This is a genomic window from Mesorhizobium sp. ES1-1, assembly GCF_020164785.1.
Lineage (GTDB): Bacteria > Pseudomonadota > Alphaproteobacteria > Rhizobiales > Rhizobiaceae > Mesorhizobium.
This window is the reverse complement of the sequence record NZ_JAIUGX010000002.1, coordinates 1-230,686: the sequence shown is the minus strand read 5'-3', so window position 1 is coordinate 230,686 and position 230,686 is coordinate 1. Positions and strand designations below refer to the sequence as shown.

General features: G+C 61.4%; 202 protein-coding genes and 3 tRNA genes (1 of these 205 cut by a window edge). 76 read left to right on the top strand and 129 right to left on the bottom strand.

Annotation, left to right across the window (positions count from 1 at the left end):
- The 4 genes from LB513_RS03815 to rpoZ form a co-directional block, all read right to left on the bottom strand.
- Positions 1 to 202: the 5' portion of a VOC family protein gene (locus LB513_RS03815; RefSeq protein ID WP_224662136.1), read on the bottom strand. It extends 179 nt beyond the left edge of the window; 202 of the gene's 381 nt are visible here — the first part of the coding sequence; its start codon is at positions 200 to 202; its stop codon lies off the left edge, out of view.
- Positions 203 to 257: 55 nt separating this feature from the next.
- Positions 258 to 836: an orotate phosphoribosyltransferase gene (gene pyrE, locus LB513_RS03810; RefSeq protein WP_224662135.1), complete on the bottom strand. Its 579-nt coding sequence runs from the start codon at positions 834 to 836 to the stop codon at positions 258 to 260.
- Positions 837 to 864: 28 nt separating this feature from the next.
- Positions 865 to 3,093, bottom strand: a complete 2,229-nt coding sequence (locus LB513_RS03805; protein ID WP_224662134.1) for a RelA/SpoT family protein — start codon at positions 3,091 to 3,093, stop codon at positions 865 to 867.
- A gap of 132 nt (positions 3,094 to 3,225) precedes the next feature.
- Positions 3,226 to 3,627, bottom strand: coding sequence for a DNA-directed RNA polymerase subunit omega (rpoZ, locus tag LB513_RS03800; protein WP_224662133.1), 402 nt, complete (start codon positions 3,625 to 3,627; stop codon positions 3,226 to 3,228).
- A 310-nt stretch (positions 3,628 to 3,937) separates the two neighbouring features.
- Here rpoZ and LB513_RS03795 point away from each other — a divergent pair, with 310 nt between their 5' ends.
- A complete protein-coding gene (locus LB513_RS03795; RefSeq protein WP_224662132.1) occupies positions 3,938 to 4,519 on the top strand; it encodes an NYN domain-containing protein in 582 nt (193 codons plus the stop codon).
- Positions 4,520 to 4,530: 11 nt separating this feature from the next.
- On the top strand, positions 4,531 to 5,187 hold the full coding sequence (locus LB513_RS03790) for a uracil-DNA glycosylase (RefSeq protein ID WP_224662131.1): 657 nt from the start codon (positions 4,531 to 4,533) through the stop codon (positions 5,185 to 5,187).
- 17 nt (positions 5,188 to 5,204) lie between these two features.
- On the opposite strand, the gene LB513_RS03785 is transcribed toward LB513_RS03790, so the two are convergent.
- From LB513_RS03785 to dapA, 3 genes are all read right to left on the bottom strand, one after another.
- The gene (locus tag LB513_RS03785; RefSeq protein ID WP_224662130.1) at positions 5,205 to 5,912 is read right to left on the bottom strand and encodes a GH25 family lysozyme; all 708 of its coding nucleotides are present in this window, start codon (positions 5,910 to 5,912) and stop codon (positions 5,205 to 5,207) included.
- A gap of 68 nt (positions 5,913 to 5,980) precedes the next feature.
- Positions 5,981 to 6,460, bottom strand: a complete 480-nt coding sequence (gene smpB, locus LB513_RS03780; RefSeq protein WP_224662129.1) for an SsrA-binding protein SmpB — start codon at positions 6,458 to 6,460, stop codon at positions 5,981 to 5,983.
- 25 nt (positions 6,461 to 6,485) lie between these two features.
- A complete protein-coding gene (gene dapA, locus LB513_RS03775; protein ID WP_224662128.1) occupies positions 6,486 to 7,367 on the bottom strand; it encodes a 4-hydroxy-tetrahydrodipicolinate synthase in 882 nt (293 codons plus the stop codon).
- A 238-nt stretch (positions 7,368 to 7,605) separates the two neighbouring features.
- Here dapA and LB513_RS03770 point away from each other — a divergent pair, with 238 nt between their 5' ends.
- Both LB513_RS03770 and LB513_RS03765 read left to right on the top strand, forming a co-directional pair.
- On the top strand, positions 7,606 to 9,636 hold the full coding sequence (locus LB513_RS03770) for a lytic transglycosylase domain-containing protein (protein WP_224662127.1): 2,031 nt from the start codon (positions 7,606 to 7,608) through the stop codon (positions 9,634 to 9,636).
- A 110-nt stretch (positions 9,637 to 9,746) separates the two neighbouring features.
- Positions 9,747 to 10,640, top strand: a complete 894-nt coding sequence (locus LB513_RS03765) for an alpha/beta fold hydrolase (protein WP_411962680.1) — start codon at positions 9,747 to 9,749, stop codon at positions 10,638 to 10,640.
- 60 nt (positions 10,641 to 10,700) lie between these two features.
- Here the strand turns inward: LB513_RS03765 and LB513_RS03760 are convergent, their stop codons facing one another.
- Together LB513_RS03760 and LB513_RS03755 are read right to left on the bottom strand one after the other, a co-directional pair.
- Complete coding sequence (locus LB513_RS03760) at positions 10,701 to 11,783, bottom strand: tyrosine-type recombinase/integrase (RefSeq protein ID WP_224662125.1); 1,083 nt, start codon at positions 11,781 to 11,783, stop codon at positions 10,701 to 10,703.
- Positions 11,784 to 12,022: 239 nt separating this feature from the next.
- The gene (locus tag LB513_RS03755; protein WP_224662124.1) at positions 12,023 to 13,186 is read right to left on the bottom strand and encodes a porin; all 1,164 of its coding nucleotides are present in this window, start codon (positions 13,184 to 13,186) and stop codon (positions 12,023 to 12,025) included.
- A 448-nt stretch (positions 13,187 to 13,634) separates the two neighbouring features.
- Here LB513_RS03755 and LB513_RS03750 point away from each other — a divergent pair.
- A tRNA-Ser gene (locus tag LB513_RS03750) sits at positions 13,635 to 13,725 on the top strand.
- A gap of 138 nt (positions 13,726 to 13,863) precedes the next feature.
- Positions 13,864 to 15,060 (top strand): porin, encoded by a 1,197-nt coding sequence (locus tag LB513_RS03745; protein ID WP_224662123.1) that lies wholly within the window; start codon positions 13,864 to 13,866, stop codon positions 15,058 to 15,060.
- A 229-nt stretch (positions 15,061 to 15,289) separates the two neighbouring features.
- Here the strand turns inward: LB513_RS03745 and LB513_RS03740 are convergent, their stop codons facing one another.
- The gene (locus LB513_RS03740) at positions 15,290 to 16,969 is read right to left on the bottom strand and encodes a tetratricopeptide repeat-containing sulfotransferase family protein (RefSeq protein WP_224662122.1); all 1,680 of its coding nucleotides are present in this window, start codon (positions 16,967 to 16,969) and stop codon (positions 15,290 to 15,292) included.
- A 114-nt stretch (positions 16,970 to 17,083) separates the two neighbouring features.
- On the opposite strand from LB513_RS03740, the gene LB513_RS03735 reads away from it, so the two are divergent.
- The 3 genes from LB513_RS03735 to LB513_RS03725 all read left to right on the top strand — a co-directional run bounded on the left by LB513_RS03735 (position 17,084) and on the right by LB513_RS03725 (position 20,338).
- Entirely contained in the window at positions 17,084 to 18,196 is a 1,113-nt protein-coding gene (locus tag LB513_RS03735; protein WP_224662121.1) for a pyridoxal phosphate-dependent aminotransferase, read from the top strand.
- Positions 18,197 to 18,561: 365 nt separating this feature from the next.
- Positions 18,562 to 19,206, top strand: coding sequence for a TetR/AcrR family transcriptional regulator (locus tag LB513_RS03730; protein ID WP_224662120.1), 645 nt, complete (start codon positions 18,562 to 18,564; stop codon positions 19,204 to 19,206).
- The gene (locus tag LB513_RS03725) at positions 19,175 to 20,338 is read left to right on the top strand and encodes an isovaleryl-CoA dehydrogenase (protein WP_224662119.1); all 1,164 of its coding nucleotides are present in this window, start codon (positions 19,175 to 19,177) and stop codon (positions 20,336 to 20,338) included. Before LB513_RS03730 ends, LB513_RS03725 begins: the two co-directional genes overlap by 32 nt.
- Before the next feature lie 17 nt (positions 20,339 to 20,355).
- Here the strand turns inward: LB513_RS03725 and LB513_RS03720 are convergent, their stop codons facing one another.
- Entirely contained in the window at positions 20,356 to 20,637 is a 282-nt protein-coding gene (locus LB513_RS03720; protein ID WP_224662118.1) for a hypothetical protein, read from the bottom strand.
- Positions 20,638 to 20,991: 354 nt separating this feature from the next.
- Here LB513_RS03720 and LB513_RS03715 point away from each other — a divergent pair, with 354 nt between their 5' ends.
- From LB513_RS03715 to LB513_RS03705, 3 genes are all read left to right on the top strand, one after another.
- On the top strand, positions 20,992 to 22,599 hold the full coding sequence (locus LB513_RS03715) for a carboxyl transferase domain-containing protein (RefSeq protein ID WP_224662117.1): 1,608 nt from the start codon (positions 20,992 to 20,994) through the stop codon (positions 22,597 to 22,599).
- A gap of 223 nt (positions 22,600 to 22,822) precedes the next feature.
- A complete protein-coding gene (locus LB513_RS03710) occupies positions 22,823 to 23,191 on the top strand; it encodes a hypothetical protein (protein WP_318011150.1) in 369 nt (122 codons plus the stop codon).
- 46 nt (positions 23,192 to 23,237) lie between these two features.
- A complete protein-coding gene (locus LB513_RS03705; RefSeq protein ID WP_224662115.1) occupies positions 23,238 to 25,217 on the top strand; it encodes an acetyl/propionyl/methylcrotonyl-CoA carboxylase subunit alpha in 1,980 nt (659 codons plus the stop codon).
- Positions 25,218 to 25,748: 531 nt separating this feature from the next.
- Here LB513_RS03705 and LB513_RS03700 read toward each other — a convergent pair.
- The gene (locus LB513_RS03700) at positions 25,749 to 26,870 is read right to left on the bottom strand and encodes a branched-chain amino acid ABC transporter substrate-binding protein (RefSeq protein ID WP_224662114.1); all 1,122 of its coding nucleotides are present in this window, start codon (positions 26,868 to 26,870) and stop codon (positions 25,749 to 25,751) included.
- 387 nt (positions 26,871 to 27,257) lie between these two features.
- The gene (locus tag LB513_RS03695) at positions 27,258 to 27,524 is read right to left on the bottom strand and encodes an SEL1-like repeat protein (protein WP_224662113.1); all 267 of its coding nucleotides are present in this window, start codon (positions 27,522 to 27,524) and stop codon (positions 27,258 to 27,260) included.
- 437 nt (positions 27,525 to 27,961) lie between these two features.
- Between LB513_RS03695 and LB513_RS03690 the strand changes: the two genes are divergently transcribed.
- From LB513_RS03690 to LB513_RS03670, 5 genes are all read left to right on the top strand, one after another.
- Positions 27,962 to 28,303, top strand: a complete 342-nt coding sequence (locus LB513_RS03690) for a DUF2147 domain-containing protein (protein ID WP_224662112.1) — start codon at positions 27,962 to 27,964, stop codon at positions 28,301 to 28,303.
- A 212-nt stretch (positions 28,304 to 28,515) separates the two neighbouring features.
- Positions 28,516 to 28,674 carry a hypothetical protein gene (locus tag LB513_RS03685; protein WP_224662111.1) on the top strand — a complete coding sequence of 53 codons (159 nt, stop codon included), beginning with the start codon at positions 28,516 to 28,518 and terminating at the stop codon, positions 28,672 to 28,674.
- 40 nt (positions 28,675 to 28,714) lie between these two features.
- Positions 28,715 to 28,909, top strand: coding sequence for a hypothetical protein (locus LB513_RS03680; RefSeq protein ID WP_224662110.1), 195 nt, complete (start codon positions 28,715 to 28,717; stop codon positions 28,907 to 28,909).
- Between the two features lie 116 nt (positions 28,910 to 29,025).
- Positions 29,026 to 30,489: an AMP nucleosidase gene (locus LB513_RS03675; protein WP_224662109.1), complete on the top strand. Its 1,464-nt coding sequence runs from the start codon at positions 29,026 to 29,028 to the stop codon at positions 30,487 to 30,489.
- Between the two features lie 133 nt (positions 30,490 to 30,622).
- Positions 30,623 to 31,633 (top strand): endonuclease/exonuclease/phosphatase family protein, encoded by a 1,011-nt coding sequence (locus LB513_RS03670; RefSeq protein ID WP_224662108.1) that lies wholly within the window; start codon positions 30,623 to 30,625, stop codon positions 31,631 to 31,633.
- A 55-nt stretch (positions 31,634 to 31,688) separates the two neighbouring features.
- Here the strand turns inward: LB513_RS03670 and LB513_RS03665 are convergent, their stop codons facing one another.
- The gene (locus LB513_RS03665) at positions 31,689 to 32,267 is read right to left on the bottom strand and encodes a DUF922 domain-containing protein (RefSeq protein ID WP_224662107.1); all 579 of its coding nucleotides are present in this window, start codon (positions 32,265 to 32,267) and stop codon (positions 31,689 to 31,691) included.
- Between the two features lie 80 nt (positions 32,268 to 32,347).
- Entirely contained in the window at positions 32,348 to 34,027 is a 1,680-nt protein-coding gene (locus tag LB513_RS03660) for an electron transfer flavoprotein-ubiquinone oxidoreductase (RefSeq protein WP_224662106.1), read from the bottom strand.
- Positions 34,028 to 34,251: 224 nt separating this feature from the next.
- Between LB513_RS03660 and LB513_RS03655 the strand changes: the two genes are divergently transcribed.
- From LB513_RS03655 to LB513_RS03645, 3 genes are all read left to right on the top strand, one after another.
- A complete protein-coding gene (locus LB513_RS03655; protein ID WP_224662105.1) occupies positions 34,252 to 34,896 on the top strand; it encodes a hypothetical protein in 645 nt (214 codons plus the stop codon).
- A gap of 63 nt (positions 34,897 to 34,959) precedes the next feature.
- Entirely contained in the window at positions 34,960 to 35,832 is an 873-nt protein-coding gene (locus LB513_RS03650; protein ID WP_224662104.1) for a uracil-DNA glycosylase, read from the top strand.
- 63 nt (positions 35,833 to 35,895) lie between these two features.
- On the top strand, positions 35,896 to 36,708 hold the full coding sequence (locus tag LB513_RS03645; RefSeq protein ID WP_224662103.1) for a helix-turn-helix domain-containing protein: 813 nt from the start codon (positions 35,896 to 35,898) through the stop codon (positions 36,706 to 36,708).
- On the opposite strand, the gene LB513_RS03640 is transcribed toward LB513_RS03645, so the two are convergent.
- Positions 36,709 to 37,686 carry a DMT family transporter gene (locus tag LB513_RS03640; RefSeq protein WP_224662102.1) on the bottom strand — a complete coding sequence of 326 codons (978 nt, stop codon included), beginning with the start codon at positions 37,684 to 37,686 and terminating at the stop codon, positions 36,709 to 36,711.
- Entirely contained in the window at positions 37,683 to 39,989 is a 2,307-nt protein-coding gene (locus tag LB513_RS03635) for a xanthine dehydrogenase family protein molybdopterin-binding subunit (protein WP_224662101.1), read from the bottom strand. Before LB513_RS03635 ends, LB513_RS03640 begins: the two co-directional genes overlap by 4 nt.
- A 154-nt stretch (positions 39,990 to 40,143) precedes the next feature.
- On the opposite strand from LB513_RS03635, the gene pepN reads away from it, so the two are divergent.
- Positions 40,144 to 42,789, top strand: a complete 2,646-nt coding sequence (gene pepN / locus LB513_RS03630; protein ID WP_224662100.1) for an aminopeptidase N — start codon at positions 40,144 to 40,146, stop codon at positions 42,787 to 42,789.
- Positions 42,790 to 42,949: 160 nt separating this feature from the next.
- Positions 42,950 to 45,271: a PAS domain-containing sensor histidine kinase gene (locus LB513_RS03625; protein WP_224662099.1), complete on the top strand. Its 2,322-nt coding sequence runs from the start codon at positions 42,950 to 42,952 to the stop codon at positions 45,269 to 45,271.
- A gap of 48 nt (positions 45,272 to 45,319) precedes the next feature.
- Here LB513_RS03625 and LB513_RS03620 read toward each other — a convergent pair whose 3' ends face one another.
- From LB513_RS03620 to LB513_RS03560, 13 genes are all read right to left on the bottom strand, one after another.
- Entirely contained in the window at positions 45,320 to 48,283 is a 2,964-nt protein-coding gene (locus LB513_RS03620; RefSeq protein ID WP_224662098.1) for a bifunctional [glutamine synthetase] adenylyltransferase/[glutamine synthetase]-adenylyl-L-tyrosine phosphorylase, read from the bottom strand.
- Positions 48,283 to 49,761, bottom strand: a complete 1,479-nt coding sequence (locus LB513_RS03615; protein WP_224662097.1) for a sensor histidine kinase — start codon at positions 49,759 to 49,761, stop codon at positions 48,283 to 48,285. Before LB513_RS03615 ends, LB513_RS03620 begins: the two co-directional genes overlap by 1 nt.
- 8 nt (positions 49,762 to 49,769) lie before the next feature.
- Complete coding sequence (locus LB513_RS03610; RefSeq protein ID WP_224662096.1) at positions 49,770 to 50,444, bottom strand: response regulator transcription factor; 675 nt, start codon at positions 50,442 to 50,444, stop codon at positions 49,770 to 49,772.
- 325 nt (positions 50,445 to 50,769) lie between these two features.
- A complete protein-coding gene (locus LB513_RS03605) occupies positions 50,770 to 52,326 on the bottom strand; it encodes a Do family serine endopeptidase (protein ID WP_224662095.1) in 1,557 nt (518 codons plus the stop codon).
- A gap of 123 nt (positions 52,327 to 52,449) precedes the next feature.
- Positions 52,450 to 52,917: a cytochrome c-type biogenesis protein gene (locus tag LB513_RS03600; protein WP_224662094.1), complete on the bottom strand. Its 468-nt coding sequence runs from the start codon at positions 52,915 to 52,917 to the stop codon at positions 52,450 to 52,452.
- Positions 52,914 to 54,899, bottom strand: coding sequence for a heme lyase CcmF/NrfE family subunit (locus LB513_RS03595; RefSeq protein ID WP_224662093.1), 1,986 nt, complete (start codon positions 54,897 to 54,899; stop codon positions 52,914 to 52,916). Before LB513_RS03595 ends, LB513_RS03600 begins: the two co-directional genes overlap by 4 nt.
- 32 nt (positions 54,900 to 54,931) lie before the next feature.
- Positions 54,932 to 55,375 carry a cytochrome c maturation protein CcmE gene (ccmE, locus tag LB513_RS03590; RefSeq protein WP_224662092.1) on the bottom strand — a complete coding sequence of 148 codons (444 nt, stop codon included), beginning with the start codon at positions 55,373 to 55,375 and terminating at the stop codon, positions 54,932 to 54,934.
- An 8-nt stretch (positions 55,376 to 55,383) separates the two neighbouring features.
- Complete coding sequence (ccmI, locus tag LB513_RS03585) at positions 55,384 to 56,520, bottom strand: c-type cytochrome biogenesis protein CcmI (protein WP_224662091.1); 1,137 nt, start codon at positions 56,518 to 56,520, stop codon at positions 55,384 to 55,386.
- A 124-nt stretch (positions 56,521 to 56,644) separates the two neighbouring features.
- The gene (locus LB513_RS03580) at positions 56,645 to 57,082 is read right to left on the bottom strand and encodes a hypothetical protein (protein ID WP_224662090.1); all 438 of its coding nucleotides are present in this window, start codon (positions 57,080 to 57,082) and stop codon (positions 56,645 to 56,647) included.
- 188 nt (positions 57,083 to 57,270) lie between these two features.
- Complete coding sequence (locus LB513_RS03575) at positions 57,271 to 58,695, bottom strand: ATP-binding protein (protein WP_318011148.1); 1,425 nt, start codon at positions 58,693 to 58,695, stop codon at positions 57,271 to 57,273.
- Positions 58,679 to 59,344 (bottom strand): response regulator transcription factor, encoded by a 666-nt coding sequence (locus LB513_RS03570; RefSeq protein WP_224662089.1) that lies wholly within the window; start codon positions 59,342 to 59,344, stop codon positions 58,679 to 58,681. The genes LB513_RS03575 and LB513_RS03570 overlap by 17 nt, the downstream gene beginning before the upstream one ends.
- Positions 59,345 to 59,418: 74 nt before the next feature.
- Positions 59,419 to 59,721 (bottom strand): hypothetical protein, encoded by a 303-nt coding sequence (locus LB513_RS03565; RefSeq protein ID WP_224662088.1) that lies wholly within the window; start codon positions 59,719 to 59,721, stop codon positions 59,419 to 59,421.
- Between the two features lie 170 nt (positions 59,722 to 59,891).
- Entirely contained in the window at positions 59,892 to 60,299 is a 408-nt protein-coding gene (locus LB513_RS03560; RefSeq protein WP_224662087.1) for a DUF3168 domain-containing protein, read from the bottom strand.
- Between the two features lie 298 nt (positions 60,300 to 60,597).
- On the opposite strand from LB513_RS03560, the gene LB513_RS03555 reads away from it, so the two are divergent.
- Both LB513_RS03555 and LB513_RS03550 read left to right on the top strand, forming a co-directional pair.
- Positions 60,598 to 61,386: a 2-keto-4-pentenoate hydratase gene (locus LB513_RS03555; protein WP_224662086.1), complete on the top strand. Its 789-nt coding sequence runs from the start codon at positions 60,598 to 60,600 to the stop codon at positions 61,384 to 61,386.
- 89 nt (positions 61,387 to 61,475) lie between these two features.
- A complete protein-coding gene (locus LB513_RS03550; RefSeq protein WP_224662085.1) occupies positions 61,476 to 62,129 on the top strand; it encodes a suppressor of fused domain protein in 654 nt (217 codons plus the stop codon).
- A gap of 30 nt (positions 62,130 to 62,159) precedes the next feature.
- On the opposite strand, the gene LB513_RS03545 is transcribed toward LB513_RS03550, so the two are convergent.
- The 5 genes from LB513_RS03545 to LB513_RS03525 form a co-directional block, all read right to left on the bottom strand.
- A complete protein-coding gene (locus tag LB513_RS03545) occupies positions 62,160 to 62,960 on the bottom strand; it encodes an ABC transporter permease (protein WP_224662084.1) in 801 nt (266 codons plus the stop codon).
- The gene (locus LB513_RS03540) at positions 62,960 to 63,793 is read right to left on the bottom strand and encodes an ABC transporter permease (RefSeq protein ID WP_224662083.1); all 834 of its coding nucleotides are present in this window, start codon (positions 63,791 to 63,793) and stop codon (positions 62,960 to 62,962) included. The genes LB513_RS03545 and LB513_RS03540 overlap by 1 nt, the downstream gene beginning before the upstream one ends.
- 23 nt (positions 63,794 to 63,816) lie before the next feature.
- Positions 63,817 to 64,932 carry an ABC transporter substrate-binding protein gene (locus tag LB513_RS03535; RefSeq protein ID WP_224662082.1) on the bottom strand — a complete coding sequence of 372 codons (1,116 nt, stop codon included), beginning with the start codon at positions 64,930 to 64,932 and terminating at the stop codon, positions 63,817 to 63,819.
- A 66-nt stretch (positions 64,933 to 64,998) separates the two neighbouring features.
- Entirely contained in the window at positions 64,999 to 66,093 is a 1,095-nt protein-coding gene (locus LB513_RS03530) for an ABC transporter ATP-binding protein (RefSeq protein ID WP_224662081.1), read from the bottom strand.
- Between the two features lie 183 nt (positions 66,094 to 66,276).
- Positions 66,277 to 67,203 carry a LysR substrate-binding domain-containing protein gene (locus LB513_RS03525; protein ID WP_224662080.1) on the bottom strand — a complete coding sequence of 309 codons (927 nt, stop codon included), beginning with the start codon at positions 67,201 to 67,203 and terminating at the stop codon, positions 66,277 to 66,279.
- An 84-nt stretch (positions 67,204 to 67,287) separates the two neighbouring features.
- Between LB513_RS03525 and LB513_RS03520 the strand changes: the two genes are divergently transcribed.
- From LB513_RS03520 to LB513_RS03495, 6 genes are all read left to right on the top strand, one after another.
- Complete coding sequence (locus LB513_RS03520; RefSeq protein WP_224662079.1) at positions 67,288 to 68,880, top strand: amidohydrolase; 1,593 nt, start codon at positions 67,288 to 67,290, stop codon at positions 68,878 to 68,880.
- A 30-nt stretch (positions 68,881 to 68,910) separates the two neighbouring features.
- Positions 68,911 to 69,843 (top strand): dimethylarginine dimethylaminohydrolase family protein, encoded by a 933-nt coding sequence (locus tag LB513_RS03515; protein ID WP_224662078.1) that lies wholly within the window; start codon positions 68,911 to 68,913, stop codon positions 69,841 to 69,843.
- A 152-nt stretch (positions 69,844 to 69,995) separates the two neighbouring features.
- A complete protein-coding gene (locus LB513_RS03510) occupies positions 69,996 to 72,149 on the top strand; it encodes a transglycosylase domain-containing protein (protein WP_224662077.1) in 2,154 nt (717 codons plus the stop codon).
- A gap of 95 nt (positions 72,150 to 72,244) precedes the next feature.
- Entirely contained in the window at positions 72,245 to 72,829 is a 585-nt protein-coding gene (locus LB513_RS03505) for a DUF1214 domain-containing protein (protein WP_224662076.1), read from the top strand.
- Positions 72,822 to 73,391 (top strand): DUF1254 domain-containing protein, encoded by a 570-nt coding sequence (locus LB513_RS03500; RefSeq protein ID WP_224662075.1) that lies wholly within the window; start codon positions 72,822 to 72,824, stop codon positions 73,389 to 73,391. The genes LB513_RS03505 and LB513_RS03500 overlap by 8 nt, the downstream gene beginning before the upstream one ends.
- Positions 73,392 to 73,824: 433 nt before the next feature.
- Positions 73,825 to 74,856 carry a hypothetical protein gene (locus LB513_RS03495; RefSeq protein ID WP_224662074.1) on the top strand — a complete coding sequence of 344 codons (1,032 nt, stop codon included), beginning with the start codon at positions 73,825 to 73,827 and terminating at the stop codon, positions 74,854 to 74,856.
- On the opposite strand, the gene LB513_RS03490 is transcribed toward LB513_RS03495, so the two are convergent.
- The 3 genes from LB513_RS03490 to LB513_RS03480 all read right to left on the bottom strand — a co-directional run bounded on the left by LB513_RS03490 (position 74,834) and on the right by LB513_RS03480 (position 77,824).
- Positions 74,834 to 75,181, bottom strand: coding sequence for a DUF1491 family protein (locus LB513_RS03490; protein ID WP_224662073.1), 348 nt, complete (start codon positions 75,179 to 75,181; stop codon positions 74,834 to 74,836). The two genes, LB513_RS03495 and LB513_RS03490, sit on opposite strands and share 23 nt — an antisense overlap.
- Positions 75,182 to 75,318: 137 nt before the next feature.
- Positions 75,319 to 76,116, bottom strand: a complete 798-nt coding sequence (locus LB513_RS03485) for a peptidoglycan-binding protein (RefSeq protein WP_224662072.1) — start codon at positions 76,114 to 76,116, stop codon at positions 75,319 to 75,321.
- Positions 76,091 to 77,824, bottom strand: a complete 1,734-nt coding sequence (locus LB513_RS03480; protein WP_224662071.1) for a PAS domain-containing sensor histidine kinase — start codon at positions 77,822 to 77,824, stop codon at positions 76,091 to 76,093. The genes LB513_RS03485 and LB513_RS03480 overlap by 26 nt, the downstream gene beginning before the upstream one ends.
- Before the next feature lie 528 nt (positions 77,825 to 78,352).
- On the opposite strand from LB513_RS03480, the gene LB513_RS03475 reads away from it, so the two are divergent.
- Positions 78,353 to 78,706, top strand: a complete 354-nt coding sequence (locus tag LB513_RS03475) for a DUF5330 domain-containing protein (RefSeq protein ID WP_224662070.1) — start codon at positions 78,353 to 78,355, stop codon at positions 78,704 to 78,706.
- Between the two features lie 122 nt (positions 78,707 to 78,828).
- Positions 78,829 to 79,257 (top strand): SufE family protein, encoded by a 429-nt coding sequence (locus LB513_RS03470; RefSeq protein ID WP_224662069.1) that lies wholly within the window; start codon positions 78,829 to 78,831, stop codon positions 79,255 to 79,257.
- 70 nt (positions 79,258 to 79,327) lie between these two features.
- Here LB513_RS03470 and LB513_RS03465 read toward each other — a convergent pair whose 3' ends face one another.
- Positions 79,328 to 79,753 (bottom strand): MucR family transcriptional regulator, encoded by a 426-nt coding sequence (locus LB513_RS03465; protein WP_224662068.1) that lies wholly within the window; start codon positions 79,751 to 79,753, stop codon positions 79,328 to 79,330.
- Between the two features lie 498 nt (positions 79,754 to 80,251).
- On the opposite strand from LB513_RS03465, the gene LB513_RS03460 reads away from it, so the two are divergent.
- Both LB513_RS03460 and LB513_RS03455 read left to right on the top strand, forming a co-directional pair.
- Complete coding sequence (locus tag LB513_RS03460; protein WP_224662067.1) at positions 80,252 to 82,360, top strand: S9 family peptidase; 2,109 nt, start codon at positions 80,252 to 80,254, stop codon at positions 82,358 to 82,360.
- Positions 82,361 to 82,546: 186 nt separating this feature from the next.
- The gene (locus LB513_RS03455) at positions 82,547 to 82,948 is read left to right on the top strand and encodes an SET domain-containing protein (RefSeq protein ID WP_224662066.1); all 402 of its coding nucleotides are present in this window, start codon (positions 82,547 to 82,549) and stop codon (positions 82,946 to 82,948) included.
- 106 nt (positions 82,949 to 83,054) lie between these two features.
- Here LB513_RS03455 and LB513_RS03450 read toward each other — a convergent pair whose 3' ends face one another.
- The 4 genes from LB513_RS03450 to LB513_RS03435 all read right to left on the bottom strand — a co-directional run bounded on the left by LB513_RS03450 (position 83,055) and on the right by LB513_RS03435 (position 86,183).
- Positions 83,055 to 84,005, bottom strand: coding sequence for a cytochrome c (locus LB513_RS03450; RefSeq protein WP_224662065.1), 951 nt, complete (start codon positions 84,003 to 84,005; stop codon positions 83,055 to 83,057).
- A gap of 9 nt (positions 84,006 to 84,014) precedes the next feature.
- Positions 84,015 to 84,452 (bottom strand): c-type cytochrome, encoded by a 438-nt coding sequence (locus LB513_RS03445; protein ID WP_224662064.1) that lies wholly within the window; start codon positions 84,450 to 84,452, stop codon positions 84,015 to 84,017.
- Between the two features lie 147 nt (positions 84,453 to 84,599).
- Positions 84,600 to 85,202 (bottom strand): superoxide dismutase, encoded by a 603-nt coding sequence (locus tag LB513_RS03440; RefSeq protein WP_224662063.1) that lies wholly within the window; start codon positions 85,200 to 85,202, stop codon positions 84,600 to 84,602.
- A gap of 102 nt (positions 85,203 to 85,304) precedes the next feature.
- Positions 85,305 to 86,183, bottom strand: coding sequence for a branched-chain amino acid aminotransferase (locus LB513_RS03435; RefSeq protein ID WP_224662062.1), 879 nt, complete (start codon positions 86,181 to 86,183; stop codon positions 85,305 to 85,307).
- Between the two features lie 155 nt (positions 86,184 to 86,338).
- Here LB513_RS03435 and LB513_RS03430 point away from each other — a divergent pair, with 155 nt between their 5' ends.
- Together LB513_RS03430 and LB513_RS03425 are read left to right on the top strand one after the other, a co-directional pair.
- Complete coding sequence (locus tag LB513_RS03430) at positions 86,339 to 87,001, top strand: haloacid dehalogenase type II (protein ID WP_224662061.1); 663 nt, start codon at positions 86,339 to 86,341, stop codon at positions 86,999 to 87,001.
- Between the two features lie 170 nt (positions 87,002 to 87,171).
- Positions 87,172 to 87,960 carry a L,D-transpeptidase gene (locus LB513_RS03425; RefSeq protein WP_224662060.1) on the top strand — a complete coding sequence of 263 codons (789 nt, stop codon included), beginning with the start codon at positions 87,172 to 87,174 and terminating at the stop codon, positions 87,958 to 87,960.
- A gap of 43 nt (positions 87,961 to 88,003) precedes the next feature.
- On the opposite strand, the gene LB513_RS03420 is transcribed toward LB513_RS03425, so the two are convergent.
- Positions 88,004 to 89,551: a helicase HerA-like C-terminal domain-containing protein gene (locus LB513_RS03420; protein WP_224662059.1), complete on the bottom strand. Its 1,548-nt coding sequence runs from the start codon at positions 89,549 to 89,551 to the stop codon at positions 88,004 to 88,006.
- Between the two features lie 274 nt (positions 89,552 to 89,825).
- Here LB513_RS03420 and LB513_RS03415 point away from each other — a divergent pair, with 274 nt between their 5' ends.
- The 3 genes from LB513_RS03415 (at position 89,826) to LB513_RS03405 (ending at position 93,669) form a co-directional block, all read left to right on the top strand.
- Positions 89,826 to 91,259 carry a methylmalonyl-CoA mutase subunit beta gene (locus LB513_RS03415; protein ID WP_224662058.1) on the top strand — a complete coding sequence of 478 codons (1,434 nt, stop codon included), beginning with the start codon at positions 89,826 to 89,828 and terminating at the stop codon, positions 91,257 to 91,259.
- Entirely contained in the window at positions 91,256 to 93,376 is a 2,121-nt protein-coding gene (gene scpA / locus LB513_RS03410; protein ID WP_224662057.1) for a methylmalonyl-CoA mutase, read from the top strand. The genes LB513_RS03415 and scpA overlap by 4 nt, the downstream gene beginning before the upstream one ends.
- Positions 93,377 to 93,441: 65 nt before the next feature.
- Positions 93,442 to 93,669 (top strand): AbrB/MazE/SpoVT family DNA-binding domain-containing protein, encoded by a 228-nt coding sequence (locus LB513_RS03405; protein WP_224662056.1) that lies wholly within the window; start codon positions 93,442 to 93,444, stop codon positions 93,667 to 93,669.
- Between the two features lie 16 nt (positions 93,670 to 93,685).
- On the opposite strand, the gene greA is transcribed toward LB513_RS03405, so the two are convergent.
- From greA to LB513_RS03390, 3 genes are all read right to left on the bottom strand, one after another.
- Positions 93,686 to 94,159 carry a transcription elongation factor GreA gene (gene greA / locus LB513_RS03400; protein WP_224662055.1) on the bottom strand — a complete coding sequence of 158 codons (474 nt, stop codon included), beginning with the start codon at positions 94,157 to 94,159 and terminating at the stop codon, positions 93,686 to 93,688.
- A 144-nt stretch (positions 94,160 to 94,303) separates the two neighbouring features.
- Complete coding sequence (locus LB513_RS03395) at positions 94,304 to 95,308, bottom strand: asparaginase (protein WP_224662054.1); 1,005 nt, start codon at positions 95,306 to 95,308, stop codon at positions 94,304 to 94,306.
- Positions 95,309 to 95,334: 26 nt separating this feature from the next.
- The gene (locus tag LB513_RS03390) at positions 95,335 to 96,501 is read right to left on the bottom strand and encodes an acetyl-CoA acetyltransferase (protein WP_224662053.1); all 1,167 of its coding nucleotides are present in this window, start codon (positions 96,499 to 96,501) and stop codon (positions 95,335 to 95,337) included.
- Between the two features lie 198 nt (positions 96,502 to 96,699).
- Here LB513_RS03390 and betI point away from each other — a divergent pair, with 198 nt between their 5' ends.
- From betI to LB513_RS03355, 7 genes are all read left to right on the top strand, one after another.
- A complete protein-coding gene (gene betI / locus LB513_RS03385) occupies positions 96,700 to 97,284 on the top strand; it encodes a choline-responsive transcriptional repressor BetI (RefSeq protein WP_224662052.1) in 585 nt (194 codons plus the stop codon).
- Positions 97,281 to 98,810 (top strand): choline-sulfatase, encoded by a 1,530-nt coding sequence (betC, locus tag LB513_RS03380; RefSeq protein WP_224662051.1) that lies wholly within the window; start codon positions 97,281 to 97,283, stop codon positions 98,808 to 98,810. The genes betI and betC overlap by 4 nt, the downstream gene beginning before the upstream one ends.
- Positions 98,810 to 99,817, top strand: coding sequence for a threonine/serine dehydratase (locus tag LB513_RS03375; RefSeq protein WP_224662050.1), 1,008 nt, complete (start codon positions 98,810 to 98,812; stop codon positions 99,815 to 99,817). The genes betC and LB513_RS03375 overlap by 1 nt, the downstream gene beginning before the upstream one ends.
- Before the next feature lie 3 nt (positions 99,818 to 99,820).
- The gene (gene betA / locus LB513_RS03370; RefSeq protein WP_224662049.1) at positions 99,821 to 101,473 is read left to right on the top strand and encodes a choline dehydrogenase; all 1,653 of its coding nucleotides are present in this window, start codon (positions 99,821 to 99,823) and stop codon (positions 101,471 to 101,473) included.
- 52 nt (positions 101,474 to 101,525) lie between these two features.
- Positions 101,526 to 102,989 (top strand): betaine-aldehyde dehydrogenase, encoded by a 1,464-nt coding sequence (gene betB, locus LB513_RS03365; RefSeq protein WP_224662048.1) that lies wholly within the window; start codon positions 101,526 to 101,528, stop codon positions 102,987 to 102,989.
- A 118-nt stretch (positions 102,990 to 103,107) separates the two neighbouring features.
- Positions 103,108 to 103,184 (top strand) — tRNA-Pro (locus tag LB513_RS03360).
- Between the two features lie 202 nt (positions 103,185 to 103,386).
- Entirely contained in the window at positions 103,387 to 103,563 is a 177-nt protein-coding gene (locus LB513_RS03355) for a hypothetical protein (protein WP_224662047.1), read from the top strand.
- Between the two features lie 8 nt (positions 103,564 to 103,571).
- On the opposite strand, the gene LB513_RS03350 is transcribed toward LB513_RS03355, so the two are convergent.
- The gene (locus LB513_RS03350; protein ID WP_224662046.1) at positions 103,572 to 104,108 is read right to left on the bottom strand and encodes a DUF922 domain-containing protein; all 537 of its coding nucleotides are present in this window, start codon (positions 104,106 to 104,108) and stop codon (positions 103,572 to 103,574) included.
- 215 nt (positions 104,109 to 104,323) lie between these two features.
- Between LB513_RS03350 and LB513_RS03345 the strand changes: the two genes are divergently transcribed.
- A complete protein-coding gene (locus LB513_RS03345; protein WP_224662045.1) occupies positions 104,324 to 104,668 on the top strand; it encodes a hypothetical protein in 345 nt (114 codons plus the stop codon).
- Between the two features lie 37 nt (positions 104,669 to 104,705).
- Here LB513_RS03345 and LB513_RS03340 read toward each other — a convergent pair whose 3' ends face one another.
- The 14 genes from LB513_RS03340 to LB513_RS03275 form a co-directional block, all read right to left on the bottom strand.
- Entirely contained in the window at positions 104,706 to 106,340 is a 1,635-nt protein-coding gene (locus LB513_RS03340) for an ABC transporter ATP-binding protein (protein WP_263481942.1), read from the bottom strand.
- Positions 106,340 to 107,461 (bottom strand): ABC transporter permease, encoded by a 1,122-nt coding sequence (locus LB513_RS03335; RefSeq protein ID WP_224662044.1) that lies wholly within the window; start codon positions 107,459 to 107,461, stop codon positions 106,340 to 106,342. Before LB513_RS03335 ends, LB513_RS03340 begins: the two co-directional genes overlap by 1 nt.
- The gene (locus LB513_RS03330; protein ID WP_224662043.1) at positions 107,454 to 108,377 is read right to left on the bottom strand and encodes an ABC transporter permease subunit; all 924 of its coding nucleotides are present in this window, start codon (positions 108,375 to 108,377) and stop codon (positions 107,454 to 107,456) included. The genes LB513_RS03335 and LB513_RS03330 overlap by 8 nt, the downstream gene beginning before the upstream one ends.
- A gap of 161 nt (positions 108,378 to 108,538) precedes the next feature.
- A complete protein-coding gene (locus tag LB513_RS03325) occupies positions 108,539 to 110,131 on the bottom strand; it encodes a peptide ABC transporter substrate-binding protein (RefSeq protein ID WP_224662042.1) in 1,593 nt (530 codons plus the stop codon).
- A 274-nt stretch (positions 110,132 to 110,405) separates the two neighbouring features.
- Positions 110,406 to 112,031 (bottom strand): alpha-glucosidase family protein, encoded by a 1,626-nt coding sequence (locus LB513_RS03320; protein ID WP_224662041.1) that lies wholly within the window; start codon positions 112,029 to 112,031, stop codon positions 110,406 to 110,408.
- 14 nt (positions 112,032 to 112,045) lie between these two features.
- On the bottom strand, positions 112,046 to 114,031 hold the full coding sequence (gene glgX, locus LB513_RS03315; RefSeq protein WP_224662040.1) for a glycogen debranching protein GlgX: 1,986 nt from the start codon (positions 114,029 to 114,031) through the stop codon (positions 112,046 to 112,048).
- A 130-nt stretch (positions 114,032 to 114,161) separates the two neighbouring features.
- Positions 114,162 to 115,790, bottom strand: coding sequence for an alpha-D-glucose phosphate-specific phosphoglucomutase (locus LB513_RS03310; protein WP_224662039.1), 1,629 nt, complete (start codon positions 115,788 to 115,790; stop codon positions 114,162 to 114,164).
- A 3-nt stretch (positions 115,791 to 115,793) separates the two neighbouring features.
- The gene (gene glgA, locus LB513_RS03305; protein ID WP_224662038.1) at positions 115,794 to 117,239 is read right to left on the bottom strand and encodes a glycogen synthase GlgA; all 1,446 of its coding nucleotides are present in this window, start codon (positions 117,237 to 117,239) and stop codon (positions 115,794 to 115,796) included.
- A 3-nt stretch (positions 117,240 to 117,242) separates the two neighbouring features.
- A complete protein-coding gene (glgC, locus tag LB513_RS03300) occupies positions 117,243 to 118,508 on the bottom strand; it encodes a glucose-1-phosphate adenylyltransferase (RefSeq protein WP_224662037.1) in 1,266 nt (421 codons plus the stop codon).
- Between the two features lie 34 nt (positions 118,509 to 118,542).
- A complete protein-coding gene (glgB, locus tag LB513_RS03295; RefSeq protein ID WP_224662036.1) occupies positions 118,543 to 120,756 on the bottom strand; it encodes a 1,4-alpha-glucan branching protein GlgB in 2,214 nt (737 codons plus the stop codon).
- Between the two features lie 119 nt (positions 120,757 to 120,875).
- Positions 120,876 to 123,344, bottom strand: a complete 2,469-nt coding sequence (locus tag LB513_RS03290; protein WP_224662035.1) for a glycogen/starch/alpha-glucan phosphorylase — start codon at positions 123,342 to 123,344, stop codon at positions 120,876 to 120,878.
- Positions 123,345 to 123,501: 157 nt separating this feature from the next.
- The gene (locus LB513_RS03285; protein WP_224662034.1) at positions 123,502 to 124,284 is read right to left on the bottom strand and encodes an ATP-binding cassette domain-containing protein; all 783 of its coding nucleotides are present in this window, start codon (positions 124,282 to 124,284) and stop codon (positions 123,502 to 123,504) included.
- A complete protein-coding gene (locus LB513_RS03280; protein ID WP_224662033.1) occupies positions 124,281 to 125,357 on the bottom strand; it encodes an ABC transporter permease in 1,077 nt (358 codons plus the stop codon). Before LB513_RS03280 ends, LB513_RS03285 begins: the two co-directional genes overlap by 4 nt.
- Positions 125,358 to 125,456: 99 nt before the next feature.
- Positions 125,457 to 126,485, bottom strand: coding sequence for a sugar ABC transporter substrate-binding protein (locus LB513_RS03275; RefSeq protein WP_224662032.1), 1,029 nt, complete (start codon positions 126,483 to 126,485; stop codon positions 125,457 to 125,459).
- Between the two features lie 208 nt (positions 126,486 to 126,693).
- Between LB513_RS03275 and LB513_RS03270 the strand changes: the two genes are divergently transcribed.
- The 4 genes from LB513_RS03270 to LB513_RS03255 all read left to right on the top strand — a co-directional run bounded on the left by LB513_RS03270 (position 126,694) and on the right by LB513_RS03255 (position 130,693).
- A complete protein-coding gene (locus LB513_RS03270; protein ID WP_224662031.1) occupies positions 126,694 to 127,920 on the top strand; it encodes an ROK family protein in 1,227 nt (408 codons plus the stop codon).
- Entirely contained in the window at positions 127,921 to 128,367 is a 447-nt protein-coding gene (locus LB513_RS03265; RefSeq protein WP_224662030.1) for an RbsD/FucU family protein, read from the top strand.
- Positions 128,364 to 129,287 (top strand): carbohydrate kinase family protein, encoded by a 924-nt coding sequence (locus LB513_RS03260; RefSeq protein WP_224662029.1) that lies wholly within the window; start codon positions 128,364 to 128,366, stop codon positions 129,285 to 129,287. Before LB513_RS03265 ends, LB513_RS03260 begins: the two co-directional genes overlap by 4 nt.
- Positions 129,288 to 129,550: 263 nt before the next feature.
- On the top strand, positions 129,551 to 130,693 hold the full coding sequence (locus LB513_RS03255; protein WP_224662028.1) for a DegT/DnrJ/EryC1/StrS family aminotransferase: 1,143 nt from the start codon (positions 129,551 to 129,553) through the stop codon (positions 130,691 to 130,693).
- A 15-nt stretch (positions 130,694 to 130,708) separates the two neighbouring features.
- On the opposite strand, the gene cysQ is transcribed toward LB513_RS03255, so the two are convergent.
- The 32 genes from cysQ to LB513_RS03095 all read right to left on the bottom strand — a co-directional run bounded on the left by cysQ (position 130,709) and on the right by LB513_RS03095 (position 166,458).
- Complete coding sequence (gene cysQ / locus LB513_RS03250) at positions 130,709 to 131,524, bottom strand: 3'(2'),5'-bisphosphate nucleotidase CysQ (RefSeq protein WP_224662027.1); 816 nt, start codon at positions 131,522 to 131,524, stop codon at positions 130,709 to 130,711.
- Positions 131,508 to 133,445: a sulfate adenylyltransferase subunit CysN gene (cysN, locus tag LB513_RS03245; RefSeq protein WP_224662026.1), complete on the bottom strand. Its 1,938-nt coding sequence runs from the start codon at positions 133,443 to 133,445 to the stop codon at positions 131,508 to 131,510. The genes cysQ and cysN overlap by 17 nt, the downstream gene beginning before the upstream one ends.
- A gap of 2 nt (positions 133,446 to 133,447) precedes the next feature.
- Positions 133,448 to 134,353, bottom strand: a complete 906-nt coding sequence (cysD, locus tag LB513_RS03240) for a sulfate adenylyltransferase subunit CysD (protein ID WP_224662025.1) — start codon at positions 134,351 to 134,353, stop codon at positions 133,448 to 133,450.
- 1,318 nt (positions 134,354 to 135,671) lie between these two features.
- Complete coding sequence (locus tag LB513_RS03235) at positions 135,672 to 136,979, bottom strand: hypothetical protein (RefSeq protein ID WP_224662024.1); 1,308 nt, start codon at positions 136,977 to 136,979, stop codon at positions 135,672 to 135,674.
- Positions 136,980 to 137,269: 290 nt separating this feature from the next.
- On the bottom strand, positions 137,270 to 138,172 hold the full coding sequence (gene rfbD, locus LB513_RS03230) for a dTDP-4-dehydrorhamnose reductase (RefSeq protein ID WP_224662023.1): 903 nt from the start codon (positions 138,170 to 138,172) through the stop codon (positions 137,270 to 137,272).
- Positions 138,169 to 139,239 (bottom strand): dTDP-glucose 4,6-dehydratase, encoded by a 1,071-nt coding sequence (gene rfbB / locus LB513_RS03225; RefSeq protein ID WP_224662022.1) that lies wholly within the window; start codon positions 139,237 to 139,239, stop codon positions 138,169 to 138,171. The genes rfbD and rfbB overlap by 4 nt, the downstream gene beginning before the upstream one ends.
- A gap of 27 nt (positions 139,240 to 139,266) precedes the next feature.
- Entirely contained in the window at positions 139,267 to 139,821 is a 555-nt protein-coding gene (rfbC, locus tag LB513_RS03220) for a dTDP-4-dehydrorhamnose 3,5-epimerase (RefSeq protein ID WP_224662021.1), read from the bottom strand.
- Positions 139,822 to 140,703 (bottom strand): glucose-1-phosphate thymidylyltransferase RfbA, encoded by an 882-nt coding sequence (gene rfbA / locus LB513_RS03215; RefSeq protein ID WP_224662020.1) that lies wholly within the window; start codon positions 140,701 to 140,703, stop codon positions 139,822 to 139,824. It abuts the gene before it with no gap.
- 133 nt (positions 140,704 to 140,836) lie between these two features.
- Entirely contained in the window at positions 140,837 to 142,249 is a 1,413-nt protein-coding gene (locus LB513_RS03210) for an O-antigen ligase family protein (protein WP_224662019.1), read from the bottom strand.
- The gene (locus LB513_RS03205) at positions 142,183 to 143,364 is read right to left on the bottom strand and encodes a hypothetical protein (RefSeq protein WP_224662018.1); all 1,182 of its coding nucleotides are present in this window, start codon (positions 143,362 to 143,364) and stop codon (positions 142,183 to 142,185) included. Before LB513_RS03205 ends, LB513_RS03210 begins: the two co-directional genes overlap by 67 nt.
- On the bottom strand, positions 143,330 to 145,708 hold the full coding sequence (locus tag LB513_RS03200) for a GumC family protein (RefSeq protein ID WP_224662017.1): 2,379 nt from the start codon (positions 145,706 to 145,708) through the stop codon (positions 143,330 to 143,332). The genes LB513_RS03205 and LB513_RS03200 overlap by 35 nt, the downstream gene beginning before the upstream one ends.
- A 41-nt stretch (positions 145,709 to 145,749) precedes the next feature.
- Positions 145,750 to 146,529, bottom strand: a complete 780-nt coding sequence (locus LB513_RS03195) for a polysaccharide biosynthesis/export family protein (protein ID WP_224662016.1) — start codon at positions 146,527 to 146,529, stop codon at positions 145,750 to 145,752.
- The gene (locus tag LB513_RS03190) at positions 146,526 to 147,335 is read right to left on the bottom strand and encodes a tyrosine-protein phosphatase (protein WP_224662015.1); all 810 of its coding nucleotides are present in this window, start codon (positions 147,333 to 147,335) and stop codon (positions 146,526 to 146,528) included. Before LB513_RS03190 ends, LB513_RS03195 begins: the two co-directional genes overlap by 4 nt.
- Before the next feature lie 149 nt (positions 147,336 to 147,484).
- Positions 147,485 to 147,964 carry a hypothetical protein gene (locus LB513_RS03185; protein WP_224662014.1) on the bottom strand — a complete coding sequence of 160 codons (480 nt, stop codon included), beginning with the start codon at positions 147,962 to 147,964 and terminating at the stop codon, positions 147,485 to 147,487.
- 237 nt (positions 147,965 to 148,201) lie between these two features.
- On the bottom strand, positions 148,202 to 148,657 hold the full coding sequence (locus LB513_RS03180) for a hypothetical protein (RefSeq protein ID WP_224662013.1): 456 nt from the start codon (positions 148,655 to 148,657) through the stop codon (positions 148,202 to 148,204).
- Between the two features lie 30 nt (positions 148,658 to 148,687).
- Positions 148,688 to 150,604, bottom strand: a complete 1,917-nt coding sequence (locus tag LB513_RS03175; RefSeq protein ID WP_224662012.1) for a polysaccharide biosynthesis protein — start codon at positions 150,602 to 150,604, stop codon at positions 148,688 to 148,690.
- A 5-nt stretch (positions 150,605 to 150,609) separates the two neighbouring features.
- Positions 150,610 to 151,785 (bottom strand): DegT/DnrJ/EryC1/StrS family aminotransferase, encoded by a 1,176-nt coding sequence (locus tag LB513_RS03170; protein ID WP_224662011.1) that lies wholly within the window; start codon positions 151,783 to 151,785, stop codon positions 150,610 to 150,612.
- Positions 151,779 to 152,429 (bottom strand): acetyltransferase, encoded by a 651-nt coding sequence (locus LB513_RS03165; protein WP_224662010.1) that lies wholly within the window; start codon positions 152,427 to 152,429, stop codon positions 151,779 to 151,781. Before LB513_RS03165 ends, LB513_RS03170 begins: the two co-directional genes overlap by 7 nt.
- On the bottom strand, positions 152,426 to 153,019 hold the full coding sequence (locus LB513_RS03160) for a sugar transferase (RefSeq protein WP_224662009.1): 594 nt from the start codon (positions 153,017 to 153,019) through the stop codon (positions 152,426 to 152,428). The genes LB513_RS03165 and LB513_RS03160 overlap by 4 nt, the downstream gene beginning before the upstream one ends.
- An 11-nt stretch (positions 153,020 to 153,030) precedes the next feature.
- Positions 153,031 to 154,110, bottom strand: a complete 1,080-nt coding sequence (locus LB513_RS03155) for a glycosyltransferase family 4 protein (RefSeq protein ID WP_224662408.1) — start codon at positions 154,108 to 154,110, stop codon at positions 153,031 to 153,033.
- 41 nt (positions 154,111 to 154,151) lie between these two features.
- Positions 154,152 to 155,375, bottom strand: coding sequence for a hypothetical protein (locus LB513_RS03150; RefSeq protein ID WP_224662008.1), 1,224 nt, complete (start codon positions 155,373 to 155,375; stop codon positions 154,152 to 154,154).
- 212 nt (positions 155,376 to 155,587) lie between these two features.
- Positions 155,588 to 156,715 (bottom strand): glycosyltransferase, encoded by a 1,128-nt coding sequence (locus LB513_RS03145; RefSeq protein WP_224662007.1) that lies wholly within the window; start codon positions 156,713 to 156,715, stop codon positions 155,588 to 155,590.
- A gap of 30 nt (positions 156,716 to 156,745) precedes the next feature.
- Entirely contained in the window at positions 156,746 to 157,819 is a 1,074-nt protein-coding gene (gene wecB / locus LB513_RS03140) for a non-hydrolyzing UDP-N-acetylglucosamine 2-epimerase (protein ID WP_224662006.1), read from the bottom strand.
- 52 nt (positions 157,820 to 157,871) lie between these two features.
- The gene (locus LB513_RS03135) at positions 157,872 to 159,035 is read right to left on the bottom strand and encodes a DegT/DnrJ/EryC1/StrS family aminotransferase (RefSeq protein WP_224662005.1); all 1,164 of its coding nucleotides are present in this window, start codon (positions 159,033 to 159,035) and stop codon (positions 157,872 to 157,874) included.
- 2 nt (positions 159,036 to 159,037) lie between these two features.
- A complete protein-coding gene (locus LB513_RS03130; RefSeq protein WP_224662004.1) occupies positions 159,038 to 159,604 on the bottom strand; it encodes a DapH/DapD/GlmU-related protein in 567 nt (188 codons plus the stop codon).
- A complete protein-coding gene (locus tag LB513_RS03125; RefSeq protein WP_224662003.1) occupies positions 159,601 to 160,968 on the bottom strand; it encodes an oligosaccharide flippase family protein in 1,368 nt (455 codons plus the stop codon). Before LB513_RS03125 ends, LB513_RS03130 begins: the two co-directional genes overlap by 4 nt.
- A complete protein-coding gene (locus tag LB513_RS03120) occupies positions 160,947 to 161,531 on the bottom strand; it encodes an acyltransferase (RefSeq protein ID WP_224662002.1) in 585 nt (194 codons plus the stop codon). Before LB513_RS03120 ends, LB513_RS03125 begins: the two co-directional genes overlap by 22 nt.
- A 1-nt stretch (position 161,532) precedes the next feature.
- Entirely contained in the window at positions 161,533 to 162,594 is a 1,062-nt protein-coding gene (locus LB513_RS03115) for a Gfo/Idh/MocA family protein (protein WP_224662001.1), read from the bottom strand.
- Positions 162,591 to 163,613: an NAD-dependent epimerase gene (locus LB513_RS03110; protein ID WP_224662000.1), complete on the bottom strand. Its 1,023-nt coding sequence runs from the start codon at positions 163,611 to 163,613 to the stop codon at positions 162,591 to 162,593. Before LB513_RS03110 ends, LB513_RS03115 begins: the two co-directional genes overlap by 4 nt.
- Positions 163,613 to 164,887 (bottom strand): nucleotide sugar dehydrogenase, encoded by a 1,275-nt coding sequence (locus LB513_RS03105; protein WP_224661999.1) that lies wholly within the window; start codon positions 164,885 to 164,887, stop codon positions 163,613 to 163,615. The genes LB513_RS03110 and LB513_RS03105 overlap by 1 nt, the downstream gene beginning before the upstream one ends.
- A 126-nt stretch (positions 164,888 to 165,013) precedes the next feature.
- The gene (locus LB513_RS03100) at positions 165,014 to 165,577 is read right to left on the bottom strand and encodes a transcription termination/antitermination protein NusG (RefSeq protein ID WP_224661998.1); all 564 of its coding nucleotides are present in this window, start codon (positions 165,575 to 165,577) and stop codon (positions 165,014 to 165,016) included.
- A gap of 290 nt (positions 165,578 to 165,867) precedes the next feature.
- Positions 165,868 to 166,458: a biotin transporter BioY gene (locus LB513_RS03095; protein ID WP_224661997.1), complete on the bottom strand. Its 591-nt coding sequence runs from the start codon at positions 166,456 to 166,458 to the stop codon at positions 165,868 to 165,870.
- Between the two features lie 110 nt (positions 166,459 to 166,568).
- Here LB513_RS03095 and LB513_RS03090 point away from each other — a divergent pair, with 110 nt between their 5' ends.
- Positions 166,569 to 167,477 (top strand): MBL fold metallo-hydrolase, encoded by a 909-nt coding sequence (locus tag LB513_RS03090; RefSeq protein WP_224661996.1) that lies wholly within the window; start codon positions 166,569 to 166,571, stop codon positions 167,475 to 167,477.
- 178 nt (positions 167,478 to 167,655) lie between these two features.
- On the top strand, positions 167,656 to 169,404 hold the full coding sequence (locus LB513_RS03085) for a right-handed parallel beta-helix repeat-containing protein (protein ID WP_224661995.1): 1,749 nt from the start codon (positions 167,656 to 167,658) through the stop codon (positions 169,402 to 169,404).
- 24 nt (positions 169,405 to 169,428) lie between these two features.
- Here LB513_RS03085 and LB513_RS03080 read toward each other — a convergent pair whose 3' ends face one another.
- Positions 169,429 to 170,214 (bottom strand): DUF1499 domain-containing protein, encoded by a 786-nt coding sequence (locus LB513_RS03080; RefSeq protein ID WP_224661994.1) that lies wholly within the window; start codon positions 170,212 to 170,214, stop codon positions 169,429 to 169,431.
- A gap of 128 nt (positions 170,215 to 170,342) precedes the next feature.
- Entirely contained in the window at positions 170,343 to 171,971 is a 1,629-nt protein-coding gene (locus tag LB513_RS03075; RefSeq protein WP_224661993.1) for a fatty-acid--CoA ligase, read from the bottom strand.
- Positions 171,972 to 172,261: 290 nt separating this feature from the next.
- Here LB513_RS03075 and LB513_RS03070 point away from each other — a divergent pair, with 290 nt between their 5' ends.
- The gene (locus tag LB513_RS03070) at positions 172,262 to 172,555 is read left to right on the top strand and encodes a hypothetical protein (protein WP_224662407.1); all 294 of its coding nucleotides are present in this window, start codon (positions 172,262 to 172,264) and stop codon (positions 172,553 to 172,555) included.
- 134 nt (positions 172,556 to 172,689) lie between these two features.
- Positions 172,690 to 173,079: a DUF427 domain-containing protein gene (locus tag LB513_RS03065; RefSeq protein ID WP_224661992.1), complete on the top strand. Its 390-nt coding sequence runs from the start codon at positions 172,690 to 172,692 to the stop codon at positions 173,077 to 173,079.
- An 8-nt stretch (positions 173,080 to 173,087) separates the two neighbouring features.
- Here the strand turns inward: LB513_RS03065 and LB513_RS03060 are convergent, their stop codons facing one another.
- From LB513_RS03060 to ppdK, 3 genes are all read right to left on the bottom strand, one after another.
- Positions 173,088 to 173,825 (bottom strand): polysaccharide deacetylase family protein, encoded by a 738-nt coding sequence (locus LB513_RS03060; protein WP_224661991.1) that lies wholly within the window; start codon positions 173,823 to 173,825, stop codon positions 173,088 to 173,090.
- 166 nt (positions 173,826 to 173,991) lie between these two features.
- Entirely contained in the window at positions 173,992 to 175,092 is a 1,101-nt protein-coding gene (locus LB513_RS03055; protein WP_224661990.1) for a glycosyltransferase family 9 protein, read from the bottom strand.
- A 124-nt stretch (positions 175,093 to 175,216) separates the two neighbouring features.
- Entirely contained in the window at positions 175,217 to 177,877 is a 2,661-nt protein-coding gene (ppdK, locus tag LB513_RS03050; RefSeq protein ID WP_224661989.1) for a pyruvate, phosphate dikinase, read from the bottom strand.
- 213 nt (positions 177,878 to 178,090) lie between these two features.
- Here ppdK and LB513_RS03045 point away from each other — a divergent pair, with 213 nt between their 5' ends.
- The 4 genes from LB513_RS03045 (at position 178,091) to LB513_RS03035 (ending at position 179,138) form a co-directional block, all read left to right on the top strand.
- Positions 178,091 to 178,435 carry a VOC family protein gene (locus tag LB513_RS03045; RefSeq protein WP_224661988.1) on the top strand — a complete coding sequence of 115 codons (345 nt, stop codon included), beginning with the start codon at positions 178,091 to 178,093 and terminating at the stop codon, positions 178,433 to 178,435.
- Positions 178,436 to 178,563: 128 nt separating this feature from the next.
- Positions 178,564 to 178,638, top strand: a tRNA-Gln gene (locus LB513_RS03040).
- Positions 178,639 to 178,768: 130 nt separating this feature from the next.
- Positions 178,769 to 178,900, top strand: a complete 132-nt coding sequence (locus tag LB513_RS25300; RefSeq protein WP_411962677.1) for a DUF6538 domain-containing protein — start codon at positions 178,769 to 178,771, stop codon at positions 178,898 to 178,900.
- A gap of 25 nt (positions 178,901 to 178,925) precedes the next feature.
- Positions 178,926 to 179,138: a hypothetical protein gene (locus LB513_RS03035; protein WP_224661987.1), complete on the top strand. Its 213-nt coding sequence runs from the start codon at positions 178,926 to 178,928 to the stop codon at positions 179,136 to 179,138.
- 740 nt (positions 179,139 to 179,878) lie between these two features.
- On the opposite strand, the gene LB513_RS03030 is transcribed toward LB513_RS03035, so the two are convergent.
- Together LB513_RS03030 and LB513_RS03025 are read right to left on the bottom strand one after the other, a co-directional pair.
- Positions 179,879 to 180,196, bottom strand: a complete 318-nt coding sequence (locus tag LB513_RS03030) for a zinc-binding dehydrogenase (protein ID WP_224661986.1) — start codon at positions 180,194 to 180,196, stop codon at positions 179,879 to 179,881.
- A 61-nt stretch (positions 180,197 to 180,257) separates the two neighbouring features.
- The gene (locus tag LB513_RS03025) at positions 180,258 to 181,724 is read right to left on the bottom strand and encodes a sensor domain-containing diguanylate cyclase (RefSeq protein ID WP_224662406.1); all 1,467 of its coding nucleotides are present in this window, start codon (positions 181,722 to 181,724) and stop codon (positions 180,258 to 180,260) included.
- On the opposite strand from LB513_RS03025, the gene LB513_RS25220 reads away from it, so the two are divergent.
- Complete coding sequence (locus tag LB513_RS25220) at positions 181,723 to 182,244, top strand: Na+/H+ antiporter NhaA (RefSeq protein WP_318011171.1); 522 nt, start codon at positions 181,723 to 181,725, stop codon at positions 182,242 to 182,244. The genes LB513_RS03025 and LB513_RS25220 overlap by 2 nt on opposite strands.
- Before the next feature lie 443 nt (positions 182,245 to 182,687).
- On the opposite strand, the gene LB513_RS03015 is transcribed toward LB513_RS25220, so the two are convergent.
- Positions 182,688 to 183,416 carry a FadR/GntR family transcriptional regulator gene (locus LB513_RS03015; RefSeq protein WP_224661984.1) on the bottom strand — a complete coding sequence of 243 codons (729 nt, stop codon included), beginning with the start codon at positions 183,414 to 183,416 and terminating at the stop codon, positions 182,688 to 182,690.
- Between the two features lie 260 nt (positions 183,417 to 183,676).
- Here LB513_RS03015 and LB513_RS03010 point away from each other — a divergent pair, with 260 nt between their 5' ends.
- The 5 genes from LB513_RS03010 (at position 183,677) to LB513_RS02990 (ending at position 188,810) form a co-directional block, all read left to right on the top strand.
- Positions 183,677 to 184,780, top strand: coding sequence for a sugar ABC transporter substrate-binding protein (locus LB513_RS03010; protein WP_224661983.1), 1,104 nt, complete (start codon positions 183,677 to 183,679; stop codon positions 184,778 to 184,780).
- Between the two features lie 214 nt (positions 184,781 to 184,994).
- Positions 184,995 to 185,939, top strand: coding sequence for an ABC transporter permease (locus LB513_RS03005; RefSeq protein ID WP_224661982.1), 945 nt, complete (start codon positions 184,995 to 184,997; stop codon positions 185,937 to 185,939).
- Between the two features lie 10 nt (positions 185,940 to 185,949).
- On the top strand, positions 185,950 to 187,452 hold the full coding sequence (locus tag LB513_RS03000; RefSeq protein WP_224661981.1) for a sugar ABC transporter ATP-binding protein: 1,503 nt from the start codon (positions 185,950 to 185,952) through the stop codon (positions 187,450 to 187,452).
- Positions 187,453 to 187,478: 26 nt separating this feature from the next.
- Positions 187,479 to 188,267, top strand: a complete 789-nt coding sequence (attM, locus tag LB513_RS02995) for a quorum-quenching N-acyl homoserine lactonase AttM (protein WP_224661980.1) — start codon at positions 187,479 to 187,481, stop codon at positions 188,265 to 188,267.
- A 141-nt stretch (positions 188,268 to 188,408) separates the two neighbouring features.
- The gene (locus tag LB513_RS02990) at positions 188,409 to 188,810 is read left to right on the top strand and encodes a YybH family protein (protein ID WP_224661979.1); all 402 of its coding nucleotides are present in this window, start codon (positions 188,409 to 188,411) and stop codon (positions 188,808 to 188,810) included.
- A gap of 229 nt (positions 188,811 to 189,039) precedes the next feature.
- Here LB513_RS02990 and LB513_RS02985 read toward each other — a convergent pair whose 3' ends face one another.
- The 23 genes from LB513_RS02985 to LB513_RS02875 all read right to left on the bottom strand — a co-directional run bounded on the left by LB513_RS02985 (position 189,040) and on the right by LB513_RS02875 (position 215,747).
- On the bottom strand, positions 189,040 to 190,149 hold the full coding sequence (locus tag LB513_RS02985) for a four-carbon acid sugar kinase family protein (RefSeq protein ID WP_224661978.1): 1,110 nt from the start codon (positions 190,147 to 190,149) through the stop codon (positions 189,040 to 189,042).
- Complete coding sequence (gene pdxA, locus LB513_RS02980; protein WP_224661977.1) at positions 190,146 to 191,150, bottom strand: 4-hydroxythreonine-4-phosphate dehydrogenase PdxA; 1,005 nt, start codon at positions 191,148 to 191,150, stop codon at positions 190,146 to 190,148. Before pdxA ends, LB513_RS02985 begins: the two co-directional genes overlap by 4 nt.
- A 40-nt stretch (positions 191,151 to 191,190) precedes the next feature.
- Positions 191,191 to 191,940 carry an SDR family NAD(P)-dependent oxidoreductase gene (locus LB513_RS02975; RefSeq protein ID WP_224661976.1) on the bottom strand — a complete coding sequence of 250 codons (750 nt, stop codon included), beginning with the start codon at positions 191,938 to 191,940 and terminating at the stop codon, positions 191,191 to 191,193.
- A 1-nt stretch (position 191,941) separates the two neighbouring features.
- A complete protein-coding gene (locus LB513_RS02970; RefSeq protein WP_224661975.1) occupies positions 191,942 to 192,880 on the bottom strand; it encodes a 3-hydroxyacyl-CoA dehydrogenase in 939 nt (312 codons plus the stop codon).
- Complete coding sequence (locus LB513_RS02965) at positions 192,880 to 193,755, bottom strand: N-acyl homoserine lactonase family protein (RefSeq protein ID WP_224661974.1); 876 nt, start codon at positions 193,753 to 193,755, stop codon at positions 192,880 to 192,882. The genes LB513_RS02970 and LB513_RS02965 overlap by 1 nt, the downstream gene beginning before the upstream one ends.
- Positions 193,727 to 194,338 carry a hypothetical protein gene (locus LB513_RS02960; RefSeq protein WP_224661973.1) on the bottom strand — a complete coding sequence of 204 codons (612 nt, stop codon included), beginning with the start codon at positions 194,336 to 194,338 and terminating at the stop codon, positions 193,727 to 193,729. Before LB513_RS02960 ends, LB513_RS02965 begins: the two co-directional genes overlap by 29 nt.
- On the bottom strand, positions 194,331 to 195,374 hold the full coding sequence (locus tag LB513_RS02955; protein WP_224661972.1) for a LacI family DNA-binding transcriptional regulator: 1,044 nt from the start codon (positions 195,372 to 195,374) through the stop codon (positions 194,331 to 194,333). Before LB513_RS02955 ends, LB513_RS02960 begins: the two co-directional genes overlap by 8 nt.
- Positions 195,375 to 195,397: 23 nt before the next feature.
- Positions 195,398 to 196,687: a histidinol dehydrogenase gene (hisD, locus tag LB513_RS02950; protein WP_224661971.1), complete on the bottom strand. Its 1,290-nt coding sequence runs from the start codon at positions 196,685 to 196,687 to the stop codon at positions 195,398 to 195,400.
- Positions 196,688 to 196,751: 64 nt separating this feature from the next.
- Positions 196,752 to 197,972, bottom strand: a complete 1,221-nt coding sequence (locus tag LB513_RS02945; RefSeq protein ID WP_224661970.1) for a sugar ABC transporter substrate-binding protein — start codon at positions 197,970 to 197,972, stop codon at positions 196,752 to 196,754.
- Between the two features lie 106 nt (positions 197,973 to 198,078).
- Complete coding sequence (locus LB513_RS02940; RefSeq protein WP_224661969.1) at positions 198,079 to 199,107, bottom strand: ABC transporter permease; 1,029 nt, start codon at positions 199,105 to 199,107, stop codon at positions 198,079 to 198,081.
- Positions 199,104 to 200,096, bottom strand: coding sequence for an ABC transporter permease (locus LB513_RS02935; RefSeq protein ID WP_224661968.1), 993 nt, complete (start codon positions 200,094 to 200,096; stop codon positions 199,104 to 199,106). Before LB513_RS02935 ends, LB513_RS02940 begins: the two co-directional genes overlap by 4 nt.
- Complete coding sequence (locus tag LB513_RS02930; protein WP_224661967.1) at positions 200,093 to 201,628, bottom strand: sugar ABC transporter ATP-binding protein; 1,536 nt, start codon at positions 201,626 to 201,628, stop codon at positions 200,093 to 200,095. The genes LB513_RS02935 and LB513_RS02930 overlap by 4 nt, the downstream gene beginning before the upstream one ends.
- 680 nt (positions 201,629 to 202,308) lie before the next feature.
- Positions 202,309 to 203,190, bottom strand: a complete 882-nt coding sequence (locus LB513_RS02925) for an SMP-30/gluconolactonase/LRE family protein (protein ID WP_224661966.1) — start codon at positions 203,188 to 203,190, stop codon at positions 202,309 to 202,311.
- 2 nt (positions 203,191 to 203,192) lie between these two features.
- Positions 203,193 to 204,161, bottom strand: a complete 969-nt coding sequence (locus tag LB513_RS02920; protein WP_224661965.1) for an ABC transporter permease — start codon at positions 204,159 to 204,161, stop codon at positions 203,193 to 203,195.
- Positions 204,158 to 205,168: an ABC transporter permease gene (locus LB513_RS02915; protein WP_224661964.1), complete on the bottom strand. Its 1,011-nt coding sequence runs from the start codon at positions 205,166 to 205,168 to the stop codon at positions 204,158 to 204,160. The genes LB513_RS02920 and LB513_RS02915 overlap by 4 nt, the downstream gene beginning before the upstream one ends.
- A 2-nt stretch (positions 205,169 to 205,170) precedes the next feature.
- Positions 205,171 to 206,703, bottom strand: a complete 1,533-nt coding sequence (locus LB513_RS02910; protein ID WP_224661963.1) for a sugar ABC transporter ATP-binding protein — start codon at positions 206,701 to 206,703, stop codon at positions 205,171 to 205,173.
- A gap of 35 nt (positions 206,704 to 206,738) precedes the next feature.
- Entirely contained in the window at positions 206,739 to 207,806 is a 1,068-nt protein-coding gene (locus LB513_RS02905; RefSeq protein WP_224661962.1) for a substrate-binding domain-containing protein, read from the bottom strand.
- Between the two features lie 163 nt (positions 207,807 to 207,969).
- Positions 207,970 to 209,034 (bottom strand): sugar ABC transporter substrate-binding protein, encoded by a 1,065-nt coding sequence (locus tag LB513_RS02900; RefSeq protein WP_224661961.1) that lies wholly within the window; start codon positions 209,032 to 209,034, stop codon positions 207,970 to 207,972.
- Between the two features lie 292 nt (positions 209,035 to 209,326).
- The gene (locus LB513_RS02895) at positions 209,327 to 210,097 is read right to left on the bottom strand and encodes a GntR family transcriptional regulator (RefSeq protein WP_224661960.1); all 771 of its coding nucleotides are present in this window, start codon (positions 210,095 to 210,097) and stop codon (positions 209,327 to 209,329) included.
- A gap of 138 nt (positions 210,098 to 210,235) precedes the next feature.
- Positions 210,236 to 210,955, bottom strand: coding sequence for an E3 binding domain-containing protein (locus tag LB513_RS02890; protein ID WP_224661959.1), 720 nt, complete (start codon positions 210,953 to 210,955; stop codon positions 210,236 to 210,238).
- Entirely contained in the window at positions 210,952 to 211,977 is a 1,026-nt protein-coding gene (locus tag LB513_RS02885; RefSeq protein WP_224661958.1) for a C-terminal binding protein, read from the bottom strand. The genes LB513_RS02890 and LB513_RS02885 overlap by 4 nt, the downstream gene beginning before the upstream one ends.
- A gap of 17 nt (positions 211,978 to 211,994) precedes the next feature.
- Entirely contained in the window at positions 211,995 to 214,394 is a 2,400-nt protein-coding gene (locus tag LB513_RS02880; protein WP_224661957.1) for a thiamine pyrophosphate-dependent enzyme, read from the bottom strand.
- Positions 214,395 to 214,526: 132 nt separating this feature from the next.
- Positions 214,527 to 215,747 carry a mandelate racemase/muconate lactonizing enzyme family protein gene (locus tag LB513_RS02875; RefSeq protein WP_224661956.1) on the bottom strand — a complete coding sequence of 407 codons (1,221 nt, stop codon included), beginning with the start codon at positions 215,745 to 215,747 and terminating at the stop codon, positions 214,527 to 214,529.
- A gap of 35 nt (positions 215,748 to 215,782) precedes the next feature.
- On the opposite strand from LB513_RS02875, the gene LB513_RS02870 reads away from it, so the two are divergent.
- Genes LB513_RS02870 through LB513_RS02855 form a run of 4 tightly spaced genes read left to right on the top strand, consistent with a single transcriptional unit; the run spans position 215,783 to position 219,681 of the window.
- On the top strand, positions 215,783 to 216,661 hold the full coding sequence (locus LB513_RS02870) for an SDR family NAD(P)-dependent oxidoreductase (RefSeq protein ID WP_224661955.1): 879 nt from the start codon (positions 215,783 to 215,785) through the stop codon (positions 216,659 to 216,661).
- A gap of 4 nt (positions 216,662 to 216,665) precedes the next feature.
- On the top strand, positions 216,666 to 217,514 hold the full coding sequence (locus LB513_RS02865; RefSeq protein ID WP_224661954.1) for a transketolase: 849 nt from the start codon (positions 216,666 to 216,668) through the stop codon (positions 217,512 to 217,514).
- Positions 217,511 to 218,500: a transketolase family protein gene (locus tag LB513_RS02860; RefSeq protein WP_224661953.1), complete on the top strand. Its 990-nt coding sequence runs from the start codon at positions 217,511 to 217,513 to the stop codon at positions 218,498 to 218,500. Before LB513_RS02865 ends, LB513_RS02860 begins: the two co-directional genes overlap by 4 nt.
- 8 nt (positions 218,501 to 218,508) lie before the next feature.
- On the top strand, positions 218,509 to 219,681 hold the full coding sequence (locus tag LB513_RS02855; RefSeq protein ID WP_224661952.1) for a mandelate racemase/muconate lactonizing enzyme family protein: 1,173 nt from the start codon (positions 218,509 to 218,511) through the stop codon (positions 219,679 to 219,681).
- Positions 219,682 to 219,692: 11 nt separating this feature from the next.
- Here LB513_RS02855 and LB513_RS02850 read toward each other — a convergent pair whose 3' ends face one another.
- Positions 219,693 to 220,721 (bottom strand): LacI family DNA-binding transcriptional regulator, encoded by a 1,029-nt coding sequence (locus tag LB513_RS02850; protein WP_224661951.1) that lies wholly within the window; start codon positions 220,719 to 220,721, stop codon positions 219,693 to 219,695.
- A 240-nt stretch (positions 220,722 to 220,961) separates the two neighbouring features.
- On the opposite strand from LB513_RS02850, the gene LB513_RS02845 reads away from it, so the two are divergent.
- From LB513_RS02845 to LB513_RS02830, 4 genes are all read left to right on the top strand, one after another.
- The gene (locus LB513_RS02845) at positions 220,962 to 221,972 is read left to right on the top strand and encodes an ABC transporter permease (protein WP_224661950.1); all 1,011 of its coding nucleotides are present in this window, start codon (positions 220,962 to 220,964) and stop codon (positions 221,970 to 221,972) included.
- 76 nt (positions 221,973 to 222,048) lie between these two features.
- A complete protein-coding gene (locus tag LB513_RS02840) occupies positions 222,049 to 223,023 on the top strand; it encodes a sugar ABC transporter substrate-binding protein (RefSeq protein WP_224661949.1) in 975 nt (324 codons plus the stop codon).
- A gap of 53 nt (positions 223,024 to 223,076) precedes the next feature.
- Positions 223,077 to 224,639 (top strand): sugar ABC transporter ATP-binding protein, encoded by a 1,563-nt coding sequence (locus LB513_RS02835; protein ID WP_224661948.1) that lies wholly within the window; start codon positions 223,077 to 223,079, stop codon positions 224,637 to 224,639.
- Positions 224,636 to 225,397 (top strand): SDR family NAD(P)-dependent oxidoreductase, encoded by a 762-nt coding sequence (locus LB513_RS02830; RefSeq protein WP_224661947.1) that lies wholly within the window; start codon positions 224,636 to 224,638, stop codon positions 225,395 to 225,397. Before LB513_RS02835 ends, LB513_RS02830 begins: the two co-directional genes overlap by 4 nt.
- Here the strand turns inward: LB513_RS02830 and LB513_RS02825 are convergent.
- The 3 genes from LB513_RS02825 to LB513_RS02815 are packed head-to-tail and all read right to left on the bottom strand — an operon-like array spanning position 225,394 to position 227,658.
- Positions 225,394 to 226,302 carry an aldose 1-epimerase gene (locus tag LB513_RS02825; protein ID WP_224661946.1) on the bottom strand — a complete coding sequence of 303 codons (909 nt, stop codon included), beginning with the start codon at positions 226,300 to 226,302 and terminating at the stop codon, positions 225,394 to 225,396. The two genes, LB513_RS02830 and LB513_RS02825, sit on opposite strands and share 4 nt — an antisense overlap.
- Complete coding sequence (locus LB513_RS02820) at positions 226,286 to 226,870, bottom strand: SDR family oxidoreductase (RefSeq protein WP_224661945.1); 585 nt, start codon at positions 226,868 to 226,870, stop codon at positions 226,286 to 226,288. Before LB513_RS02820 ends, LB513_RS02825 begins: the two co-directional genes overlap by 17 nt.
- Before the next feature lie 8 nt (positions 226,871 to 226,878).
- Positions 226,879 to 227,658, bottom strand: a complete 780-nt coding sequence (locus tag LB513_RS02815; RefSeq protein ID WP_224661944.1) for an SDR family NAD(P)-dependent oxidoreductase — start codon at positions 227,656 to 227,658, stop codon at positions 226,879 to 226,881.
- A 487-nt stretch (positions 227,659 to 228,145) separates the two neighbouring features.
- On the opposite strand from LB513_RS02815, the gene LB513_RS02810 reads away from it, so the two are divergent.
- Genes LB513_RS02810 through LB513_RS02800 form a run of 3 tightly spaced genes read left to right on the top strand, consistent with a single transcriptional unit; the run spans position 228,146 to position 230,377 of the window.
- On the top strand, positions 228,146 to 228,955 hold the full coding sequence (locus LB513_RS02810; protein WP_224661943.1) for a transporter substrate-binding domain-containing protein: 810 nt from the start codon (positions 228,146 to 228,148) through the stop codon (positions 228,953 to 228,955).
- Between the two features lie 60 nt (positions 228,956 to 229,015).
- Positions 229,016 to 229,681 (top strand): amino acid ABC transporter permease, encoded by a 666-nt coding sequence (locus LB513_RS02805; protein WP_224661942.1) that lies wholly within the window; start codon positions 229,016 to 229,018, stop codon positions 229,679 to 229,681.
- 3 nt (positions 229,682 to 229,684) lie between these two features.
- Positions 229,685 to 230,377, top strand: a complete 693-nt coding sequence (locus tag LB513_RS02800; RefSeq protein ID WP_224661941.1) for an amino acid ABC transporter permease — start codon at positions 229,685 to 229,687, stop codon at positions 230,375 to 230,377.
- The last annotated feature ends 309 nt before the right edge of the window (positions 230,378 to 230,686 follow it).

The window sequence follows — 230,686 nt, the reverse complement described above, 5'->3', positions numbered from 1 at the left end:
CGGATCCAGGCATCGGCGTCTTCGCCTTCGGCTCGAAGGTGCGGCCGACTTCATGAAGGTTGATCTTCTGCGTCCCAAAAAGCAGCGCCGTGGGCCGATGCGGTTCGTCCAGCCGCCGCAGGCCAAGCACGCGTTCATAGAACGCGCAGGTGTCGTCAACGGATCGAACTGTCAGCACGAAATGATCGATGCCGGCGATCATGTTGCACTTCCCCTCTCGCCTGCCCGAGCCGGCCCAAACTGGGGCTCCTCGACGCCTAGATGTTGCGGCTTCCGGGCTTAACGGCGGGGATGGCGGCCAGTTCCGGCGGGAGGTTGTCCGGCGAGTAAGCCGGGACCTCGTACTCTGCGAGCGCAATCAGCGGCACGCCGACATCGGTCTTGCCCGCGGAACGGTCGATGATGCAGGCGGCGGCGACCACTTCGGCGCCAAGCTGGCGCAGGCAGTCGATGGTCTCGCGGATCGACAAGCCAGTGGTGACGATATCCTCGACGATGACCAGGCGCGAGCCCTTCGCGATCTCGAAACGGCGCAGACGGAACTCACCCCCTTCCCGCTCGACCCAGATGGCTGGCACACCAAGATGGCGCGAGGTCTCGTAAGCCGGGATGAGACCACCGACCGCCGGACCGACAACATAGTCGATCGGCCCCGGAACGGCCGCGCGGATCTTCTCGGCCAACGCCTTGCACAGAAGCTCGGTCTTGTCGGCATGCATGAACACGCGTGCCTTCTGCAGGAAGATCGGGCTTCTAAGCCCGGACGTCAGGATAAAATGGCCTTCGAGAACAGCGCCCGCGTCGCGGAAAACGCCAAGCACGTCATCGGTATTCATGCGCCTATCCTCAATCAAATCCGGCGTGTCAGCCATTGACACGCCTCGCGTCGCTGACGCTCGAATTGTCCTTGAGCTGCGACAGAAGCCGGTTGAGATGCTTCAGATCCCAGACTTCGAGATCGATCAGCATTTCGGTGAAGTCAGGCGCCGTGCGCACCATCGACAGCGTGTGGATGTTGGCGTCGTTCGAAGCCACGACCTGCGCGATATCGGCAAGCGAGCCCGGTGCGTTGATGGCGGTCACGGAGACGCGGGCCGGAAAGCGCTCCTTGGTGCGCTCGTCGATGTCCCAGCGGACATCGATCCAGCGTTCGGGCTGGTCGTCGAAGGCCTGCAAAGCCGGCGACTGGATCGGGTAGATGGTGATGCCGGTACCCGGCTGGACGATGCCGACTATGCGGTCGCCGGGAACAGCCCCTTCCGGAGCGAAACGCACCGGCAGGTCACCGCGGACACCACGGATCGGCACCGCATCATCGCGCGGCTGATCCTTGTCCTTGCGCGCCGCGCGGCCCGGTATCTGGAACAGCATGCCGGCGGCATTGCGGATCTTCGACCAGCCCTCCTCACGCTGCTTGGGGGCAGCGGTGGTGACGCGCTCGTCCTTGTAGTCCGGGAATACCGCTTTCATCACATCGGTCGAGGCCAGTTCGCCACGGCCGACCGAGGCTAGCACATCCTCGATGTCCTTGCGCGCCAGCCGATGCAGGACCTGCTTGAGGCTCTCCTTGGTGAAGGTCTTGCCGGCGCGTTCGAAGGCGCGCTCGAGGATGCGGATGCCGAGGCCCGAATACTGCTTGCGGATGGCGTTCTTCGTTGCGCGTCGGATGGCCGAGCGCGCCTTACCGGTGACGACGACCGATTCCCACGCGGCCGGCGGCACCTGAGCCTTGGAGCGGATGATCTCGACCTCGTCGCCGTTCTTCAGTTCGGTCATCAGGGGCATGATGCGGCCGTTGACCTTGGCGCCGACGCAGGTATCGCCGACATCAGTGTGCACAGCATAGGCGAAATCGATTGGCGTGGCGCCTCGCGGCAGCGCGATCAGCATGCCCTTCGGCGTGAAACAGAACACCTGGTCCTGGAACAGTTCGAGCTTGGTGTTTTCGAGGAAATCCTCGGGATTGTCGCCCTCGGCGAGCTGCTCGATGGTGCGCCGCAGCCATGCATAGGCGTTGGTCTCCTTCGAGATGGCATGAGCGGGGCCAGTCCCCTTGCCGCCTGTATCCTTGTAGATCGAATGGGCCGCCACACCATATTCGGCGATCTTGTTCATCTGCGACGTGCGTATCTGCAGTTCGACACGCTGACGGGAGGGCCCGACGATCGTGGTATGGATCGAGCGGTAGTCGTTCTGCTTCGGCGTCGAGATGTAGTCCTTGAAGCGGCCTGGTACCATTGACCAGGCGGTGTGGATGGCGCCAAGCGCGCGATAGCAGTCCTCGACGCTGTCGACCACGACGCGGAAGCCGAAAATGTCCGACAGCTGCTCGAAGGATAGCGCCTTGGCCTCCATCTTGCGAAACACCGACCACGGCTTCTTCTGTCGGCTCTTCACGCTTGCCTTGATCGCGTGTTTCTCGAACAACGCCGACAGCGCTTTCTCGATCTCCGACAGCACATCCTTGTTGCGCTCGAATATCTCGGCGAGCCGGGCGGTGACCGCGCGATAGGCTTCCGGGTTGATGTAGCGGAAGGCGATCTCCTCCAGTTCCTCGCGCATGCCTTGCATGCCCATGCGACCGGCCAGCGGCGCATAGATGTCCATCGTCTCCTCGGCAATGCGCAGGCGCTTGGCCTCCGGCATGTGGTCGAGGGTTCGCATGTTGTGCAGGCGATCGGCGAGCTTGACCAGGAGCACGCGAACGTCCTCGGAGATCGCCAGCAGGAGCTTGCGAAGATTCTCGGCCTGCTCGGCCTTCTTGGATACGAGATCGAGCTTTTTGAGCTTGGTCAGGCCTTCGACCAGCTTGCCCATTTCGGGGCCGAACAACTCATCGATCTCGGCCCGCGTCGCCGTGGTGTCCTCGATCGTGTCGTGCAGCAGGGCAACGGCGATCGTTGCCTCATCCATATGCATTTCGGTGAGGATGGCGGCGACTTCGAGCGGATGCGAGAAATAAGGATCCCCGGAAGCGCGCTTCTGGTGGCCATGCTTCTGCATGGCGTAGACATAGGCCTTGTTCAGCAACGCCTCATTGACGTCAGGCTTGTAGCGCTGGACGCGCTCGACAAGCTCATACTGACGCATCATGGGCGGGATCTCGCGGCGGTGAAATGAATCATGCGCCGCACTGCCGCACGGCGCATGTCATAGATAGCCACGAAACAGCTGGTACGGAAGTGCCGGTCGATTAATCCAGCACTCCTCGCGACAGAGGCTGGCTCAGTAGTCGTCGCTCTTTTCCGGAGGCACCAGGCCCTCGATGCCGGCGAGCAGGTCTTCCTCGGTCATCCGGTCGAACGTGACAGTCTCCTCGCCATCCTCGGGGTCGGCGGCGGCAACGGCGGTGCCGGTCTGGTCGGCAATGGCCTCGCCATCGGCCTCCGGCTCGTCGACCTCGACATGCTTCTGCAGCGAATGGATCAGATCTTCCTTGAGGTCGTCGGGCGACAGCGTCTCATCGGCGATCTCGCGCAGCGCCACGACGGGATTCTTGTCGTTGTCGCGTGGCACGGTGATCGGCGCGCCCTGGCTGATCTGCCGGGCGCGGTGACCAGCCAGAAGCACCAGTTCGAAGCGGTTGTCGACCTTGTCGATGCAATCTTCAACGGTTACGCGGGCCATGGATGCCCCTTTCCTGCGATGGATTTGATGGAAAACAGGCGCGGTCCATAACCCGAACGCCGCCAAAACACAAGCAGCATGCCAAGACGGGCCGAGGCGCTTCATAATTCTGCGTAGACAGAGAACCCTACAGAACGTGAGGCCAAGATTGCATCGATCACAATTGCTTGCAGTGCAGCGCCCCGCCCCTTGGATTGCCACCATACCAGCGCTATCTCGCATCATGACTGGGTCAGCCGGTTTATTGTGAAGCTGACCAATACGCTGCAGCATTTCGTTTAGACGGCATTATTTCGAAAGGATCTTTTCCATGTTCGACCCCCGTGAAAAAATCGCGCTTTTCATCGACGGCGCCAACCTCTACGCCACGTCGCGGGCCCTTGGCTTCGACATCGATTACCGCAAGCTGCTGGCGAGCTTCCACAAACGCGGTTATCTGCTGCGCGCGTACTATTATACGGCGCTTGTCGAGGACCAGGAATACTCCTCGATCCGCCCGCTGATCGACTGGCTCGACTACAACGGTTTCAAGGTCGTGACCAAACCGGCCAAGGAGTTCACCGACTCCACCGGCCGCCGCAAGATCAAGGGCAATATGGACATAGAACTGACGGTGGATGCGCTGGAACTCGCCGAAATCGTGGACCATTATGTGATCTTCTCAGGCGACGGCGATTTTCGCACGCTGGTCGAGGCCCTGCAGCGGCGTGGCCGCAAGGTATCGATCGTCTCGACCATGGCCTCGCAGCCGCCGATGATATCGGACGATCTGCGCCGACAGGCGGACCATTTCATCGATCTGATGACGCTGAAGAACGAGGTTGGCCGCGACCCTTCGGAGCGGCCGGTGCGCCGGCCCGAACCGGCCGAGGTTGAAGAGGACGACTACTGAGGCCGATCGCCTTGAGCGTGCTCGCCTTCGCCGAGCCAGATCGGGATTGCCCGCTCTGCCCCAGACTGCACGGCTTCATCGCCGAATGGCGGCAGCGTGAACCATCCTGGTTCAACGCGCCGGTGCCCACCTTCCTGCCGCCTGAGGGCGAGGATTCCGTTAAGCTTCTGATCGTTGGGCTGGCGCCGGGACTGCGCGGCGCCAACCGTACCGGGCGTCCGTTCACTGGCGACTACGCCGGCGAACTGCTCTATTCGACCTTGATCTCGCACGGGTTCGCGCGTGGTGAATTCAAGGCCCGGCCAGATGATGGGCTGGAACTGGTCGACACCGCGATCACCAACGCGGTGCGCTGCGTACCGCCGGAGAACAAACCGGTCGGCGCCGAAATTTCGACGTGCAGATCATTCCTGATCCCCACCATCGCCCGCTTTCCCCAGCTGCGCGCGGTGCTCGCATTGGGATCGATCGCGCATCAGACCACGGTGCGGGCCCTCGGCGGGCGCGTCGCTGCCTATCCGTTCAAGCATGGCGGGCAATTGCCTGCCGGCGGCGTCATGCTGTTTTCCAGCTATCACTGCTCACGCTACAACACCAATACGGGCGTGCTGACGGAAGCCATGTTCGTCAAGGTGTTCAGCGACATTTCGAAATTCCTGCGGGACTAGCGGGATACAAGAACCGCTCATAGCGCCTCGGCCAGCGCCGCCAGCGCGGCGGGTCCGCCATGCAGGACATTCAGGTCGACGTCGCCGCTGATGCCGTCGATGCGCCCTTGGTCGTGGTACTGCCAATAGACCCAGTCGCCACTGCCCGGCTCGGCCAGCAATGAGCGGATCCAAAGCGGGCGGGCAAGGATATGTCGGGAATATGCCAGAGCTGCCTCATCGGTCAGATAGATAATCGCGGGCTTGCCGAACGCCGCCTCGACAGGCGCGATGAATGCGGCGAGTTCAGCGGTCAATTGTTCCGGCGTCGGCCGCCTCGGACAGTTGCCGGTAAACTCGATGTCGACGACTGGGGGAAGCAGCGGGCGATCGTGCGGCACCACCGCGATAAAATTCCTCGCCTGGTCTGCGCCGGGCCTGCAGAAGGTGAAGAAGTGATAGGCGCCGACAGCGAGGCCGGCGGCGCGGGCCTCTTCCAAGTTCCGCGCGAAGGCGTCGTCGACATGGTCGCCGCCTTCTGTCGCCTTGATGACGGCGAAGGCCACATCGTCGGCGGCAACGCGCCGCCAGTCGATCTCGCCTTGATGATGAGAGACATCTATGCCCCGGACGGGATATTTGCTGCGGTCGGGGGAAAAGGGACGCAAATAGACAAGGGTGCCCGCCGCGATGGCGCATACCAAAAACAGGCTGGCCAAACCCCAGACAATGAGCCGGTAGTTCATGACGACCCCTGTGCCGAGGGTGCTGGAAAGCTGAAAGCCGGTTGGCCCAGGCTAATGCCGGCTGTTTCTCAGCCGCGCTCCTTCAGCAGGCGACCCTTCTCGCGTGACCAGTCGCGCTGCTTTTCACTTTCGCGCTTGTCGTGCAATTTCTTGCCGCGGCCCACCGCAAGCAGCAGCTTGGCGCGGCCCTGATCGTTGAAGTAGATCTTCAACGGCACCAGCGTCATGCCTTCGCGATCAACGCTTTGCGAAAGTTTCGCCATTTCGCGCTTGTTGAGCAACAGCTTGCGGCGCCGGCGCGGCTCATGGTTGAAGCGATTGGCCTGCAGATATTCCGGCAGATAGGAATTGATCAGCCAGATCTCGCCGCCCTCCACCGAGGCATAGCTGTCCTGGATGTTGGCCTGGCCCTGACGCAGCGACTTGACCTCGGTTCCTGTCAGGACAAGGCCTGTCTCGACAGTATCCAGCACCTCATAGGAAAATCGCGCTTTGCGGTTTTCCGACACGGTCTTGTTGTTGGGATCTGCTTTTCTGACCTGGTTCATAATGCGAAGAAGTGGCGCCTCGTGCCTAATTAATCAAGCCAGCGTGCTTCATCGCCGCATCGATCTTTTCGGCGGTCGACTGTTCGACCGTGACAAGCGGCGATCGCAGCGCATTCTCGACCTTGCCCAGCTTCGACAGCGCGTATTTGGCGCCCGAGACGCCGGGCTCGATGAAGATCGCCTTGTGCAGCGGCAGCAAACGGTCCTGCAGGTCCAGCGCTCTTGCGCTATCGCCGGAAAGCGTCGCTTCCTGAAATTCGGCGCAAAGGCGCGGCGCGACGTTCGAAGTCACCGAGATGCAGCCAATCCCACCATGGGCGTTGAAGCCGAGCGCAGAAGCATCCTCGCCGGAGAGCTGGACAAAGTCCCTGCCGCAGGTGGCGCGCTGCTCCGAGACCCGCTCAACCTTGCCGGTGGCATCCTTGACGCCGATGATGTTCTTGAAGTCGTGGCGCAGGCGGCCCATGGTTTCCGGCGTCATGTCGATGACCGAGCGCGGCGGAATGTTGTAGATGATGATCGGCAAGCTGGTCGCCCTAGCGACAGCGGCGAAATGCTCATAAAGACCGCGCTGGGTCGGCCTGTTGTAATAGGGCGTAACGACTAGCGCGGCGTCTGCGCCGGCCTGCTCGGCAAACTGTACGAGCCCAACGGCTTCCGCCGTGTTGTTGGATCCGGCGCCGGCAACAACCGGAACCTTGCCATTGGCCACCTCGACACACACCTTCACGACATGGCGGTGCTCGTCATGCGAGAGCGTTGGCGACTCGCCCGTGGTTCCGACTGGGACCAGGCCCGTCGTGCCCTCGGCGAGTTGCCAGGCGATAAAGTCGCGAAAGGCTTTCTCGTCAAAACGCCCGCTCTTTTCGAACGGTGTCACGAGCGCGGTCAGCGAGCCTCTCAGCATATCGTCCAACTCCTTGGGACTTATCGGTTTTGTCGGTGTGCAACGGAGCGCCTTCTAGCGGAAAGCGAAGCCGCGCACCATAGTCTCGACACTGTTGCCCGGCAAGCATTGCCATCGTGCCAGCAGGCGCAATTCGTGCGGCCTTGGCGAAACCGGTGTTTACAGGCCTTTCACGACCTAAGTCTAGCTTAGAGATAAGCTGGCCACTTGATGCAATAGCAAGACAAGGACAGATGTAATGCCGGCCATCAGGCCTCACCTCCTCGCGCTGCTTGGCGCCGCGCTCGCGCTGATACCGAGCATGGCGATGGACGGCAGCGTGGACGGTCAGGTAACATCGGCCATTCCGACGCCTGCACTGGGGGACAATGCGCCAGCGCTGCCCTCGCCCGGCATCGAACTGCTGAAGAGCGGCTTGGATGCGTTGGCGGCGGGCAACATTCCTGCGGCTCGCACCGTACGAGACACCTTACCAGCCAATTCGCTCGACCAGCACATTCTGGCCTGGGCGATCGCGCTTTACGGCGGCGACAAAGTGCCAAGCGCCGATATTGCCGACGCCGCCAGGGTGCTGCCTAACTGGCCGGGAACTGTCGTCCTGCGCAAGAACAGTGAGCGTGCGCTCTTCCGCGAGAACCCGGCTCCAGACATCGTCATCCGGACGTTCGACGGCGGCCAGCCGCAAACATTCGAGGGTGTGATGGTTCTCTCCCGCGCCTATGTTTCGTCGGGCAAGGTCGACGCGGCGCGCACCGTACTGTCGCCGTTCTGGCGCACCGCCATCCTGGACGCCAAGGACGAGACGGCGCTGATCAAGGAGTTCGGCGGCATCATTCCGGCCGCGGACCACCGTTTCCGCATGGAGCGCATGTTCTATGCCGACCGCGTGAATTCGGCGCTGCGCGTCGCGGGCCTGGCCGGCGCCCAGCAACTCGCAGATGCCTGGGCGGCGGTCGGCAGAGGCGACAAGACCGCGCCAAAACTGTTGAGCGCGGTGCCGGTGACCCAGCGTTCGGCCGGCTATTTCTTCGCGCAAGCGGAATATCTGCGCAAGCAGGAGGATTTCGCCGGCGCTGCTGCTGTCGTGATGCAGGCTCCGGGAAACCGCGAAGCGCTGGTCGATCCCGACGCCTGGTGGGTCGAACGCCGGGTGCTTTCGCGTGAACTGGTCGATCAGGGCGATATGAAGACGGCTTACAGGATCGTCGCCACCCATGCGGCCGAGAGCGCCACCAATGCGGCCGATGCGGAGTTTCATGCCGGCTGGTACGCCCTGCGCGGCCTGAACGATCCAAAAACCGCGGCGACGCATTTCGCCCGGATAGCCGATCTTGCCCAAGGGCCGATCACGCTGTCCCGCGCCTATTATTGGCTCGGCCGCGCCGCCGAAGTCGGCGGTCCTGGCAATGCGAAGGATTATTTTGCGCGCGCCGCCACCTATGGCACGACTTTCTATGGGCAGCTTGCCGCCGAGCGCGTGGGCAGGCAGGCCCTGAATATCGTCTACCCGCAACCGACCGCAGAGGACAGGCGCAATTTTGACGGACGCGAAGCCGTCAGCGCGATCAAACGGTTGCAGGAGGCCGGCTATCACCGCTACGCCGAAACGCTCTACCGCGACCTTGCAGGCCAGTTGACCAGCCCGGGAGAACTTGCGCTGCTCGCGGCGCTGGCCGAAAAGCAAGGCAATCATTTCATGTCGCTGAAGATCGGCAAGATCGCCGGCGCGCGCGGAATCGATGTCGGCGCACTGTCGCACCCGATCGGCGTCATCCCCGACTCCGCCGACATATCCGGCTCCGGCAAGGCGTTGGCATATGCGATTGCCAGGCAGGAAAGCGAATTCAACGTCGGCGCCGTGTCGAGGGCCGGCGCCCGCGGGCTGCTGCAACTGATGCCGGGAACGGCTCGGCAATTGGCGAAGAAGGCGGGCCTGGGGTTTTCGCAGATCCGGCTGACGACCGATGCCGGCTACAATGCGACGCTCGGTTCAGCCTTCCTCGGTGAACAGCTCGACCGTTTCAACGGCTCTTACGTACTCACCTTCGCCGGCTACAATGCGGGGCCTAATCGGGCCAACCAATGGGTGGCCCGATATGGCGATCCGCGCGGCAAGGACATTGACTCCGTCGTCGACTGGATAGAACGCATTCCTTACGCAGAAACAAGAAGTTACGTTCAGCGCGTGATGGAGAATTACGAGGTCTACAAGATGCGTATTTCCGGCAAGTACGACATCGTTGGCGACCTCGTGAACGGGCGTAGCTGACGGACCAAACTCCGATCCGGATAGCTTCGCAGAGTTACTGGTTTGACCGGCCTCACCGTCGCCTGTAGCACCCGGAGAGTACCCGGCGGCGGAATCGTGTTCAGATGACGATGAACGAGGCTTTTTTCGACTTTTTCTACAGCGCGCCGGATGGGCTGCAACTTCATGCGCGCGTCTATGGCGAATCGAATTCAGGCGGCTGGCCTGTCCTCTGCTTGCCGGGCCTGACACGCAACGCCCGGGACTTTCACGAGCTGGCTATCGATCTCTCGACAAAGGCGAAAACGCCACGCAAGGTGGTCGCCTTCGACTATCGAGGCCGTGGGCAATCGGCCTACGATCCCGACGTAAACAATTACAATGTCGGCGTTGAAGCCGCCGATATCCTTGAGGGCATGGCGGCTCTCGGCATCCAGGAAGGCGCTTTTATCGGCACCTCTCGCGGCGGGCTGATCATCCATGTCCTCGGTATGATGAGGCTGCCTGCCCTGAAAGCCATAGTGTTCAATGACATAGGTCCTGTAATCGAGGCGGATGGGCTAGCCCATATCCGGTCCTATCTCGAGGGCACCCCGACGCCGAAAACCTTTGCCGAGGCGTTGGTTGCCCAGCGCGGCGCTCACGGCCAGGATTTTCTGGCGCTGAGCGACGCGGACTGGAGCCGGATGGTTAGGGCGCTTTACCGCGGGGCGGATGAAGGCCTGATGCCGGATTTCGATCCGAAACTGGTCGACACGCTTGCCAAGCTGGATCTGTCAAAGCCGCTCCCGACCCTGTGGCCGCAATTCGAAGCGTTGCGGTCCATTCCCTTGCTCGCCATACGCGGGGCCAATTCGAGACTGTTGTCCGCCGACACGCTCCGGCAGATGCGGCAGCATCATCCCGCGATGGAAACAATCACGGTCGACGGCCAGGGTCACGCGCCATTTCTGGAGACTGGAGCCCTGCCGGCCGAGATCGCGGCATTCCTCGACCGGGAGGAGCTGCAGAACAATTTAAAGTAAAGGGCCACGACCACACTCAGTCCTCGGGCAATGAGGACAGTATAAATCGGTGTTGCTGGCCTACTTGGCTTTCGAACGTTTCCTGGGCGCTTTCGGAGCGGCCTTGGCCACGGGTGCTTCGTCCGACTGTTTTCGCCCCGCCGCCGCGGACGACGGAACGGTCATCACGGGCGATGAGAATACGGAGCCTTCGGTCGGCTGAGTCGTTCGGGGCGTCTCCAGGACGGTGACGCAACCATCGAGATCGTTGGTGGCCAGATGCGCGTAACGCATTGTCATCGACAATGTCTGATGACCGAGCCACATCTGCACGCGCCTGATATCGATGCCACCCTGGACAAGGCGGGAGGCACAGGTGTGGCGCAGGATGTGCGGCACCACCTGGTCGTCGGCCCCCAGTCCCACTTCGGCTTTCGCATCGTTCCAGATCGCGCGGAATTGTGCCTGGCTGAGCTTGGTGAAAGGCCCTTTGGGCCGGCGGCCTTCGGTCGGCGGTACCTTGATGACTTCCTTGACCCGTTCGGTCATCGGAATCGTACGGCTGCGGCCCGACTTGGTGATCCAGAAGGAGACGCGATGTTCCTGAATATCGTTCCAGATCAGTCCGAGCGCTTCACCGAGACGGCAGCCGGTATCCACCAGGAAAACCGATAGCCGGTACGCGTCCTCACTTCGGCTCTTGATGGCAGCGAACAGCCTTGCCTCTTCGTCCCTCTCGAGGAAACGAATCCGTCCCGCCCGCTCCTTCTGGCGGCGGAACTCGGGCAGGCTGTGGATATCTCCCATCTTCAAAGCCTTGCGCAGCAGTTTGCTGAGGGCAGCCATCTTTCGATTGATGGTTGCGTTGCTGTTGCCGCGCTGGCGCAAGGTGCCGATTAGGTTATCCAGGGTCCCTTGGTCAAAGGCGCTAAAACGCTCCCCGAGGAGGATCTCATCAATCTCGCCAATGAAAGAGCTGACATTGTATTTATGCCGCCCATCATCCCAAAGTATGTCGCGATAAGCTGAAAAAAGGTCTCCGACCCTAGACGACTTTACTTCTCTTATCTTGTTGTAGGTGTAATGGAAATTTGAAGTCTGAGAAGAAAACATCGAAAAATGATCAGAGGTGTCAACCTCTTGGATCGCTTCGTTGGTCATCATTCGCCACACCCCCGAAGTGGATAGATCAGCCCTATCCGCTCGAAAGCGTCCTTTCAAGAGATTAAATCACGCGGTTGTGATCTCATCCGCCCATCGACGGATCCCACGAAATCGTCCCGCAGACCTGTTTAGCTACCGATTCCCCCTGTTCCTTCTGCTCGCCTTGATCCAGTCACGAAACAAAAACGACCCGGGCGTGTGTGCGCCCGGGCCGGATTTTACCTGTAAGGAACCAGCCCTTAGAACGAGCGCTGGAAGCGGAGGATACCGCCGATGTTGCTTTCCTTGGTGGCATGCGCCCAAGCGTAACCGTACGGAGGAATATCACCAACGTTCTGGTAATCCACTTCGGCTGTGACCGTGAAGCCAGGAACAACGTCATAAGCAATGTTCGCTGCGATACCGAGGTTTTTCCAATCATCATACGAAACCTGGGCATTGAACGAGGTCTTTTCGTTGAACTTGTAGGTGCCACCGCCCCAAACCGCCCAATTGCCGCCCCAAATCTTGTACATGCCGCGGCCGCCCGAATACACGTCGTTGCTCGGATCCATAAGATTGTCGTCGGTGCCGTAGCCACCCATGATGAACAGCGACAATGCTTCGTTGACGGTTACGTCCAAACGGACTTTGCCCGCAACTTCTTCGTAGTTGCTGTCATAAGCAACGACGCCGGTAATCGCGCCCCAACCCTGGGTCCACTTCACGCCGCCGACAACATGCGGAACGTAGCTGTCGATGGTCCCAACGTTGCCGTAGCCTTCTTCGAGAGAGACGACCGCCGAGAAGCCGTTGCCTGCGTCGAAATAGTACTGGACGACGTTAGTGTCGAAGCCGCCGTATGGAACCAGCGTATCCTGGATGACGTTGCCGGCGTAGCCGATGAACGTATCGAAAGCTGATTCGTCCTTACCGACGCGGAGACCACCGAGCTGGATCCAGGCGAAGTTCAGGCTGATGCCCTTGTTGAAAGCGCCACCATTATAGCCGTTGTATTCGTTATAGCTGGCGATGCCGCTGTTACGCGTATTGCCGAAGTTGATGCGGGTTTCGGTGTACGTCTTCAAAGTACCGAGTTCCGTTTCCTGGCCGGTCCAGGTCTTCAGCGTGAATCGGGCATTCTTCTGCCAAGTATCCTGTTCGCTGCCGTCACGCACGTCGGTAGCACGTGCCCCGTCGAACGAGCCGACATCGCCAGCGCCGATGTCGTAACGGACATAGCCGCCGATGCGAAGGCAGGTTTCGGTGCCGGGGATATAGAAGTAGCCAGCGCCGTAGACGTCGCAGATCTTGACGTATTCAGCGGGTTCCGGCTCGGCAACGACGACGGCGTCGGCGGCGCGCGCACCGGAAACTGCGATCAGGGCCGCAGCGGAGCCGAGGAGAAGGCTCTTAATGTTCATTTTCTGACCTCCAGTCAAAAGTTAAAAAACGGGTCTGGGTATTCTTTGCTGAAGGACAGCGTTCCCTGCCCCATCCCCACTACCGAAAAAGATGCGCACCGCGCCGCTCCTTCGAGATGGACATTACCCATGAGCCCGCGACGTTCAACAACGAACGTACTGGCTCAGCCACTGTTGGGCTGCTATCGCCGGCCGTTGTTGCACAAATGACACGATTTGGCCTCACTCCGAAAGCTCTCGTTAACCATCCGCCCTCTCGCGGCCTTTGTTTCATGCCGAATCCGGCGTCCATCTGACGGAATCATGACGAGGTCGTATGTGCCCGGCCAGGGAATTGCCACGAAACGGCCGGTCGCAGCCGACCCCCAGTCCGCCCAGGCTTATTTTTCCAGATAATAGCGCGGGCTTGTTGATTGTGCCGGCGGTTTTCTTTATCCACCGGCGCAACGGAGAGGTGGCCGAGTGGTCGAAGGCGCTCCCCTGCTAAGGGAGTAGAGGTCAAAAGCTTCTCGTGGGTTCGAATCCCATCCTCTCCGCCATCCTGCTTCGCGCCGTCTCCGCGAATTCCAAAATCTCCTCGCAATAACAAGCTGATAGTCCAGCTCAAACCGTTCCTGCGGCCGCGTCTAACTGGTTCTAGGCATTGGTTTCGTTCGATTCTGACTGGAGGTCAGAAAATGAACATTAAGAGCCTTCTCCTCGGCTCCGCTGCGGCCCTGATCGCAGTTTCCGGTGCGCGCGCCGCCGACGCCGTCGTCGTTGCCGAGCCGGAACCCGCTGAATACGTCAAGATCTGCGACGTCTACGGCGCTGGCTACTTCTATATCCCCGGCACCGAAACCTGCCTGCGCATCGGCGGCTATGTCCGTTACGACATCGGCGCCGGCGATGTCGGCACGTTCACCGGCGCGCGCGCCGACGATGTCGTCGACGGCAAGAACCAGGGTACGTTCTATAAGGACGCCCGCTTCACGCTGAAGACCTGGACCGGCCAGGAAACGGAACTCGGCACGTTGAAGACCTACACCGAGACGCGCCTGAACTTCCAGAATAGCCCCCTGAATAACGGTTACAGCGCTGGCGGCCCCGGCAATGACGCTCACAACAACATTGACCAGCACTTCGCCTGGATCCAGCTTGGCGGCCTGCGTGTAGGCTTGGATGAATCCGCTTTTGATACGTTTGTGGGATACGCCGGCAACGTCATCAACGACACCATCGTTCCTTACGGCGGTTTCAAGACCGGTGTCGTTCAGTACTACTTCGACGCCGGCAACGGCTTCTCGGCGATGGCCTCTCTCGAAGAAGGTTCGGGCGGCGCCGATCAGAAATACGCAAGTTATGGTTATGGCCGCGCCACTGTCGACAGCTATGTTCCGCATATCGTCGGCGGCTTGAAATATACGCAGGGCTGGGGCGATATCGTTGGCGTCGTTGCCTATGACAGCAACTACGAATCCGTCTCGGGCAAGGTTCGCGTTGATGTAAACGTTTCAAATGAACTGACGCTGTTCGGCATGTTCGGCTACGGCAACGACGGGAAACTTAACGACTTCAACCCGAGCCCCAACACCTCCTTTGCTAACGGTCGCGGCTTCTACAAGCCGTGGGGTGGCAACTGGGGCTTCTGGGCCGGCGGCACCTACAAGTTCAACGAGAAGACCTCGTTCAACCTCCAGGTGTCGGGTGATCAGTGGAAGGACTATGGCGTCGCGGCCAACATAGCATACAGCGTCGTTCCCGGCTTCACGATCACGCCAGAAGTCGACTACCAGCATGTTGGTTCGGGCGCGTTTGACGCCGGCAATGTTTGGGCTGGTGCCGAGAAGAAGGACGCTGTCGGCGGTATCATCCGCTTCCAGCGCGATTTCTAAGACCAGATTTTTCTGGAGACAGGAAAACCCGGCGGGCAACCGCCGGGTTTTTGTTTGTTGTATGCAAGCGGTTGTACCAACGCCGTTGCGCGTCTTGGACAACAGCCTGACAGCGCCCTGACGTTGCATTGGCGATGCTGCAAAATGCCGAACCACAAGCGCGTCACGATCTCCGAGATTTGCCTTACCGCTTGGCGCTTTAACAGGATTTAGCTTCGGGATTTATCGGTCAAACGTCAGCGAGGTCGCCCAACGCTGCAATCAAGGGCTGGATTTCGCTTTCATAATTCTTCCAGCGCTTTACGGACGATTTGTAGATTGGCTGACGGACCTGCCAACGGCTGGGCGTGGTGACCGCCCCTTCCCTGTCGAAGAAGCGCAGGCATGCCTCATCCCAAGGCAGGCCGAGATAGTCGATCAGCCGGCGCGACTGCGTCTCCTGATCCTCCACAAGCGTCTCATAGTGATTTTCAAAGATACGGCCCGGGAAAACCCCGTTCCAGTGACGCATCAAGCGGTCATATTCCCGATAGTAGAGGCCGAGTGCACGCAAGTCTGAATTGTAACTGTGCGCCGAGCTGAAAGGCAGGACAAAGCACGACACGCAATTGTCGATGGCGTCGCGGCGACAGTGAATGATGCGGGCATTGGGAAAGAGCAGGGTGAGAAGACCGATCAATTCGAAATTGTGCGGCATTTTATCGATGATGCGCTGCGCAGTCGGAGCGCGCTCCCGAAGGTAGGAAAGATGCTCTTCGGCCAACGTTTTGGACAAGCCTTCGGTGACAGTCATGATCGGCTTGTTCAGATCAGAAGCTGAGGTTGTCAGACCGATCGCGTTCGCTACGCGCCTTAGCTTGCTAAGCTCTCCAGCGCCATGAACGTCGGGATGACTGGCGCAGATTTGTTCGGTCAGCGTCGTCCCCGAGCGCGGCATGCCGACAACGAAAACAGGCACTTCGGACGGGTCCCCATAGCTCGACCTTGCGGCAAACAGATCCGACGTGAACGTTGCAATGGTCAGATCCACGAAACGACGATACTGATCGATGTCGAACTTGTAGCCGGCCGCCTGTTTCGCCTTGTTGAAATGGTCGAAGGCCTCGGAGTAGCGCTTGAGGTCGTTCAGCACCTTGCCGGCCCCGTAGTGCAGATTCTGCACGGCCTCCGATTTAAGCTGTGGAGCCTTGAGTTCGCGCAGGATCGATTGAAGCTCCACAGGCTCTTCGTTAAACTTTCGGCTTTGCACGAGATCGTAGTAGGCCGCAGCCACGTCCACGCGATGTTCGATTGCCTTCTTGAGGTAGATTCCGGCCTCCTCCATGCGCCCCAGGCCGGTAAGCGCGGCCGCCATTCCGATCCGTGCCTTAGGGTGATCGCGGCTAATTTTCAGCGCCTTCTCATAAAGCGGCAAGGCCAGATCGGGTTTGTCGAACTCGGTATAAACACGACCCAGGGCACACAGGGCCTCCACAAGATCGGGCTGCAGTTCCAATGCATATTGGATATGCTTGATCGCAGCGGAAAATTCGCTCAGCTTGGCATAGGCTTCGCCGAGACTAAGATGATAATAGGGATTTTTAGGCTCCTCGCTGACGGCGCGTGCGAAATAGCGCAGGGCCGCCTCGTCGTCGTAGCCGAGACAGACAGTTCCCATGATGTAGAGTGCCAGCGGTTGGTTTGGCGTGCGCTCTAAAACCTGTAGGCACAAGTCCTGAGCTTCATCGAGCCGCTTGGCCTGCTGATGCTCATAAGCTTTCTTCAGCAGAAGCTCGTCAGACTGCGCGCGCGCAAACGCATTGTTTTTCGGCAGACTTGCCGTAGCCGGAGTTTGCCGTGGCACTCCGGATTTAGGCGGAACTGCGGATCTGAGATGTTTGGACCAGGCGGGCGGCAGACGATTGCTCATGGTCGCTGGTTAGCAAAGATGGCTAACCGAATCCAGACTAAATGGACTTTCGCGGCGCTTGCGTGCACCACCCCATCGCGCTAGCAAGAAGCCGTTCTTCAAGCGAGCTTCACGATGCATCAGCGCCCTGCCCTCACCCCGCTTATCGCAGCGCTTCCCTCGACGGTTCCGTTTGTCGGACCGGAAGCGCAGGAGCGAGAGAGCGGCCGCGCCTTCCGTGCCCGCATCGGTGCCAATGAGAGCAGTTTCGGTCCTTCGCCACGCGTCATCGAGCGCATGGCGGGGATTGCGCAGGACATGTGGATGTACTGCGACCCAGACAATCATGACCTGAAAGTCGCGGCGGCGGCGCATCACGCGGTGAAGGCCGAGAACATCGTTGTCGGCGAAGGCGTAGACGGCCTTCTCAGCCTGGTGGCGCGCATGTACGTCGCACCCGGCGACGCCGTGGTGACGTCCCTCGGAGCCTACCCGACCTTCAATTTCCATATTGCCGGCGTCGGCGGACGGCTCGTCACAGTACCCTACGAGAATGATCGTGAAAGCCTCGATGGCCTTCTCGCGGCAGTGCGCAAGGAAAAGGCGCCACTGGTCTATCTTTCCAATCCGGACAATCCGATGGGCAGCTGGTGGGAAGCGGACGAGGTCATTCGTTTCATCGAGGCATTACCTGAAACCACCATGCTGGTGCTCGACGAGGCCTATGGCGAATTGGGGCCGGATTCGGCTTTGCCCCCGATCGATACCTCGCGTCCGAACGTCATCCGTATGCGGACGTTCTCGAAGGCCTATGGGCTGGCCGGCATACGTTGCGGCTACGCGGTCGCGGAGGCGCAGGTGATCGCGGACTTCGAGAAGATCCGCAATCACTACGGCGTCAGCCGCATGGCGCAGGTCGCCGGCGTCGAGGCGCTCGCCGATCAGGACTATCTGCGAAACGTGGTGGCACGGGTCGCAGCCGGCCGCCGCCGCATCGCTGATATCGCCGAGCAGAACGGGCTGCAGCCGCTGGCATCGGCGACGAATTTCGTCACCATCGATTGCGGCCGCGATGGCGCCTTCGCGCTTAAGGTCCTGCAGCGTTTGCTGTCTCGCGACGTGTTCATCCGCAAGCCGATGGTGCCCGTACTCGACCGTTGCATTCGCGTCAGCGTCGGCCTCGACCACGAGCTCGACATTTTCGCCGAGGAACTGCCGGGCGGTCTGGCATCCGCGCGAGGAAACTAAGGATCCGCGTTGTCGCGACCAGGCGACGTTCCAGCGCTCCCGGCCGGCCAAATCCTTGCCGCAACTATCTTGATGTTCCTCCGACAATAGTCTCACCATCACGCCCCTAGAGTAGATCGGGCGCGACGAGAATGTCACTCGCGATGGCACCAGCCTGGCGTAGCGGCACGCGGCCTGCTCAGGCATTTCGGACGAAGTGCTTGCCGGTCCGTATGCCGCGGGTCAGGGCCTCGACAATCGGACTTCAGCTTTCATTTCGGTGTTCCGATGAACACGAAACTTCATTCCATGGGGGGACCATGACCCGACGGCCTTGAATTAAATAAACGTTTGTTTTATTCTGTTAAGTAGGTGGAAGGATGTAGATGGCGCGGACGACCGGATCTGACGGAGAAAAGACCGAAGCTGCCATTCGCGAGGCGGCGGTCAGCCTGATGGCCCGTTTTGGCTATGAAGCGATGTCTATGCGGCAGCTTGCCGCCGAAGTCGGCGTTCAGGCGGCCGCTCTCTACCGCTATTTTCCGACCAAGGAAGACCTTCTGTTCACGTTGATGCGAGAGCACATGGAAGGCCTGATCCAGGCCTGGGAATCAGCCAAGCCGGTCAATGCAAGCCCGGCGCAACGCCTCTCTGCCTATGTCGCAAATCACATCGCGTTCCACATCGAGCGCCGGAACGCCACGCATGTCTCGAACATGGAATTGCGCAGCCTGTCGCCGGAAAGGCTGACACGCATCCTGCGCATGCGCACGGCTTACGAAAAGGAACTGCGCGGCATCCTGCGAGACGGCGCCGAGGCTGACATCTTTAGCATCGACGACACCGGCCTGACGGCCATGGCGCTGATCCAGATGATGACCGGCGTCATCGTCTGGTTCCGGCCGGGCGAGCGTCTGTCGATCGCCGAAGTGACGACGACTTATCTTGCGATGACAATGCGCCTGGTCGGCGCGAGGATGGCAACCGGAGAGGCACGGCATGTACACGAACACGCTCAGCTTCGGGCATGACGAGGACATCGAGGCGCTGCGAGACCTGGTGCGTCGGTTCGCCCAGGACAGGATTGCGCCGATCGCAGCCGAGATCGACCGCTCGAACGAATTTCCGTCGACCCTCTGGAGGGAACTGGGCGCGCTGGGGCTCCTTGGCATTACAGCCGAGCCCGGGTTTGGCGGCAGCGGCATGGGTTATCTCGCCCATGTGATTGCCGTGGAGGAGATTTCGCGCGCCTCCGCCTCGGTTGGCCTCTCCTATGGCGCCCACTCCAATCTTTGCGTCAACCAGATCAACCGCTGGGCGACACAGGCGCAGAAGGAGAAATATCTGCCTGCCCTATGCTCGGGCGAAAAGGTCGGCGCACTTGCGATGTCGGAATCCGGCGCCGGCTCCGACGTGGTGTCGCTCAAGCTGCGGGCCGAAAAGCGCAATGACCGCTACGTGCTGAACGGCGCCAAGATGTGGATCACCAACGGTCCCGACGCCGGAACGCTGGTCGTTTACGCCAAGACCGATCCCGAGCGCCAGTCCCGCGGCATCACGGCCTTCATTGTCGAGAATACGATGGCCGGCTTTTCGGTGGCGCAAAAGCTCGACAAGCTCGGCATGCGCGGCTCAAACACCGGCGAACTGGTGTTCGAGGATGTCGAGGTGCCCTTCGAAAATGTGCTGCACCAGGAAGGGTGCGGCGTCGAGGTGCTGATGTCCGGTCTCGACTATGAGCGCACCGTGCTTGCCGGCGGCCCGATCGGCCTGATGGCGGCGTGTCTCGACGTGGCGGTCCCCTATGTGCACGAGCGCAAGCAGTTCGGCCAGCCGATCGGTGAGTTCCAACTGGTGCAAGGCAAGCTGGCCGACATGTACACGGTGATGAACGCGGCGCGCGCCTACGTCTATGCCGTGGCCGCCGCTTGCGACCGTGGCCAGACGACTCGCAAGGACGCCGCCGGTTGCGTGTTGTTCGCGGCCGAAAAGGCAACACAGATGGCGCTTGACGCCCTGCAACTGCTGGGCGGCAATGGCTATACCAACGAGTATCCGACCGGCCGCCTGTTGCGCGACGCCAAGCTTTACGAGATCGGCGCCGGCACCAGCGAGATTCGCCGCTGGCTGATCGGTCGCGAGATCATGGCTGAGGGAGTGTGATGTCCCCCTCCGCCATTTCAGCCGAACGCCTTGGGCAGGTCATCGGTAGGCTTGGCAACGATCTGGTGCGCGTCGCGCCACAGAATTTCGCGGTGGCGCGTCGACGTGATCGGCCGCACCGGCAAACCGCCTTCCTCGATCAGCCAAGCGCAATAACGCGCGCGACTGATCGCTTCCCTGGCGTCCGGATGGACCAGCAGATGCCCAGATCGAATTCCGGCGCTTGAAATGCCGACCAACCCGGCCTGGAATGGGCAGATGCCGGTTGAACCAGTCGAATTGATGGTCCAACTCGTCATGGATCCAGTCCGGGCATCCGTTGCGGTACAAGTACCAGGACGCGTGAAAGAAGCCGGTCTCCACCCGGCTGTTCGGATGGATCAGCGGCGTTACAAACCGCAAATACATGGTGACACCCACGGCGCCAGCGGGCGCCATGTTCCTCTTGCTCAGATTCGGGACGTGGAAGGCCGCCCTTCGGCGGCGTCAGGCCGTGGCCGAAGGGAGACATTTGGTGAAACGCATATCCATGCTTTCCATCGCCGCCTCCTGAGGGTGTCATACGTAAAAAAGCTGCCACTCGTGGCAAGCTGCATCCGGGCGCGGGCTGTTACACTGGTTCCGCTACGGTATCAAGAGGTGTGAGGAACATATTGGCCACGCTGCAAACCCAAGTCTCCCCCTCCTCCGACGTTTTCCGCGCCAATGCCGAGCGCATGCGGGAACTGGTCGCCGACGTCACCGAAAAGGCGGCAGGCATCGAGCGCGGGGGCTCGGACGAGGCGCGAGAACGCCACGTCTCGCGCGGCAAGCTTCTGCCGAGAGAACGGCTGGCGCAGCTGCTCGACACCGGCTCGCCTTTCCTCGAGATCGGTCAGTTCGCGGCATGGTCGATGTATGGCGAGGACATTCCGTCGGCCGGCATGATAGCCGGAGTCGGCCGCGTCGAAGGTACCGAGGTCATGGTCGTCGTCAACGACGCGACGGTCAAAGGCGGGACCTACTACCCGCTGACCGTGAAGAAGCATCTGCGGGCGCAGGAGATCGCCATGCAGAACAATTTGCCTTGCATCTATCTGGTCGACAGCGGCGGCGCCAACCTGCCCAACCAGGACGAGGTATTTCCCGACCGCGAGCATTTCGGCCGCATCTTCTACAACCAGGCCAACATGTCGGCCGCCGGCATCCCGCAGATCGCCTGCGTCATGGGGTCGTGCACGGCGGGCGGAGCCTATGTGCCGGCAATGTCGGACGAGACGATCATGGTGCGCAATCAGGCGACCATTTTTCTCGGCGGCCCGCCGCTGGTGAAGGCGGCCACCGGCGAAGACGTCAGCGCCGAGGATCTCGGCGGCGCGGAAGTGCATACAAGGCTTTCCGGCGTCGCCGACCACTATGCCCTGGACGATGACAACGCGCTCGCCATTTGCCGGCGTATCGTCAAGAACCTGAATCGGAACAAGGTGGTGAGCCTGAATTTACACAAAGTGATTCCGCAGCTTCATCCGGCGGATGAATTGTATGGCATCGTGCCGACCGACCCCCGCCAACCCTATGACGTACGGGAAGTAATCGCGCGCATCGTCGACGGGTCCGAGTTCGACGAGTTCAAGCAGAACTACGGGGCCACGTTGGTCACGGGATTTGCCCATCTCCATGGCATGCCGGTCGGCATCATCGCCAACAATGGCGTGCTGTTCTCCGAAAGCGCGCTCAAGGGCGCCCACTTCATCGAACTCTGCTGCCAACGCAAGATTCCGCTGGTCTTCCTGCAGAATATCACCGGCTTCATGGTGGGCAGGAAATACGAGGCCGGCGGCATCGCCAAGGACGGCGCCAAGCTGGTGATGGCCGTCGCCACGGCCAAAGTGCCGAAGGTAACCGTCATCATCGGCGGATCGTTCGGTGCCGGCAATTACGGCATGTGCGGCCGCGCCTACTCGCCGCGCTTCCTGTGGATGTGGCCGAACGCCCGCATCTCGGTGATGGGCGGCGAGCAGGCGGCGACGGTGCTCGCCATGGTCAAACGGGAAGGCATCGAGCGCAAGGGCGGCCAGTGGAGCGCGGAGGAGGAAGCGAAGTTCAAGAAGCCGATCCTGATGAAATACGAGCATGAGGGCCATCCGCTCTATTCATCCGCGCGCCTTTGGGACGATGGCATCATCGACCCGGCGAAGACTCGCGCCGTACTGGCGCTCAGCCTGTCGGCCGCGCTCAACGCCGAAATCGAGGACACGCGCTTCGGCGTGTTCAGGATGTGAAATGAGCGACCGCCCGCAAATCCAGGTTCATACCGGCCTAGACGAGCACACGGCCGAACTATACCCCCGCACCGTTGCTGCTCTTCGAAGGGGCTGAACTGTATGGACCAACAGATTCACCAGCAAAGCCCATTCCAAACCTTCAAAATCGAACTAGCGGCGAAACGCGATATTCGCTACTGCTCGTCCCGCTCAATGCAGTGGGGATGGGGTGGAAATGGAAATGAGACATTATCGCAAGACGGCTGCGTCGGTACTTGCAGGGTTTCTTATATTCGTGACGAATGGCACCGGTCAGGCGGAATCGCTGGCGGGCAGCAAGGGAGACATGCGCTTCTCGCCAGTTCTGGGGAGCGGGGTCAAGGACCCATGCAGCAAGGCCTACAAAGCTTATGTCGCCGCAAGCGGCCATTCGGCCTATGCGACGACAGGGTTTGTAAGGGTCAGGGATGGCTATATCCTGTGCGGAGCCAACTACAATGCGCCGTCGCAGAAGGCGGCGGAGGATCTGGCGATGAAATCCTGTCAGTCTGCGCGGTCGCACTACAAGGTGGCTGCGGGCGGCCAGTGCCAGATCGCGGCGTCGAAGTAGGGCCAAAGGTCCGATCGGCCCTCCCGATCCAGACACGGGAGGCTCCATGTTCGCCAAGATCCTGATCGCCAATCGGGGCGAGATCGCATGCCGTGTTATTCGCACGGCACGAAAGCTAGGCGTTCGCACCGTCGCCGTCTATTCAGATGCCGACGCGAAATCCCTGCATGTGGAGATGGCCGACGACGCGGTGCATATCGGCGCCTCGCCGGTCAGCGAAAGTTATCTGCGCGGCGACAAGATCATTGCCGCCGCACTCGCCACCGGGGCCGGCGCCATCCACCCCGGCTACGGCTTCCTGTCGGAGAACCCCGATTTCGTCGACCATGTGGTGGCGGCGGGACTGACCTTCATCGGCCCTTCTGCGGCTTCGGTCCGTGCCATGGGGCTCAAGGACGCGGCCAAGCTGCTGATGGAAAAGGCCGGTGTGCCGGTGGTGCCCGGCTATCATGGCGAGGCGCAGGAGATCGTACTGCTTGCCTCCAAGGCCCGTGAGATAGGCTATCCCGTGCTCATCAAGGCACGGGCCGGTGGCGGCGGCAGGGGTATGCGCCGGGTCGAACACCCCGACCATTTTTCCGAAGCTCTGTCGGCGGCAAGGCGAGAGGCCAAGGCCGCATTCGGCGACGACCGGGTGCTGGTCGAGAAATATGTCGACAAGCCACGGCACATCGAGGTTCAGGTGTTCGGCGATCTCTTCGGCAACGTGGTGCATCTCTACGAGCGCGACTGCTCGGCTCAGCGGCGCCACCAGAAGGTGATCGAGGAAGCCCCTGCCCCCGGAATGACCGAAGCGTTGCGCGAGGCGATGACCGACGCCGCGGTCAAGGCGGCCAAGGCGATCAGCTATTGCGGCGCCGGCACGATCGAGTTCATCGTCGATGCCTCGCAGGGTTTGGAAGCCGATCGCTTCTGGTTCATGGAGATGAACACCCGCCTGCAGGTCGAGCACCCGGTCACCGAAATGATCACCGGTATCGACCTGGTCGAATGGCAGTTGCGGGTCGCGAGCGGCGAAAAGCTGCCGAAGACGCAAAACGAGATCACGCTCGCCGGCCATGCTTTCGAGGCGCGCGTCTATGCCGAGGATGCGGCCAAGGGGTTTCTGCCGGCGACGGGCACGCTGCACCATCTGAAGTTTCCGGCGATCTCGCCCGACGGCGCAACCATGCGCGTCGAGACCGGTGTGCGGGAAGGCGATGCCGTCTCGCCCTATTATGACCCGATGATCGCAAAGCTCGTTGTCCACGGCAAAGATAGGCCGGCGGCACTGGAGGCGCTCGGCAAGGTGCTGGCTGGCACCGAGATTGCGGGCACGACCGTCAACACCGGCTTTCTCGCCGCTCTCGCCGCGGATCCGGACTTTGCCGCAGGCGATGTAGACACCGGTCTGATCGAAAGGCACCGGGAGTCGCTGACCGCGGTCCAGCCGCCCAGCGGCGAAACCATCGCGGCAGCCGCGCTTGCGGCCTCCGGCGCGCGGGCAGAGCCGTCATCCGACGATCCTTGGTCGGCCCTCGCCGGCTATGCCCATTTCCACAGTGTGGCGCGGCGCGTGCATTTGCTTCGTGGCGGGACCGACATCACGGTGCGGGTTTCGGTGCAGCCTGATGGACGTTTCGGGGTGAGGTTGGAAGCGCCGTATGAAAGCACCAACTCGCATGATTTTCGTGCCGTGCCTCGCAGCGCCAGCTGGCCGGGCCATGTCACGGTGTTCGAAGGCGCGATCGGCTACACCTTCGCTGTGCCGGACCCGCTGTCGCGGGCCGACGAAGCGCAGGCCGGCTCCGCCAGTCTTCGGGCGCCGATGCCGGGGCTGGTAAAGCTGGTTCGCGTGGCTGTCGGCGACGCCGTGACCAAGGGCCAGCCGCTGCTGATCCTCGAGGCCATGAAGATGGAGCACACCATCGTCGCCCCGCATGACGGGGTCATTGCCGACATAGCGATGGAAGGCGCCCAGGTTACCGACGGCGTTGTGCTGGCCCGCTTCGCCGACGAGACGCGGGCGGCAGCCAAGTTGGTCTAGATCGTCTTTTGCTTTTGGGGAGCAACGTCAAGACCGAGGTGTTCAATCCGACCTTGGAGGATGGAGCGTCAGTGAGGGCCAAAAGACCCGGCACGATCACGCCGAAGCTGAAAGGCTGACAGCTATGCCCGACATTCGAACGGTCAGCGCGTCCAACCCATTGTCATAGATCCGCGTCAGCACGGCCTCAGCGGCGTTCGCCCGTTGGGATGTGCAGTCAGGCAGATCGCGCCCTCCCAGACTAGCCGGGGCGTCAGCTATACGGTCCCAGACTGCCCAGGTGCCGCCTGCCTCGATGTGACAGTAAAATCTATGTTGGGGATTTTCCATGGTGGTCACCCGTCAGACGTTTTTGGCTCCCTGCTCTCGCTCCAGATGGTTAACCCCGCTGACCGCGCTACGTCGAGCGGCTGTTTCCGGTAGCCGGCCGCCGGGCTCGGCGACTTCCTACCATCCACACAGCGGCCAAAACAAATGGCCGGGAAAAACCCGGCCATTTGATGCGTGCGATCGTCGTTTCGACGTCGGCGATTACTGGGAGATCGGCGCGTACTTGCCGTCATGCCACTGGTTGATGTCGTAGCTGGCGTTCTTGAGATCGCCCTTCTCGTCGAAGGTGACGTTACCGACAACCGTGCTGACCGGCGTTCCGTTCTTCAACGCTTCCGCAACCTTGGCCGGATCGTCGCTGCCGGCGCGCTTGACGCCTTCCGCGACTGCCTGCACCACGGCATAGGAGAACAGCGTGAAGCCTTCCGGCACGAAGCCGCCTGCCTTGATCTTCTCCACGGCGGCCTTGGCTTCCGGCTTTGCCTGCGGGTCGGACGGGAAGACAAACATGGTGCCTTCGCCAGCCGGACCGGCAACTTGCCAGAATTCAGGCGAGGCGATGGAATCGGGCATGATGAGCTGGAACTTGACGTTCTGCTCCGCCGACTGGCGCAGGATCAGGCCGGCCTCAGGGTGGTAACCGCCGAAATAGACGACGTCGGCCTTCAGATCTTTCAACTTGGTGACGAGTGCCGAGTAATCCTTCTCGCCTGCATTGATGCCCTCATAGTCCACTTCCTTGAGGCCGCCGGCATTCATGGTCGCCTTGACGGCGTCAGCCACGCCCTGACCGTATGCGCTCTTGTCATGCAGGACGACGACGTTCTTGCCGGCATATTTCTTGGCGATCCAGGGGCCGATGAAGGCGCCCTGAGCATCGTCACGCGTGTAGAGACGCATGATCGTCGGCCAGCCGGACTTCGCCGCCGCGTCGGTCAGCACCGGGTTCGAGGAGGCCGGGCTCATCATCAAGGCGCCGGCTTCCGCATAGACGGCGGATGCCGGGATGCTGGAGCCCGAGCAAGCGTGGCCGTCGATGAACTTGACCCCATTGGCCACGATGCGGTTGGCGACAGACACCGCCTGCTTTGGATCGCACTGGTCGTCCTCGATGTCGAGCTTGATCTGGCGGCCATCAACGCCCCCGGCGGCGTTGATCGCGTCCGCGGCGGCCTGTGCGCCCTGTTTGAACTGGTCGCCGATGGTGGCGAGCTGTCCCGTCATTGGGCCGACCACCGAGATGGTGAGATCGTCGGCGAAAGCGACTGGCGCGCTCATCATCAGGCCGAAAATGGCCGCGTTCAAAATACTGATTTTTTTCATTGTGCTAGCTCCTCCACTCACGCGCGGCCGCCCCGGCCCCGCTTCTTCCACAGAGGCGGGACAATTTCATCCTTCACCGGCTCTGTCTAGGCGCATTGGCGTCACTCGATTGGGCCTGCAAGGCAGTGTCCGCGAAAAGCAAAAGCCGCGCCGGCCTTGTCCGGCCGGTCGCGACTTTTATGTCTGTCGAGCACTCTCCAGGCGCCCTTCGCCTGAAAATCCCGCTCACCTTCCCCGTGTTCCGCACGACTGGGTCGTGCTGCCCGTCGCATTCTCTTTCTTAATATCGTGACCGTCTTGCGCGGCCTTCCCTTAGCCGGGCCCGGCTGTCTATGCAGTCTTGATCCCGGAGCTTCCCTGTTTCGGTAGGTATCTGCGATTGGCGGATCAGTGCATCGTCATCCATTCGCGGGCTTCGCGAAGGGCCTTGGCAATCTCGGCCTTCGACATGGTGGCGGATAGTTCCGAGCGCACTTCCGCGGCGCGAGCGGAGCCTTTGATCGCGGCGATGTTGAACCATTTGTGAGCCGCAACGACGTCGGTCTCGCAATCGCGGCCGGTCGCGTACATCATCCCCAGTTCGAAAAGAATGTCGGCCTGGGCGGTTGCCCCCATGGCGCCGAAGCCTGCTTCAAGCATTTCAAAACGTGCCATTTTTCAAATCCCCTGTCTGGCTCCCGAGAGCTGCCTCCGTTGTCGTAGCGGGCCGCTCTTTCGATGCTTTCGAGAATGCCGTGCAGGCTTGAATCCGTCGTTAAATGGCGTGCTTAATTTGGGGAAAACAAAGCTAAAACAAGAGGTAAATGCCAAAATTTGTTAACGATACAAAGCTAGCGATTCCGCCTGTTTGCTAAAAATTTGACGACAATTCGGGTGAGGCCCTGCAACACTCCGCTAACCACAAGTGACAAAGGCGATGTGAAAGCGGTTTCGATTTCGGTTCGACGGGAGGCATGCCGGCCTATTGAAAATCCCGAATTCTTCCGCAGCGGCACCGCTTTTGTTTCGACTGGAGCTGGATTAGCTTACCTTCGCGTAAGCGGCAGCCCGGCGAGGCGGAGTGCATCGCCGGATTCCAAGGGAGGAAGTCCATGTTTCGAAAGATGTGCCTGGCCTTTGCAGCCACGGTGGTCATGGCGGGTGCGGCGTCGGCCGATCCGATCGAAGGCAGCTGGAAGACGCAATCCGGCGATACAGCGGCCATCGGCGGCAGCGGAACGTTTTCGATCACCCTCAAGTCCGGCAAATATGCCGGCAAGACCATCGGCTCGCTGAAAGCAGCCGGCGACAACAAATATGCCGGCAACATCACCGATCCGGCGAACGACAAAACCTATTCGGGCAAGGCGACATTGTCGGGCACTTCGCTCAAGATGAGCGGGTGTGTGCTGGGCGGTCTGATCTGCAAAAGCCAGACCTGGCACAAACTTTGAATTTCTCATATCTCGACATGCGAACGGGGCCCTGACGGGCCCCGTTTTCATTTCGGGGATCCGCTCGCCGCAGCCCAACTGCCCGCTGCCATCGCGCTCCAGCGGTTCCTGGAACAACCGTCAACAAATTTGAACCGTGGATGAACGCCGCCATCAGAGCGGGTTCAGTCGTGCTTGGGCATTCTCGCGCGTGTTGAAGGAGACACGTCGCAATGCTCGCTCGCCGCTTCACCATCGTCTGCCTGCTGATGAGCCTGTTTGGAATGTTCTTCGCCATCATCGTCGCCGAGGCCGGCCGTCCGGCCCGGTCCTGGGACGAAGCCAGTTCAAAAGTCTGCGGGATGAATTGCATGAACCATTTTCGCCCTTGAAGCGACAAACCAAAGAGACCTCGAAAGCAAAGCAAAAGCCATGAACCGCATCGCCGCCAACACCCTCGAGACCCTCCGGCTTCTGCCGCGGGCGGCGCTCATCCTGATGGTTCTGGCAGCTCCGGTTCTGGCCGTACCTTCGATGCGAACAGATGTCGGCGCGACGATCGACGCCCCCGCCATGAAGAAATCCGGCGTCGGCTTCGTACTCCTGGTCAGCCTGCGGCGCGGTTGAAGAAAAAAGTCGGCTTGGCCGCCATTGGAAGCGGTACCCCTCCCAACAGCGCGTCCGAACCTCTATATTGAGCCATGGAAAAGCGAATCTACCCTCAAGCGATCGAATCCGTGGTCATGCCGGAGCCGTTTGGCCGGCAGAGTTTCGACGATGCCGAAAAGGCCGTGGCCGCGCTGCGTGTGCTCTACGACCGTAACACCACATTCTTGCGCGACGCCTTCGCCAGCCTGGCGGCAGCGGGCGGAGACAATGCCAAGCGCTACCGCGCCTTCTATCCGGAGATCGGCGTCACCACCAATTCCTTCACGCAGATCGATTCGCGGCAGGCTTATGGGCATATGCCGACGCCGGGGCATTTTTCCACCACCATCACCCAGCCCGGCCTGTTCGAGAGCTACCTCGTCGAACAACTGCGCCTGATCATGCGCAACCATGGCGTCGCGGTCACCGTCTCGGAGTCGACCACGCCCATACCGCTTCATTTCGCCTTCCTTGAAGGCACCCATGTCGATGGCGCGGCAGCGGAACGCATCAGACGGCCGATCCGGGACCTGTTCGATGTGCCGGACCTCGATGGCACCGATGACCAGATCGCCAACGGCACGTTCGAAGTGGCTGTGGGTGAAACGAGGCCTCTCGCGCCGTTCACGGCGCAGCGGATCGATTATTCGCTGCACCGCCTGTCACACTACACGGCGACCACGCCGCAGCATTTCCAGAACTTCGTGCTGTTCACCAATTACCAGTTCTACATCGACGAGTTCGTGGCCAGGGCGCGCGCACAGATGGCGGAAGGCGGCCATGGCTATGATGAGTTCGTCGAGCCGGGCAATGTCATCACCCAGGCGGGGCAAAGCGCGCCAAGCCACGGGGTCGCGCCGCCGCGGCTGCCACAGATGCCGGCCTATCACCTGAAGAAGGCGAACCATGGCGGCATCACCATGGTCAATATCGGCGTCGGGCCTTCCAACGCCAAGACGATCACCGACCATATCGCGGTGCTGCGGCCGCATGCCTGGGTCATGCTTGGTCACTGCGCCGGGCTTCGCAACACTCAGGCTCTGGGGGACTATGTGCTGGCGCACGCCTATGTGCGCGAGGATCACGTGCTGGACGACGATCTTCCCGTCTGGGTGCCGATCCCGCCGCTGGCAGAGATCCAGGTGGCATTGCAGGAAGCGGTTGCCGAAGTGACCGGCCTGTCCGGCTACGATCTGAAACGCATCATGCGAACCGGAACCGTCGCCACCATCGACAACCGCAACTGGGAACTGCGCGACCAGCGCGGCCCGGTGCAGCGCCTGTCGCAGTCCCGCGCCATCGCCCTCGACATGGAGTCGGCCACCATCGCCGCCAACGGATTCCGCTTCCGCGTGCCCTACGGCACGCTGCTGTGCGTTTCAGACAAGCCGCTGCATGGCGAACTGAAACTGCCCGGCATGGCGACGGAGTTCTACAAGCGGCAGGTGGCGCAGCATCTGACCATCGGCATCAGGGCCATGGAGAAGCTGTCGGAAATGCCGATGGAACGGCTGCACTCGCGCAAATTGAGAAGCTTCTCGGAGACCGCTTTTCAGTAGACGGGTGCGGCCGGAATCCGGCTAGACATTGACCGTCTTACCCAAGCAATTTGACCGGTAAACATGCCGGGCAGGTGCCGGAAATATTCAGCGAACTACGACCTTGATGACAACAGGCGGCGCGCGCTCGAACATGGCTGCTGGAGTGATATTCCTGGCGATGACGGCTCTTTCGGCCGCCCTCCTGGCCGGGTTTCTTGGCTCGGTCCATCCGGCCCTCGATTCGTTTTCGCATTTTCGCATCCATCTTGCCTTGTTGATGGCGCTTTGCGCTTTGCCGCTCCTGGCGACGTCGTTTCGTCCGCAGGCGGCTGTGGCCATGATATTTGCTGTTGCAGCGCTCGCAACCACGTTGGACGCGCTGCCCCGCCCGTGGCCGACGCAGGCGGCGACGAAGCCTGCCGACCGCATCGTCTACCGACTGCTGCAGATGAACCTGCGCTATGACAATCCGACCCCGAAGAAGGTGCTGTCGCTGATCGGCCGGACGAACCCCGACGTCATCACCCTCAACGAGGTGTCGGCGATGTGGTCGACCGAGCTCGGCTATATCAGCAGCGCCTATCCCTATCGAATCCTTTGCGCGCATCCCAATGGTGTCTTCGGGGTTGCGTTGCTGTCGCGACGGCCCTTTGCCGCTGGCACCCAGCCTCGTTGCGAGCGGCGCGGCGCCATGGCGATGGCGACGGTCAATTTCGGGGGCATTGGCGTCGACGTCGCCGCGATCCATCTTGGTTGGCCATGGCCGCGCGAGCAGTACGAGCAGATCGGCGAGCTCTCGGGACCGCTCTCTTCTCTGGGCGAGACGGCAATAATGGCGGGCGACTGCAACGCCGTGCCATGGAGCGCGGCCGTTCAGCGCGTCGCTTCGCTCGGCGGCTTGATTGTCATGCCGTCCGCCGGGCCGAGCTGGATCTATACCGGATTGCCGGATTTTCTGCGGCGGTTCGCTGGGTTGCCGATCGACCAGGTGTTCAGCAGGGGCGCCCTGACCATCCATTCCGCGGTTCGGCTGGAAGACACCGGCTCGGACCATCTGCCGGTCATGGTCGAGTTCTCGCTCGGAGTGCCGGACACGAAGCCCGCCGACGAGCATGAAACCGCGACCGTTTCCCTACGCCAGCCGATGAGGTCGCGTGGTTGAGCCGCTACCCGCCGCTGTGTCGCGAGCCGCGGTGCCGCGCAATGGGGAACCGGTTTTATGACTTTACGAAGGCTTCAACCAGATATTCGACGCGGCCGCCCTCGCGATGCTCGCTGGCGTCGAATGCGTTCTGCCTGTCCTCATACTGATCATAAATGACGTCTATGCGGCGGCTGGCCTCCCGCCTTGTCTTGGAACAGCCCGGATCATTCGGGACTGCGAGGGCAACAAGCGATTTCTCGGTCGCGGCCATCATCTGGGCGGCGATGTCGCCGTGGGTGTCCTCATGCTTGCGCACGCCAGCCAAGAACCGCTCCCAATCTTTGTCGAGCCCAGGCGGCAGCGTGGAGACGACACGGGGCAAGGTAACTTTCAGCTTGAGTGTTCCGTTGGCCCGTTGGATATGGCAGGCCCGCTTGGCCTGAACGAAGTCAATGTCCCAACCCTTCGTATAGCTCGTCTGCGCGATGGCACGAGACAAGAAGCCATGCCTTGGTCCATTGCGATTCATCGACCTGATAAGGGCCTCGCCAGTGATCCCGGAGATGTCGTAGGTCTGTTTCGTGACCACAATCTTGACGTCCGCCGCTGCGGTAGCCGCAAAACCGGCCGAAGCAGCGATGGCCGTCAGCATTGAAAGTGTGGTCAAGCGCACCGACGCTTCCTCTCGACGACAACGCGACGACTGGCGGCGCAGCAGCGCCGCGCGTTACCTCACATGCCCTGGTAGACCGGGCCCTCTCCGCCCTGCGGCGGCACCCAGTCAATGTTCTGGTTGGGGTCCTTGATGTCGCACGTCTTGCAATGGACGCAGTTCTGCGCGTTGATGACGAAGCGCACATCCTGCGCCTCGGGATCGGCGGCGGCGTTGCCGTCCTTGTCGACCCACTCATAAACACCTGCCGGACAATAGCGCGTCGAAGGGCCGGCAAAGACATCGTGCTCGGAACGTTTCTGCAGTTCCATATCGCGCACGAGCAGGTGGACCGGCTCATTTTCCTCGTGATTGGTGTTGGACAGAAACACGGAGGACAGGCGGTCGAAGGTCAACACGCCATCCGGCTTAGGATAGGCAATCTTCTTGTGCCGGCCGGCCGGTTCCAGCGACGCGTAGTCGGCCTTGCCATGCTTCAGCGTGCCGAAGGGCGACATGCCAAACAGCGTATTCAGCCACATGTCGAGGCCGCCGAGGCCGATGCCGAAGATGGTGCCGAAGCGTGACCAAAGCGGCTTGACGTTGCGAACCTTTTTGAGATCCTTGCCGATGTCGGTCGTGCGCCACGCCGCCTCGTAGGTCGACAGCTCGTCATTGGCGCGCCCGGCACGGATCGCTTCGGCGACATGATCGGCCGCCAGCATGCCGGAAAGCACCGCATTATGCGATCCCTTGATGCGCGGCACGTTGACGAAGCCCGCCGCGCAGCCGATCAGCGCGCCGCCGGGGAAGGATAATTTCGGCACAGACTGCCAGCCGCCTTCGGTGATCGCGCGCGCGCCATAGCCCAGCCGCTTGGCGCCCTCGAACGTCCCGGCGATCGCCGGGTGGGTCTTGAAACGCTGGAATTCCTCGAAGGGCGCGAGATACGGGTTCTTGTAGTTAAGGTGGAGGACGAAGCCGACCGCCACCTGATTGTCCTCGAGATGGTACAGGAAAGAGCCGCCGCCGGTCTTCATGTCGAGCGGCCAGCCGAAGGAATGCTGCACCAGTCCCGGGCGATGGTTCTCCGGCTTGACCTGCCAGAGTTCCTTGAGACCGATACCGTATTTTCCGGGCTCACGGCCTTCGGAAAGCCTGTATCTGGCAATCAGCTGCTTTGCCAGGGAGCCGCGCGCGCCCTCCCCGATCAGCACGTACTTGCCCATCAGCGCCATGCCGGGAGCGAAGCCCGGACCGTGGGTGCCGTCTTTTTCGACGCCCATGTCGCCGGTAACGACACCGGTGACCGCGCCCTCCTCATTGTAGAGCAGGCCGGCAGCCGCGAAGCCCGGATAGATCTCGACGCCGAGCGCTTCCGCCTTGGTCGCCAGCCAGCGGGCGACATTGCCGAGCGAGACGATGTAGTTGCCGTGATTGTTCATCAGCGGCGGCATCAGCATGTTGGGCAGACGGAACGAGCCGGCAGGGCCCAGCAGGAGAAAATGATCTGCGGTGACCGGCGTCTTGAAGGGGTGGCCTTCCTCATCGCGCCAGCCCGGCAGCAGCCGGTCGATGCCAATCGGATCGACAACGGCGCCCGACAGGATATGAGCGCCGACCTCGCCACCTTTTTCCAGGACCACAACGGAAAGCTCGGGATTGATTTGCTTGAGGCGGATAGCGGCGGCAAGGCCGGCAGGTCCGGCGCCGACGATCACCACGTCGAATTCCATGCTTTCGCGTTCGATGTCGCTCATCAACCCCTCCGCACTGGCTTGTTCCGGTTCCCGTCCGGGCATCTTGCTGGCTACCGCGCTGCATAGCGCATCAATTGGCGACAGGAAACCGGCGCATACGTTACAATGCGGAATTGGCCAAAAAGTCGCGCATCGCGCGAAGAGCAGGCCGTTTTGGGCCGTCCTCCCGCCGCTCTGACGTTTTCAATTGTTCGGCGGCTTGCTTATTTGCCATACTGCATGTCATGCGCTTTCCCGGGCCTGCGGGCTTCCCATCGACGCGCTTCCCGTTGGCGACCGGCTGGATCCGTCGGGCGCTTCCCCTGATCGTTATGTCGCTGACGCCAGGGCACGCTGGCGCGGATCAGGTCAAGGTGTGGGAAACCGGCGCTTACTCCTTCTCCGACGAGCTCGGCGGCTTCCGCATCACGGGCGCGTCGGGCATTGGGACGAGCGATGATCCACTGGTTATCACGGAAGAGCTGAATTCGGCGACACCGGTGACCTTGACCATCCGCACGACGAAGCCGATTCAGGCCTTCGGGTCGGCGCGAGAATTCGCCAATGGCATCATGTACATGCGCATCGACGTGCTCAACAACAGCGGCCAGGCATGGATTGAGTTCCAGTTCGAACTGCAGGAGATCTTGAACCGGCCAAGCGTGTTCGGTGACGGCCTGTCGTTCGACCAGCGCAACAAGACGCCCGACAACATCCGGTCGAGCAATTTCGCCGATTTCGACCGCGATTTCGAACCCTACGACCGGCTGCTGTTCCGCAATGGCAAGGTCGATCCGCTGAAGACGGCAAGCTTCGAATTTCTGCTGACCGACTACACGCCGCGATGGACCTTCTACCTGGTGCAGGATCCACGCATACCGACCGGCTGAGTTCAAGCCGGAACCATACTGGCTAACCTTGCAAATATTCGTCATGCGGACGAATGTGAATCCATGACCGCCGCTTTTCCAGACAATAGACGCGACCTTGCCGACCTGCTCGCCTTTTATGCCAGCGTGGGCGTCGACGAGGCGCTTGACGAGCAGCCGGTCAACCGGTTTGCCGACGCCGCGCCCAGGCCGGCGGAGCGCGCGCCGTCGCCCTTGCCCGACAATACCCCGCCCGGTCGCTCAACGAGCGTGTCGCGCGCCGAGGCAGACGACAGGGCCAATGCAACACGCGTTGCCGCCCCCCCGGCGAGAGCCACGGTGCCCGACGAAGCGCAGGCGGCGCTGGCACGTCAGTTGGCGGCCACGGCAACGACCCTGGACGAGCTTCGCCAGCGGATGGCGGCCTTCGACGGCTGCAATCTCAAGGCAACTGCCAAGAACCTGGTCTTTGCCGACGGCAACCCGCAAGCAGCAATCATGCTGGTGGGCGAAGCGCCGGGCCGCGACGAGGACATTGAGGGCCTGCCCTTTGTCGGCCGCTCCGGCCGGCTGCTGGACCGCATGCTGGCGGCGATTGGCTTGGATCGCTCCTCCGTCTATATAGCCAACGCCATTCCGTGGCGGCCGCCCGGCAACCGCACGCCGACACCGCACGAAACCGAAATCTGCCGGCCGTTCATCGAGCGGCAGGTCGAACTGGTCAATCCGAAGGTGCTGGTCAACCTCGGCGGCCCGTCGGCAAAGACGCTGCTCAACACCAGCGAAGGCATTTTGCGGCTGCGCGGCAACTGGCGCGTCCATACGACGTCATCCGGCGTGGCCATCCCGGCCATGCCGACGCTGCATCCCGCCTACCTGCTGCGAGCGCCCGCGCACAAGAAACTGGCCTGGCGGGATTTCCTCGAGGTGAAGGCGAAGTTGCGCGCGCTTGGATGACGGGGTAGCGCGATTACCGCTGGGGTAATTGAAATCGTTCTCCCAGCGCTCTAGTCGTGGCATATGACCACAGCAGAAATCAGCGCCGGCGGCCTTATCCGCGAATGGCGGACGCGCCGTCGCATGTCGCAGCTCGACCTCGCCATGGAAGCCGAGATTTCACAGCGACATCTGAGCTTTGTCGAAAGCGGGCGTGCGGCGCCTTCTCGCGAGATGGTACTGCATCTTGCCGAACAATTGTCGATCCCCCTCAGGCACCGAAACCGGCTGCTGCTTGCGGCGGGCTTCGCGCCGAGTTTCAGCGAACGGTCGCTCGGCGACGCGACGATGGCGCCGGCGATGGCCGCCGTGGAGATGGTGCTCAAGGGACACGAGCCCTTCCCGGCGCTTGCTGTGGACCGGCACTGGAACCTGGTCATGGCAAATGCGGCCGTCGCGCCATTGCTTGCCGACGTGAAGGAAGCCTCTCTGCTAACGCCGCCGGTCAACGTGCTCCGCCTCAGCCTGCATCCGGGCGGCATAGCATCGCGCATCGTCAATCTTTGGGAATGGCGAGCGCACCTGCTCCAGCGCCTCAATCACCAGAACGATGCGAGCGGCGACGCTGAACTGATCGAACTGGAGCGCGAACTGCGGCGTTACCCATCCGGGGCCAAGGCCGGCCGGCCCGCGCCCCTCGCGGCGAACCCCATCTTTCACCCGCTCAGACTGGCGCATGGCGATCAAGTGCTGTCGTTCATTAGCACCATAACCGTCTTCGGCACGCCGCTGGACGTGACATTGTCGGAACTGGCCATCGAATCCTTCTTTCCGGCCGACGAGCAGACAAGGGCTGTGCTCGTGCGGCTGGCAAGCGAGCGCGCGGGGCAGTCCTGATCACCCCTGCGGCGGCGCTGCCTGCCGAGTGCGGGTGCGCTCCAGCCCGAGCTGGCGCTCACGCCAGATGATGAAGAGGCCGGCGGCAACGACGATCACGCCACCGACGAGTGTATTGAGCGTGGCGACATCGCCAAAGGCGAAATAACCGACCACGACGGCAAGGATCATTGAGGTGTATTCGAAAGGTGCTACAACCGACGCCTCGGCGTGGCGGTAGGCGGCCGTCATCAGAATCTGCGCCAGCCCGCCACAGAAACCCGCAGCGACCAGCAGGCCCGCCTGCGACGGTGTGAGTGCCTGCCAGCCAAAAGGCAGCGACAACAGCCCAGCCACACTCGCCGTTGCCGAGAACCAGAGCACGATGGTCGCGGTCCTTTCGGTCTGGACAAGGTTACGGACGAGTAGAATGGCGTTCGCGGCAATCGCTGCTGAAACAAGTGCCGCGACGACGCCAAGGACTTCCTGGTCACCAAGAGCGGCGCCCGAATTCAGAAGCGTCAGTTCCGGCCATGAAATCACCACGACGCCGATAAGGCCAACCGCAACCGCGCTCCAGCGATAGATACGGATCGCTTCGCCCAGGAAGATCGAGCTGAACACCACGACCAGCAGCGGCTGTGCGTAGTTAAGCGTGATGGCCTCCGGTAGCGGCAACCGCGTCAGCGCGAAGAAACTGAGCCCCATGGAGCAGACGCCGACAACGCCGCGCGCAACGTGATTGAGCGGACGACTGGTCGTGAATGCGGTGCCGAGTTGTCCTTTGAAGGCGAGAAAGACGATGATCGGAAAAATCGCGAAGAAAGAGCGGAAGAAGACGATCTGGCCCGCGGGCACGGTGCCGGCCGCCTTGATGCAGCTCGACATGCCAACGAACACCGCCACCGAGACGATCTTGAGCATGATACCTGTGAGAACGTTCTGTCCGACGGCATGGTGAGCCGCGGCTACCGCCGGAATGCCTGGCCTGGCCGTCACGCTCCCGTGGCTTCCCGGATCGTCGCCCAGATGCGTGCCGGCGTCGCCGGCATCTCAATGTGTTTCACCCCATATTCGCGCCAGAGCGCATCGGTCACGGCATTAAGTGCGGCCGGCGTCGAGCCGATCGTGCCGGCCTCGCCCGCGCCCTTGATGCCGAGCGCATTGGTGGTCGAAGGCACGTTGCGGGTCTCGAAATGGAAGAACGGGAAATTGTCGGCGCGTGGCATGGCGTAATCCATGAAGCTCGCCGTCAGCAGCTGTCCATCCTCGCCATAAACCGTGTCCTCGGTCAGCGCCTGGCCGATGCCCTGCACCACCCCACCATGCACCTGGCCGGCGAGCAGGACCGGATTTACGGTCACTCCGAAATCATCGACGATCGTATAGCGGACGATCTCGGTCGCGCCTGTGTCCGGATCGATCTCGACCTCGCAGATATGGGTGCCGTTCGGGTAGGTGCACTCGTCCTGGACGAATTCGCCAAAGCCCTTGAGATCATCTGGTGTCTTGGCGGCCTTGGCGATGCTCGAAAAGTCGATCGTGCGATCGGTGCCGACAATGCGCGCAACGCCGTCGGCCAGTTCGATGTCTCCGGCCGACGCTTCCAGTTCATCGGCGGCGATGCGTTTGATCTTGTTGGCCAGGTCCTCGCCGGCGCGCGACGCCGAAACGCCGCCGAGTGGAATGGATCGCGAGCCGCCGGTGCCGCCGCCGGCCTTCAATTCGTCCGTATCGCCCTGGCGGACATGGATCTTGTCAATGTCGAGGTTGAGCTTCTCCGACAGGAATTGCGCGTAGGCGGTCGCGTGTCCCTGACCATTGGTCTGGGTGCCGATTTTCAACGTGACGGAACCGTCTCCATTGAGCTCGACGAAGGCCGGTTCCGAACCTGGAAAAGCGCAGGCCTCGATATAGGTCGCCATGCCAATGCCGCGGATCTTGCCGTCAGCCTTCGACTTCGCGAGCCGCTGCGCAAAAGCCTTCCATTCCGACTGTTCAATGGCCCGGTCCATATGGCCGGCGAATTCACCATTGTCATAAAGGCGACCGGTCTGTGTGCGGTACGGAAACTGCTCGGGCCGGATGAAGTTGCGGCGGCGGATCTCATCCACCGGCAGGCCGAGATCGTGGGCGCACGCATCGACCAGCTTTTCCAGCAGGAAAGCCGCTTCCGGCCGGCCAGCGCCGCGATAGGCATCGACCGGGCAGGTGTTGGTGTAAAGCCCCGTCACGGAGACATCCAGAGCCGGGATGTCGTACACGCCCGTCGACATGGTGACGCCGATATAGGGAATGAACGGCCCATATTGGGAGACATAGGCGCCGATATTGGCAAGCAGCTCCACCTTCATGCCAAGGAAGCGGCCGTCCTTGTCCAGCGCCATCTCGGCCGTCACGACATTGTCGCGGCCTTGCGCGTCGGTCAGGAAGTGCTCGGTTCGGTCGCCAGCCCATTTGACGGGGCGGCCGAGCCGTTTGGCCGCCTCCATCACCAGCGGATATTCGCGGTAGACGAAGGCCTTGGGTCCAAAACCGCCGCCGACATCCGGCGTGATGACGCGCAACTGATCCTTCTTGACGTTGAACAGGCCGGCCAGAATTTTCTGCATCGAATGCACGCCCTGCGACCCAGTGGTCAGCACGAAGCGCTTCTCCTGCTCATTCCACTCGCCGATTGCCGAGCGCGGCTCCATATAGTTGCAGACCAGCCGGTTGTTGACGAAGTCGATGCGGGTGACGTGGGCAGCCTTGGCGAAAGCCGCCTCGGTCTTTGCCTGGTCGCCCATGTGATAGGAAAAAGCGCGGTTGGAGCCGAGTTCCGGCCAAACCAGTGGCGTTTGTTCTGCAAGCGCCGACGCGGTGCCTGAGGCGGCGTCCTCGGCATCATAATCGACATCGATCAGATCGGCGGCGTCTTGCGCCAGGGCGCGACTGTCGGCGACCACGAAGGCGACAGCATCGCCGACATACTGCACGCGGTCGCGGCATAGAACGGGAATGTCGCGCGTCGGCGCCTTGGTGCCATCAGGCTGCGCCTGCATGGCGCCGGATTTGAGATCACCCAGATGAGCGAGGTCCGCGCCGGTCAACACAAGGTGGACACCTTCGGCTGCCTTCGCAGCGTCGGTAGATCCGACGGTGAACCTTGCTTTTGCGACAGGCGACCGGACGACATAGCCATGCAAGACGCCAGCCGGTTGGATGTCATCCGTGTAGCGGCCCTGTCCCTTGATGAAGGCGGCGTCCTCGCGCCTCAGCACAGAGGCGCCCATTCCGAATTTCGGCGTGACGACGGTCATGGATGCCTCGCGATGATGGTGGGAGATGAATGCCTGAAATAGGCTTCGGCTGAGTTTTGTCGAGAGACCGTTTCGTGTAAAGAGCGCGGACTTCAAATTTTTGGACCGGCGGAAGCGATCGGCGCCCAATACAGTCGACAGGAAAACCCAGGGAATGCGCACGGACACCGGCCAGGTCTTCAGGCTCGAAGACTACCGCCCCACCGACTACCTCATTCCACAAACCAACCTGACCTTCCGTCTTTCGCCCGAAGCAACCCGTGTGACTGCCGTGCTGACGGTCGAACGCCGTGATGCAGCAGCGGTTTCGGCTCCCCTGGTGCTTGATGGTGACGGGCTGAAACTCAATCGCGTCGAGATCGACGGCAAGTCGGTCGAGCAGGCCGACCTCCTGGTGACGCCGGACCGCCTGACTATCCTCAAGCCGCCCGCCGCGAGCGTTTTCCAGCTCACCATGGAGACCGAGCTGGCGCCGGCCGGCAATGAGGCCCTGATGGGCCTTTATCGGTCCAGCAACGTCTATTGCACGCAATGCGAGGCCGAGGGCTTTCGGCGCATCACCTATTTCCTGGACCGGCCGGATATCCTTTCGGTCTACACGGTGCGGATCGAGGCCCTGCGCGACGAGGCGCCCCTGCTGCTTTCCAACGGCAACCCTATCGACAAGGGCGATATCGGCGACGGCTGGCACTACGCAGCGTGGCACGACCCCTTCCCCAAGCCATCCTACCTGTTTGCTCTGGTGGCCGGGAATCTGGGCAAGGTCGCCGACAGTTTCGTAACCCTGTCCGGACGCGATGTCGAGCTCGGCATCTATGTCGAGCCCGGAAAGGAACGGCTGGCGGGTTACGCAATGGACGCCCTGAAGCGGTCGATGAAATGGGATGAGGAGAAGTTCGGCCGGGAATATGACCTCGACGTCTTCAACATCGTCGCCGTGTCGGACTTCAACATGGGTGCGATGGAAAACAAGGGCCTCAACGTCTTCAACGACAAATATGTGCTGGCCGACCGGGAAACGGCGACGGATGCCGATTTCGCCAACATCGAAGCCATTATTGCGCATGAATATTTTCACAATTGGACAGGCAACAGAATCACTTGCCGCGACTGGTTCCAGCTTTGCCTGAAAGAAGGTCTCACTGTCTTTCGCGACCATGAGTTCTCCGCCGACCAGCGCTCGCGCGCGGTCAAGCGCATCGCCGAAGTCCGCACCTTGCGCGCGCACCAGTTTCCCGAGGACCAGGGGCCGCTGGCGCATCCGGTGAGACCGCGCCGCTACCGCGAGATCAACAATTTCTATACGGCGACGGTCTACGAAAAGGGCTCGGAAGTCGTGCGCATGATCCGCACTATTCTCGGGAGCGATGCGTTCCGCGCAGGCATGGATCTTTATTTCGAGCGCCATGACGGCCAGGCAGCGACAATCGAGGATTTCCTGCAAGTCTTCGAGGATGCATCTGGCCGCGATCTCTCCCAGTTCTCGCTTTGGTACCATCAGGCGGGCACGCCCAATCTGACCGTCAGTTCGAAGCACAATCCGGCTGCGCGGGAATTTATCCTGGAGATAGAACAGTCGGTGCCGCCGACACCGTACGAAAGCCGCAAGCGGCTGATGCACATCCCCCTCGCCTTCGGCCTGATCGGCGCCGGGGGCGAGCCCGTGGCTTATGGAGGCGTCGAGGGCGCAAGCGTAGAGGGCGGCGTCATCCACATCCGCAAACGCCGCCATGTTATTCGTTTCTCAGGCGTGTCCGAGCGCCCCGCGGTGTCGCTCAATCGCGGTTTCTCTGCGCCGGTGACGCTTTCGGTCGAGCAAAAGGCCGACGACCAGTTCTTCCTGGCTCGCCATGACAGCGACGCCTTTTCCCGCTGGCAGGCCTTCAACACGCTGCTGACTGACACGCTGATCGCCGCTGTCCGCCAGACCCTGGACGGCAAGCAACACGCCTTCGCGAGGCGCCTGACGGGACTGGCCGGCGACATCGCCGGCGACGAGACGCTGGAACCCGCCTACCGGGCCCTTGCACTGGGGCTGCCGAGCGAGGCCGACATCGCCCGTGATATCGGCAACAACATCAATCCTGACGCCATTCATACGGCCAGGGAAGCGCTGGCCTTGGCGATCGGCAGCGCCAACCGGGAAGCATTTTCCTCCCTCTACGAGGGGCTTGCCGACAAGGCCGCGTTCAGCCCCGACGCAACGAGCGCCGGGCGGCGCGCCCTGCGCAACACCCTGCTCGACTATCTGGCGCTCTCGCCCGGCGGCCCCGCCTTGGCGGCCGACCATTTCCATTCGGCGACCAACATGACCGACCGCGCGGCGGCACTCGCCGTGCTCGCCCATCGTCACCACGGTTCTCATGAAGCAACGGCGGCACTGGCCGCATTCGAGACAACATACGAGTCGGACGCCCTGGTGATGGACAAATGGTTCCAGATCCAGGCCAGCGTGCCCGGCTATCAGACCGTCGAGACGGTTCGGGCACTGACCGCTCATCCCGCCTTCTCGCTGTCTAACCCGAACCGGGTGCGATCGCTGATCGGCACATTCTTCAGCGCTAACCAGATCGGGTTCCACCGCGCGGACGGCGAAGGGTACAGATTCTTCTCGCGGATAGTGCTCGAGGTGGAAAAGCGCAACCCGCAAGTGGCCGCGCGCCTGGCGACGGCGCTCAGGTCGTGGCGTTCGCTCGAACCTGGCCGGCAGGACAAGGCCCGGGAGGCGCTGCTTTTCATCGCCAATACCGAAAATCTGTCGGCGGATCTGCGCGATATCGTGGAGCGCACGCTCGCCTGAGCGGCCGCAGGGCCAAAAGCCATTATTTTAGTCGATTTTTAATGTTTTTTGGCCGCGCCACTGGACAAGGCGAATCACGTTTGATTCTTTACTGACGATTCGGAAGTGCGGCGTTTGCCGGATCACCAAGCAGCATCGGCAAATTCGGGGAGTGCCATTTATGGCGAAGGCGGACGCGTGGGGCGCGCCCGGAGGGAAGGCCTTTGCGCATCGCGAAACGCGAAGCGACGGCCTTGCCGGAAATACGCGGCTCATCGCCGAGCCGGCCTACCGGCGGCTTCTGGCCGCCGAACCATTGCTGCGCCGGTCGATCCCAGCTCTCATCATCACGTTCCTTGTCGTGATAGCGGCGCTGCGCGTCCTGTCGTTGATGAACGAGCGGGACGATGTCGAGCGCGACGCAAAGGCCATCCTCACGCTGGCGGCGGGCCAACTGGCCAGTTCGCTCGCCACAACCTCCGACACGGTGCCGGGCGCCATACAGGACCTGCTGGAGACCACCAGCCGCCAGGGAGCGATGGGGCGCAGCCATGTGCTGGTCATCACCGACAGTGCGTTCAAGATCGTTGCGGTGACACCGCGCTCCGTCCCATGGCAAGGCCATTCGCTCGACGGTCTCGTCCAGGGCGGCCAGCCCCTTTTCATGTTCGGCGATCGCGCCGGCGTCATGGAGGTCAATATCGGCGGCCAGGACTGGTACGCAGCCGTCAGCCTGGCGAATGATCGCAAAGGGGCCGCGGCGGCGCTGGTTCCCCAGGATGCTGTTTACGACGCCTGGCGCAAGACGGTCTCGCTCAACGTGACGCTGTTCGTGCTGACGGCCGGCGTGCTGATCATCATTCTCTACGCCTACTTTGGACAGGCCTCGCGCGCGCAGGCGGCCGACCGCATCTACCTCGAAGCCCATCAGCGTATCGACATGGCCCTGGTTCGCGGCCGCTGCGGCCTGTGGGACTGGGACATGGTTCGCGGCAAGATGTACTGGTCGCGCTCGATGTACGACATGCTGGGCTACGAGCCTTGCACCACGATGCTGTCTTTCGGAGAGGTCGACGAGATCATCCATCCCGAGGACGGCGATTTGTTCGAGCTCGCCAACAGGATCGTTGCCCGCGAGATCGACCATATCGACCAGGTGTTCCGGATGCGGCATGCCGACGGCCAGTGGGTATGGATGCGCGCCAGGGCGCAGGTTATCGATCCCGAAGCGCCGGAGATCCAGCTGATCGGCATCGCCGTCGACGTCACCGAGCAACGGCATCTGGCGTTGCGTTCGGAGGCCGCCGACCTTCGCCTCAGGACAGCGATCGAGAACATCAATGAATCCTTCGTGCTGTGGGATTCGGCCCAGCACTTGATCATGTGCAATTCCAAGTACCAGCAGGACAATGGGCTTTCGGACCGCGATGTGATGCCAGGTACCCCGCGCGCCGTGCTGGAGGACCGCATGCTGGCCTTTGCTTCCGAGCGGCGGCTCGCCAACACCAGCGGTCTGCAAGGCGGCGCGACTTTCGAACGGCAATTGGCCGACGGCCGCTGGCTGCAGGTCAACGAACTGAGGACCCGCGACGGCGGCATCGTCTCGGTCGGCTCCGACATTACCCAGATCAAGCTGCATCAGGACAAGTTGGTCGACAGCGAGCGCCGGTTGATGGCGACGATCCATGATCTCAGCCTCGCGCGGCGCGCCGAAGAGGAGCGCTCGCGCGAATTGGTGGACCTCAACCGCAAATACATGAAGGAAACCGAACGGGCAGAAGCTGCTAACCGGGCCAAGTCCGAGTTCCTGGCCAACATGTCCCATGAATTGCGCACGCCTCTGAACGCCATCATCGGCTTCTCCGAGCTGATGGAACAAAGGCTGTTTGGGCCGCTGGGGTCGGAGCGCTATGAGGAATATGCCACCGACATCAACAGCAGCGGCAAATATCTGCTGGGTGTCATCAACGACATTCTCGACATGTCCAAGATCGAGGCCGGCCAGTTCTCGTTGGACCGGGAAGAGATCGACCTCGGCCCGCTGATCAGCGAAACGGTGCGCGTCGTGTCGCTGCAAGCAGCGCAGAAACAGATTACCGTGAACACGCGCATCGCCGACGCATTGACGCTGTTCGCCGATCGCCGGGCGATCAAGCAGATCATCATCAACCTTCTGTCCAATGCAGTGAAGTTCACCGGCCAGGGCGGCCAGATATCGGTCAGGGCGCGCAACACTTCAGGCGCTTTGGTCCTGACGATCGAGGACAATGGCTGCGGTATCCCCAAGGAAGCACTGGGCAAGCTTGGGCGACCCTTCGAACAGGTGCAGAACCAGTTTTCCAAGAACCACGCGGGGTCCGGCCTCGGCCTCGCAATCTCGCGGTCGCTGGCCGAGCTTCAGGGCGGCGCGCTGAAGATCCGTTCGACCGCAGGCGTCGGTACCATCGTTTCGGTGCGCATCCCGGCGAAGAAGTCCATGCCCGCGGTGAAGGCGGCGGCCTGATACGGCGATGCTTGCTCCGGCGTGACTACTTTGATGGCTGCCGGCCGGTCATCGCGGTCGCGCGGCCCGTAGCAGAAGGTCGAAATCCTTCCTGACCTTCCGGGACGTCTCCATGAGATGTGCTTCCAGCACACCGAAATCCGGCAGGTCGGTGACCGCCAGAAGCAAATCCGAAAGCCCCGGCGGAACGTCATCGCGTTCGAAGGCCCCAGTGAGGCACAGCCGGATCATCTGGGTCAGCGCCAGATAGAGCGCATAGGCATCGACAAGCTCCTGCCTGATCCCGGTATTGGCGAAGTGGGGCGCCAGACGAGACAGGATTTCGGCGGTGCTGGGGCCACGCGGTCCAGCTTCGTCCTGCCCGGTGATGACAGCCACCTGAGCGATGAATTCGAGATCGATCAGACCACCGGGAATGAGCTTGATGTCCCATAGGTCACGCGGCGGCTTTTCGGCCTCGATCATGGCGCGCATTTCCGCGGCCTCGGCCTTCACCTTCGCCGCGTCGCGCGGCTCGCCAAGCACCGCGGCGACTTCCGCCTCGACCTCGCCGCACAGGCTGGCGTCGCCTGCAATGGCGCGCGCCCGCGACAGCGCCATGTGCTCCCAGGTCCAGGCCTGCTCGCGCTGATACTTCCTGAACGCGTCGATGTGCGTGGCTACAGGACCCTTGTTGCCGGACGGCCGCAGGCGCAGGTCAAGCTCGTAGAGCACCCCCTCGGCGGTCGGCGCGGAAACAGCCGATATTAGCCGCTGTGTCATGCGGCTGTAATAGTGCGAAGGCGCGAGCGGCTTGCCGCCATCGGACTCTTCGGCTTCTGCGTCATGGTCGTAGAGGAGGATGAGATCGACATCCGAGCCTGCGGTCAGCTCGCGGCTGCCGAGCTTCCCCATCCCAAGCAGCGAGACCTTGCCGCCGGCGATCGTACCGTGGCGTGCGGCGAACTCGGTTGTCACCGCCCGCAACGCGGCCTCGATGGTGAGATCGGCGAGATCGGAAAAGGCGTGGCCGGCGCGGGTCGGATCGATCGAACCGGCGAGCAGCCTGACCCCGATCAGGAATTTCTGCTCCGAAGCAAAGATGCGAAGCCGGTCGAGCACATCCTCATAAGGTCTGTCGCCTTCGAGAAAGGAGGAAAGCCGCCCCGAAAGATAGGCGCGGTCCGGCAGCTCCGTCAGCAGCGCCGGGTCAAGCAGCCCGTCGAAGACATGCGGGCGGCGGGTGATGATCGCCGCCAGGCGGGGTGCCGCGCCCATGATCGTCGCCAGGAGCTTGAGCAGCGCCGGATTGGACTGCAGCAGTGAGAACAGCTGGATGCCGGCTGGCAGTCCTGCGAGAAATTCGTCGAAGCGGATCAGTGCCTCGTCCGCGCGTCGTGTCTGGCCGAAGGACCGCAGCAGCGCCGGCGTCAACTCCGTCAGCCTCTCGCGTGCTTCAGCCGACTGCGTGACGCGATAGCGGCCGAAGTGCCAGCCGCGGATGACCCGGCAGATGTCGCTTGGCCGCTGGAAGCCCAGGCCATGCAGCGTCCGCAACGTGTCGGGATCGTCGACATCGCCGGTGAAGACGAGATTGCCGATGCCGGTGGACAGTTCGGGCGCCGTTTCGAACAGCGCCGCATAGTGGCGCTCGACCTGTTGCAACGAAGCGCGGAGCACCTGCGAGAACGCATCGGCATCGGCGAAGCCAAGCATGCGGGCGATGCGCTCCAACCCGTCATCGTCGTCGGGGAGCGTGTGCGCCTGCTCATCGGCGACCATCTGCACCGCATGTTCCACGCGGCGCAGGAACCAGTACTGGCGGGCGAGCGCGTCGCGCGCTTCGGCGGTGATCCATCCGCGCGCCGCAAGCTGGCCGAGCATCGGCACGGTCTCGCGCCCGCGCAGTTCCGGAAAGCGTCCGCCGGCGATGAGTTGCTGGGTTTGGACGAAAAATTCGATCTCGCGGATGCCGCCGCGGCCGAGCTTGACGTTGTGGCCCTTTACAGCGATCTCGCCATGGCCCTTATGCGCGTGGATCTGTCGCTTGATGGAATGGACGTCGGCGATTGCCGCGTAGTCCATATATTTGCGCCAGATATAGGGCTGAAGCTCCTTGAGGAAGGCGGCGCCCGCTGCCAGATCGCCGGCCACCGGACGCGCCTTGATCATCGCCGCACGTTCCCAGTTCTGACCGCGCGCTTCGTAGTAGCGCAGCGCGGCCTCGACGGGAATGGCCAGCGGCGTCGAGCCGGGGTCCGGACGCAGTCTCAGGTCGGTGCGGAAGACATAGCCGTTCTCGGTGCGATCCTGCAGGATGCGCACAAGACGCCGCGTCAGCCGCGAGAACAGTTCCGTGGCGTCGAGTGGATCAAGGATGGTCGGGGCTTCCGGATCGAAGAAAACCACGAGGTCGATGTCGGAGGAGAAGTTCAGCTCGTGCGCGCCGAGCTTGCCCATGCCAAGCAGGATCCAGCCGGAGTGCAGCGAAGGGGCGTTAAGGTCTGGCAGGTTGAGCTTGCCCTGGCTATGCGCATCGCGCAGCAGGAAATCGACCGCGGCGCGGGTACAGGCGTCTGCCAGGTCGCTCAGCCGCCGCACCGTCAACGCCGTTCCGGCTTCGCCGGCAAGATCGGCCAGCGCGATGAGGAGATGCGCCTCGGCCTTCCATTGGCGCAGCTCCCTCATCAGGCCGGACTCCGAGGCCGCCCCGGTCAAATGCACCTGGTCGATTTCCGCCCCGATCGCCTTCAACCTGGCGTCGATCGTCATGTCCAAGAGTCCGTCAAGGACGCATGGCCGCCGCCGCGCGGTGTCTCGCAGGAAGGGAGACAGATCAAAGACCGCTGCCAGAAAATCCTGGCCCGCACCGTTGCCTGCCAGGAAGTCTGCCAGCCGGGTCAGACCTTCTTCCCGCGCCGCCGCTGCAATGTCGGCCAGCTCCAGCCGCGCACGGTTTTCGTCCAGCGGAGCGAGGCGCGCCGTTGGCTGCAGCAACCAGTGCGCCTCGCCACGCCCTGCCGCGGGGTTCATCAGTGATCCTCCCGCGCCGGGAAGCTCATGACCACGGACAGTCCGGGATTGCCAGGCAACAGATCAAGCCGGCCATTGTGGAATGTCATGACCGCCTTGGCGAGGCTGAGGCCGAGCCCGGAGCCAGGCTGGGAACGGCTTTTCTCCAGCCGCACGAAGCGTTCGGTGACCCGTGCGCGGTCCGTGTCGTCGGGGATCCCCTGGCCATTGTCGTGCACGGAAAGCCTGATCTCGCCGCCGGTGCGCTCAAGCGTTACCCGAACGGTGGGCGCGGAAGTGGAATCGGTGGAGTATTTGATCGCGTTGTCGACGATGTTGGACAGCGCCTGGCCGATAAGCTCCCGGTTGCCGACGACAATGAAGGCGCCATCGACCTCAGCTTCGAGCGAGACGCCCCCCTCTTCCGCAACCGGCTCATAGAGCTCGACGACATCGCGCACCGCCGCCGCCAGATCGACCCGGATGGTGTTTTCGGATGAATATCCCGCCTCCAGACGTGAGATCATCAGGATGGCATTGAAGGTCCTTATGAGCTGGTCGGACTCGACAATCGTCGCTTCCAGCGCCTGACGGTAATCGGCGGCCTTGTGCGTGCCCGAGAGCGTCGCTTCGGCGCGGTTGCGCAGGCGCGTCAAGGGCGTCTTCAAATCATGCGCGATGTTGTCGGAGACCTGCTTCAGACCTTCGTTCAGCGTGGCGATCCTGGCCAGCATGGTATTGAGATTCTCGGAAAGACGGTCGAACTCGTCGCCTGCGCCGGTAACCGGCAACCGTCCCGAAAGATCACCACCCATGATGCGGCGGCTTGCCTCGGACACGCTGTCGATCCGCTTCAATGCGGCGCGGCCGACAAAGAACCAAATCAGGAGGCCGCCAAGCCCCATCATGCCGAGTGCCAGCATCAGGGCGCGACGGATGACGGCGCGAAATCGTTCCGGCTCGCCGAGGTCACGGCCCACCAGCATGATCATCTGGTTGGGCAGCCGAAGCACCAGGGCGATGGCGTTGTGACCCTTTTCCCCCGGAACCGCCAGCGCTTCACTCTGGTCGGGTTGAGCAGTGCCCTGGTCATTGGGCAGGTTGCGCTGTCGCTCGAGTTCTCCCTCGCCAAATCGTTGATAGGAGAACGGGCTGCTGGTCCAGCCCTCGGTCTCCAGGACGCCGGGCTCCAGGCTCTGGACGTTGCCCGTCAGGATCTGGCCATTGGTGTCGGCGATCAGATAGAGGTTGGCGCCCGGTTGGCGGGAGCGTTGCTCGACCACGCGCACCAGGATCGGAAGCCCACCGCGCTGGTAGGCACGGGCGAGACCAAGCACCTCGTCGTTGATGGTTTCCTGCGTCTGCGCGGTCAGCATGCGCGCCGACAGCGAGGTCATGTAGAAGACCAGGAGAACTGCGCAGAGCGCGAAGAGCAAGAGGTAGAGCGCCGAAAGCCGCGCTGCCGTCGTCTTCATGATGGCCGGCACGGAAAGAGCCATGCCCCGGCCTAGCCGCTTTTCAACATATAGCCCGCGCCTCGCACTGTGTGCAGGATGGGCTTGTCGAAACCCTTTTCGATCTTGCCGCGCAGCCGCGAGACATGGACGTCGATGACGTTGGTCTGCGGATCGAAATGATAGTCCCAGACATTCTCAAGCAGCATGGTGCGCGTCACCACCTGGCCGGCATGGCGCATCAAATATTCCAGCAGGCGGAATTCGCGTGGCTGCAGCGTGATTTCGCGCCCAGCGCGCCGGACCGAATGCGAAAGCCTGTCGAGTTCCAGATCGCCAACGCGATAGACGGTTTCCGACTCCTTGGCGCCGGCACGTCGGTTCAACACCTCGACGCGGGCCAGAAGCTCGGAGAAAGCGTAGGGCTTGGTCAAATAGTCATCGCCGCCGGCGCGCAGGCCGGTTACCCGATCATCGACCTCGCCCAACGCCGAGAGGATCAGCACCGGCGTGGTGTTGCCGCGGGAGCGAAGACCGGCAATCACCGAAAGGCCGTCGCGGCGCGGCATCATCCGGTCGATGACCATCACGTCATAGTCGCCGGCATCGGCCAGTGCGAAACCGGTTTCGCCGTCACCGGCGACATGGGCGGTGTGGCCAGCCTCGGTGAAAGCTTTCTGCAAATAATCCGCAGCCTCGCGGTCGTCTTCCATGACCAGAATCTTCATGGGACCGTTATACGCGATTTCGCCGGAAGGTTGAGTGGCAGACATCCGCATCAATGGCCTTTGCCAATCGCATCGCGACCAGGATGATCCATGGCCGTGCGCGATAAAATCCTTGCTCCGATGTCGACGGCAAGACCGCTGAAAACGACCTGGTCAAGATGGGCGCGGCAGCGGGCGATGGGAGCCCGCTGCCGCGGGGGGGGGAAGCGCGATGACTAACTAACGCGCGTCCCTCCTTGCTTCCCATGCGGCGGTTCGGGGGTGTTGAAACCGCCGCACTCGAAAAGTCGGATCCCGAAACCGGAAACTGGTTTCGGGGCGGGCGTCAGCCCTTGGCGACCGGCAGCGCGACGAACCGGTTGTTGTCGTCGCGGGTGATCTGCATCAGCACGGCTTTGCGGCCGGACTTGACCGCGTCGGCCATGGCTTTGGAGACGTCGTCGATGCCGTTCACCTCGTTGGAGTTCACGGCGGTGATGACGTCGCCCGGCTGGATGCCGCGGTCGGCGGCATCGCTGTCGGGATCGACATCGGTGACCACGAGGCCCTTGCCGTTTTCCGATTTGGTGACGGTCAGGCCGAGATCGGCCAGCGTATCAGGCTTTGCCGGAGCGGCTGGCTGCTGCTGGTCATCGGCCGAAGCCTGCTTATCACTCAAGGGGAGCGTGCCGAGATCGACCTTGACCGACTGGCTCTTGCCGTCGCGCCACACCGTGACGTCGACCGACTTGCCTGGCGGGTAAGCGCCGATCAGGCGGGCCAGTTCCTTCGGCGAGGCCACATCCTTGCCGTCGACCTGCGTGATCACGTCGCCTGCGGTGATGCCAGCTTTCTTGCCGGGGCCGTTATCCTGGGCGCTGGAGACCAAAGCTCCGCTTTCGGACTTGAGGCCAAGCGATTCGGCAATATCCGTGGTGACGGGCTGTATCTCGACGCCGAGCCAGCCGCGCTGCACAGTGCCGCTCTTCATCAGGTCCTGCACTACCTGCTTGGCCGTGGAAGCGGGAATGTCGAAGGCGATGCCGACGCTGCCGCCGGAAGGCGAGAAGATCGCCGTGTTGATGCCGACGACTTGGCCGTTGAGGTTGAAGGTCGGGCCACCCGAATTGCCGCGATTGACCGAGGCGTCGATCTGGATGAAGTCGTCATAAGGGCCGGCGCCGATATCGCGACCGCGGGCCGAGACGATGCCCGCGGTTACGGTGCCGCCGAGGCCGAACGGATTGCCGACCGCCACGACCCAGTCGCCGACGCGAACCTTGGAATCGTCGGCGAAATCGACGTAAGTGAACTTGCCCACGCCATCGACCTTGAGCACCGCGAGGTCGGTGCGCGAATCGGTGCCGATCAGCTTGGCGTCGAGTTCCTTGCCGTCACTCATCACGACGGTGAAAGCCGAGCCCTCCGAAACGACGTGGTTGTTGGTGACGAGATAGCCGTCATCGGAGATGAAGAACCCCGAACCCTGGGCGACAGGCCGCGGCTGGCCGTGGTTGCGGTCGCGGTGGCTGAACCGCCTGTTGCCGCCGCCTTGGCCGTCTTGATCGCCAAAGCCGCGGAATTCCTTGAAGAAGCGGCGCAACTGCGGATTGTCAGGCATGTTTTCCATGCCGTCCTGATCATCGGACTGGTCGGAACCATCGTCCGCCGCCGGACTGATCTTGGCCTTGACCTTGACGCTTACCACGGCGGGGGACACACGCTCGACGACATCGGCAAAGCTCGGAACCTGCGGCGCCTCGACGCGCACGGCATCCGCCAAGACGGGCCCTGTTCCAGTCGTCAGCGCGCCAACTCCTATGGCGCCGGCAACCGCAACGGAAGCGACAGCGGCCATGAGACGCTTGCGGGTTAGGGAAGTTGAATTGGGGGCAATACTCATGGGTCTCGTATCCTCTTTCAATGGATGCGCTGATGGGCATCCTCGGGAGAGAGACTTAGGGCGGCGCACATTACGGCGCCATTTCCGAGGCATGAAACTTTGGTAATGTTGCGGGCCAACCCTTCAGTCGCGCCGCAATATGGCGTCCAGCGATGCCTGCTCTTCGGCGGAAAGCGATTTCGTCGCCAGGTTCCTGCGCGAACGCGCCGAAAGCACGATAAAAATTCCCCCCACCAGCAGAAGCAGCACAGGTGTGCCCCAAAGCAGCGCATTGCGCAGGTCGAGACGTGGCTTCAACAGCACGAATTCGCCATAGCGCGAAACGACGTAGTCCATGACCTGCTGGTCTGTGTCTCCGGCTACGAGCCGCTGGCGCACCAGAATGCGCAGGTCTCGGGCGAGATCGGCGTCCGATTCGTCGATCGACTGGTTCTGGCAGACCATGCAGCGCAGTCCTTCCGACAGCGCGCGCGCCCTTGCCTCAAGCACCGGATCAGCCAGCATTTCATCGGGCTTCACCGCCATGGCCGTCCCGGCGAAGAGCAGGGCCAACAGCAGGAGGATCGAGGCCAGGGACCGTCTCAGGCTCATGGCAGGCCAGCGGAAGCCAGAGCCTGCTTGCGCCGACGAGAAGGCGCGCCGACGCGCAGTCGCCTGTCCATCAGCGACATGGCAGCGCCCGCCATCATCACCAGACCACCGCCCCATATCAGCGTCACCAGCGGTTTCCACCACAAGCGCACGACGACGGAACCGTCCTTGCCTGCATCGCCGAGCGAAATGTACAGCTGTGAAAAACCAAGGGTCTTGATGCCGGATTCGGTCGTCATTGTCTGCCGCACCGGAAAGAAGCGCTTCGCCGAGCTGATTTCGCCGACAGGACTGCCGCTCGCACCGATCAGTTCGAAGCGGCCCCGATCCTCGCTGTAATTTGGCCCTTGAGCCGGATAGAGGCCGACGAAACGCAGCCTATGACCGGATAATTCGACCGTGTCGCCCGCGCGCATGCTTAGGATCTTCTCGGTGCCGAAGGAAAGCGTGGCGACGATGCCGAGCAATGTCAGGCCGAGGCCGAGATGCGCCAGTGCCGTACCGAAGACCGAACGCGGCAGGCCGGCGAAGCGCCTGAACATGATTGCCGGTGCCACCGAGCCCACGCCGGACTTGACCGCAAGGTCGGTGAGCGCGCCGGCGACCAGCCAGACGGCAAGGCCGATACCGAGGGCGGCGAACACCGAGGCGCCGTCGATAAACAGGCCAGTGACCAGCATCGCGGTCAGAGCAATGGCGAAGGCGGCCATTAGGCGTTGTGCAACTGCGAAGACGTCGCCCCGTTTCCACGCCAGCAGCGGCCCGAACGGTACAAGTACCAGAAGCGGCAGCATCAACGGGCCGAAGGTCAGGTCGAAGAACGGTGCCCCGACCGAGATCTTGTCGCCGGTAAGCGCCTCCAAGGCCAGCGGATAGAGCGTACCGACGAGAACGGTCGCGGTCGCCGTGGTCAGGAACAAATTGTTGAGGACCAGCGCGCCCTCGCGCGAAATCGGGTGGAACAGGCCCCCGGCCGTCAACCGGGAGGCCCGTAGTGCAAACAGTGCCAGCGACCCGCCGATGAACAGCGTCAAGATGCCGAGGATGAAGACACCGCGGGTCGGATCGCTGGCGAAGGCGTGGACGGAGGTCAGCACGCCCGAACGCACCAGGAAAGTGCCAAGGAGCGACAGCGAGAAGGTGAGGATGGCGAGCAGCAATGTCCAGATCTTCAGCGCCGATCGCTTTTCCATGACGATGGCCGAATGAAGCAGCGCCGTGCCGGCCAGCCATGGCATGAAGGAGGCGTTCTCGACCGGATCCCAGAACCAGAAGCCGCCCCATCCGAGTTCGTAATATGCCCAGTACGAGCCCATCGCGATGCCGCCGGTCAGGAACATCCAGGCAAGCAGCGTCCAGGGGCGCACCCAGCGAGCCCAGGAGGCGTCGATGCGCCCCTCGATGAGGGCGGCGACGGAGAAGGAAAAGCAGATCGAGAAACCGACATAGCCGAGATAGAGCAGCGGCGGGTGGACGGCGAGGCCCAGATCCTGGAGGACCGGGTTGAGATCACGCCCTTCGATCGGGGCTGGATTGAGCCGGACGAAGGGATTGGATGTCAACAGGATGAACAGGAAGAAGGCGGCGCCAATGGCGCCCTGGACGGCCAGCACATTGGCTCGCAAGGTTGCCGGCAGATTGGATCCGAAAGCAGCGACAAGCGCGCCGAAGAAGGTCAGGATCAGAACCCAGAGCAACATCGAGCCTTCATGATTGCCCCAGGTGCCGGTGAGCTTGTAGATCAGCGGCTGCAGCGAATGCGAATTTTCCCAGACACTGGCGACCGAGAAATCCGAACTGGCATAGGCACTCGCCAATGCAGCAAAAGACAGCGCGGTCAGGACAAAGCCGGCGACCGTGACCGGACCGCCGACGGCCATCAGGCGCTGGTTGCCGAGGCGCGCGCCAAACAGCGGCACGGTCATCTGCACCAGGGAAAGCGCGAAAGCTAGGACCAGGGCGAAATGTCCGGTCTCAACCATGCCGGCTGTCTACTCTTGTGCTGAGGCCAGACCTATTCACTCTTGCTCTCCTGCCATACGCCCTTTTCCTTGAGGCCATCGGCCACTTCCTTGGGCATGTAGCGTTCGTCATGCTTGGCCAGCACGCTGTCGGCGACGAAAACGCCGTCGGGACCGAAAGTCCCTTCGGTGATCACTCCCTGCTCTTCGCGGAACAGGTCAGGCAGTATGCCGGTGTAGGTCACCTTGACGGATTTGTGGGTGTCGGTGACCGAAAATGCGACCGTCGCGCGCTGCCCGCGCTGGACCGTGCCCTTTTCGACAAGCCCACCCAGCCGAATCCGCTGCCCCGGCGCCACGCTGGCGGTGGTCAGGTCGGCCGGCATGTAGAAATAGGACGCCTTCTGGCCAAGCGCATAGAACGTCAACCCGGTGGCCGCGCCGAGGAACGCCAAGCCCCCGACGATGACCGACAGCCGTTTCTGCTTGCGTGTCATGTCCGGTTCTACTCCGTTGCCGTCAGGCCAAGCGAGGCGGCAAAGGCGGTGAATTTCCTGGCTTCTTCACTGCCGGTTCCAAAGACTGATATAGCGCGACCGAGCGCGTCGCGCGCCTGATCGGTCTTGCCCAGTACGACATAGGAACGAACGAGCCGCATCCACCCTTCCGGGTCACGCGGATTTTGTCGCAATTTTCCGTCCAGGCCGGCAACCATGGTTCCGATCATGGCTTGCCGGTCCGCAGGAGACATGGCGGAGGCCGCGTCGACCGCCGCGGCATCGGGTCCATTCGTGCCGCCTGCCGCGACTTCGGGGCTGGCCGCTTTAGCCAGCGCCTGCCCGACCGCGCTGCGCCAGGGTGAATCCGGCGGCAATCGAGCCAGCATCGCCTGCCATGCCGCCGCAGCCTCCTTGCCGCGGCCTTCCTGCGCGAGGGCAACGGCCAGATAGAAGCTGGCCTTTGCATTGGCCGGATCGAGCTTTAGCGCCGCCTCGAAGGCATCCTGGGCATCGGCCGAGACAATGCCCCCTGCCGCGCCGGCGATGGCCTCGCCAAGGCCCGCCTGGCGAACCGCGCTGTCGCCATCGAGGCGAATGGCGTTGCGATATGCGCCGGCCGCATCAGAAAAGCGCTGCATGCGCAGGTAGACGGGCGCCAGCACATCCCAGCCTCTGCCGACGGATGGATTGGCGGCAAGATGGGCTTCCGCCCGCGCCACCAGTTCGTCGACGGAACTGTCGGCCGGATTCTTGGCCAGCCGCTCGCTGAGCGGCTGCGACGGGAGGTCAGGCGAGCCAAGCTGACTATAGAGGCCCCAACTGACGAGCGGCACGATCAGCACAGCGGCTGTCGCCACCAGCCTTGCGACGGCCGGGGCCCTGCCAGGGCTGGCGTCGCCGGCCTGATCCGCGCTGTCCAGGCGCAGTATGCGGCGCGCGATCTCGGCGCGTGCCTCGGTCGCCTCCGCCGGCTTGATCAGGCCGCGAGCGCCGTCCCGGTCAAGCTCCGCCAACTGATCGCGATAGACCGCGAGATCATGATCACGGCTCGACAAAGCCAGCCTGCGACCCGTGGCCAGCGGCAACAGCACGGCCAGGCTGGCGCCCAGTGTGAGGAGTGCGGCTATGACCCAGAACAGCATGACTCTTCCAATAAAGGCAGAGCCCCGCCCTGCCAACACAAGCATCCTGCGACGCTTTGACGGCGGCTGCGCCGCACGTCCTTGATCGGCATCAATCGCCCAGGCGCAACCGGCCGGCTGGCTCTCAGGTCAGCGGCGTCCAGCTGCCGTCGGCGTTGCGGCAAGCTGTTCCGCGCGCCGTGACCCCTACCCCACCGTTGAACACCGTCTGAGTGTACTGGCGGCAATCTTGCGAACCGACACGGTAGGGCTGAGCGGGAACCACCTCGCCATAGCGCGACGCCTGAGCGCCCTTCCACGCAACCTTCTGGCCGCTTGTCGTGTATTCGAGCGCCTTGTACTCCGCCTCGAGCGCGCTGCGCTTCTCGGCGTCGCTGAGACCGTTGCCGATCGAGCCGCTTATGAGACCGCCGCCCATCGCGGAGATGATCGTCGTTGTGACCTTGCCGCCGGAGGGCGGCACGGAGGCGAGCGTTGGCGCCACACCCGGGCTCTTGCCACCCAAGGTCGTGCAACCGGATACGGCCAGCAGGGCGGCAACAAGGGCGACGCGAATCTTCATGCCAACAACCGGTTCTCTTGAGTTGGAGCCTGCCCTGGATGCGCCGGGGGTCGCGTCATCTAAGAGGTCGGCCAGGCCATAGTATTGATATTTGTCGGAAATTTGGCCGCTGGCGGCCGCGTCCAGGCCAAAAGGCAGGCCGGCCACCCCGGGGCGCGCCCAGCGCTTTCGATTGGGCTCGAAATACTTCACTGAAGGCTCCGCAATCGCACCACCGCCTTCAATCCGCCCATGTCGGACCGTTCAAGCGCCAGAACGCCTCCATACTCGTTGACGAGGTCGGCGACAATGGCCAGTCCAAGGCCCGACCCCGGCTTTGTCTCGTCCAAGCGCTTCCCGCGCTTCAGTGCCTCTCGAGCCTTGTCCTCGGGGATGCCCGGGCCGTCATCCTCAATGCCGATTTCGAACAGGCCGTCCTTGCCGGTCAAAGGCATAACCCATACCGAGACGGCGCTTCGTGCCCATTTCATCGCATTCTCGAGAAGATTGCCCAGCAATTCCTCAAGATCCTCGCGCTCGCCGGCGAAGACGATCTCGGTGGCCGGCAATTTAAGCGACAGGTCCGTGCGCGGATTGAGCTTTTGAAGGACCCGTATCATGCGCTGGACCAGCGGCGTCACCGGCGTGCGGTAGACGACGCTGTCGCGTTGCGCCGCGACACGGGCGCGCTGCAGGTAATGCTCGACCTGCTTCTGCATCGAGGCGGCCTGTTCGGCGATCAATTGTCCCTTGGCGCCGCCAAGTGCCCGGCCCTCGTTGAGCAGGACCGCCAGCGGCGTCTTCAGAGAATGGGCGAGATTGCCCACCTGGGTGCGCGAGCGCTCGACGATGCGTCTGTTGTTTTCGATCAAGGCGTTGGTCTCGTTCGCCAACGGTTCGATCTCGGCCGGGAAGTGGCCGTCAAGCCTCTGCGCGGTTCCCTCGCGCACCATCGCCAGGGCATTCCGGACCCTGCGCAAAGGCTGCAGGCCGAGCAGGATGGCGATCGCGTTGATGGCGATCATGCCGATGCCGAAAAGGCCGAGATAGGTCAGCAGGCGGCGCTGGAAACTGGCGACTTCCTGTTCCAGTTCGCTCTGATTGCCCATCACACGGAAACGGGCGGCGCGGTTCTTGGCGTCCAGGACGAATTCGCTCTCGAACACTTCCAACCGCTCGCCATCGATGCCTTCTGCCGCGTAACTGCGCTGGAAGCTGGCATTGAACGGCACGGCTGCAACGCTCGGTGAAGGAATGGTCTTCGTCATCGATGATGAATGGAGGTTGCCATGCACACCTTCCGAGGCCGGCTCGACCGCCCAATACCAGCCGGAAGCCGGCTCCGAGAACCGAAGGTCCCCGAGGTCGGGAGCGCCGGTGAGCGCGCCGCTGTCGGAAATTCCGATGGACCCGATCAGGTTGAACAGATGCGCCGAGAGCAGGCTGTCGAAGCCGCGTTCGCTGGCCTGGCGGTAGAGCGTCGTGATCAGGGTAAAGATGACTATAAGGGTAAGGATCGCCCAGACCGTCGAAAAGGCGATCACGCGAAACGTCAGCGAACGCGGCCACCAGCGCAGCGAAAGCGACGTCCTAGCGGAATGTCTGAGCGGTTCCGAGTTACGCCTCCGGCTCACGCATGCGGTAGCCCATGCCGCGCACGGTTTCGATCATGTCGATGCCCATCTTCTTGCGCAGCCGCCCGACAAACACTTCGATCGTGTTGGAATCGCGGTCGAAATCCTGATCGTAGAGATGTTCGACCAGTTCGGTCCGCGAGATGACCTCGCCCATGTGATGCATAAGATAGGCGAGCAGGCGAAATTCGTGCGAGGTCAGTTTCAGCGGCACACCGTCGACGTCGGCCTTCGACGCCTTGGTGTCGAGGCGCAACGGGCCGCAGGTCAGTTCGGACGACGCATGTCCGGCGGCGCGCCGGATCAAGGCCCTGACCCTCGCCAGGACCTCTTCGATATGAAACGGCTTGGTGACGTAGTCGTCGGCGCCGGCGTCGATGCCGGAGACCTTGTCGCTCCAACGGTCTCGCGCAGTCAGGATCAGCACCGGCATCTTGCGGCCGCCGCGACGCCAGCGCTCGACCACGCTGATGCCGTCCATCTGCGGCAGACCGATGTCGAGCACGACGGCGTCATAGGGCTCGGTATCGCCGAGGAAATGGCCTTCCTCGCCGTCGAAGGCACGATCGACGACATAGCCGGCATCGGCCAGCGCGTCCGCTATCTGCCGGTTGAGATCCTTGTCATCCTCGACGACGAGCACGCGCATGCGGAGATCGTTACCTGTTGAAGAGCTGGTTAGACAGTAGATGTGGGTCGGATATTGCCCTGCAAAATGGACGTTTAGTTTTGCGGCACGACGATCTCGGAACGTCGCGGACGCTGGCCGTCCTTGCCCGGCACCAGCACGACGATGACGCAGACGGGCTGGCCGCCGCGTGTCGACTGCGACGCCTTGGCGAGCGTTCCGCCATTCTGCTCGGCAACCTGCTGGCCGATCGCGTAGCAATCGGACGCGGCCAGTACGATAGGGCTGACTTGATCCGGCGCGGCTATCGGCATCGCCATTGCCTGCGATGACGCGAAAAGACCCGCGGCACAGAGCGCCAGCGTCGCGGTTCGGAATTGGCTGCCAAGCGTGTTCATGGCCGGCGTTGTAACGCGTCGGTGCTGAACGTGAAATGAACAGTGAACGCCGATAAAACCATGCCCGCTACCCCCTGAGACGCGAGACAACCTGCAGCCGATCCCGCCGCCCAGCCCGGTGAAACCGCGGATCTCAGTCTAGACCCAGTTTCACCCATGTTGAAGGCGCATCAGGCATTTTCCTGCGTCATCGCGCGAAAGCGCAGTAGCCCGTGATGCACCAACAGCTCTTCATCATAGCGAGCCTCGGAGAATTCAAGCACAAGACGTGTCTGTCCACGCGGCCCGATAACCAGCACGGCGTCGGCGAGGCGCGCCTTGATACGCTCCATGATGGCCTGTGTCTCCTTATCGCCTTGAGCCTTCGACCAGACATGCAAAGTGATGAGCTGGTCGGCGGAATCCTTGGCTCCGGGGTCCCAGTCGAAGGCCCTGGTCTGGCCGCAGGTCACATAGGGGAAAGCGACATTGTCGGCGGGCTGCTCAAGCAGGCCGGCCCCGCCCAGCAGTGCCGACAGCGATTTATCGCTTCTCAACCTCTGGAACAATGCCTGCTGCAAGTCGATGGACGCGGTCATCGTCATTCCTCGCTGTCGCGGCCCGCGATGTATCGCGGCCGCTACTCCACAATCAATCAACCCCGGCAAACCTAACCACAGAAGCGCGAAGTGCAAGCGCCAGGAACGCGAGATGATGGCAACGCATCCTTTAGATGGTGTTCAGCCTTGCCGCTCGCCATGGCATGGATGTGGACACCCGATTTCTGCTCCCCTATCGTTGCGGCAAGAGGAGCGGGCTGCATATGGCGGACCTTCTGTCCTGGCCAGTGGCCCGCACAGCGTTGGGCAGCGGCGTGTTCGTGTGTTCGGAGAAACGATGCTTGACCCAGAAAAAGCCAAAGCCGCGTCGCGCTTGCTGGTCGGCCATTGGGACAACGGCACCCGCCTCGATGCCATTCCCGAGGGCTTGCGGCCGCAAACCCGAACGGATGGTTACGCAATCCAGTCGGGTGTGACGGATCGTTCCTCAGCTCCGCTTTTCGGCTGGAAGATTGCGGCGACCAGCCTTGCCGGGCAAAGGCACATCAATGTCGACGGTCCGATGGCGGGGCGCCTGCTCGCCGAGAAATCGGTCGAGGTCGGGGGCACTGTTTCCCTCGCAACAAGCAGGATGCGCGTGGCCGAGATCGAATTCGGTTTCCGTTTCGGCCGGCGGCTGTCGCCTCGTGAAGCACCCTATGAAATCGCCGAGGTGATGGAGGCCGTGGCGACCTTGCACCCGGCGATCGAAATACCGGATTCGCGCTACGATGATTTCTGCGCCGTCGGCGCGCCGCAGCTGATAGCCGACAACGCTTGCGCGCATCTGTTTGTCATCGGCGAGGCCGCGAAGGACGACTGGCGCGCCGTCGATCTTGCAACACACGAGGTGGCGGGCTTCGTGTCCGGAAAGGCGCGGTATGACGGAACGGGGGCGGCAGCACTGGGCGACCCGCGAATTGCGCTGACATGGATCGTCAACGAACTATCGGGCCTCGGCATAGCGCTCCAGCCCGGACAGGTGGTGATAACAGGCACCTGCGTGACACCGATCGGCGTCGAGCCGGGTGACGAAGTCATCGGCGATTTGGGCAGATTTGGTCGCGTCTCGGTCCGGTTCATATAGGGCCCGAGGGCCACTTGCAGGCGCAATAGAGATCGGGAATAAAGTCTTCCTGCGGCCATTAGAGAGGTCCGGAGCTTAAGGGATCAATCATGGGTCTGGAAGATGTCTGGCGTATCCGGGAAGATGAAATCTATCCGTCCCTATTCGGCGGCGAGCAACGTGGCATCTTCACGCTTTCGCCCGAGTTGTTTTCAACAAAATTCGGCCTCAAGGAGATCGACCCGACGTGGCCATTCTACGGTGTGTTTGAGTTTGGGCCGACGCAACAAAGGCCATTCTGGCTCTATGCGACTTCAGGACACTCAAATCCGTGGGATCAGGAGGACGATGCATACGATCCAGGCGCACAGTCGGGAGCCGGGATCGAGTTTATCCTCGCCACCACCGAGCGTGGCGATTGGGCAATCCGTTGCCTGCAAAACCTGCTCGCTTACGACTTGCTTCTAAGTGCGGGGTATTTCGAAGGCCGCGAGCCGCTGGCCGAAGGCAATCGAATTCCACTCGGATCGCCGATCGACGGGAAGGAAAGCTCCCTGATCAGACACGTGATCCTTTCGCGTGCAAGCTCCCTTCCGTCCGATTTCAACTTGCCGTCCGGGCAGGTCATGTTCCTGACTTTTACCGGTGTCACAGAGCGTGAAGATGACTTCGCAAAGGAGAACGGCACCGACGCTCTCATCGATCGTCTACAGCCGCTTGGTTTCTTTCCAGTGACCGACTCGCACCGGGCATCGATCATCTAGCCGAGGGCTTCGCCACGGTGGCCTTCAATGTCATCCTCGTTGCCTGACGGCGATGCTCCGCACCGCCAGCACCAGGACGGTGATGATGATCAGGATCACCGACAGGGCGGCGATCGCGGGATCGATATTGTCGCGCAGGCCCATCCACATCAGGCGCGGCAGCGTGATTGCGTTAACCGAGGTGATGAACAGGGTGACGCCGATCTCTTCCCAGGACAGTACGAAGGAAAGCAGTGCCGCCGTGATGATGCCGAACTTGATGTTGGGCATGATGATGCGCGTGGCGCGCTGCCAGACCGAGGCGCCAAGGCCGCGCGCGGCAAGGTCGATGCGCCGGTCGAGTTGGCTCAGTGAGACCAGCATCAGCACCGTCGCAAATGGCACGGTCATCACCGAATGCGCCATGGCGACGCCAAGCCAGGTGTCGTAGCCGAACAGCGAGTTGACGCCGGAGATGGAGGTCAGCAGGAAGTAGAGCGTGATCGCCGAAACCACCGGCGGCACCACCATGGGCAGCAGGACGAAACCGACCAGAGCCGCGGTGAAGCGCGGCTGGAACATCCAGACGCCAAGGCTGAAGCACAGCGCAAGCAGCGTGGAGAAGACGCTGCTGACAATGCCAATGCGGATCGACAGAAGGATGGAGTCGATCCAGCGTGGGTCCTCGATCAGGGCGCGGTAGTGGCGAAGCGACAGTTCGCCAGAAGGCATTGCCAGCATGCGGCTCGGCGTCAGTGACACGGGGATGACGGCGAGCAGCGGCATCAGCAGGAAAAGCGCCACCAGGGCCGCAATGATAAGTGTGACGGGTCCAGGGCGATAGGTCGGCATCAGATCAACTGCCTGGGCCTGACGTAGCGGAACAGCAGCGCCATCAGCGCCCCGACGAACAGCACCAAAACGACGCTGATCGCCGCACCCAGGCCCCAGTCCGGGCTCTGGAAGATACGCAGATAGATCAGTTCGGCGACCATGACGCTGCGGCCGCCGCCCAGGATCGCCGGCGTGACGAAGAAGCCGAGGGAGAACACGAACACGATCATCGCGGCGCCGATGATGCCGGAGCGGGTCATGGGCACGAATACCGACCAGAAGGTGCGCATGCGGCTGGAGCCAAGTCCGCGCGCCGCAAGCAGCACGCGATCATCGAGCGCGCGCATGGCCGATGCCAGCGGGAAGACTGCAAAGGGAATAAGGAAATGCGTCATGCCGACGATGACGCCGAATTCGTTTCGCACCAGCGCCAGCGGCTCGGAGATGAACCCGACCGCCTGCAGCCAGCTGTTGATCAGGCCGCGGTTGGACAGCAGGGCCACCCAGCCGAAGGCGCGCGTCAGCACCGAGATCCAGAACGGAACGAGGATGCAGAATTCGGCGACGAGCCGTTGCGTCGGGGTTCCGCGCACCCAGACGACGGTGATGGCGTAGGCGGCGGCGACCGACACCAGCGTGACGATAGCGGCGATTCGTAGCGTGCGGATGAACACCGACTGCACAAGATCGTCGGTGAGCAGGGCTTCGTACTGGCCGACGCCAGGCGTCGGCAAGGTAAAACTCCATTTGACGACGCCGAGGAATGGCCAGGCATAGGCCAGCGCCAGAAACAGGAGCAGCGGCGCCATCAACAGCGCCGCGCCCATCCTGTCGGAAAGATAACCCTTCATCCCGGCCGATTATCCCAGCCTGATCAGGCGGAGATGATCTTGGTGTATTCGTCGAGAGCGGCGCCGTAGTTCTTGGCGTACCAATCCATGTCGAGGGCGATCTGCTTCTTCATGTTCTCCGGATCCACCGGATTGATGCGCCTCTTGTCGGCGGGGATCATGGCATCGGCGGCCGGATTTGCCGGCCCCTGCCCCAGCTTGTCGAACATGATCAGCTGCTTCTGCGGATCCTGCGCGCTGGCGATGAACTTCATGGCGGCGTCCTTGCCGCCGGGATTGCCCTTGAGCACGGCAAGAGCGCCGGGAGAGATCAGACCCTGGTCCCAGATGAACTTGATCTTGCCCCCGGAGTCCTGCTCGATCAGCGAGGCGCGCGTCGACCAGACGATCGCCATCGAGGCCTCGCCGTTGAGCAGCACGCTCTGGCTTTCGGCGCCGCCGCCCCAATAAGCGACGACGTTTTCCTTGAAGGCAGCGATCTTGTCATGTGCGCGCTTGAGGTCGAGCGGATAGAGCGAGGCCGGCGCTATGCCGTCCGCCAGCAGCGCCGCTTCCCAGCTTGATACGCCCCATTTGTAGAGCGAGCGCTTGCCCGGGAATTTCTTCACGTCGAAGAAGTCCGCCATGCCGGTCGGCGCATCCTTGCCGTATTTCTCGGAATCATAGGCGATGACGTAGGAGAAGAAATAGGTCGAGGCGGCGTGTTCCCAGCCGAAGCCGGGCCGCATCTTGGTCTTGTCGACGATCTTATAGTCGATCGGCTCGAGCATGCCCTGCTGGCCCAACGTAATGGCTGAGAACGGATCGACGTCGACCAGGTCCCAGGTCGGTGCCCCGCTCTTGGATTGCGCCGCTATCGCGCCTTCGGTCGGGCCTGAGCCGTCCATCTTGACGACGATGCCGGTCTCCTTAGTGAAGGCTTGGCCGTAGGCGGCGTCATAGGCTGTGATGGCATCACCACCCCAGTTCACCAGCACCAGTTCCTTGGCCGCTGCAAAGGCCTTTGTCGAGCGCAACAGCATTGGCGTACCCGCCAGCACCAAAGCCGCCATCTGTGCGAACTGCCGGCGTGAGATTTCACCGCGACCTGCCCTTCCGGACAAGGCCTCGATCGCTTGTTTCTTTGTATCGTTTGTCATGCAAGTTCCCCTTTTTTCATTGGTGATACGTCAAGGCGGTGCGACGATATCGCGTCACACCGTTCGTCATTGTCCTCCATCCGGAAGAAGGAATCCCTTTTCGGCCGGCCAGGTCAGCCAGACGGAATTGCCATTGCCCAGCGCGGCAGCGGCCACTTCATTCGGCACCGAGACGCTAACTCGGGCGCCTTGCTTTGTCGTCAGATCGAGACGCGTCGCGGTGCCGAGATAGGTCGAACCGGTGGCAGTGGCGGCGATGCCGTTCTCGCCCGGCGTCGCTTCGCTGGCGATCGACATGTATTCGGGCCGAATGGCCAGAATGGCATTGCCATCAATGCCTTCGGCGCTGCCACGCAAGCTGATGGCGCGATCCTCGCATAGGGCCGTAGCGCCATTGTCGGCGCTGCGCACGCCCTTCAATGGCAGCATGTTGATCTCGCCCAGGAATTCGGCGACGAAGCGATTGGCCGGGCGCTCATAGACCTCGTTCGGTGCGCCGACCTGGAGCAATTTGCCATGGTTGAAGATGGCGACCCGCGACGAGAGGGCCAGAGCCTCGCTCTGATCATGGGTAACAAACACGAAGGTGGTGCCCGTCGCCTGATGCAGCCGCTTCATTTCGGCTTGCATCTGGCCGCGCAGGCCCTTGTCGAGCGCCGAGAACGGCTCGTCCAGCAGCAAGACGCCCGGCTCGAATACCAGGGCGCGGGCAAGGGCGACGCGCTGCTGCTGGCCGCCGGAAAGCTGCGCCGGCAGTTTCTTGGCGTGGCCGACCAACCCGACGCGCTCGATCATCTCGCCGACGCGGCGCTTGATCTCGGCCGCCGATTGCTTGCGCACCTTGAGAGGGAAGGCGATGTTGGCTTCGACGCTCATATGCGGAAATAGGGCGTAACCCTGGAACACCATGCCGGCGGCGCGCTGCTCGGCGGGCCGATCGGTTATGTCTGTGCCGTCGCTGAACAGCCGGCCCTCGGTTGGCTGAACGAAGCCGGCCAGGATCATCAGGAAGGTCGTCTTGCCTGAACCCGAAGGCCCAAGGAGCGTCACGAATTCGCCCCGGCCGATATCGAGCGTCAGATTGTCCAGCGCACGGAAAGAGCCGAAACTCTTGCCGATCCCGATCGCCTTGATCTCTGCTGCCCGGCCGGGTTGCCGCATCCTGCCCTTTCCGGCGCATGACCCCGAAAACCGAATCCGATTTCGAAAGATCACGCGCGAAATCAAACCATACAGGCTCTTTATGCGTCAGCACGCATGGCGCCCGTAGCGTCGAGCGAAATCGTAGGGCAGCGTGCGGCCTCACCGCAACCGAATAGTTTTCGCTGGATCGGCAAATTCCATTCATCTGTCCGATCGGTGGCGTCCGTGATCAGCCATGCTCATGGCATTGCTCTCGGCGAGTTTCGAACGCAGCCATCCCGCAAAGGCATCGAGCACGGGATGCGTCGCCTTGGCGTGTTCGGACACCAGGAAGTAGGAGCGCGGCGACTTGATCGAGATGTCGAAGGGACGCACGAGCCTGCCTTCTGCCAGTGCCTTGCCGCTCGTCAGTTCGTCGCCCATGGCCATGCCCTGCCCGGCGATAGCGGCCGAGAAGACCAAATTCATATCGGAAAAGAAGATGCCGCCCTCTGGATCGGGATTTTCGACCCTCGATAGGGCCAGCCAGCGCGCCCAGTCCTCGGTGTCGCCCAGATGCAGGAGATTGGCGCGCAACACGTCGTCTGGCTTGGAAAATCCACCGACCTTGTTGAGCAGCGTTGGACTGCAGAGCGGCGTGAAAGAGATTTCACACAGGAGCTCGACCGCGCGGTTGGGCCAATTGCCGACGCCGAAAGCGATAAACGCATCGGCCTCAGCATTGCTGACATCGTCGAGACGCCGCGGCGTCAGAATGCGCAAAGCGACATCGGGATACATCTGGCGGAACTCGCCGATATGGGTGCACAGGAACAGCGAGGCGAAGCCGGGGGTGCAGCTGACGCTGAAGGAACCGCCGACGCCGGTGCCGGCATCCCGCGCCACCGCGTCGCCCAGCACCGTCAGAGCCTTGCGCACGTCGCTGGCATAGCGCTGGCCGCGCGGAGTCAGGGCAACCCCCTTGCCGATGCGCTCGAGCAGAGCGAAGCCGAGATCGCGTTCCAGCAGGCGAAGTTGGTGGCTGACGGCGCTGCGGGTCAGGTGAAGTTCGTCGGCGGCTCGCCACACGCTGCCGTGCCGGGCGAAGCTGTCGAGCGCGCGCAGCGCCTGTGTGGAAGGAATTCGCAAGAAGCCTCAGGTGAACCGAATTTGCATGAGCCGGGAAAACATATCACTTTTTGACGATGCGCTTCACTGCTTTCTTCTCGTGCAATGGAAAAACCGGCGACCACCTCGGCCCAGGCCACCGCGCTTGCCCATCTGGACGACATCCGATCGTCGCTGTCGGCATGGACGCGAACGATCTTCGATTTCGGCGAGACGGCCTGGCGCGAATATCAATCAGCAGCGTGGTATGTGAAGCTGCTGAAGCAGGAAGGCTTCTCGGTCGAGGAAGGTTCGGGCGGCATGCCGACCGCGTTCTGCGCGCATTGGAGCAACGGCGCGGGACCAACCATCGGCATGTACGCCGAATACGACGCCGTCCCCGGCAATTGCCAGGACGCCGCCACCGTCAGGAGTCCACGGCCTGGGCTCGGTGAGCATGCGGGCGGCCATACAGATCCGCATTCGGGGCTGGGGATTGCCAGCCTCGGCGGCCTGCTGGCGACCAAGGCGGCGATGCAGCATCACGGCATCGGTGGCACGTTGCGCTTCACCGGCGAGCCGGCGGAGAAGGTGCGCGGGTCCAAGCCCATTCATGCGGCAAAAGGCTATTATGACGGCCTTGCCGGCATGATCTCATTCCATCCCTTCTACATGCTGCCGCTTTGCAATACGGCGCGCTGGGACACGCATTGCGGCGCCGCCTACGCGATGATCTATCGCTTCATCTGCGACGAACCAGAAAACTGGATCCGCAAGGGCGATGGCGCGCCGATCCCGCAGGCGCATTCCGCGGTCAGGGCGCCCGGGGCGAACGATGCGCTGTCGATGATGTACATGGCCTCGAAGGCGCTGCGCGATTCGATGCTGCCCCACCAGGGCGGCTGGTCGATCAGCGAAGCGATCCTCACTGCCGGACAGGCGACCGCGGACAATCTGCCGGCGGGGCTGGCCGAGATCCAGTACATGATCCGCGTGCCGACGCTTGCGATGGCCGAGCAGGTCACCGCCATGCTAGACCGCAACGCCGAGGCCGCCGCCGCCATGAGCGGCTGCCGCTTCGAGCGGCACTGGGTATCGAAGTCGCGCCCGGGCCTGGCCAACCATGCCATGGCGGAAATGGCCTTCGAAGCGCTGTCAACGGTCGGACCGCCGCGCTGGGATGACGCGGCGAAAGCGGTGGCGCGCGAGATCCAAATTAATGCGGGCGGGACCGCGACGGACGAGCCTTTCATCGACGAGATTGAGCGGCTGATCGCGCCTCGGGACGCCGAGGCGATCCTGCGCCGCGACCTGCCCCCTTCGCAGGTCAATTCGACTTCCGACGATTATACCGACATGTCCTGGCACACGCCGACGGCACGGTTCTATGTCGCCCGCCCTGCCCTGCGCGCCTCGGGTGGGCACGCGTGGCCGTCCTGGGTGATGAATGCGCTCGGCGGCATTTCCGCCACGATCGACCCGATGGTCGATTGTGCCTCGAGGACAATCGCGCTCACCGCGTTGCGGTTGCTGGAAGACAAAGCGGCGCGCGAGACGGCGATGGAAGAATTCGTCGAGCGCACCGGCGGCGGCATTGGCGGATCGAACTGGATCGCGCCGCTATGCGACTACGAAGCGCCGATCCATTTCCGCTGGCCCGAATATGTCACCACCGCGCGTGGACGCGACTGGTGGATACCGAAGACCCATACCGCATGAGCCTGATCCGAGATCACGAGGAGAGAACCGATGACCGTGCATGACCGCATCGTTGCAGAGCCGTTTTCGCTCCAGCGTCGCAACCCGGCCGGCGGCACCAAACCGCTGACCGCCTGGGGCTTTGCCAATGAAACCGATGTGCTGACCGACGTGTTGCTCGGCTCGCCCAATTTCCTGCGCCATCTGTCGACCAGTTCGCTGTCGCGCAAGCATCTGCGCGAGGCGCCCTGCAACGTCCAGATCGCGCAGGCGCAACACAAGGATTTGGTCGCCGCCTACGAGCATTTCGGTGTCAAGATCCATTGGCACGAGCCAACGCCGGAACTGCCGATGCAGGTCTATTCCCGCGATTCCAGCGTCATGACGCCCTACGGCGCGTTCATCACCGCCATGGCCAACTGGTGGCGGCGCGGTGAGAACTACGCGGCGATCCGCACCTATGAGAAGCTCGGCATTCCGATCTACGACATGGTCACCGCCGGCACGTTCGAGGGCGGTGACTTCAATGTCATCGAGGAAGGCGTGGTGCTGATCGGCTGCGGCGGTGCCCGCACGCAGGAAGAAGGCGCCCGCCAGGTGCAGGCCTGGTTCGACAAGGAAGGCTGGGAAACGCGCCTCGCCTTCATCGACGAATATTATGTCCATATCGACCTGATGGTGGTGCCAATCGCCGAAAAGCTCACCGCCGTCTGTCTCGCCTGCACGGAGCCGGGCATCGTCGACTGGCTGAAGGGCAAGGGCCACGAGATCATCGACGTGCCCTTCCAGGACACGATGGCGCTCGGCTGCAACTTCATGTCGCTCGGAAAGGACCGGGTTATCGCGCCGACCTCCAGCCAGACCCTGATCGGCCAGCTTAAGGCGCGCGGCTTCGAAGTGGCGGCCGTCGACATGAGCGAGATCTCGAAGACCGGCGGCGGCATCCACTGCATGGCGCAGGCGCTGAGGCGCGAGCCGGCTTAAGGCCCCCCTCCCTCGGCAACAAAGCCTGGGGCTGTGTCCTTGCCGCCCTTGTGAGCATTGAAAAAATGGAGGAGAAGTCTCCGGCGGCGCATCGCCCTGAAATTGCCGGTTTGCGGTTCTCAGGTTGTCTGATCGCCTAGCCGGATTTCCGAATGGTCAGTCCTGAACCGCGCAAGAGAAGAGGTCCGATCGCCGCCTGGGCGCTGGCGCTCGACGCTTGGATCGATTCTTCGCTATACGAGATCGGATTCAGGGCGCGCCAGTTCTGGGAAGCCGCGACAATCTTCTTTCGGCGCTTCCGCGTCACCGGCTGGCGCCGCGCCATCATCGAAGTGCTGAGCGAAGGGTTTACACTGGGCGCCGGCGGCGTCGTGGTGATGCTGGCGCTGGCCATCCCCGCTTTCCAGGACACGATGGGGGACTGGCGGGCCCAGGGCGATTTCGCCGTCACCTTCCTCGACCGCTACGGCAATGAAATAGGCCAGCGCGGCATCATCCAGCGCGACTCCGTACCGGTCGACGAGATGCCAGACCAGGTCATCAAGGCGGTGCTCGCCACCGAGGATCGCCGCTTCTTCGATCACTACGGCATCGACGTGCTGGGACTGTCGCGCGCGATCTTCGAGAATGTTCGGGCCAATTCCGTGGTCCAGGGCGGGTCGAGCATCACCCAGCAGCTGGCGAAGAACCTGTTCCTCACCAATGAGCGCACTTTCGAGCGCAAGATCAAGGAAGCCTTCCTGTCGCTATGGCTCGAAGCCAACCTGTCGAAGAAGGAAATCCTGCAGCTCTATCTCGACCGCGCCTATATGGGCGGCGGGACATTCGGCATTGAGGCGGCCGCCGATTTCTATTTCGGCAAGAGCGTCAAGGACCTGAACCTCGCTGAGGCGGCGATGCTGGCCGGGCTGTTCAAGGCGCCGACCAAATATGCGCCGCATATTAATCTGCCGGCCGCGCGCGCGCGCGCCAATGTGGTGTTGTCCAATCTTGTCGATGCCGGCTTCATGACCGAGGGCCAGGTGCTTCAGGCGCGGCTGCATCCGGCCGACGTCGTTGATCGCGGCGAACAGAAAAGCCCGGACTATTACCTCGACTGGGCGTTCGACGAGGTCAAGAAGATCGCCAAGCCGGGCCAGCACTCGCTGGTTGCCCACACCACCTTTGACCCCAACATCCAGAAGGCCGCGGAAGAATCCGTCGAATTCCACCTGCGCCAGTTCGGCAAGGAGTACCGCGTCACCGAAGGCGCCGTTGTCGTGATCGAAACCAACGGCGCAGTGCGCGCCATCGTCGGGGGGCGCGACTATGGCGCCAGCCAGTTCAACCGCGCCACCAAGGCGATCCGCCAGACGGGTTCGTCCTTCAAGCCCTATGTCTATGCGACGGCGATGGAGCATGGTTTCAAGCCCACCTCCGTGATCTCCGGCGGGCCGATCAGCTGGGGCAACTGGTCACCCCATAATTATTCGGGCGAGTCGGCCGGCAACATCACGCTGATCATGGCGATGGCCAAGTCGATCAACACCGTGCCGGTGCGGCTCGCCAAGGATCACCTCGGCATCGGGCCGATCAAGGCGCTGGCGGAATCGTTCGGCGTGGAAACGCCGCTCGAGGGGCACAAAACGATGGTGCTGGGCACAGCCGGGATGACAGTGATGGACCAGGCGACAGGCTACAGCGTGTTCGCCCAGGACGGCTTCGTCGGTTCACGCCACGGCATCACCCAGCTCGTCACTCGCACCGGCGAGGTGGTCTACGACTTCGCCAAGGATGCGCCGCCGCCGCACCGCGTCCTGTCCGAGCAGGCGCTCAAATCCATGAACACCATGTTGGCGGCGGTGCCGGTGATGGGGACAGGCCGGCGGGCACAGATCCCCGACATCGTCGTCGCCGGCAAAACTGGCACGACGCAATCCTACCGTGACGCATGGTTTGTCGGCTTCACCGGCAACTATACGGCGGCGGTGTGGCTCGGCAATGACGACTTCACGCCGACCAAGAACATGACGGGCGGGACGCTGCCGGCCATGGTGTGGCAGCGTCTGATGGTCTACGCGCACCAGAACATCGACCTCAAGCCCATCCCCGGCATCGAAAAGCCCTTCGTCGACGAACAGATCGCGGCAAAGGCCGAGGAGGCGCAAAAGAGGACCGAGGAACAGGCGGCTGCGGATGCGGCTGCCCAACGGCCGCCGGTGCTGTCCAGCCGGACGACGGCGATCTTGAGAGAGATGACCAGGCTGTTCCAGTCGGCGCCCCCGCTCGTATCTCCGCCGCCCCCGGAGACGCTGTCGGCGCTTTAGCGCCGGCCGGGACAAGCAATTCATACGGGTCCGCTTGCCACAAGGGCCCCCGCCGCGATATCCCCGGGCGGCAAATTTCCTCGTGCCGGCCCTTCATGCTCAAGAACGCCTTCCTGACGCTGCTCACGCTTGTCATAGCCATCGGCGGTGGTGGCGGCAGCGTCTGGTATGCGCTGAAAGTCCAGGATGGCGTCGGCGCCATCCGGATCGGCCAGTGGACGGCCTTTCCCGACATCGGCACATCGTCCGCCGACCCCTATTCGAAAGCGCGGGTAGCGCGCGAGGGCGTGCTCGCGCTCGGCCGCGCGGAAGGATTGTCCTTCGTGGCAGAGCGCGACGAGGGCGGCGCCGAGCTGCGGCGCGAATGCACCTACAGGATCGAGGGCGGATTCCCAACCGCACGGTTCTGGACGCTTTACGCCGCCGACCAATCGCTCGGCGTGGTCGAAACCGGCAAGCCCAGGCTGGCCGCGTTGCAGTCCTATGGGGTGGTGCGCCAAGCCGATAATACGGTGGTCATCTCCGCCAGCCGTCACCCGATGCCGGGCAACTGGCTGCTGACGGACGGTGCCGGCAGGATGTATTTCGTGCTGACTTTCTACGATACGCCTATCGCCAGCAGCACAGGCCTGTCGGACGTTTCGCTGCCCAGCATCATCAAGGCCGGTTGCGATGCGTAGGCTTTACCCGGCCATGCGCGGGCTGCTGCATGCCGTCCTGCTCGGGCTGCTCGGCGCCGGAATCGTGCACATCGCCGTGCTGCTGCTGGTGCCGCAATTTTCCGAACGTGATGCGTGGTCGCGGCTGTCGATGGCCTCAGACCTCTACAGGATGACGCGGCTCGATGCCGAGGCCGGAGGGGCGCCCGTGGTGAAATCCGTCGACCCGCTGTTTTATGCCACGGCCTGCCGGTTCGACCTCGGCGAGGGGATGGTCCGCGTCAAGGCGCCGGGACACGTCCCCTTCTGGTCGGTGTCGGTCTATGACCGCAACGGCCACAACATCTACTCGTTCAACGACCACACGGCGACGACGGGCGTGCTGGACGCCGTCGTGCTGACGCCGGCTCAGATGATCGACGTGCGCAAGGAGCTTCCCGAGGACCTTCAGGGCGCGATCTTTGTCGAAGCGCCGATCGAAGAAGGCATCTTCGTCATCCGCGCTTTCGTACCCGATGACAGCTGGAAGCCGATCGTATCGCGCTTTTTCGAGCAAAGCTCCTGCGCGCTGCAGGACTTCTAGCCAGCCGCCCTGCGCGCCGGTCCGCGAATGCCGGGCTCAGTGATGCGGAACAGGCTTAGTCCGGGGCGAGCCCGGCTTGTCAGGATCAGCCGGCCGCCTGTCATCGGCCTGGCACCGCTCGTAGCGGATACCGGGAAAGATGATCACAGCCGCCGGAATCTCGGCGGTTTGCTTTGTGCGATTGCTTGGTGCCGCCCGCGGCACGAAAGACAATACCATACCCATGATTCGCGCATTCCTCTCGGTTTGACCGGAGCACAACGCAACGCCTCCAATATCATTAAGGACGGCAGAGGGTTAACGGAGCGCTAACGGATCGTCGCTAACTTGATCTTTGTTCCCAGGCCGAAAAGTTTCGGCCGGGCCGTCGCGAAGCAGGGACGGTCCCGGTCAAGCGTGGTCAGGGTTGTGTCGAGTATCGGGCGTATCCTTCGTGTCATCTTCCGACTTCAGGCAAATCGCGGTGCGAACCGACTCTGGAAAGGCTGAAAGGCTGTTCCGCGCAGCGGTGTCGGCCTTCTGTTCGCTCACTCGGCCGTCACGCCGCGAGATCGGCCAGCTTGAAGACCTGACACTGCCGCTGTTCGACGCCGTATCCGTCGAATCACGGCGCTACGTCGCTGCCGCGCTTTCGGAATGTGAATATGCGCCCGCCGCGCTGGTGCGCAGGCTTTGCGAAGAACCCGTCGATATCGCCGCGCCCTTGCTCATCCGCTCTCGCGCCGTCAGCGACATCGATCTCATCGCACTGATCGGGCGGCATGGCTTGCCCCATGCGCGCGCCATTGCGCGCCGCAAGGATTTGAACCCGACCATCGCTCATTTGGTCAGGGCGCTGGAAAAGCCGCATCTCGCGCGGGCACCGGATTCGAACATGAACGCCACCGCAGTTGAGACGACCGCGCCGATGAGCACGCAAACGACATTCAACGTCTCCGAGACACAGCATGAGCCCGGCGCTGGGGCCGAGAATGCACGACGCAGGCTGCGGTCGATGATGCGGGCAGAATGCGAGGCAACCAGCACCACTACCTTTGTCGCCGCCGATGCCTTTGTCAAATTGCGTGAGACCGCGCTCACCGGGAATGCGGCCTTCTTCCAGACGGCGCTGGCCGACGCGCTCGACATCGATTTCTCGGTCGCCCAATCGCTTACCGCCAATCGGAACTATGCTTCGCTGCTTGCCGCGTTGCGCGCGCTCGACCTGAGCGAAGACCGGGCATTCCTGATCACGGCTGCCATCTATCCCGGGCAGTTCCCGCATCCACAAGCCATCCGCGCCTTCCTCGACCGCTATCGCCTGCTGCATCGCGAGGCGGCCAAGGACAAGGTGCGGCTCTGGAAAGCGGAAACCCTTTCGAGGGCAATTCGCAGCGCCAAGCCCGCCAACGGCGTCACACACGCGGCATCGAACAGCGATGACCCGATGGCGTCTTCCGGCCTCAGGGTGTCTTCACGGAAATAAGATCTTCGACAGGGACGGCGCCGGCCTCGATCTCAACCACCCATATGTCGGAATCGAACTTCTTTTCCCTCTCCAGCCGCGCGTCCAGCGCGGCGGGATCGTTGCCGGCGCCGAGCAGGCTGAAGAAGCGATCATCGGGTTTCGCCGAATCATAGCTCGTCTGCGGTGCCGGGCCGAACAGGGAGATTTGTCCTGACCTGGATCGCGCCAGCACGAACACGGCGCCGGCTTCCGTCGCACCGCGTTTGACCACGGCGGCAAACCCACCGGCGCTGAAAACCCGGCGCAACAGGGCCGAGACCCACAGATCGGAGGTAACGCGCATCGAGGGAACTCCGGAAAACCTTCGGGTTCTCTAGCCGGATTTCGGCCGCTCGGCGAGCATCGTTCCAGCCTGTTGGCGCAATTCACCGCTTCACGGGAACGGCGAACGCTCCAACAGTTTGCTTGATGCGGATTGCTCTAATTGGTCAGGCCGATCTCGCGCATCTTGACGTAGACGATTTCGTCGGGCTCGCCGGTCTGCGGCAGTCCGAACAAGGACTGGAACTCCTTGATAGCCGCCTTGGTGCGCGCGCCGACGACGCCGTCCAACCGCATATCCTCATTGCCAAACGCCTTCAGCCCCGCCTGGATCTTGACGATGCGCGGATCAGGCCCCTGCGTCGGGGCATCGGTTTGGGCCGAAGCAGTCTGCCCGGAAGTGGTCTGCAGGGACACCGGGAGAGCGGCGCTCGCATCCGGACGTGGTTGCGGCCTGGGCACGACGGACGCGGTTTTCGGTATTGCGCCCAGTTGATCCAGCAATAGGGCGTCGATCTCGCCGGAGGCGTTGATCCCCACCTTCTGCTGATACGCCTGGATGGCCTTGCGCGTGTTAGGTCCGGAAATGCCGTCGACCGTTCCGGAATAGAAATCCAGGTCCTTCAATATGCCTTGCACCTGCTCGACCACCGGGTCGCCCTTGATGGGAGCGGGGGCTCCGGCTGGGCGCACGATGTTGAACGTCGTCTCCGGTTCCTCCGCCGCGGCGTGCGGAAAGCCTTCCATGGTCCGCGTCGCGAAGAACGCGCCGGCATGCGGGAAGGGCTGATACCACAGCGCGTTCGCCGACACGTAGAACAGCGTCACCAGGAATGCCGTCGACCCGCCCACCAGGACAGGATTGCGCGAAATCATGCCGCCGACGGCGACTGCACCACCCTGAAATGGATTGCTCCGGCGCTTGACCTTCTTAGGCTGTTTTGCGGAGCGAGCCATTTCTGTCCCCTTTCCCCATGGCCACCGGCATCGTCAGCACCCCGCCATTGTCCGCAGAGCGTCCCTTCGGTCCGTTCACCGGCAGGCTGATGGTCACCGTGGTGCCCTCGCCCGGCATGCTTTCGATGGACATCGTGCCGTCGTGCAGCGCGACGAGGCCTTTCACCAGGGAAAGCCCCAGACCGGTTCCCTCGAATTTGCGGGTGTAGTCATTCTGGATCTGCGTGAACGGCTTGCCCAGATTGGCGAAATCTTCCTCGGCAATGCCGATGCCGGTGTCCTCGACCCAGAAATGCAGACGCGAGCCGATCCGCTTGGCGCCAATGACGACCTGGCCACCGTCCGGCGTGAACTTGATCGCATTTGACAGCAGGTTGATGAGCATCTGCTGCACGGCTCGCCGGTCGGCGTTGATTTCGCCCGCGTCCGGGGCGATCAGCGCCTTCAGTTCGATGTTCTTCGCCTGCGCCTGCAGCCGCATGATCGACTGGCACATATCGACCGCCTCGGAGAAGCGGAAGGGCTCAGGCTCGGTCGCATAGACGCCTGATTCGATCCTGGACACGTCCAAGATCGAAGTCACGACGGCAAGCAGATGATGCCCCGAATCCCGTACCAAGCCGACATACTCCTTCTGGCGCGGATCCTTGAAGCCCCCGAACATCTCATGCAGCAACATGTCCGAGAAGCCGATAATGGCATTTAGCGGTGTGCGCAGCTCGTGGCTCACCACTGCCAGGAAGCGCCCTTTGGCCACTTCGGCGGACGCAGCCGCTTCTTTGGCCTTGGCAAGGTCCTCGCGCAGCCCGGCAATTTCGTCATTCTCGCGCAGCAGGAGTGTGAAGGCTTCGGTCTCGCCTTCAGCGCGAAGCATCTCGAGCGAGAACGGGCGATAATTGTCAGCCGTCACGCCATTACCGTTCTGGGGCAGCCTGACGCGCAGCTCGAGCCGGCGCGAGAGCGCGCCGTCACGTATGTCCGCCAATGCGCTGAGATAGGAGACCCGGTCCGCGAGATGGACGCGGTCGAAGAGGCCGTTTCCACAAAGCAGTTCCGGAGGCAACTTCAGGATCGCGCGAGCCTTGGCGGAAGCGTCGAGCACCTCCCCATGACGGGCGACCCGCATGACGACCGCATCGATGATGTCCTCCAGCCGCACGGACATATCCGTCGGATTGGCCGCACCGTCATGATCGCGAAATGCCGAAATGCGCGGCATCGACGTCAATGCCCAGGCCAGTGGCACGAGCCAATGCCATGCGGCGATCTGCACCCCTGCAGCCGGCAACATGGGTCCGGCCAAGGTCTGGACCAGGATGGCGGCAACGGCGGCCAAACCACCCCAGAGCGCGGCGCGCCGCGAAGCGCCGATCCACCAGGCTTCGAATGGCAGCGCCAGGGCGAGCATTGCGACAGGTGAATTCGGGCCGCCCGCGACGGCGATGAGGCAGCCCAGGGCAATGGCCGCCACCGCAAGCGCCACTCGACCGGCGATCGCCATCTTGCCGGTCGCGGCCACCAGCAAGGCGATGAACCAGCACAGACCAAAGGTCGCGAAGATCGCGGCCATGGTGACCGCGGCGCCCATGCCCGAGGTGACAAGCGTGACGGCGGCGCCCGCGGCAAAGAAGGGAGCGGCCAGCATCACACCGATGAAACGGCCCTGACCCTCGCGCTCGCTCCGGCCGAGTATGGATGGGTGGACCATACGTTCGCAACCGGCGGCCATCGCGCCGGGCAACTCAACGTATCTGGCCTTGATCGAACTCAACTCAACGCACTCGCACTCGTCGGGACAGCTCTGCTTTGCAGATCATTCTGGTTAACCCTGAAACTCGCATCCAGCGTTTAAGGAATGGATAAGGCAGGGCCGACCAAGGCCCGGGCTGCGGCGAATATCGGGATGCCGGTGTCGCAAAACCCAGGCAAATGCCGCCATAGTAAACGGAGAGTTATCCATGGCCACGGTCGGCGCACTGGACCGGGTCGACACCAGTTGCTCGCGTCTTGCCGGAATACCGTTACAGAACAATCAGATGCATGGTGTCTGAATGGTAAATATAGCCATGCGAATTTGCATCAAAGCGATTGTGAACACTTCGTTTCGAATTTGCCTCAGATTTGAAGAAAATTCTTCCTTTGCCCGCAAGCCGTCTTTGGCGTCTATATGGGATTGTCGTGCCAATAAGGAGGTCATGCCTTATAACGCATGACCGGTCACGATGAGAGGCAAAGCATGTTCTTTCTGATAAGGATGGCTTTCTGGTTTTCCTTGGTGCTGCTGGCGCTGCCGCTTGGTGTCGGTTCCGAGGAACCGGGCCAGGAAAGCGTCGGGCCGATCCAGGCGCTGTTTGCGGCACGCGAAGCCGTCGGCGATATCGCCGGCATTTGCGAGCGCAAACCCGAGGTCTGCGAAACCGGCAAGTCTGCCATGCACACCATAACCGTGCGCGCCAGGGAGACCGCCAAGATCGCGGCGGCGATGCTGGACGACAAGTCCGCAGCCGGCCTGGACATATCGACGACGACCGCCAGCGTGCCGGAAGAAATCGTCTTGCCCGAGACCGTCAATTTGCCGGCGCGCGACTAACAATCCAGAGTCCCGCCCGGATGGCCGGTTAGTTTGGGTCATGCCGAGGGTGGTGCTCTCGACGCCTGCGGTGTCCGTGCTTTTTCCGTGACGCGGCACCGCCGCAAGACTATATCCCGGTCATGACGAGCTCGATCCAGACGATCCGCGACGACTTCTCCCTCCTGGAGGATTGGGAAGACCGTTACCGCTATGTCATCGAACTCGGTGAAGCGCTGCCGCCGTTCCCGGAGCAAGAGCGCAATGCCGCCAACAAGGTGCCCGGCTGCGTCAGTCAGGTCTGGCTGACTACCGAGCAAGGGCCGGGACCCGATCCCGTCATCACCTTCAAGGGCGATTCGGATGCCCATATCGTGCGCGGCCTTGTCGCGATCATGCTGGCGCTGTTTTCCGGAAAGACGGCCAGCGAGATCCAGAAGATCGACGCGGAAGCGACATTGAGAGAGCTTGGCCTCGATGAGCACCTTTCGCCGCAGCGTGCCAACGGTCTTCGGTCCATGGTCAAGCGCGTCAAGCGCGATGCCGATGCGGCACACAGGCAGAGCGCCTGATCCACCGTCCACCCAAAATCAAACGGCGCCCGAAGGCGCCGCTGCATCGATGCCAAGCCGGAGGCTGCGATTACCGCGCCTTGCGCTTACGGCCGAGGCCCATCGTCTTGGCGAGCTGCGACCGGGCGGCGGCATAGTTCGGAGCGACCATCGGATAAGTCGGGTCCAGGTTCCACTTTTCACGATACTGATCAGGCGTGAGATCGTAGTGGGTCATCAGATGGCGCTTAAGCGACTTGAATTTCTTGCCATCTTCAAGGCAGACAATGTAGTCGTCGTGAACCGAGCGCTTCGGGTTGACCGCAGGCTTTTGCTTGTCGACGACTGGCTGTTCGGCGGCACCACCCACGCGCCCGAGAGCGGCGTGAACATCGGCGATCAGGTTCGGCAATTCGCCGACCGGCACGGGATTGTTGCTGACGTAGGCGGCCACCACATCGGCTGTCAACTCAATCAATGCGTCGCTGTTTCTGGAAGGTGTTTCGGCGATATCCATGGTCTGAAGGCCCCAACAAGAGTTATTTGATTCGCGCCCCTTTTTTACAGTCGGGGCATTGCATACGTTTTGCGCAGCGAGAGCTTCCACGATTCGGGCAGCGGGCACATCAATAGCCTGCCTTCCAAGTAAGTCAATTCTCGCTCTTCGCTATATTTGGTTACGCTGATCAATTATTCCCGATTCAGCTTCAATCTTTCGTGCATTCTGGAATTTCAGATATTTGGCACGCAAGAGCGGCATGTTCCAATGCCAGGTCAGTTGCCTGTTACATGAGAGATAACTCACGGAGCGTTCTTCATTGCTTGATTTTGCTTGATTATCACGCTGACATTCTTGGTTGTTCACACGCGTCTGCGAAACCGCAGGTTGCCGCTGAGGCGGCGCGCAGCGGTGACAAGCTCGCCTCGGGTGCCTCGGCCAACGACATATGGGCCACTTGCCAAGCGGCGAATACGGTCCCATGAGACTGCGCGATAGAAGCCAGAGTTTCCCAAGATGACCAAGAATTCCGCATTTCCTACCGTCAGCCCGCCAACCCCCGAGAAACGCCCGTCCACCGACACGCATCACGGCATCACCCGCTTCGACGATTATGCCTGGCTAAGGGCGGACAACTGGCAGGAGGTGTTCCGTGACCCATCGCTGCTCGATCCCAGCATCCGCGCCCAATTGGAGGCCGAGAACGCTTATCAGTTGAAGTTGATGGCCGACACGGCCGAACTGCGGACGCGTCTTTTCAAGGAAATGAAGGGCCGTATCAAGGAAGACGACTCGTCCGTACCGATGAAGGATGGTCCCTATGCCTATGGTTCATCCTTCAAGCTAGGCGGCGAGCAGCCGCGCTATTTTCGCACGCCGCGGGATGGGGGCGGCGAGACGATCCTGCTCGACGGCGACGCCGAGGCCGAGGGCAAGGCCTATTTCCGTCTCGGCGGCGTCGATCACTCGCCCGACCACGGCAAGCTGCTTTGGGCCTTCGATGACAAGGGATCCGAATTCTACAAGCTTCGCGTGCGCAACCTTGCCGACGGCAACGACCTGGCGGACCATATCCCCGACACCGGTGGTTCGGGCGTCTGGAATGCCAGCAATGACGGCTTCTTCTATACGCGGCTCGACGCCAACCACCGGCCATCCAAGGTTCTGTTTCATGCGCTTGGCCAAGATCAGGACAGCGACCGGTTGATCTATGAAGAGACGGACCACGGCTTCTTCATGGATGTCGAAGGCACGCGCGGCAATCAATGGATCATGATCGGCATCAACGATCACGAGACCTCGGAATACCGTGTGTTGAACGCCAGCGATCCATTCGCCGAACCGAAACTGATCGCGCCGCGCGAGATCGGGCTGCAATATGACCTTGAAGAAGGCGGAGACATCTTCTTCATCCTGACGAATGCCGACGGCGCCAAGGATTTCAAGATCATGACGGCGCCGGCGGCTGACCCGGTGCGCGCCAACTGGCGGGAACTGGTGGCGCACGAGCCGGGCCGGCTCATCCTTTCGGTGATCGGATTCAAGGATCACATTGTGCGGCTCGAACGCAGGGAAGGTCTGCCACGCATCGTGGTTCACGACCGCAAGAGCGGCGAGGAGCATCTTCTCTCTCTGGACGAAGAGGCGTTCTCGCTCGGCCTGTCGGGTTCCTACGAGTACGATACCGAGATCATGCGCTTCTCCTACTCGTCGATGACGACCCCGGCTCAGGTGTTCGACTACAACATGCGCACCCGCGAGCGAGTGCTGCTCAAGACCCAGGAGGTCCCGACCGGCCATGATCCGGACCAGTATGTCACCAGACGGCTGATGGCGCCTGCCGACGATGGCGAACTGGTGCCGATCTCGCTGCTGCACCATCGCGATACGCCGCTGGATGGATCAGCGCCATTGCTGCTCTATGGCTATGGCTCTTACGGCATCACCATCCCAGCAGCATTCAACACCAACTGGTTCTCGCTGGTCGACCGTGGCATCGTCTTTGCCATTGCCCATGTGCGCGGCGGCAAGGACAAGGGCTATGGCTGGTATGATGACGGCAAGCGGCAAAACAAGATGAACACCTTCACCGATTTCATCGCCGTCGCACGACATCTGGTCGCGGAACGCTACACGTCGCACGAGCGGATCGTGGCGCAAGGCGGCTCTGCCGGCGGCATGCTGATGGGCGCGATCGCCAACATGGCGCCGGAGCTCTTCGGCGGCATCATCGCCGAGGTTCCGTTCGTCGACGTGCTCACCACCATGCTCGACGCCAGCCTGCCGCTGACGCCGCCGGAGTGGCCGGAATGGGGCAACCCGATCGCCTCCGAGGCCGATTACCGCACCATCGCCGCCTACTCGCCTTACGACAACGTCGCCGCGCTCGACTATCCGCCGATCCTGGCGCTCGCTGGTCTCACCGATCCACGTGTCACCTACTGGGAACCGGCCAAATGGGTCGCGCGGTTGCGCGAACGCAAGCGCAGCGACAATCCGGTGCTGTTCAAGATCAACATGGACTCGGGTCATGCCGGCGCCTCCGGCCGCTTTTCACGGCTGGAAGAAATCGCCTACACCTACGCCTTCGCCCTCAAGGTGACCGGCAAGGCCGATCTTCCGTGAGCCTATAGCGCCATACGGTGCGAAGTCTTGCCAAGCACCCGAGGCGTTGCCAACTCGTTACGCTGTTTTGCGGTGACATCGCGATTTGAGAGCTGATTTTCCGCTCGCAATCGCGATGTCCTCACGCTACCCAAATGTTCTGCTTTCACAGCCGCTATAGCCAGTTTCAGTTTGCCAGGGTCCGCCATGCTGCTCGTCGACACCTATCTCGACAAATCGCCCATTCAAGGTATCGGCGTCTTCGCCAAGAACCCCATTTCGCGCGGGACGCTGGTCTGGAAACTGGATCCGCGGTTCGACCGGATCATCGAAGTCGATATCTATGAGGGTACAACGGGGCCAGTGAAAAGCTATCTTGACCGCTATGCATACCCCGACCGGCGCGATCCCAACTACATTGTCTTCGAAGCCGACGATGCGCGCTACATGAACCATGCCGACGAGCCGAACTGCGACGTCTCCTTGCCCGAGGAGACTTTCGCGTTGCGCGACATAGCGCCAGGCGAAGAGCTGACCTGCAACTACAACCACTTCTTCGAGACGGGTTTCGATTTCCTGGGCGACCGCCACCTGCCATCCGACAGCTGAGATCGGTCCGTTCTAGAGCAATTCACCGTTCGTGGAACGACGGCGAACTGTTAACTCCTTCTGAGCCGTTCCCAGGGGAACCTTTTCACCGTTCTCCTGGAATGCCCTAGTTCGCCGTGTTCTGGCGCGCGGGATAGCCGTTCGCATGGGGCGGCACCGCCTTGAGGTACGCTGCGATTGCGGCGCGGTCTTCGGGTCTCAACTCGGCGATGTTGCGCTGTACGTCGACCATCGCGCCGCCGACGGAATCGAAATCCGGTGTAAAGCCGGTTTCGAGGTAATTGGCGATATCGGCTTGCGACCAGTCGCCGATCCCGCCGTCACCCGATGTGATGTTGGGGACGACGCCGCTTCCTTCGGCGGCGACTGCGCCGGCGAGCCACTCACCCCGCCTGGTGCCGCCGGCCGGGTCGCGGGGCGTGTGGCATTCGCCGCAATGGCCTGGGCCTTCCACAAGGTAACGCCCCGCCGTTACCGGATCTGGCGTGTCCGCGCTCAAGGCAATGACCGGTTGGTCGCTGAGATAGAGCAGTTTCCACAGGCCGATGCCGCGCCTGATGTTGAAGGGAAAGGCCAGCGAATTGCCGGGAGCCTTGCCCGCCGCCGCCGGCAGCGTCTTCAGGAATGCATAGAGGTCGGCAATATCTTCCGGCTTCATGCGGGCATAAGACGTATATGGAAATGCCGGGTAGAAATGTTCGCCTGATGGCGACACACCCTTCAACATTGCATTTGCGAGATCCTCTACGGACCATGCGCCGATGCCGTCCGTGGGATCCTGCGAGATGTTGGGCGGAATGAAGGTGCCGAACGGCGTCTTGAGTTCGAGCCCGCCCACAAGTTGAAGCCGCGCTTCGCCCTGTGAGCCCGGCTTGGCGTGGCAGGAGGTGCAACCGCCGGCGTAGAAGATGCGCTTGCCCCTGGCCGCATCGCCGGGCCCGAGCCTGGCGACGGCCTTGCTGTCAAGCCTCACCGGCGCCGAAAGGACCCAACCGGCCGCAGCACCGACGCCGCCCAGGACGACGAGGGCGCCGACGAGTTTGCGCAGCCAGGGCATTGTCGCCTATCAGCCCTTCTTCACCCGATAGGCTTGGTGGCAGGTGCCGCAATTGGACGCGATGGCTCCAAATTGCGTCTTCAGCGAATCGACATCGGCGGGTGCGGCGGCGACGGCAGCCTTCACGTCGGCGAGATATTTGTCCTCGGCTGCCTTGAAGCCAGCCATGTCCTGCCAGATCTTGGGCGAAGCGGTGGTATCCCCCTTGTCGCTGCCGGCCGGAAACAATGCGTCGACATCAAACTTCTCGGCATTGGCCTGCAGTGCCTGGAGTTGCTCCAGCACGGACGCGGCATCGTAGGGCTGTTCGCCCTTGACGATCTTCGACAGGCTGCCGACGATCTTTCCACGTTCCTTCATCTGAGCCTGCCGATCGGCGACCGGGTCCGCAAAAGCGGCCGAGGCCGCGAGTGCGAGCATAGAGATGGCGATAACAAGCTTTCTCATTCAATTGGCTCCATCATGAAGGCATTTCGGGACACGACGTTAACGGCCGGGAACGGCCGAATATTCCTCGTCATCCGACTTTTTTTCGAGCGGCGCTTCGGCGCCAAAAGAAAAGCCCCGGGGATGCCGGGGCTTTCTAGAGATCGATCAGGCCTTCGCCTTTTCATACAATTCCAGTACGTGATCCCAGTTGATCAGGCTGTCGACGAAAGCCTCGAGATATTTCGGACGGGCGTTGCGATAGTCGATGTAATAAGAATGTTCCCAGACATCGACGCCGAGGATCGGCGATGCACCGTGCACGAGCGGGTTCTCGCCGTTCGGCGTCTTCGAGATGGCCAGCTTGCCATCCTTGACGGAAACCCAGGCCCAGCCTGACCCGAACTGGGTGGTGCCGGCGGCGATGAAGTCAGCCTTGAACTTGTCGTAACCGCCGAGATCGCTGTCGAACGCCTTCTGCAGGTCGCCTGGAAGCTTGTTGCCGCCGCCGCCTTTCTTCATCCACTTCCAGAAATGGATGTGGTTGTAATGCTGGGCGGCGTTATTGAAGAGCCCCGCATTCTTGCCGAAGGACTGCTTGACCACCTCTTCGACCGACAGATCGCCCATACCGGCCTCGGCGGCGAGCTTGTTGCCGTTGTCGACATAGGCCTTGTGATGCTTGTCGTGGTGATATTCCAGCGTCTCTTTCGACATATAGGGCTGCAGCGCCTCATAGTCATAAGGCAGAGCGGGCAATTCAAAAGCCATGGACGTACTCCCTCGTGGAAAATCCGGTCGATACCGGACTAAGATAGGTCTGGAATGGGTTGGGACAACTCCGGGATGGAGCGTCGACTGTCTTTTACCCGGTCAAGCGGCGGAAGTCGAATGCGCCCAATCCCAATAGAGTTCGCGCGCCTTCTTGGCCACGGGGCCGGGTTGCAGGTTGCGATCCTCGATGCGGGTGACAGGCACCACCTTGGAGTGGTTGCCAGTCGAAAAGATCTCATCGGCTTCCAGGAAATCCCGCACCGACAGCGTCTTCTCCGTCGTCTTGAACCCATAGTCGCCAAGCAGCGTCATGGTGCGCGAGCGGGTGATGCCGGACAGGAATGTGCCGTTGGGAGCCGGCGTCAGAACATGGCCGTCCTTGACCAGAAAGATGTTGGAGGTGCCGGTTTCGGCGACATTGCCCAGCATGTCCAGCACCAACGCATTATCGAAGCCGCGCATCTTGGCTTCGAGAATGGCACGGCCGTTGTTGGGGTAAAGGCAGCCGGCCTTGGCATTGGTCGGCATGGTCTCGATGGTCGGCCGCCGGAAGGGCGACACGGTCACCGAAAAGCCGGTTGGAGAGATCATCGGTGATTCGTAAAGGCAGAGGCAGAAACGGGTCGATGCGGGATCGGCAGGCACCCCCATGTAGCCGCCATGCTCGGCCCAGTACATCGGCCGGATGTAGACGGCTGTCTTGCCATCGAATTTCTTCAGGCCATCCCAGGTCAGGCCGATGATCTTGTCGACGGTCATCGACGGCTTCAGGCCAAGCGCTATCGCCGAGGCGTTTACTCTGGCAGCATGAAGTTCAAGGTCGGGCGCCACATTTTCGAACCAACGGGCGCCATCGAAGACGCTGGTGCCAAGCCACATGGCATGGCTGCGCGGTCCCAGAATGGCGACATTGCCCTCGTGCCAATCACCATCGACGAAAGTCCATGTCGCGGATTGCGCCGCAGTCGCCAGTGTCATCGCTTTGTCCCGTCCGGTCGTTCTCGTTTGGCTGCCATTGGAAGATGCTTTGGCGGGCGCCGTCAACCGGCATGAGGGACTTTTGTTGGGGCCAGCCGCGGCACGCGATGCAATCAAGGCTTGCACCTTGCGCCGCCTCGCCTCAAAACAGCGCCATGCAATATGCCGCCTATGTTTTCGACGCTTATGGCACGCTGTTCGACGTGCATGCGGCCGTGCGCCGCCACGCCGACAAGATTGGGCCGGACGGCCAGCTGCTGTCCGAAACCTGGCGCGCCAAGCAGCTGGAATATTCCTGGGTGCGCACGCTGATGGGCGCCTATGCGGATTTCTGGCAGTTGACCGAGCAGGCGCTGGATTTCGCCTTCCGCAAGGTGCCAAGCGCCGATCCCAGCCTCAAGGCGACATTGCTGGACGCGTATTGGCGGCTGGACTGTTATCCGGAAGTGCCTGCGGTTCTTAAAGCACTGAAGGCATCCGGGGCCAGACTGGCCATCCTGTCCAACGGATCACCCGAGATGCTAGAGGCAGCGGTGAAGTCCGCCGCGCTCGATCAGGTTCTGGACGATATCTATTCGGTCGACATGGTGCGGCGCTTCAAGACCGACCCATCGGTCTACGACATGGTCGCCACCGGCTGGCGCCTCTATCCTGCCGCTGTGTCATTCCAGTCCTCCAACCGCTGGGACATCGCGGGAGCCACCAAGTTCGGGTTTCGCACCGTCTGGATCAACCGGTCCAACCAGCCCGAGGAGTATCGGGATTTCCCCCCTTCCCTGATCCTTCCATCGCTCGACGCGCTCGTATTCGGCGGCTAACTCAGATGTGGCATCGCTGCCACAGTGGCCGGGCAGTCACAGGTTCGCCTTTCTTTGCTCACGTTCAGGTCCGAATCGGAACCGCCTATCGCCCCAAGTGTTCTCAGCACCGACAACAGCGGTCCGCGAATTCACGCTTTGTTGCGATTTGCGACCTAAAGAAGGCAGCCATGTCCACAACCGAAATCGAAACTATTCGCCTCAGCCGCCGCGGCTTTCTCAATGCCGCGGCATTGGGCGCCGCCTCGATTGCGGTTTCAGCATGCGCCACCACCGGTCCGGCGCCGGTCGCACCACCGCCACCGGTCTATGTCGAACCACCGCTGCCGGATTATGCGACCATGTACGCCGCTGTCAGCGATGGCGGCTTCGACCTTCCAGCCATACCCTTCGAGAAGATCGATCCGCAGTACCTGCGCCAGATCGTTCCCGATCCGACGGGCCAGCAGCCCGGCACCATCGTCGTCGACACGACGGGGCATCATCTCTATCTGGTGCGCCCGGGCGGGCAGGCGATCCGTTACGGCGTCGGCCTAGGCCGTGCCGGTTTCGAATGGTCCGGCGACGCCGTGGTCCAGTGGAAGCAGAAGTGGCCCAAATGGACGCCGCCGGATGAAATGATAGCCCGTCAGCCGGAATTGAAGCCGTATAGCGCCGACAATGGCGGCATGCCCGGCGGCTTGAAGAACCCGCTTGGTGCGCGTGCCCTGTATCTCTTCCAGGGGAATGTGGACACGCTCTACCGCCTTCACGGTTCGCCGGAATGGAGGTCTATCGGCAAGTCGGTCTCGTCCGGCTGCGTTCGCTTCATGAACCAGGACATTATCGATCTGTACGATCGTGTCCCGTCTAAGACCCCGGTCATCGTGACGGCCGATATTGGCCAGGCATCCGTGGCAACGGGCAACCGCCAAGCAATCCCGATCGACGCCGGCGTGCCGAACGACGCTGTCTTCTAAGCTTGGCGCCGGAACGACGTCGTCGCCGACTCCAGGTCAGTGCTCATCGTCCCCGTGACAGGCTGCCCAGGATTCCGCGCACAATGGCCCGGCCCACCGAAGAACCGACGGATCGAACCACCGACTTGATCGCGGCCTCGGCCACTGTCTGCCGATTGGACGGACGCGGCGAAGGTACGCGCCGGCCAGCGGGTCCCGGCTTGTCATCGTCATTGCCGAAGCCGGGGATCGTCCAGCGCGAGCCGCCGGTGGTTCCCTGCCTCCCCTGCTCTTCCGAATCCTGAGCTTCCCTGGCCTTTTTCTGCAGCATCTCGAAGGCCGATTCGCGGTCGATGGTCTGCTCGTATTGGCCAGCGACCGGGCTCTCCTGGATAAGCTGGAGGCGCTCGGCAGGTGTGATCGGGCCGAGCCGCGAGGACGGCGGGCGGATCAGCGTCCGCTGCACCATGGACGGGATGCCCTTGGCCTCCAGCGTCGAGACCAGCGCTTCGCCGGTCCCAAGCTGGGTAATGGCGGTCATGCAGTCGAAATCGGGGTTCGGGCGGAACGTCTCCGCTGCCGTCTTCACCGCCTGCTGTTCCCTTGGCGTATAGGCGCGCAAGGCGTGCTGGACGCGGTTGCCGAGCTGCGCCAGGACCTTTTCGGGAATATCGAGAGGGTTCTGGGTGACGAAATAAACGCCGACGCCTTTCGAACGGATCAGGCGGACAACCTGTTCGACACGGTCGATCAGAACCTTCGGGGCCTCGTCGAACAGAAGATGCGCCTCGTCGAAGAAGAATACGAGCTTCGGCCTGTCGGGATCGCCGACTTCCGGAAGCACTTCGAACAGTTCCGACATCAGCCAGAGGAGGAAGGTTGCGTAAAGGCGCGGGTTCATCATCAGCTTGTCGGCTGCGAGCACGCTAATGGCCCCGCGCCCGTCACGGGTCGTTCGCATGATGTCGGAGATGCGCAGCGCCGGCTCGCCGAAGAAATGCGCCGCGCCCTGCTGTTCGAGCACCAGAAGCGTGCGCTGGATGGCTCCCACGGAAGGCTTCGTCACATTGCCGTAACGCGAGCCCAGTTCGTCGGCGCGCTCGGCGATGTTGGCGAGCAGCGCCTGCAGATCCTTCATGTCGAGCAGGAGGAGGCCTTCCTCGTCGGCAAGGCGGAAGGCGATGTTCATGATGCCTTCCTGCGCCTCGGTCAGGTTCATCAGGCGCGACAACAGCAATGGCCCCATTTCCGAGACCGTCGCCCGGATCGAATGGCCCTGCTCTCCAAACAGATCCCAGAAGATGACCGGAAATTCCTGGAAGTCGTAAGGGTCGAGCCTGACCTGCTCGGCCCGTTTGACGAGGAAATCCTGAGCCGTTCCCATCATGGCTATGCCGGAGAGATCGCCCTTGATGTCGGCGCAGAACACCGGCACGCCGGCGTTGGAGAATCCTTCGGCCAGAATCTGCAGGGTAACGGTCTTGCCGGTGCCGGTGGCGCCCGTCACAAGGCCATGGCGATTGCCGTACTGCAGTAGCAGTTGCTCGGCGCGCTGGTAGCTGTCGTCCGGCTTGCGGCTGGCGCCAATGAAAATGCTGTTGTCGTCAGCCATATGTACGCTCTCCGCAATGCTGTCTGCCAAAGTAACCAGGGCTCGCCGCAGGTATAGTGACGCTGCCGCATAGCGACAATGCCAATCCTCGAAATCGGGTTTTGGAAGCGTGCGGATTCGCTGCTGTATGACAGTCGCTCATTGTTCCGTTCCAGCCAGCCGGCCCTATATCGGGATAGAATCGGTCATGGAGGTTGCGTTGCATTGCGGTAATGAACCGGGAACCGTAGACTGACGACCGGCCTGACACGGCCCAATGAAACGAGGAAAACGGATGGCCGCCGGAGCCTTGACGAAGGATGGTGAACCCCTGCGCCAGCGTTGGCTGGCCTTGGCGGAGAAGGCGCTGGCTGGCGCATCGTTCGAGGAAAAGCTTGTCTCGCGCACCGATGACGGTATGCGCATCGAGCCGCTCTACGACCGTGCGGCCGGGGCGGAGCCGATGGTGCGCGCCAACCCCTTGTCGCCCTGGATCGTCAGCCAGCGCGTCGACGATCCGGATATCGACCGCGCCAAAGCCCAAGCACTGGAAGATGTTGCCCAAGGCGCGACCGGCTTGTCGCTCGTCTTCGAAGGCGCCCCGAATGCATTCGGCTTTGGTCTGCCGAGAACCACGCAGGCGCTGGAGACGGTGCTCGACGGCATCCCCCTCGACCGTGTGCAGATCCGCATCGATGCCCATCCGTGGAGCCGCGCCGTCGCCGACTGGCTGGTAGCGTTTCTGGGCAAACGCCGGTCCGATCCGGCCACACTCAACCTCTCCTTCGGCATCGATCCCGCGGCGATCTTCGCCGGAACGGGCCGGTTGCGGATGTCGATCGAGGCTTTGCAGGCCTCGATGCCGCAATCGCTGGCGCATTTCTTCTCCATGGATGTCCCGGGCGTGCTGCTGGAGGCCGACGGACGTGTCTTCCACAATGCCGGCGCCACCGAGGCACAGGAGCTTGGCATCATGCTCGCTTCGGCTGTCTCCTATCTCCGGATGTTCGAGACTGCCCGGCAGCCCCTTGTCTATGCGGCGCCGCACATCGGCTTCGCGCTCAGCGTTGATCAGGACCAATTCCTGTCGATGGCCAAGGTGCGGGCCCTGCGAAGGCTCTGGGCACGGGCGCAGGAGGCGTGCTCCATCCCCGGCTCCACGGCCAACATCCATGCGGAGACATCGTTTCGCATGATGACGATGTTGGATCCCGAAACCAACATCCTGCGCGGCGCCATTGCCGGCTTCGCGGCGGCCACCGGCGGCGCCGATTCGATCTCGATCCTGCCGCACACGGCCGCGCACGGCCTGCCGGCCGGGTTTGCCCGCCGGGTCGCCCGCAACGCGCAATTGGTCATGGCCAATGAAAGCCACATCGATCATGTCGCCGATCCTGCCCATGGCTCCGGCGCTGTCGAAGCCCTGACCGCGCATCTATGCGAGGCGGCCTGGGAGCAATTGCAGATGATCGAGGCGGAGGGCGGCGTGTTGGCCAGTCTCCAGGACGGGCATATCCAGGCTCGCGTTCATGAAGCGGCCGCGCGCCGCAATGAAGCCTACCGTTCAGGCGAGCGCACCATCGTCGGTACGACGGTCTATCCCCTGAAAAGCGAGCGTCCGGTCGAGACACTGGCGGCGGAACGGCGGTCGCCCCTCACCGAAGGCGTAGCCGTCTGCGAACAGCTGTTTCCTGTCCGCATCGACCAATCGATCGGAGCCGCTTCTTGATTCCCGATTTCAGTCAGATCGGCTGGGTGCCGCCCCGCGGCGCACAGGTCGATATCAAAGGGCAGCGGACAACGCCGGAAAGCCTTGTCGTCAAGCATCTCTATACCGAGGACGACCTCAAGGGATTGCCATATCTCGACACCTATCCCGGCCTGCCGCCCTTCGTGCGCGGCCCCTACCCCACAATGTATGTCCAGCAGCCCTGGACCATCCGGCAATATGCCGGGTTCTCGACGGCGGAGGAGTCCAACGCCTTCTACCGGCGCAACCTTGCCGCCGGCCAGAAGGGCCTTTCGGTGGCCTTCGACCTCGCCACGCATCGCGGCTATGACAGCGACCATCCGCGCGTCGCCGGCGATGTCGGCATGGCCGGCGTCGCCATCGATTCCATTCTCGACATGCGCCAGCTGTTCGATGGGATTCCGCTAGACGAGATGACGGTCTCGATGACGATGAACGGCGCCGTGTTGCCGATCATGGCGCTCTACATCGTAGCAGCGGAGGAACAGGGCGTCGCCCAGAAGGATCTCGCCGGGACCATCCAGAACGACATCCTGAAGGAGTTCATAGTCCGCAACACCTACATCTATCCGCCGAAACCCTCGATGCGGATCGTGTCGGACATCTTCTCCTACACGTCGAAGAACATGCCGAAATTCAACTCGATATCGATCTCCGGCTACCACATGCAGGAGGCTGGTGCGACGGCGGACCTCGAGCTCGGCTATACGATCGCCGACGGTATCGAATATGCGCGTGCCGGAGTTGCGGCCGGTCTCGATATCGACCGCTTCGCACCGCGCCTGTCCTTCTTCTGGGCAATCGGCATGAACTTCTTCATGGAAGTCGCCAAGCTCAGGGCAGCGCGCCTGTTGTGGGCGACTTTGATGGCGAAGAATTTTGCACCGAAGGACGAACGCTCGCTGTCGCTGCGCACACATTGCCAGACGTCGGGCTGGTCGCTGACGGCGCAGGATCCCTACAACAACATCACGCGCACCATGATCGAGGCGATGGCGGCGACCCAAGGCCATACGCAGTCCCTGCATACCAATTCGTTCGACGAGGCGATGGCACTGCCGACCGACCACTCCGCGCGCATCGCCCGCAACACCCAGCTCATCCTGCAAAAGGAATCCGGCACCACGCGCATCATCGATCCGTGGGGCGGTTCGGCCTATGTCGAGAGGCTGACCCATGATCTGGCGGCGCGCGCGCTTGCCCATATCGAGGAAGTCGAGGCGCTCGGCGGCATGGCGGCCGCGACTGAACAGGGCATCCCAAAGCTACGCATCGAGGAAGCCGCCGCCCGCACTCAAGCGCGCATCGATTCCGGTGAGCAGATGCTGGTCGGCGTCAACGCGTATCGGCCCGGGACGGACATCGAGGTCGATGTGCTGAAGATCGACAATGCCGAGGTCAGAGCCCGCCAATTGTCGAAGCTCCAAAGCCTGAAAGGCACGCGCGATGTCGCGGCCGTGGAAAGCGCGCTCGACGCGCTGACCCAGGCCGCGCATGGCAATGAGAACCTGCTTGAATTCGCCATACGCGCCGCACGCGCCAACGCCACGGTGGGCGAGATCTCAATGGCGCTGGAGAAGGCTTTCGGCCGTCATGTCGCTACGGTGCAGACAATTTCAGGCGTTTATCGCAAGACGCTGGGCGACAATGCGGTGGTCGACAGGCTGCAGCACAAGCTCGATGCGTTCGAGAAAAAGTTCGGCGGCAAGCCCCGCATCCTGGTCGCCAAGATGGGTCAGGACGGCCACGACCGGGGGCAGAAGGTCATCGCCACCGCCTTCGCCGATCTGGGATTCGACGTCACCGTCGGCGCGATGTTCCAGACCCCGGAGGAGATCGCCAGACTGGCAGCGGCACAGGACGTCCATATCGTCGGCGCCTCGTCGTTGGCGGCGGGTCATCTGACGCTGATCCCAGAGTTGCGCGATGCGCTGAAAAAGCTCGGCCGCGGTGATATGCTGATCGTGGCCGGCGGCGTCATCCCGCCGCAAGACTATCACGCGGTGTTGCAAGCCGGTGCCTCCGAGATTTTTCCGCCTGGTACTGTTATTCCCGAAGCGGCGGATCGGCTGACGGATCGACTGTTGGCACGCTAAGCGAAGATTGCCATGTTGCCGGAAAAGGTTGTATCAAAACACGAACGCAACCAAGGGTAACAACCGTGAAGACTATCGTTCACAAGCTCGAAGACGGATTAGGCGCCGTGATCTTCCCACGGGAAATGCTCAACAGCCTGAACCTGCAAGTGGGCGATCAACTCCAGATTATCGAAATCGATGACGGCGTCATTCTCAGACCGGTGGAAAGTGACGACCTTGAGCGGCAGATGCGCGCTGCTCGTGATGTCATGGACAAGTACGAGGTCACATCGCAAAGGCTGGCCAAATAGACGACGCCAGCTGGCGTCAGGCATCCGACAGCTTGACGATTTCCCATTCCTTGCCGTTGACAACAGCCACGTCCCCGACCTTCTTGCCGAACAGGGCTACGGCCATCGGCGAAATATGGGAGATCGAGCCCTTCGATGGGTCAGCCTCATCTTCGCCAACGATCTTCCAGTGTACCTTTTTGCCGTCCTCGCCTTCCAGCGTGACGCCCATGCCGAAGCGCACCAGATCGCTGCCCGGCTCCGGCACGGATAGTTCGGCGTTTTCACGCCGTGCGGTCCAGTAGCGCAAGTCGCGCGACACCAGCGCTATGCGTTCGCGATCGGCGTTCTTTTCTGCCTTGGCCAGCTCGTCGCGCAACTCAGTCAAGGCGTGCTCGATCTGCATCAGGCCGTGTTCGGTCACCAGGTTACGGTGGTGGCTTACCGGCCGCTCGCCAATGCCGGCGATGGCGTTTTCGCTGTCTTCTTCACGGGTAAAGGCTCTGCTCATGCCTGAGCTTAGGCGCGGAGCGGCTGCTCGACAAGCCAGTCGCGCATTCTGGATAGGCGCCATGTCGGAAGCTGCCACGATTCCTGCGCTTCCAACGGAAGCGTCAAGTGCATTGTCGTTCGAGTTTAAGTCGCGGGCGCCCGTCTAGCCAATCGCCGCCGTCGGCCGCAGCGCACCGACCTTGGCGCCGATCCGGCTTTCAATTGCTTCATTCGCCAATTCAAGCAACCTCGCGGACAGCGTTTCGTCCGCATGCAGTAATCGGGCAAGGACGGTGGCGACTATCGCACCGCCCGCACGGCCGGCGCCATCGTCGCATTTCAGCGCTATGCCGAGGCCGAGTTCCGGGATCGCGGCACAATGGACGCCTTCGGCGCCGCCCTTCGCGAAGATCCGGCCAGGGGCGGCTTCCATCAAGGCGACATCGGCGCGATTGGTGCCGGCAACAAAGAATGGTTCTGCCATGCATGCCGAAAGCAGCCTTTTCGCGGCCTTAGCGCGGTCGGGACCAAATCCATTGCCCGTGGCCATGCGGGCAAAGCCGAGCGCGAAGCTCTTCAGCGGCACTGCATAGGTGGGAATCGAGCAACCATCGATTGCCCGCTCCTCGACACCATGGATGGCGCCTGTAACAGACTGCATGGCGTCGCGGACCATCTCCTGCACTTTGTGGCCCGCCTTGACGTAGCCTCGGTGGTCGAGGCCGGAATGGACGCAGGTGCAGAGGAATCCCGAGTGCTTGCCGGAACAATTGTTGTGTAGCGCATTCGGCGAAGCGCCGCTGCGGGCGAGCGCAATCTCTGCATCGTGGTCGGAAGGCCAATGCGCGCCACATTCGAGCGCTGACTCGTCCAGTCCAACCTTGGCCAGCATGGCCCGGGCGAGTTCCACATGCGCGGGTTCGCCCGAGTGCGAGGCGCAGGCAAGCGCCAATTCGCGATTGCCGAAGCCGTAGGCATCGGCGGCGCCCGATTCGACGAGCGGCAAGGCCTGGACCGCCTTGACCGCCGAGCGCGGAAATACGGGTCTGGCGGTGTCGCCTATCTCCCAGACAGGTTTGCCGTCGCCGTCGAAGACGGAAACCGCGCCGCGATGTGCACTCTCGACGATTGCACCGCGTAGGACTTCAACCAAAACCGGGTTCGCCATGAAACCTCCCGTGATTGCCGGGCGGTTTACCTGATCCGGTCTAGGATGGAAACGTAGTTGGCGACGGCCGCTCCGCCCATGTTGAAGATGCCGCCGAGCTTGGCGCCGGGCACCTGGATGCCGCCGGCTTCGCCGGCCAGTTGCATGGCGGTCAGCACATGCATGGAGACGCCGGTCGCGCCGATTGGATGGCCCTTGGCCTTTAGTCCACCGGAGGGATTGACGGGCAGCTTGCCTCCCTTCGCCGTGGAGCCGTCCAATGCGAGCTTGGCTCCCTCGCCCGGCTTGGCAAGGCCCATTGCCTCGTATTCGATCAGTTCGGCAATGGTGAAGCAGTCATGCGTCTCAACGAAGGAGAGATCGTCGAGCGTCACGCCGGCGTTCTTCAGCGCCTGGTTCCAGGCGTGCTCGCAGCCCTCGAAGGCCAGGATGTCTCGTTTCGACATCGGCAGGAAATCCTGCACATGCTCATTGGCGCGGAACGCCACCGCGCGACGCATCTTCAACGCCGTGCCGGTGTCGGCAAGGACCAGGGCGGCGGCGCCATCCGAGACCAGCGAGCAGTCGGTGCGTTTCAGCGGGCCAGCGACGAACGGGTTCTTCTCGCTCTCCTGGCGGCAGAACTCGTAGCCGAAATCCTTGCGCATCTGCGCATAGGGGTTGTCGACGCCGTTCTTGTGGTTCTTGGCGGCGATCATCGCCAGCGCGTCGGATTGGTCGCCGTAGCGCTGGAAATAGGCCTGCGCGATCTTGCCGAAGACACCCGCAAATCCAGCCGGCGTGTCGGCATCCTCCGGCAGATAGGAGGCTTTCAGCAGGTTCTTGCCGATCTCGGGTCCAGGCGTCGTCGTCATCTGTTCCGCACCGACCACCAGTACGATGCGCGCGGCCTTGGCTTCGATTGCGCGGACACCTTGGCTGACCGTCGCCGAGCCGGTGGCGCATGCGTTCTCGACCCGGGTCGCCGGCTTGAAGCGCAGCCGGTCGTCGGCCTGGAGGACCAGGCTGGCGGTGAAATCCTGGGACGAGAAGCCGGCGTTGAAATGACCGAGCACAATCTCGTCGACCTCGTCGGGACCTATGCCGGCGTGGTCCAGGGCATCCGTCGCCACCTTGACGATCAGGCTTTCCAGCGTCTCGCCTTCTAGCTTGCCGAAGCGCGAATGCGCCCATCCAACGATGCATGCGGTCATGGCGGTCTCCATCCTTGGTGCCTTCCCGCACGGCGGTCCCGGCACAGATCGATCCATTGTTCAAATGTAAACAATCCCGACCATGTCGTGTAGGGCCGTGACAGACAATCACTTGGTACAGCAGTCAACACACCAATCTTTTTTTGTTGATTGACGCGTCAATAAAAAATAATCTCGACCCTACAACCTGGGAACAGCATGCCGAAAATCGGGATGGAGCCATTGCGCCGCAAGGCGCTGATCGATGCGACGATCTCGGCGATCGGCGAACGTGGCTCGCTTGACGTGACCATGTCGGAGATAGCCGGGCGCGCAGGTGTCTCGTCGGCGCTGGCTCATCACTATTTCGGTGCCAAGGACGAGCTACTACTGGCGACGATGCGCCACATCCTCGCCGAATTGACCATCGACATGCGGCGCGCCCTACAACCCGCGGCATCGCCGCGCGACCGCGTCTCTGCCGTCGTTGCCGTCAACTTTTCTGAAGCCCAGTTCCGGCCGGAAACCATCGCCGCCTGGCTCGCCTTCTATGTCGAGGCGCAGAGATCATCGACTTTGCGCCGGCTGCTCAGGGTCTATGCGCGACGGCTGCATTCGAACCTGATGAGCGGGCTGACCGGCATATTGCCCAGAGCCGAAGCCGATCGCGTCGCCGAAACGACCGCGGCATTGATCGACGGGCTCTACATCCGGCGGGCGTTGAAGGACGGGGTGCCCGACGCGGCCACCGCGATTAGCCTCGTCGAAGACTATCTTGAAACCAAACTTGGCGAGCGGCAGTGACAGCAAAGCGAGCGAACTTCCTGATCGTCATGGTCGATCAGCTCAACGGAACATTGTTCCCGGACGGGCCGGCGGAATTCCTGCATGCGCCTCACCTCAAGGCACTTGCGGTGCGTTCGGCCCGCTTCAAGAACAACTACACGGCGTCGCCGCTCTGTGCGCCGGGCCGAGCCTCGTTCATGAGCGGGCAACTGCCGTCGCGCACGGGGGTCTATGACAATGCCGCCGAATTCGCCTCGTCGATCCCGACCTTCGCCCATCACCTGCGTGCCGCCGGCTATTACACCTGCCTGTCCGGCAAGATGCACTTCGTCGGGCCGGACCAGTTGCATGGGTTCGAGGAACGGCTGACCACCGACATCTATCCCGCCGATTTCGGCTGGACGCCGGACTATCGCAAGCCCGGCGAGCGGATCGACTGGTGGTATCACAATCTCGGTTCGGTGACCGGTGCCGGGGTCGCCGAGACCACCAACCAGTTGGAGTATGACGACGAGGTCGTGTTTCTGGCGACGCAGAAACTCTATCAGCTTTCGCGCGAACAGGACGACGCGAACCACCGGCCGTGGTGCCTCACCGTGTCGCTGTCGCATCCCCACGATCCCTATGTGGCGCGCAAACGATATTGGGATCTCTATGAGAATTGTCAGGCTATGGACCCGGAAACCGGGTTCATCGCCTATGAGGATCAGGACACGCATTCGCAGCGGCTGTACCGCGCCAGCGACTACGCGTCCTTTGACATTACCCCTGACCAGGTGCGCCGTTCGCGTCGTGGTTACTTTGCCAATATTTCCTATGTCGATGACAAGCTGGGCGAGCTCCTGGATGTCCTCGAGCGCACGCGCATGCTCGACGACACCATCATCCTGTTCTGCTCGGACCATGGCGATATGCTCGGCGAACGCGGCCTGTGGTTCAAGATGAGCTTCTTCGAGGGCTCGGCGCGGGTGCCGCTGATGATCGCGGGCCAAGGTGTGTCGGCCGGGCTGATCGAGGCGCCGGTCTCCAATCTCGACGTGACGCCGACGCTCTGCGACCTAGCCGGCATCGACATCGGGGCGATCGCACCATGGACCGACGGCCAGTCGCTGCTGCCGCTTGTCGATGGCGCGCCGCGCACGGCGCCGGTGTTGATCGAATATGCCGCGGAGGGCTCCGCCGCTCCGCTCGTGGCGATCCGGGACGGCAAATACAAATTCGTTCATTGCGAGCTCGATCCGCCACTTCTCTTCGATCTCGACGCCGACCCGCTCGAGCGCGACAATCTGGCCGGAGATCCGGCCAATACGGCCCTGGTGGCTGCCTTCATGGACCAGGTCCGGGCGCGCTGGGACATGGTTGGCTTTGACGCCGCCGTCCGCGAAAGCCAGGCGCGCCGCTGGGTGGTCTATCCGGCGCTGCGCAACGGCGCCTATTACCCCTGGGATTTCCAGCCGCTGCAGAAGGCGTCGGAGCGCTACATGCGCAATCATATGAACCTCGACAATCTCGAGGAGAGCAAACGGTATCCGCGAGGCGAATGATGACAACAACGCTCGTCCCCTCGCTGGACCATCTCAGGCGAGCCTATGCCGTCACCTCCCAGGCGACGCAGATTACACCGCTGCTGGAATCCGCCACGCTTGCCGATGTGACCGGCGCTGCCCGAGTGTTCGTCAAGCCGGAATCGCTGCAATGGGGCGGCTCGTTCAAGGTGCGCGGCGCCTATTGGCGGCTGAAGCAGCTTTCGCCTGGCGAGGCTAGGAAGGGCGTCGTCGCCTATTCCTCCGGCAATTTCGCGCAAGGTCTGGCCGCAGCCGGCCAGGCACTCAGCATTCCGGTGACCATCGTCATGCCGATCGACGCGCCGGCCGCCAAGCGCGACGCCACGGCCGGCTATGGCGCGCGCGTCGTGCTGACCGACCATGGCGAGCGGGCGCGCGAGGAAGTCGCCGCCGCCAAGGCGCGTGAGATCGCCGAGACTGAAGGGCTCGCGTTGCTGCATCCATTCGACGATCCGGAGATCATCGCGGGCCAGGCGGGCGCCGGGCTCGAAGCGCTTGATCAGCTCGAAGCCAAGGGCGCCAATGCGGATCTTCTGTTCTGCTCCGTGGGTGGCGGAGGCCTGATCGGCGGCGTTTCGCTCGCCTTCCATTATCTCTCCCCCGCCACCGAGATCATCGGCGTCGAGCCCGAAGGTTTCAACGGCATGGGCGCCTCGCTCGCGCAGGGTAGTATCGAGACCATGCCGATCGGCCCGAAATCGATTTGCGACGGGCTGATGTCACGGCGGCCTGGCGATGCGCCGTTCGCCGCGGTCAAGACAGCCGGGGTTCGCGGCATTACCGTCGACGATCAATCGGTGCGCGGCGCCATGCGGGTCGGCTTCGAGCGGTTGAAGCTGGTGCTCGAACCTTCGGGGGCCGCCTCGCTGGCGGCGCTGCTGGGTGGCAAGGTCGATGTAAAGGGCAAGACGATCCTGGTCGTGGCAACCGGCGGCAATGTCTCGCTGGCCGACTTCATCACGCATATGAATGATGGGCGCGCCTGAGCCATGCTTGAAGCGGATTTCGTCATCATAGGCTCTGGCTCTGCCGGCTCGGCCATGGCCTATCGCCTCTCGGAAGACGGCAAGCATTCGGTCATCGTCATCGAATTCGGCGGCTCCGACATCGGGCCGCTGATCCAGATGCCATCGGCGCTATCGATCCCGCTCAATATGAGCCTCTATGACTGGGGCTTCGCCAGCGAGCCGGAGCCGCATCTCGGCGGCCGCGTTCTGGCGACGCCGCGCGGCAAGGTCATCGGCGGTTCGTCGTCCATCAACGGCATGGTCTATGTGCGCGGCCATGCCCGCGACTTTGACCATTGGGCGGAGGAAGGTGCTGCGGGATGGGGTTTTGCCGATGTGCTCCCTTATTTCAAGCGCATGGAGGACAATGATGGCGGCGAGGATGGCTGGCGTGGCCATGGCGGCCCGCTGCACGTCGAGCGCGGTGCGCGGCGCAATCCGCTCTATGGCGCCTTCGTCGAGGCAGGCCGCCAGGCCGGGTTCGAACTGACCGACGATTACAACGGCTCCAAGCAGGAGGGCTTCGGGCCGATGGAGCAGACCATACGCGGCGGTCGCCGCTGGTCGGCGGCTTCGGCCTATCTGAAGCCCGCGCTCAAGCGCAGGAATGTCAGCCTGGTCAAGGGTTTCGCGCGCCGGGTGATCATCGAGAATCAACGCGCCGTTGGCGTCGAGATCGAAGCTCGCAAACAGATTCAGCTCGTTAAGGCGCGGCGTGAGGTCATCGTCGCCGCATCCTCGATCAATTCGCCGAAGATCCTGATGCTTTCGGGCATCGGCCCCGCCGATCATCTGCGGGAAAATGGTATCGCCGTGGTAGCCGACAGGCCCGGCGTCGGCCGCAACCTGCAGGACCATCTGGAACTCTACATCCAGCAGGAATCATTGCTGCCCATCACGCTGAATTCCGTGCTCAATCCGTTTTCGAAAGCATTGATCGGCGCGCAATGGCTGTTCCTCAAGACGGGTCTTGGCGCCACCAACCATTTCGAGGCGGCCGCCTTCGTGCGCTCACGCCCAGGTGTCGATTACCCCGACATCCAGTATCACTTCATCCCGGCCGCGATCCGTTACGACGGCAAGGCGGCGGCCAAATCGCACGGATTCCAGGCGCATGTCGGGCCGATGCGGTCGAAGTCGCGCGGCTCGGTGACGCTGCGCTCGCCGGACCCAAAATCGAAACCGGTGATCCGCTTCAACTACATGTCGCATCCCGATGACTGGAGCGAGTTCCGTCACTGCATAAGGCTGACGCGCGAAATCTTCGGCCAGAAGGCATTCGACGCCTATCGCGGGCGCGAGCTCTCGCCGGGTCCGCATGCACAGTCTGACGACGACCTCGATGCCTTTATCCGCGATCACGCCGAAAGCGCCTACCATCCTTGCGGCACCTGCAAGATGGGCCGCACCGATGACGCGATGAGCGTCGTCGATCCGGAATGCCGGGTCATCGGCGTCGACGGCTTGCGCGTCGCCGACTCTTCCATCTTCCCGCGCGTCACGAACGGCAACCTCAACGCGCCGTCGATCATGACGGGCGAGAAGGCTTCCGACCACATCCTCGGGCGCACGCCGCTGGCGCCGTCCAACCAGGAACCATGGATCAATCCCCGCTGGCAGGTATCGGACAGATAGAGCATGATCGGGCGTCGCACGATCCGGATGCCGCGATAGATTGGAGACCCCCATGCGCGCCCAACCCACGGCATCGCACTATGTCAACGGACGCTACATCGAGGATGAGCAAGGCTCGCCGCTGCCGGTTATCTATCCGGCAACGGGGGAAACCATCGCCATGCTACGTTCGGCGACGCCGAACGTGCTGGAATTGGCCATCGAGGCCGCGCGGGCGGCGCAGCCGGCCTGGGCGCGGCTGAAGCCGGTCGATCGGGGCCGCATCCTGCGCCGTGCCGCTGACATATTGCGCGCGCGCAATGCCGATCTTGCCCGTATCGAGACGCTGGACACAGGCAAGGCGATCCAGGAGACGCTGGTGGCGGACGCCCCCTCGGCAGCCGATTGCCTGGAATATTTCGGCGGCGCGGTCGCAGCCTATAATGGTGAATCCGTCGACCTCGGCGGCCCCTTCGCCTACACGCGGCGCGAGGCGCTCGGGGTCTGCGTCGGTACAGGCGCGTGGAACTATCCGATCCAGATCGCCGGCTGGAAGTCGGCTCCGGCGCTGGCCATGGGCAACGCCATGGTGTTCAAGCCATCTGAAAACACGCCGCTGTCGGCGCTGGCGCTTGCCGAAATCTACAGCGAGGCCGGCCTGCCGGATGGGCTCTTCAACGTGGTGCAGGGCTATGGCGATGTCGGCGCGGGCCTGGTCGGCCACGACGTCGTTGCCAAGGTTTCCGTGACCGGTTCGGTGGCGACCGGCCGCAAGGTGCTTTCGCTCGCCGGCTCGAAGATGAAACATGCAACGATGGAACTCGGCGGCAAATCGCCGCTGATCGTCTTCGACGATGCCGACATCGAAAACGCCATTGGCGGCGCCATGCTTGGTAATTTCTATTCGACAGGCCAGATCTGTTCCAACGGCACGCGCGTCTTCGTGCAGAGCGGCATCCATGATCGCTTCGTCGACCGGCTGGTCGAGCGGACCAAGAAAATCCGCATCGGCGATCCACTCGACCCCGAAACCCAGATGGGCCCGCTGGTGTCGAAAGCACAGCACGAGAAGGTCGTCGCCTATATCGGCATCGGCAAACAGGAGGGCGCTGTCCTGGCATGCGGTGGCAAAATCCCCTCGCTGCAAGGCTTCGATGGCGGCTTCTTCGTCGAACCCACCATCTTCACTGGCGTGAAAGACACCATGCGCATCGCACGTGAAGAGATCTTCGGACCGGTGATGAGCGTGCTGAAATTCGATGGCGAGGACGAGGTGATCGACCGCGCCAACAGCACCGAGTTCGGCCTCGCCGCCGGCGTGTTCACGCGCGACCTGGCGCGTGCGCACCGTGTCATCGCCGAGTTGCAGGCCGGCACTTGCTGGATCAATGCCTACAATCTGACACCGGTGGAAATCCCGTTCGGCGGCGTCAAACAATCCGGCATCGGTCGCGAAAATTCGCTGGCAGCACTCGCCCTCTATTCGCAGTTGAAGTCGATTTATGTCGAGACCGGCGACGTCGTCAGTCCTTACTAACACGCCTCCATTGGGTACCAAGCCACGTGCCGCCGAAGGCCAATGAAATGCGACACAAGGCCGGCCATTGCCGCTTGCAGGAATGGAGTATGGCGGCTATAAGCCCGCGGTCTGGTCACGGAGTGTAGCGCAGCCTGGTAGCGCACCTCGTTCGGGACGAGGGGGTCGCAGGTTCAAATCCTGCCACTCCGACCAGAAAAACAGATAGCAAGCGGTCTGTTTAACCCGATACCTCGCATTGCAAGACGGTTCCCCGCGGCGGGCAGAGCCGGTCTCAAAGACCCATCCCAAAGAATTAAACGTCTCGGTCGTCAGCCGATCACAGCAATGTTCATAGCATTGCAACAATTTATTGGCATTGTGCCACGGTTGTTCATGAGATCCCCACGGAGCCGCGATGACGATACGGGTCAAGCTTCCAGGCGGAACTTTGAAAGTGAAGGCCTATCGCGAATTGCGCGCGCATGAGCGGGAGAGGCGTGTTCCCGTCATGAAGATTGGCGCCCTCTACCTCATCTGGTGGTCGAACCGGCGGCGGCCGCCTCCCGCGCCTGATATCGGTGGAGACACGTGACGCGGCATTCAGTATAGGGTGCCACCCTGTTTGACACCATTGTCGGTCTCGGCGTCGTAGTCGTCATTGGTTTTTTGCATCTTATTGTATCCATCCTGGGTGACAGCGGCCGCATCACGCAAGAAGATGTCGCATGGCCGGGACAGCGTACTGAGACTTCTATCGAGATCCCTGGCAGTCGATTTATAGAGTTTCACGTGCCCGTTCTCGTGAACGATCACGCCAGCCAGAAATCTCTCCCACTTGGCTCGGATCTCAGGCGAAACCTCCGTGGCGAGCTTCGGCAGCAACACAACCAACTTTAACGAGACGTCGACACTTGTCATCGAGCATCTTTTCCCGAGCTTTCTCCAAGTGTGGTTGACCGAAGCGTCCCAGTGAGTTTCCGCGTCAAAACTGGGATGCGCGCGCCTCAGATTCTCGTACAGTTGCGGAATGGAAGTTCCCGAGACGGCAAAATATTCAGTTTTCTGCGTCACCCTCAAACGGGCATCCGCAGGCTGCGGGGTCATGCCGAGCACCACGAGATTGATGAGAAAAAACATGGCCGCGTGGCTGTATATCAATTGATTTGACCCTCCCGTCGGACCCCTTGCTCTCCAATCAGATTAGTATCGCCGTTAGCGGGCAAGACAAGTGGCGGTATGAAATTCAGACCGTTAGAACCGATCGTGGGCAGAATGTCGTTTGACGGGGCATGTGAGCTGGCCTACCTCCTTCGAAACGGCCGCTGGGCGAGCGGCGCCGGAGCGAGATTGAAATGAGATTCCCGTCTATCGGAGCCTATCCGGCCACTCTCCTCATCACTCTCTCTGTTCTCGGCGGCTGCTCTTCGATCGGCACCTCGATCAATCCGGCGAAATATGACGGAATGAGTTGCACCGAACTCAACAGCGCGCTTGGCGACAATGCGCGCGCGATCTCGCAAACCGCTGTCACCAGAGGCAAGGTCGCGAACACCAACGTTCCGCGCTGGGTGCCCGGAGGCTCGCGTGTCAAAGGCGCCGTCGCAGCTCGGGAAACGACCAGGATCGAGCGGCTGAAGCAGCAGCAGGATGCCATCATCGCGGCGCGTTCACACAAGTGCCCTGGTTCAGCGGGCTGAACCGACGGGCAGACGGCGTGAGCTTGTGTCGGCCACCTCAGGCGCTCAGGCGAAAGCGCGTGACGTCGATCGCAGCGGCCATCAGCGTCTGCGTATAGGCTTGCTTTGGGTTGCTGAAGATCGCTTCCGTCGGTCCCTCCTCGACAATCTTGCCGTGCTTCATGACGATGATGTAGTCGGCCATGGCGCGGACGACCTTTAGGTCGTGACTGATGAAGAGATAGGACAGTTCGTGGTCGGCCTGCAGCTTGCGCAGGAGTTCGACGATCTGTTTTTGCACCGAGCGGTCAAGCGCGGAAGTCGGCTCGTCCAGCACCACGAGCTTTGGCTTCAGGATCATAGCTCGCGCGATGGCGATGCGCTGCCGCTGTCCGCCGGAAAATTCGTGTGGGTAGCGGTTGCGCGCGTTGGGATCGAGGCCCACTTCCAGCAAGGCCGCGACGGCGCGCTGATCGCGCTGGTTTCCCGACAGATGGGGCTCATGCACCAGAAGCCCTTCGGTGACGACCTGACCGACGGTCATGCGCGGAGAGAGGGAGCCGAACGGATCCTGGAAGACGAGCTGCATCTCGCGGCGTAGCGGTCGCATCGCCCGGCGGTCGGCCTGCGAAATGTCGCGATCACCGAACCGGATCACCCCGTCGCTCGGCAGTAGCCGCAATAGGGCGCGGCCAAGCGTCGATTTGCCTGAGCCCGATTCACCGACAATGCCGATAGTCTGGTTGCGCTGCAGCCGGATCGAAATGTGGTCGACGGCACGCAGCATCAGCGGCTCGCCGGCGAGAAAGCCGCCGCCTATCTTGAACGTCACTTCGACATTCCTGCCTTCGAGCAGGACCGGAGCGTTCGCGGGCGGCGGGGACTTGGTTCCGGTCGGTTCGGCGGCCAGGAGCATCTTGGTATAGGCATGTTGAGGATTGAGGAAGATCGCTTCCGCCTCACCCTCCTCGACCACCTCGCCCTGGCGCATGACATAGACCCGGTCGGCGAAGCGCCGGACGATGCCGAGATCATGCGTGATGAAGACGATCGCCATGCCGAGCTTGCGCTGCAATTCGGCCAAAAGCGCCAGGATCTGCGCCTGTATGGTGACATCGAGCGCCGTCGTCGGCTCGTCGGCAATCAGAATATCAGGGTCGTTGGCGAGCGCCATGGCGATCATGACGCGCTGGCGCTGCCCGCCCGACATTTCGTGCGGACAGGATTTCATGCGCCGCTCGGGGTCGGGAATATGCACCAGCCTTAGCAGCTTCAGCGCCTCTTCGCGAGCCTCGGCGGCATTCAGGCCGCGATGCCGGCGGATCGGTTCGATCAGCTGGTTGCCGATCGAATAGAGCGGATCGAGCGAGGTCATCGGCTCCTGGAATATCATGCTGATCCTCGCGCCGCGTACCTTGTTCAGCTCGGATTTGCTCAACGTCAAAAGGTTGCGGCCGCGATAGTCGACGCTGCCCGTGGCCGCGCCGTTCGAGGCCAGCAGGCTCATAGCGGCCATCATGGTCTGGCTCTTGCCGGAGCCGGATTCGCCGACCACGGCAACGGTTTCTCCGGCATTGACATGGATATTGATGCCCTTGACCGCCTCGACCGCGCCATCGAGCGTACGAAAGCGGACGCGCAGGTCCTTGACGCTGAGGATCGTTTCGGGTGCTTCCAATTTAGCGATCGCCATTATCGATCTCTCGGGTCGAGCGCGTCGCGCAGGCCATCGCCGACGAAGTTGAGGGCAAACAGCGTCGAAACCAGGAAAAAAGCCGGGAAAAGCAAGAGCCAGTTGGCGGTGCCGATGTTCTTGGCGCCGACCGAGATCAGAACACCCCAACTGGTCATCGGCTCCTGAACGCCTAGCCCGAGAAACGACAGGAAACTTTCCAGGATAATGACCTGCGGCACCAGCAGCGTCATGTAGATCACCACCGGGCCGAGCAGGTTAGGGATGACGTGGCGCATCAGGATGCCACGCTGGCCGACCCCCATCGCCTCCGCCGCCTGGACATATTCCTGGCGGCGGATCGATAGCGCCTGGCCGCGCACGATGCGCGCCATGTCGAGCCAAAGTACGGCTCCGACTGCCAGGAACATCAGCACAAAGTCACGGCCGAAGAACACGACCAGCATGATGACGAAAAAGATGAAGGGCAAGGAATAGAGCACGTCGACGATGCGCATCATCACCTCGTCGACCTTGCCGCCGGCCAAGCCCGCGGCAGCGCCGTAGAGCACACCAATCAGGACCGCCACCACGCCAGCGAGCAGTCCGATGGCGAGTGAGATGCGGCCGGCCATCAGCGTGCGCGCCAGAAGATCGCGCCCGGTGTTGTCGGTGCCGAACAGGAAATATTGCTGCTTGACCGAGGCGCTCATAGTTACTTCGAGGCCGTCGGGCGATTTGTTCTCGATCCTGGTATTATCGAAGGCATCGGAACGGTCGAGGTAGCGGATGTTGCGGTCGTCGATCGGCTTGGTCGAAGTGACGGTCACGAAGACCTGGCTGCCTTGCTGGTGCCACTCCTTGATATCGACGCGCATACGCCTGATCGCATCGGTGAGTGCGCCCTGGATCATGTCGGGTTTGGGGTAGGCCGACAGGCTCGGCGGCATGCGCACATAGTCGGCATAGATGGTCGTGTATTGATGCGGCACGAACCATGGACCGCCGATGCTTATCATCGCGATCAAGGCGAGGTAGCACAGGCTGAACATGGCGGCGCGATTGGCCTTGAGCCGAGCCCAGGCGTCACCCCAGAGCGAGCGGCCAACAATGGCGGGTGCCGTGGCTGCGATATCAGTCATAGCGCACCCTCGGGTCGACGACCGCGTACATCACATCGACGATCAGGTTGAACAGGATGGTGAAGATGGCGATCACCACCACCGTGCCCATGACCAGCGTGTAGTCGCGGTTTAGCGCAGCATCGACGAAATAACGGCCAACGCCCGGGATCGAGAAGATCGTCTCGACAATGACCGAACCGGTGAGCAGGGCCGCGGCAGCCGGTCCCGTGAAAGAGACGATCGGCAGGATAGCGCCGCGCAACGCATGCTTGACCACGACCGACCAGTCGGAGAGGCCAAGCGCGCGCGCCGTGCGAATATGATGAGAGCGCAGAGATTCGATCATCGAGCCGCGCATCAGGCGGGCGACGATGGCGATCTGCGGCAGCGCCAGCGTCAGGATGGGACCAATCTTGTTGACGAGGGCGCCATCGCCCCAACCGCCGATCGGCAGCAGCCTCCAGCTCAATCCGAACAGAAGCTGGATCAATGGGGCGATAACGAAGGTGGGAATAGTGCTTCCGGCCGTCGCCACCGCGATGACCGTATAGTCGCCCAGCCTGTTCTGGTTGAGCGCGGCAATGGTGCCGAGCACGCTACCCAGCAGCAGCGCCAGGAGCAGCGCCGAAGCGCCGAGCTGGATCGAAATGGGCAGGCCCTTGGCGAACAGCTCGGTAACGGTGAAATCCGGCATGTTGTAGCTCGGCCCGAAATTGCCGCGCAGCAGATTGCCGAGATAGTGGACGAATTGCAGCCACAGCGGATCGTTAAGGCCGAACTGGGCTTCGAGATTGGCCTTGATCTCCGGGCTCAGCCCCCTCTCCTGGTTAAACGGCCCTCCTGGCGCGACGCGGATCAGGAAGAACGCCATCGTCACGATGACGAACAGCGTCGGGATGGCTGTCAGAAGCCGCCGGAAGACGTATCGCAGCATCGGTGCCCCGCTTGATCCGGAGTCCGATCGCCCATATGGGCGATCGCGATCCAGCCTTCAGATGCTCGCGCCGGCTTTCGGAAAATCGATATCGCTTCCGGGCCGATGCGTCGGCAAACCAGACCGCCACGCACTCGAGTGAGCTGCGGTCCGGCCAAGGATCAGTCCTTGGAAATGAAGCGAGACGGATGGACGTCCATCACATTGTCGGTGAAGCCGTGCAGCTTCGAAGAGACGATGTCGTGGTAGCTGTAATAGAGGAGCGGGATCTGGCCGACCTCGTCGATGAGGACCCGTTCGGCAGCGGACAAATCCTTCATACGCTCTTCCGGCTTTCCGCCTGAGGCGGCGGCCTTATTCATGGCCTCCTCGTATTTCGGGCTGTCGTAGTTCGAATAATTGTTGCCGCTCGCCTTGCGCGAGATGCCGAGGAAGGTTTCTGGATCCTTGTAGTCGGCGATCCACGCGGCGCGCGCCAAATCATAATCGCCCTTCTGCTCCAGAAAGGAATAGTGGGTCTTGGTGTCGGTATTGAGGAGCGTGACGTCGACGCCAAGCGGCTTCAATTGTTCCTGGATGGCGACCGCCGTATTCTTGTGATTTTCCGAGGTGTTGTAGCGGATTTCCATCTTCAGAGGCTTCTCGGGAGTGTAGCCGAGCTTCTCGAGAACCTTCTTGGCCGCGTCCTCGCGGTCGATCTGAGACATGTCGGCAAACTTGGCCATCGCCGGCGTATAGCCCTCGATGCCGGGTGGCACCATCGAGTAGCCGGGCAGCATGGCGTTCTGCCAGACCTTCTCCGCCAGGAAGTCGCGATCGATCGCCATCGAAATGGCGTTGCGCAGTTCGGGATTGTCCCAGGGTGCCTTGTCGGTCTTGATGGCATAGTAGTAGGTGCCGAGCTGAGGCCCGACGCGTATCTGATCGCCGAATTTGGTTTTCAGGTCAGCGAGCTGTTCTGTCGGAAGGTCGTCATAGCTGTCCAGTTCGCCTGCCTCGAAGCGCTTCATTGCCGAGGAGCGGTCTTCGGTCGGGATGTAGTTGACGACGTCGAACTTGACCGTCCCGGCTTCCCAGAATTTCGGATTCTTGACCAGCTTCATATGGTCGTTGGGAACCCATTCTGCCAACGTGTAGGCGCCATTCGAGACGAGGTTGCCCGGCTTGATCCAGTCGGCGCCGAGCTTCTCGATGGACGCCTTGCTGACCGGATAGGACGCTTGATGCGTCAGCATTTCGAGGAAATAGGGCGTCGGCGCCTTGAGCGTCACTTCCAGCGTTCCGGCGTCGATCGCTTTGACGCCCATGTCCTCCGGCTTGCCCTTCTTGGTGTTCACTTCCTCGGCATTCTTGATGGGATAGAGCATGGAAGCGTATTCGGCGCCGGTCGCCGGATCCTCAAGGCGACGAAAGGAGTAGACGAAGTCGTCCGCCGTCACCGGGCTGCCATCCGACCAGACGCCGTCCTTGCGCAGCTTGAACGTATAGACCGTGCCGTCGTCGGAAACCGTCCAGCTTTCGGCCGCACCTGGAATGAGGTTCGCCTTCTCATCCTGCATGACAAGGCCCTGGAACAAGTCACGCAAGACGTTGGCTTCATAGACCGTCGAGGTCTTGTGTGGGTCCACCGATTCCGACTCTGCGGCGGTGCCTCTGTTGTAAACTGTCTCGGCGAAGGCAGGCGCACTGAATGCGCCGGAAGCTAAAGTCATGGTCGTGGCGAACACCGTCGCCTTCAGCATGTTTTTCAGCATGAAGTTCTCCCTGTCGGCGCGGCCACCGGCGCGCCTTGAGTGTTGACGCCCTGGATCCAATGTCTGGTCCTTCGAGCGCGCCGTCGGTTCCCTTCCCGCGGCTGGTGCCCAAACACTAACGTGGAGAATTTTTATTTCAACACACTCTCTGAGTCACCCAAAGTAAGGCCTTCTCCGTGATGTGCCGGGGTGGCGTCAGGCAATGTGAGGCATTTCGGCTGTTCGCCGATTAGTGCAGACGTCGTACCCTGTGTATTTGGCGCTAAATCCTCTGTCAGTCGAACCGTCCAAGGAAGCAGGCCAGCGCCTGCAGCGAGAGGGTGGTCTGACCGACGATATCGGCCTCGCCATGGAGCTTGGTGAGCGAGCGGATGTCGTCGGGCAGCCGCCAATCGGCGGCCGAAGTGCCAAAATTGAAGACACAGAGCAAGTTTTCGCCGCCGCCGACACGCACAAAGGCAAGCACGTCGCCCTCCGCATCGAGCAGGCGGAGCGAGCCCGTCGCCAACGCCTCATGTTCCCTGCGCATAGCTAGAGCGTCACGATAGAATGCGAGAATCGAGGCGGTGTCGGCATTCTGGACATCGACGGCACGGATTGCATGGCTCGTAGGCACCGGCAGCCAGGGCTTGCCCGTCGAAAAGCCTGCATTTTGGGCGCCCGCCTGCCAGACCATCGGCGTGCGGCAACCGTCCCTCCCCTTGAGGCCCGGCCAGAAGCGGATGCCAACTGGGTCGCGCAGATCCTCATAATTCAGTACGGCCTCCTCAAGGCCCAGCTCCTCGCCCTCGTAAAGGCAGATAGATCCGCGCAGGCAACACAACAGCAGGATCGAGAACCTTGCGACCACGTCCGGATCGCCGCCCGGCGTTGTCCAGCGACTGACATGGCGCACCACGTCGTGATTGGAGAACGCCCAGCAGACCCAGCCATCGGCCACGGAGGTTTCGAAAGCCTCGACGCAGTCGCGCACATGCGAAGCGGAAAACTGCGGCCCAAGCAGATCGAAGGTGTAGCACATATGCAGCTTGTCGCCGCCCGTTGTGTAGGCGGCCAAAGTTTGCAGCGAGCGGCCTTCGTCGCCGATCTCTCCAACGGCGGCCCGATCGTCATATTCATCGAGCATGGCGCGGAAGCGCTTGAGGAAGTCCAGGTTTTCCGGCTGTGTCTTGTCAAACAGATGTTCCTGGTAAAGGTATGTGCTGGCCTCGGTATTGGTGCCGGCAACGCTCGATGCCAAAGGCGGGTTGCTGCGCAGCCATCGGTCGTGGACGTAGTAATTGACCGTATCCAGCCGGAAGCCGTCGACGCCACGGTCCAGCCAGAAGCGGACCGTGTCCAGCAGCGCGTCCTGCACCTCCAGATTGTGGAAATTCAGGTCGGGCTGCGAGGCAAGGAAATTATGCAGATAGTATTGCTTGCGGGTCGAATCCCATTCCCATGCCGGTCCGCCGAACACGGAGAGCCAGTTGTTGGGGGCGTTGCCATCGGGTTTGGCATCGGCCCAGACATACCAGTCCGACTTGGGGTTGGTCCGGCTGGCCCGGCTTTCGAAGAACCAGTTATGGCTTTCGGATGTATGTGACAGCACCTGATCGATGATGACCTTCAGACCGAGCCGGTGTGCCTCGGCGACCATCTCATCGAAGTCCTGCAAAGTGCCGAACATCGGGTCGACCGCGCGATAATCCGATACGTCGTAACCCATGTCGGCCATCGGCGACTTGAAGAAGGGCGATAGCCAGATGGCATCGACCCCAAGCGAGGCGACATGCGCCAGCCTCGACGTTACGCCGCGCAGGTCGCCGCTGCCGTCGCCTGTCGTGTCCTGAAAGGAGCGCGGGTAGATTTGGTAAATGACGCAACCGCGCCACCACGGCGTATTCTCACTTGCCGCCATGGCGGGTTCTCCTTTCAGCTGACGTGCGCGACGTTTCGCTCGATCATGAATGTGACTTTGCGTCCCGGAACCGGCCGCGAGATGTTCTGACCGGCATCTATGGCTGGTTCCCAGGAAAAGCCATCGCGCTGGGGCAGCGTGAACATGCAGGCACGGCGATCGCCATTGATGAGGACGGCAAAGCGCTCTCCCCGTGCCTGGGCGTCCATGACCATGACAAGTCGGTGCCGCCGCGGATCCTGCCAGTCCTGCTCGCCGAGCGGAGCACCTGTTTCTGTGAACCAGGCCACATCCGGCACGTCAGAACCAGCCGGTGGCCGGCCGGTCAGGAAGCTCGTTTGCGACAGGGCCGGCACCTTGCGGCGCATCGCGGCGAGAAGCGCGGTGTGCTGCTCCAGCACCTGGTCGCGCCCGCCCCAATCGAGCCAAGTGACGTCATTGTCCTGCGCATAGCCGTTGTTGTTGCCTTGCTGGGTACGGCCGAACTCGTCCCCGGCCGTCAGCATGATGGTACCGCGCGAGGCGAACAGCGTGGCCAGCAGCGCGTGCTGGTCTCGCAGGCGAGCCGACGCGATGGTAGGATCATCGGTAGCGCCCTCGATGCCGTTGTTCCATGACAGGTTTTCATCATGGCCGTCGCGATTGTGCTCGCCATTGGCCTCATTGTGCTTGTGCTCATAACGCAAGATATCGGCCAACGTCATGCCGTCATGGGCAGCAATGAAATTGACCGTGCGGCTGGCATGTTGCCCTGACCTGCCAAAGACATCGGACGAGCCGGCAAGCCGTGTCGCCAAAGCACCGACCATGCCCGCATCGCCACGCCAGAACCGCCTGACATCGTCGCGGTATTTGTCGTTCCATTCGAGGAAGGGCGGCTGAAAATTGCCCAGCTGATAACCGTCATGGCCGATGTCCCAAGGCTCGGCGATCAGCACGCGGTCGGCCAGCAGCGCATCCTCGCGCATTGCCCTCAACAATGGCGCGTCCGCTTTGAATATCCCATCGACCCGCCCCAGTATCGGGGCTAGATCGAAGCGGAAGCCATCGACGCCGGCGTGACTGACAAAATGACGAAGCGTGTCGAGGACCATTTCCGCGACGACCGGATGGTCGCAGGCAACCGTGTTGCCGGTACCGGTGTCATTGGCCAGCGCGCCGTCGGGCCGATGGCTGTAATAGACCTGATTATCGAGGCCGCGCAGCGACAGCGTTGGCCCGAGCCAATCGCTTTCGCCGGTATGGTTGAAGACGAGGTCGAGGATGGTGCCGATGCCGGCCTTGCGCAGCGCCTCTACCGTGTCCCGCAATTCGGCGATGCCCCCTGGCGCCAGGCGCGGATCGAGCGCCATGAACGTCACCGGATTGTAGCCCCAGGCATTGCGCAGTCCGAGTGGCGGCAAATGCCGCTCGTCGATCGACGCCGTCACCGGCATCAGTTCGACCGCGGAAACACCAAGCTTCACCAGGTGCTCGATGATAGCGGGATGGGCGAGCGCCGCGATCGTCCCGCGCTGCGCTTCCGGAATGTCCGGATGCAGCTTGGTGAAAGCGCGGACGTTGAGCTCGTAGATCAGGCCTCCTGGCCGGAAGACGGGCGCCAGAGACGGCACAGGCTCCGGCAGCCCGACCACGATTGCCTTGGGCATCAGCGGCGCGGTGTCAGCCCCCTCGCTCCGTTTGGCAGTCAATTGCCAGTGGTAGTGGTAGGGGCGGTCGATCTTAATGGCATAGGGATCGGTGAGCAGCTTGTCGGGATCGAACCACTGGCCCCGCTCCGGCGCGTAGTCGCCATCGGCGCGAAATCCATAGCGGGTCCCGGTTCCAAGGCCGGAGGCGAAGAGCGCATGGACCCCATTGCCTTCGGGCTGTAGTTCCAACCGATCGAGTTCGCGCGCTCCCTGCTCGTCGAAGATCGAGACCCAGAGGCGTCGGGCCGACGAGGACCAGGCAGCGAAGCGGGTGCCTTCTGGGATGACGGTAGCGCCGAGTTTGGTCACTTGAGATTATTGTCCAAGCTAGCGCGACGCACCCCCCTCTGACCTGCCGGCCAGAGGGGGATACAGCGCCATAGAGCAGCGATTGTTTCAGACGGCGCTCTTTGTGAGCTACGGAAACCCAGCGTCACCCTCAAGTAATCACGCTCGGCTTGGGACGGCCGGTGTTGCGATGGATCGCGGCGATATCATCGGCGGCGGCGATCAGGTCGGCAAGCGCGACCTGCGTGTCGAGATCATGCTTCGACCTGTCGGGCTCGTAGCGCTCGATATAGACGCGCAACGTCGCGCCAGACGTGCCGGTGCCCGAAAGCCGGAAGACAACGCGAGAGCCGCCTTCGAACAACACCCTGATGCCCTGATGCTCGCTGGTCGATCCGTCGACCGGATCGTGATAGGCGAAGTCATCGGCGCTGGCGACGGTCATGCCGCGCACGCTGGTGCCGGGCAGCGAACCGAGCTTGGCGCGGAGCTCGTCGATCAACGCGTTGGCGCGGCCGCTTTCGACCTCCTCATAGTCGTGGCGCGAGTAATAATTGCGCCCGTAAGTCGCCCAATGCTCGGTCACGATCTGCTTGCAGCTTTCGCCCCGCGCGGCGAGGATGTTGAGCCACAACAGCACGGCCCACAGGCCATCCTTTTCGCGCACATGGTTGGAACCGGTGCCGGCGCTTTCCTCGCCGCAGATCGTCGCCATGCCGGCATCGAGGAGATTGCCGAAGAACTTCCAGCCAGTCGGCGTTTCATACAGTCCGATGCCAAGTTTTTCGGCCACGCGGTCGGCGGCACCGCTTGTCGGCATCGAGCGGGCGATACCCTTCAAGCCGTCCTTGTAGCCCGGCGCAAGGCGGGCATTGGCGGCCAGCATGGCGACCGAGTCCGACGGGGTGACGAAGATGCCCTTGCCGATGATCAAATTGCGGTCGCCGTCGCCGTCGGAAGCAGCACCAAAGTCAGGCGCATCCGCACCCATCATCTCATCATAGAGGTGCTTTGCATGGACAAGGTTCGGGTCGGGATGATGGCCACCGAAGTCCGGCAGCGGTTTGAAATTGCGACAAGTGCCGTCCTGCGCGCCTAGGCGGTTCTCAAGGATCTCCTTGGCGTAGGGGCCCGTCACCGCATGCATCGCGTCGAAGCGCATGCGGAAGCCCGACTTGAACAGTTTGCGCAGCGCGTCGAAGTCGAACAGGCTTTCCATCAGTTCGGCATAGTCGGCGACCGGGTCGATGATCTCGACCGTCATGCCAGCGGCCTCGACCTTGCCGATCCTGTCGATGTCGATCGGATCGACATCGGCCGTCTTGAAGCTGGAGATCGTCTTGGTCTTTTCGAAGATCGCGTCGGTCAGCTTTTCAGGGGCGGGGCCGCCATTGCCGGCATTGTACTTGATGCCGAAATCCTCGTGCGGGCCGCCCGGATTGTGGCTGGCCGACAGGATAATGCCGCCGAAGGTCTGATATTTGCGGATGACGTGAGAAGCCGCCGGCGTCGACAGGATGCCGCCCTGTCCGACCATCACCTTGCCGAAGCCATTGGCCGCCGCCATGGCGATGGCCTTCTGGATGACCTCGCGGTTGTAAAAGCGCCCGTCGCCGCCGATCACCAGCGTCTTGCCCTCGAATCCCTCGAGCGCATCGAAGATCGACTGGATGAAGTTCTCGGCATAGTGCTCCTGCTGGAACACCGGCACCTTCTTGCGCAGGCCCGACGTGCCAGGTTTCTGATCGGAATAGGGTTTGGTGGGGACGGTCCGGATCATGCTTCAGGAAACCCTTCTCGAAAGCAGCGAACGATAAAGTTCAATGTATTTCTCTGCGCTTTTGTCCCACGACACCTCGGCCCTCATGCCCTGGCGCTGCAGGGCCTGCCAAACCGTAGGAGCATTATAAGCATCGACCAGACGGCGCATCGCATGCAGCAAGGCGCCGGCATTGTTGGGCGCGAAGTGGAAGCCGGTGGCGACGCCGGCCGAGAGCGCGGCTTCATTGGCATCAATGACCGTATCGGCGAGGCCACCGGTGCGGGCGACCACAGGGACGCAGCCATAGCGCAGGCCGTAAAGCTGTGTCAGCCCACAGGGCTCGAAGCGCGACGGAATGACGATCGCATCGCATCCACCCTGCATGATGTGCGAGAGCCCCTCGTCATAGCCGACGACGACGCCGATGCGGCCGCGATGGCGCGCCGCAGCGGCGAGCAGCGAACCTTCGAGACCCGCATCGCCTGCCCCCAAAACGGCAAGGCGCACGCCGGACCCGACGATGCCGTCGACGACAGTCGCAAGAATGTCCATGCCTTTCTGCCAGGTCAGGCGGCTGACGACGCAGACGATGGGGCTTTCGTCCCGATCGAGATTGAAGCGCTCCTCGACCGCCGCCCTGTTGGGCGCGCGCGCTTCCAGGGTCGCGGCCGTAAAGCCCGACACCAGATGCTTGTCGGTTTCCGGGTTCCAGATGTCGGTATCGATGCCGTTGACGATGCCGTGAAGATCGTTGGAGCGCATGTTGATGAGGCCGTCGAGACCCATGCCGAATTCGGGCGAGCGAATTTCCTGCGCGTAGGTCGGGCTCACGGTGGTTATTGCCCAAGCCGCCTGCAGCCCGGCCTTGAGGAAGCCGACTCCGCCGTAATATTCGACGCCGTCAAGCGCCATCGCCGCGGCTGGCAGTTCAAGCTCGCCAAAGATGCCAGCTCCGAACTGACCCTGGAATGCGAGGTTGTGCACTGTCATCATCGACGGCACGGCGACTGCCCGGCCGTAACGCATATAGGCGAGCGTCATGGCCGACTGCCAATCATGGGCGTGGACGATGTCGGGCTGGTAGCGTGCGATTGCGCCGCCGGCGATATCGCCGCCGACCTGGCTCAGCGCCGCGAAGCGCCGCCAATTGTCCGGCCAGTCCGCTCCCGACGGATTGCCGTAAGGGCCGCCGGGACGATCATACAGATGCGGCGCGTCGAGGACGAACAGGTCCAGCCCCGCAAGGCGCACCGCCTGCACCGACGCCTTGCCGCCTTGCAGAAGCGGATATTGCAGGACGGGTTTCTTTTTCTTGATCGCAGCCATCACGCTTGGAAAGCCGGGAATGAGCGTGCGCATGATGACGCCCTTGGCGGCAAGAGCGATGGGCAGCGCGCCGGTTACGTCGGCAAGCCCGCCAGTCTTGATCAGCGGGAAGATTTCGGGCGTAACCGACAGAACCTGCATGCGTCAGAGACCTAGCTTGTCGATCATGTCCTGGGTGACCAGGCAGATGCCCTTTTCGGAAAGCCGGAAGCGCTTGGCGTCGAGGACCGGGTCTTCGCCCACAACCAGACCTTCCGGTATCCTTACGCCGTGGTCGATGACGACGCGCTTCAATTTTGCGTTCCGGCCGACGTGAACGTCGGGCAGCATGACGACTTCTTCCAGCGTCGAATAGGAATTGATGCGCGCGCCGGTGAAAATCAGGCTTCTTTTCAACGATGCCCCGGACACGATGCAGTCGCCCGAGACCAGCGACGACACGGCCGACCCGCGGCGGCCATCCTCGTCATGGACGAATTTTGCCGGCGGCTTCAACTCGGCATAAGTCCAGATGGGCCAGTCCCGGTCGTAGAGATCGAGTTCAGGAGTGATATCGGTCAGGTCGATATTGGCTTCCCAATAGGCGTCGACGGTTCCCACATCGCGCCAGTAGGCTTCGTTTTCGGCGGTCGAGCGGACGCAGGATTTGGCGAAGCGATGAGCCACCGCTTTCCCATGCTCGACGATGTAGGGGATGATGTCCTTGCCGAAGTCGCGGCTCGACCCCGGTTCGGCGGCGTCACGGCGCAACTGGTCCATCAGGAACGTCGTCTTGAAGACGTAGATACCCATCGATGCCAGCGCAAGTTCAGGCTGGCCGGGAATGCCGGGCGGATCGGCCGGCTTTTCGATGAAGGAAATGATGTTGTCCTTGTCGTCGACATGCATGACGCCGAAGCCGGTTGCTTCCATGCGCGGCACTTCGAGACACCCGACCGTGACGTCGGCATTGGCGTCGACATGCTGGCGAAGCATCATTTCGTAGTCCATCTTGTAGATGTGGTCGCCGGCGAGGATCACCATGTATTCCGGGCCATAGGCCTCGATGATGTCGATGTTCTGGTAGACGGCGTCGGCCGTTCCCTCGTACCATTGGGTCTCCGACACGCGCTGGCTGGCCGGCAGGATGTCGAAGCTCTCATTTCGCTCCGGACGCAGGAAGTTCCAGCCACGCTGCAGATGGCGGATAAGCGAATGCGCCTTGTATTGCGTGGCGACCCCAAGACGGCGGATGCCGGAGTTCAGCGCGTTGGAAAGGGCGAAGTCGATAATGCGCGTCTTGCCGCCGAAATAGACGGCAGGCTTGGCGCGGCGGTCGGTCAGTTCCCTGAGGCGGCTGCCGCGGCCGCCGGCCAGGACATAGGCCATGGCATCGCGCGCCAGCGGCTGTGATCGTTTCGTTTCGGCCATCTCACCCTCCCAAAATCATCATTTCCGAAATGGCTCAGTCGGCGACAAGTTCAAGCATGATCGTCGCCAGCGGCGGCAAAAGCATTGTGGCAGAGACGCCGCCGCCGTGCTCGACCGCTTCGACCATCCCGCCATTGCCCTTGCCGGAACCGCCATAGTCGGCACCGTCGGTATTCATTATCTCGCGCCACTTTCCCGCCTTCGGCAAAGGCACGCGATAGTCGTCGCGCGGCACCGGCGTGAAATTGGAGATGACCGCCACCGGACTGCCGCCTGGCGCGTTGCGCAACCAGGCGAAAACCGAATTCTGGCTGTCATCGGCGATCAGCCAGGAGAACCCTTCCGGCTCGCAGTCTCGCCCATGCAGGGCCGGACGCGAGCGGTAGAGATAGTTGAGGTCGCGCACCGTTTGCCAGACACCTCGATGCTGCGGCGCATCGACCAGGTTCCAGTCGAGCGCGCGTGCCTCGCTCCATTCGCGCCGCTGCGCGAACTCCTGCCCCATGAACAACAGCTTTTTGCCGGGATACCCCCACATGAAGGCGTAGTAGGCGCGCAGGGTCGCGAATTTCTGCCAGTCGTCCCCTGCCATCTTGGTGAGCAACGTTCCCTTGCCGTGCACGACTTCGTCATGGGAAAGCGGCAGGACGAAGTTTTCCGAATAGGCATAGACCAAGCCGAAGGTGAGGTCATTGTGGTGGTGCTTGCGGTAGATCGGCTCCCTGGCGAAATATTCCAGCGTGTCGTGCATGAACCCCATGTTCCACTTGAAGCCGAACCCCAGCCCGCCTTCATGCACCGGTGCCGAGACCTTCGGCCATGATGTCGATTCCTCGGCTATGGTGATGACACCCGGATGATGGCCATAGACCTCCTTGTTCATCTTCCGCAGGAAGCTGACCGCCTCGAGGTTTTCCCGGCCGCCTTTTTCATTGGGAACCCATTCCCCGGCCTTGCGCGAATAGTCGAGGTAGAGCATCGAGGCGACGGCATCGACGCGCAGACCGTCGACATGATATTTTTCAGCCCAGAACAGCGCATTGTTGACCAGGAACGAGACCACCTCGCGGCGCCCGAAATTGTAGATCGCCGTGTTCCAGTCCGGATGGAAACCTTGGCGCGGATCGGCATGCTCATAGAGCGCCGTGCCATCGAAATGCGCCAGGCCGTGCTCGTCGACCGGGAAATGTGCGGGCACCCAGTCGAGAATCACACCGAGCCCTGCTCGATGAGCGCCGTCGACGAAACGGGCAAAGCCTTCAGGATCGCCGAAGCGGGCCGACGGCGCGTAGAGACCGGTCGTCTGATAGCCCCAGGATGGATCGTAGGGATGTTCGGAGATCGGCATGAACTCGATATGGGTGAAGCCGGTTTCGACGACGTAGGGAATCAACCTGTCGGCCAGTTCGTCCCAGGACAGGAAGGTTCCGTCGTCGCGAAGCTGCCAGGAGCCGGCATGGACCTCGTAGATCGAGATGGCTTCGCGCCGGGGATCGGCGTTGCGCCAGTAAGTGCGGTGCGCCTCGTCGCCCCATTCATGCGCCGGCGGCATGGCGACGACGGAGGCCGTCGCCGGGCGTAATTCCGACTTGAAGGCGAACGGATCGGCTTTCAATGGCAGCCTGACGCCATTGGGGCCGATGATCTCGTATTTGTAGGGATGGCCGGCGCCGATGTCTGGAATGAAGACTTCCCAGATCCCGGTATCACGGCGGTCGCGCATGGAATGCCGGCGACCATCCCATTGATTGAAATCGCCGACCACCGAAACGCGCCTCGCATTAGGGGCCCATACGGCGAAATGCACGCCCGAGGCACCCTCGTGCTCAAGCACATGCGCCCCGAGCTTGTCGAACAACCGAAGATGCGAACCTTCGGCAATGTAGTAGTCGTCCATCGGCCCAAGCACCGGACCGAAGGAATAGGGGTCGGTCAGCCACCAGTCGCCGCCGGCGTTCCTGGCGTGATAGCGCAGCGGCTGACGCTTGCGGATGGAAAGCCTGCCTTCGAAAAACCCGCCATCATCACGTCTGGACAGTTTACCCGCGACATTGCCGTCCAGCGTGTAGGCGGTAACGAATTCGGCGTGCGGAACAAAGCAGCGCGCAAAAAGAGCCTTGCCGACCTCATGGACGCCGAGAACCGCGAAAGGATCGCCATGCGTGCCGGCGACAATCGCCGCGACATCGCCGGCCGCCGCCGCTCCGTCCGGCCCGCCTGTCGCAGCGGTCACGCTCGGCTTCCTCATCAGGCCGTGTCCCTCCTCGGGCAGCAAGTGCTTGTTTTGTGCATGTCATTGCCATTAACCGCAACACGCTCGGGCAAGTTCCCGCACGCACCATATCATTCGCGCTTCATGCAATCACATCAGGCGGGTACGTTCCAGATTTCTTTCGCGTATTGACGGATCGTGCGGTCCGACGAGAACCAGCCGACGCGCGCAACGTTCCGGATCGCCTTTGCATACCAGTCCGGACTGTTGCGCCAGACGGCATCAACCTCGCGTTGCGCATCGGAATAGGCATCGAAGTCGGCGGCGACCATGAACCAATCGCTGTTGAAGAGACCGTTGATGAGCTCGCGATACCGCTCCGGATCGTCCGGTGAGAAAACGCCCGAGGAGACCGCGGCGAGTGCTTGCGAAAGCTCGGGCGAGCCTTCGATGACCGCGCGGGGATTGTAGCCATTATTACGCCGTTCGGCGACCTCGGCGGTGGTCAGCCCGAAGATGAAGATGTTGTCGTCGCCGACACATTCCTTGATCTCAACATTGGCGCCGTCCAGCGTGCCGATGGTGAGCGCCCCGTTCAGCGCGAACTTCATATTGCCGGTCCCGGACGCCTCCATGCCGGCGGTCGAGATCTGCTCAGACAGATCGGCGGCCGGCATCATGATTTCGGCCAGGCTGACATTGTAGTTCGGCACGAACACGATTTTCAGCAGGCCGCGCACGGCCGGGTCGCGATTGATGACCTTGGCAACGTCATTGGCGAGTTTGATGATCAGCTTGGCATTGTGGTAGCTCGGAGCCGCCTTGCCGCCGAAGAATTTCACCCTTGGCATCCAGTCGCGCTCGGGGTGCGAGCGGATCTGGTCGTAAAGCGAGATCGCCTCGAGGATGTTCAGAAGCTGGCGCTTGTATTCATGGATGCGCTTGATCTGGATATCGAACAGCGCCGAGGGGTCGACCTTTATCCCGAGGCGATCGGCAACAAGATTGGCCAGCCGCGCCTTGTTCTCTCGCTTGACGGCGGCGAACTTGTCGCGAAAGACGGCATCGTCAGCGAAGACATCGAGGCCCTTGATCGCATCGATGTCATCGAGGAAGTCATCGCCGATCGCCTCGCGGGCGAGCGTCGTCAGGCCGGGATTGCACTGGATCAGCCAGCGCCGCGGCGTGATGCCGTTGGTCTTGTTGTTGATGCGGTCTGGATAGAGCTTGTGCAGGTCGGCGAACACCGTTTCCTTCATCAGATCGGTGTGCAGCGCCGAGACACCGTTGATGGAGTGCGAGCCGACAAACGCGACATTGCCCATACGAACCCGGCGGTCGCCATTTTCCTGGATCAGCGAGATTCGGCTGATCTGCTCGTCGGAGAAATGATTGGTGGCGCGTGCCTCGAGAAGCACTTGCGCGTTGATGGCGTAGACGATCTGCATGTGGCGCGGCAGCAGCCGTTCGAACAGCGGCACGGGCCAGCTTTCCAGCGCTTCGGGCAACAGCGTGTGATTCGTGTAGCCGAAGGTGCGCTTGGTGATGTCCCAGGCGAGGTCGAAGTCCATGCCGTGGACATCCATCAGCAGACGCATCAGCTCCGGCACCGCAATGGCCGGGTGGGTGTCGTTGAGGTGGATCGCCGCCTTGTCGGGCAAAGACTGCAGATTGCCATATTGGCTGAGATGGCGCTGCAAGATGTCCTGCAGCGAGGCGGTGGAAAAGAAATACTCCTGGCGCAGCCTGAGCTCCTGCCCTGCCATGTGGGAATCGGCGGGATAAAGCACGCGCGACAGAGCGTCCGCCTTATTGCTTTCGGCCAGTGCGCCGATGTGGTCGCCGGCGTTGAACTTGCTGAGCAGGATCGGATCGATCGGCATGCCAGACCATAGCCGAAGCGTGTTGACGCGGTTTGCCCGCCAGCCGACCACCGGCGTGTCATAGGCGACGGCAAGGACATGCTCGATCGGTTTCCAGACATGACGCTCCAGCCGGCCATCCTTGGAGGTGATCGATTCCACCGAACCGCCGAAGCCGACATCGAAAGAACGTTCGCGACGCTCGAATTCCCAGGGGTTGCCGTGATCGAGCCAGGTTTCGGGCAGTTCGACCTGCCAGCCGTCATGGATCTCCTGCCTGAACATGCCGTTGGCGTAGCGGATGCCGTAGCCATGCGCGGGAATGTCGACCGTCGCCATGCTTTCCATGAAACAGGCGGCGAGCCGGCCTAGACCGCCATTGCCGAGGGCCGCATCGGGTTCCAGCGCGGCGATAAGGTCGAGGTCGACGCCGAGCGACGACAAGGCGTCGCGCATATTGTCCATCAGGCCCAGATTGGAGAAGGCATCGCGCATCAAGCGGCCGATGAGAAACTCCAGCGACAGATAGTAGACGCGCTTTTCCTGCTGCTCGTAGGCTTCCTTCGTCGCCTGCATCCAATGATCGACGATCCTGTCACGCACCACCATGATCGAGGCTGTCAGCCAGTCATACTGGGTCGCGACCGTGGTGTCCTTGCCAACCCTGTATTTGAGGGCGCGCAAGACTTCCGCCGCGAGCGTCTTCGGGTCCGGTTTTTCGAGTTCGGGTTGGGGAGCTTGAGATGTCATCGCGCGCGTCATGCTGCCTCTTGTGGGGTTGCCACGATCATACCGGCTTTCACCATTCCTTCCGGGCCATGCTAGCGCAATCCCTTATTTGCTCAATCGATTTAGATTCCTGCCAGCCGGCCTGCCCTGCGGCAATTTGGCAGCAGTCGTCAGCCAGCCCGGCGCGCGTTCAGGCGGCCAGTGCGGCCTCTGGTGGAACCTTGGCCCCGGTCATGAAGGCGACGGCATCGGACATCGTATATTGCTTGGGATCGATGACGGCGAGACGACGGCCCAGCCGATGGATGTGAATGCGATCCGCCACTTCGAAGACGTGCGGCATGTTGTGCGAGATCAGCACGATCGGCAGGCCGCGCCGCTTGACGTCAAGCATCAGCTCCAGGACGCGGCGGCTCTCCTTGACGCCAAGCGCCGCAGTCGGCTCGTCCATGATCACGACACGGCTGCCGAAGGCCGCGGCGCGCGCCACCGCTACGCCCTGACGCTGGCCGCCAGACAGTGTCTCGACCGACTGGTTGATGTTCTGGATGGTCATCAGGCCGAGTTCGGAAAGCTTCTCGCGCGCCTTCCTTTGCATTGCCGACCGGTCGAGCATGCGCAGCCATTGTCCGACGAAGCCGGGCTTGCGGATTTCCCGGCCAAGGAACATGTTGTCGGCGATGGAGAGCGCCGGCGACAGGGCCAGGTTCTGATAAACCGTTTCAATGCCGGCCATGCGCGCCTCGATGGGCGAGCGGAAATGCACCGCCTTGCCGTCGAGTTCTATCGTGCCGGCATCCGGGATGACGGCACCGCACAGCGCCTTGACCAGTGTCGACTTGCCTGCGCCGTTGTCGCCTATGACGGCAAGGATCTCACCGGGCATCAGGTCGAAGTCGGCATTGTCGAGAGCCACCACCCTACCATAGCGCTTGTTGAGGCCTTTAGCCTGAAGAATTGGCTGGGTGCTCATGCCGAGATCTTCCTGATCCACTGATCGATCGTGACAGCAAGGATGATAAGGATACCGACGGTGAATTCCTGCCACAGCGAATCGACGCCCGCGAGCGCCAGGCCGTTGCGGAAGACGCCGACGATCAAGGCGCCGAACAATGTACCAAGGATCGAGCCGCGCCCGCCAAACAGCGAGGTACCGCCGATGACCACGGCGGTGATGGCATCGAGATTGGCGGTCTGGTTGCCGAGCGGACTGGCGGCGCCGATACGGCCGATGAGTGCCCAGCTGGCGACCGCGCAAATGATGCCTGCCAATGTATAGACCGCAATCAGCGTGCCGCGTGTGTTGATGCCGGCAAGCCGTGCGGACTCGGCATCATCGCCGGTCGCGTAGACGTGGCGCCCGAAAGCCGTTCGATTGAGAGCGTACCAGACAATGAGAGCCGTCAGGATCATCGCGATGGTGCCGTAGGTCAGCACCGCGCCGCCGCCCAGCCTGATCGTATGTCCGAGCCATTGAAGCCACGGTCCCATCGTCTCGATGTCCTGCGCCCTCACCGTCTCGGAGTGCGAGACATAGATGACCATGGCGCCATAGACGCTCCAGGTTCCAAGCGTGACGATAAAGGGGGGCAGCTTGATGATGGCGACGAGCACGCCATTGATGAGGCCGCAAAGCAGCCCCGTCAGCATGCCCAGAACAAAGGCGATCTCGACCGGAACTCCGTAGGTGACGGTCAACCGGCCCATGACGATAGACGACAGCACCATCATAGCGCCGACGGACAGGTCGATGCCGGCTGTGAGAATGACCAGGGTCTGCGCGATCCCCAGAAAGGCGATGATGGTCACCTGTTGCAGGACCAGAGAGAGATTGAACGGGGCAAAGAACCGCCCACCGGCCGCCACAGAGAAAATCAGGATGCCGACGACCAGCACGATGAACGGAATTGCCGTCGGATATTCGTGCAGGAACCTTTGAAGGCTCTTCAGACCCGAGCGGCCATCCTCCTCGAAGCTCGCCACCGTCTGATCGCTGCCATGGAGTCCGCGTTCGGCTATGGCCGAACCGCTTGTGTCGTCGCTCATTGCCAGTCCCCTCCCAAGCACCGCATGTTGTTGGAAAGAGCGGCCTGGGCCGCCCTTTCCGTCGAAGTCTAAGCCCTTCTTGCGGGTCTTAGGAAGGTGTTAGCCCCAGCAGAGTTCGAGGCCTTTCTTGGTATCGATGGATTCCACGCCGCTGACCGGCTTGTCGGTGATCAGCGTCGCACCGGTGTCGAAGAATTCCTTGCCGGGGGTGGGCTTCGGCTTTTCGCCCGTCTTGGCGAATTTCTCGATCGCTTCCATCGCCATTGCCGCCATCTTAAGCGGATATTGCTGCGAGGTCGCGCCGATGACGCCAGCCTCGACGTTCTTGACCCCCGGGCAGCCGCCGTCGATCGACACCACCAGGACCGAGCCATCGTCTTTGCCGGCGGCCTTGAGCGCCTGGTAGCCACCCGCTGCCGCCGGTTCATTGATCGTGTACATGATGCTCACGTCCGGGCATTTCTGCAGCAGGGTCTCCATGGCGGTGCGTCCGCCATCCTCGGCGCCGCCGGTCATTTCATGCCCGCAGATGCGCTCATCGGCCTCGTCGCCATATTTCTTCGGATCCTTGATGTCGATGCCGAAGCCTTTCATGAAGCCCTGGTCACGCAGATAGTCGACGGTCGGCTGGTTAGTGGCGAGGTCGAGGAAGGCAATCTTGGCGCTCGATGCCTTGTCGCCCAGCGTCCCCTTGGCCCACTGCCCGATCAACTCGCCTGCCTTGAAGTTGTCGGTCGCGAACGTAGCGTCGGCCGCGTCGATGGGATCGAGCGGCGTGTCGAGCACGATGACCAGCAGGCCGGCATCGCGCGCCTTCTTGATCGTCGGCACGATAGCGCTGGAATCGCTCGGCACGATGGCAAAGCCCTTGGCGCCAGCCGAGATCAAATTCTCGATCGCCGCGACCTGGCTGTCATTGTCGCCATCGAACTTGCCCGCGAAGGTTTGCAGGGTAAGACCGAGTTCCTTCGCCTTGGCCTGCGCGCCCTCGCGCATCTTGACGAAAAACGGATTGCCCTCGGTCTTGGTGATCAGGCCGACGATATCGGCCGCGTGCGAGACCGAGGCCATCGCGCCATAAAAGGCAAGACCGGCAACGGCCGCCTTCACAATATTCAACTTACCCATGTCTTCCTCCCAGTGACCATTCTGGATGCCGGCCAACCGTCATCCGCAGCGCATCCATCAAAGCTCTCCCAGTATGGACGCCATCTCAAAAGATACCACGGCGGCGCTGCTGTCAATAATTAAATCACTCTTATTTATTATTGACAGCGTAGGCCCCTTCTCCCATTCTGACGAAAAGAATTAAGTGAAAGACGGGAGGAAAAGCAGGGTGGAAACCGCCATTGCGAGGCACGGTTCGCCCGAAGCGAATGACAGCCTAATTCACCGCGGCACCAACCAGAGCGGCATGCGCGACCACAATGAGCGGTTGGTGCTATCCCTCGTGCGACAGCATGGCAGCCTAGCGAAATCCGACATTGCCCGCATGACCGGGCTTTCGGCACAGACCGTCTCGGTCATCATGCGCGAGCTCGAAGAAGAAAGCTTGTTGCTGCGCCAGGCACCTTTGCGCGGCAAGATCGGCCAGCCTTCGATCCCAATGGCGCTCAACCCCGAAGGCGCCTTCTTCATCGGCCTCAAGATCGGGCGTCGCAGCGCCGAACTCGTGCTGATCGATTTCCTGGGCAATGTGCGCTCGATGCTGCAACATTCCTACCGCTACCCGGCGCCGCGAGAGACCGTGGAATTCGTCACCAACGGCATGCGGCAAATGCGTAGCGAACTGACGCCCTTGCAGGACAAGCGCATCGCCGGCGTTGGTATCGCTATGCCGTTTGAATTGTGGAACTGGGCCGATACCGCCGGCGCGCCGCGCGACGTCATGGATGAATGGCGCCGTCGGGACATCCGCGCCGAGATACAGGCAAAGTGCGAGTTTCCGGTCTACCTGCAGAACGATGCGACATCGGCCTGCGGCGCCGAACTCGTCTTCGGCCAGGCAGGCGCGGCGCGTGATTTTGTGTATTTCTACATCGGCGCCTTCGCCGGCGGCGGGATCGTGCTGAATGGCCGCCTGTTTGGCGGGCCAACCGGCAATGCCGGCGCGCTCGGTTCCATGCCGGTGCCCGGCCCGGATGGAAAGCCGACCCAATTGATCGATGTTGCCTCCATCGCCATGCTCGAAAAGGCGCTCAACGCGCGTGGCATCGAGGCCTCGCATCTGTGGACGTCGCCGGACGACTGGGGCGACATCGGCCCCGAACTCGACGACTGGATCGCGAGTGCCGCGAAAGCGCTGGCCTATGCCATCGTCGCGGCATCATCGGTCATCGATTTTGAAGCCGCGGTGATCGACGGATGGATGCCGACGGCGGTGCGCGGCCGTCTCGTTAATGGCATCAGCGACGCCATTGCCAGGATCGACGTGGAGGGCCTCAAACTGCCGACCGTTCGCGAGGGCAGCGTCGGTATTCATGCCCGCGCTCTCGGCGGTGCCAGCCTGCCACTATCCGAACGTTTTCTGATCGGCTCGACGACCATTTCCAGGAGCACCTGAATGTTGATCGGAATCCCGTCCCTGCTCGGTCCAGAGCTTCTGGCGATCCTGCGCGCCATGGGTCATGGCGACGAAATCGCCCTCGTCGATGGAAATTATCCGGCCGAGAACCAGGCGGCCCGGCTGGTGCGCGCCGATGGTCACGACCTCATTCCTATGCTCGATGCGGTTTTGAGCATCCTGCCTGTGGACGAGACCGTCCCGGAGGCTCTGTTTCGCGCGTCGGTGAAAGGCGATCCCTCGCTTGCCGATCCCGTCCACCATGAGATCGAGGCGATCTGCGCCAGACGCGCGCCAAGACGCAGGGTGGTTGCGCTGGCCGGCGCAGACTTCTATGCACGAGTCAAATCGGCGTTTGCCATCGTCGCGACTAGCGAGCCCAGGCTCTACGCCAACATCATCATCCGCAAGGGCGTGATCCATCCGCCGGAGACCAGGAAGCCATGATCCTTTGCTGCGGCGAGGCCCTCATCGACATGCTGCCGCGCACGACGACCAATGGCGAGCCGGCCTTTGCGCCGTATGTCGGGGGCGCGGTCTTCAACACGGCGATCGCGCTCGGCCGCCTGGGGGCACCGGCGAGCTTCTTTTCCGGCCTGTCGTCGGACCTGTTCGGCGGCGAGTTGCGGGACGCGCTTGGGGCCAGCAAGGTCAGCTCCACTTACGCGCACACCTCTTCGCAGCCGACTACGCTTGCCTTCGTGCGACTGGATAACGGCCAGGCGACCTACACATTCTATGACGAGAACACCGCCGGACGCTTACTCACCACCGACGACCTGCCGGAGCTTGGCGACGAGATCGATGCCATGCTGTTTGGCGCCATCAGCCTGATCTCGGAACCGGCCGGAAGTGCCTATGAGGCGTTCATGAAGCGCGAGCACGAAAAGCGCGTCATGATGCTCGACCCCAATATCCGGCCGAACTTCATCCCGGACAAGGCAAGGCATCTCAGGCGTATCCGCACGCTGATGGCAATGGCGGATATCGTGAAGCTGTCGGACGAAGACCTGCTCTGGTTCGGCGAAGCGGGCACCCACGAGGACGTCATCCGTAACTGGCTCGATCGCGGGCCAAAGCTGATCGTTGTCACGCACGGAAGCGAGGGCGCGGTCGGCTACAGCAAGCACCATGCCGTGACAGTCATGCCCGACCAGGTCGAAGTGGTCGACACGGTTGGCGCCGGCGATACGTTCAACGCGGGTATACTCGCATCGCTGCATGAACAAGGCTTGCTGACCAAGGCGGCTATCGGCGGGCTTTCCCAGGATGCCATCCGCAAGGCGCTGACGCTAGGCGCCAAGGCCGCGGCGGTGACGGTTTCGCGAGCCGGCGCCAACCCGCCCTGGCGGCACGAGATCGCCTGAACCAGGCGTCAACATAAGCTGAGTGGGTTGATCACTTTATGTTTCGCAGGCTCACGCCGGGAGACCTAAAGTGCGGAATGATGCGCGACTGAGCCCGGATTTCCGGCACCTCGGCGAGGCGCGCCAGACTGATCGGTAACAGACCATGCCATGATGGCGATCAACGGCGCTGGCCCTGCGACTTTCTCGGCACGCGCAACTCTGGTACCAGCGGACCACTATCTGGCTAAACCACCCTATCTGGTCAAACCTTCGAGGCCGACATGCAATTCATCGATCTTGGCGCACAGCGCGAACGTATCCGCGATCGGCTGAAGTCGGCCATCGACCGCGTCGTCGAAGAAGGCCGCTACATACTCGGTCCGCAGGTCACCGAGTTCGAGAACAAGCTCGCCGCCTATGTCGGCACCAAACATGTCGTTGCCTGCGCCAACGGAACCGATGCACTGCTGCTGCCGCTGTTTGCGGCTGGCATCGGCCCCGGTGACGCCGTGTTCGTGCCGAGCTTCACCTTCGCTGCCACCGCCGAAGTGGTGGCCCTGGCCAAGGCCGAGCCGGTGTTCGTCGATGTCGATCCGGTGACCTACAACATCGACATCGCCAGCCTCGAGGCGGCCATCGCCATGATCAAGAAGGAAGGCCGGCTGAAGCCGAAGGCGATCATTCCCGTCGACCTGTTCGGGCTTGCCGCCGACTATGATTCGCTCATGGCGATCGCCGAGCGGGAACGACTGATGGTGATCGAGGACGCCGCCCAGTCGATGGGCGGATCGGCCGATGGCAAGATGTGCGGCTCATTCGGCCATGTCGGCTCGACCAGCTTCTATCCGGCAAAGCCGCTTGGCTGCTATGGCGATGGCGGCGCCATGTTCACCAATGACGACGCACTGGCCGAACAACTGCGGTCATTCGCCTTCCACGGCAAGGGCGAAACGCAATACGACAATGTCCGGGTCGGCATCAATTCGCGCCTCGATACGATACAGGCGGCAATCCTGATCGAGAAGCTGGCGATCCTCGAGGACGAGATGATCGCGCGTCAGGCTGTTGCAAACCGCTATGCCGAAGGGCTCGGCGATATCGTCACGGCGGCCCGCAATTTGCAGGGCAGCCGTTCCGCCTGGGCGCAATACGCAATCGAGACGCCGAAGCGCGACGGGCTGAAAGCCCATCTCACCGAAAAGGGTATCGCGTCGGTCATCTACTACGTCAAGCCGCTGCATGCCCAGCTCGCCTACCGCGACTACCCGCGCACGCCGACCGGCCTCGCCGTTGCGGAGGAACTGCCGAACCGGATCCTGTGCCTGCCCATGCATCCCTATCTGAGCGAAGCCGACCAGGACCGTGTCATGGAGACGATCCGGAACTATATCGGCTCGAATTCGACGCAAACCGCCGCCGAGTAATGGGTTGGCCGGCCCCTACTGGTCCGGCCCTGCCCTTCCTTTGGCGATAAAATGCGGATTGGCGAAGTCCTCGTCGTCGCTTTGTCCGCGCTTGCCATAGGCCAAGGGCTTGCCGTCCAGGGTGCGGGTCATACCACCGGCGGCGCGCAGAACCGCGTCGCCCGCCGCCGTATCCCACTCCATGGTGCGGCCGAAACGCGGGTAGACATCCGCCTCGGCGCCGGCCACAAGACAGAACTTCAACGACGAGCCGACCGAGACGATTTCGGCAGCACCGAGGCTGCTGATATAGGCTTCGGTTTCGGGCGTGTTGTGCGAGCGGCTGGCGACCACAGCGAGGGGTGCGGCGGCAGTCCTCACGGAGACCGAACGCCGCCCGATGATCTGGTAGTCACCGCTGATTTCAAGAGATTCCGCCCTGCCCGGCCGGCCGGAGAAAAACCGGCCGATACAGGGCGCGAAGACCACGCCGACCTCCGGCACTCCATGGCGCACAAGGGCTATGTTGACGGTAAAGTCGGTCCGACGGTTGACGAACTCCTTGGTGCCGTCGAGCGGGTCGATGAGAAAGAAGGCGCCGTCCAGATCCGGCGGCACGACCCCGGCGGATGCTTCCTCCTCGGCCACGCAAGGAATATTTGGAAATGCGGCGCGCAGGCCTGTGAGAATGATCTTCTCAGCCTCGCGGTCCGCCTCGGTCACCGGGGAGGAGTCGGACTTCCGGTCGACGGCGCAGCCGGCGTGGAACACACGCATGACCTCGCGTCCGGCCTCCAGGGCAAGCCGCTCGAAAGTGTCCAGAATCCGAGCGTCGTCAGATGCCGCCGCCATTGTCATATTGGTCCTCGGCAATGTCGCGCTCGTTCAGCCAATGTTCCAGGGCGTCCACCATCTCCTCGGCGGATTTGCCGAGCGTTTTTAGATGGATCTCAGGGTTTTCCGGCGCCTCATAGGGGGAATCGACCCCGGTGAAGTTCTTGATCTCGCCGTTCAAGGCCCGGGCGTAGAGGCCCTTGGGATCGCGACGGGCGCACTCTTCGAAGGGCGTGTCGACAAACACCTCAACGAACTCGCCTTCGGCCATCAGTTCGCGGGCCATGCGGCGCTCGGCGGCAAACGGCGAAATGAACGAAACGATGACGATGAGCCCCGCATCGGCCATCAAGCGCGCCACTTCCGCGACCCGGCGGATGTTCTCGACACGATCGGCATCGGTGAACCCCAGGTCGCGATTGAGACCGTGACGAACATTGTCGCCATCCAGGATATAGGTATGCCGGCCGGTGGCGAACAGCTTCTTCTCGAACAGATTGGCGATGGTCGACTTGCCCGAGCCTGACAGGCCGGTGAACCAGAATATCGCCGGCCGCTGGTTCTTCATCTCGGCGCGCACGCGCTTGCCGACGTCGAGCGATTGCCAATGGATGTTCTCGGCTCGGCGCAGCGGATGCAAGATCATGCCGGCGCCGACCGTGGCGTTGGTGACGCGGTCGATCAGGATGAAGGCGCCGGTGGTGCGGTTCTCGGCGAAGGGATCGAAGGCGATTGGTGTGCGCGTCGAGATGTTGCAGATGCCGACTTCGTTCATCTCAAGCGACTTGGCCGCTTCGTGCGCGAAATCATTGACATTGATGCGGTATTTCAGGTCGGTGATGGTGGCGCTGCTTTGGTCGGTCTCGGTCCGCAGTATGTAGGATCGGCCGGGCAACAGCGCGTGTTCGTCGAACCAGACGATGTTGGCGGCGAATTGGTCGGCGACCTGCGGCCGCGCCGCCGGCGACACCAGCATGTTGCCCCTGGAAATCTCGACCTCATCGTCGAGCACCAGCGTTACGGCCTGGCCGGCTACCGCCTGGGAGAGATCGCCGCCATGGGCGACAATCCGCTTGACGTGCGAGGACTTGCCTGACTTGGCGACGACAACCTCATCGCCGGGCGCGATGGAGCCGGATGCGATCGTGCCGGCGAAGCCGCGAAAGTCGAGATTGGGGCGATTGACATACTGGACCGGGAAACGGAACGGCATCTCGACCATCGCCTCGTCGACCGAAACGGTTTCGAGGTGCTCAATCAGCGTCGGTCCGGAATACCATCCCATACTGCCCGAACGGCTGGTGACGTTGTCGCCGTACCGGGCGGACATAGGGATCGGCACAATGGTCTGGAAACCGAGGTCGCGCGAGAACTGCCCGTACTCTTCAACGATACGGTCGAAGACCGCCTTGTCGAAATCGACGAGATCGATCTTGTTGACGGCCAGCACGATATTGCGGATGCCGAGCAGCGAGGCGATGATCGAATGGCGCCTGGTCTGGCGCAACACTCCCTGTCGGGCATCGATCAGCACGATCGCCAGATCGGCGGTTGAGGCGCCGGTCGCCATGTTGCGCGTGTACTGCTCATGGCCGGGCGTGTCGGCTACGATGAATTTGCGCTTCGGCGTGGCGAAGAACCGATAAGCGACGTCGATGGTGATGCCTTGCTCGCGCTCGGCCTCGAGGCCGTCGACCAGAAGTGCGAAATCGATGTCATCACCGGTCGTGCCGTGCTTGCGCGAGTCACGCTCGAGTGCGGCGAGTTGGTCCTCGAAGATCTGCTTGGTATCGGACAGCAGGCGCCCGATTAGCGTCGATTTGCCGTCGTCTACGGAACCGCAGGTCAGGAAGCGCAGCAGCGACTTCCGTTCCTGCGCCGCCAGATAGTCGCGGACGCCATCGGTCGGCGCCAGGGTCTTCGCCATGATGTGGCGCATGGTCAAAAATATCCCTCGCGCTTCTTTTTTTCCATCGAGCCGGATTCATCGCGGTCGATCAGGCGACCTTGCCGCTCCGACGTGCGTGCGGTCAACATTTCGCCGACGATGGCTTCCAGCGTGTCGGCGTCCGACTCGATCGCCCCGGTCAGGGGATAGCAACCCAGTGTGCGGAAACGCACAAGCCGGTTCTCGACGGTTTCGCCGGGCCGCAGCTTCATGCGTTCGTCATCCCTAAGGATCAGCATGCCGTCGCGCTCAACGACCGGCCGCTGCTTGGCGAAATAAAGCGGCACGATCGGGATATCTTCCTGCAAGATGTACTGCCAGATATCGAGTTCGGTCCAATTCGACAGCGGGAAGACGCGGATAGATTCTCCCGAAGAGACCCGGGTGTTGAAAATCTTCCACATTTCGGGCCGCTGGTTCTTCGGGTCCCATACATGCTGCGCATTGCGGAAAGAGAAGATGCGCTCCTTTGCGCGCGATTTCTCTTCATCGCGACGCGCGCCGCCGAAGGCCGCGTCGAAGCCATATTTGTCTAGCGCCTGGCGAAGCGCCACGGTCTTCATCACATGCGTATGGGTATTCGAGCCATGGTCGAACGGATTGATGTTGTCGCGCACGCCATCTTCGTTGACATGCACCAGCAGGTCGAAGCCGAGCCTTTGCGCCATCTGATCGCGAAAGGCGATCATCTCGCGGAATTTCCAGGTTGTGTCGACGTGAAGAAATGGGAAGGGCGGCTTGGCAGGATAAAACGCCTTCATCGCCAGATGCATCAGCACCGAGGAATCCTTGCCCACGGAATAGAGCATGACCGGCTTGGCAAAAACGGCCGCGACCTCGCGAAAAATATGAATGGACTCGGCTTCAAGCCGCTGAAGGTGCGTGAGGGCGATGGTCATGAAGTGCGAGCGCTCTCTTGTGCGTTCCGACAGATGCCTGGCACAACGACCGCCGCGCGACACCGCTCAGCTCAGGACAAATCCGCGGACAATATAATTCCGAGCAGGCGTTCTAGCAGATTGCCTTCGCCCAGAACAATGCGAGACGGGTGCTATGCCGGCTGCTTCTCGAACGTTTTTTCCATCCGGGAGCTTTGTAGCGGAATATCTTACCCATCTGCCTCGGCGATTGGAAATACAGGGGAAAATTGTCGCCTGGCCGTGCGCCAGCTGCCGCATTCCCGTGAATTGAGAAATCAAGCGGCAAACCCGGCTCGGGAAGTCGACCAGAGGTCAGACCGCTCCCTGCGTTCTCCCGGCCCGCGGATTCAACTCGCGCCGGTGACCTTCTGAGTATCGCTCGTCGGTGACAACCGATGCAACTCGGCCTTCGACCAGCACGTGCGCCTCATGCGCGATTACGCCTGCGAAATTGCCGTGACTTTTCCAGAAGCATTCAGGCGACAGCCTACTGCTGCGCGGCGCACTTCATCTTTGCCTTGCCTCTCATACTGAATCTGTACGTCTAACGGCGCGATTAACCCCTTGTCACTCCGGGCCACGGGGCCGGCACCATCCACTTGAACGAAGACGGCCCCCAAAGGTGTGGCAGCAGACACGATCGCCTCGCGGCAGGCGCTTAGGATCGTGGTTGGCTGGCTAAAATCCACCTGTACCCGGGACTGAGGCTCAACAGGCGACGCTTTTTGGATCCAGATGTGATCGCTGTCTCCAGCACTGGAAGGCCTGAGTGCGTCCGGCAGATCGATGGTCCCCGCGCTGCTCGAAGCAGTTTCTGTCGCGACCGGCGCCGGCGCTGTGGAAACAATCGCACCATTCAAAGGCGAATGGTCCCCGACAGCGGCACCTGTAGAGACACCGGCGCCTCCGCCTCCTACAGACACACCAGCTCCCCCCGTAACACCTCCGCTTGCCCCCAGGGTTCCGCCAACGCCGGTACCTGTCGATACCCCTGTGGTGCCAACGCTCGCACCGGTGCTAACGCCAACAGATCCTTTGCTGGTACTAGCAGAGGCACCGACGTTCGCTCCGCCGACACCGCTAACGCTGGCGCCAGCCCCGACCGAGGCGCCTTGTGTCCCCGCGCCTACGCCACCGCCGACTCCAAGACCACCGAGCTTGCCACCTCCGCCCGCGTCCATCGCAAAGGCTGGCGCAATGGCGCTGCCCATCATCAATACGGCTACGATGTATTTATACATGACGAACCTCCGGAATCATTTTTGCTGCCGAACGCGCACCGCTAGTCAAAGTGATTTTACGGGCTTGGAAGCAGAGCTTCGGGAAGAGTTATAGTCGCTACAGCCTCCGGCAACGATTTTGGAAGGGGTGGCTTCTGCCTCGCCGGAGCAGTTGAATCACGGGAGCGTCGATTCTTCGATTTTGTGACCGAGCTTGTAATCGCGGGTTTATTCGGCCCGCGTTCCAGGTGCGCTTTCCGAACGTCGCTTTGAGACTTAATGAGGTCCATTGCCCTTCGTGCAGCGCTCAGGCGATCTGCGAGGCTGATGTTGTTTCTACGCTCCTGTTCGAGTGCAGCGGTCAAATTCTCAGAGGCGTGCTTTGCAGCATCCCGCTGCATCCGAGCGGTATCTAGATCCTTTAAAGCTGAGTTGGCCCGGCTTCGTTCGGACGTGATCGCTGCTTGAGCTTGCTTCAGCGAGATTTCAGACAGCCGCAGATCCTTTAATGCTGAGTCGGCCCGGCTTCGCTCAGACGTGGTCGCCGCTTGAGCTTGCTTCAGCGAGGTTTCAGACAGCCGCAGATCATTGACGGCTTTATCGCGCTCGACCTTAGCCAGTTCCGCGGCATGCTTATCACCGCTGGCTGTTTTTCGAACCTCATTAAGTTCGTTTGCCAAGATCTGCAGTTTGCGCCGTTGAGCGTCCAGGTCTTCGTTTGCTTGCTTCAGGGATGCATTCAATCCCTCGCTCGCTTTCTCGGCGCTAACGGCTCTCTGTTCGAAGCCCTTGTCAACACTCGCGGGCGTTGCCAAGTGCATGTTCGACGGCTCGATTCCCAGCCGCGTCTTTTCCGGGAGTTGTCCTACTGGGTCCGCACGGTCGGACTCCACACCTCTCTGCGGGCCGGCAGGACTTACGACGTTCTGAGCTGATTTCGCAGGAATCGTTGTTCCATTTCCTGGATGCTCAACAGCTTTCTGTTTACCCAATTTATCGTTTGCCGGAGGAATCAGCAGTATCAAAAATACGCACAACGGAATTAGACTCCACCGCCACTGGCGTATCGGGATTGTTAGCCAACCCGCTGTCCCCGCAGGACCTGATTCGGACGAAGCGTCCAACGGAGGCTGGGGTTTGTCGCTGTAGACGGCCGGTGTCACAACGGCAGTCATATGGTCACTCTCGGACTCAACGCCTGATAACAAGGTAGCCGTGACATCGACAGATGGCGAAGTAGCGACCTGACCAATGCTATCAGCCAAAGGCACGCCTGTTTCAGGTGCGGAGGTTTTGTCTTTTATAGGTGGAGCCCCGTGAGTGGCGATTGTTCGTTTTTGCTTAACACGTTTGGGTTTTGCCTTCGGAGGTGTCTCCCTTGCCATGGCTTACTCCATACTGTTCCCAACAAAGACCACATCCTTCAAAATTTCGGAGATATTCTGGATTCCGAGACGCCGATATCGTTTTCCCATGTCTTCGTTAGTTAATAAGTTCCTAAATTAGCTTTTGTTCCTCGCGAGTTTTATATCCGGCGACCCGGCACCTGATAGGCGTGAGCTGAGGGGCTGCACCAATCGGGTGCTCATCTTCCGGCAGCAACGGTCGGTATCTCGGGCTGGAGAAGGTCCAGCGGAACTTCAAAGCAAATCGCTGGGACGGCTTGCGTCAGCATCTAGCCGGCGCGAGTGCCCTCGGCGCTGAGCAATTCGCGCACAACGCGCTCGGTCGATTGCCGCCAGTCCGGCAAATCCCGCTTGAACGCAGCCTGAAACTTTGATGTCGACAACCGAGAGTTGGCGGGGCGGCGCGCCCTTGTTGGATAATCAGCCGTGCCGATGTCCCGCACGCTTGCCCAAGGACCACCGCCCGTGCGGCTAGACTCTAAGACGTGACGGGCAAAACCGCTCCAATTTGTGTCGCCGGCACCTGCCAGGTGATAGATTCCGAACCGGGCAAAGCTCTTCTCGCGATGCAGCTTAGCAGCAGTTTCCACTATAGCTTCGGCGATATCGTACGCCGATGTCGGCGATCCCCATTGGTCGGCCACCACCGGGATCTCGTCACGGTCGGCCGCCAAACGCAGCATCGTCTTAACGAAGTTCCGGCCAAACTGGCTGTAGATCCAAGCCGTCCGTAAGATCAGGTGACGCGGATTGGCTGCGGCCACAGCCTGTTCGCCGGCGAGCTTCGAAGCGCCATAGATGCCGAGCGGTGCCGGTGCGTCGGTCTCGACATAGGGGCTGCGCTTGGTGCCGTCGAACACATAGTCGGTCGACAGATGGATCACGGGAACGCCGAGCCGCGCGGCGGCCTCGGACACCTTGCCGGCGCCGACCGCGTTCACCGCTAAGGCGAGTTCGGGTTCGTCCTCGGCTTGGTCCACCGCCGTATAGGCAGCTGCCGAAACGACGATATCCGGTCTAGCCGCCGCAATGGCCTCGACCACCGTACCGGGCCTTGCCAGATCGAGTTCGGGACGACCAAGCGCGATGACCTCGATGTCGTCGCATCTCAGCGGGGCTTCCATAAGGCTGCGTGCGACCTGGCCCTCACGGCCGGTGACAACCAGCCTCATGGCGCCGCCTTGCGGGCTTCGCCTAGTCTCTCGCCGGCATAACGCTGTTCGCGGATCGGGCCCCACCACCATTTGTTGTCGAGGAACCAGCCCACGGTTCTCGCCAGACCGCCGTCGAAATTCTCTTTCGGTGTCCAGCCGAGATCGCGGGCGATCTTGGAGGCGTCGATGGCATAACGTCTGTCGTGGCCGGGGCGATCGGGAACGAAGGTGATGAGGTCACGATAGCTCTTGCCGCCGGTGCGCGGGCGTCGACGGTCGAGAAGATCGCAGATGGTTTCGACCACAGCCAGGTTCGTCCGCTCGGAATTGCCGCCGACGTTGTAGCTTTCGCCCGGTCTTCCCTTGGTAGCGATAAGTTCAAGCGCGCGAGCGTGGTCTTCGACGAACAGCCAGTCGCGGACATTGGCGCCAGCGCCGTATACGGGCAGTGTCTTCTCGTCGAGCGCATTCAAGATGATCAGCGGGATCAATTTTTCGGGAAAATGATAAGGTCCGTAATTGTTGGAGCAGTTGGAGAGGACCACCGGCAGGCCATAGCTTTCGTGCCAGGCCCGCACCAAATGGTCGGACGCCGCCTTCGAGGCGGAATAGGGTGAAGACGGTGCGTAAGGCGTCTCCTCGACGAACATGCTGCCATCGAAGGGAAGATCGCCAAACACCTCGTCGGTTGAGACATGGTGGAAGCGGAAGCGGCGCTTTCTTTCCTCGCCCAGGCCGCGCCAGTATTCCAGGGCGGCGTTGAGCATCCTGTAGGTGCCGACGATGTTGGTCTCGATGAAGGCGCCAGGTCCGTCGATCGAACGGTCGACATGGCTTTCGGCGGCAAGGTTCATTACGATGTCGATGTCGTCCCGCTTGAGAATGTCGAGCACCGCCTTCTCGTCACAAATGTCGGCGTGAGCAAAGCGATAGTTGTGGGCATTCTCGATCGGCCGCAGAGAGGCAAGGTTTCCGGCATAGGTGAGCTTGTCGAGATTGGTTACGCGGTAGTTTGGATTGGCGCACAGATGCCGGCATACGGCCGAGCCGATAAAACCGGCGCCGCCTGTTACCAGAAAGTTCATGCTGACGCCCTCACCTGCCCTGACCCATTACGCAAACACCTCGGCGTCGGCTAGAAGCGGGGCCTTCAGATCCTTGTCAGAAAGCTGAAATCCGCCCGCTACCGGTGGCCATTCGATGCCTATGGCGGGGTCGTCGAAACGGATGGATCGATCATGCTCGGGCGAATAGGTATCGGTGACCTTGTAGAGCACCTCCGTGTCCGGCACGAGCGTTAGGAAACCGTGCGCGAAGCCTTTCGGCACCAGGATTTGATTGCCCTTCTCGGCGGAAATCTTGTGAGCGACCCATTTGCCGAAACTTGCCGAACTGCGGCGAATATCGACCGCAACGTCCAGAATCGCCCCGCGAATAACTCGCAGCAGCTTGTCCTGCGCGCGCGGAGCAAGCTGGTAGTGAAGACCGCGCAAGACACCCGCTATAGCGGAGTAGGAATGATTGTCCTGGACAAAACACAGTGCAATGCCGGCATCTGAAAACCGCCGGGCATTGTAGGTCTCGATAAAGAAGCCCCGCGCATCGCCATGCCGCCTTGGAACAATCTCGAGGACCCCATCGAGGCCGAGCGATCTTACCTGCAGCATCTAGCCCCCTGACAAATCGACGACGCGCTTGCGCAGATAGGCGGCGTATTCATTCTCTCCCAAACGGTCTGCGCGCTTCAGAACCTCGCCCGCCGTCAGCCAACCCTGCTCGAAAGCGATCTCTTCGGGACACGCAACCTTTATGCCCTGGCGACGCTCGATGGTGCGAACGAAGGACGACGCATCGTGCAGGCTGTCATGGGTGCCGGTATCGAGCCACGCATAGCCGCGTCCCAACCGGTGGACATGCAGCAGGCCGCGCTCCAGATAGGCGTTGTTGACCGCAGTGATCTCAAGTTCGCCTCGCTCCGAGGGCCGGATCGACCGGGCAATGTCAACGACATCATTATCATAGAAGTAAAGACCGGTTATGGCCCAATTGGATTTGGGCTTGCGCGGCTTTTCCTCGATAGTAAGGGCCGTTCCTGTGGCCTTGTCGAAAGAGACAACGCCATATCGCTCCGGATCCTCGACATGATAAGCGAACACCGACGCGCCGCTTTCGCGAGCGGCAGCCGCACGACAAAGCGCTGACAGGCCATCGCCAAAATATATGTTGTCGCCAAGGATCATCGACACGCTGTCCCTGCCGATAAAGTCGCGGCCAATAATGAAGGCTTCCGCTAGACCGTTGGGTTGCGGCTGCTCGGCGTACGACAGAGTTACCCCGAATTCCGAGCCATCCCCCAGCAAATCCCGAAAAACCGGCACATCGCGCGGCGTCGAGATGACCAGGATCTCTCTAATACCGGTGAGCATCAGTACGCTCAGCGGGTAATAAATCATGGGCTTGTCATATATGGGAAGAATCTGTTTGGAGACCGCCAACGTCAGCGGATAGAGGCGCGTCCCACTGCCCCCAGCAAGGATAATTCCCTTCAAGAAGTTCTCCTTGAGTTTCCGGAGCGGAGCGAAATTGAGCTAGCCACGCTCCGTGGCATGTCAGCCCAAACTTGACCAACTAGCCGACAAAACAGCCGGCTCGGTCGTAGCACAATTCGGTACCGTCGATGAGCTAGCCAATCTGTTTGTGAGCTCTAGGATGAGGACGTGACTGGGATGCACCAATGGGAACGAAAAGTTTCTCTCCGTTATGGTCAACCTCAATCAAGTCCGGTCTTTGGCTGCGGCGTTCCGTGAACCCCCGATGAAAAACGATCGCATTCATATATGCAAACGTCATGAGGAGGGCTGCGGTGCGCAATGGATAGTCGACCAAAGAGTGGATGAGCAAGAATGATACGGACAGGAAGGCCGCCTTCTGAAAGGCATCAAAGCGAATTCTGTAAAATATAAATATTAGAAAAATCATATAAATAGCCATCAACGCTACTGCGAGAATACCTCCCTCGAAGGCAATCTCCAAATACTCATTGTGCGCATGATTGACAAAGGCGCTAAAAATCATTTCGGGCCGTTCATAGATCTGATATGCTTTCTGAAAATTTCCAAACCCAATTCCGGTAATCCAATTCTCCTTTATTCCTTCAATCGTGGTGCGGGCAAACTCGCCGCGTCCAAAGGCTGGATCGACCTCTTTGGCCTCGATCGTCGCCCAGGCACCGATTGTGTACAGTGAGAGCGCGGCGAACAGCGCGAAAATGCCCAATCCACTTACTTTAGAGCGGGATGAGAGGAAGAAAATCGAGATGGCGGTAATCGCCAACCCGATGAGGACGCCGGCACGCGAACCCGCTGCCAGAAGAAGCAGCAACAGGGCGACAAGCCCAAGCGATCCAGACACGAGATTTCCTCGGAACAAACCGTAGTAGACGACGAAGGGAATAGAGATAAAAAGCAACGCCGAGAAATGATTCCTGTTGGCAAATAAGCCGGCATTGATCGTGAACGGAAACAGACCTTCGATCGCGATATTGTCTGATAGTGAGTATTGGATAGCTCCTGCCAGTCCATTGCAGATTACTCCCGTGAAAAAAAAGGGAAGCAGGGCAACAAGCTGTTCGCTGCGTAGACGTAGGCAGGCAAGAAAGAAGGCTGCCGCAGCTATGACAAAAATCATGCATTCGATCGTTCGACCAACGCCGACGCTAACAAAGCGGGTTGGGCCGACCAGCGACGAACCGCCCAGCAAGACCGGCGGCCGCACACGGTCAAGAACGGAACTAGGCATGGGGATGACCTGGAATACGAACAATGCAACCGTGAAAAACAGAAGCCATAACGCCGCACGGGGGATAGTGTGCATTGATGCACGCGAAAATACCGACGCCGCGGCAACAATCGCGGCAATCTCGATCAACGTGTCCGTATAGAGGCCGCTAGCAGTGCCTCCACCAATAAGCAGGGCGATGAACAGAACCGACCCGAGAACATATTTGTCCCATTCGGATTGTCGCTCACTCAAGATGAAATTCTCTCGATCATCAGCTTGTGCATCAAAAGCGTCCCGAGATATCGAAATCGCCAACTTTCCGCTATCGCGGCGGTTTCCAATCTCAATAGCTGCATTGGGCACACTCCCGGGCCAATAGAAAACTCCTGGCGTAGGTTCTGACGATTATAGGTGCCTTCGGGAATGTTAAACCGCGCGATTTCCCCAGCCGGGTTCACACACCTGATTGCCCAAAACAGTTCCTTGGGAAGTTTCAAATTTCGTCCAGACGCCGTCAGCGAGATCCTGTAAAATCCAGGTGGGAGTTCGACAAATTGCTGGAGAGCAGCGTTTTTGACCGGTGTGTTCAAAAACCGGACAGTAGCCCCTCCTTCGCCCTCGACCGCATCGTGCGCCGTCGCGAAGGTGACTTCAAGGCCTGACTGATCACGGACTTGCCAATCAAAGGGCTTGCCGCTGGAGACAGGTTCGAAGGTGCTGTTGAAGACATAGCCGCCAAGCTTCCTCTCCTCGTCGGAAAGGCTGAAGAGAAACAAGCGGTAGGCTGCGTCATATTCCTTTTGGCTTATATACCCGTTGATCACCGCTGATAACTCATTTGCTGTCGGCGGCGCACTCGACTCTTCCAAATCCAGCAGAAGGCGGTTTGCAAAAGCCAGACCTTGCGGATCTTGTGTCAGCGACGAGAAAAGACTTTTTCGCCAAGGCGCCTCCGCTCCGATGGCTGTCAAGACCGCTGTATAGCCATCCTGGCTTGAGAGGATTATGGGCAGGCCGCCCGCGACCGCTGAAAATTGGTCTGGCCACCGACGAAGGAGCGTATTGATCTTACCCACTGCCTTCGATAGATCGCCCCGCTCTACCGAGTGAGCAATCGAGCGCTGAAGCGCATGGAACTCAGTCTGCGACAGCTCTTGTGCATGATCGAACAGCGCGTAGGCACCGGCCTTATCGCCCTGACGATATTTTATCTCGCCGATGAGGCTATAAAGCCGTGCATCTCCAATATCGTAGCGGAGGGCGTTGGTGGCCCTTTCGGCCAGGATATTAAGGTCTGGCGGATCGTTTGGGTCGTTCAACTTTTGGCTGATCTCGGCAATCAGAGCATCGGCATTCAGCGGATCAAGCACCAGCGAAGCGGCCGGCGTCTCCGTTTCAAGAAGCCGACTTAGCCCGATGGACGAAGCCACCAACACCAAAACGGATGCGACGAACCAAACGCTTAAGCGCTGAACTCCTTGCAACCTCGGGCTGGCCTGCCCCATCATCGATCTTGCCCTCAAGCCTTGGGGTGTTCGTTCCATAACTATAGTACTGATAGTTCATATATTTATAAGCGTAATTGTAGTCGAACTTGTTCACCGCAAACTTCGACATTGCCGCTCCAACCACATTAGCACCCGCGGCACGAAGACGCTTCAAGGCCGTCTTGGCCGCCTTGCGTGTCACCTGATTGGTCGAGATCACCATCAATGTGCCTTCGGCCAATCGGCTAAGGATAGGAGCATCAGACAGACCTACAATCGGCGGCGCATCGATCACGACGAGATCGAAACGTTTGCTGAGATTTGTCAGGATTAAAGCCATTTTCGGTGAAGAGAGGAGGTCCGCCGGATTTGGCGGAATTGTTCCTGATGTCAGTACCGTAACGTTGGGATATTTCGTCGGCCTGAAGATGGTAGCGAGATCCTCCCGCCTCACGGTGTTCGTGAGCAGGTTGCTAAGGCCGATGGTGTTGTCGAGGCCAAACAAGCGATGAAGATTAGGCTTGCGAAGGTCGCCGTCCACGATAAGGACCCTCGCTCCCAGCGCCGCAAAGTCCTGGCCAAGCTTGAACGATGTGGTCGACTTGCCTTCCGCAGGCTCGGAACTCGTGATGAGCAACGTTCGAGGAGCTCCTTCGGCCCCGGAAAACTGAAGGGAGGTCCTTAGTGATCGATACGACTCAGACAAGCCGGATTTCTGGTCAGCGATACTTGCAGTCAGCTCTCGATCATCTACGTGAGGCAGAATGCCCAGTATCGCCAACCCAAGCTCTTTTTCGACCTGCTCAGGATTTGTAAAGGTATTATTTAGCAGCTCAATTACATAAACAATCGCTGCCGCAAGGGCGATAAACAGGGACAACGCAATTGCAAGATTTATACTCAATCGCGGCGAATAAGCAGCCGTCGGCTGCGTCGCGAAATCGACAATGGCAGCTGTCTGCGTCTTTAGTTCAGAGCTAACACCCACCTCATTCAATTTGGCAATCAGACTATCATATTGCGATCGGTTGGAGTCGACCTCGCGCTTAAGGATCGTATATTTGATGTTCTTGTCGTTGAAGATGGCCTGCTGCTTTTCCATCTCAGCAAGCTTTGCCTTCAAATCCGCCTCTTTATTTTGCGCCTCCTGGTACTTCAGCCTAAGCGAGTCGGTAATGGCAAGTACGCCGTTATTGTATACCCGCTGCAGCTCCTTGATTTGTGACTGGAGCTGCTGCATCTCCGGGAAGCCCGGCTTCAATATTCCCAACTTTTGCTGGTATTGGCCGGTAAGATCCGCCAGTTTTGCGCTGAGGTCCTGCAGGCCCTTGCTTTCGAGGACCGGGCCGAGACTGGCGCCTCGGCCCTTATCTATCTGATCGACCGCACGTCCCGCGTCGAGCCGATCCTGGATCGCCGTTGCAAGGGCCGTATTTAAAGCCTCGATGTTCGACCCGATGAGCGACTTGTCGTCTCCAGTGATCGTGATACCCGAGTCTTTTGCATAGGCTACCAGCTCCTCCTCGGACTTCTGCAGCTTCTGTTTGACCTGTAAGACCTGCTCTTGAATAAATTGTCTTGCAAGGTCGCTGGTTTCACTAGTCTGGTCGAGGCGCTGATCAATAAAACTCTGGGCGACCTGATTGGCGACGTCGCTGGCATATTTTGGCTTCTGGTCTACAAACGTTATGGAGAGCAGGCTGGTGTTCGTGACCAGATTGACCGTCAGGTCATTTAGGACGCGACTGATTGCAATGGCTTCGCGCTGCTCGGGAGTTTTGTCTTCGACCGTTGGCGTTCTGGATATTCTGAATGCCCGGTAGAAGATGTTGCCTATCGAAAAATCGGGTTTCGGAAACAGAAAATCCGGTTTCTCACTGAGGCCTAACTGGAACACGACGCGCTGAGCCAGCGCTCGGCTTTTCAACTTTTCACGAGCCGTAAGAAACGCCCGCACGTCACTATTCTCGGAGACCACCTCAATGTCCTGAAAGACCTTTGCGGAGGGGACCAGGACCTCGAGCTGCGTGGTCGCCTGATACTTGGGTGTCTGCATCATCGTAACGACAACCCCGGCCACAAGCCCGGCAGCAACCATCATGACAATGAGCCATCGATATTGAACTACATAGAAAAGCAGCTTGAGCGGATTGAACCCTTGATCCTGGTCGAGTTCGTCCCGGCCGTACGGGCTGTAGTTCTGGCCACCGTCATAATAAAGGTCCGAAGAAACGGCGCTTCCATTCCGCGGGCCTTCTATCTGGTGATGCCGGTTGCGATCAAGCATGCGATAACTTTTCCCGAGTTTACTCTATTCACTCGTTATTCTTAAGGGATAACAGCGATACGAGCAGCGCTCGAGGCAAGCCCGAGGGCATCCTTAAGGTTGTTCATCGCGATCTTGGATTTCGAGGCGAATACAACCACCTTGTCGCCGCCATAGATGCGGGGATTGCGCATTTTTCCTGCGCGGATCGCTTCGACATTGTAGTTTGCCACCAACGTGTCCTGACCAATATTCCGGTAGACGAAGACCTTTCCAGCGTCACCGATCGTATTGAAGCCGCCGGCAAGCGCCACAGCGTCGATCAGAGATGAATTGCTGGCGACCGGATAAATTCCGGCCTTGTTAACCTCACCATCGACCGTAATGCGTTGGCCGATCGACTCCTTGACGAAAATGGTGACGTCTGGGGACTGCAGGTATTTTGCCCCGTAAGCTTGTTCGACCTCCTTTTCGAGCTGCCGAACGGTCTTGCCTGCGGCGACAATCGTCCCGATCAGAGGAAGGGACACTTGTCCGCTTGCGTCAACCTGGACAACCCTATTGAGATTGTCGACCTGAAATACGTTGACCTCCAAGACGTCATTGGGCGACAAAGGCTGCTCGCTGCCGCCCTGGGTATTGGGCGGAGCCGGAAGGTCCTTTACCACCTTCAGGGTGCCGCCGGCAGGGAGCGATGCCGACGTGGACGAGGACGTCAGCTGCAGCGCGTCAACAGTTGGCGATGTCCCTGTCGATGACGTGCTGTTGCATCCCGAGATCGCCATGCAAAGTAACATCGCGGTCACAGGAGCACCGCAGCAATTTCCCAGATCGAGCTTCATGCCGAACCACCTTTCAGCCACCGACCGAGACTACTGAAACGGGCGCTTTGACGCGCACTTGTCTTTGGCACAGCCGTTTTTCCAACAGGCTCGAGCGGCCGATTGGCCAATATGTCGCCAGGACGCTTTACCACCATATTGTAAACCTCATCCTCTCCGCAACGTTTCACGGCGGCGGCGACCGCTTGCGATAGTCCAGGGCGTCGGCGCACCGCCCCATGAGTGTCCGACGCGATGATGTCTACCCTGCCTTCATCAATCAGCTTCTCGGAATAATAAAGTGCCGTACGGCCGAAAGCACCGATAATCGAATCGGCCGTAACTTGGATCATACAACCAGCTGTGTTTAACCGCTCGATAACGTCGTAATTCGTTCTGGCCCAAGTCATGCGCTCTGGATGTGTCAGAATTGGCACGAACCCGGCACTCATTAGGCGGACGGCCAATTCTTCCAACCTTGGCGGTAGCACATGATGAGGCGGTTCGAAGAGAAAATAGCGCGACCTGTTCAGAGTAGGCACCTTTCCAAGCGCCAATAATTCGGGAAGATCAGGCGCAATGTGCACGTCCGCGCCAACGAACAGCGCAAGCGGTATATTGGCACGCTGCAAGGCTCGCTCCAGTGAGCGAACGGACCGGGTAATATTTTCCGTCTCATTTAGATACATACCCGGCACTATATGCGGGGTACAAGCCATGTGGGTTGTCCCGTCGGCAACAGCCAGCCTTGCCATTTCCAGCGACTCTGCCAAGTCGGCCGAACCGTCATCCAGGCCGGGCAAGATATGGGAATGTAGGTCTATCATCAACGCTTCTTGCAGCGCGGGCGTAATCGATCCACGTCGCAGAGACAAAATATAAACGCGCCACTCGCCGTGGGGCGGATGACGCATTCACAGTTCGGGGACGGACAAGCTCCCGGCAATACGCGCAGCACCTGCGCAATTCCGAAGAATTACTGGCTGACCGGATTGTCGTCGTTCTGTGTCGCCGCAGCGACGCCGGTGGTCAGAAGCGCTCCGGCGAAAAACAGCTCAGGAAATCCGAACCGAGGCGCCAAGCGATTCTCGGGAAGGGCCGCGGTTTGCTCGGATCCCAGGACCTTGAGACAAATCTTGTTGCCAACCCGAGAAATATCCAGCGTAGAATTCGCGGGAACGCTTATATTGCAGCCGCCGACCTGCACCGAAGCGGACCCTTTGGGGCCAGCCACGACGCGGCTGCCGAAATCAAGCACATTACCCGCCTTCGCGGATTCATAGCCGGCGGCTTGCGACACCATGGCATCGCCATTGACATGCGTGATCGACCCAATAGTGCCCGAGCCAATATAGGCCGTTGAGCAGCTGCACGCATCTTGAGCCAAAGCTGACGCCGGGCCGAACGCGACAGAGGCGACCAAGCCCACCAAAGCGACTTTTAGAGTTGACTTCATCTTCTGTAGATCCTTTGTCCGCCCGCCCAGACCGACCTTTAGAGAGGCTATCCACTATCAGGGTTTGGTGCAATTTCCAAGCTGTTTCGCGTCTGCGAAGAAGTTTCATGAGCGGCGTGTGCAATTGGACACACTGGTTTAGATGTTCCGAATATGTCGTGGACGTCTCTACCACGATTGAGCGACGCTTCAGTGACGCCGCACCCGATCCGGCAGATTCTGCAGCGCTGATCAACTTCAACAAGGCTTATACGTGGTGCCTGCCTGCGACGGGCGACCGCACAGCAGGCCAGCCTGCGTCAATCGCGCGGCGAGATCCGCGCCATCCGCCGTGAAGCACTGGACAACCATGGTCCCGGCAAAGCTGGCTGCGACATTGCCGTCACACGGCGTCCCGCTTCCCACCGGCTTACACGTTACCGCGAGCCCGTTATAGTCGGCACGAGCGGACGCGGTCACCATGCTGAGCATTGAAGCGGGCTTGGTAAAGGCCGCCCCGCAGAGCAGTATCTTACGGCCATTCACGCGCAGATCGTCGATTGTCTTGAAGGTGAGTGTTCCCGCGATCGGTGCCGCTGCGACGGGCGGCTTGGCCACCGGCGGCTTGCCGCGCTGCGATGTGATGACGAACAGAAACGCCACGGCGAACGCCAAAGCGACGAGGCCGAGCAGGAGCAGATTTCTGGGCTTCAAGACCGCCTCCGGGCAGTTGGAGCGATGCGGTCAGGACATGACATTGGCATGACTGTCAGGCGAGTTCCTCACATACCCTTCCACCAGGTTTTGGAGGGTTTCATAGGCCAGCGGCAGGTCGGAGGCCTCGACAGCAGACTTCAATGCCGCGAGAGCGGCATCGATCTCAGTCTCCTGGCGGGCCGTGTCCAGCGACCGCATGATCTTGGGATGGGCCGTGGGGGACGAATGTCCGTCCACGAGGAGCTCCTCGAACAGCTTTTCACCGGGCCTCAGTCCGCTGAAGACAATCTCGATGTCACCATGCGGATTGTCCTGGCTTTTCACGTCGAGCCCGGAAAGCCGGATCATGCGCTTGGCGAGGTCCAGGATGGGCACAGGCGCGCCCATGTCGAGGAGGAACACGTCGCCCCCCTGCCCCATGCTGCCCGCCTGAATCACGAGTTGGGCCGCTTCGGGGATGGTCATGAAATAGCGGGTGACTTCCGGATGGGTCACGGTGACAGGTCCGCCGGCTGCGATCTGTTTTTGAAACAGCGGGATGACCGAACCCGAAGACCCCATGACATTGCCGAACCGCACCATGCTGAAGATCGTCCGGGACGACTCCAGCTGGGCGCGCTGGAACACCAATTCGGCGAGCCTTTTCGAGGCACCCATGACATTGGTCGGGCGAACGGCCTTGTCCGTTGAAATCAGGATAGCCCGCTCGATTCCACAGCGCAAAGCGACCTTGGCGACGCATTCCGAGCCGAATGTGTTGTTTCGTATCCCCTCGAATGGGTTGGCCTCCACCAGGGGCACGTGCTTGTAGGCGGCCGAGTGGAAAATCGTCTCGATGCGGTGCAGCCTTACCGTTTCCTCGAGCCGGCGCTCGTCGCAGACCGAACCGAGGACGGGATAGACCGCGATATCGTGCGGATCGGCCATGTTGGCCAGTTCCTGCTCGATTGAATAAAGCGAAAATTCGGAGATCTCGAACAGGACGATGCATTTCGGCTTGGCCATGATGATCTGCCGGCACAGTTCGGAACCGATCGACCCGCCGGCGCCTGTGACCAAGACAGCCTTGCCGCGCACCGAGGTAAACAGGTCGACGTCGGGGTCGACGGCGTCACGGCCGAGCAGTTCCTCGACCCCGACACTGCGCAGCTTGTCGATCGTCTCGACACCGGAAACGAGCTCGACCATGGAGGGGATCGTCTGGACGCGCACGGGGCGTTGCGAGAGGAAGTAGATGATCTCCTTGCGCCGGCGCCTCGAGATCGACGGCAGGGCAAGCAGGACGTCTTCCACGCCGTACCTCGCCAGCAAGGCGTCGATATCCTCGCTGCGATGGACACGGCGTCCTGAAACCAGGCTACCTACAAGGTCGGGCGCATCATCGATAAAGGCGACGGGCGTGAACTGCTTGGCGGCATCCAGCGCCGCGACCAGCTGGATCCCGCTTTCTCCCGCGCCGTAGATCAGCACGGGCCGCCTCTCGGAACCGCGTTCCTGCAGCCAATGATAATAACTCCTGAGCGACCCTCTCAAGGTGATCATCGAGGCGATAAGCACGAGGCCGAAAATGATCGGCGTCGAGCGCGGCAGAAACATGCTGTCATTGAAATAGCCAATGGCTGCGAGCGCCAACGCCAAGGTCGCCCCCGCGCGCGCGATGCGAATGACGTCGTGACGCCCCATAGTGCGCAGAACGAAGCGGTAGAGGCCGATCGAATAGAACACCACGCCAGCGATGAGTGGCATCACCACCAGCAGCCACCAGCCGTTCTGCCAGACCTCTGCCGGCCACAGCATTCCCAGCCTTATGGCGACGGACGCCCATAGCGAAGCAGCGACCAGGATGGCGTCCGCCGGCACGAGGATGAAGCGCTTCTGGACGCGCGTCAGCCGGTGCGCCAAGTCGTGCGGCAGGTCGAGCAGGCGGTGAAGATCGAAAGCCATCGTGGCTATCTCTGCGCCAGGCGAGATACATCCCGGATGACGCTTTGTGTCATTTCGATCTCTGCGTCCGTCAGAGTCGGATGGACGAGGAACATCAGGCTGGTGTCGCCCAGTTCTCGCGCCACCGGCAAGCGCTCGGCAGGCCGCCAGCCGGTGCCGTCGAATGCCTTTTCAAGATAGACTTCCGAGCAGGAGCCGGAATAGCAGGGAACCCCGCGAGCGACGATTTCCGAGATCATCCTGTCGCGCGTCCAATCGGCCTTCAAGGCTTCCGGCCGGACGAACAGATAGCATTTGTACCAAGCGTGCTCGATATGGTCGGGCATGTCGGGAACGCGGAGAACGGCTGAATTTCCAGCCGCCTCGAGGATGGCCTGGGCATTGTGCGTCCTGGTTCGATGCCAGTCATCCATCCGGCGCAACTGAAACCGGCCGACGGCGGACTGGATTTCGGGCAGCCGCCAGTTGGTGCCGAAGCTTTCATGTAGCCAGCGGAAGCCCGGCGGGTGCTGGCGCTCATAGACCGCCTCCCATGCCTTGCCGTGATCCTTGTAGGACCACATACGGGACCACCAGTCCTTGTTGTCTGTCGTGACCATGCCGCCTTCGCCGGCCGTAGTCATGATCTTGTCCTGGCAGAAGGACCAGGCGGCGATGTCACCCAGGCCACCGACCGCCTTGCCGCGATAGCGCGCGCCATGCGCCTGCGCGCAATCCTCCACCAGATACAGGCCGCGCGCCGTGGCCAGATCGCGCAGGCCGTCCATCTCGCAAGGCCAGCCTGCAAGGTGCACAGCTAGAATGGCTTTCGTCCTCGGCGTCAGCACGCGGGCGACCGTCTCGGCGGTGATGTTCTGGCTGTCGGGATCGACATCGGCGAACACGGGGATGGCGCCGGCGTTGACGATGGACGAGGCCGAGGCGAGGAAGGTGCGCGGCGTGACGACGATCTCGTCGCCCGGCTTGATGCCGAGCGCGATCCAGGCGACATCCATGGCGACCGTGCCGTTGGCGAGCGCGATGGCGTGGCTCGTTCCCACCCATTCGGCGAATTCGCGCTCGAACGACCTGCCTTCATCGCCCGTCCAGTAGTTGACGCGGTTGGACAAAAGCACGTTGCGGACGAGGTCGCCCTCTTCCGGCGAGAAGGACGGCCAGGGCGAGAAGGACGTGTTCAGCACGATGACTTTGCCTTTCGAACAGTAGCAGGCACACCCGCGGCCATCCGGCCGTCCTGGATGTCCGCAATGACAGCAGCTCCGGCACCGACGACCACGTCGGCTCCGATCACGACCCCTTCGCGCACCGCCGAACCGATGCCGACCCAGCTTGCTTCGCCGACATCGACCCCGCCGGCGAGATGCGCACCGGGCGAGATATGGACTCCATCGGCGAGCCGGCAATCATGGTCGATCGTGGCCGCCGTATTGACGATGACGGCATCGCCGATCCGGGCTCCCGCATTTATGACGGCATTGGCCATGACCACACATCCCGCGCCGATGGTGGCGTGCGGGCTTACCACCGCCGAGGGATGAATCAAAGTCGGAATGAAATAGTTCTCCCGCAGCTCGCGGTGAAGATTGAGGCGCGTATGATTGCCGCCAATGGTCACGAGCACCGCTCCCCCTGCCCTGGCGCGTGCCGCAAGATCGCGAAACGTACCCAGGATCGGCCAGGCGAGGTTCTGGCTGAAAGCGGGCCACCGATCGTCCAGGAAGGCGGTGTCGGTCCAGTTGGTCGCTTCGGCAATATCAGCCACGACCCTGCCGTGCCCCCCTGCGCCAAGCAGGAAAAGGCCGATCTTTGGCGCGGATGAGGTCACTGCGACCCCCGAAAGGGAGCCATGGTCGCCTGGCCCTCGGCACTGATGCCTTTGCGGAGAAAAACCTGCCGAAGCGTAAGCCACATGATCTTCACGTCGAGCCAGAAATTCCGATGATCGACATACCAGACATCCAGCGCAAACTTCTCCTCCCAGCTCAGCGCATTGCGGCCGTTGACCTGCGCCCAGCCGGTAATGCCGGGCCGCACGGCGTGCCGGCGCGCCTGCTCGGGTGAATAAAGCGGCAGATACTGCATCAGCAACGGGCGCGGACCGACAAGGCTCATGTCGCCCCTCAGCACGTTCCACAATTCCGGCAGTTCATCGAGACTGGTCGAACGCAACAGGCGCCCGAAGCGCGTCAGGCGCTGAGCATCCGGCAAGGGGACTCCATGTTCATCCACCGCATTCAGCATGGTGCGGAATTTCAGCATCATGAAGGGGCGACCTTGCAGACCTGGCCTCTGCTGGCGAAAGAGGATCGGCTTGCCGAGTTTGACGCGCACCAGCACCGCGACAAGCAGAAGCACCGGCGAAAGCACCACCAGCGCCACCAGGGCCACCACGATATCCCCTATTCTTTTCAGCATGCCGTTCCAGTTCAAGGCAAAAGCCCGGCATGGCGCATGATCTCCGCATTCACCAGCCTGACATCGTATTTCTCCTCGGCTATCCGCCGCGATTGCGCCCCCATGCGCGCGGCAAGCCCGGGCTCGGCAATGAACTTCTCCATCGCCGCCGCCAGCGCAACGGCGTCGCGGGGCGGCACGAGATAGCCATTGACGCCTTCAATGACGGTTTCGCGACACCCGGGCGCGTCGGTGGTGATGACGGCACGCCCCATGGCCATCGCCTCCAGGGTCGAGCGCGGCGTGCCTTCACGATAGGAAGGCAGCACGTAGACGCTCGCCTGCGCGATGGCCGGCCGCACATCTTCCAGGCGGCCGACAAATTCGACCCCCGACGCGACGATTGCATCGAGTTCGGCCTGCGTGATGGAGTCGGGAGACTGATCCATATAGCCAACGAGGCGAATGATAGCCTCGGGATGGCGCGCCTTCACGATGCGGGCCGCGGCACCAAACTCGCGGACGCCTTTGTCGCCAAGCAGCCGCGAGATCATCAGGAAAGCCAGCCTTTCAGGAACCGGTGACATCTCAAATCTCAAGGTGTCTATGCCAGACCCATTGATGATCGCTGACGGTACGCGTTTGGGCAGAAGCCGCAGCTTGCGGAAAAGCGCCATGTCATCCGGATTCTGGAACAGCACCAAATCTGCTCGTGCCAGGGCCACACGGTATAAAATTGTCGAGACCACCTTCGCTACCAAACGCTTCGGCTTGCGGCCGCCTGTAAAAGCATAGCCCAATCCAGTAATCATTGGCACCACGCGCGTCACGCTAGAGGCACGCGCAGCCAACACTCCCCACACGACCGGCTTGACCGTATACGGCAATACGACGTCAGGCTTTACATCAGTAAAGATAGCTCTGAGGCGAAAGAACGTCATCACATCATTAAACGGGTTGAATGAACTGCGTGACATAGTGACCTCACGCGGCTGAGCGCCCATTTCAACTAGTGAAGTCCACGTCTCTCTGGATATTGCTGGCGCGACAGCGTATACTGTGTGCCCCCGCCGGACCATGGCCTCAATAAGAGATTTGCGAAAATTTACCATCGAGGGCGAAAAAGAGGCTAAAACAACGACTTTCATCGTCATTATTCCCCAGAACGCGGGTATACAGGGTACCAACCCGTCGGCGGCCTCCCAGCATTCGCCAACCGTCCCGACCCTTGCGGTCTACCGCCCATATTTCTTTTTCTGTTGAGGCGCCACCTCTCACTAATAGCAATAAGCAAAAACAGAGCAGGCAGAAGCATGGTTTTCTGTCTGATGGCTATTCCCATATTTGAGGTTGTAGATGCCAACACAGCCAAGCCAACAACCAGATAAATGGCACAAAAGCGCCCCGGAAGTGACGGCAGTGCAATAACGCACTTTATTGCGGACGGGATGAACATTATAAACAATCCGATCAGTATTACGTTCTCTGCCGACACAATCAACCCGAACGCGCCGTCAGCGTCGATAAATAGTGGCCGAAACATATAGGTTATCATCTGCATCGGCAGTGACATTGACTGAATATCAACGCTCGCCCCACCACCAAGATTATATCCTTGCCTCTTTTCTACAATATCAGCGACATCATCTATGGACGCATCAGTTGCTAACCCGACATAACCCAAAGCGAGAGGAGCAATAAATACTCCGACCGCTACACCGGCGAGAGCTATAACTCCCCGAGAAACCAGAGATACATCCCGGCGTGAAACAACAAGCGAAACGACTAAAGAAGAAATTAAAATAAGAGCAATGTGGGGGCGAACGGCAAACATAGCGGCCAAGCCAATCGTAATCAGCATCTTTCTCTTTGCGATATTGAGTACACCGTAGCACAACATGCAGAGGCCCGAGAATGCCGGAGCATCCTTGCCAATAGCAGAAGTCCAAAAACTCACCCCAGGCAAAAACAACATCACAACCGGAATCTTATCGAGGTATGTTCCCCTTACGGGCCATACTTCGGTCAACGCCTTCATTAAAAATATTAAGCCGATAATTCCAACTAAGTTAAAGAACATAAATGACGACAGCTTCGACATGCCCAGCGTCTGAACAAGTACAACACAAAGAGAGTAAACAAACTTCGTGCCAACGTTCCAATCGATATCACCGAGCAACCCTTTGAGATAATAGCCATTTGCATCGGATGCATTCGTTTCGGAGTACTTTAGATATACAAAGCTAAACATGGTGTGCCATGCTACCAAAACAATGCCTTGGATCGCTGTTATGGACTTACCACGGCAGTAGACAATCATAAGCGATATAGACGCACCCAATAATACCGGCACCCAAAAAAACATATCGGCTGTCAAGTCATTTCACCCTACATTTCTTGGACATGTATAATCTACAGAATTACAGTCGCCTGTACTCGCGCCCGGTCCGATCTGCGCTACTAGTCAACGCGGTGCCCATCTCGGACTTCCTCGCGCCAGCACTAACGGATAATTCCTTCGTCCGGAGGCTACCAACTCCTAGCTGAACCCAATGAGCGGGGCCGTGGCACTTACGCCGCAGAAGTACGCTAAATAGATCGTCGCAAGGAAGGTTCACATCGAAGCCAATGGATTAGAGCGCTCATCGTACCCGCTTTCTCAATGAACGGGATTGACTTGGATCGGACATCGCCCCTGCTAAATCGCTTTGATTGAGAGGCAAATTCTACAATATTGGCAAAATCTACTGTCCCAAAACTATAGTAGGGAAAGTCCCGGGGCAGGGAGGTGTCGTAGTGGGACGCATAAACCGGTAGACCGAGTGCAAGGTATTCCCTCACCTTTAGTGTAGCCCCTTCCATCAGCCCCTGCCGATCCATGGCCAGGGAGCCAAGTCCGATGTCACATGCCTCCAAAACGGCACGATAGTCGTCACCGCTTTTGTGGCCGTGCAGTACAATCACCTCCGTTGCTCGGGCGCTGGCTGTAATCCTCGACCTGATATCTTCTGAAACGTGACCCAAGACGTGGATCCGAACCCCACTCAGAGATCCCTCGCTCGCAGCCTCCAGGTTATCCAACAGCCTGTCCAATCCATGCCACTGAGTAAACCGGCCACATGCGAATGCTATATTTATACCAGGCGAGCGCTTGTCATCTAAAGTCTTGACAGACTCAGATTCTATACCGTTCGGGTATTGATATACAGGTATCTCTGATTTATACAGCTGCTTTTCATATAAAGCTATCTCTCTCGTCACCCCCAGCGCTGCAACAACCTGCCTAGAATTTATATATCCAGACCACTTTTCTAGTGAAGACGCTAGCCGGCCGCGCCAGCCCTTTCTGATCAGCCTGAGTTCCTGGATTTCTTTGCTATGATGGAGCGAAATCCTATTATTTACGAACCAGCCAAATAGCATAACAAACGGATCGAATGTGAAATGCCTGTTGATAATTATGTCATATTGACCTCTTCTTTTTATCATCACCCACCATCCGAATACATATCGAATGATGACGGCGCGAAAAATAGGTGGCGTCCTAATCTCAAAATCATTAGTTGGAGCATCGTCATGTATCGCGAGCGTTGTCCATTCAACACCCTCGATATGTGGCGCAGCGTTCACCTCAAACCTAAGCTGATTTCTCTGCCCAGTGGACAATATCCTAGAACAGCTCAAGTGAAGCACTCGCAATGAGGCGTTCTCCTTCATGCTATTTTACAATCCACGCATCGACGTCTCCTAATGTCCGCCAACCATCACTGAACTTATCTCAACGCTCGCGGCCCCTCCCCCGTATAGGTTTAAGCGGTTGCTCACGGGTCCGCGGTTTAACCTAAGCTCCGCAGCCAGAACTTCTGCCTTGGCCTCCACCAACCTATTGGCACCGACGTTCACCAACTCCACCCACTCAGTTTCGTCCCTTAGCGTTAAACAAGGAACGCTGTAAAAGAAGGCTTCCTTTTGCACACCACCACTATCCGTCGCTATTAGGCACGCGTTTTTTTCGAGCATGATCATATCAAGATAGCCAACCGGTTTGATCACTCGAACTATGTCTGGCACCTGTAGGCCAAACTGTTCCAGTCTTGCCTGTGTTCTAGGATGCATCGGCCACACTACAGGCAATTGCGACGACGAAAGCCCAGATAATATCTCGGTTAGCCGTTCGCAATTATCAGTATTCTCTTGTCTATGTAACGTAACCAATATATATTTTTTCTCTTGCAGCCCCACTTCGCAAATTATATCGCTTTTCTCCTTCGCTATCATCGCAAAGTGTAGAGCCGCATCGTGCATTACGTCGCCAACTTGGTGGATTTTCTGGGCGGGAATGCCTTCTTTAACTAACTGAGCTGTCGCGGAGGTGGTTGGAGTAAACAAGATGTCCGCAACATGGTCCGTGACCACACGGTTTACCTCCTCCGGCATCAGCCTGTTAAATGACCGCAGGCCAGCTTCAACGTGGGCGATTGGGATCGATATCTTCGATGCAGCAATTGCCGCAGCTAGCGTCGAATCCGTATCCCCGTAGACCAATAGCCAAGTCGGCCGTTCCTTCAGTAGGACTTTCTCGATACTCTCAATCATCCTCCCTGTGTTTTCCCCGTGCGACCCGCCGCCAATTCCAAGATTGTACTTTGGGTGGGGGATCTCGAGTTCGTCGAAGAAGACTTGGGACATATTCGCGTCATAGTGCTGACCGGTGTGTATAATCACCTCTTCCACGCCAGAATTGCTTTCGGCTAGCGCGCGCGAAACCATGGACGCCTTAACAAACTGGGGCCTTGCGCCGACAACTGTAGCTATTTTCAACTTTTTTTCCATCATTTGCTACGGCAGAACTTCACCGTCACATAATTCATCGTCAAAGCACGAATTTTGGCGAGGCTGCAAGGCGTGCTAGCGAGGCGACCACGGCTTCCTGATCGTCTTCGGACAAATCTGGGCCCATCGGGATACTTAGCACATGCTTCGCCAACCACGACGAAACAGGTGTGATCTCATTGCCGCTCGATGCACTCGCGTATGCTGGCTGCTCGTTGATTGGGGCGGGATAGTGGACTGCTGTTGGAATTCCTGCCAGCTTTAGCTGCCTGACAGCTTCATCGCGCTCGGGAGTGAGGATAGTGAATTGTGCGTAGACACTAGTACAGTTTAGAACCGATGGTAGGATACGAACTCCTGGAAGTGGCCTGCATGCCTCTGACGCGGCAAGCTCACCGGCTCCCATAACTTCGCTGTTGATTCTGGTCCGGTACGATTCAGCAATTGAGCTACGAGACCTTAATTCCCAATCAAATCTACGCCACTTGGCCAACAGGATCGCGCACTGGAGAGTGTCCATTCGTCCGCCAACACCGACTCGTGTGTGAACATACCGCGCGCTTTGCCCATGGATACGGATTTCGCGTATTGCCCGTGCCAGTTCATCGTCATTTGTGAAGACTGCGCCGCCATCGCCGTAGCAACCAAGCGGTTTCGAGGGGAAGAAACTCGTGACGCCAACCGTTGTCAGGCCGCAGCTTCGACCGCCGTTGTATGTGGCACCGAAACTCTGGGCTGCGTCTTCGATTACGGGTAGACCATGGCGCGCAGCAATCCTGTTGATTTCTCTCATATCTGCGGGCTGCCCATAAAGGCTTACCGGAATTATTGCCTTGGTAGCAGGCGTTATATGCTGTTCGATCAATGATGGCTCGATGTTGCATGTCAAAGGATTGACATCGACGAACACAGGCGTGGCGCCTACCAGCACGATTGCCTCAGCAGTGGCAATGAACGTAAACGGCGACGTAATGACTTCATCACCCGGTCCAATGCCCAACGCCATCAGCGCAATCAGCAGCCCCTCCGTCCCGCTAGCCACCGTGACGCAGTCACTCACGCCAACATAGTCCGCGAGTAGCTTCTCAAGCTCCAACACCTCCGGACCCATGATATATTGTCCGTGCGCCAATACCTTGGCTATCCGGTGGTCTAAGTCGTCTTTAATTGCAACTTGTTGCGTGCGTAGATCGATGAATTCCAAGGCTATAACCTCTTCACTATCTTTGCCGGGTTTCCAGCCACCACAATTTTTCCCTCGTCGAAACTTTTCGTTACAATCGATCCCGCTGCCACAATTGTCTGGGGCAAGAGCGTGACCCCGGGCAAAATAACAGAATTCATTCCCAACCAACAACGGTCGCCTATCACAACATTCTTTGCGCTTAAATGGACGTCAAGATTGCGGATGTCATGATTAGCAGTAATTATTCCCACGTTTGGTCCGATATACGTGCCACGGCCGATAAAAATTAGGCCACCGAAATTCTGCATATAGACGCCAGGCGACTGGAAATTATTTAAGTCGTCTATATGAAAAACGACGTTGTTGAAACTTGAGATGTAGGTTGTAAGCCCAATTGGCCATGGCGCGGGTTTAGCAATCCGCAAGATGTTGCGTTGCCAGATCGCTTTAAGCGCCCACTTTATGCCACTATATGAACTGCCATCGAACCATCTGCCGCTTAGATATTCGCGTCTAAAAAAGACGCGCAGCACCACTGTTGCAGCCATATTTATAAATATCGCTCGTCTTCCTTTAGGCTTGTTCATAGCATTTTACCTTGCATTGCCTCTACCACAAGCAACGCTGCAACAATCCAAGCGCCAAGATGTATTATGCCGAGTCTTGTAAACTTAAAATCGCCGGACGTTGCACCTGATGAGATATAGAATATTATCAAACATATCGTATAATAAACGAACCCGGATACAGCGTAAAATTCAGCTATATAATTTGGCTCTAATATATATGCCAATATAACTAGCCCAACCCTTAGAATAAGTCCAAACAGAGTTAGTATAAGCATTTGAGGTTGCTTGTTAGCAACATGCATAACCATCGATATCGGAGAAGCTAGAAACTGCATGATGAACCAAGGGGTCATCCAACTAACTAGCTCCCCTGCATTCTGCCATTCTGTTCCAAATACGACCCCGAAAACTTGCGGAGCTACAATTCCCGCGAAAAGCAGCGGCCCTACCCCAGTGCGCACCAGTCCAGCAAGGACGGTTGTGGTGAATGTCCCCAGCCTGCCGGCTCGCTGTTCCTCCGATGCTTCAGATAAATATACCTGGGAGATCGCGCCGCCGATGAGGCCCATTGGCGTCTGCATAACACGCATGGCCAGCATTAAGTAGCCAGCCTCATGCCCTTTTGATAGTGCTGCGACAAGTATGATGGGGACTTGAATACCCGCAGTGTTTGCAAGTGTTTCTAACGCAGAGAATTTCGGGAACCTGTTATAATCGCGAAACATTGCTCGCATTTTGCCTGGCCGAATTAATTGGACCATATCGCGGTTCTTGCTGAAGCCTCTGGCAGCCAGGCCGACAACCCCGGCGCCGCCGGAGATCATCTGGCCAAGCAACAGGCCGAATGGTGCGAAGCCGAGCCAGCCCAAGCTTGCCTGGGCAGTAATGGCGCCGATTGCTTGGCTCATTCTGGTGCGAGCGATTGCTGCGAAGGCTTTTTCACGCATTGTCCAGAATTGCAGTGCGCTGTAGCTTGAAGCGGCCAACACCCCTATCGGTAACATCCATAAGTAAGAAGCCAACTCTGGCTGCCTTAACCATCTCGCGATTAGGTTGGGAAAAAACACCACTGAAACCGTGATCCCTAGCGAAACGACGGCCCCTGACAAAAGTGCGACTGCGAGGACGTTGATCGCATCCTCGTCGGATTCCGGCAGTGGGATCGCGATATCAAACCGCAGGCAAGCGGCGCCGGAAATAATCGCGAGCAGGCCGGCATAGACTGCGAGGATTCCGAAGTCGTGCGGCGTGTACAATCTGGTCAGGAACGGCAGCGCAAGGACCATCAGCCCCTGGGCGAATGCGGTGCCCCCGGCGAGAAGGGCGACCGATCGCACAAAGCCGCCACCCAGGAGGGCCTTCAATCTTGCAGGGATCGGCAAACGCCATCCTCGAGCCTGTAGCGTTCCCCCGTCGCCGGACATGTGGTTTCGGCGGTTCCGCTTTTCGGCAGATCCAGCCGCTCGCCATGCCTGCTCATCCAGCCGATATGCCGCGCGGGCACGCCCGCCATCAAGGCGAAATTCGGAACGTCGCGGTTGACGACCGCGCCTGCCCCGACAAATGCGTGTTCGCCTATGGTGACACCACACACGATCGTGCAATTCGCGCCCAGCGTGGCCCCTCGCCTGATCCTGGTTTCGCGATATTCATCTTTGCGCGATACCGCTGAACGGGGATTGTAGACGTTGGTGAAGACCATGCTCGGGCCGCAGAACACATCGTCCTCCAGCGTCACGTTGTCGTAGACCGAGACGTTGTTCTGGATCTTCACATTGTCGCCTATGGTGACGACGTTGCCCACGAAGACATTCTGGCCAAGGGAACAGCCGCGCCCTATGCGCGCTCCGGCGCAGATGTGGGCGAAGTGCCAAACCCTCGAGCCCTCACCGATGACCGCACCTTCGTCGACGATCGCGCTCGGGTGTATCTGGACGCCGTCCACTTCAGTACTCCAGCGGTAGGGGAACACGCACCCCGTCGCGCGCCGACAGGTACAATGCGATCAGGAGTTCGAGGCTCCTTAGCCCCTCACGGCCGTCGGTTTCCGGCTCAGCCTCTCCGCGCAGGGACTTGATGACATTGTCATAGTAGAGCGGATGGCCAAAGCCGTAGACGCTGGTCGTCTCGTAGTTGGCGGCCTTGATCGTGGCATCCTCCGGGCGCTCATCGGCGAAAGACCAGGCCTGAATTTCATTGACCGCCACGCCGCCGATACGGACGGTGCCTTTTTCACCCAGGATGGTGATGCTGCCCTCGAAGTTCTGCGGATAGGTGAGCATCGTCACGTTCAATGTGCCCATGGCGCCGCTACGCCACCTAAGCGCGGCCACGCCGGTGTCCTCGACCTCGATGTTGCGGGCAAGCGTGCCGGTGTAGGCCATCACGCTGTCAACCGGTCCGATCAGCCAGTCGAGAAGGTCGATGTAGTGACTGGCCTGGTTCATGAAGGCGCCGCCGTCGAACTCCCAGGTGCCACGCCATTTCGCGCTGTCGTAGTAGGCCTGCGGGCGGGTCCAGAACACATTGACCGATACAGAATAGATGCGCCCGAAACGGCCTTGCTCGACGGCTTTCTTGACCAGCTGCAGCGTGGCGTTGCGGCGGTTCTGCTTGACGACGAAAAGGCGAACGCCCGCCCGATCACAGGCGTCGACCATGGCAAGGCCGTCTTTCCAGCGCGTCGCCATCGGCTTTTCAGTCATCACATGGATGCCCGCCTGGGCGACCTGCACGGTCTGTCCGGGATGCAAACCGCTTGGCGTCGTCAGGATCACGCAGTCGGCGCTGGTAGCCGCCAACATCGCGGCAAGACTGGGATGCGGCGTGGCCCCGGTCTTTGCCGCAGCCGCGTCGAGGTGCGCCTGCGCCGTGTCGCAGACATCAACCAGTTCGCATCTGTCAGAATGTTTTTCAATCGCGGCAAAGTGGTTGGCGGCGATACGTCCGCACCCGACCAGGGCAAAACGGACCTTTCGGTCCAGGATCGGCGAATAGGCTGAGTTCATAGGTTGTAGTATCCCTGATACCAATCCACGAAGTTCCCCACCCCTTCGCGCACAGTCGTCGCGGGACGGTAGCCTACCGCGGCTTCCAGGGCCGAGGTGTCGGCGAAGGTGTCCGGCACATCGCCCGGCTGCAGGGGCAGGAGCTCGATGCGCGCCTTGCGCCCCAGCGCCTCCTCCAGGGCTTCGACATATGCGGTCAGCTTCACCGGGTTGTTGTTGCCGATGTTGAAGATGCGCCACGGCGCGTTGCTGGTCGCGGGGTCCGGGTCGGCCGAGTCCCAGGCGGGATTGGGCTCGGCGGGCTGGTCGCTGGCGCGCACCACGCCTTCGGCGATGTCCTCGACGAAGGTGAAGTCGCGCGTGTGGTTGCCGTTGTTGAACAGCTTGATCGGCTCGCCGGCCAGTATGCTCCTGGTGAACAGGAACAGCGCCATGTCGGGCCGGCCCCAGGGGCCATAGACGGTGAAGAAGCGCAGGCCTGTCGTCGGCAGGCGGAACAGATGGCTGTAGCTGTGCGCCATCAGCTCGTTCGCGCGCTTGGTGGCGGCGTAGAATTGCAGAGGATGGTCGGCCGGGCGGCGCTCGGAAAACGGCATGTTGGTGTTGGCGCCGTAGACGCTGGACGTGCTGGCATAGGTCAGGTGGGGGACGCCGGCGTGGCGGCAGGCCTCGATGATGTTGGTGAAAGCGATGATGTTGCTTTCGACATAGGCGTGCGGGTTTTCCAGGCTGTAGCGCACGCCGGCCTGGGCGGCCAGGTGAATGACGCGGTCGAAGCTGTGATCGGCGAAACAGGTTTCGACGGCCTGGCGATCGGCCAGATTGGCGCGGATGAAGTGGAAGCCCGAATTGGTAGTTCGGCTGCATTCGCGCAGCAGGCCCAGCCGGCCTTCCTTGATGTCGGGATCATAGTAGGCATTGACGCTGTCGAAGCCGACGACCTCGTCGCCGCGCTCCAGCAGCCGCTTCGCCACATGATAACCGATAAAGCCCGCCGCGCCGGTAACCAGAACCTTCATCAGAAACGCCCGTCCGTGCTTTCCCGGGGAAACAACCCCTTGATGTCGTAGATAATCGCAGGATCCTTGCATAGCGCCTTCAGGCCTGGAACACCAAGGGCTTGAAACTGCTTGTGCCCGACAGCCACGACGATGCCGTCATAGCTGCCTTCGGGCATATTGGTGGTGCTGGGGATGCCGAGCTCGTGCTCGCACTCCTTCGGCGACACCCAGGGGTCCCATATCTCCACATTTGCATTGTATTCCAGCAGCCGCGCCACGATGTCGGCCACCTTGGAGTTGCGCAGGTCCGGGCAGTTCTCCTTGAAGGCGGCGCCCATCACCAGAATGCGGCTGCCGACAACCGGAATGCCCTTGCGCATCATCAGCCGTGCTGTCTGGTCTGCCGCGTGCTGGCCCATGCCGTCATTGATTCGGCGTCCGGCCAGGATCACCTCGGGGTGATAGCCGAGCTCCTGCGCCTTGTGGGTGAGATAGTAGGGATCGACCCCGATGCAGTGGCCGCCGACGAGGCCCGGGGTGAAGCGCAGGAAGTTCCATTTCGTGCCGGCCGCGGCCAACACTTCGGACGTGTCGATGCCCAATCTGCCGAAGATCAGCGACAACTCGTTCATCAGCGCTATGTTGAGATCGCGCTGGGTGTTCTCGATGACCTTCGCGGCTTCCGCCACCGCTATGCTGCTGGCCAGGTGCGTGCCCGCCACGACGATGGAGGCATAGAGGGCGTCGATGGCCTTGGCCGCCTCGGGCGTGGAGCCGCTCGTCACCTTCACAATGGTCTGCAGCCGGTGCTCGCGGTCTCCGGGATTGATCCGTTCCGGGCTGTAGCCGAGGAAGAAGTCCTTGTTGAACCGCAGGCCCGAGGCCTTCTCGATCAGGGGTGCGCAGACATCCTCGGTGCAGCCGGGATAGACCGTGGATTCGAAGATGACCACCGCACCGGGGGAAATGGCTTCGCCAACCGTCTTTGACGCGGCAACGAGCGGCGACAGGTCCGGGCGGTTGGCCTTGTCTATAGGCGTCGGCACCGTGACGATGAAGATGCCGCATGTCTTGAGGTCCGCCTTGTCGGAGGAGAAAACGAGCCCCGACGCCGCGGCGATTTCGGCACTATCGGTCTCGAGCGTCGAATCCTCGCCGCGCTTCAATGCCGCGATCCGCGCCTCGTTTATGTCGAAACCGACAACTTGCCTCGTCGCGCCGAACGCCACAGCGAGCGGCAGCCCGACATAGCCGAGACCGATCACCGCCAGCTTTTGAGAATCCAGGTTCATGCTCTGCCTTGTGCCAAACTGCGGTTTGTTCGTTTCACAGCCCATCCTAACGGCTACCGCACTCCCGGGTGAATCCGAGAGCCAATTTTCCTTGCCTGCAGCGAGGCCAAGTTCCGGCGTTTGCTGTTACGCTACAGCGACCAGATCCCTGGACTCCAACTCGACGGGGATATCCCCCTTCATGAGGGCGACCAGGATCCGCGCCCTGCCTGCCGAATCGAGCCGATCCAGCCGACCTATCATATCCGCGAAAGGACCAGACAAAATCCGTACCGCGGTGCCGACATTGAGGCCGCCGGTGAAATCCAGCAGGCCATCCTTACCGGTCAGCGCGATGAACCGCTCCACCAGGCCCGAGGGAACAGGCAGAGGCCTCTCCCCCTGCATGACCAGGGAGCGCACGCCAAGCGTGCCGTTGATCGAGCGCCAGCGCTGCCGCGAAATGTCGAGCGCGATGAACATGTAACCCGGGAAATAGGGGGAGGCGCGCGTCTCAAGGCGGCGCGCATGGCGCGTCGTCTTCTCGCTGCGCGGAACGAAGCTGAGAAAGCCTTGCCGCCGCAGATGACGTTCGGCGACCCCCTCCCTGCCGGGGTGAACCGAAGCAGCGTACCAACGGCTGGCCGGCGCGGGCAGGCTTCGCTTGGCGGTGGCGCCCAGATCGATAGCTGCATTTTGCGATACGGTCACGCGTCTTCCAGTCGGCATCAGTATGTTCAATGTGAAGCGCTACGTCAGGGCGAGCACACCGGCAAGCAACCGCTTTCCCTATCAGGGGCGTTCATAGGAAACCAATTCCGCGAATCGCCCTAGCGAATTTAGCTGCTTCCAGTTCTCATATCGAGCAACTTTTGTCGGCACTCCGACCGACACTGTCACCCTCAATCCGAAACGTGGTTACTTAAACTATAACACGCGTTGCTGATAGCGGGTCACCTTGACCGGAGTGTGACGCCGACAGGCAAGATCATCGAAACCAGTCAGGATCGCTTCACCAGAGACCAGACAGCCGGCACCAGGCTTGCGGCGAGCGCAACCTTAATCAGATCGCCGACGATGAAGGGCACGACGCCGAACTGCCACGATTTTTCAGCGCCGATCAACAGCGCCAGCCAGACGAATCCCATAGCCATCATCAGGATTTCGCCAACCAGCATAGCGTTGAAAAGCTTGATCGGATGACGGTCCCAGCCGCGATCCGCAGCCCATCCGACGATGGCGGCCATGACCACGAAGCCGGCGAGATAACCGCCGGTCGAGCCGAGCATGTAGGCGATGCCGATGCCCTTTTCCGGCGAGCCTTGGAAGACCGGAAAGCCCATCGCGCCTTCGGCCATGTAGAGCAGCAAGGTAGCAACTGCGAGGCGCATGCCGAAGGACGCGGAGATCAGGAAGACGGCGAGCGTCTGCATCGAGATATCGACAGGGCCTAGCACCACTCGGGTCTTGGCCGACAGCGTCAGCAGCAGCGTCCCGACGACAGCCAGGAAAATCTGCGTCGCGATCCGAGCCGCGCCCTCCTGAGGCAAGGCCAGAGAAACAAGCGGTCTCATCGTCGTTGCAGTTGCCATGGTCTTCCTCATTCGATCTGTCGCGATTCAATCGTGGTTTCGCATTTTCCTATATTGGCTTGCGTGCTATGCGGCAATCGCTTTTGCCGTTCGGGGAGCAATGTGGCGACATGGCGCTCAAATTCGATACCAGCTTCGATCCCTGCTACGGCCAAGGGATAGAGGTCGCGCCCGACGTCCGGCGCGTCACCGCGCGAAACCCCGGCCCTTTCACCTTTCACGGCACCAACAGCTATGTGGTCGGGCGCGGCACGCTGGCTGTCATCGACCCTGGGCCGGATGACGAGACCCATCTGCGGAAGCTGCTCGACGTGATCGCCGGCCGCCCGGTCAGCCACATCTTCGTCAGCCACACGCATCGAGACCACTCGCCGCTGGCGGCCCGGCTGAAGGAACACACGGGAGCAAAGGTGCTGGCCGAGGGGCCACACCGGCCGGCAAGGCCGTTGCATATCGGCGAGACCAATGCACTCGACGCCAGCGCCGACACCGCTTTCACTCCGGATGTCGCACTGCCGGACGGCTCGTTGGTCGCCGGCGATGGCTGGGCGATCCGAACTGTTCTCACGCCTGGCCATACCGCCAATCATGCCGCCTTCGCCCTGGAAGACACCGGCGTCCTGTTTTCGGCCGACCATGTCATGGCCTGGGCCACGTCGATCGTCGCGCCGCCGGACGGGGCGATGGCCGACTACATGGCCTCGCTCGACCGGCTGATCGACCGCGACGACCGCGTGCTGCTGCCCGGCCATGGAGGACCGGTAACGGCACCGCGCGCTTTCATGCGCGGGCTCAAGACCCACCGCAAGATGCGCGAAAGGGCGATATTGGAGCGGGTCAGAGCCGGCGACCGGACCATCGCCGAGATGGTCAAGGCGATCTATCGCGACACGGACCCCCGGTTGCATGGCGCTGCCGGACTGTCGGTGCTTGCTCATCTTGAGGATTTGGTGGCACGTCGAGTGGTCAAGTGCGACGGCGACGTGACAATGCAGGATGAATTCACCTTGGTCACATAGCGGCAAAGGCTTCTAAAACATGAATCTCGGCAGGCGAAGTTTGCAAGTATGACCTGATGGCTAAGAGTTGGCCCCTTTGCCGCAGCATGCACGCGTCACGGGATTTTGAAGAAAGGTGCCCATCAATTCGCTTCGACTTGGGCTAGCCTTTAGGAATGTAGCAGTAAGGATCACATTGATGTTTGGCCGGGTGACCCGCCGCAAAACGCTGTCAGCGCTTGCTACCGCCACCGTTGGAATAGCGGCATCATGGCAGCGTCCGCGTGATCCCGGTACCAAGCCTTTGGGACTGACTGGGAATATTGTCCCGTTGGAGGCGTTTGGCGCTAAAAATTGGTCACAAGCGCTGATGGACGCGTGTTCATATCTTAAAGCAAAGGGCGGCGGCACTATTACGGTCGGAACCGGCGATAAGGCCTTCGAAAAGACCTGCAAGCTCAACTTCTGCAACGACATAAAGATTACGGGTTATGGTGCAAGATTTGTTCGAGATTGGGCACATAGCAACGGCAATGGAGATATGCTCTCGGTTTCAATGTCTGAAAATTTCGTTCTCGAAGGTATAACGATTTTTGGCGACAGCGAGGCCTATGGCGTCAACGGCTCCTATGGCGCACACAACCTTAATATATCCGGCTGTCGCAACATCGTCTTGCGGCAGATCAAAAGCACACATGCGGTGACAGATGGAGTGAGAATCAATCGTGTGGCAGCAGGAATTCTCGATGGCGTTTCGGTCGCGGATACGGATAGCAACGGGGCATTTTATGATTGCATAGTTGAATGCGGTGGAAGGCAGGGCCTATCCGTCATCGCCTGCTCAAGCTTGTTGGTATCTGGAGGAAGGATTGTTGACACCGGCAAGTCATCTGCAGGTTTCATCGCTCCTGGAGCATCTGTTGACCTAGAAAGAAACGTTCCTGCCTACCCGCCTCGAAATGTGCGCTTGGTAGGAGTGGAATTTGGCGGCGGAAAATCCGGTGTTATTGTTAATGTCGACAGTGTCGACACAGTAATTGAGAATTGTACGATAAAAAATGCGGCGAGTTACGGTATCATCAATACTGGTTCAAATACTCGCGTGATTAATACAAGAGTCGTCGATTGTGGTCGACCAAAGCGCCCGAGCATTGTTAATGGGAACGCTCGCAGTGGATCCGTTCCATCTAGCCTTACACTTGACGGCGTTGAAATAGTTGGTGCCATTCATGGTGGCATTAATGTCGAGGATCGGACTATCACCTACATACGGAATACCGTTGTACGAGATGGCGCTAACTATGGGCTGCGCTGGGCTACGACTGCGGGCGCGGACCTAGGAGAAGAGGGTCTACTGGATATCGACGGGCTACGTGTTGAAAGGCTCCATGCAAGCGAACCAATCAAGAATGTGGCATACTTGTTCGGCGCAAGGATCAACCTGCCGGCTATACTGAGACGGATCGTCCTTGACCCAAAATCCGCCAAGGGGACATCAATAGGGTGCGGCGCCCGCCTAGACACATTACTAAATGTTCGCGAGATGAGCGACTGGCACATCCTTAGTACGTTTCCAAGCTTCGCAGTTTCTGGTATGGAAAACGTGTCAATCGCCCAAAGAAACACGGAATTTTCAGGGACAAGTTCTTCGGTAAATCATCCTAAATTTCAACTTATAGAGGAAGATTCATCCATTTCTTTGTCTGTTCGTCGGAATGCACCGCAAATAATGCATAGCGGTATGTTAACGGCGGATCGATCTGTTTCGCTTTCTAAGAAGCGAGCAAGTGTCGGCGATAAATTCCGCATTACGCGAACCGGCGGAGGCACCTTCAAACTTAATGTAGGTGACGGTCCACTCAAATCCCTAGCTACCGATGCGTGGTGTGAAGTCATATATGACGGTTCTGTTTGGCGGCTTATGGCCTCGGGGGTCCTGTATGATTAGGCTGTGCATTATAGCCATCGCACTCTATTCCGCCGCTGCCGGCCCCACCTGCCCAGCAACCTCCTGGTCCAGTTCCGCCAGGAACTCCACGATGCGCGCAGCATTGTCACCCAAATCATGGCGGCCATATCGGGATGCCGAGCGCATGTCCACGATGACGGTATCGCCCTCGTCGGTCACGCGGATGGCGACGTCGGCTGGAAGACCGATTACGAACCCTTTGGCCACCGCGGTGATCGTCACCTCGGTTTGGCCGTTCAAGGCGGGATAGGGTTCGGTCAGATCCCAATCGCGCCGGTCGAGCACGGTTTCGACGGCGTTGACGATTGTTTCGAAAGGCAGATCGTAGCTGCGGGCGGTAACCAGCGGATAGCTTTCGGCCTGCAGCCGCTGCTCGCCGGGCGTCGAGGGCGAAAGCACGTTCATGTCGGGTGCCCGATTGCTCATATCGAGCGCCGGCGGGTCATCGAAATCGGTCGAGATGTCCCTCAGCGGCGGGTAAAGCGTCGCCCAGTAGGCGGCAACGCCGAAAGGCGCCAGCACCAGCAGGGACAGCAGGATGCCGACCGTCAGGTCACGGCCGCCTCGGTCGCCGAAATTCCACAGCCGCGAAAAGCCAAGCCCGGCGAATAACAGGGCAAAAGCCGCCAGCAGCGCGACAATGGCCAGCACCCACAGGAAAACTGGGGTTTCGACGAGATTGAAACGATGACCGACGAAAACCGTTAGCAGCAGCACGGCCGAAAACGCGGCCGTGCGCCGCGACCATCCGGCGGCTTTCGACGTTCGCCGTTCGGGAATGCTAGCCATTGGATTCCGCGTTGCCCCACCCTGACGCAGACATAGCGCATGACCTTGAAAATCGGAATCGATTTTCGGAGAGATCACCAGCGCACGAGGCCGCAGTTTCTGGACCTGAACCGATCGCGCGGCTCGCATCAATCCGTCGGCAGGCGATAATCGCTGAATTGCCGGCGCAAGGTGGTCTTCTGGATCTTGCCGGTGGCGGTGTGGGGGATTTCAGCGACAAAAGCGACATCGTCGGGCATCCACCATTTGGCCACCTTGCCGTCCATGAAAGCGAGTATGTCGGCCTTGCTCGGCTCCTTGCCCGATTTGCGAACGACGACCAGCAATGGCCGCTCGCCCCATTTCGAATGCTGGATGCCTATGGCCGCCGCTTCCGCGACATCCGGGTGGCCGACGGCCAGGTTCTCGAGGTCGATGGTCGAAATCCACTCGCCGCCGGACTTGATGACGTCCTTGGCGCGATCGGTGATCTGCATATAGCCGCCGGCATCGATATGGGCGACGTCACCGGTGTCGAACCAGCCATCCTCGTCGAATTGCTCCGCCCCGGCGCCGCCATAGTAGGCGCGGGCCACGGCCGGCCCCCTCACCTTCAGGCGGCCGAATGTGGCGCCATCCCAGGGTCGCTCCTTGTCGTCGTCGTCGGTCACCTTCATCTCGACGCCGAAGGGCGGATGGCCTTGCTTCTGCTGGACATCGAGCCGGGCGTCTGCCTGCAGACCGGCATGTTCGGGCTTTAGGGTGCAGAGCGTGCCGAGCGGCGACATCTCGGTCATGCCCCAGGCATGGATTACCTCGACGCCATAATTCTCCTGAAACTTTGTCATCAGAACGCGCGGGCATGACGAGCCGCCGATCACGACCTTCTTCAGGTGAGGAAGCGTCTTGCCGGTTTCTTCCAGATGCTGCAGCAGCATCATCCATACGGTTGGCACGGCGGCGCTGAAGGTAACCTTCTCGCTGTCGAGTAATTCGTGGATCGAATCACCATCCATCTTGCAGCCGGGCATGACCAATTTCGCGCCGGTCATCGGCGCGCTCTGGCCAAGCCCCCAGGCATTGGCATGAAACATGGGCACAACCGGCAGGACCGTGTCGCGCGCGGATATTCCCATCGCGTCGGGCATGGCGGCAATCATGGCGTGCAGCACGTTCGAGCGGTGGCTGTAGACGACGCCCTTGGGATCGCCGGTGGTGCCGGACGTGTAGCACATGCCTGCGGCGGTGCCTTCGTCGAAGGCCTTCCAGGCAAAATCGCCATCCGCCTCGTCAAGCCACTCCTCATAGGCGACAGCATTCGGCAGTGTGGTTGGGGGCATGTTTGCCCTATCGGTCAGCACGATTACCTGTTTCAGGGATTTGACGGCGCCGGCGATCCTCTCGAGCAGCGGCACGAAGGTCAGATCGACGAAGACGGCCTTGTCCTCGGCATGGTTCATGATCCAGGCGATCTGCTCGGGAAACAGCCGCGGATTGAGCGTGTGGTAGATCGCGCCGATGCCCATGATCCCGTACCAAGCTTCGAGATGGCGCGCGGTGTTCCATGCCAGGGTGGCGATGCGGTCGCCCATGCCATGACCGTCGCGCTCCAGGCGCTGGGCGACCTTCAGCGCGCGGCGGTGGATATCGGCATAAGTCGTGCGCACGATCGGTCCCTCGATCGAGCGAGAAACGACCTCGCGCACGCCGTGCTGTCGTTCGGCATGGTCGATGAGCTTGTGGCAGAGCAGCGGCCACTCCTGCATCAATCCAAGCATCGGTTCTCCCCCTGCGCTTTCGCGTCGTGCTTTTGTCGCCATTGTGGAGCGAACCGTCGGATTGTCCAGTCGACAGGCATATGGGCCGAGATCAGGCACGCCACAATCCGGCCATTGTCGGCGTTAAGTTTCGTTAACGGGCAAGGGGCTATCGGCGACTCATAGAGGTTCGCATGGACGCGCTGCTTGAAGATCAGACTCCGCTGGAAGACAAAGCCCTGCTCGAAGATAATGACCTGCTCGAAGATAAGGCCCTCGAGGATTCGCTCGCCGAGAGTCTGGCCGATGTAATGCCGGACACAAAGACCGTATCCGAGGACGAATTCGTTGAAGTTGTCGGCGGCGCGCTGGAAGCGGTCGGCGGTACGCTGCTGTTCAAGATGCGCGTCGAGAATGAAGGCGAAGGCCAGCATGTGGCGGCCGCATCCGTCGGTGATGGCGGCAACCGTCAGTTTCTGCTGCTCACGCTGCCGACCGGCGGTGGTCATCTGAAGGTCGAAACTGCGTCGAGAAGCAGCAACCCGGTCGCCGGCATCGCAGCCGCTTATGCCGGGCTCATGGATGCCTTCAAGGCTGCTGCCTGACCGCTGGCGGATAACGACGTTCGTCGGCGCTGGGCGTCAGCGCCGCCCGGCAACGCTTCCTGATGGATTGGACAGGAGGCCTTGCGCAACGCGGTTGCGCGACACACCTTAAAGTCCAGCCATGGAGACCCCTTATGGATCAGATCGCCAACCCCTCACCCGGCTTCCAACGTAATCCGGACAAGGTCATTACCGTCGAGCCCTATGACGGCACTGTCAGGGTGCGCGTCGGAGACATTGTGATCGCCTCTTCCACGAAGGCCAAGGTCTTGACCGAGCCGCCCTATCCCGCTGCCTTCTACATTCCGTTTGCCGACATCGATTTCGACAGGCTGAGCCGCACGGATCATTCGAGCCATTGTCCCTATAAGGGCGATGCCAGCTACTGGAGTGTACCGTCCGCCGGCGAGACAGGGATGAATGCAATGTGGGCGTATGAACGGCCATTCGACGAGATGGCTGAGATCCGCAACCACGGCGCGTTCTACGCCAACAAGGTCACAATCGAGTCGACACCGGGCTGAACCCGCCGTCAGTCCGTGGTGCCGTTATTGCCATACCCGACGGCGTCGTCGAGCCGCACAAAGGTAACGCCCTTCGCCTTCAACGCCAGCAGCCCTTGCACCACACCTTCGCCGGCTGCGTGCGTCGGCTGATTGATGTGTGAGATGATGACGTCGCCATCCTTGGCGGCTGCGATGCGCCGAGCGGTTTCCCCGGCACCAAGCAGCGAACCGCCATCGCCGTTGATCGAGAAACCGGCGATCTTGAAGCCAAGCTTGCGGATCATCGCGATTGCCGATGGGCTGTATTCGGCGGTGGCGCCGCGAAACCATTTCGGCGATGGCTCGCCGGCCCGGGTAAGAGCGGCGGCGCCCGATTCCACCTCGGCCATTACGGCGGCGGGGCTGCCGGCGGTGGCGATGCCATAGATCTTGCGTGGCGTGTCGACGGCCGGGATATGACGACCGCCGTGATTTTCAAGTTCGAACAGGCCGGGATGCGCCCGCATGATCTCGACCGCGGCGGCGTTTCGCTTCAGCCAGAGGCCTGTCACGAAGATGGTGGCGGGGATGTTGTTGTCCACCAGCGCCGAAAGGATGCGGCTGTCGGTCTGTCCGCCGCAGGCATCGAGCGTCAGCGCAACGCGCCCGGCACCACCTTCCGGCTTGATGTGCAGCGTGGGCTCGATCAATGGCGCTGCACGGCCGCTGGACAGCATGGCCAACGACATGGCGATCACACAGAGACCTTCTTGCAGCAGCCGCATCAATCGAACTCCTGAGGGCAAGGGTTTCAGGCAGGCAAGCCCAGACCCGCATGAAGGCGGAAATTGGGATGGGAGATAGCAAAAAACTGGCGCGCGACAAATTGCCTGTCGATATGCCGAACCGCATCGTCAGAGAGAACGTATCCCGGCGTCTGCGGCCGCATTCTCAGACAATCGGCTCCAAGTTCTGTTCGGTGTCAGATAAAAGCTGGCGCACGGCCTCGACCACTGGCGGGACTTCCACCCGCCATACGCAGCAGACCTTGCTGGAACTAATCGTGCTGCACTTGTCGGGTGCGATGCAAACGCAGGGCATGGACGGTTGAAGCGCGATACTGCGCACGCCCAACGGACCCCAGCGAATGGGGCTCGTGTAACCATAGAGTCCGACCACGGGAGTTCCCGCAGCCGCCGCCATGTGCATCGGGCCGCTTTCATTGCCGAGGAATAGCCTGGCCTGTTTCAGCACCGCCAGCAGCGATTCCAGCGACAACTGGCCGACGAGGTTGACCAGCGGCAAACCCGTCAACGCTATTATCTGTTCGGCAAGCGGGCCTTCCTCCGGGCCACCCACGAGCACGACATTCAAACCGGTTTCGCCCACTATATCGCGGATCGCGGCGGCGAAACGCTCTGGCTGCCAACGGCGTCCTTCGAAGCTCGCACCCGCGTGCACGGCAATGAATGCCCTCGGCTGAACGTCGTGCTTTTGCAGCAGCGTCAATGCGTATTCAGTCTCGGCCGGCAATGGCTGGATGTTTGGAACTGTCACATTGAGCTTAACGCCAAGCGCCTCAAGCGGCGAAAGATAGCGATAGACAAAATGCTTGCCGCCAAAGCCGTACGGCCTGGCAAACAGATTGGCCGGTTGCCGTTCGAACAGGCGCAATGGCCTCTCGGGAGGGTTATATCCGACCCTGGTTTTCGCGTTGATCAAACCGGCTATGAAACGGGAGGTCTTTGAATCGGTGATGTCGATCGTAAGGTCGAACCGGAAGCGGCGCAGCTCTCGCACGACGGTGTAAAGCTCCTTTGCGCGCTCAAGTACAGTGCCGCGTGTGCTGGCACGTTTAAACGTGACCACGTCGGAGGCGATGCGATGAGCGAGCACGAAATCGCCGGTGCGAGCCTCGCAGAGAAACACGAGCTTGGAGCCCGGAAAGGCGAGCCGCAGATTCTCCGCGAGCACGGAGGCGAGGACGATATCGCCTATGAATTTCGTTTGGATGACGAGGATCGTGCTGAACCGCATGGGCGAAATCTGCAATATTTGTCTCCTGCGAGCAATTGGCGAGGCGGCGCAAACTGCTCGCGAACGGTGTCGGGATCAGGCAGATCGTCGGCACGTCCACGTGATTAGCAGAACCAGGATCTTGGCCGGACCTATCCCCTTAAGGTTTCGCAGCCGCCTGCGCCGCCGCCAGCCTGGCGATCGGTACGCGGTAAGGCGAGCAGGACACATAGTCCAGTCCCACTTCCTCGCAAAAGCGGATCGAGGCAGGATCGCCGCCATGTTCGCCGCATATACCAAGCTTGATGTCCGGTCGGGTTGCCCTGCCCTTTTCGGCGGCCATGCGCACAAGTTCGCCGACGCCTTCGATGTCGAGGGAAACGAACGGATCCTGGTCGATGATGCCCTTCTGGCGATATGTCTCCAGGAAAGAGGCCGCGTCGTCGCGCGAGATGCCGAAGGTCGTCTGGGTCAGGTCGTTGGTGCCGAAGGAGAAAAACTCGGCCGATTCGGCGATGACATGGGCGCGGATCGCCGCGCGCGGAAGCTCGATCATGGTGCCGGTCAAATAGTCGATTGTGACGCCGGTCTCTTCCATGACGCTTTTGGCGACAGCGTCGATGCGCGCCTTCACAAAATCGAGTTCCTTCACCAGGCCAACCAGCGGGACCATGATTTCCGGCACAACCAGCGCGCCGACCTTCCTGCCGGCCTCGACGGCCGCCTCGAAAATGGCGCGCGCCTGCATTTCGGCGATCTCGGGATAGGAAACGGCCAGCCGGCAGCCGCGATGGCCGAGCATCGGGTTGAATTCGTGCAGGGCCTCGGTGCGCTGCCTGAGCTTGTCGGGCGAAACGTTCATCGCGGTCGCGACCTCGGCCACCTCCTCCTCGGTCTTGGGCAGGAATTCGTGCAGCGGCGGATCGAGCAGGCGGATGGTCACCGGCAGGCCGGCCATGATCTCGAACAATTCGAGGAAGTCCGAGCGCTGCATGGGCAGGAGCTTGGCAAGGGCGGCGCGCCGGTCCTTTTCGGTATCGGCCAGGATCATTTCGCGCATGGCGACGATGCGGTCGCCCTCGAAGAACATGTGCTCGGTGCGGCAAAGCCCAATGCCCTCGGCGCCAAACGAACGCGCCATGCGGGCATCGAGCGGCGTTTCGGCGTTGGTGCGCACCTTCATGCGGCGGACCGCGTCCGCCCACTCCATGATGGCGGCGAAATCGCCGGACAGTTCCGGCTGCAGCATCGGCACGGCGCCCTTCAACACCTGGCCGTTGCCGCCGTCGATGGTGATGATATCGCCCTTGCGGAAGGTCGATCCCATGGTCATCAGCGTTCCGGCCTTGTAGTCGACACGCAGCGAGCCGGCGCCCGAAACGCAAGGCTTGCCCATGCCACGCGCGACGACCGCCGCGTGGCTGGTCATGCCACCGCGCGTGGTGAGGATGCCTTCCGAAGCATGCATGCCATGGATATCCTCGGGGCTGGTTTCAATGCGGACGAGAATCGCCTTGCGGCCTTGCGTCTTCAGGTCCTCGGCGTCCCCGGATGAGAAGACAATCTCGCCGGTGGCAGCACCCGGAGAAGCAGGCAAGCCGATACCGATCACATCGCGAGCGGCCTTGGGGTCGATCGTCGGGTGGAGCAATTGGTCAAGCGAGGCGGGGTCGATGCGGGCGACGGCCTCTTCCTTGGTGATCAACCCGTCGCGTGCCATCTCAACGGCGATCTTGAGCGCCGCTTTGGCGGTGCGCTTGCCCGACCGTGTCTGCAGCATCCACAATTTGCCGCGCTCGATGGTGAATTCGAGATCCTGCATGTCGCGGTAGTGCTGCTCGAGCCGGTCGGAGATGGCGACGAAGGACTGGAATGCATCCGGCATCAGCTTCTGCAGCGACGGCTTGTCCGAGCCCGCGGCGATGCGCGCCGCCTCCGTGATGTTCTGCGGCGTGCGGATGCCGGCGACGACATCCTCACCCTGCGCGTTCACCAGGAACTCGCCATAAAGCTGCTTCTCGCCGGTCGAAGGGTTGCGGGTGAAGGCGACGCCGGTGGCCGAGGTCTCGCCCATATTGCCGAACACCATGGCCTGCACATTGACCGCCGTTCCCCAGCTTTCGGGGATATCGTGAAGGCGGCGGTATGTGATGGCACGGTTGTTCATCCAGCTCGAGAATACGGCGCCGATGGCGCCCCAGAGCTGCTCGTGCGGATCCTGCGGGAAAGGCTTGCCGAGTTCCTCCTCGACCTTTGCCTTGTAGAGCTCGATGACGCCCTGCCACTCGGCAGCGGTCAGCCCCGTGTCGAGTTCGTGGCCGAGCCCGCCCTTCTGATCCTCGAGGATTTCCTCGAACACCTCATGGTCGAGGCCCATGACGACATCGGAATACATCTGAATGAAGCGGCGGTAGCTGTCATATGCAAAGCGCGCATCGCCAGATTCGGCGGCAAGCGCCTCGACCGTCTCGTCGTTCAATCCGAGATTGAGGACGGTATCCATCATGCCAGGCATCGAAGCGCGGGCTCCGGAACGCACCGACACCAGGAGCAGCTTGGACGGATCACCGAACCGCCGCCCGGTCAGATGGCCGATGTGGTCGAGCGCAGCCGCGACATCCGCCTCCAATCCGGCCGGGTAGGTGCTGCCATTGGCATAATAGGCGTTGCACACTTCCGTGGTGATGGTGAAGCCCGGCGGCACAGGGAGACCCAGACTGCACATCTCGGCCAGGTTGGCACCCTTGCCCCCCAACAGATTCCTGTCGCCGGCGCGGCCTTCCGCCGCACCATCGCCAAAGGTGAAAACCCATTTGGTCATGCTCTGCTCTCCGGTTGCAGGAGATTGGAAAGATTGGCGAAACGGGTCGTTCCGCCAGGACGGCCTTCGGACCGATATGATGCTGCAGTGCGAAAGGCAAGGCGTCTCAACGGCAACGCCGCGCTACAATCGATTAAGCAAAAGCCTCCTCAAAAAGACTTGTCGCCTAGGTCACCGGTGGTTAGAACATATAGAGAACACGGAGATGCCGCGATGAAACTGTCCGGAAAACTCGACTATCTGGAAATGCCGGCGACGGGTGGAATGCTGGATCGGTTGAAGGCATTCTACAGTACCGCCTTTGCTTGGTCGTTCACAGATTATGGGCCAACCTATTCGGCCTTTGCCGAAGGTCTGGACGGTGGGTTCCAAGCCGACGCTTCGGAAGCGCCCGCCAAGCCTCTGCCGGTGCTATACAGCCAGAACCTGGAAGACGCCTTCGCCGCGGTTGAAAGCGCAGGAGGCGCGATCATAAGGCCTATCTACCCCTTCCCCGGCGGCAGGCGCTTCCACTTTGCCGATCCGGCCGGCAATGAGTTGGCCGTCTGGGGCGAATAGGCCCGGCTACATGCCGCTGGAAGCACTTGCTCTGCAATACGGCAGGCTGTTTGCGTCGTCGCGCATAAGGATTGTGCTTTTTAGCCGCTCTGCTAATAACGCGCCGCGAAAGCGACTCTGACGGCAATTGGGGCGTCGCCAAGTGGTAAGGCATCGGTTTTTGGTACCGACATTCCCAGGTTCGAATCCTGGCGCCCCAGCCAACAAACCCGTAACAGACTGTTCTAACTCCCCTTCTTCGCCAGAAGGAACCGACGAACGCCCCCTTGCTACAATTGACTGATACAAATCAGGGCGGGGACGTCGCCTGCTCAATGTGGTCGACGAGACGGCGTGTTCCATTTCCGGCGAGTCGTGCCCCCGCCGTTGCGATCCCGGATTGGACGTTCAGAACTGGTCCGGAGCCTATCCACAAATGCCGTAGCCTCTGCCAGAATGCGCGCTGATTTGCTCTATACATTCTGAAGGACGTTTCGCGGCCGCCGCCTCCATGCTCTCATCCGATGAAATTGCCCGGCTGGTGAAAGACTTTTATCAGCTCAGCCTGACCATTGACGACCATCGCCGGCCTTTGCCGGAGCAGCCGTGGTCCGAGGAGGATCATCAGGCGCGATCGAACTATCTCGATCAGACGCTCGCCGAGCAGCGCGATGCTTTGCGCAAAAGTGATTTCGACAAAGCCAACCCAGCCGCACAATTGTGATGGCTCGGGGCAATGTGGCCGAAAGCGACCTAGGTCCAGGCGAATACAATCAAATCCGCCAAGCGATCCTGCGTGCCAGCATCGACATAATTAGTGAGCTTCGCGCACGCCAAGACGGTGACTTCAATCATGACCCTTAGGGCAGACTGCTCAAAGACGCTCTCAGTGGGGCGGTCAGCACGCCGGAGCGACCGGTTAAGCCACCTGACCCATCGGTAGCGCCATCTCCGCCAGAGCTAAGCCGCGGGCCGAACTTTCCAAGATTGCTGAGGTCTTACGTTCCGACCAGGTCGCGGTCAAAATCTGGGACCAGCAAACAGCCGGCCAGGCTCGAGGTCGCGAGCGGTGGTCGATTAAATTTGGGACCGACAATCAAACTTGCGAGTCATACTGGGGACGGGGCTTAAAGCCGATTCACCACCGCGATGTCGACACTCATGTTGTCCAGGACAATCTGAAGCCCCTCGAGTGGTACTTTTTCCTTGGCCAGTTGCGATAAATCCAACCGCCGGAGGTCGCCATTTCCAGTAGAGAGGCGAAGCCTGCTGCGCCAAGGCCGCGCATGCCGTGAAGGCTGAGTTGCGTAGAGATACCAGTTTGGCCAAGGACAAATTCACATGCTGTCTCGTCCCACGGGGTAGCCCATCTAAACGTGCCGGCCGAGCTTGCACAACGAGAGAAGTGAATTGTTGTTGCGTTGACCCCGAAAGCATCGACGGAGGCACGGACGCCGCCTCTGGTCAGGTCGCGGACCGCGGCCCCAGCATCGTCCGTGCTAAGACGTCGACAAGCAAGTCGGCCCCCAGATCCTCGGCTTTGGCCAACGCGGCTTTGCTTATGTCGACCGCAACAATCCGGGCCCCGATTGCCGTCGCCAGCATGATCGCGGACAGGCCCACGCCACCGCAGCCGTGTACCGCAAGCCATTCGCCGCGTTGCAAGTCACCGCGATCAGCAAGCAAATTCTGACCGCCTTCGGACCCATAAACGTCGTGGAAATCCCCTCGCATGGCGCTACGTGCGAGCAGCGCCGGCCTGGCTGGTTCAGTGATTTTCACTTCGGCCTAGTGGATGGAAGAGCTACATACCGAGCGACTCTCCCAGCGGCGGACGACATGTTTAGCGTGGTTCCTGTGCGTGCTCGCGATCAGCGTTTGGACCGGAATAGAAATTGCTTTTGGCTTCGTACATCGCAAGATCTGCCCTGCGAACGGTCGCCTCGAGCGGCTCGCCGGGAATACTGGTCGCGCAGCCCATAGCCAGGCTGAGAGGTACGCCGGTGTAGAACTGATTGTTGAGGTCGATCAGGCGATTGATCTCCTCGCGCTTGGAGTGGCCGTCATCAGCATCCGTACCAGGCATAAGGAGAACAAATTCGTCACCGCCAATGCGCGCCACGCAGGATGGTGCGTCAATTGCCTTGCTCAAAACTTCGCCGGCGCGGCGCAGCAACGCGTCGCCGACCGCATGACCCCACTTGTCGTTTGCCATCTTTAACCCGTTTAGATCGGCAGCAATGACTGTCACCGGATGGGTTTTCTTCCGCTCCAGCCGGTTCAGTTCTTCCACGTAATAGGAGCGATTGTAGAGCTTCGTCAGCACGTCATGCCGGCCGAGGAATTCGAGATAGCTCTCCGCCTTCTTGCGCGCGGTGATGTCGGTCAGAGCCACCTGCACGAGCGACCAGTCGTGCTCATATCCTGGGAGCACCGAGAACTGCATAAGGAGATGCACCTCATTCCCGTTGAGCGCATAGTTGACCACTTCGCGACTCTGAAACAGCTTGCCGTCCCATAGATCGATGAGCTGCTCTCTAAACGGCGCCTGCATCTTATCGCGAAAGATATCGCCGAGCCGGTGAAGCAGTGTGGCCTTGTCCGGAGCATGAAATAGGTCGACCGTCTGGCGGTTGACATCGAGCACCCGGATCTCGGCCATGCATCGCTTGACGAACTCCGGATGGACGTCGGTGAATACGCGCAAATCCTCAATTCCGCGCGCCCTCAACTCATCGAGCAGGCTCTGGATCCGGCTGAAATCCTCAACCCAAAGTGAAACCGGAGAATGTTCTAGAAGCCCATGGGCGTAACGCTCACTGTTCGCCTGTTTGCGCCGTGCCTCTTCCCTCTCGGTCACATCTTCAATGGCAATCAACACCCGGCCGAAATCACTTTCATGACCCGGCAGCACACGTCCCGTCATCAGAATATCGATGCGCCGCCCCGCGAGAGTGTAATTCACCGATTGAGTGGAGAACTCGGTCTCGCCGTTCCACAATGCCGTCAGCTCGCCGATATGATGATCGAGCATATCATCCCTGAATACGCTTGCGAGGTTGGCGATTAACTCAGCTTCGCCTGGCGCATCGAATAGCTCCAATGTCTTTAAGTTCACCTTGAGGACGCTTATTCGCTCGGAACAGGCTTTGACCCGTGACCGGTCGGCACGGAGATAGGAGGCCAGGTCAGTGATACCGAGCGCCCGCCATTCGTCGAAGAGCCGCCTGACCCCGCTGAAATCTTCGAGCCATAGCGAAGTTGGCGCGAACTCGAACATCCCTTCGTAATCATTAAGCTGGACCGGCATTTGCTGGGCCGAGCCTGATGCACTTGCCAGAATAGATCTAGAAGCGTGGCGCATCATAGTTGACCTCATTTGTGAAACGCCATCTCCGGAGCACCAACGTTCCGCGCTCTGCGTTGTATCATTCCGAGCTATAGCTCAGCTTGCTGAACACAGCCCTAACGTTCGTGGCAAGAAAATCCGTCATGCGTTTAAGCCCATTACGAACTCCTCGGCTGGCGTCGGCCTGCCACAAAGATATCCCTGGCGGGCGGTACGCCCGGGCAAGCTGATCGGCGTGTGTGGCTCGGTGTTGATCCTAGTACGCACAGGTCTCGCCGACCTGCCTGCAAGGGCGTCGTGGACGCAGACCTTTGGGCGTCCGCTGCTTTGCGGCATGGACTTCAGCGGCAATCTTCTCATCGGCTTTCTGGCCTTTGAGGATCCGGCCCTTCGGGACCGCGCCAAGATCGGCATCATCATGGGTTGGGTTGTCGCCGACTTGGCAGGCTTCTTGATCCTTAAGACTGACGGTCTGTCTTAAGATGAACAACGCAGCCACCTTGATGTCGGTTTTGCGTAGCCTTTGGCCTTACCAAGAGATTGGCTTTGTCTGTGGCCCGGCTCTAGGCGGCCGAACTGGCCGCTTCAATTTATGCCTCATCAAGCCTTTGGATTCCGTCTGGGAAGCCTCAACCCACGAATGCTTCAACCTTGTCGAAGACCAGCTATGCAGGGAGCCGCTCACTTCACCCGGCCAACCAACTGTCGTCACCCGTAATTCGCCTTCTATAAATGCCTGAACGCTCCGAACAAACGGCCTCGATAAAGTTGCATTCTTCACCGCAATAACCCTCCCCCGCGTGACGAGCGCGCGGCAGCTCGCTGCCTTCATTTCCGAGGCTCGGCTATGTGCCGGGTCATAGTGCCGCCCGCGTGCGACTCACCAATTCGAACGGCCGTTCATCTCCGTCTGCCCGTGAATGTTCAGACGCGCCTAGCTGCCGGGCCGGCGCTCAGAAGCAGCGCCAGACGGTTTGCGGCCCCCCGCAGATGCTCCTCCGCCGCCCTGCGAGCCTCTTGGGGGCTACCTTCCGCGATCGCTTTGAAAATCGCGACGTGCTCTCTCTGGACGTCTGCAAGTAGTGCATTTCGCAGCGAACTGGCACGTGCCTTTCGGATGAAGTTGCGGACGTGCGATTCGAGAAAATCAGACATCTCCCGGAAGTGCGGATTGCCCGAGGCGTCAACGATCTCGCGATGAAAGGCCAAATCTTCCTCGATGCCTGCTCTACCGTCGTCGAAGGCTTTCTGGATCGAGTGAAGTTGCCTTTCGATCGCGGCAAGCTGCTCCGCCGAACGTCTTTCGGCAGCCAGCGCCGTCGCGGCCGACTCAACAGCCATCAGCAGTTCAATGACATTACGGATATCGAGCGCATCGGTGAGATCGATCCCGGCCAAGCGGAAGGCGATCTCCTTCGTTTCAATAACAAACGCACCAAGTCCCTGTCGCGTAGCCACAAGGCCGTCCCGTTTGAGCGTGCCGATTGCCTCACGCACGATTGGTCGGCTGACGCCGTATTTCTCCGACAGGTCTCGTTCGGTCGGGAGCTTGTCGCCGATGGCATAGATCCCCGAGGTGATGTCCTCGCGGACACGGGCCGCGACGACTTCGACCAGCGAAGGCGCGCGTCTGACCCTGTCGTCGACCACCATGGCACTCTCCAAAATCAACCTCCGACCATGGATGGCAGGCCAGTGCAACCCAGCTTCGGCGAGGCGAAACAAATTCTAGGCCAAGATAGCAGATTCTACTTGTCAGGCAACCAAGCAACATGGTTATTAGCGAAGTGAGGAGATGGCGGGGATTGGTTCGAAGCTGGTGATGCCAGCGGCGAAAGCGACTTCGTGTACCTTCTTGAGGGACCGGGTGCCCGCGTCCCGCACGTCTCGAATTCGCGTAATGGGAGGAACACATGAACGTTTTTGATGATGGCAAGAGGATTGCCAGGCTCGCCCAAGAGGCTGCGGAATACACCGATTTCAGCCGCAGGTCGCTTCTGAAAGGAATTGGAGGCGCGCTCGGCGGCGCCGCGTTTGCGGGCATCACGACAACGGCCAGCGCCGAGGAAGTGACTCCGCCGAAGCCGGGCAAGAAAGTAAGGATCGGCGTGCCGCTGACCTACGGACCGTTCAATCAGCCGTGGCGCCGTGGATGCTGGCAGATCGTCAAAGCCGTGCTCGATGCCGGTGGCGAGGTCGTCAGTGTCCGCGGTGAGCCGACCAAGGCGAGCGAGCAGTCGGCCGAACGCGCGCTGCTCGACCGCGGCATCGATGCACTGGTCATGGGGATATACTCGCAGGAATCGGAAACGGCCTATATTGCCGACGAGGCGCACAAGCGCGGCATCAAGACGGTCGGTTTTACCATTCCGGTCAAGGATTCGCCCGCCGTCATGGACGATGTGTGGGGGACGGCGACCACACTCGGATACTTCGTCCAGAACTACACTGGTCGCCAAGGCACCTTCGCCCAGACGGCCGAGCAGCGCGGCTATTTCACGCCGTTCGACATGGAAGTCGACATGTTCGAACTCATGTGCAAGTACGAGCCGCGCATGAAGGTGCTTCCCTTCATCGACGGCGGTCAGGGCACCACTGACGAAATTTCGGTCGGCCGCAAGAACATGCTCTCGCTGCTGCAGGCGCATCCGGAGCCGAAATCGCTCGCCGGCTTCATTTCCTGGTGGTGGCCGTTCACGCTCGGCGCGGGCCAGGCGCTCAAGCAGATGGGCCGTGACGACGTCCCGCTCTTCAACCACTATCTGTCGACGCAGTTCCTCGAGGCCTGGGCGGCCAAACAGGTGCCCGTCGTCTTCAGCTGCGACTCCCCCTTCCCCGAAATCGGCCGCAAGACCGGCGAACTCGCGGTCAAGCTAGCGCGGGGCGAGGATGTTCCCAACATCGTCTATCGTATTCCGGTGATCACCAAGACCCCGGACCAGGCGCAAGCGGCGCTGGCCGAGCTCAAGAGCTGGGACGAACAGGCCATCGCACTGCTCAAGCAGTTTGGCGGCTGATCAGATCGGCGGGCGGTCAAGTAGCCCCCGCCCGCCTTCTTCCTCAAGCGGACAGACAGATCGAGGTGGAATCCGGCACTAGCCGGATTGGCCAAAAATGCACCCGAATGACGGGATTGGACACGTGACGAAAGTTGACCATCAAACCTCCCCCGCGATCGCGCAGAATGTGGCCAGGACCACCACATCCTCCGGACGAAAAGAGTCTGCCGCCATGCGGTTTCTGCGGCGCTGGGGAACGATTGTCGTCATCGTGCTTGCGGGTCTCGGCTTCGCGTTCGCCTCGCCTTACTTCGCAACCGTCTCAAACCTGAACAATGTACTGTTTTCGATGATTGTCAGCGCTCTGGTCTCCATGGGGCTGACCTGGGTCGTGATGGCGGGCAGCTTCGATCTTTCCATTGGCCTGACGGTGACGACATCGTCCATCCTGGTGGCCTTCCTGATGCCGATCGTCGGGCCCTGGCTCGCCATCGTCATCGCGCTCGTCGCCGCTTGCGTCATCGGACTTGTGAACGGTGTCCTCGTCACCTACGGACGGCTGTCGGGCATTGTGGTGACACTGGGCGTGATGTTCGTCCTTGACGGCATCAACGTCTTTATCACCGGCGGCTATCAGGTCCCCATCGATTACGGCGAAACTGCCTTCCTGTATCTCGGTCAGGGCAAGCTCGGTACCATCGGCGTGCCCGTCATCATCCTGCTCGTCGTATTCGCCCTGGCCCTCATCGCCGCAACGCGCACGCGTATTGGCCACTATATCGCCGCTGTCGGCGACAACCCCATGGCGGCCTTTTACTCAGGCATCAATGTCTACCGCTGGGTGATCCTGGCCTTCGTTCTTTCGGCCTTCATGTCGGGGATAGCAGGCATTATCGTCACCTCGATCTCGTCCTCGGCTCAGCCCGTCGGCGGCGAGGGTTACCTGCTCGAGGCGTTCGCCGCTGTATTCCTTGGCGCCACCGTCCTCGGCAAGGGCAAACCCCATATTCTCGGCACCCTGGTCGGGGTGTTCTTCCTCTACATGGTGGATTCGGGGATGAACATGGTGGGCTTCCCCTTCGCGGCCCGCCACATCTTCCAGGGCCTGGTCCTTATCGTCGCGGTTGGCGCCAACGCGCTGCTCAACCGTGAAGAAGTCCATCTCAAATTCATCTGAGGAGATGGCCATGTCGCATGCACCCCTCGTCGAATTGATAAACCTCGAAAAGGAATTTGCAGGCACCAAGGCGCTGAAGGGCGTCAGCCTGAGTTTCGCCAGCGGCGAGGTGCACGGCCTGCTTGGCGAGAACGGCGCCGGCAAATCGACGCTCATCAAAATCCTGACGGGGGTCTACAGCCCCACCGCCGGAGAAATCCTGCTCGAGGGTGTCCCGGTTAGGATTTCGAGCCCTCCGGAAGCCCACCGGCTGGGTCTGGGTGCCGTCTACCAGGATGCTGAACTCGTCTCCAGCTTCACCGTCGGCCAGAACATCCTGCTAGGCAACGAGCCGGGGCGGATAGCTTTGAACGACCGGGCCATGCACGATGAAGCGGCTCGCATCCTGGCTAGAATGGGAATCGACCTTGACGTAAGGCGGCTCGCCGGCAACCTCTCTGCGGCCGAGATGCAGCTCGTCACGCTGGCGACGCTATTCCATCGCCGCTACAAGCTGATTGTGCTGGACGAACCGACCGCGCGACTGTCAGCCGCCGAGTCCGAGGTGCTCTTCCGGATCATCGAGGGTTTCAAGGCCCAGGGCATCGCAATCGTGTACATTTCCCATCGGCTCCGCGAGGTGCAGGAGATCTGCGACCGTGCCACGATCCTGCGCGGTGGCCTCGTCTCCGGCACGCTGAACCGGGGCGAGGTCACCGAGGACCGCGTTACCGAACTGATGGTCGACCGCAATCGTTCGGAGCTGACGACCTTCAACACTGGCGAAAGCGTCCTCCCGGACGTTGCCCTCGAGGTGACCGCCATATCCACGGCCCGGCTAGCCCCGCTCAGCTTCCACGTCAACGCAGGCGAAGTCCTTGGTGTCACTGGGCCGGTCGGTGGCGGCATGGAAGAGCTCGCCCGCGCGCTTGGCGGCATAACGCGCCATTCCGGAAGCGCCTCGGTGCGTGGCAAGACCGTGGCACTGGCAACGCCGATTCAAGCCCGCAGCGCCGGTATCGCCCTCATCCCGGAAGATCGGCGCAAACAGGCCCTGTTCCCGTCCCTGTCGGCCGCCGAGAATATCTGCCTGCCGGTGCTGAACTCGCTGCAGCGCCTGCTGGCGGTCAGCCCGGGTTCGATGCGAAGATATGCCGACGGAGTGATGGAGCGGCTCGCGGTCCGACCGCCCAATTCGTCCACGCAGGTGCGGTTCTTCTCAGGCGGCAACCAGCAGAAGCTGGTTATCGGCAAGTGGATGAGCGCCGGGGCGGCCGTCTATATAGTCGTCGAGCCCACTAACGGTGTCGACGTGGGCGCGATCAAGGAAATCTATGACATCATCCTTGGCCTGGCGCGCGGCGGTGCGGCGGTGCTTCTAGTCTCTTCGTCGCTGCGCGAGACGCTGGCCATGGCCGACCGCATCATGGTCATCCACGACGGCGCAAAAGTCGCCGAAGCCCCGAAGAAAGAGTGGACCTACGACGAGTTGCTGGCCGTAACGCTGAGCGGGATATCCCGACGCGCCGCATAATCAATCGAACAGAAGGAGGACGATCCATGAGCACCGACATTCGGCTCTACATGTTTCAGACCGGTCAGATCCGGCAAAAGGAGGTCGACATCAAGCTTGGCTACAGCCAGGCCGAGTTCTTCACGCCGATTCCCTGGTACCTGATAGTCCACCCCAAGGGCAACATTGTCATCGATGGCGGCACTGCCGTCGAGGCAGCACGCGATCCAGAAGGTTGGTGGGGCGACACTACCAAGAAATACTACCCCATCATGGACCCCCAGGAGGGCTGCGTGAATCAGCTGAGCAAGATCGGTATGAAGCCGGACGACATCAAATTCGTCCTGCATTCGCACCTCCACCTCGATCATTCCGGGGCCTGCGGCAACTTCCCGAAGGCACGTCACCTAGTGCAACGGCGTGAGATCGACTGGGCCTTTGCCGCCGACTGGTTCATGCAAGGGGGTTACATCAAGAAGGACCTCACCAAGGACGGCATCACCTGGGACGTCATGGAGGACGAGGACCAGTATGACGTGTTCGGTGACGGCAGCGTCCAGACCTTCCTGTCGCCGGGGCACACGCCAGGTCACCAGTCGATCATGGTGCGGCTGCCTGAAACCGGCCCCATCCTGCTGGCGATCGATGCCGCCTACACCATGGACCATTGGGAAGAAAAGTGCCTGCCCGGCGCACTGACGTCCGCTCGCGAAGCCGCCGCCTCGGTGCGGCGCCTGCGCCGGATCGCCGAGAAAGAAAACGCGATCGTGGTGCCAGGGCACGACATGGAGACCTGGCAGCAATTCAAGAAAGCTCCGGCCGAGTTTTACAAATAGGCCGATAAGAGGTTTCCGCGACCGGTTTGAAACGCCGGCCGCGGCCCCCTCCCCAATTCGTCCAACCCGAGCGAACGCGGTGCGGCCGCGCAGCGCAGTCGATCACTATTGCCGTCAACCGTTCCTTCGGAGCAGTTTCCAATGCACGACATCCTCGACAAGATACAGGAGCGCTGGAACGCCGCCGCCGCCGCCTGGGATCCGAAAGCGCTTGCCCGCATCTACACGAAGGACGCCGTATTCTTCGGATTGCTACCCCGGCTCTACGTCGGTCGTTCGGAGATCGAGGAATATTTTGGGAGCTACCGGCTGATCCTTGCGAAAGTTGAGCTTACCCTGGTGGACCAGAATACCCGCCGAATGGCCCCCGATGTCTTCGCAGCACAAGGGTTCGGTAATATCCTCAATTACAACTTTGATGGGACCGTGATCAAAAACGTGGTTCGCTCAACCTTCGTCATTGTTGAAAAGGTCAATGAATGGCAGATCGCTCTGCACCATTTCTCAGAGCTCGTCCCCGGGCAAACACCCTCTCGCGGCTAGCGAAATCGGCCTCTCAATTTCCTCACCTTCGTTTGCTTCTGGGAGAAGCTCAGATCTCACTTGAAGACTGACACGAGGCATTGCGGTCCGCAGCTTTGGGCAGCAACCGGACTTTCAGTCTTGGCTATAGGCCGCGCAGGGTGCGCCGGCCGGTGCCAGCGCGAGATAAAGGTCATATGCATTCCGCAGAGCTCTGCGCTGCAGGCAGTGAACGTTATGGCCGAGCTTATCAACCGCGCGTGGTGCTGGCACCTGCCGGTTCGTAGGCTTGCGCCGGGGCGAGCAGCCGGACCAGGAGGTCTTCGCCGCCGAAGCCGCCGGATTTAGAGACAATAAGCGTATCCTCCCAGGCGCCCCCGACCATCCGGCTTATTCCAACACCAGGTTCATAAAGCCCCTCACATCGTAGATACCGGGCGCCGCAAATGCGGGCCAGCAATCGAAGCGTCCACCCACCTGTAACCAGTACGGCTTGAGGTCTCGGGATCGTCGCCACGAGCCGATCGAGGGAACGCTCGATCATCAATCGAGCCATCGCGTCCGAGGCAACGCCGGTGGGCGCGGCCAGCAAGGCCGGCGGCTCGGGCAGCTCTGTGCTGCCGCCGTCCATGATGAAGGCCTTTGATGTTCCGATTGCGGCGATTTGGCGCCGTGTCACCGGATGATCTGTCCCGCAGATCGCAAAGTCCAATATTGGCGGCGGCACCTTGAAGGGTGCGCCTGTGGCAAGAACGGAAGCAAGTCCCGCCGTCCCGACATAGATATCATTGCCGCCACCGTCGAAATCGGCAACCGCGTTTTGAAGGTCGGCATCGGTCTTAGCATTAGCCACGACGAATCCGCTCCGCACCGCTCCATCGCCGATCATCCCAGCCGGAACACCATGGCTTAACAGCGCATCGGCTAGCGCCGGGCCGACCTGCGTCAAGCCTTGATCGGAGCCTGCCCATTGCCGCCCATTGATTGTAACGCGATCCATGGCAGGGAACGCCGGCGCAAAAAGCGCGCGCTCGAAGCGTCCCGCGCGAAACGCGGCGATCGCTTCCGCGATCGGATGGCCACGCATGACGCTGTCGATCTTCTTGAACGAGAGCAAACCGAATTTGCGTTCGGCAAAAATATCGGCGACACGGCTGCAGGCCGTCCCCTCATCCAAATCACGCGTGTCGAGGTCGATCGCGTTGCGGCCGGAAATGGTGGGAGGCGGGTCGAGCCAGACCTTGATCGGGTTTTCGGGCGTGGCGAAATAGCCGGCCGTGTCGAGCGCGCCGGTGATGTCGTCGGCGACGATCAGGACATCCTGCTTACCGACGCCTCGCCCGATCGGACCATGCTTCACGCGGCCTTCTCCGCGGTGAGCGACAGGGCGTAGTCGATCGCCTCGATGAGGCTGCTTTCGCGCGCGATGCCGCGGCCGGCTATGTCGAAGGCGGTGCCGTGGTCGACGGAAGTCCGCACGATCGGCAGGCCGAGCGTGATATTGACCCCGCTCAAGCCCAGCCATTCGCCGGTCTGCGGGTCGATCTGGAAGCCTAGCAGCTTCACCGGAATATGCCCCTGGTCGTGGTACATAGCCACGACCGCGTCATAGGAACCGCCACGCATTTTCACGAACACGGTATCGCCCGGAACAGGCCCATGGACGTCGTGCCCCCGCGCACGGTAATCGGCTACGATCGGCTCCGTGACGCGAATGTCGTGGGTGCCGAAAATACCGCCTTCTCCCGCATGCGGATTGAGCGCAGCGACCGCGACGCGAGGAGCAACAATTCCGAGATGTTTCAAGGCTTCGATTGTTAGGTCGAGGACTCTGCGCATCCGTTGTTCCGTCGCCCGCTTCGGTACATCCTCCAAAGCAATATGGGTTGTGACGTGGCTAACACGGAAAGATCCGTGCGCTAGCATCATTGCGCTGTCTCGCGCCTTGGTCAGCGCCGCCAGGAGCTCCGTGTGGCCAGGGAACTGATGGCCGGCCAGATGTAGCGATTCCTTGTTGAGCGGCGCTGTGACGATAGCCGAAGCCTCGCCCGCCATTGTACGCCGAACGCCCTCGACCACTGCTTGGTAGGCCTGATTGCCACCTTGTGCCGACACCTGGCCGATGCCGACCGCGTTACCCTCGATAGGCCAAATGCCCAGCGGTTCATCGGCCGTCGCCACGGTGGGCAAAGGCAAGTCAAGCGACCGCGCTGTCTCGCTCAGCACTGCCAGCGACCCGATCAGGCGCAACCGAAACGCGCCCCTCTCCAGCTGTGGAGCGAGATGCCGGCTGGCCTTGAGCGCGATCTCGGGTCCGACGCCTGCCGGATCGCCAACGGTGATGGCAATGGTTGGTGTCATACAGCTCTCCCCAAGTGATGTCCGGCGTTCACGGCAACAATCAGGCCAAAGGCCGCCCGCCGTCGACCGGAATGACAACGCCGGTCGCGAAGCGAAGCTGGCTCACCGCCGCAAGGACAGCCTCGGCGACATCGTCAGGCGTGCCCAATCGCCCGAGCGGGGTCCGGCTCGCCTGTTCGTCGCGCCAGGCTTCGTCGCGGCCCTTGATGAAGTCCGTGTCGACGACGCCGGGCGAAACCGACACCACCCTGATCTTTGGGGCGAGAGCGCGCGCCAAGGACTTCGTCAAATTGTCGACCGCGGCCTTGGATGCGCAATAGGCGATGTTGCTGCCCATGGCCGTGACGCCGGCGATGGACGAGATGTTGACAATCACTCCGTCGCCCGTGCGGTCGAGCAGCGACCGCATCGCTCGCGTCGTAGCGATTACGCCGCGCACATTGACGCTGAGGATGCGGTCGATAAGCCCGTCGTCCAGGCTGTCGAGGTCGGGATGCGCCACGAAGCGGGTTATACCGGCGCAATTGACCAGGATATCCAACCGGCCGAACTTGCCTCCGATCTCGTCTTTCAGCCGCTCCAGGCACAAGCTGTCGGTCACAGTCGCCTCGGCGACCATGTGATCACCAGGCGCAAGGGTCGAGGCCAAGGTTTCGGCAGCTTGGCGCGAGCTGTTGTAGCCGATGACGACCGAGCCCCCCTCCTGCGCCAGCGTGGACACGATCTTTGCCCCGATGCCGCCCGTGCCTCCGGTCACCAGGGCGACCTTGCCTTGCAGTGTTCCCGCCATGTCAGGTACCAGTGCGTCGCTTATGCGCGGCCAGCGCCATCAGGTTGCGGTCGCGCCAGGTGCTGCGTTCGCCGAGATGCGATGCCGACAGCTTCTCGCGACGTTCTGCCTCGGCCTTTGCTATGAGCGCTTCGGACCATGGCGCCGGGTCGCGCCTTGCCAGAGCGATCGAATGGTAGAGCGGCCCCAGGCGCCGCGCATAGTCCGCGATCCCGCCCGGCGCGTTGAGGTCGATCGTCTCGAAGGGCCCCATGAAGGACCAGCGATAGCCAAGCCCGTGCGAAACGGTGAGGTCGATGTCGGCCGCACTCGCGACGCCCTCCTCAAGCAGCGCCCAGGCCTCGTTGAGCAACGCACCCTGCAGCCGGTTGAGCACAAAGCCATCGACCTCCTTGCGCACGACGATGGCGGCCTGGCCTGCCTGTTCCATCTGCGCTCGCAGCCAAGGCACGACTTCGGCGTCTGTCCATGGCGCCGGAACCAGTTCGACCAGCGGGATCAGATGCGGCGGGTTGACGGGGTGCACGACGAGGAAGCGAGCCCTGTTAGCGCATTCCTGCGTGAAAGCCGAGGCGGGGATGCCCGAACTCGAGCTGCCTACCACGGCGTCCGGTCGCATGACCCGATCGATCTCGAGACAGACGGCTCGCTTGACGTCGCTACGCTCGAGCACCGACTCCTGGACATAGTCGGCGCCGGCGACCGCGGCCTCCAGCGTGTCGACTACGCTCACCCGCCGCATGATGGGCTCGACGGCGTCGACCAGCCCTGCCTCCCGCATGTCTTCTAGGCTGGCGCCGACCCTGTCGATCACCGTCGCGCGGATCTCGGCGCTGCCATCGTAGATCACGACATCGTGCCCCGCCCGCGCGAAGACTATCGCCCATCCCCGGCCGACCAGCCCTGCCCCAACGATGGCAACCTTGCGGATTGCCTCCATCACTGCACCCGCGATTTCTCGCCGTCCGCGAGGCAGATCTCGCTGATGCGCAAGCCATTCTTGGTGATGCGCGACGGGAACCGGTCCTTCAGTCGTTCTTCGTGGATTGGAATGACGCGGCGCGCCTCGTAATTCACTTGCTTCATCATCTCCTCGGTCGCCAGCACGAGATTGGTCTGGCTGCCGACCGCCAGGCCCACCGGTACGTAGAGCGTCTCGATATCGACGGCTGCTCCCGAGCCCTCGATGTTGTCAAAGACATAGACGAGATCGCCCGCCAGCACCCAGCTATCTTCCTTGCCGTTGCGCACGGTCACCCACATCGAACCATAGGTGTGGCTGTCGAACGCCGGATTGAGATCGATGTTGGGCAGCACGTCCTGCCTGGCGCCATCGATCGTCACCAACCGCTTCTGGCGGGCAAGGTCGACCCCGCGCACGATATCGCCCGGATCGACGGCGACATTCATCCAGCGCATGCGGTCCGGCAGCGACATAGCCCAGACCCATTTGGCGATCTCCTTCTCCTGGATGTAGAAAATTGCCATGGGAAAGTCCTCGACATTGCCGAAATGGTCGAAATGGGCGTGTGTTACAAAGACCGTGTCGACGTCCTCCGGCGTCAGGTCGATCTCGCCGAGGACGGCTTTGGGCGAATGCCAGTTCTCTACGCCGAACTTGTCGCCGAGATGCTTGCCGTAATCCTTGTTGTTGTAGCCGACATCGACCATGGCGACATGGCCGTTGCCCTTGATCAGCGCATAGCAATAGGGAAGCTTGACGTAGCCCTGATTGTGGGCGCCGTAGAGAACGCCGCTCTTGTGGTAGTTGGAGACGTAGCTGTACTCAAGCACCCAGATCGAATATTGGCCCATCGTTTCCTCCCTGATGTCGCCAGCGCTGCGCACAACTGCAGCATGCATGATTGAAATCGACCGGTGTCATGCCGGCCCGTGGTTCCGAAGCCGCCTGCAGCCAGGCATAGGCGTGCTTGATCCTGTCTCCCGCCCGGTCGAGATGCTGCTGCCAGTCGCGTTGCAGCCGAGCCATGCCGAAGTCTTCAAGCACTTCGCCGAGCGTCGCATGGGTGGTCGCCAGGCGGGCATGATGGCTCGCAAGGCCGCTCGGCGCCCGCAAGGCGCCGAGGCGCTGCTCGATCTCGGTCCAGCGCTCACGCGCCGCGGGGATATCCGGCAGGTCGAACACATCGCGGCGACCCCCGGCCTGGGCAAGGACCAGCAAGCCGGCGACCTGTCCGATCAGCCGGCGCAAGCCGTCATAGACGGGGCGGGTCGCGACCACATAGCGCACGGTGGCCTCATCGGCCGCGTTATCCTCATCGACCGCAGATTTCCCGCCTTCGGCGCCCGATGCCTGAGGCATCGCAACCAACTCGCAATCATAGCGGTGAACGGTTACGGCGCGCTCGAAGAACCGCTTGGCGGACGGGTCAGTCATCATGCCTCCGGCGCGTCGTTGCACGCTCGATCACGGCGCCCGGGGGGATCATCTGCACGACCGGCTCTCGCCCGGCATTGGTGCCAAGTTCCTTGGCCAGCGAGACCGTGGCCTGGAGCATCTTTTCGATGGGCTGCTGAACGGTCGTCAGCCCGTGCGACGGCCAGTGAGCCATCTCGATATCGTCGAAGCCGACAATCGAGATGTCGTCCGGCACGCGGAGGCCGGCTTCACGCCGCACACCGTCAAGAAAGCCGATGGCCAGGATGTCGTTGGCGCAGAACACGCCGTCGGGCATCTTCTTGAGGTCCCGGAGCTTACGAGCGGCCTCGTAGCCGGCGTGATAGCTGAACTGCCCCGCCTCGATGACGATGGGCGCGGCGATCCCCCGTTCCACTGCGCGTTCACTAAAGCCGCGGTGACGGGCGACATTGGTCGAGGCATCCGTGAGCGCGGCGACATAGGCCAGGCGTCGGTGGCCCGTCTCGATGAGGTAATCGGCAATGCTTTGGCCGCCGAGGATGTTGTCGCAGGAGATGCCGAAAGCGTGGTCGTCTGCCGACAACCGGTTGAAGAAGATCACCGGCGTGCCGGCCTTGCGGCATTCCTGCGCGGCTTCCGAGGACAAGGTCGCCGCCAGGATAATGGCAAGGTCGGGCTGGTAGTTGAGGAGGAGCCGCAGCGCCTCGTCGACCTCTCCAGACTGGTCGGCCGCGACCAGCATTACATTCATGTCGATGGCGCGCAGCTCGGTTGTGAGCCGAGTGAGCACTTCCGGATAGAACGGGTTCGTGATGTCGGCGACGACAACGCCGACAATGCGCGTCTTCTTGGTGATAAGGCTGCGCGCGAACGGATTCGGCGAATATCCGATCTCCCGCGCACGGTTCAGCACCACGCCCCGGGTTTCCTTGGCGATCACGGCATCGGCGTGAAAGGCCCTGGACACCGTCGCGACAGACATGCCCAGGTCGCGCGCCAGATCCTTCACGGTCACGCGGGGCTTGCTGTTCTTGTTGCGGGCGATAATCGACATGAAAACTCCGTTTGCGCGATGCCCTAGGCCTCGTTGCGGCCTCCGTAGCGGCGGACCCGGATGTTCGCCTGCTCGGCATGCCCGTAGAACCCTTCAAGGACACACAGGCGCGAACAGTATTCCCCGATCATGGCGCTCGCTTCGTCGGTGAGGACGCGCTGATAGGTACAGGTCTTGATGAACTTGCCAACCCACAAACCTCCGGTGTAGCGGGCCGCCTTCTTGGTCGGCAGGGTGTGGTTGGTGCCGATGACCTTGTCGCCATAGGCGACATTGGTACGCGGTCCCAGGAACAGCGCGCCATAGTTGCGCATGTTGGTCAGGAAGTAGTCGGGATCGCGGGTCATCACCTGCACGTGTTCCGAGGCGATCCGATCGGCTTCCGCGACCATCTCCTCGTAGGAATCGCACACGATCACTTCACCATAGTCGGCCCAGGCCTTGGCAGCGAGCTCAGCCGTCGGCAGGGTCTTCAGCTGCCGCTCGATCTCAGCCATGGTGTCGCGCGCCAGCTTTTCGGAATTTGTCAGAAGCACCGCCGGGCTTGTCGGGCCGTGCTCGGCCTGGCCGAGCAAGTCCGTCGCGCAGATCTCGCCGTCGACGCTCTCGTCGGCGATCACCAGCGTTTCGGTCGGGCCGGCGAACAGGTCGATGCCGATGCGACCGTAGAGTTGGCGCTTGGCCTCGGCGACGAAAGCGTTGCCGGGACCGACAAGCATGTCGACGCGCCCGATGGTCTCGGTTCCGAGAGCCATGGCGCCGACGGCCTGAATACCGCCCAGGACATAGATCTCATCGGCCCCGCCCATATGCATGGCGGCGACGATCGCCGGATGCGGCCCGCCCTGGAATGGCGGCGCGCAGGCAATGATCTTCTTCACGCCGGCCACCCTTGCCGTGACCACGCTCATATGCGCGGAGGCGACCATCGGATATTTGCCGCCCGGCACGTAGCAGCCGACTGTTTCAACGGGAATGTTCTTGTGGCCCAGGACGACGCCCGGCAGCGTTTCCACTTCGAGATCCTGCAGACAGGCGCGCTGCTTCTCCGCGAAGTTGCGGACCTGCGCCTGGGCGAAACGGATATCCTCCAAATCCCTCTGCGAGACTTTGGAAATGGCCTCTTCAATATCGCTGTCACTCAGCCGAAAGCTTGGCGGCGACCATTTGTCGAAACGTTCGGACAGTTCCCGGAGGGCGGCGTCACCCCGCTTCTCGATATCGGCAAGGATCGTCTCGACGGTCGTGCGAACAACCGCGTCGCCCTGGGCAACAGCCTCGGGATCCCTGCCCCGCTTCAGAAAGGTCGGCATTTTCTCATCCTTGTCTTGGTGGGATGGACGGCTTGATGCCGTCCATCTGGCGCATTGCAGATCGTCAGGGCTTAACTGTCGGCTCGATCTTGGTGAGCTTGTATTCGTCGGCCGGCGCCTTGCAGGACGAGCAGTTGATGCCGGGCGCGTCGGGCGCATGCTTTACATCCGCCGGCAGGGGCTGGATCGACGCTCCGGGCGTCGGCTTGCCTTCCAGCGCCGACTGTAGCGACAGTTCCGGCAGGAGCTCAGGATTGAAGACTTCGGTGACGAAGGATGAAGGCACCTTGTCGGACGGGAACACGTTACAGCCATCTGCAAAAGTATCGCCCTTGCAGGGCTTGACCTGATCAGCGGGCACCCACGGCAACGGGTACTCGACGTTCATCGGCTTCAATTCGCGCTTCTTCGTCAGGATCTCCATCATGAGCTTGAACGCATAGCCGGAGGTTGCGGGCGGCGAACCGGCCGAGACGCCCTTGAGGCCCATGCCCTGCATCTTTGGATCGGCCAAGCCGAGGCGGAAGCCGTCGGAGTTCTCGCCGGTCATCGGCACCAGCTTGTTACCCTTGTCGAGCTGTGCCTGGATGGCGCCGTATTCGCCGGCCTGGGCCCAGATGCCGTCGACGTCCGGATGCGCGGCAAGCGCCTTGGCCGTCTCCTGTTGCGTGGTGCGGTCATCCCAGTATGAGTAATATTCCGCCACCACCTTGATGCCGGGATACTGCTTGAAGATGTGCATCGCGCCGTCGGTATGGCGCTTGTCCACCGAGTTGCCCGGAACGCCACGGCTGAGGAAGATGTTTCCCTTACCGCCAAGGATATTGACCAGCGCCTGGGCGCTGTTCTCGCCGAAACCGGCGGTGATGTAGCTGACATTATAGGCGCAGGGTTCGGTCACCGTCGCGTCATACATGAAGAAGAGCACGCCCTTCTGGCAGCCGCGATGGATGGTGCGGTTCAGCGCCGTCGACGAAATCGGGAAGCTGATGATGCCGTCGGCGCCATCCTGGATCATGCTTTCATAGGCAGAGATCTGCGCCTGCGGATCGGTGCCCGAGATGACCTCCTTCAATTCCACCGTCTTGTCATAGGGAGGCGTCTGCGCCAGTGCCTTGACGATGTTGGCGGCCTCGGACTGCCACGAATTGCCGCTATAGCTCAGCGACAGATAGACCTTTAGTTTCTTGTCCTGCGCGTGGGCGTGGTCGATGACCGTCGCGACACCCGCGGTTGTGGCAAGCGTCAACGACGCCGCCAGTCCCAGTCTTTTCAATAAGTTCATTACATCAACCTCCCTTTGGAATTTGGCCCCTGCAGGTGCCGGACCAGAGCTTGTGAGAACGTTCTCACAATTGGACAAAAGACAATTGGTGCATGCTGGCGCTGGGTCATTTTCCTCGCGTCAGCATCCGATTTCCGATGTGGGTCAGGAACTCCCCCCGCAGCACCAGCAAAGCCCCGACAATGATCGCGCCCTCGATAATGGTCCGCCACCCTTCGCTGAGCCCGATGGCCGAGATCATCGTGCCTAGCGTTGTCAGAAGGATCGCGCCGCCGACCGTACCTATGAAGGTGCCGCTGCCGCCGAGGATGGAGGAGCCGCCGATCACGACGGCAGCGATCGAAGGCAGCATATAACTGTCGCCCATCCTGAGCGTAGCGCCGTTCGAATAGCCGACCAGCATCATGCCGACGAAGCCGGCGCAGGCAGCGCTGATCGCGTAGGGTACGAGTTCGAGCCGGTTGACGCTGACACCGGCGATAAGTGCCGCGTTCCGGTTGGTGCCCAGTGCTCGAAGCCGGCGTCCAAGCGCGGTGAAATTTTGCAGGAGCCAGCCTAACAGGATGAAGGCAAGGGTGAAGTAGATGACCACCGGCACGCCGAGGAACCACGACTTCATCAGCCACAGCAAAGCCGATGGCGAGCCGCCGCGCGGCGTGCCGCTTGTGTAGCCGAGCGCCACCGAGGCGACGACAATCGACGTCGCCATCGTCATGATGAAGGGCGGCACCTTCAACCACACGATGCCGATGCCGCTCACCGCGCCAACAAGGGCACATATGACGAGGATGGCCGGCAGCATATACCAGACGCCTGTGTCAGCCGTGCCTATCCAGGTCGTGGTCAGGACACCGCCGAGCGTGATGAGGGCGGGGATTGATAGATCCAGCCCGCCGATCAGGATGACCAGCCCCTGCCCGAACGACATGATGACCAGGAATGAGGCAAGGATCAGCACTGTCAGCACCTGGCTCCAGGACCCGAGCGCGGGGCTGATGAAGCGCGAGCACACAATCAGAACGATGCTCAATCCGAACACGAGAAGCGTGTTTACGGTTTCCCGGTCGAGCTTCTGTCTGCCGCGCCGGTCGGAAGAGGCCTCGAATGGCATCTTTATGTCCTTGTGTGCGTTCACCGGACTTCGTCCTTCCTGAGCAGGCGCGCCACCGCGTTGCCGAAGACGATCGCGAGCACCAGGACGAAGCCCTGGAAGATGCCGGTGTAGAAAGAGGACACGCCACCCGAGAAGAGCACCTTCTGCAGCAGCATGAGCGTGCCGGCGCCGAGGATCGAGCCGACAAGGCTGCCGCGGCCGCCGCTGAGCGGCGTTCCGCCGAGCGCCACGGCGGCGAAGGTGAGCATCAGGAAGGGCGTGCCCGCCGTCGGGTTGCCGGTCGCGGTCTGGGCACTCAGCATGAAGCCGGCGACGCCGTAGAGGATGCCGGCGCCGACGAAGGCAGCGATGCGAACGCGGGATACGGCCACGCCTGAGAAACGGGCCGACTGCTCGTCGGCGCCGATCGCATAAAGACCGATGCCGGTGTTGGTGCGCCGGAAGGCCAGCCAGAGCACAATGGCCGCGACCAGGAACAAGCCGGCGATCGGAACAACGCCGAACAGCGTGTCGGTCAAGGTATAGGTGACGAAGTCGGCGACCATGCCGCCTGGCGCATCCAGAATGACGAGCGCCAGCCCCTGGCAGACGATCATGGTGCCCAGCGTCGCGGCGATGGTCTGGAGCCCGAGTTTCGCGACCAGGATGCCGTTGATCAACCCGACCAACGCGCCGATCGCGCAGCACATCAACAGGCTGATCAGCGCGCCACCCGGCCCGTCGAGCGGATAGACGGCCATCAGCACGTTGGTCAGCGACACGACGCCCGCGACGGACAGGTCGAAGCCGCGGCTGATGACCACCAGCGTCTCGCCCGCCGCCGCGAGCGCCAGCGGAGTCGAATTGTTGACGAGGTCGGTGAATGTGTAGACCGATAGCGCATCGGGCTGCCAGAAAGCGTAGAGCGCATAGAGCAGCACGTAGATCAGCGCCACGATGCCGGTGCCGCTGACGACGGCGCGCCACGGACGCGAGCGGCGAGGCGCCGGATTTGCCGCGATCGCGCTCATGCGGCCACCACAACGTCCGCCCCCCGGGCATGGCCGATAAGCGCGCCGACGATCGTCTGCTCGTCTATGGCGCCGGCCTCGTATTCGGCGAAGATACGGCCGCCATAGAGCACGAGGCAGCGATGTGCGAGGTGGACGAGTTCCGGCAGTTCGGACGAATAGAAGAGCACGGAGCCGCCGTCGGCGGCGAATTTACGGATCGCCTCGTAGATCGACTGCTTGGTTCCGACATCGACGCCACGCGTCGGATCGAAGAGCAGCAGCGTGCGGGCGCCGGTCATGATGACGCGCGCCAGCAGCGCCTTCTGCTGGTTGCCGCCCGACAATTCGTCGATCTTGAAGTGCAGATAGCGTTCCTGGAGGTCGACCACCGCTGCCGTCTCGCGCGCGGCGCGACGCTCGCCGGCCGGCCAGACGACGCCGCCCCGCGCGATGCGAGAGATGATGGGAAGCACCATGTTGCTGGCCGTGGTGAGGCCGGCCAGGATGCCTTCCGACTTGCGGTCCTCCGGCAGGAAGGCGAGGCCGTTGCCGGTCCGGAGCGCGGCGCCCGGACTGCCTATCTCGGCGCGCACGCCGTCGATCTCGACGCTTCCGCCCTTGACCTTGGTAAGTCCGATCAGCGTCCTGAACAGGTCTCGCTGACCTTGGCCTTCGAGCGCGGCGATGCCAACGATCTCGCCCTGCCTGACATTGAACGACACGTTGCTCAAGATGCCGCCCGAAAGCCCCTTGACGGCGAGCGCTATGGGCGCCGCGTCCCCGGCAGCCGGCAGGGCGTTGGTCGTTTCGCGCGCGCTGCGGCCGACCATCATCTCGAAGATATTCGCGTCCGAAGCGCCCGAAAGCTCGACGGTGCCGATGCTGCGCCCGTTGCGCAGGATGGTAGCGCGCGAGCACAAGGTGCGCACTTCGCCGAGCCGATGAGAAATGTAGAGGATGGCGGTCCGCAGGGACTTTTGCCGGCGCACGAGCCCGAAAAGCCATTCGACGTCGGCGAGAGCTGCGGTCGGCTCATCGAGGATCAGCAGTTTCGCGGCATGGGTAAAGGCGCGGACGATTTCGAGCCGCTGGCGATCCGACAGCGAGAGCACGCCGACCGGCGTGGTGGGATCAAAATGCGCGAGACCGTATTCCTTGAGGATCCTGTCGGCGGAAGCCCTGGCTGTGCGATGCGAATGCAGGCCCAGCATCCCCTTCGGCATTTTCGGCAGCAGCAGATTCTCGGCAATGCTAAGATTGGGCAGGAGGCTGAGTTCCTGGAAAGCCGTCGCCACCCCTTGAGTGCGCGCATCGACAATGCCGTGCGGAGTGTAGGAAGCCCCCAGAATCGACATCGATCCGCTGTCCGGCTTCACCACGCCGCTGAGGATCTTTACCAGCGTCGACTTGCCGGCACCGTTCTCGCCCAGGAGCGCGTGGACCTCGCCCGGGCGCATGTCGATGGAAACAGAATCGAGCGCCACGGTCGGACCGTAGGATTTCGCGATCCTGTCGATGCGCAGGGCTGGTCCGGTCTCGTCGATGCTCATACCTCCTCCCAAGGTAAGGCCGCAGCTGCGGTGAGAACGTTCTCTGAGAACGTTCTCACCGTTTCACAATGCACCGTTTGTTGTCAATTGGTTTTTGATGGCCTCATACCGAGTACCAGATTGCTGCTACAGCTGCTTTAGACAACGTCACATCGACTGTGCTATGTCCCTGTTCTTGCTTGATAATTATGGAAGAAATGACGAACTAGGATCTTGGCGCCCCAGCCATCGACCGGCGGTCCGTTCCAGACACAGGGGTTACGGTTCATACCTGAGACATAGGTAACACTTTTGGCCGAAGGGTTTTGGAGTAGTTCGAGCTTGCATGTCTCACATCGAAATATGCCAAATCATGATTCATGGAGCTGGCCAGCCAGATATGGGTCGTCGACCTGTTTGATGCCGAGGGACCGACCGGCGAAGACCAGGCTGAGGCTGATTCTGTCAATTGGGGAAATGGGGCCACATTCGGGGCGGTTACGGCCTTGCGCGCGTTACGGGCGCAGGCAGGTGCGCAGCAGATTACCCAACCTTACACAGCCGGTTCCTTCGGCGCGAAAGACCGCCACCCGGGACAAGGAACCGTGGATCAAAGACAATAGGCGAAAATATCAATGCTGCGTTGCCATGCATTTGGCCGGCATCGCGCTGTCGTCATTGCTTTCAGTTGCGGACTCCCGTCAGCCTTTGAAAGGCGGTAGGGGAAGGCCCTTGACGCCGACGTCGAGCGCGAACAATCCGCCCGGATTTTGCTGGCCGGAGAAGTGAGCGTCCGGGCGCTTGAGCACGGCCGAGGTGACATAGAGGATGTCGAGGTCCTTGCCGCCGAATTCGCAGCAGGTCGGCAGATCGGTCGGCAGCACCACTGTCTGCATCAACCGGCCGTCCGGGTCGTAGCGACAGACCTTGCCGGTGACCGGGATGGTGACCCAGTAACAGCCTTCGGCATCGACAGTCGCGCCGTCGGCGACGCCGCCCGTCACCGTCATGTCGATAAAGGTGCGGCGGTTCTCGATGTCGCCGCGGACGGGGTCGAAATCATAGGCCCAGACGGCGCCCGCATGACTATCGGAGAAATACATGGTCTTCGAATCCGGGCTCCATGCCAGGCCGTTGGAACAGCCGATGCCGTCGATCATCTTGTGGACCGACAGGTCGGGATCGAGCCGGTAGAGCGCGCCGATGAATTCAATCGGCTGGCCCGCCACCTCGAACATCGAGCCCGACCAGAACCGGCCTTGCCTGTCTGGCTTGCCATCGTTGAAGCGAGTGTTGGGCATATCCGCTTCCGGATCGACGATCGCCTCGAATTTGCCGGTCGCCGGGTCGAAGAAATGGAAGCCGTCGGCCATGGTCAGCACCAGGCCGCCCTTCTCGCGCAGGCCGAGGCAGCCAAGATATTCCGGAGCCTCGAAAACTTCGTCCTTGCCGGTCGCTGGATCGTAGCGATGGATCAGCTTCTTCCAGATGTCGATCCACCAGAGCACCCCGGCCCGCGGATCCCAAAGAGTGCCTTCTCCGAGCTCGGCTCTGGCATCGACGACACAGGTGATTTCAACCATGCTCAGTTCGCCTTTCCGCGCAGCTTGCCGCCTAGGCCGGAAAATGTTTCGCTGCCGATCGAAACGGTGAGCAGGATCACCGCGCCATAGACAACGAGCAGCGCACCGCTCGACAGATTGAGGGCCGGAAGAAGTCCGGTGAGGATCGTCAGCACCATGGCGCCGGCCACGGTGCCGAGATAGTGGCCGCTGCCGCCGAGGATCGACGCGCCGCCGATGGCGACGGCAGCGATCGACGTGAAGAGATAGGCGTCGCCCATGCCGAGATAGGCCTGGCCGGAATAGCCGGTCAGAAGCATGCCGGCGAAAGCGGCGGTCAGTCCCGATATGACATAGGTCAGTATGGTGGTGCGCGCCGTCGGCACGCCGGAGAACTCGGCGACCGTCGCGCTGGTGCCGAGCGCGTAGAGGTGACGTCCGAACGCCGCCTTGGAGAGCAGCAACGTCGCCGCGAGGGTCAATGCCAGCCATATCAATGCAATGACGGGAAAGCCGCCGATGCGCCCGACCGACAGGAACTGGATCAGGGCCGGCGCCGAGGGCGTCGGCGAGCCGCCGGTCAGCACCAGGATGAGGCCTTGCAGGATGACGTTGGTCGCTAATGTCATGATGATCGGCGGCACGCCGAACTGGGCGACGCCGACGCCGTTGACCAGGCCGATGAGGGCTCCGCCGGCGAGCAGCAGCGGCATGACCCACACCAGCGGCAGGTCCTGGCCGCCACACAGAAGAGCCATAACGATGGCCGCGGAATTCAGCACCCAGGGGACCGACAGGTCGATGCCGCCGCCGATGATGACGACAGTCTGGCCGAGGGCCACGATGCCGACGAAGGCGGCCAGCACCACGGTCGAGCGCATGTTGGAGATGGAGAGGAAGCCCGGCGAAAACAGCGCCGTGACCAGGAGCAGCACGACCATGCCGGCATAGGCCAGCACGATGAGCCGGTTACGGGCGAGAAAGGCGCTCATTGGACACGGTTCCTTGCGGCCTTCTCGGCGACGGAACTGGCCAGCACCGAAAGCAGCAGGATGACGCCCGACGCGACCGGCTGCCAATAGCTCGACACGTGCAGAACGAAGACGAGATTGCCGATCAGGGTCAGCACGAAGGCGCCGATCAGCGTGCCGGCGAGGTGCCCGCGGCCGCCGAACAGGCTGACTCCACCGATGACAGCCGCCGCTACCGAAGGCAGGATGTAATCCTTTCCGATGGTCGGCGAACCCGCCCCGGTCTGCGTCACCAGGAACAGCGCCGCACCCGCCGCGAACAGGCCCGACAGGCCGTAGGTGACGAGATTGACGCGGGTGATCGAGACGCCCGACAGGAAGGCGGATTTCTCATTGGATCCGGTCGCCTGGATGGTAAGCCCGACGCCGGTCGCGCGGAACCACCACCAGAACATCAGCAGCGCCAGCAGCATCCAGACAGGGCTGGTCAGGCCGAACAGTTGCGCCGAGGCAAATCCGACCCACCAGCCGGGAATGCTGCCACCGTCGGTCGGAAGGATGATCATGGCGATGCCGTTGAGGATAGACCAGGTCGCCAGCGTCACCAGGAAGGGCTGCAGCTTGAGCAGCGAAATCAACAGGCCGTTGAACGCGCCGATGAGGAACCCGAGCGCCAGGATGATGACCATCCACAGTGCCGTGGTCGACGGATCGTCGGTGAAGCGCGTCGCCGCGATGACAGTGCCGAGGCTGATCATGCCGCCGATCGACAGATCAATGCCGCCGCGCACCAGAACGATGGTCTGCCCTGTCGCCGCCAGCATCAGCGTCATCGCCGCCGCCGTATCCAGATTGATCTCGTCCAACGTGAAGACGCCGGACTGCAGGCTGCCGTAGATGGCGACAATAAGCGCCAGCATCAGGCAGGCGACCAGGAACGGCGCGCGGTCCAGCACGCGGCCGCGCCAATCGATGCCAGGCGGCTGCATTTTCGTCTCGACCGATCTTTCCGCGACGGACATTGCCATGCTCAGGCAGCCTCGCTCTCGAGCATGGCGGCGCGCAGGATATCCGCCTCCGAAATCCGGTCGCCTTCAAGGGTCGCGGCCACACGTCCGTTGCGCATCACCAGCACGCGGTCGGCGACATGGACCAGTTCCGGCATGTCGCTGGAATGGAACAGGATGGCGTAGCCCTTGGCCGCCAGTTCCCGCATCAGCTGGAAGATTTCGCCCTTCGTGCCGACATCGACGCCGCGTGTCGGATCGTAGAGCAGCAGCACGCGCGCCTGCGTCAGCAGCATCTTGCCGAAGATCACCTTCTGCTGGTTGCCGCCGGACAGCGTGCCGGCGAGCTGCTCAGGCGTACCCGCCTTGATGCGCAGGAAGTCGACCATTTCCTTGACCAGGTCCGCTTCCTTTCGCCGGCTCAGCAGGCCGTGCTCGGTGAAGCGCCCGATGACCGACAGGGTCAGGTTCTCGCGCACGCTCTTGGTCAGCAGCAGGCCCTGCCCGCGCCGGTCCTCCGGCACCAGGGCGATGCCGTCCCTGCCCGTCAACGCCTGGCGTGGATTGTTGATGGACACCGGCTTGCCCCACAGTTCAATGGTGCCGCTGGCCTTGGTGGCGCCAAACAGCGACTGGAACAGTTCGCGCTGGCCATGGCCCTGCAGGCCGCCGACACCGAGCACCTCGCCCTCGCGCAGGGCAAAGTCGACACCCGAAAGCCGGCTGCCGCTGGAAAACTCCTTGACGCTCAGCGCGATGCGATCGGTCGCCGTGGCGATGCGCTCGGGATAGAGCCGGTCGAGGTGGCGGCCGATCATCTGGGTGACGATTTCATTGTCAGAGACGGCATTCGCCTCGTGCACGGCGATGGTGCTGCCATTGCGGAAGATGGTCAGCCGGTCGGCAATGGCGCGCACCTCGGCCATGCGATGCGAGATGAAGATGACCAGCCTGCCTTCGGCAGCCAGCTGCCGGGTCAGCTTGAGCAGCCACTCCGCCTCCCGCGCTGGCAGCGCCGACGTCGCCTCGTCTAGGATCAGGATGCGGGGGTCCTTTGCCAAACCCTTGGCGATCTCGACGATCTGCCGCTCGGCCAAGGTCAGCCGCCGCAGTTCCTGGTCAGGACGCAGCGTCGGGAAATTGTATTTGTCGAGCAGCGCCAGCGTCTTGCGACGCATCTCCGCGCGGTTGACGGTGCGCAGCAACGTCTTTGGTTCATGACGGAACCAGATGTTCTGCTCGACGGTGAGATCGGGGATCAGAGACAATTCCTGGAACACGGCGGCGATGCCGCGTGCTTGCGCTGCATCCGGATTTGCGGTGCGATAATCCTGTCCTTCCACCAGGATCGAGCCACCATCATGCTGGACCGCACCCGACAGGATTTGGATAAAGGTGCTCTTGCCGGCGCCGTTCTCGCCGAGCAGCGCATGCACCTCGCCGGCGCTGGCGCTGAATGTCGCTTCGCTGAGCGCGACGATGCCGCCATAGCGTTTGGACAGGCCGTTGACGGTGACGAGATCCATGAATGTGCCTTCGAAAAGCTCTCCCGACATCTTGCGATGCCGGGAGCCAATGTCGTGTTCAAATCTTACTTGCTGCCGGCGGCTTCCGCGGCGGTGATCTCTACCCAGTCGGGCGTGATCGGCAAGGTCAGGCCAGGCGCCTGGTCGGGGAAGGCATTTTCGCCGACCGCGATCTTGATCATCTTTGTGCCGGGATAAAGCTGAGATTCGAAGGGATCGGTGGTGACGAAATCACCCTTCACGGAAACGGACCGGTCAGCCGGCTTCTTGCCGGTATCAAGAATCTCGACCGCCAGCTTGATCGCTTCCGAAGACAGATAAGCCGGGTTCGACCCCAGTATGCATTTCGCGCCCTGCGTTTGCGCGCAGGTGACGGCGGCGACATTGTAGGAGAAGCCGACGACCGGAACGATCGGTCGGCCGGCATCTTTCAACGCCTGGATGGCGCCCGAGCCGTAGCCCTGCGTCATGATGCCATCGATCTTCGGGTTGGCGGCCAGCAGCGCCGCCACGCCCGACTGTTCGGGCCCGAGAGCGTAGTTGCCGTTGTAATAGCCGACGACCTTGATATCCGGGTATTTGGCCAGCACTTTCTCATAACCCTGCTGCAACTGCGCCGAGATCGGCGCACCGGCAAGACCGCGGTCGAGGATTATGTTGCCCTTGCCGCCGAGTTGCTTGGCCATCCACTCGGCCATGACGGAAGGGATGCGGTCCCAGTCGGAGGCGACTGCGAACGCGCAGGGCTCGGTGACGACCTGGTCGAAGCTGATGACGACAATGCCCGCGTCGCAGGCCTTCTTGATGGTCGGGTTCAGTGCCGAATCCGAACCGGCGTCGACCAGGATGGCATCCGGCTTCTGCCGGATGATGTTGTTCAGCGAGTTGATCTGCGCCTGGACGGTGTTCTCGACGTTCTCGATCTTGAGGTCGACCCGACCCTTCAGCGGCCCCTTGCTGACCGACACGGTGGCGACGCGTTCCATCTGCTGGCGCCAGTCATTGCCGACGAAATTGTTCGAGAGATAGATGGTGTAGGGCTTCTTGTCCTCTGCGTGGCTCGGTGCTGTGCCGACGGTGATTGCGGAGATGGCTAGCGCTGCCAATCCGGCGCAGACTGTCTTGAAATTCATGGTCTCCTCCTTCGTGTTTCCTGCATCAGCCGGTGATGGACTTCGCCATTTTGACGGGTGCTGCATGTAAATTGATACCGGTACCAATAGCCCTTGTCAATTTTGAGCCAAGGCGCGTTGGAAAGGCCTGGATGGACAATTTTTCGTCTACCGGAAGGCATCGTCATTTCGAGCCGGCGGCCTCGGCCGGGGTTATGTCAACCCAATCCGGGCTGGCCGGAAGAAACAGGCCCGGTGCCATATCCGGAAAGGCATTCTTACCGACCTCTATCTTCTGCATGGTCGCATCGGGATACAATTCCGACGGGACCGGATCGGTGGTGAGGAAGGCATTGCGCAGCAATATCTTCTTTTCAGCCGGCTTCTTGCCGTCGAGGATCTCCACCGCAAGCTTTAAGGCTTCAGCCGACAGATAGGCAGGGTTCGGAGCAAGTATGCATTGCGCGCCCTCGGTCTGAGCACAGGTCGTCGTTGTCAGGTTGAAAGGACTGCCGGTGACGGGAACGATCGGACGCCCGGCATCCTGCAGCGCCTTGATCGCGCCGGCGCCGTAGCCCTGGACGAAGACGGCGTCGACTTGCGGGTGCGCCGCCAGCAGGCTGGCAACGCCGGCCTGCTCCGGTCCCAGTGCATAGTCGCCGTTGAAATAGCCGACCACTTCAATGCCGGGATATTTCTTGATGACTTCCTCGAAACCGCCCTGCAGCTGGGCGGAGATGGGAGCCCCGGCAAGCCCGCGGTCGACAAGGATCTTGCCCTTGCCGCCGAGCTTCTTGACAAGCCATTCGGCCTCGACGCGCGGCGCCCGGCCCCAGTCGGACTCCATCGTATAGGCGCATGGCGCGCTGACGATCTGATCGAAAGCGACGATTACAATGCCGGCATCGCAGGCCTTCTGAATAGTCGGGTTAAGGGCCTCGCCGGAGCCCGCGTCGATGACAATGGCGTCAGGCTTGTTACGAATGATGTTATTGAGGGAATTGATCTGTGCTTGAACAGTCGTCTCGACCACCTCGACCTTGAGGTCGACGCGACCGGCAAGCGGCGGCTTCTTGACCGCGATGTCGGCGCTGCGCAGCATCTGCTGGCGCCAATCATTGCCGACGAAATTGTTTGAGAGATAGATGGTGTAGGGCTTCTTGTTCTGTGCGTTGGCGGGTGCGGGACCGATCGACAGCAAAGCCGTCGCGATCGCCGCAAGCCCGGCAAAGACTGCGCCTGCTTTCATGATTTCCTCCTCCCATGTTTGGTGTCTGCCGCGCGAACGCCTCTGGCTCTCAACTACCTTCGAGACCCTCTACCGACAGACCTTCTCCCCGTGCATGCCGCCCACCCCGGATCCGCTGCGCACCTTGGGCTGTTTGCACCGGACAAATGCTCAGCGTCAGATGAGGCGTCGCATCCACTCGACCGTGGTCCTCCGCGGAGCCGTCACCTTAGCTATGATGCTATTATAATTTTATAAGGTTGTCCATGACTGTGCCAAGGAAATCGGCGCACGCCAGTGCCTGCCGCCCGGATCAGGACAGGTCGTTTGGCGCGTCGTAGGTTATGCTGAAGATGTCGGCGGGATGGCGGGCGACGGAGAATTCGATGCTGCGCTGGTCGGCCGACTGATAAAGCATCTCCACTGTCAGCACCGGGCCGCCCAGCATGATGCCGAGATCGGCGGCAACCGCCTCGTCGGCGATTTCGGCGCGTATGGTGACATGCGCCACGTCGAGGCGCAGGCCGAGATGCTTCTGCACCGAGCGGAAGATCAGCACGTCGGAAAAGTCTTCGCGCTTCATCCTGGCGCCGATGTCGGGTGGGAAGTAGGTGGTGATCTGCGCCTTGCGCTGTTCGCCGATCGACAGCACGCTGCGCAGGCAGTAGCCGGCCTCTTCCTTGCCCATGCCGAAATGGCGCTGCAGCACGGGGGAAAGTTCCTTGCGGTAGGATTTCACCGTCAGCTGCGCGTCCTTGGTGAAGGCCGCCATGTCGGCGAAATTCTTGAATTTCCAGCTGAGATTGACGGAGGGGCTGCGTGCCGTGACAACCGCCGGCTTCGCCGAGCGTTTCCTGATCAGGCCGTCGGCCTCGAGATCGCGCAAGGCCTGGCGAACAGTAATCAGGCTGACGCCGAAGTGCTCGGCTATGGTTGCCTCCTTCGGCAGTTCCCCTCCAACGGGAAAAGTGCCGTTGCCGATCGGCTCGCGCAAGATGTCGGCGAGCTGGCGATAAAGCGGCCCGTTGGCGCGGCCGAGTGTACGTCTGGGGAGACTGTCGATGGTAGGGACGGAGTGATCCATGTGCCTCGTCGCGCTGCTGTCGAAGCTTTTATAATAGCTTCCTCGGCGCGAGGCTATCGCATGCCGCTCAAAAGTAGCTACGGGGTCCGTGGTGCGACACCGACCGAGGAACAAGCTGGTGCTGGCGGATCAATCGCCTCAAACGAAGAGGCGAAGCGGGCTTTCGATGGCGGACTTCAGGGAGGAGAGCCACGCGATCGCGGCCGCCTCATCAATGCTGTCCGCATCCGTGGCGAGCAGGCATTCGGCATGGCCGCCTACCCCGTCGACGGTGACGGCCAGACGCATGGCACGGCCTGGCAGCAGAGCCATCATCATGGGCCGGATATCGCCTGCAGGCAGCAAACGAAGGGACAGCAAGGCCGGCTTTTCTGCGTCGTCGCTGCCGCGATCCAAGGCCTCAAGCCGCGACGCGCGCAGCAATGTCATCGGCATCTCCGAATTTGTGGGGCACGCCATTTGGCGGCCGCCGAGTTCCAGCGCCACCCACGCGCCAGAGCCCACGACAGGATTCTCAGCGAACGCACGGCCTACCGCGCGCAGCACGATGTCGTCGATGTCGAACGTTTTCCCCGCACTCGCCAGCGCCGCCAGCAAGTCGCGCACCGCGCCGAGCGCGAGCGACGCGGCGAAAGCGGCGATGCGGTGCGCGGCGATCGCAATGCCGGCAGCTTTCGCGACATCAGGCGCATTTGCAGGCGCGGCTGCCGGCACGAAGGCGAGCACATCGGCCGCCAGGATACGGCCGTCCGGTCCGCTGCCGCGCAGAGCTTCCAGCGGCAGGGCACGCTCGCGTGCCAGGCGGCGCGCATAAGGCGACACCGCCAGACGCCGGGTTTGGCCGACCGCTATATTCATTTCAGGTACTCGGCATTGACGCAGTTGGTGAGCCGGCCCTCGGCGAGATAGGCGTGCACCACTTCGATCGATTTGAGTCGGAGATCACGCATGGACGCCGGGCTATAGAAAGCGGCGTGCGGAGTAACGATCAGCCGATTGGCGATCCACGGCTCGCCGGCGCGCCACGCCACCAGCAATGGATGGTCAAGATCGCCCGGTTCGTTCGGCAGCACGTCCAGCCCGGCGCCGGCGACGGTGCCCGCGCGCATTGCGGCTTCAAGCGCGTCGAGATCGACGATCGGACCGCGCGCGGTGTTGACCAGAACCAGGCCGGGTTTGGCGGCGGCGAAGGCGGCGACGCCGAGCAGCTTGCGCGTGTCATCACTCAGCGGCGTATGGACGCTGACCACGTCGGACCGTTGCATCAATTCGGCCAGCGAATGAACGCGCTCGTAGCCGGTCGAAAGGTCGACGCCCGACAAGAGATGCGGATCGTAGAACACCACCTTCATGTCGAAAGCGGCGGCGCGGCGGGCAGCGGCAAGCCCGATGCGGCCGAGTCCGACAATGCCGAAGGTCGCGCCCTTGTGCCTGCGCACCAGCGGTCCCTTGGCGAAATGCCAGCCTTCCGCGCCGTTGCCGGAAAGCTCGGCGCCATAGGCGGAGGTACCGCGAGTCAGCGCCAGCATCAAGGCGATGGCATGGTCGGCGACCTCCGTGGTGCCATAGTCGGGTACGTTGCAGGCCGGAATCTTGCGCGCACCCCAGCCTGCCGTATCGATGTTGTCGAAGCCGACGCCGGAGCGCACCGCGATCCGTGCCTTTGGAAAAGCTGTTGGCGCGGCGGCGACATTATGCGTCGGCGAGTAATTGATCACGGCATCGACCGCTTCGCAGACGGCCGGATCGAGCGCGGCGGCCTTGTCGTTGGTCGACCGCGCGAGAATGAGTTCGACGTCGGGATAGGTCTCGCGCTCTAGTTCGGCGTCGTCGGCGGCTTGCCAGTTGGCGCACAGGATCTTCATGCTTGCACTTCGCATCTCATGTTCCAATGGTGTTATTTGCTGATGCCGCCTATGCGGCCGCCCATCGGCACCACGGCGCCGACCGGCTGATCGATAGCGCTAAGCGTCCCGGTGACTGGCGCCTCGATCTCGACCACGGCCTTGTCGGTCTCGATCTCGGCAATGAGATCGCCTTCCTTGACCGCATCGCCAACGGCCTTGAGCCATTTGATGACGGTGCCCTCGCTGACGGTGAGATCCCCGAACGGCATTGTGACTGGCTCGTCATTGGTCGCCGCAGCCGGCGGCTGGGGCGCAGGAGCGCCTGGCGTCGTCTTGGCAGGCGCCGGCGCAGGAATGGCCGGCACGGCACTCTTAAGCCCGGCCGTATACCAATGATCAGGCACCGGCGGTTTGCCGGCGATGACATCGCGCGCGCCTTGAGCAATGCGGGCGGTGTCGACCAGCATAGCGCGTTCCAGGACAGGCGCGAAGGGATGCGATGTGGGCGCCGTGTGCAGCCGTCCGGGCGGAGCATCGAGCTCATCGAAGGCAAGCTCGTTGATGGCCTGGGCGATCTCACCGCCAAGGCCGCACATCGCCCACGCCTCGTCGACGATCAGTAGCCGATGGGTCTTGCGGACGCTTGCAACAATCGTCTCGATATCGAGAGGCATGATGGTGCGCGGATCGATGACCTCGGCGTCGATCCCCTCGGCGGCGAGCGTTTCGGCGGCCTCCAGCGCGCGCTGCACCATCTGGCCGGCGGCGACGATCGTGATGTCGGCGCCTGGCCGTGCGATGCGAGCGACGCCAAACGGCACATAGTGGTCGCCCACCGGCACCTCGCCCTTGGAGGCGAAAAGCGCCTTGGGTTCGAGCATGATAACGGGGTCGCCGGCCCTGAGGGCCGTCTTCATCAGCCCCTTGGCATCGGCCGGGGTCGATGGCACGCACACGATGAGGCCGGGCATGTGGGCGAAGACCGGATGATAGATGCCGCTGTGGTGCGGGCCCGAACTGCGCAGCGCGCCGGCGCCGACGCGCACGACCATCGGCGCGCTCATACGGCCGCTGGTCATGTAGCGCAGCTTGGCTGCCTGCAGGAATATCTGACCCGCAGTCTCGAACGCAAAGTCGGCAAACATCAGGTCCGAGACGGTGCGCGCACCGGTTGCCGAGGCGCCGACGGCCGCGGCGGTGAAACCCTGCTCGGAGATCGGCGTGTCGACCATTCGGTCAGCGCCGAACTCCTGCCACAGGTTTTTGGTGTGGGCAAAACTGCCGCCGCGCTCACCGGTGCCCTCGCCGAAATAAAGGATTGCCGGGTCGGTGCGCATCTCCTCGGCAATGCCGTCGCGCACTGCGTCGAGCCAACCCTGCGTACGGGTTTCACCGACGACGCGCGGCTGCAAAGCGGCCGGTGGATTGATCGGATCGGCAAAGACGTGCAGCCGGACCGTCGCCGGGTCGGGCTCGGGCGAGTTGCGGGCGAAGGCCAGCGCCTCCTCGACCACCTTTTCGATCCGCGATTCGATGGCCGCCAGCGCCTCGGCATCGGCGATGCCGTATTCCTCGACCAGCTTCTTGCGAAACATGTCGATTGGATCGCGCTTGATCCAGGCGTCGAGCTCCTCCTGCGTGCGATAGGTGCCGATGACGGGATCGCCCTCATGGTGGCCTACGGTGCGGTAAGTCTTGGCCTCGATCAGCGTCGGGCCCTTGCCGGAACGGGCGCGCTCGGTCGCCTCTTTCATGGCCAGCCAAACGGCGAACACGTCGTTGCCGTCCACGGCGACGCCTGGCATGCCGTAGGAGGCCGCCTTGGTGGCGATCTCAGGGTTGAGCGTGATCGATTTCAGCGGTGTCGCGGTGGCGTAAAGATTGTTCTCGCAGATGAACACGGCCGGAGCACGCTGCACGGCGGCGAAATTGAGGGCCTCGTGGAAGCCGCCATGGTTGGCGGCGCCGTCGCCGAAGAAGGCGACGCCGATGTCATCGCGGCCCTGCTGGCGGGCACCCATGCCGATGCCGACGGCATGGCCTATCCCCGCGGCGACAATGCCGTTGGTGCCGAACAGGCCGACCGAGCGGTCGTAGAGATGCATGGTGCCGCCACGGCCGCCACAGATGCCGTCGGCCTTGCCGAACAGTTCGGCCATCACCCGGCCGGGATTGGCGCCCTTGGCCAGAGCGTGGCCGTGGCCGCGATGGGTCGAGGTGACCCAGTCAGTCGGTCGCAGATGCGCACAGACGCCGACGCCCGTTGCCTCCTCGCCGATATAGAGATGCAGGAAGCCGGGTGTTTCACCCTTGCGGCAGGCGATCTGGGCGATGCTTTCGAAGCGGCGCAACAGCACCATGCGTTCGAACAGGTCGAGCAGAACCTGCCTGTCGGGCAGGTTCGATGCGCCCGTGAAATCGTCGCGCGACCGCGCCGTTGAAATCGCCAATGAGGCCTCCCTGATCCGTATTCGCACCGGCATGGACGACGCCGGCGGCGAGCTGGTCGGCCGCCCGCTCCGACGGATAATAGATTATAATAGCATAATGTCTACTGCGTCGGGGCGGGCCTGTGTCAAAGCCTAGATTCTGGTGAGGCGCAGCGTGGCGTCCGGCCGTTCGAACAGTTCCGGTCGCAGGCGAAGCCCAAGCCCCGCCCCTTCCAGCGGCGCGACATGACCGCCCCTGACCGGCGGAATATCGGCGACGATCTCGGTGTACCAGCCGGTGAAGTAGGCGCGCACCGTCTCCTGATAGTTGGCGTTTGGCAAAGTGGCCGACAGCGCGCAGCTGGCGGCATAGACGATCGGACCGGTGCAGTCGTGCAGGGTGACAGGCAGTTCGCTGGCCTCGGCCATGTTGGCGATCTTGCGCGCCTCGGAAAGGCCGCCGCACCAGGCGAGGTCGATCATGATGACGCTTGCAGCGCGCTTATCGATGAGCTGCTTGAACATCTGTCGCGAGGCCAGGCGCTCGCTGGCGGCGATCGGAATGGAGGTGTGGCGGGCAAGCTCGGCCATGGCGTCGAGTTCATTGTAGCGGATCGGCTCCTCCAGCCAGGCGACATCGTAAGGCTTCAGGGCGTCGGCGATGCGTAGCGCGGGCGGCAAAGTCCATAGCCCGTGCAGCTCGACCATGATCTCCATGTCGCGGCCGACCGCATCGCGGATTTTCTGGAATGGCTCCAGCGCCTTGTCTAGATCGGCAAGCGAGATCCGGGTGCCGTTCGACGCCTCGGCCGCAATATCGAACGGCCAGATCTTCATGGCGCCGATGCCTTCGGATTTCAGGCTCTTGGCAAGATCGCCGGCATTGTAGCGCCAGGCGAGCAGATCCTCATACGGTCCCTCGTTCGAATCGCCCGCCTTGAGCGACCAGTCTTCGCCGCGCTCGAACAGTGCATTCTTCTTTGTGGCGCGGACATGCCTGTAGCCGGCGCAGGTGTTGTAGATCGGAACGGTTTTGTGGGTGCGGCCGCCAAGCAGCCGCCAGACCGGCTCGCCGAGGGCCTGGCCGTAAATGTCCCATAGCGCGATGTTGACGGCGGAATTGCCGCGCACTTCCGCGCCGGAATCGCGCGCGCCGACATAGACGCTGCCCAATATGCGATCGTGCAGCTCGATGTCGCGCGGATCCTTGCCCAACAGGTAGGCCGCGACATTGTCGTGGATATAAGAGGCGACAGGGCCTGGGGCCCAAAAAGTTTCGCCCGTGCCGATAATGCCGGCGTCGGTGTGGACACGCAGCCAGAACAGGAACGGGAACTCGGCGAGCTGCAGTGTCTCGAGCGCCACGATTTTCATCTCATCTCTCCCCGGTCCAGCGGATACTGCGACCGATGGATAGTAGCACATCGGCGTTGACAGCCATTTATGGTACCGGTATCAATCGCGTCAAGATCGCCACCGGGAGGGTGCCCGAATTGCCTGCCGAGAATGAAAGGACCATCCCAGGTAGAGCCCTGGTCACCGGCGCCGCTGGTGGCCTCGGCCGTGAGGTCGCTATCCAGCTGGCCCGGCGCGGCTGCGTCGTAGCTATCACCGACATCAATGGCGAAGGACTGGCCGAAACGGCGCGGCACATCACGGAAGCAGGCATGGAAGCCGAGACCATCGTCGGCGATTTCACCATAGAGGGCGCCCCGGAAGCGGCGGTGGACAAGGTGGTGGCGCGCTGGGGTGGCATCGACATCCTGGTCAACAATGCCGGCTATGGCGTGATCGAACCGTTCCTGGAAGCCAGTTTCAAGGCGTGGACGCGTACGCTGGCGCTCAACGTCACCGCGCTTGCGATGGCCTGCAAGGCCGCAGGGCGCGTGATGCGGGATCAGCGTTCGGGGCGCATCGTCAACATCACCTCGCCCGGCTCGCGTATGGCGCTGCCCGACTACACCGCCTACACAGCGAGCAAGGCGGGCGTCGATTCCATCACCCGCGCCGCGGCAGTGGCGCTGGCGCCATACGGCGTGCTGGTCAACAGCCTGGCGCCCGGCATGATGGACACCGAGATGCAACGCTCGACCGAGGCCGATCTCGCCCGGGCCAATGGCCGCGACGATCTGCAAGCCTTTCTCGACGAGCGCACGCGGCGCATCCCGATCGGCCGCCGCGCCGAGATTTCGGAGGTCGCCGAAGCCGTCGTCTGGCTCTGCCTCGATTCGCCGAAATACATGACCGCCGAGCGCCTAAACATGTCGGGCGGCCTCGACAAGGACTGAGCCAATGCTGCGAAACTCTCCCCCCGGCAGCGCCGATATCGGCGCGCTCGAACGCAAGGCAAATCTGCTGCGCCGTCACATGCTGACCATGGCGCGCGGCCAAGGACAGGGATATATCGGCCAGGGCCTCGGCATCGCCGACACGCTTGCGGCGCTTTACTTCCACGAACTGCGCTACGACCCGCACAACCTCGCCTGGGCCGACCGCGATCGGTTCCTGCTGTCGACGGGGCACTATTCCATCGCCTTGTGGGCAGCTTTGGCAGAGGCCGGCATCATCGCCGTCGAGGAGCTTGGCACCTACGGAGCCGACAACAGCCGGCTGGAGATGTCGACGCTGGACACCACACCCGGCGTCGAGATGATTGGCGGCTCGCTCGGACACGGCTTGGGGCAAGGCGTCGGCCAGGCGCTCGGCCTGCGTGTCGACAATTCCGACGCGCGCGTCTTCGTCGAACTGTCGGATGGCGAGATGCAGGAAGGCTCGACCTGGGAAGCGGCGATGTCGGCCAGCCATTTCAAGCTCGATGGACTTGTGGCGTTGATCGACTGCAACGGCATCCAGGCCGATGGACCGGTCGTGCTCGACATGGAGCCGGTGGCCGACAAATGGCGCGCCTTCGGCTGGCAGACATCGGAGATCGACGGCAACGACATGACGGCCGTGGTCGGCGCTCTTGCCGACGCGCGCGACCGCAACGGCAAGCCGAAGGCAATCGTGTTGCGCACCCTGCCGGGCAAGGGCGTGCCGCGCATCGAAACCTCCGAGAAATCGCACTTCTTCCGTATCGACGTGGCGCAGTGGGACGGCCTTATCGCCGAGTTCGAGAAGAGCGTGGGGGCAGTCCGATGAGCGGCGCGGCGATGGAGGCTGGCCGCACGCTGGCCATGGGCCAGGATGAAGCGATCGGCGGCGGCCGGCACAGTGTCGAGGCGCCGTTCGGCAAGGCGTTGGCGCGGCTCGGCCAGAGCCGCCCCGATATTGTCGGGCTGACCGCCGATCTCGGCAAATACACCGACATATTGCCGTTTCGCGACGCCTTTCCGGACCGGTTCTTCAATGTCGGCATGGCCGAGCAGAATTTGGTCGCCGTCGCAGCCGGGCTGGCGCGCACCGGCAAGATGCCGTTCGCCACCACCTATGGGGTGTTCGCGACGCGTCGCGCCTATGATTTCGTCGCGATCGCGCTCGCGCACTCCAATCTCAACGTTAAGATCGTCGCCGGCCTGCCCGGCCTGACGACGGGCTATGGCGGCACGCACCAGGCGATCGAGGACCTCGCCCTGATGCGCATGATTCCCGGCCTGACCATCATCGACCCTTGCGATGCGACCGAGATCGAAGCCGCCACGGCGGCAATCGCCGACCATGCCGGGCCGGTCTATATGCGTCTCTTACGCGGCACCGTGCCCGTCGTGTTCGAACCCGGCTATCGATTCGAGATCGGCAAGGCTCGCCGGCTTCGCGAAGGCAGCGATGTCGGCATCATCTCGACCGGCTTCATGACGGAGCGGGCCTTGGACGCCGCGGACGCCTTGCGCAAGCAGGGCATCTCGGCAGGCGTATTGCATGTGCCGACGATCAAGCCTTTCGACGCCGAGGCCGTTACAGATTTTGCGGCCGGGGCCGGCCAAATCGTGACGATGGAGAATCACGTCGTCGTTGGTGGGTTGGCGAGCCTCGTCGTCGAGACATTGTTCGATGCAGGCATGGCGAAGACAGTAACGAGGATCGGCCTGCCCGACCGCTATATCGAATGCGGGGCCGTACCGACCTTGCAGGCGAAGTATGGTTTGACCACCGAAGCCGTCATCAAGACCATCACGAGTTTGAGCTAGAGTTTGGCATGAAGATCACTGAAATCGAGACCTTTACCGTCGGCGCCGGCTGGAAGAACTGGCTGTTCGTCAAGGTCCATACCGACAAGGGCATCCATGGCGTCGGCGAAGGCACGCTGAACGGCTTCATCAAGACCACCGAAGCCGGCGTACACGAACTCAAGCACCTTGCCATCGGCCAGGATCCGCGCCGCATAAACGCGCTGGCCAAGCGCATGCTGGACAGTGTTTCGCTCGATGGCGGCCACGTTCACCGCACGGTCATCGCCGCGATCGAGGTCGCCTGCTGGGACATCGTGGGCAAGAGTCTCGGCGTGCCGATCCACCAGTTGCTCGGCGGTCAGGTGCGCGACAGCGTGCTCGGCTACGCCAATGGCTGGTACCGGACAGAGCGAACGCCCGAAGCCTTCCTCGATGCCGCCAGGGCCGTGCTGGCCAAGGGATTCAAGGCTTTCAAGCTCGACCCGTTCGGCACCGCGCAGGGTTTCATATCGCGCGAGGAACTCGACCTCTCCTACGCAATCTGTCGGACACTGCGCGACGAACTGCCTGGCGATACGCTGATCCTGATCGACGTGCATGCCCGCTTCACCGAGATCGCGGCGCTTCAGGCGGCGCAGAAATTCGCCGACCTCGACATCTACTGGTGGGAGGAGCCGACCTCGCGGGACCGACAGGAGACCGTGCACGCGGTAGCGCATCGTTCGCCGATCCCGGTGGCGACGGGCGAGATGTACGATACGGTCGGGCAGTTCTATACGCTGGCTGCCGGCGGCGGCGTCAACATCTTCCAGCCGGAACCGATGTCGCTGGGCGGCATCGCGCCTTCGATGCAGGTGGCCAATCTGGCGCTCGCCCATGGCAGCCACATCGCGCCGCACCAGAGCGGCGGGCCGGTGGCGACCGCAGTGTGCCTGCAACTGGCGGCGGCGGTGCCGAACTTCCTGATCCAGGAGCATTTCGACGCTTTCAACGATCCCTGGACCCGCGACCTCGTCACCTGGCATCCGACCGTCAACCCGGAGAACGGTCATCTTTCCTTGCCTGATGCTCCGGGCCTCGGCATCGACCTCAACCTGGATGCGATCAAGGATCACCCTTACGATCCAAACGCCTATCTCAACGTCCACGCCGAGGGCTGGGAAAAGCGCCTGGGCCGCCGCGAGGAGGCCAAGCCATAGCTGCATCGCTGTCAGGCGCTTTCGCGGTCGACGATCTCGAAGCCGAGGCTGGTTATGGTCGGCACCTTGGTGTCGCCGCCCAGCCTCGCCAGCAATTGGCGCACGGCGCGCCGGCCCATCTCGTAGCGGTTGACCTTCACGGTGGTCAGGGGCGGATAGAGCTGCGCAGCCAGGTCCATGTCGCCGTAGCCGGCAATGGCGATCCGCCCCGGTACCACCCAGCCGCGGCGGTGACATTCCTGAACGGCCCCGACGGCAAGCGTGTCGCTGGAGAAGAAGATGGCGTCGATGTCTTTGTGGCGCGCCGTCAAGGTCACCAGCGCCTCGGCTCCGCCTTGTGCCGTGATCGGCACCTCGACCTCCATGTCGCCATGGTTCGTGAAGCCGAGTTCGTTCAGCGCGGCATGATAACCGGTGCGGCGCTGCTGCAAGCGATCATTGCCGTGCACTGGCGTCGAGACAAAGCCTATCCGCTTGTAGCCTTTGGCGGCCAGATGCATGGTCATGGCATAGGCGGTTTCGAAATTGGACACGCCGACGACCATGTCGATCGGTTTGCGCCCCTTGATCTCGGAAATCTCGACTACGGGCACGGCACTGCTTTGGAGCAACGCACGGGCCGCCTCGCTCTGCACGAAGCTCTGGAGGATCATGCCGACGGGGCGCCAGCCAAGGAGCGTGCGGATCGACCGCTCCTCGGCTTCCTGCGTGAACTCGCCCTGCACCAGCAGCATAGAATAGCCGCCCTCATGGCACTGGTCGGACATGCCCTGCACCTGCTCGGCGATGCCGGAATTGATCAGAGGCGGCACCACCGTGCCGATCATGCGGCCATTCCCGCGCATGCTGGATGCCAGCCGGTTGGGCACGAAGCCGGCCTGTTCGATGGCCTCGAGCACCCTGGCGCGCGTCTCCGGCGACACCATGTCCGGATTGGACAGCACCCGCGACACGGTCATCGGCGCTACGCCAACACGTTTCGCGATCTCGCGAACACCGAGACGTTGCGGCTTCTTCTCGCCCGCGGGCTTCTCGATCATCCGATGCTCCAAAAGCGGGCGAGGCGCCGAGGAGACCTCCCGCCGGTCACGCCACACGGTCGGATTAATAGCGGTTCTGGCGAACGCTTTCCAGCGGCCGGCGCGGCCATCGCCTCCCGCCCCATGCGCCGGTTGACAAATTATAATATTATAATCTTAATGCGGATGAGGAGAGCGCCTGGGTCGCGCGGGCACATGTAGCCTGGCATGCTGGCAACAGGTGCCGTTAGGGAGGTCAGGATGAACAGCGCGGCTGAGCTGAGCTCGCCAACCCGGGACACTCAAACGTTGAGGCGGCGCCTGATCGGCCTGATCGCCGTCGGCGAAGTCGGCGTGCTGGCGGCCATGGCCCTGCTCGTCGGCTTCTTCTGGCTGATGGAACCGGCCTTTCTCTCCGAGCGCAACGTCCGCGCCATTCTCAATGTCGTCTCCTTTGTCGGCATCATCGCCATCGGCCAGACAATCCTGCTGGTTGCCGGCGAATTCGACCTGTCCGTCGGCTCGGTTGCCGGTCTGTCAGCGGTGGTGGCCGCCAAGCTGATGACCGCTGCCGCCTTGCCGGTGACGGTCGGCATCCTCGGAGGCATCGGCGTCGGCGCGTTGATCGGCCTTCTGAACGGCCTCATCGTGGTGAGACTCGGAATTCCCGCGTTCATCCAGACGCTGGGCATGCTGTTTATCGGGCAAGGCCTTATCCAGGTGGTGACGGGCGGCTACCCTGTCTATCCGCTGCCGGATGCGATCAACGATATCGGCGCCACTGATCTCGCCTTCGGCCTGGGCTGGAGCTTTGCCTTCTTCATTGCGGCGGCGATCCTTGCCGATTTCGTGCTCCGGCGCACCGTGCTCGGGCGCAACATGTACGCGACCGGAGGCAACCAGGAAGTCGCGCATCTCGTCGGCATCAACACCAATGCCTACAAGATCGGCGCGTTCATCCTCGTCGGGGCATTGTCGGCGGTGGCCGGCATGTTCGTCATGGCCGACCTCGGAAGCGGCGGCACCTCGATCGGCAGCGGTTGGGAGCTGACTGTCATCGCAGGGGTCGTGGTCGGTGGCGTCAGCCTGTTCGGTGGTGCGGGCACGGTCGCCGGCGGCGTGGTGGGCATCCTGATGCTGAAGGTCGTCCAGAGCGGCCTTGTGGTCATCGGCGTCAACTCGAACTGGCAGCAGATAGCGGTCGGCGTGATCATGGTCATGGCGGTCGGCCTCGACATAGTGCGGCGCCGCTACTTCATTGCCGGCGCCTGAAAGCAAAGCTGGAGCTCGATAGAGCCGTCACGGAGATTGCGGCGGCAGAATGCCGCCGAACCAAGGGAGGTAAGACATGAGAACCTATCTGAAGATGAGCTTGCTGCGAACCGCTGTACTGGCCGCTGCCCTCGTCACGGCCGTCGGGTCGGCGAGCATTGCCCGGGCGGCGGACGTAAATCTGCTCTGGGTGCAGCCGATGAAGGACCATCCCGTGCACAGGCTGATGCAAGCGGGCTTCCTCAACAAGTGCAAGGAACTCGGCTATACATGCGAGGTCGTGGGCGATCCGAGCGCCACCAACTGGGACATTCCGGCGACGCTGCCGCTTGCGGAAGCGGCGATGGCGCGCACGAAATTCGACGCCGTCGGTGTCTATGGGCCGGATCCGGCGATCTACTCCTACATTTCCAAGCTGGCCAAGGAAGACATGCCGATCGTCACCTGGCATGTGCTGCCGCCCGAAGGCACCGTCAAGGGCCTGAAAGCGGCAACTGGCGAGGACATTCCGGGCGCCGGCGCCAACGCGGCAATCGCCATCGGTGAGAAGCTCGGTGGGAAGGGCACGGTAGCGCTGACACAAGGCGCCTCCAACGATACCGAAAACACCATGTCGGATTCATTCCGCAAGACGATCGCAGCCAAATATCCCGGCATCAAGGTGCTCGATACGCAGATGGAGGGGTTCGAACCTTCGGCGGCCGAGGCCAAGGCCGTAGCGATCCTGCAGGGCAACCCTGATGTGACCGCCGCCTTCGGCACCACCGGCAACAGCATTCAGACCTGGTCGGGCGCCTCCCGCAAGGCCGGCCGCGACGTCGTCATCATCGGGATGGACTACATCCGCCAGAATCTCGATCTGGTGAAATCCGGCGCCGCCTACGGCATCGTGGCCCAGCCGCTCTATGAGGAGAGCGCCAAGGTGGCGGAGCTGCTTGGCGACCTCGCCCAGGGAAAGACCGTCCCTTACAGCAATCCGCTCCCGGCCAAGGTCATCACCGCCGGCGATCTCGGCCCCTATTACAAGATGCTGGACGGCGCCGGCCAATAATGGCTTTGCCGGGTCCGCCTGCCAGCGGACCCGGCAGCTTGCGAGGAAACATCTTGTCCAGCACCACCCCAGCGCCGCTGTTTTCAGCCAATGCGATCGCCAAGAATTTCGGCGGCGTTCAGGCGTTGCGCGGCGTGGATTTCGACGTCTCCGCAGGTGAAATCCACGCACTGCTCGGCCAGAACGGCGCCGGCAAGTCCACGCTTGTGAAAATCCTCAACGGCGTGCACCCGGCCGGCTCCTACACCGGTGCCGTGCAACTCGACGGCAGGACGGTCAGTTTCGCCTCGCCTGCCGACGCGCGGGCCAACGGCGTCGGCTACGTGCCGCAGGAAATCGAAGTGCTGGAACAGCTTTCGGTCGCCGAAAACGTGTTCGCCGGCCGCACCGGGCTCGGCGACGGCATGCTGGTGCACCAGCGCAAACTGGAGCGGCGAGCCGGCGAAATCTTCAGCGATCTCGGTATCAACATCAATCCCAGGGCCTATGTCGCGTCGCTGACGTCGGCACAACGCCATCTGGTGATGATCGCCCGCGCCATCGTGCTGAAGCCCAGGGTGCTGATGCTCGATGAGCCCACCGCGTCGCTGTCCGGCACGGAGGTCGAGGCGCTGTTCGGCGTTCTGCGGCGTCTGAAGCTACAGGGCGTTGCGATGGTCTATATAACCCATCGCCTGCCGGAGGTCTTGGCCATCTGCGATCGCGCCACCGTGTTGCGCGACGGAAAGGTGGCGGTTCGGATCGCCAGGGAAGATTTCACTCCCGAGACCTTTATCTTCTCCATGTCCGGACAAAGGATGGAGCGACTGTTTCCCGAACATGCGGCGCCGATCGGCACGCACAAGGCTCTGGAGGTGCGCGGCCTCACGGTCGCTGGTCACAGTGGCGCTGTCCATGGCGCCAAGGATATCAATCTCACCGTGGCGGCCGGCGAGATCGTCGGACTTGCGGGACTGCTCGGCTCCGGCCGCAGTGAGATCCTGCACGGCATCTATGGCCGCGCGCGGGCCAATGGCGAAATCCGCGTCGCCGATCGCATGGTGCATATCAAGTCGCCTGGCGATGCTCGCGCGGCCGGCATCGCCCTCCTGACCGAGGACCGCAAGCGCGACGGCCTGCTATTCAATCTGCCGGTGGGCGCCAACATCACCATTGGCAATTTGTCGCCCCTTGCCCGGCACGGCCTTCTGCGCGGCGGGTTGGAACGCAGTTCGATCGTTGCCGCCATGCGCGCGCTGAACGTGAAGGCATCATCGCCGAAAGCGGCGGTCACCCATCTGTCGGGTGGCAACCAGCAAAAGCTGCTGTTTGCTCGTGTGCTGATGCGGGCGCCGAAAGTGCTGCTTCTTGACGAGCCGACCAAGGGGGTCGACGCGGCGACCCGCCACGAAATCTATCGGCTTATCGTCGAACTGGCCGAGAAGGGCGTGGCCCTGTTGATCGTCGCATCCGAACTGGAGGAACTGATCGGACTTTGTGACCGCTATCTAGTGGTTGCCGACGGCCGCATCGTCGACGAATTCGCCCGCGGCGAAGGCGGCGAGGATCGCGTGTTGCGCTCGATAACGGCAGCCCAAGCGCAGAGTCATGCAAGGGCAACGCAGGGTGACCCATGATGTTTGCCGGCAAACGGGTTTTCGTCACCGGCGCAGCGACCGGGATCGGCCGGGCAACGGCGGAGTATCTCGTCGGCGAGGGGGCGAGTGTGTTCGGCGCGGGATTGGACGGCGAAGAGGGTGAAGCCCTGGCCCGCGGGCATGCCGGCGGTAGTTTGATCTTTCGCGTTTGCGATCTCACCCGGGAAAGCGAGGTCCGTGCAGCGGTGGCTGCGGCAAGAGAACGGTTCGGCGGGCTGGATGCTGTCGTCAACTGCGCTGGCATCTACCCGACAGGCAAGCGGCTCGAGGAGCTTGCGGACGAAGAATGGGACAACACCATAGCCGTCAATCTGACGGCTATTTTCCGCGTTTGCCGGGCAACCCTGCCGCTGCTGCGAGCTTCCGGCGGCGGCTCGATCGTCAACATCGCCTCGGTGCATGCGGATGCCACCGTGCCTGGGGTGCCCTGCTACGCGGCGACGAAGGCGGCCGTCGTCGGCCTGTCGCGGCAGATGGCGCTCGACTATGCGGTCGACCGGATCCGCGTCAACGCAGTGCTGGTCGGGTCTGTCGCCACACGCATGACGCTGGACGCGCTGGAAGCGGCCGGCGGGGCCGAAGCGATCGGCCTGTCCTTCGAGCCTAACCGGATCGCCCGCATCGCCAACCCTTCCGAGATCGCCACCGCGATCGGCTTCCTGATCTCGGACGCGTCGTCCTTCGTCACCGGCAGCGCCATGCAGGTGGATGGAGGCCTTCTGGCGCGGCTGCTTTAGGCCAGCTGATTTTCCAATACGAAGGGTATGAACGAGACGGTTCCGGTGGCGCTGCCGCCGGGAGCGAGGATGATCACGCCCTCCTCCGCATCGTTCCAGGCCCCCCGGTTGAATGCGCCCGAGGCATTGGTTTGCGGCTCGACGCAAAAATAGGGTCTTGCGGGATCGGCGTAGAGCATCAGGTGCCTGAAGACCGGATCTGCCTTGATCAGCAGGCCCGTTCCACGCGACGGAAAGCGGATCACCGCTTCGCCGGCCCAGCCGCCATAATCATTGTTGCGCCAGCCGACCGGCAAAGGCCTGTCGTCGGCAAAGTCGAGTTCGGGTGGCAGCGTGATCGCGTCCCCAGATACGCCATCAGGCTCCTCGAGGTAGAAACGCCTGGCGTTGAATTGCAAGGTTACGTCGGGGTCACGATCAAACCAGGGATGCAGGCCAAAGCCGAATGGCAGCGCAATTCGACCGGTGTTGGTCACCGTCATGGTCACGACCAGCGCCTCGCCGGAAACCGTGAAAGCCTGAGTGGCGCGATAGGAATAGGGGTCGGATCGGGCGGCGATTTCAAGGGTCAGCGTTGCGTTGGTTGGCCCGGCCTCGGCCACTTGCCAGGCGTTTTGCCAGCCGCTGCCGTGCACGTTGAATCTTTCCGGAGGATTGTTGGGCGCGACCTGCCAGCGCTTCCCGCCGAACTCGAAGGCGTTGCCCGCGATGCGATTGGCATAGGGCGTCATCGGGAACATGGCGACGCCGAGCACATTGCCGGCATGGCGGTCGGCATCCGAAAGGCGGCGCATCAGGTTGATGCCTTGCCAACTCAGCGAACTCAAGGAGCCCCCGATCTCCGGCACAAGCTCGACGACAAGGGCGCCGGCGCGCAGGGTCAACACGTCAGAAATTGCGCCCATAGCCCGCCATCCAGCCACCGTCGACGCCCAGCATTTGGCCGGTTGTGTAGGTGTTGAGCGGATCGCAGAAGAACAGCACGGCCGCCACGGCCTCCTCGAGGGTGCCGGCACGCCCAACCGGCGTGTGGCTGAGCATCGCCTTGTCGCCGGCCACCATGATGCCATCCTGGACCGCGCCTACGCCGACGGCATTGACCAGCACCTTGGGGCCGAACTCCATCGCCAACGTTCGCATGCCGGCGAGAATCGAGGCGTTTTCCATGGAAAAGCGTGGGTGTCGGCGCATCGGCATGCCCGATATGGCCGACAGGAGGAAGACGATGCGCCCTTGCCCCCGCTCGGTCATGGTTACGGCGGCCTTACGCGCCTCCGCATACAAAGCGCGCGAATCCTCCGCTGTCACGCCAGGACGCAACGGACATGACACCAGCAGGATATCGGCGAGATGGGCCTGACCGCCTTCGACAACGCGGCCACCATTGGCCTGCAACGCGGCGAGCGCGGCATCGACGACCGGATTGCCTACGCCTTCCCGGGCTATGGCCGCGCCGGCGAGATCGATTTCCATGGTCGCACTCACATCATGTACCCCGCCGTCCAGCCGCCATCGACGGCCAGCACCTGGCCGTTGACGTAGCTGGCGGCCGGCGAGGCGAGGAACAGCACCGCCTCGGCGATCTCTTCCGGCTCCGCCGGGCGACCGAGCGGCACATGGGCGAGGAATTCCTGCGCGCGGCCCGCGAACTTGCCGTCGTCGCCATAAAACAGCTTGGCGGTCAGCGCCGTCATAACCGAACCGGGTGCAATGGCGTTGGTGAGGATTCCCTGCGGCCCGAGCTCGATGGCCATAGAGCGCGTCAGATGGATGATGCCGGCTTTGGCGGCGACGAACGGGCTCTGCAGCCGCATGGCGGCGAGGCCGACGACCGAGGCGATGTTGACGATGCGGCCGCCGCTGCCCGCAGCGAGCATCGGCCCCAGCGCGGCGCGGCTCATGATGTAGAGGCCGTCGAGGTCGATGCCAGTGATGCGATCCCATTCCTCAAGCGGAAACTCGTCGATGGTGACGCGGTGCGCCAGAGTGTTGACCCCGGCATTGTTGACCAGGATGTCGAGGCGGCCGTGCCGCTCCATGATCGCTGCGATGGCGCGGCCCACCGACGCTGCGTCGCGGATGTCGACAGTGCAGGCCATCGCTTCGGTCAATGCGGCTGCTACCTGGCTCGCACCCGCGCTGTTGATATCAGCGACGACGACCGCGGCGCCGTTGTCGGACAGGCGTTTGGCAATGGAGCTGCCGATCGCACCGGCCGCTCCCGTGACCAGCGCCACCTTGCCTCGCAGATCGCATCGCATGTCCCATCAGCCCCTGTTATTCCTCTTATGATATTATAATAATCAAGGCGGGCGGACAAGATGTTGCCTGGCTGTTCCGATCCGCGACGGCGTCTTCGTCGCCGTGGTCGCTGGCTAGCGCTTCGCCCAAGTCCTGCGCAAGGCCATGGCTTTATCGACCATTTGCGGACTGATCTGAACTCGACGGCGCGGATCAGGTCGCGTTTGCCCATGCAGTAAAACCGACTATTCGATCGCTGAGGGCTTGATGCTGTCCGTCCAGCAGGGATATGGTACCGGTATCAGTCCTTCAGTTGTGGATGTCGGCAATCGTAGACAGGCTGTGAATATTATAATAGCATACCATTATAGTCGCGGAGGAAACGCCATGTTTTCCGGCTCATGTCGGATCGGAGGCGAGCGGTAACGATCACATTACGTCGTCGAGCGGCCTGCGCCCCGCTCGAGTGACGCTGAACACGGCGTTCAAAATGCATGGGAGGAAAACATGCGGACTTTCCTGAGAGGGCCCGGCTGGTTGCTGGCCGGCATGGTGCTCGCAGTCACGACGCTGATGCCGTCACTTGCTTCGGCACAATCGATCGATGAGATCATCTCGCGCGGCAAGCTCATCGTCGCTATAGACACCACAACCCCGCCATATGGCTTTCTGGATGCAAATCTCAAGCCGACCGGCTTCGATGTCGAAGTCGCCAACAAGATGGGCGAAGCGCTTGGCGTGCCCGTGGAATTCGTCACCGTTACCTCGCCCGGCCGTATTCCGGCGCTGCTGACCAAACAGGTCGACGCGGTGATCTCGATCTTCTCGATCACCCCGGCTCGCGCCATCCAGATCGACTATTCGATCCCCTATGCCGGCCAGTCGGCAGTCGTGATCGCGCCAAAGAGCACCGCCATCAAGGGCGTCGCCGATCTCGTCGGCAAGAAGGTCGGCCTGACCCGCGGCACCGGCGAGGACGGCCTGCTGACCAAGGCGGCAGAAGCCAATCCCGGCATCGAGATCCTGCGCTTCGACGACTATTCCTCGCTGCTGCAGGCGATGGTGTCCGGCCAGATCGACGCCATGGGTGGCGGCGACTATGGCGAAATCTATCTGAAGAAGGCGCAGAACGGAGACGCCTTTGAGCAGAAATACGTGCTGAAAACCTTTTATTTCGGCATCGGCGTCGCCAAGGGCAACGACAATCTGCGCCAGTGGATCAATACCTGGCTGTTCAGCATGAAGACCGACGGCACGCTCGACGCATTGTCGATGAAGTACCGCAACCAGCCGCTGCCGGTGCTGCCGGTTTTCTGATCAAGTCTTGCATGAAGCAGCGGGGCCAGCGACGGCCCCGCTTTTCGTGACGGAATAGCCATGCAAACCGCCCTGCAATTCGGCCCCGTCCTGGTGCATCTCGACCTGCTGCTGCGCGGGCTGGAGAAATCGCTCCAGCTGGCCGCACTGTCGATCCTGTTCGGCACCGCCATCGGTATTGTTGGAGCGGTCGGCCGCAGCTTCGGGCCGCGCTTCCTGTCGTGGCCGATCGCTGCCTATGTAGAGCTGATCCGCAACACGCCGCTGTTGATCCAGCTTTATTTCGTCTTCTTCTCGCTGCCGCTGCTGGGCTTCAAACTGTCGAGCAACATTGCTGCCGTAGTCGCGCTCTCGATCCATCTCGGAGCCTACGCGACCGAGATCCTGCGCGCCGGCATCGAGTCCATTCCGGAAGGGCAGATCGAGGCGGCCAAGTCGCTCGGCCTCGGCCGCTACCGCATCATCCGCCATGTTATCCTGTTGCCGGCGGCGCGCGCCGTCTACCCGTCGCTGTCGGCGCAGTTCATCCTACAGATCATGGGCACCTCGATCGTCGGCGCCATCGCCGCGGAGGAACTGACGGCGGTCGCCAACAATCTGGTCATGCAGACCTTCCGTAGCTTCGAGGTCTACATCATCATTGCCGTTATCTATTTCGTGCTGGTGCAGGCCGCCAGCCTGCTTTTCGCCGGCGGCGGCAAGATCATGTTCCGGTGGAAGGTCTGAGCCATGAGCCTGCGCGATTTCGGCCCCAACGAATTGATGTTCCTGTTGCTGGCGACACGCTGGACAATCCTGCTGGCGCTGATCGCCTTTGCCGGCGGCGGCGCGATCGGGCTGGTGGTGGCGGCATTGCGCGTCGCGCCGGCACGGCCGCTGCGTTGGCTAGCGGCCTTCTATATCCAGTTCTTCATGGGCACGCCGATCCTGATCCAGCTGTTCATGGCCTATTACGGTTCTTCGTTCCTTGGCTACCGGCCGGATCCTTGGATGGCGGCTGCGGTGACGTTCTCGCTCAATGGCGGCGCCTTCTTTGGCGAGATCTTTCGCGGCGCGATCGAGGCGATCCCCAAAGGCCAGTGGGAAGCGGCGACCGCGCTCGGCTTCCGCTTCGTCAGGACGTTGAGGCTGGTGATCATTCCGCAGGCGGTGCGGCTGATGCTGCCGCCAACCGTCGGCTTCATGGTGCAGATCGTCAAGACGACGTCGATCGCCTCGCTGATCGGACTGACCGAACTTGCCCGTGCCGCCACGCAGGTCAACACGGTGACCTTTCAGCCGGTGATGGTGTTCGGCACGGTGTCGATCATCTATTTCGCGCTGTGCTGGCCGCTATCGCTCTTTGCAGGCCATCTCGAGCGGCGGTTTGCGACTGGAATGTCGCGCAAGGTGGAGAACCCGCTGGTCATGTCGGCCGTGTAGCCACCGTGAAGGACAGCTTGTTCTCGGCCGCAGGGGCAGAGGTGGACCGGCTGATGGCAATAGGGCCGCCCCAAAAACGTAGCAACTCGCTAAGCCGTCCTTGCTTCGGACCTCCCATGGTTGGCGAGAGTCACTGCGTTGAGTTAGAGGACAAGCACGAAAACCATCCAGCATGTTTGATCTTTTGCTAGGACATTGAACTCCGAGATTTTCGACGGCTAGCTCATAGGCCTAGAGCGTTTCACGTTTTGACGGAAGCGTATCCTGCGTTTTCAAAGTAGTTCCTGCATTCGGTTGCCTCGATGGTTT

Excerpts from the sequence above, each read along its gene's own strand:
- pyrE (WP_224662135.1), bottom strand. The coding sequence starts at position 836 with ATGAATACCGATGACGTGCTTGGCGTTTTCCGCGACGCGGGCGCTGTT.
- LB513_RS03805 (WP_224662134.1), bottom strand. The coding sequence starts at position 3,093 with ATGATGCGTCAGTATGAGCTTGTCGAGCGCGTCCAGCGCTACAAGCCT.
- rpoZ (WP_224662133.1), bottom strand. The coding sequence starts at position 3,627 with ATGGCCCGCGTAACCGTTGAAGATTGCATCGACAAGGTCGACAACCGC.
- LB513_RS03795 (WP_224662132.1), top strand. The coding sequence starts at position 3,938 with ATGTTCGACCCCCGTGAAAAAATCGCGCTTTTCATCGACGGCGCCAAC.
- LB513_RS03785 (WP_224662130.1), bottom strand. The coding sequence starts at position 5,912 with ATGAACTACCGGCTCATTGTCTGGGGTTTGGCCAGCCTGTTTTTGGTA.
- smpB (WP_224662129.1), bottom strand. The coding sequence starts at position 6,460 with ATGAACCAGGTCAGAAAAGCAGATCCCAACAACAAGACCGTGTCGGAA.
- dapA (WP_224662128.1), bottom strand. The coding sequence starts at position 7,367 with ATGCTGAGAGGCTCGCTGACCGCGCTCGTGACACCGTTCGAAAAGAGC.
- LB513_RS03770 (WP_224662127.1), top strand. The coding sequence starts at position 7,606 with ATGCCGGCCATCAGGCCTCACCTCCTCGCGCTGCTTGGCGCCGCGCTC.
- LB513_RS03765 (WP_411962680.1), top strand. The coding sequence starts at position 9,747 with ATGAACGAGGCTTTTTTCGACTTTTTCTACAGCGCGCCGGATGGGCTG.
- LB513_RS03760 (WP_224662125.1), bottom strand. The coding sequence starts at position 11,783 with ATGATGACCAACGAAGCGATCCAAGAGGTTGACACCTCTGATCATTTT.
- LB513_RS03755 (WP_224662124.1), bottom strand. The coding sequence starts at position 13,186 with ATGAACATTAAGAGCCTTCTCCTCGGCTCCGCTGCGGCCCTGATCGCA.
- LB513_RS03745 (WP_224662123.1), top strand. The coding sequence starts at position 13,864 with ATGAACATTAAGAGCCTTCTCCTCGGCTCCGCTGCGGCCCTGATCGCA.
- LB513_RS03740 (WP_224662122.1), bottom strand. The coding sequence starts at position 16,969 with ATGAGCAATCGTCTGCCGCCCGCCTGGTCCAAACATCTCAGATCCGCA.
- LB513_RS03735 (WP_224662121.1), top strand. The coding sequence starts at position 17,084 with ATGCATCAGCGCCCTGCCCTCACCCCGCTTATCGCAGCGCTTCCCTCG.
- LB513_RS03730 (WP_224662120.1), top strand. The coding sequence starts at position 18,562 with ATGGCGCGGACGACCGGATCTGACGGAGAAAAGACCGAAGCTGCCATT.
- LB513_RS03725 (WP_224662119.1), top strand. The coding sequence starts at position 19,175 with ATGTACACGAACACGCTCAGCTTCGGGCATGACGAGGACATCGAGGCG.
- LB513_RS03720 (WP_224662118.1), bottom strand. The coding sequence starts at position 20,637 with ATGACGAGTTGGACCATCAATTCGACTGGTTCAACCGGCATCTGCCCA.
- LB513_RS03710 (WP_318011150.1), top strand. The coding sequence starts at position 22,823 with ATGAGACATTATCGCAAGACGGCTGCGTCGGTACTTGCAGGGTTTCTT.
- LB513_RS03705 (WP_224662115.1), top strand. The coding sequence starts at position 23,238 with ATGTTCGCCAAGATCCTGATCGCCAATCGGGGCGAGATCGCATGCCGT.
- LB513_RS03700 (WP_224662114.1), bottom strand. The coding sequence starts at position 26,870 with ATGAAAAAAATCAGTATTTTGAACGCGGCCATTTTCGGCCTGATGATG.
- LB513_RS03695 (WP_224662113.1), bottom strand. The coding sequence starts at position 27,524 with ATGGCACGTTTTGAAATGCTTGAAGCAGGCTTCGGCGCCATGGGGGCA.
- LB513_RS03690 (WP_224662112.1), top strand. The coding sequence starts at position 27,962 with ATGTTTCGAAAGATGTGCCTGGCCTTTGCAGCCACGGTGGTCATGGCG.
- LB513_RS03685 (WP_224662111.1), top strand. The coding sequence starts at position 28,516 with ATGCTCGCTCGCCGCTTCACCATCGTCTGCCTGCTGATGAGCCTGTTT.
- LB513_RS03680 (WP_224662110.1), top strand. The coding sequence starts at position 28,715 with ATGAACCGCATCGCCGCCAACACCCTCGAGACCCTCCGGCTTCTGCCG.
- LB513_RS03675 (WP_224662109.1), top strand. The coding sequence starts at position 29,026 with ATGCCGGAGCCGTTTGGCCGGCAGAGTTTCGACGATGCCGAAAAGGCC.
- LB513_RS03670 (WP_224662108.1), top strand. The coding sequence starts at position 30,623 with ATGGCTGCTGGAGTGATATTCCTGGCGATGACGGCTCTTTCGGCCGCC.
- LB513_RS03665 (WP_224662107.1), bottom strand. The coding sequence starts at position 32,267 with ATGCTGACGGCCATCGCTGCTTCGGCCGGTTTTGCGGCTACCGCAGCG.
- LB513_RS03660 (WP_224662106.1), bottom strand. The coding sequence starts at position 34,027 with ATGAGCGACATCGAACGCGAAAGCATGGAATTCGACGTGGTGATCGTC.
- LB513_RS03655 (WP_224662105.1), top strand. The coding sequence starts at position 34,252 with ATGCGCTTTCCCGGGCCTGCGGGCTTCCCATCGACGCGCTTCCCGTTG.
- LB513_RS03650 (WP_224662104.1), top strand. The coding sequence starts at position 34,960 with ATGACCGCCGCTTTTCCAGACAATAGACGCGACCTTGCCGACCTGCTC.
- LB513_RS03645 (WP_224662103.1), top strand. The coding sequence starts at position 35,896 with ATGACCACAGCAGAAATCAGCGCCGGCGGCCTTATCCGCGAATGGCGG.
- LB513_RS03635 (WP_224662101.1), bottom strand. The coding sequence starts at position 39,989 with ATGACCGTCGTCACGCCGAAATTCGGAATGGGCGCCTCTGTGCTGAGG.
- pepN (WP_224662100.1), top strand. The coding sequence starts at position 40,144 with ATGCGCACGGACACCGGCCAGGTCTTCAGGCTCGAAGACTACCGCCCC.
- LB513_RS03625 (WP_224662099.1), top strand. The coding sequence starts at position 42,950 with ATGGCGAAGGCGGACGCGTGGGGCGCGCCCGGAGGGAAGGCCTTTGCG.
- LB513_RS03620 (WP_224662098.1), bottom strand. The coding sequence starts at position 48,283 with ATGAACCCCGCGGCAGGGCGTGGCGAGGCGCACTGGTTGCTGCAGCCA.
- LB513_RS03615 (WP_224662097.1), bottom strand. The coding sequence starts at position 49,761 with ATGGCTCTTTCCGTGCCGGCCATCATGAAGACGACGGCAGCGCGGCTT.
- LB513_RS03610 (WP_224662096.1), bottom strand. The coding sequence starts at position 50,444 with ATGAAGATTCTGGTCATGGAAGACGACCGCGAGGCTGCGGATTATTTG.
- LB513_RS03605 (WP_224662095.1), bottom strand. The coding sequence starts at position 52,326 with ATGAGTATTGCCCCCAATTCAACTTCCCTAACCCGCAAGCGTCTCATG.
- LB513_RS03600 (WP_224662094.1), bottom strand. The coding sequence starts at position 52,917 with ATGAGCCTGAGACGGTCCCTGGCCTCGATCCTCCTGCTGTTGGCCCTG.
- LB513_RS03595 (WP_224662093.1), bottom strand. The coding sequence starts at position 54,899 with ATGGTTGAGACCGGACATTTCGCCCTGGTCCTAGCTTTCGCGCTTTCC.
- ccmE (WP_224662092.1), bottom strand. The coding sequence starts at position 55,375 with ATGACACGCAAGCAGAAACGGCTGTCGGTCATCGTCGGGGGCTTGGCG.
- ccmI (WP_224662091.1), bottom strand. The coding sequence starts at position 56,520 with ATGCTGTTCTGGGTCATAGCCGCACTCCTCACACTGGGCGCCAGCCTG.
- LB513_RS03580 (WP_224662090.1), bottom strand. The coding sequence starts at position 57,082 with ATGAAGATTCGCGTCGCCCTTGTTGCCGCCCTGCTGGCCGTATCCGGT.
- LB513_RS03570 (WP_224662089.1), bottom strand. The coding sequence starts at position 59,344 with ATGCGCGTGCTCGTCGTCGAGGATGACAAGGATCTCAACCGGCAGATA.
- LB513_RS03565 (WP_224662088.1), bottom strand. The coding sequence starts at position 59,721 with ATGAACACGCTTGGCAGCCAATTCCGAACCGCGACGCTGGCGCTCTGT.
- LB513_RS03560 (WP_224662087.1), bottom strand. The coding sequence starts at position 60,299 with ATGACCGCGTCCATCGACTTGCAGCAGGCATTGTTCCAGAGGTTGAGA.
- LB513_RS03555 (WP_224662086.1), top strand. The coding sequence starts at position 60,598 with ATGCTTGACCCAGAAAAAGCCAAAGCCGCGTCGCGCTTGCTGGTCGGC.
- LB513_RS03550 (WP_224662085.1), top strand. The coding sequence starts at position 61,476 with ATGGGTCTGGAAGATGTCTGGCGTATCCGGGAAGATGAAATCTATCCG.
- LB513_RS03545 (WP_224662084.1), bottom strand. The coding sequence starts at position 62,960 with ATGCCGACCTATCGCCCTGGACCCGTCACACTTATCATTGCGGCCCTG.
- LB513_RS03540 (WP_224662083.1), bottom strand. The coding sequence starts at position 63,793 with ATGAAGGGTTATCTTTCCGACAGGATGGGCGCGGCGCTGTTGATGGCG.
- LB513_RS03535 (WP_224662082.1), bottom strand. The coding sequence starts at position 64,932 with ATGACAAACGATACAAAGAAACAAGCGATCGAGGCCTTGTCCGGAAGG.
- LB513_RS03530 (WP_224662081.1), bottom strand. The coding sequence starts at position 66,093 with ATGCGGCAACCCGGCCGGGCAGCAGAGATCAAGGCGATCGGGATCGGC.
- LB513_RS03520 (WP_224662079.1), top strand. The coding sequence starts at position 67,288 with ATGGAAAAACCGGCGACCACCTCGGCCCAGGCCACCGCGCTTGCCCAT.
- LB513_RS03515 (WP_224662078.1), top strand. The coding sequence starts at position 68,911 with ATGACCGTGCATGACCGCATCGTTGCAGAGCCGTTTTCGCTCCAGCGT.
- LB513_RS03510 (WP_224662077.1), top strand. The coding sequence starts at position 69,996 with ATGGTCAGTCCTGAACCGCGCAAGAGAAGAGGTCCGATCGCCGCCTGG.
- LB513_RS03505 (WP_224662076.1), top strand. The coding sequence starts at position 72,245 with ATGCTCAAGAACGCCTTCCTGACGCTGCTCACGCTTGTCATAGCCATC.
- LB513_RS03500 (WP_224662075.1), top strand. The coding sequence starts at position 72,822 with ATGCGTAGGCTTTACCCGGCCATGCGCGGGCTGCTGCATGCCGTCCTG.
- LB513_RS03490 (WP_224662073.1), bottom strand. The coding sequence starts at position 75,181 with ATGCGCGTTACCTCCGATCTGTGGGTCTCGGCCCTGTTGCGCCGGGTT.
- LB513_RS03485 (WP_224662072.1), bottom strand. The coding sequence starts at position 76,116 with ATGGCTCGCTCCGCAAAACAGCCTAAGAAGGTCAAGCGCCGGAGCAAT.
- LB513_RS03480 (WP_224662071.1), bottom strand. The coding sequence starts at position 77,824 with ATGGTCCACCCATCCATACTCGGCCGGAGCGAGCGCGAGGGTCAGGGC.
- LB513_RS03475 (WP_224662070.1), top strand. The coding sequence starts at position 78,353 with ATGTTCTTTCTGATAAGGATGGCTTTCTGGTTTTCCTTGGTGCTGCTG.
- LB513_RS03470 (WP_224662069.1), top strand. The coding sequence starts at position 78,829 with ATGACGAGCTCGATCCAGACGATCCGCGACGACTTCTCCCTCCTGGAG.
- LB513_RS03465 (WP_224662068.1), bottom strand. The coding sequence starts at position 79,753 with ATGGATATCGCCGAAACACCTTCCAGAAACAGCGACGCATTGATTGAG.
- LB513_RS03460 (WP_224662067.1), top strand. The coding sequence starts at position 80,252 with ATGACCAAGAATTCCGCATTTCCTACCGTCAGCCCGCCAACCCCCGAG.
- LB513_RS03455 (WP_224662066.1), top strand. The coding sequence starts at position 82,547 with ATGCTGCTCGTCGACACCTATCTCGACAAATCGCCCATTCAAGGTATC.
- LB513_RS03450 (WP_224662065.1), bottom strand. The coding sequence starts at position 84,005 with ATGCCCTGGCTGCGCAAACTCGTCGGCGCCCTCGTCGTCCTGGGCGGC.
- LB513_RS03445 (WP_224662064.1), bottom strand. The coding sequence starts at position 84,452 with ATGAGAAAGCTTGTTATCGCCATCTCTATGCTCGCACTCGCGGCCTCG.
- LB513_RS03440 (WP_224662063.1), bottom strand. The coding sequence starts at position 85,202 with ATGGCTTTTGAATTGCCCGCTCTGCCTTATGACTATGAGGCGCTGCAG.
- LB513_RS03435 (WP_224662062.1), bottom strand. The coding sequence starts at position 86,183 with ATGACACTGGCGACTGCGGCGCAATCCGCGACATGGACTTTCGTCGAT.
- LB513_RS03430 (WP_224662061.1), top strand. The coding sequence starts at position 86,339 with ATGCAATATGCCGCCTATGTTTTCGACGCTTATGGCACGCTGTTCGAC.
- LB513_RS03425 (WP_224662060.1), top strand. The coding sequence starts at position 87,172 with ATGTCCACAACCGAAATCGAAACTATTCGCCTCAGCCGCCGCGGCTTT.
- LB513_RS03420 (WP_224662059.1), bottom strand. The coding sequence starts at position 89,551 with ATGGCTGACGACAACAGCATTTTCATTGGCGCCAGCCGCAAGCCGGAC.
- LB513_RS03415 (WP_224662058.1), top strand. The coding sequence starts at position 89,826 with ATGGCCGCCGGAGCCTTGACGAAGGATGGTGAACCCCTGCGCCAGCGT.
- greA (WP_224662055.1), bottom strand. The coding sequence starts at position 94,159 with ATGAGCAGAGCCTTTACCCGTGAAGAAGACAGCGAAAACGCCATCGCC.
- LB513_RS03395 (WP_224662054.1), bottom strand. The coding sequence starts at position 95,308 with ATGGCGAACCCGGTTTTGGTTGAAGTCCTACGCGGTGCAATCGTCGAG.
- LB513_RS03390 (WP_224662053.1), bottom strand. The coding sequence starts at position 96,501 with ATGACCGCATGCATCGTTGGATGGGCGCATTCGCGCTTCGGCAAGCTA.
- betI (WP_224662052.1), top strand. The coding sequence starts at position 96,700 with ATGCCGAAAATCGGGATGGAGCCATTGCGCCGCAAGGCGCTGATCGAT.
- LB513_RS03375 (WP_224662050.1), top strand. The coding sequence starts at position 98,810 with ATGACAACAACGCTCGTCCCCTCGCTGGACCATCTCAGGCGAGCCTAT.
- betA (WP_224662049.1), top strand. The coding sequence starts at position 99,821 with ATGCTTGAAGCGGATTTCGTCATCATAGGCTCTGGCTCTGCCGGCTCG.
- betB (WP_224662048.1), top strand. The coding sequence starts at position 101,526 with ATGCGCGCCCAACCCACGGCATCGCACTATGTCAACGGACGCTACATC.
- LB513_RS03355 (WP_224662047.1), top strand. The coding sequence starts at position 103,387 with ATGACGATACGGGTCAAGCTTCCAGGCGGAACTTTGAAAGTGAAGGCC.
- LB513_RS03350 (WP_224662046.1), bottom strand. The coding sequence starts at position 104,108 with ATGTTTTTTCTCATCAATCTCGTGGTGCTCGGCATGACCCCGCAGCCT.
- LB513_RS03345 (WP_224662045.1), top strand. The coding sequence starts at position 104,324 with ATGAGATTCCCGTCTATCGGAGCCTATCCGGCCACTCTCCTCATCACT.
- LB513_RS03340 (WP_263481942.1), bottom strand. The coding sequence starts at position 106,340 with ATGGCGATCGCTAAATTGGAAGCACCCGAAACGATCCTCAGCGTCAAG.
- LB513_RS03335 (WP_224662044.1), bottom strand. The coding sequence starts at position 107,461 with ATGACTGATATCGCAGCCACGGCACCCGCCATTGTTGGCCGCTCGCTC.
- LB513_RS03330 (WP_224662043.1), bottom strand. The coding sequence starts at position 108,377 with ATGCTGCGATACGTCTTCCGGCGGCTTCTGACAGCCATCCCGACGCTG.
- LB513_RS03325 (WP_224662042.1), bottom strand. The coding sequence starts at position 110,131 with ATGCTGAAAAACATGCTGAAGGCGACGGTGTTCGCCACGACCATGACT.
- LB513_RS03320 (WP_224662041.1), bottom strand. The coding sequence starts at position 112,031 with ATGGCGGCAAGTGAGAATACGCCGTGGTGGCGCGGTTGCGTCATTTAC.
- LB513_RS03310 (WP_224662039.1), bottom strand. The coding sequence starts at position 115,790 with ATGATCCGGACCGTCCCCACCAAACCCTATTCCGATCAGAAACCTGGC.
- glgA (WP_224662038.1), bottom strand. The coding sequence starts at position 117,239 with ATGCAGGTTCTGTCGGTTACGCCCGAAATCTTCCCGCTGATCAAGACT.
- glgC (WP_224662037.1), bottom strand. The coding sequence starts at position 118,508 with ATGGCCGAAACGAAACGATCACAGCCGCTGGCGCGCGATGCCATGGCC.
- glgB (WP_224662036.1), bottom strand. The coding sequence starts at position 120,756 with ATGAGGAAGCCGAGCGTGACCGCTGCGACAGGCGGGCCGGACGGAGCG.
- LB513_RS03290 (WP_224662035.1), bottom strand. The coding sequence starts at position 123,344 with ATGACGCGCGCGATGACATCTCAAGCTCCCCAACCCGAACTCGAAAAA.
- LB513_RS03285 (WP_224662034.1), bottom strand. The coding sequence starts at position 124,284 with ATGAGCACCCAGCCAATTCTTCAGGCTAAAGGCCTCAACAAGCGCTAT.
- LB513_RS03280 (WP_224662033.1), bottom strand. The coding sequence starts at position 125,357 with ATGAGCGACGACACAAGCGGTTCGGCCATAGCCGAACGCGGACTCCAT.
- LB513_RS03275 (WP_224662032.1), bottom strand. The coding sequence starts at position 126,485 with ATGGGTAAGTTGAATATTGTGAAGGCGGCCGTTGCCGGTCTTGCCTTT.
- LB513_RS03265 (WP_224662030.1), top strand. The coding sequence starts at position 127,921 with ATGTTGATCGGAATCCCGTCCCTGCTCGGTCCAGAGCTTCTGGCGATC.
- LB513_RS03260 (WP_224662029.1), top strand. The coding sequence starts at position 128,364 with ATGATCCTTTGCTGCGGCGAGGCCCTCATCGACATGCTGCCGCGCACG.
- LB513_RS03255 (WP_224662028.1), top strand. The coding sequence starts at position 129,551 with ATGCAATTCATCGATCTTGGCGCACAGCGCGAACGTATCCGCGATCGG.
- cysQ (WP_224662027.1), bottom strand. The coding sequence starts at position 131,524 with ATGGCGGCGGCATCTGACGACGCTCGGATTCTGGACACTTTCGAGCGG.
- cysN (WP_224662026.1), bottom strand. The coding sequence starts at position 133,445 with ATGCGCCACATCATGGCGAAGACCCTGGCGCCGACCGATGGCGTCCGC.
- cysD (WP_224662025.1), bottom strand. The coding sequence starts at position 134,353 with ATGACCATCGCCCTCACGCACCTTCAGCGGCTTGAAGCCGAGTCCATT.
- LB513_RS03235 (WP_224662024.1), bottom strand. The coding sequence starts at position 136,979 with ATGGCAAGGGAGACACCTCCGAAGGCAAAACCCAAACGTGTTAAGCAA.
- rfbD (WP_224662023.1), bottom strand. The coding sequence starts at position 138,172 with ATGAGGCTGGTTGTCACCGGCCGTGAGGGCCAGGTCGCACGCAGCCTT.
- rfbB (WP_224662022.1), bottom strand. The coding sequence starts at position 139,239 with ATGAACTTTCTGGTAACAGGCGGCGCCGGTTTTATCGGCTCGGCCGTA.
- rfbC (WP_224662021.1), bottom strand. The coding sequence starts at position 139,821 with ATGCTGCAGGTAAGATCGCTCGGCCTCGATGGGGTCCTCGAGATTGTT.
- LB513_RS03200 (WP_224662017.1), bottom strand. The coding sequence starts at position 145,708 with ATGCTTGATCGCAACCGGCATCACCAGATAGAAGGCCCGCGGAATGGA.
- LB513_RS03195 (WP_224662016.1), bottom strand. The coding sequence starts at position 146,529 with ATGAAGCTCGATCTGGGAAATTGCTGCGGTGCTCCTGTGACCGCGATG.
- LB513_RS03190 (WP_224662015.1), bottom strand. The coding sequence starts at position 147,335 with ATGATAGACCTACATTCCCATATCTTGCCCGGCCTGGATGACGGTTCG.
- LB513_RS03185 (WP_224662014.1), bottom strand. The coding sequence starts at position 147,964 with ATGAAGTCAACTCTAAAAGTCGCTTTGGTGGGCTTGGTCGCCTCTGTC.
- LB513_RS03175 (WP_224662012.1), bottom strand. The coding sequence starts at position 150,604 with ATGGCTTTCGATCTTCACCGCCTGCTCGACCTGCCGCACGACTTGGCG.
- LB513_RS03160 (WP_224662009.1), bottom strand. The coding sequence starts at position 153,019 with ATGCTGAAAAGAATAGGGGATATCGTGGTGGCCCTGGTGGCGCTGGTG.
- LB513_RS03155 (WP_224662408.1), bottom strand. The coding sequence starts at position 154,110 with ATGGTAAATTTTCGCAAATCTCTTATTGAGGCCATGGTCCGGCGGGGG.
- LB513_RS03145 (WP_224662007.1), bottom strand. The coding sequence starts at position 156,715 with ATGAAGGAGAACGCCTCATTGCGAGTGCTTCACTTGAGCTGTTCTAGG.
- LB513_RS03130 (WP_224662004.1), bottom strand. The coding sequence starts at position 159,604 with ATGAACAAGCCTAAAGGAAGACGAGCGATATTTATAAATATGGCTGCA.
- LB513_RS03115 (WP_224662001.1), bottom strand. The coding sequence starts at position 162,594 with ATGAACTCAGCCTATTCGCCGATCCTGGACCGAAAGGTCCGTTTTGCC.
- LB513_RS03110 (WP_224662000.1), bottom strand. The coding sequence starts at position 163,613 with ATGAAGGTTCTGGTTACCGGCGCGGCGGGCTTTATCGGTTATCATGTG.
- LB513_RS03105 (WP_224661999.1), bottom strand. The coding sequence starts at position 164,887 with ATGAACCTGGATTCTCAAAAGCTGGCGGTGATCGGTCTCGGCTATGTC.
- LB513_RS03095 (WP_224661997.1), bottom strand. The coding sequence starts at position 166,458 with ATGGCAACTGCAACGACGATGAGACCGCTTGTTTCTCTGGCCTTGCCT.
- LB513_RS03090 (WP_224661996.1), top strand. The coding sequence starts at position 166,569 with ATGGCGCTCAAATTCGATACCAGCTTCGATCCCTGCTACGGCCAAGGG.
- LB513_RS03085 (WP_224661995.1), top strand. The coding sequence starts at position 167,656 with ATGTTTGGCCGGGTGACCCGCCGCAAAACGCTGTCAGCGCTTGCTACC.
- LB513_RS03080 (WP_224661994.1), bottom strand. The coding sequence starts at position 170,214 with ATGGCTAGCATTCCCGAACGGCGAACGTCGAAAGCCGCCGGATGGTCG.
- LB513_RS03075 (WP_224661993.1), bottom strand. The coding sequence starts at position 171,971 with ATGCTTGGATTGATGCAGGAGTGGCCGCTGCTCTGCCACAAGCTCATC.
- LB513_RS03070 (WP_224662407.1), top strand. The coding sequence starts at position 172,262 with ATGCCGGACACAAAGACCGTATCCGAGGACGAATTCGTTGAAGTTGTC.
- LB513_RS03065 (WP_224661992.1), top strand. The coding sequence starts at position 172,690 with ATGGATCAGATCGCCAACCCCTCACCCGGCTTCCAACGTAATCCGGAC.
- LB513_RS03060 (WP_224661991.1), bottom strand. The coding sequence starts at position 173,825 with ATGCGGCTGCTGCAAGAAGGTCTCTGTGTGATCGCCATGTCGTTGGCC.
- ppdK (WP_224661989.1), bottom strand. The coding sequence starts at position 177,877 with ATGACCAAATGGGTTTTCACCTTTGGCGATGGTGCGGCGGAAGGCCGC.
- LB513_RS03045 (WP_224661988.1), top strand. The coding sequence starts at position 178,091 with ATGAAACTGTCCGGAAAACTCGACTATCTGGAAATGCCGGCGACGGGT.
- LB513_RS03035 (WP_224661987.1), top strand. The coding sequence starts at position 178,926 with ATGCTCTCATCCGATGAAATTGCCCGGCTGGTGAAAGACTTTTATCAG.
- LB513_RS03025 (WP_224662406.1), bottom strand. The coding sequence starts at position 181,724 with ATGCCGGTCCAGCTTAATGATTACGAAGGGATGTTCGAGTTCGCGCCA.
- LB513_RS03015 (WP_224661984.1), bottom strand. The coding sequence starts at position 183,416 with ATGGTGGTCGACGACAGGGTCAGACGCGCGCCTTCGCTGGTCGAAGTC.
- LB513_RS03010 (WP_224661983.1), top strand. The coding sequence starts at position 183,677 with ATGAACGTTTTTGATGATGGCAAGAGGATTGCCAGGCTCGCCCAAGAG.
- LB513_RS03005 (WP_224661982.1), top strand. The coding sequence starts at position 184,995 with ATGCGGTTTCTGCGGCGCTGGGGAACGATTGTCGTCATCGTGCTTGCG.
- LB513_RS03000 (WP_224661981.1), top strand. The coding sequence starts at position 185,950 with ATGTCGCATGCACCCCTCGTCGAATTGATAAACCTCGAAAAGGAATTT.
- attM (WP_224661980.1), top strand. The coding sequence starts at position 187,479 with ATGAGCACCGACATTCGGCTCTACATGTTTCAGACCGGTCAGATCCGG.
- LB513_RS02990 (WP_224661979.1), top strand. The coding sequence starts at position 188,409 with ATGCACGACATCCTCGACAAGATACAGGAGCGCTGGAACGCCGCCGCC.
- pdxA (WP_224661977.1), bottom strand. The coding sequence starts at position 191,150 with ATGACACCAACCATTGCCATCACCGTTGGCGATCCGGCAGGCGTCGGA.
- LB513_RS02975 (WP_224661976.1), bottom strand. The coding sequence starts at position 191,940 with ATGGCGGGAACACTGCAAGGCAAGGTCGCCCTGGTGACCGGAGGCACG.
- LB513_RS02970 (WP_224661975.1), bottom strand. The coding sequence starts at position 192,880 with ATGGAGGCAATCCGCAAGGTTGCCATCGTTGGGGCAGGGCTGGTCGGC.
- LB513_RS02965 (WP_224661974.1), bottom strand. The coding sequence starts at position 193,755 with ATGGGCCAATATTCGATCTGGGTGCTTGAGTACAGCTACGTCTCCAAC.
- LB513_RS02960 (WP_224661973.1), bottom strand. The coding sequence starts at position 194,338 with ATGACTGACCCGTCCGCCAAGCGGTTCTTCGAGCGCGCCGTAACCGTT.
- LB513_RS02955 (WP_224661972.1), bottom strand. The coding sequence starts at position 195,374 with ATGTCGATTATCGCCCGCAACAAGAACAGCAAGCCCCGCGTGACCGTG.
- hisD (WP_224661971.1), bottom strand. The coding sequence starts at position 196,687 with ATGCCGACCTTTCTGAAGCGGGGCAGGGATCCCGAGGCTGTTGCCCAG.
- LB513_RS02945 (WP_224661970.1), bottom strand. The coding sequence starts at position 197,972 with ATGAACTTATTGAAAAGACTGGGACTGGCGGCGTCGTTGACGCTTGCC.
- LB513_RS02935 (WP_224661968.1), bottom strand. The coding sequence starts at position 200,096 with ATGAGCGCGATCGCGGCAAATCCGGCGCCTCGCCGCTCGCGTCCGTGG.
- LB513_RS02930 (WP_224661967.1), bottom strand. The coding sequence starts at position 201,628 with ATGAGCATCGACGAGACCGGACCAGCCCTGCGCATCGACAGGATCGCG.
- LB513_RS02925 (WP_224661966.1), bottom strand. The coding sequence starts at position 203,190 with ATGGTTGAAATCACCTGTGTCGTCGATGCCAGAGCCGAGCTCGGAGAA.
- LB513_RS02920 (WP_224661965.1), bottom strand. The coding sequence starts at position 204,161 with ATGAGCGCCTTTCTCGCCCGTAACCGGCTCATCGTGCTGGCCTATGCC.
- LB513_RS02915 (WP_224661964.1), bottom strand. The coding sequence starts at position 205,168 with ATGGCAATGTCCGTCGCGGAAAGATCGGTCGAGACGAAAATGCAGCCG.
- LB513_RS02910 (WP_224661963.1), bottom strand. The coding sequence starts at position 206,703 with ATGTCGGGAGAGCTTTTCGAAGGCACATTCATGGATCTCGTCACCGTC.
- LB513_RS02905 (WP_224661962.1), bottom strand. The coding sequence starts at position 207,806 with ATGAATTTCAAGACAGTCTGCGCCGGATTGGCAGCGCTAGCCATCTCC.
- LB513_RS02900 (WP_224661961.1), bottom strand. The coding sequence starts at position 209,034 with ATGAAAGCAGGCGCAGTCTTTGCCGGGCTTGCGGCGATCGCGACGGCT.
- LB513_RS02895 (WP_224661960.1), bottom strand. The coding sequence starts at position 210,097 with ATGGATCACTCCGTCCCTACCATCGACAGTCTCCCCAGACGTACACTC.
- LB513_RS02890 (WP_224661959.1), bottom strand. The coding sequence starts at position 210,955 with ATGAATATAGCGGTCGGCCAAACCCGGCGTCTGGCGGTGTCGCCTTAT.
- LB513_RS02885 (WP_224661958.1), bottom strand. The coding sequence starts at position 211,977 with ATGCGAAGTGCAAGCATGAAGATCCTGTGCGCCAACTGGCAAGCCGCC.
- LB513_RS02875 (WP_224661956.1), bottom strand. The coding sequence starts at position 215,747 with ATGAAAATCGTGGCGCTCGAGACACTGCAGCTCGCCGAGTTCCCGTTC.
- LB513_RS02870 (WP_224661955.1), top strand. The coding sequence starts at position 215,783 with ATGGATAGTAGCACATCGGCGTTGACAGCCATTTATGGTACCGGTATC.
- LB513_RS02865 (WP_224661954.1), top strand. The coding sequence starts at position 216,666 with ATGCTGCGAAACTCTCCCCCCGGCAGCGCCGATATCGGCGCGCTCGAA.
- LB513_RS02860 (WP_224661953.1), top strand. The coding sequence starts at position 217,511 with ATGAGCGGCGCGGCGATGGAGGCTGGCCGCACGCTGGCCATGGGCCAG.
- LB513_RS02855 (WP_224661952.1), top strand. The coding sequence starts at position 218,509 with ATGAAGATCACTGAAATCGAGACCTTTACCGTCGGCGCCGGCTGGAAG.
- LB513_RS02850 (WP_224661951.1), bottom strand. The coding sequence starts at position 220,721 with ATGATCGAGAAGCCCGCGGGCGAGAAGAAGCCGCAACGTCTCGGTGTT.
- LB513_RS02845 (WP_224661950.1), top strand. The coding sequence starts at position 220,962 with ATGAACAGCGCGGCTGAGCTGAGCTCGCCAACCCGGGACACTCAAACG.
- LB513_RS02840 (WP_224661949.1), top strand. The coding sequence starts at position 222,049 with ATGAGAACCTATCTGAAGATGAGCTTGCTGCGAACCGCTGTACTGGCC.
- LB513_RS02830 (WP_224661947.1), top strand. The coding sequence starts at position 224,636 with ATGATGTTTGCCGGCAAACGGGTTTTCGTCACCGGCGCAGCGACCGGG.
- LB513_RS02825 (WP_224661946.1), bottom strand. The coding sequence starts at position 226,302 with ATGGGCGCAATTTCTGACGTGTTGACCCTGCGCGCCGGCGCCCTTGTC.
- LB513_RS02820 (WP_224661945.1), bottom strand. The coding sequence starts at position 226,870 with ATGGAAATCGATCTCGCCGGCGCGGCCATAGCCCGGGAAGGCGTAGGC.
- LB513_RS02815 (WP_224661944.1), bottom strand. The coding sequence starts at position 227,658 with ATGCGATGCGATCTGCGAGGCAAGGTGGCGCTGGTCACGGGAGCGGCC.
- LB513_RS02810 (WP_224661943.1), top strand. The coding sequence starts at position 228,146 with ATGCGGACTTTCCTGAGAGGGCCCGGCTGGTTGCTGGCCGGCATGGTG.
- LB513_RS02805 (WP_224661942.1), top strand. The coding sequence starts at position 229,016 with ATGCAAACCGCCCTGCAATTCGGCCCCGTCCTGGTGCATCTCGACCTG.
- LB513_RS02800 (WP_224661941.1), top strand. The coding sequence starts at position 229,685 with ATGAGCCTGCGCGATTTCGGCCCCAACGAATTGATGTTCCTGTTGCTG.